Source organism: Kordiimonas pumila, from assembly GCF_015240255.1.
Lineage (GTDB): Bacteria > Pseudomonadota > Alphaproteobacteria > Sphingomonadales > Kordiimonadaceae > Kordiimonas > Kordiimonas pumila.
This window is the reverse complement of the sequence record NZ_CP061205.1, coordinates 3,653,236-3,883,921: the sequence shown is the minus strand read 5'-3', so window position 1 is coordinate 3,883,921 and position 230,686 is coordinate 3,653,236. Positions and strand designations below refer to the sequence as shown.

Sequence of the window (230,686 nt, the reverse complement as noted above, 5' to 3'; positions counted from 1 at the left end):
CGGTCCAGTAGCTTAGGGTTTCGAAAGGCGTCGGCCAGTGTCTTGGAAATAGAGTATACCGGAACCTTCACGCCGCCAATCATATGAAACTCTATACCATAGTGCAGATATTTCTTCTGAAACCTAACAAAGCGAATTGGCGGATAGGTGATTTTCGGTGCCCAGTCTTTCGGCCCGATTGCAACCCAGGTTTTGGCAGGAATTTGGTCGGTTACACCGTGAAATGCGAGCGCGGACATCATACATATCGTGCCATTTGGTACACGTTTAGAGACTTCTGCGAGTGCTTGCTCCTCGTGAACTTGACCATTTTGAAGTTGGTATAGCCCGCGGTCGATTTTGATAATATCACCGGTTTTGACCGCGCGAGCAACAGTGCTTGCTGCAATGCCCTCAGATCGGAGATCCCTTGCACGTACAACAGTTTGATCCTGAAGAATGGAGATCAGATGGTCCTTTTGTGTTTCAAGCTCTGTCATGTTGTTTGTTACAAAACCTAGGATAAAATTAAATATTGTCCGAGGAATTGTATCATTAGGTCTTGGATAAAATCAAGCATAATCCTGGCATCATCTTTCCCTCATGTCTGAGTGCTGCTTCGTGTGGTCGTCCTGAGCTTTATGGGCTGTGATAACGGGAGCCTTGTCAGCCTTCATGAGGATACTGTCCGCAGCCAGGTTTCTCCGTGGTTTTGCCTCTTTGATCGTATCGTAAAGGCTGGCGGCGATCATTCGTAAGGCAGGATGCAGGGCGTCAATAAGGGTGGTGTATCTTGAGGTGGGGGAGGGTGATATGGGCAGGTGCAAGGATTTCTGAGCGCCCAACCCTTGCAGGGATGATGTCTTGCCCCCGGGATTTATATGGAGGGCATGCTTGAGCTTTCGGGCATTATCTGTGAAGTTGTCTTTAAGTCGTTGCGCTCATTAGGCTCTAAGTCTGAACAGTAGTATATCCTTCAACTCGGTGGTAATAGGGAGCATCACACAAGAGGGGTGCTCCTCAAACGGGTCAGATTGAACAACAAGAGCTGATCTTGGTATGCCGTAGTTACCTTGCAGGGCAATTGTAACGAGATCACCGCGCCTCATGCCCACCCTTCAGTATCAGCAGCTTTTTCAATCCAGTTCTGGGTATCTGTGTCCCCGGCATCACCGCGAATAGACCTGGACTGCCGAGCACATTCGATTGCAAAGTTTTTCTTTATGGTGTCAGGTACCCAGATATGAATTTGTCGCATACCTGCAGCTCTCATATTTTCTCTGTGTCGCTGTACACGTTCATTGACACCTGTTGCCACTTGCTTTTTCCATCCTGTTACATGTAACGCGAAAAATGCTTTCTGAAGACGTGATGGTTGGGTAGGGAGGTTATATTAAAGGCCAACTATGGGTGGACGTGACTACTTTATATCTATGCATGCAAGCTGACTGTATTGATTAAAAATATTTGATCAATTATGTACTTTAAAGCCATTTGACTAAATTTTTTTTATCAAAAATATAATAATTTCAATTTGACAAAATAAATTTTATCAATAATAATATTTATGTAATTTTGACTAAATGAGTTTAATCAAATGGCCGTCAACTTATGGGGAAAGGTGTATTATCAAGATACTTTTGCGGGCATAATTTCGCAAGAGGCTGGAGGTCGCTGTTCCTTTGAATATGATGAAGCTTATTTAAACAGCACACTACCTGCTATTTCGTTCACGCTACCTAAACGCTCAGCGTCGCACCTTCATGAAGATGGTCTGCATCCGTTTTTTGACAATCTTTGCGCAGAAGGGTGGTTAAAGAACGTACAAGCAAGAGCGCTTGGTCTTCGCAAGAATGATCGGTTTGCCCTTTTATTAGCGTTTGGGAGTGATCTGGCTGGAGCTGTTCATGTTGAGGACCCTCAACCTGTGCATGATGTAAAAATCGATTTAGATGACCCGGAAAATTATGCTGCTCTTTCTGCAAGAGCATCCTTGTCGGGGGTTCAACCAAAATTAGGTGCGATTAAAGAAGGGCGTAAGTTCAGAGCGGCACGGCAGGGAGAGCTAGCAACCCATATTGCTAAGCTTCCTTCAGGTACACACCCAAACATTGTGGCCTTAGAGTATTTAACCACGCAAGCTTGTGCATCCTTATTGAAAGGAGATGCTGTTGCAGAACTGACAATTGCTTCCTTAGAGGATGTTGTAGAGGCCGCCTTGCTTGTAAAGCGCTTTGATCGCAGTGAGGATGGAACGCGCCTGCATTTTGAAGAGTTCAATCAACTGCTTGGTCAAAAATCCGAAGATAAGTACGACGGCTGTTACGAAGACATGGCAAACTTCATATTGAGGAATGCAGATATCTGCTTGAAAACGGAGTGCGATATACTGTTTCGCCGGATCATGGCATGCATAGTGACTGGCAATACAGATGCTCATCTTAAAAACTTTGCCATGATGCATACAGCGCAGGGGCTGCGTCTGACTCCTTCGTATGATCTGGTAGCAGCAGCTTGCTATCCTGAATATCAAACCATAGCTCTAGGTTTGGAGAATGCGCACGGTATGTCTATCGGCAAACTTAGTGCAAAGAACATAGTGCGGCTTGGAATGCTTTATGGTTTGCCAGAAGGCGCCATTATGTTTGCAGTTGAAGACTTTGCTGGGCGCATGGACCGGGCACACGATAATATCGATAAAGCTAAGAACATAGAAGAGCATATTAAAGATAAACTGCATGAACAGATGGAAAAGCGATGGAACGGGATATTCGCCTCAATTGGCACTTACTTGTTGAAGAAGCAATAAAGCGGCGTAAAGAGCAGAAGATTTCTCAACGGCGGTTAGCTGCAATTACTGGCATCAGCCAGCCTACCATTTCGCGCTTTGAGCAAAAACGGGACGATATCCAGCTTGCTAGTGCTTTTAAAGTACTGGGCGCCCTAGGGCTACTTGTTCAACGCTAAATATGCATTCTGAAGATGTGATGGTTAGGGTATTTTTTTAATTATGGTATCGGTTTTTCTGCAAGGAGGTTGGTAACTGATTGCTCCATTTGAACCCACGCTGCAGAAGTTCGGCACCGCCAGCTTATTAGTGCGATGGTTTTATCGAGGTCTTCCTGAAGGTTTCGGTTGAAAATGGGCTCATGATGTGCAATTCGGTTTCGCAAATTTCGAATTGTCTCGAGGTAGCGGTTTGCGGTTCCTCGTGCTTGATAAACTGGCTCTGTCGTACTTGTATGCGGAAATGCTAGTCGGTAAAATGGAATCCAAAGTCGCCTATCATGCCTTGCAGTAAGCATGTTTTGCCAAAAAGAAAATTTGAGGTCGGCAACAATCTTACCGGCCGTCAATTGGCCGTGTCTCTGCAATCGCTGAGTAGTGGTTTTGAAATCACCATAAGGGCTGTAGCCATAGGGCATTCGTGGTAACGATTGCTTGAAACTACGAGAAAGGTGCCAATTGGCTCCGTATTGTGCTTCCAAGGCGACAATAACGCCGTTTCGAGTAGCAACTTCACAAACCTGCAATGGTATTAGGAATGCAGAAGATATATGTAAATTTCAGCGATATAATGAAAGCGCAATTTCAGTGTCACCACCAGTAGCATTGAGGTAGGTCGCAAATCTGGGAGCTGATATAATGTTGGGAATATCCCTGAGCTCCGCAGCACTAAAAGCCATGTTATCACTTTCTCTTGCGCACTGAAATGTTGACAATACAGGCTACAAAGCATAAGATGTTTGCATATGGCGTGAGAGACTTGTTGGCTTTGGCCTCCCCTCTTCGTTCAGAGAATATATAAAAGCTCGTACTTATGTGCGAGCTTTTTTCGTAACTATCTGCGGTTTTTCCCTTTAGCGCGTCTCAGGTTTTAGCTGAGTGGGCTAGGGGGGGAAGCTGATATTGTCGTCCTTGTTGGCACCAAAACAGCAAAACAACAAAGGTTCTCTTCCCTAATATTTAATTGACTCTTTATATCACCACTCAGATTAGATTTGAATTATTGAAGCGTATTGCATTACCTTTCCCTCATATCTGCGTGCTGCTTCATGTGGTCCTTCTCAGCGATATGGGCTGCTGTGATGATGGAAGCTTTGTCATCCTTCATGAGGATACTGTCGGCAGTCAGGTTTCTCCGGGGTTTTGCGTCTTTGATCGTATCGTAAAGGTTGGCGGCGATCATTCGTAAGGCAGGATGCAGGGCATCAATCAGATTGGTGTATCTTGAGGTAGGAGAGGGTGATATGGGTAGGTGCAAAGATCTCTGAGTGCCCAACCCTTGCAAAGAAGATGTCTTGCCGCCGGGATTTATATGAAGGGCATGCTTGAGCTTTCGGGCATTATCTGTGAAGAGCCGAACGCTTTTCTCTGCTCTGGTGAGACTGACATACAGTGACTTTTGAGTGATCTCGCCCGCTTTCTCTGTGTTGGCAATAATCCAGTTAACGGGCGTGGTTTTACCCTGCTGCTTATAAGTGGTGATGACATAGCCATGATCCCAACATTGATGCTCTCTTAGGTCGAGGGTGCGCTTGGGGCCGTGATCAAACGCTATGGTGGCCTTGCCGTCCTTTATCTTCTCTATGGTTCCTGTGTGGCCGTTTTTAATCCCCGCTACGTCTTTGAGGTTTTGTCGCCACTGTATCTTGTCGCCGAGGGACAGGTTGCGCTTTTGCTCGTGGTAGAGGGTCATGCCTTTTTTACGGGTTCGTCCAGGATCAAACGTCATCTTTTTCCCGTCAGAGAGACGCTCCATCTGTACCTCACCCCCTTTGCTTTTGATAACCCGGAACTTGTCATCCTTATCCGCTCCTAGCTTTGCGTGACCTAAATGGAACACGATAATGTCACCGGGTTTATAATAATCCGCGAGGGAGAGAAGAGCGGGAGTGAGGCCCTTGGAGGACAGGATTTTGAAGGGGTGATCTGCTTTGCTAACAAGCCCTTCCTCTTGCAGTCTGTGTCTGAGGGCTGCATTTGTACTGATGCGGCTGCTGTTCTCGAGAGCAGCTATCTGGATACTCTCGCGGTTTGGGTTCTTGATCCATCTCTCAGCAACCTGATTGGCAAGGTCTGCGGCCTCATACTCTCCCAGCCGGTCACCAAGGGTCGCAAACACTTGTTTTATCTTACCATTGCGGGCTGCTTGTACGAGCGTGTGCATGGACGGGTTCTTTTGCCGGAAGGATTGATCGATAAAAACCGACCTGAGACCCATCTTGATAAGAAGGTCGAATGGCTTCCCCTGTTCGATGGCATCCAACTGTTTGGTATCTCCCAGAAAGACAATGCGGGCTTTTCGTCTGTCGGCGACCTCAAGGAGGCGTACTGTCTGACGGGTGCTGGACATGGAGCTTTCGTCCACGAAGAGGATTGTGTTTCTGCCAGTCTTCTGCCCCCCTGTTTGCAAAAACTCCGCGAGGGTGCCCGCGGGGATGTCGGCTGACGTGCCGAGATCTACGGCAGCTGTGGCCGTGGGGGCGAGGGCGAGATACTGTCGGTAGGGCGCCGCTTTCTTGATGGTCCGAACCAGATGCGATTTTCCGGACCCGGCAACACCGGCCACAATGACAGAGCGGTCGCGTGATCTCAGAACAAAGCGAGCGGCTGCTTTCTGTTTGTCGGTAAGGCTGGAGTTTTCGAGATGTTTTTGGGTGGCCTCGATACTCGCGAGAGGCCACACCGTCTCTCGCTGTTTGAGAACCTGATCTTCTAGACGGGTTTCCCAGGCGATAGAGCTATCAGTGGTATGCCCGTGATAGAGGTGTTTGCCGCCGGTCTGATAGTCCGCACGCTGATACTGTTTGTCTCGTTCTTGCCTCTTTAAGGCTGCCTCAATATCGCCTATGCGCATACGCCCTATATCTGCTTTGAGGGCTTCCCCGATAATATGTCCGTGTTCGACCACGGCCTCTCTGTTGGTCAGATGGGATAGGCCGTGCCGCGCAGCCTTGTCCGCCAGTTTATTGTGCTGGGCCACCATGTCTGGGTGATGTCCTACATCCATCTCTCTGGTTCTCAGGTGTGACTTTTCTATCAAGTTCAGGAGGTCATGGTGTGCGGGTCCAGCACGGACAGCGAGATCATCCAGGACCTTTATATGATCCGTCTTGGCTTTGTTCGGGCGGGTGAGAAGGGTGGCGAGGGCATAGTTTGCGGCGGACGCCCAGCCTCTCTTTTGAGCGTAGTCAACAATGGCTTGCCGGCGCGCCGAGTAAGCTTCCAGAATGGAAGAGGGAATACCCTTAATGTCAAAGAGACCGGTTTCTGCGTTACGGCAAATCTTGTAGCCAAGGGTCTTGCAGGAGGCTGCAAGTTCGTTCCTGTAAACCTGACCGGCGGCCATCTTGATCTTATAGAGGGCACCACTATCAAGGGCGTACCAGTGACCGCGATCCTTATCATAGGTCATGTTAGAGACGGGTGTATGCGTATGCAGATGGGGATCGAGGGTACGAGAAAAATATTCCGTAAATCTGGCCGCGACAAGGTTGCCTGTGTGCCGGTAAGTGATCTTGCCATCTGCGCCTCGCACACGAACATGGGCATAGGTTTCGACAAACGTGAGGGCACGCTCGACGGCATTATCGTGCGCCGTATGGAGGCGCTTGTCGCCGCCGACGATAGACAGGATACTGACCCCTTTGGGTGCACTGAAGGTCAGATCCCAGCCGGGGTGATGCTTGCTGTTTGCTTTCTCCCACCCGGCTTTATGGCCTTTGGGCAGAATGCCCGAAAGGGTTTTGGTCAGATCCTCAGTGGCAACCTGACCCTCTAGCTGCAAGCGTTTTGCGCCTGCACCGAACCACCGGGACGGCGCGTCACTATCCTTTGAATAATAATCACCGGACGCATAATATTTTGCCGCTCCGCCTGGTGTCCCGGATATCTTGCCGATCGATAGCATGGATCATGTCTCACTTTGGCCCGGTGGGGTCTGATCGGATGGGCCGGATATAGGCTTTGCTCTGACAGGCGTATGAGGTTTTTCTGCATCTTCCTCTTTGGCCTCCTTTGGGGCCTCCTCTGGGGCCTGCTCTTTGTCCGCTTTGGCAAAGAGTGGCAGGGTAAAAATGGACTTTGAAATGGCTGTCTTTTGTCGCTTGGGTGCGGATTTGTTTTTTGCCTCAAAGAGGCTTTTGGCTGGTTTGGTGACAAGGGTGGGAGCGTTTGGGCTATCGCTGATCATGCTTTGATCGAGGCGCGCGATAAAGCTTTCTGCCACAGCCGGATGGTTCACATATTTGATCTCCAGTGGCACAACGGGGAGACCCGACCCGGCATTTAAATAGAACTGCAGGTTACTCAGAGAGCGGATTTCACTGGCGAGGATGAGAGGGCGTGTTGAGCGCTGAATGTTCGCAGTCCTGCCGTCCCGGATCTGACTAACGCCGTAGGAATAGCCTTCATTGGTCTCAGCGGTTTCTGTGTCACCGAGGTCCTTCTGAGCCCACTCGGCGGTCGCCACATCCTGAGCACGGTAGATGCAGTGGAGGGCGCAGGCACCCGTTATAGCTTCGGCGGCTTCTGCGCCGTAAACCTTCTTCAAAAGGGTATGGGACTGATAGCCAAGAATATGACAGCCGCCATACTTGGGTGCGTTGGTGAGGGTGGTTAGAAGGGACGGCAGAACATTCATGGTGGGAAGCTCATCATAAACCCCGAAGATCCGCCGCGTCCGACTTGGCGGCAAAGACAAAATGGCGGAGGTTGCGATATCTACCCACATGGAGATCAGGGGCCGGAGGGCATCAATCTGATCGGCGCGCGTGGCGATAAAGAGCCAGCTGTCATTCTCTTCATTCCTGACCCAGTGCCGGATCGAAAAAGCCTTGCCGCTTTGGGGGAGATAGTTGAAGCTCTTCAGATAAGAGGCCAGATGGCTCATAATGGATGCGGCGGTTTTATCTTTTGAGAAGGCTGCCGCTGCTTCCGTGTTTTTTAGATGGTCGACGACATCATCGGCGTTCGACTGGAGACCCCAATATAGAAGGCGGTGCAGACTAGGGTCCTGCATTTCTCTCGCGAGCTTGCGGGTAAGGGCCACATAGACGGTGCGCGCCGCGATGGGCCAAAAGCTGTCACCACCTGTGCTTTCGGGGACGAGGCTTGCGGCCTGCTGCTCATAGTGGGCGGGTTCAAGAGCGTCATACCAGGGACGCCACTCGACAGACCGTTCGTCCGTCGGGTTGAGGATAAAATCAATACCAGGCCTATAGAAGAGCCGGGTGAAATTACCCCCATAATCATAGATGATGGCCCGTTTTTTGGCGCGCCGTATCTCCTTCAGTATGGAGGCAATCTGGACGGATTTACCAGTGCGCGGGGCGCCGACGAGGGCAATGCTGGTGGGTTCCAGAGAGGCTGGAAGACGGATACCGCCGAGGGATATAACCCCCTTTTTGCCGCGCTTTCTAAAAAAGCGAATGAGATCCGTCGCTGTTCCAATACGGGCGCCTCTGATGTGAAAGTCTTTCGTCTGGTGGCGGCCTTTCAGGTAGAAGAATAACAGGACAGCAAGGGTGATAAGGGAGCCTAAGCTGATCCCGACAAGCCCTCCCTTGATGGCGCCATCAAGGGCCTTTCGCATCGTCTTCTTGACGAGGCTCGAGCGGCTGTATCTGTCAGCATAGATCAGATATGTTTTACCGCTTTCGTCCTCAAACTCCATGACGGTCTCGCGGCCTGAGAAGGCAACCTTGAACCCTGCCACAAACCACTGTTTGATGATGTAACGGTCGTAGGGGGTTGTCCCTTGCCATGTATGCCAGAGGCTGAAGCCAGCGATGATCAGGAGGGTGGCAATTAGGGTTTGATGGAGAGACTGCGCCATCATCTGATATTCATGGATGGTGGTTTGGGCGCCGCGTATGAAGGTAGAAAACGGTGTGCGAAAGAAGTTAGCCATGATCGTTCTCAGTCTCTACTTGAGAATTATCCAGACCGATTTTCACGAAATAGTTTTCTGCCTCTCTGAGTATTTCATCGGCGGCTTCCTCATCTACTCCTGCTGCAAGAAAGCGAACCAGGTAGAGGGTTTTGATGGAAAGGTTGAGTGCGACCTGAAGTCGCTCGTGAATGTCCTTGAAGTCACTGCTCTTATGCCCTGTGTATTCGAGCAATATGTCACGCATCAAAGCTGAAACTGTCAGGTTTCTTCGAGCGGCAAGTTCCTCAAGTTCGTGCGAAAGCGTTGAGGGAATTCGGAGCGAGATTGTGTGTAACATGGGGCTGGCACTTTCTGCCAGCAGAGTTCGATTCGAGCGATCCTTATTAGGCCACATCTCTGGCTGTATGACAAGGGCATACACAAATGTTTACGGGTAAACAATGTTTACCATTGATTGTATTCGGGTTTTTGGGATGACCGTTTACGGCGTATGCGGCTGTTTACGGAGCGTATACAATGTATGACTGTTAAATACTTGGAATATCAACATATTTTAAGGCCGCAGTTGGTGCATCAGGTGTGTCCCTCGATTTCGCTGGCGTCTTGACGCTTGCGTATGTTTCTTATTATGGTGGTGCATGACGCTTTCAGGGCCATCGTCAAGTTTAAGACCTGAGTAACTCGTGGGGAGGAATTAAACATAGGATGGAGATGAGCGATGGGCACCAAAACGGTAAACTTAGAGAAACTGGAACGCCAGCAGGCGCTCCTCAGTGAAAAAATCAGAGTGCATAAAAAGGAAACGGCCATCAAATATGGCAGCCCCTTTGTTGAGAAAGTTGGGGACGGGATCGACCCCAAACTGATGGCTAGGCTTGCGGAGGCTGTTGCTGCTGTCGGGGTCCAAGAAGCCCTCAACCGCCTATCCTGAATGACATATTCATGAGGTGCCAGAACGGCACCTTCAGGTGTATGCCTTGGCTAGCTTCGATCCTCTTCCTGCACGGGTGGTTGCCGATATAGAAAGCGGCATTTTGGCACCCGGTGAGTCACTCTCACAGAGAAAGTTTGGCAAACTCTACGGTGTCGGGCGTGGGGTTGCCCGGCGGGTCCTCAAGTTTCTGTTGGACAGTGGCTATATTGAGTTTTCTGAAAGTGACCTCACGGGTGACTATGTTGTGACGCCCTATACGGACGCGGTGAGGCAGCAGGCCATTGAACTTAAAATCCTCCTTGAAACCTATGTAACCAAGAAGATACTGAAGCGGGTGTCAAAGCCTCTCATTATGCGGTTGAAGGCGATGAACCGGGATATGCTCGCCGCCATTGATGCAGGTGATTTACGGGAAGCCATTTTGATCAACAGGCGGTTTCATGAGTATCTGATGGAAACCGTCAACCGGGGGCCGCTTGGGCGCATGTTTGATGTGCTTTACCGGGATGCGTCCTCCTATGTCCACGAGAGTTATGACGCGCTTGACGAAGCCTTTCTGGCGGTCTGTGAACATGCGGTTATCATTGATGCTCTGGAGACTGGACACAAGGCACAATTGATCGAGATTGTTAAAATACATGTGCGCAAAGGGTTTGAGGCCGAGAGGCAAGCGGGGCCACTTGTAGAGAAGCAGCGCCGCCGTACTGGGTGCGACTGATGGCTGTTTGTTTTACCGGTTTCTGGCGAGGAGCGACAGAGCAAAGGCGGTGAAGGGCAGGAAGGCCAGAAGGGTGGTGGCAACCAGAACCCGCGCCGCGTCAAAACCGCTCTCCAGGATTAATAGTTGGTTTGTGATCAAGACGAAAAGGATGACATGGAGTATCAGGGCAGCGAGGAGGATAAGGGTTTCTGAAAGGGTGGAGAAGGACGAGAAACGAATCATCATAGCCTGAAAGCCTGCCTGCATCAGCTTGCTATTATAGAAGGAAATGGTGGCGGCAATGGCGGCGATACCTGTTGCAAGAATGGAGCTTGCATAGAGGAATATGATTGACGGAATAGCAGCGACAAGAGCCAGCATCAGGCCGCTTTTAAAACAGGTCATCAGGGTCGGGCTATAGAAGCGTTTCATAATGTAACTATAGAACTTTAGAGGGCGCGAACAATCTTTTTTGATGCGGCTAGGCTAGGGGCTCCAAAGCCTCTTTGAACGAGCTGTGTCTCCGCTCAAAGAGGCCGCCTTTTGGCTTGATCTCCCGCTTTTTATTTTACAGGCCGGAAGACTTTGATGCTGAGGGCACGGGCTTTGTCTGCCAGATTTTCGGTGATGCCGGACCCCGGAAAGATCACCACGCCCTTGGGGGCTTGCGCCAACATCAGGTCATTGCGTTTGAAAGGCGCGGCGCGGTTATGGCGCTCCCAGTCAGGCGCAAAGATGATGGCTGTGACACGACGGTTCGCGGCCCATTTGGCGGCGATCAGCTCCGCGCCTTTCTTTGCCCCGCCGTGCATCAGAACCATATCAGGGTTGTTCGCTTTCACCTTATCAAGGGCGCTGTAGATGGCATTCACATCCTCAAACTCCATACCGCCCGCAAAAGCAATAAGGGTGCCGTCCGGGACATTGAGCTGCGTCTCGGCCTTCCGTTTAGCCTTCAGATAGTCACGGCTTGTGATCATGCTGGCGGTCATGCTCTGGTGATTAACGGTTGACCCTGCACGCGGTTGCCAGACGCTGCCGGTTTTGGCCTCAAATAGCTCGCTACCAACGTCGCGCATCAGCTCAAACACCTGCCGCTGTTCCAGCATGGTCCGGCCCTCTGTGATCAGGTCTTCAAGCTCCACACTTTTCACCTCGGACCCGTCTTGTTGGCGCTGGCTTTTCCGCTGCTGGTCCTCGTTCTGGTCGAGGGCTTTTTGGACCTGCGTGACCTTGCGCTGGAACACATTCACAAACCCCCAAAGGATACCCTGCAAGTCATCTTCAAGGCGGGTATCTGCAAACAGGCCTGTGAGCACATCAAAGCTGTCAGATAGACCGTTTGCAAGATCATCACTATCCGGTAAGGGCCGGTGATCCAGTTCGTCCGAGAAGGGGCGTTTGCCGTAAAGGGTCATCTCGGTAATCGCTTTCGCCGTGGGGCTTTCCTCTATAAACATGGGTCTCTCCATATGTATGGCTCTGTCCTGTCGGCTTGGGTAAAGTTCCGACGGTCTAGACAAATGCCTCTCCACCAATTTCACCTCCTCCCCGCAGTTTCCCCCGAAGGGAGGGGGCGGAATAAACGCTGAAGAGCCTGCCGGGAAAAGAGGCCTGCACCTTGTGCCGTAACGCAGTGGAGGACTGGGCTTTGCCCGGTTGCGGGGCACGACCGTCAGGCTAGCACGGCGTGTTTTCGCACCCGACCTCAGGTGGAAACTCTCTCACACCTGATCGTTACCCGTATGGGACGAGACACTGTTATGTGGCTCGGTGGAGCTTAGAGAGCGCAGCGATCCTAGTGTAATAGAGCAGGGTGCCCGACAGGGATGTGTAGGAAAGACCTAAATTACCCGTCCTGAGAAACTAAAATGCTAGAAAGGCGTTCCTTCAGATAGCAGGGACCATAGGTCGTGAGGTCAGTGTTAAAATCATCACAGCGGGAGACGATGGTGTTACATTGGATACCTTCCATAAGCGCCCGCTCTGTGAGCTGTCCAGCTGCATTTAGGCCTGCCACGTCATTATCGCGGGCAATGACCAGATGCTTCAGGCCCGCTGGTAAGTTGATCGCTGCCAGATGGTTGGCCGTCAAGGCTGCAACCATAGCAACATCGGGTCGAACGGTTTTAAGGGACAGGATGGTTTCCATGCCTTCGCCTGCAATCAACAGCTCTTTTGAGCGTCCAAAGTAGACCCCGTTTCCTCTGAGGTGACCGAGGCATTTTTTAGGGTTCTCTATGGCAGCAAGGCCTTTACCGTCGCGCCTCAACCAGATGCGATTGATGCCGGTGAAGGTGCCATCCTTGTCGCTGATCTTTCCGATGAGCGCCGGACACTGGCCGTGCACGCCGTTCTCCCTGTAGTAGAGAGCAGGGTGGAACCTGAGAGCACTCTCGCTGCTTGCATGAATTGACCGAGAGGCGAGATAGGTTTCTGCAAGGGTGCCTCTGATGGGACGGCTGGCGCGGAAGATCTTCCGGGCACTCATGACCGAAGAAGGTCTCCACTCATCGCCTGCGTCCGTGTTGGTAGCGCACACCGAAGATGAAGAGCGCGCTGATACGGTTTGTGGCAGCGACAGGAACGTACGGGCCTCATCGGCTGCAGCCCGTATGTCCTCGTGCCCAGACTGGTGTCTGATCAGATCGAGAAGATCGCCGTACTCACCGGTGGCCTCATCGGTCCATTTGCCGCGCGCGTTTGGCCCGCTCAAGGGCCCTTGAAGGCGCACGTGCAGGCTGGCCCCGCGCTCGTTCAGAACGTTCCCGACAGTCCAATAGTTCCCAACCTTGCGACCTTCAGAGAGATAGTGGCGGCAAACAGCCTCGGCGTTTGCGCGTAGGGCTTCAGCGATATCGGATATGCTCCTCATGGGTTCATCCTTTTGTGTATCAGTGGAAAAAGAAGAGCCGGAGCACCCTGAAAAAAACGACAGGGTTCACGCCGGCTTGATGGAGGGGGAAGGGTATTCGTCAGCCTTAAAAGGGGATCTCGTCACCGTGCGGCTGATCTGCTGCTGACCCGTTCAGGGCGCTTGGAGCGGATAGGTCATCCGGCCTTTGGGTATCGCCGGGAGGCGGAGCCTCTGGTCCCGTGTCCCAGCCTCTGGCGCTGCCGAGCATCTCAAAAACACCCCGATAGGGCTGGAGGACGACTTCGGTCACATAGCGGTCTTGCCCGGCGTCATCCGTCCACTTGCGGGTTTGTAGCTTCCCCTCAATATAGACTTTGTCCCCGGACTTGAGATAGTCGGCGGCAATGCTCGCGAGACCCGGATTAAAAATGACGATCCGGTGCCACTCTGTTGCCTGACGTTCCTCGCCGCTTTCCCGGTCTGTCCATTTTTCTGAAGTTGCGACGCTCAGGGTCACGGCAAGGGTGTCTGATTTGGTGTGCCGGACCTCCGGGTCTCGGCCCAGATGTCCGGCGATTGTTACTCGGTTGATACCACGCATGATGCAGTCCTTTCTCTGTCTGGTTAAAGATCACCAGACAGTTATTCTGCTTTCACTCTTGCGCGTAGGGTGGTGGTTAAACGGGCGTGCCGGTTTCGATATCGAGCGTTTCCAGATACTCACACTCGCTCCTCGAATAGCGGACCTCGATCTCAAGACTGACCGTGCCTTCGTCCACCTTGATGAGGAGCTCTCCAAAGCCACCCTCGTTGTTATACCAGTCGATATTGGTATGTTCGAGATAGTCGTAGGTCAGGTCATCAATGGCTTCATTCAACGGGATCTGGTTTTCCCTGATAACTTGGGTCCAGGCACCGTGTTCAAAACTGCGCTCGCACTTGATACAGGGGACGGTAACACCTCCAGCCAGAACAAAACTCCCCTGATCATAGACGATACTGTCAATCGAACCGCTGTCCCCGTACCCGTCAAAGTGGACAGATACTTCTGACACGCCGTTTGCGCGGAGGACAGGCAGAATGCGGCGCAGGTTTTCTTTATACTGGTGGCCATGTACAATAACCTCTACTTGATGAGAGGAGGTCTTGAGCGAGATGCCCAGTATCTCATGAATGACCGCGCGTATCTTTTGGTCAGGAGAGGCGTTGAAGCGGCTTTTGATCTGGGCAATCCTCAAGGGGTGGTCCACATTCCCGGTTCTGAGCAGTTCCACTGTCCAGCGCTGCTTCTCAACAAAGACAGTCGCAATAGCACAGGTACCGCCTTTGACGCGGTAATGATAACTGGCGACACAGTGACGCTGTCTGAGCCCTTCCATACCGAGACGCCGGCTGGAGTGGATCAGATACCCGCTAAAACATGTTGGCAGATGTTTCTCATACTCCGTGAGATCATAGAGGGTATTTTCCCCTGTCAGTGTTTTAAGCGTCTCTACGCGCGACAAGCGGTCATGCTCGGACCGCCAGCGTTTTTCTGACCAGCCAAGGTTAATGGATCTCCCTTGTATCTTTGCCATGGTAATGACGTCACCAACAGGAACGCGCTTAATGACGAAGGATAGATATCCAACCGCGAAGGCGAGGAGGCGCTGTGTGTTCCTGGAGAGGTCACCTGCATCCAGTATGGTGGACAGATGGTCCTCACTAAGGTGACCACTTTGCCATAAGGCCTCAAAGGGGGCCGCGACCTTGGCTGGCAGGGAGGCAAGGCGGGTTTCGAGGGGTATGTCCGTCATTGTTCTGCCCTCCGTGACCGGTGGCCAACTTTGGTGGCGTGCGCCATCCAGGGGACAGGGGTGATCCGCTCCAGCCAGTCCGCAAGGTTTGGGACACGGCCGCCGCAGTCTTCCATCACATGTTGTTCACTGATATAGCGCACTGGAACGTCTTTGCCTGCACTGTTTGGAATGGTGACACCGAAGACGCGCTCGCACTCAAAGATGCCTTCGGCGTGATGCCGGAGCGCCCGGTGGCGAAAGTCACAGAAGCTTTCTTTTGTCGCATCAAACCACTCATGGATAGCGAGATAGTCCTCAGCTTTCCCACCGAACAGTTTGGCGGATGATTTTGCATGATAATAGGTATGGGTCATGGGATATGCCTTTCATAAGGATTTAAGGGCAATCATCTGCAAGCTCTTAAGCCTCAAATGATCACCCTTAAAAACAGCCCTCCCACTCTTGAGCGGGAAGGCTGGACTGCTGGGCGAGATGGGCAGTAACGGTTCTACAAGGAACCCTGCAAAGTTTGCGGTGTTCCACCCATACGGCTTGTCTTGGAAAGGATTTATGTGTATATTGTTTAAACCTTATACACATTGGAAAAACCATGCGTACCAATATTGAGATTGATGACACATTGATGGAAGCCGCCATGAAGGCGGCGGGATCGGCCACCAAGAAAGCTGCCGTTGAAGAAGGGCTGCGGCTGATCGTGCGCCTCGGTGAGCAAAGGGATTTGCGTAAGTTACGGGGCAGTCTCCAGTGGGAAGGGTCGCTTGAGGACATGCGGCGGGACGCATGATTTTGGTTGATAGTTCCGTGTGGATCGATTTTTTCCGCGGCAAACAAAGCCGGGAAACTGACCTGCTTGATAGATGTCTTGGCACCGAACCTTTGTTGACAGGCGACTTGATTATCACCGAGGTTTTACAGGGGTTCAAGCATGAAAGGGACTTCCGGAAAGCCAGGGCGGCTCTTGGTCAGCTTGAATTTGCCCCCATGGTTGGAGCAGAGATTGCGCTTAAAAGCGCAGAAAATTACCGAAGGCTCAGGCAGCAAGGGATCACAGTTCGTAAAACGATTGATGTGTTGATCGCAACCTTTTGCATAGAAAATGGCCATACGCTTCTGCACTCAGACAGGGACTTTGATGTGATGGTTGACAGCCTTGGCCTTAAAACCTTGTGGAGTGAGTGGTGCCCAAATGTATTGAGCACCACCTTTTGAGTTAGGCGTCCAGATCAGTGTCGTATCATTCTGATGCGCACTGGGTTGCAGCCGCCTCCAATAATTCAGCGTTAAAGGTGATGCGGCCCTCAGCGCGGGCCGCTTGCGCATAGACCTTGATGCCATGCTCAGCGGTAAAATGCAGATCCCGCTCAAGACCGAGGCCAAAAGGTGGGCACTTAACGGATTGCAACTCGGAGAGGAGAACCGTTCCGAGCTCAGGAAACCCCAGACCGAGGTCACAGAGGCCCCAGAGGTAATCCGGATTTTCTGGATCCCGGCAGGTAATGAGCCATGTGGCTGCCCCGCAAGGATTGAAGATTTTTAGAACCGGTACACAGTCACCGCTGTCATCGGGCCAGTTTTTATCAAGTTTTTCAGCGATTGCTTTGGTGAGGAGTTTCATGACAGGTCTCCTGTGCAAGCAATGATGAAACGGTGGTCGTGGATCTGTTTTGGACCAAGCCATCTGTTGTAGGTCGCCTCATCACACTCACAGGCGAGGGTGATGATAAGCTGTTCAGGGTTTTTGATGCCGGTGAGGTTTTCCCAATCGCCGGGCAGGGATTCGCGTTCCTGATCACTCAGGCTGCGCAAAAAGGGAGCAGACATAAGTGCCTCCTTGAGTAGAGATTGAAATATGTGTGAAATGGCTGAGGCTATGGCCAGTCAGCCTTAAAGTGAGAGTTGTTGTTCGTAGGAACTATGGACCGAGTTTCTGGTCTGTATGCATGTTTGGGTTCTCCGTGGATGGTCCGGAAAAGCCTCTCTCTTCCTTTCAAACCATCACGAAAAACCAACACTCCTCTTACTCTGAGGCTCAGGCCGTGCGTATACAAAGTAAACGGCCTTGACTGCCCGGAAATATTGAATTCTTGGGCGATTTGTGGCTAAATGCCTGATGCTCGAAGTGATTGGCATGGTTCCAGGAAACTAGGTACCCAACATGGGGTCGAGCAAACACGTCACAGACAAAGAGATAGAAGAAGCGCTCAACTATGTTGCGCAGCTTATCAGTTGGTATGGGGATGCTTACTGGCCTGTCTTTGATCGGCTCGAAAAGGAGCTTGAAGAAAGACGATCAAGAGCCATGCGATTGAATGCGCGTTTAGGGTGTGCCGAGAGAAATAAAGCACCTAGCTATTTGTCATGAGAATATAGTTTATGGGCTGTTTTATAGCCTGTAGGTAGGTGTAGAGAATGAGGTTGTATTGGTTGGGTACTTGACAGCCGGCTTCTCCTGAAAAGCCTTCAATTGCTTTATAATTAATCTCAAAAGAGTAAGGTTTTACTACTCTAATATAGGGACTTAGGAACATCGCCGTTTTAAGATATCAAAGATGCGAACCGGCTGGCTTGCTGTTCAAGAAACGCTGTAATGTTCGCAAGCACGACGCTCTCCCCATTTTCTGAAGCCAACTGGTTAGCTTCTGCTAAAGCCATAGGTATTGTGCGCCATAGTTTTTCATTAGGAGCATCAAACATACGGCCATATAATTCGTTACCAATGCAGTTTAACTCTGCCACTTCCATAAATTCGCGTGCTTCAAAAAATTGAAGCCTTTTAGATAGGTGTCGCAACCGATTATCTTCCATCCTTGCAGCGACTTCGTCTCTTTTATGCCAATCCGTATTATGAAAGTGCTCCGCAATATTCCAGTCTGACCATGGGGCAAAGCCATCATTAAGCTGAAGCTCAATGTGTTCAGACTTTACAGGCTTCCAAGATGTTGCCTCCAATATAGCTGTAATCTTATCTAATAGTTGTTGATTTCCCCGAATAGCTACTGCTCTGGCCTCAAATATTTCAATGTTGCCGGGCTCTCTTAATATGTGAGGTGAAATATCTTCTAAGTATGAAAATACCGGCGCAGCATTAATTATAGTTTTAAATATAATGGAATTCTGGGCGTCAATTAGCTGTTGTAATTCTTCATCTGAAATATTAGCCAACATCTCTGGGTCATAACTTAAATCTAATAAATACTGTTGACTAGCCCACTGCCTGTTTTGACCAATTTTCATAACTATTGGAGGGCGATGATCATCTTTGCTCCAGTGAGATAAGAGTCCAACTACGTTGTTTTGTTCTAAAAAAGAAAGTGCCTCGTCCTTGCGAGAAAAACGGCATGCTTCAGACCAGGCCTCAGGTGCATTTTCTTTTATATGGCGGCAAATATATAAAGTAGCTTCAACATCACGCTCTGCTTCATGCATGCCTAAATCTGAAAACCCATTCGCTGATGCAACACTAGCCAAAGTAAAGTCCGGCTGGCCATTAGGTTTCCTATAAACGTTTAGAGAGCCAGGTGCTGTGTAGTAAGCCGCTCTCGCAATGATCAAAGCGTCAGTTCTATTATTTGAGTGGGTATTGGTATAAAACGGATAATGAAGCGTATGGAAGAATGCTTGTCTCAGGAAATACTCATCAAACCTGATGGAGTTCCATCCTAGAAATGTTGCAGGCTTCCATTCCTGCAGCTTCTCTACTATCTCCCTCATCATTGAATAGTGTGAGGGCAAACTCTGATCAAACAACTGGTCAGGCTGGATCCCATTTATTAGCAATGCTTTAGGAGATGGAACTATATGAGGCATTAACCTACATCGAACTGAAATTCGATCCAGTTCATTCAGGTTATAATCTGTATGAATAGCTGCAAATTGTAGTATTTGATCAAAGGACTTATTCAGCCCTGTGGTTTCAACATCATAAAAAATAAAACCCGACAACGAAGACCCCCATGTCTCATTTTAGGTGCTTATTTTTTTAGATTAACAATTCGCGTCTGTATTGCAAGGCTACTAACTTTAAATTTGTCTGCTAGTTCAGTGATATACTTCTCTGCCTCGTCATCTAAAAATGGGTCCGTCAGCAAATCAATATCGCACTTACTTACTTCTTCTTTTATAAGGTGCTCGGGCATGAGAAGTTCTGCAGCAAAAGCGTTTGCTTCAACTTCTATGGGGTCAACACCTGTAGCAGACTTTAAATCGCGGTATAGACCTCCAGAAAAGTTTGTATCTAAATGAACTTCCTGGGATACCAAAGCGCTATGTAGCCGATAGTGCCCAATTTCATGTGCGAGCGTAAAGCGTTTTCTATTTGCATTATGTAAGGAGTTAATTCCGATGATAGGCTTCCCATCTTTGATGAAAATCATCCCAGATAACTCATTATCCATTGGCTCGTAACGTATAGTAATATTAAGCTTACGAGCTATTCGATCAACATTGACTGGGGCTCTGGAGAGCCCTCCAAATTCTGCATGAATCTGTTTAGCGGACTCAATGGCCCGCTTTTTATTAAGTTTCATTATTTGAACTTTCCCTACTTAGAGCCGCTCATAACTCTTTTAGTCGCTTCCCAGTAACTTTGAGGAATATCCTTATTCAGAGGGAGTTCGTAATCCGAGTTTACAACCCTCGTTTTTCTAGAATCCACAGACGGCATTAAGTCCTGTACATCCATTTCAAGTGCATTAGCAAATCCATAGAGTTGTCCCACCAGTATTCTTTGCCTGCCCGCTTCAATGTTAGCCATTGATGCTCGGGATATACCCACTGTGTTCGCAAGGATATCCTGTGTCATCGACAACGCTTTTCTGCGATTCCGAAGCAAAGTGCCTATTTCTGGATATGGAAAGTCTGTGCTCATGAATTCAAGTATATAAAACTACTGATTTATGTCAATAGGGCAAACTCAATGTCATTTTCACAAACACTTAAAATACAATTATGCAAAATGTTCTTGACTCTCAGGTTCGGTTAAATCATGTTTGCATTGTGGGCGCAAAAGCGTCACTTTTGCAAACGTTCCGGTTAGGGCTAGGCCGGCTATACATGCCTTCTGCGGGGAGGCAGAAAGGTTTAAAATGAGTAATGTTCGTGAGTTGGATAGAAGCTGTACGGCTAATGCCGCGGATAAATCCCTTGGGCTGGTAATCCTTGATCAAAACTTCAAGGGGGATTTCTATGAGGTTACTGACCCGGTCGTTTCAGGTCGTGACATTATTAGGCTAGGAAAGAAAAGACCTGCAAAAAGCTACATTGTTCTTAGACAGCTAGCTTCTGGTCAAGTTGAAGAAGTGGGCCTTGATGAGAAGCTGCCCTTGCAAAATGAGAATAAAGATCGGTTTTTTGTCATAAAAGGCGATCGGACATACAGGTTTGTTGTAGATGGATACCGACTGTCTTGGCCTAATGCTGAATTAAGCGGCAAAGACATCAGGAAACTTGCTCTCAAAGACAACGACTTTGATGTCTGGCAGGAAAATGAAGATACCCCTGATAAGAGTATTCTGCCTGAGGAAAAGGTTACTTTGACTGGTAGGGGGGTGGAAAGCTTTTTTACCAAAGCCAAAGTGAAGCTAGTAGAGGTGATTTTCAATGACGAGTCTGTAACACTTGAAAAACGAAAATATACGTATCAGGAGCTGTTTCAGGTTTTTGGTGTAGTCGCGGGCTATGTCTTGCAACAAGTTCTGTCAAATGGCGAGTTTGAACCTCTTAACCCAGGAGACACTATTAAGGCCAAGGATGGTCTCGTCTTTTTCTCTCATGCTCCAGAAGGTCAGTCATCATGAGTGTAGATGAAAACTTTGCGGCCTTACGGAAAATCTATCCTGAAGTACAACTCATGGAGCAAGGCGGCCAAAAAGTTGCCTTTATCCCAAATTTAATGCTCAAGCAGTCAGGCCAAACAGTATCGCTTCAGGCACTTTTGTGGCCCTATGCTCGCGATGGATATCAGACGCGGCTTTTCTTGGAAAAAAAAGTAGATGGGGAGGCAAAGAACTGGAAATCCTTTAATCTTTTAGGGAAGTCTTGGTGGGCATGTTCTTGGCGAGGTGTACAGGCGAATCTTCCGTGGCCTGTAATATTGGCAAACCACTTAAGGGCCTTATAATGAATATTCGACTTAAGATTCCTACAGGACTGTTTGATAAAATCAGAAGTGATTTAAAAAGGCCCCATTTTTTTGCGCACGAACGTGTAGGGTTTTTAACTGCTGGGGTTGCTCAAACAAGCGAAGCGAACATTAATTTGTTCGCAAGAGAATACTTTCCTGTGGCAGATGAGGACTATGAAGTAAGTCATAGTGTGGGCGCTCAAATTGGTAGCAATGCAATTCGTAAGGGACTGCAGAGCGCATACAAAGATAAGTCTGCCTTGATACATATACACACTCATGGTGGCATGGGAATTCCTAACTTCAGTAGCGTCGATTTAAAAAGTGGGAAAAACTTTGTGCCGTCATTCTTTAACTTACTACCTCAAGTACCGCACGGGCTCGGGGTTTTAAGTAACAACGCCATTCGTTTGCTAGCATGGGTCAACAAAGAGCTTCCCCCACAAGTAGTGCGTGAAGTGGTTGAAGTTGGGTCGGTGCTCAAAAAGTATGAGGTGGCATGATGACAAAAGACAAGGATCGCCAAAGTTTTCTGGGAGCCAAAAGCAAGAAGATTTTCTCAAGTTCGGTCATAGGTATTGTGGGGCTTGGTGGAGGGGGCTCGCATATTGTTCAGCAGTTGGCCCATATTGGATTTAAGAAATATGTAATTGTCGATTACGACATCGTAGAAGATTCTAACTTAAACCGCCTTGTGGGAGCGACGAGGCAGGATTTTAGAGACGTCCTGCAAAAGACACAAATCGCGGCAAGGCTAATCTATAGTCTTCGTGAAGACGCTTCTGTCACACAATTGAACGCTAAATGGCAGGAAGTATCGGATGAACTGTATGAGTGTGATATCATCATTGGCGCTCTTGACTCTGTTTCTGCTAAAGCAGAGTTAGAACAGTTTTGTCGTCGATTTCATATTCCGTATTTCGATATTGGGATGGATGTTCACGAATTAGATACAGACAGGTATCTTATAGCGGGGCAAGTCGTGAGGTCAGTCTATGGTGGCCCGTGTCTTAGGTGTCTTGGGATTGTAACTGACAAACTACTAGAGGCAGAAGCTGCTAACTATGGGGATGCTGGTGGGCAACCTCAAGTCATTTGGCCTAATGGCATATTAGCCTCTGCGACCATTGGAATGGTGATTCACATGTTGACGCCCTGGTCATCGGATGGTCAACCTCACTCGTGCTTAGAGTATGATGGTAACCACAACACATTGGTGCCAAGTCGAAAACTTCGGGTGTTAGCTAACAAAAAGTGTGCCCACTTTCCTGACAATGAAGCAGGAGATCCTTTTTTTGATATTCGATCACTCCGCAAGAATACAACCGAGCAACATGACGCTACTCTTGAATCATTGAGAGTTTACGCTCGAGCTCTTGCAACAGTTAAGAATTGGGTTTTAGGCATATGGAAGTTCAAATGAGAAAAGTAAGACGCTTGCTAAAACGTCTGATGTTTTATGTTCAGCCTTTAATTCTACCATGTACGGTATTCTCAACATATTTCGCTTTTCAAGCCGCCAGCCTTCAAGAGCAGCAACTAAAGATTTCGGAAGAACAACAGAAGCTTGCTCTGTGGCAGTCCGAGCTCGATTCTCAAATAGTAGAAATACAGCGTCAGGCATCTTTGCCTGTATTTCAGGTAGGAATAAACTTAGTAGGACTGAAAGGTGGTAAAAGATTAGAGGAGTTACAGGTTAGTGCAGAGCGTAATTTCTCATATGACCTGAGCCCTTTAAATTCATCCAATTAGAAGTAGAGTCTGTCGTAAGGAGACAGACTGATGAGAAAGAGCCGTTTCACGGAAGAACAGATAATCCGCATCCTGAAGGAACAGGAAGCGGGTCAGCCGACGGCATCGGTGTGCCGTCAGCACGGTATCGGAGAAAGTACCTTTTATAAATGGAAGGCAAAGTACGGTGGCATGGAAGTATCGGATGCCAAACGCCTGAAAGCGCTTGAGGATGAGAACCAGCGCCTGAAGTCATTGTTGGCGGACGCCCATCTTGATATTTCGATGCTCAAAGACATCGCATCAAAAAAGTGGTAACGCCTGCCGGGAAGCGAGACGCGGTCGCTCATCTCAGCTCTGTCCATGAGGTGAGTGAACGGCGGGCGTGCAGGGTTCTGGATATTGACCGGTCCCTGATCAGATATCAGAGCCGCAGGCCTCGGGATGAACATATCCGCGAGCGTCTGAGAGCACTGTCGGCTGAACGCAAGCGCTTTGGTTACAGGCGCCTGCATATCCTGATGGCGCGTGAAGGGATCCATATCAACCACAAGAAGGTCAGACGGCTATACAAGGAAGAAGGCCTGTCAGTTCGCAAGCGTGGCGGCAGGAAGCGGGCCATAGGCACCCGTGCGCCAATCGCTGTGCCCTCACGGGTGAACGAGCGCTGGTCGCTGGGTAATACCCCCATATTTAGGGGGCTTCAAAAGTAGAAGCTTTAAGCTGCCACGGGCATGCCCATGGCAAGTTTCTGTTTCGGCGTGATGCCGCCGAGCGCCATATTGGGGCTGATAAAGACGCCTTGCTTCCTGAGTTCATTGCTGACCCGTACCTGACCGTGGGCTGGGTAGTCTACAGCATAACAAACGACAGTTTGTTCTGTTGCATCATCAACCCTGTTCTTCAGATTGGGAACACGCCTGTTCTTGTCCAACAGCGCGTCCACACCGCCATCCTCGGTAGCTTCCTTATAGCGGTAGAATGTATCTCGGCTCACGCCCATGACTTTGCAGGCCCGTGATACATTGCCCAGTTCTTCTGCCAGATTGAGAAGTCCAAGCTTGTGTTTAACGATACGATCATTAGAATTTAACATGTGAGTTACCTCATGATTTTGTTGTTTGCTTCGCAACCAACATCAAAATCGGTAACTCACATCCATGCAATCCATTTCAATTGCAAAATGTACGATCTCAGCTGAACTTATTTACTTAAGTCTTATACCTTGGTGAATGGGTCTGTTTCACTTACTGAATTGGATAAAGGTTGGGTTGCCTCTTTGTGGGTAAAAAACCTTTTTGATAAGAACTATTGGTCTAGCGTGAATTATGGCCGTGACATGTATGTGCGTTATGCTGGCATGCCACGGACATATGGTCTAACGCTTACATATAAGTTTAATTAAAATAAACAAAGCCCCCGCTTTATTTGAGGCTGGGGCTTTGTTTATCGTTTTGAAGACAGAGAGTGGGTTTGATCAAGAAAATAATGGATATGACACTCTCATAAGCAGTTTGATGATCCCTGTGTTTTCTGCAAGGAAAGTTGGTAATAAAGTATACCTATGTGGTAGGTTCAGAGACTTTTCCATGATCTTCACACAGGCTGTGGTCAGCAAGTACATGAACCACATTACACTGTAAAACGGTACCGCCTTCACATTCATTAAGGATGCGGACAAGTTCTGAGCGTAAGGTCGTCAACGATGCTATTTTGCGCTCTACTTGCTTTAGGTGGTCTCGCGCAATTTTATCTACTTTTTCGCAAGGTTGATCTGGCTGGTCTGCCAAGGCTAGAATGTTTCGGATATCATCAAGGCTGAAGCCCATATCGCGGCTGTGTCTGATAAAATTTAGACGTTCCATATCTAGGTTGTTGTAGACGCGTCTGCCGTTTTCTGCGCGCTGCGCCAAAGGCATCAAGCCAATATCTTCATAATAACGAATAGTTTGCACCTTGCAGTCTGTCTGCTTTGCTAGGTCGCCGATCATAAATTTTTCAAGCATGATTTTTCCTCTTGCTCCTACAGTTACTATAGCATGTATGCCTGTATTCATGAACACTCATAAAGAAAGGTAAAAAACAATGTCTCATGGATGCTGCGGGGGTGATGTGAAGTTTGATGGCGCCTCACAAGCATACAAACGTGTGTTGCTGGTGGTGATTGCTGTTAACTTTGTTATGTTTTTGGTGGAAGTAACAGGGGGGCTCGCGTCTGGTTCTATGGCGCTACTTGCAGATTCGCTCGATTTCCTAGCAGACAGCACCACATACACAATTTCCCTTGTTGTTATTGGAATGTCGCTTGCCGTCAGGGCAAAAGCCGGGCTTTTTAAGGGCATCTCGCTGCTTGCTATTGCTGCATGGGTGCTGGGCAGTACTGTGTACCGCATGCTTGGTGATGCTGTTCCTGAACCTGTAACAATGGGCGCGATTGGCTTCACGGCTTTTGCGGCAAATGTTTTTTGTGCGCTTCTATTGATGCGCTTTAAGGACGGCGATGCCAACGTGCGCTCTGTTTGGCTGTGCAGCCGGAACGACGCGATTGGTAATGTGGCGGTCATGTTGGCGGCATCTGGCATTTGGGTGACTGAGAGCATGTGGCCTGACTTGATTGTGGCGGGCGGTATGTCTGTTCTATTTTGCCAATCTGCCATATTAATCATTCGGCAGGCCCGCTTGGAGTTGCAGCAAGACCATGAAGCGCATCAGCACTAATTTGCATGTGTTAGCATGGCATGCGCTGCACGGGTGGCATCATTGCTACGTGCGATTATTATTAGCTTGATCCCAAAGGCCTTTTCAAAGGCCTTTGTTTGAAGTTGCATGAGTTTGCGTTTAATCGGCGAGGGGATAATGCCAACCACGCCTGTGCATGTTCCTGAAAAAACAATCTTGTTTTTCTTGAACCACAGGGCGAGAGCTTTTTTATCCTGCTTGCTGGTATCTTCTTTCGGGGGTTCTGAAACTATCATCACAAATGGCTTTTGCTGTGCAAGCAGCTTGTCCATTTCAACAATCCATTGCTCTGCAAAGCCGGGGCTAACAGCTGTGGCTGTAAACCACACAATTGGGAAGTCAGCAGTATTAAGAATGGAGGTATTCAATCTGGAAAGCCTAGGTGCAGAAAAACCATGCGATGAGGGGTGGACTATTGTACTTTGATCGTATCAAGGTCGTTTCCAAGGATGATATCGCCCTCAGGATAATAGGCACGAATTTGCCCAATGAAGGTTTCAGGTGAAAAGGTCGGGCCAATGCCAAAGTGGGTTAAAATGACCTTTTGAATCCCGGACCGTTCAGCTAGTTTTCCTACCTCTGCAGCAGTCATGTGCTCATCTTCAATATGGCCTTTTAGCACCTTAGACTGAACATCTTTGAACTGTTTTTTGATAGCTGCTGTGATGCTGTCTGGGTCTGCAATTTCAGATACCAGTATGTCGCAGTCTTTTGTAAGGGCATCTAGTGCCCTTGATGGGCCCGTATCACCAGTGAAAACAACACAGGTGTCACCCACATCAAACCGGTATGACAGGGCGTTATCAAAGCCATAGTCCTGCTCGGTCAGTGTTATGGTTGAATAATGGGAATTGGAAACCGCACTGACCCTTGTTTTACTGTCAGTGTAGATGACAACAGGCTTGTCTTCGGCGATATCATGCGCGACGAAGTATGACGAAATATCTTTTCTTGGTGGTAACTGGTGTTTGAAAATATGCCCGCCGATGTCGAGTATGTCGGCGTTCCGGCGTACAAGCTCTTTTGTGCCGTTTGGCCCGTAAATAGGTAAAGGCACATCACGCCCTTTTACCCATGAAAAGGCCATTAAAGGCCCAAGGCCTAGAGTATGATCAAAATGCATATGGCTGATAAAAACTGCATCAAGGGATGGTAGGGCAACAGACGCACGGCTTAGTTGCTGTGATATATTATCGCCTGTATCTACAATATAGACGCTGTTACCTACACGTAGCATATTTGCGGGTTGTGACCTAACCGGATGTGCGACAGGTCCACCACTTGTACCAAGCAAGATAATGTCTATGTCTGTTTTGTCGGCATCCGTATACGCAGCTATGGACGTGGAGGCTGCTAGGGCGCTTCCTATGAAAATGGCTGATTTCATTAACCTTGTTGCAAGCCACTTTGTGCTCAAAACTGTACGTGATTTATACAAACCAACACCCTTATATTAGATAGCATTGTGGAAGAGAGTAGAATTAGAGTGTGCTGTAGAGCGAATTCCACAGCACACGAACATATCAAACTTAGAAGTTAAATGTTGCCTGAATGCCATAAGTGGCGCCAATAGCAGGATAGTAGGCATCAATACCCAGCGGGTGCCCCGTAGTGGTAATGGACTGATAATCCGGCGTTGTCCGGTCGTTCAGGGCGTTTTTAACCCACGCTGTTACTGACCAAGTTGCCTCTATGTTTTGCAGGCCTACACGGATATCAAGATAATTAACCGGTTCCCGGATGTAATCATTTTCGGGGTCCCAATACCAGCTATCAATACGGCTATAGTCAGACGTCAGAAAAATTGCGAGATTATCTGTAATGGGCCTTTCATAACTCAGCCCAATGCTGAGAGAATAATCAGGCACGAGTGGCGGGGTGTTCCCAATATAGTCGGCAGCACTGCCTGCATAGCCTGATGGTGGTACGAAGTTTTTGATTTTCGCATCGGTATAGCCAAAACCAGCATTGAGTTTCAGCTCTTGTGTAATCAGAAAGGCGGTTTCAATTTCAAAGCCCTTGATTTCTGTTTTATCAATATTGATGCCTACGTTCCCCGCAGAACCAGCATCAAACAGTTTAAACTGGCCGTTCTTGAGATCAGTGTAAAACACAGCTGCACTCGTAAGAATCCTATTTTCAAGCAGTTGGCCCTTGAATCCAATTTCATAAGTTGTTGCTGTTTCAGCCTCAATAATGCTTTCACCAAAAGTTGCCGTGCTCGAATTAAAGTCACCTGCACGGAAGCCTTGGCCTACTGAACTATATACTGTAAAGCCTGCATCAGACTTATACGTCAGGGTTGCTTTAGGCTGCCATTTGGTAAATTTGGCATTGAGTGTACCGTTTTGGTTATTGCTGTCTTCATCGTAGCGCAGCGCAACGGCAAGTTCTAATTTGTCAGTAATGTCATATTCAAGCTGACCAAACCCGGCATAGTTTTCATAGTTGTTTTCATCAACCGTGGACTGAAACAAGAACGTCGTGCCAACAGGGGTGGGGGTTATCCCAAACAGAAACGGCTCAATATATAGGTCAGTGCCTAGCACACCGCTATTTTTCACATGATAACCGCCAACAAGCCAGCGCAGTGCACTGTCCTGATTTGAAGTGAAGCGAAGTTCCTGTGAAAACCCGTCATGTTTCCGTATCTGTTCTGCACGGAAAAGATCAGCTGGGGAAAAGTCAAAGTCTGCTGAAAGGCCCTCTTCAATATTCACATACGCTAAAATGGCCGTCAGGGTCCCGGCCTCAGTATCCCAGTCAATCTTGCCGGATAGGTCGTGCAGCGTGCGCGGGTTAGAGCCAACATGGTCAACATTAATGGGATCATCAACTTGTGTTGAATCGCCAGTTGAGCTTGTAATGTAAGCTGGGTCAGTCCCTTTTGTGTCCGAGTATGTGTATTTGATATCGATTTCAAGCGCCTCGGATGGCTTGGCAATAATACGTGTGCGACCTGTGAAATCTTCAAAATGATCTACGTAATTATCTGCTCCGATATTATATATCTGCCCCCGACGGTCCGAATAAGACGCACCGACAGACGCAAAAAGTTTGTCAGCAATAAGTGGGCCACTGATGGATGCCTTCGCTTTATATTCTTCGCCGCGCCCATAACCTACCAACACACGACCTTTAAATTCGTCATCGGGTTTACGGGATGTCAGGTTAATCACACCGGCGATAGCATTTCGTCCGTAAATCGCACCTTGCGGGCCTTTTAGAACCTCAATCTGTTGCAGGTCAAATTCATCAACATTGAACTGCAGGGGTGAGATGGTTAGAACGCCGTCAACAACGATAGCCGCGGGCGGTGGTGCATACTGTGACTGCGTTTGCCCCCGAATTGTAAGATAGTTTGTGCCAAGGTTTAGGGCATTGGTGAAGGTGACGTTGGGGGCCAATTTGGCAAAGTCATCCAACCCTTCTATGCCGCGTTTTTGTATCGACTCTTCGGTAAATACGGTTATCGCGATTGGCACATCTTGTAGGCTCTCGTCTCTGCGTCTTGCTGTTACCACAATTTCTTCAAAGGCAATCGCGGCATTGGTGTCGGTTGACTGTGCAAATGAAGCATCGTTTATGGCTAATGCGGCAAAGGCAATAGCGCTCGATGACTGGAAAAAAGTAAAGGCCCGCTTGTATTTCATTGTTTCCTCCTTGTTTACCCAAAGCTTTCTTATTTAATTTATGCCCAACATGTAAGGCTGTCAGACAGCTTGGCATGCGATTATCATGAGTGCAACAAAAAAATATCTCATCTAGCGACTGTGTAAACTGGCTTTAATATATAACTGTAAGCTTTTCTGGTGCTTCCATACGAAGCCTTGAACTTTAATTCATAAAATAGGAGTTTGTTATTAGCCGACTATTTGGTATTCACCTTAAAATTAAGTCTGGTTGTCAGACCATAGCGACAGAGTGATCTGGCTATTAATGAAAACAGAATGATGTACTTGAATGCACGTATCATGGGATTAATGTAAATATGGAACACTCAATCCAGCGCCGAGTTCAGCCAAATTATCTTGTTGATCAAGTTTTACAGATCCTGCAAAAAGCTTTGGAAAATGATGAGTTACAAGCAGGCGACAAGCTGCCATCAGAAACCAGCCTAGCCAAGCAATACGGCGTTAGTCGGTCAACAATTCGTGAAGCTCTAAGGGTTTTGTCTCATTTGGGGCTGGTTGAAACATGGGCCGGTAAAGGTAGCTTTGTTGTAAAAACAAAAGCTCCTGATTTAATTACGTCAGATACTATGAATCTGGATCTTATCAAAGAGATCTACGAGTTTAGGTACAATATTGAAGCGGAAGCTGCTGAAAAGGCGGCTTTATATAGAACAGAAGATCAATTGTCGTCCATGAAGAGTATGCTATCTAAAACTAAAGCATCATTCATTGCAGGCAACATGGATGAAACTGTTATACAAGACACAGATTTTCATATTTCTATTTTAAAAGCAGCAGGTTGCAACTTTGCGGTGTCGCTTTATGAAAGTCATCGAGACGTTATAGAGCAAGCCGCCAAGTCTGTTATCGCTATGCCTGGGTCAGTTGCTTCTGAGCATATGTTGTCAAGTATTTCGGCTGTGCATGATGATTTATTAAGCGCGATTGAGGTGCAGGATGCCCATGCGGCTCTTGTAGTAGTGCGTCGTGATCAGCGTGAAGTAAGTGCTTGGTTGAAAATGAAAGAACGCGAACAGACTACCTCCTGATCAGCTGTTCACTGCACTTAATCATTAATTTGATAGTTTTGTAGTTATTGGAAATTCATTGACAAAACCCATAAACCTGTCAGACTGCCAGACAAATAAAGCAAATGGATGAATAGATGATCAAACGAAAAGATTATTTTAATGAATGGGAGCCTACGCAAAAACAGCTAGGCTATAGTCAGGCAGTAAAGGTTGGTGACACACTTTATATTGCAGGCTCCGCTGCCCTTGATCCAGATTTTGTACCAATGCACGTTGGTGATTTCGGGGCACAGCTCACCACAGTTTACGAAAAACTTAAAGAAACGCTTGAGCATCATGAGATGACAGCATCGAGCGTTGTTAAGGAAGTTATGTATGCGACCGACATGTCAAAGCTTGTTGATTGCATGGCCATTCGTAAAAGCTTCTATGGAGATGGCCCTTTTCCGGCGGCGACAGGTGTTGAGGTAACACAGCTTTTTCACCCTGATCTAATGATCGAAATCGAAATGGTCGCTATTGCCGACACAAAATAATAGCCAAAACAATTAATAAAATAATGAAGAGATACTACTATGCCATATGAAAACCCTGTAAATACTTCACATCAGCGCATCAAAAAACGCATTCTCGGACCTCAAGTTCCTTTTGAAGGGGATAATGGGCTTTATACTCAGTCTTGGTTTCCCATCTGCATGTCTTCAGAAATTGAGACCGGAGCTGTTAAAGGATACCCTTTTTTGGGTGGCAAAGTGATTGTCTTTCGGGGGGGTGATGGTATTGCCCGTGTAACGACTGCTTACTGTGCCCATTTGGGGTCAGATTTATCACTTGGTTGTGTAAAAGATAATGGGGTTCAGTGTCCCTACCATTTCTGGGAATTTGATGGCGGAACGGGTGCATGCATTAAAACAGGTGTGGGTGATGTGCCGCCTCGAAATGCGGGGATTTATTCTTTCCCTGTCTGTGAAAAGCATGGTTTGATTTGGGCTTTTAATGGTGATGAACCGCTTTTCGATATTCCTGACTGGCCAATGCCAGAGAGTGATTTGGTGGTTGATACCCAGCCGTTTCCGGTGCATATGCCTATTGATCCATGGATTATTTGTGCCCAGACACCTGATATTCAGCATGTCATATTGCTGCATAAGTTTGAGCTGATCGGCCCTAACCCTGCCTCGGATGTTGAATGGACTGACTATACCATGTTCTATGATCTGCATGGGATTGCCCAGGGGCGGGAAATGAATATTCGCGCGGGCCTAGTTGGCAGTTCCATATTTTTCCAGACAGGGACACTCGATGGTCGCTGGTTTGGCTTTTTAACAGCGATGGGCCTTCCTGCACCATCTACCACAAGTCTTTTTTCGGTTTTTGCGGCTGAAAAGGCGAGCGGTGATGAAGATGATGTGCGGGCATTCATAGAAGATGCGCGTAACCATGAGATTGCTATCGCATCAGAAGATGCTGACATCGCGGCATCTATTAAGTTTAAGGTTGGTGCCTTGACAAAAGCTGACGCAACTCTTGGTAAGTTTTTTGAGAAAATGCGTAAGTTCCCTCGGGCAAACCCAGCGGCAGACTTCTTAAGTTAAAAGAAAAAGCCTCGTCTGTGTGGTCAGGCGAGGTTTCTCTCTATTTTATGTACGAACAGGAATACCTATGACAACCACCGACCCTTATGCAATCGATAGCCTTGAAAAGCTGAGAACTATATACGGCGAACCCAGCCCTTTAGTGACAAAGTCAAAGCTGGATTTTCTGCACGATCATATGATTGATTTTATCCGTTATTGTCCCATCGTTGCCCTTGCTTCTGAAACAGAAGATGGGCTGGACGCTTCCCCGCGTGGTGGGGAGCCAGGCTTTGTTAAAGTGTTGGATCGAAAGACTGTGGCAATCGGGGATTGGCCCGGTAATAACAAGTTAGAGAGTATCACCAATATTATTCGCACGGGCCGGTGTGGCATTTTATTTCTTGTACCGAAGCAAGATGTTTTTTTCCGTATTAACGGTCCCGCAAGTGTGACACAGGACCCAGACGTTCTGAAAAAGCTTGTTGAGCACAATAAGGAACCAAAGGCTGCCATTAAAGTGACGGTGAATGAGGCTTATTTCCACTGCGGTAAGGCATTCCGGCGCTCTGGCCTATGGAAACCTGAAGGCTGGACAGATTCTTCAGCTTTCCCAATGGTAGGTAAAGTACTGAAAGACCTAACAGATATTGCTGAATATTCACCAGAACAACTTGAAGGTCTTTATCAACACGGCCTTAAGGAAGAATTATACTAATTGATAGGTACGAAAGATATGGCACAGAAGCCTCTGGTTGTTTTGATACATGGTGCTTGGCTTGGTGGATACAGCTGGCATAAAATTGTATCTGCCTTGTCGCGTAACGGATTTCCAGTGTTGGCACCTAGCCTGGAGATGACAGCGGCAGCAGGACTTCAGGCGCATGTGCATCAAGTGTGGGAAGCTGTTGAAGCTTCTGGCGCTGACAGTCTTGTGTTCATTGGTCACAGCTATGGTGCTGTTGTAGCCTCAGAAGTTGCTGCAAGGTGTAAGGGAGCAGAGAAGAAGCTCGTTGTTCTTGATGGGTTTATTGCAGAAGCAGGTAAATCTATTTTTGAAAGTTATCCTGAGGCGGAGGAGATATTTTCATCATTGATTACAGCAGAGCAGCCGGACTTTATTCAGGTGCTGCCTGCAGATATGCTTGGCCTGTCTGAAGGGGCAGAGCAAGACTGGTTGAAGGCTGAAATGTGTCCTATGCCAGTGAAAGGCTTTGCCGAAGTAGCACTTTATGGCTGTAGTACGATGAGGGATAAATACTATATTCGTTTCAACCAGTTCCCATTCTTTGCCGCAACACTTGATCATGCCGAAACAATAGGTTGGAATACGGCAGAGATTGATGTGCCGCACATGGCTATTTTAACGCATGCGGATGCCGTGATTGAGAAACTGTTGAGTATTATATAAATCTCATTTTAACGTTATTTTTGTGTATGTGTAGAGCTATTAATAAGCATAAATCACCGCGTAAAAGCGCCCAACTACCTGCTGGTATTTGGGCGCTAGGGTTCGTTAGCATGTTTATGGATATTTCATCTGGTATGGTCCAAAGCTTGCTACCTCTGTTTCTTGTGTCCTCGTTGGGTGTTAGCGCATTGGGCGTGGGGCTTATTGATGGTTTGGCGCATGCTGTAGCTTTGGGATTAAAGGTTTTTTCTGGCGTTATTAGTGATTATACGGGCAAGAGAAAACTCCTTGCCGTTTTTGGCTATGCCTTAGGAGCATTCAGTAAGCCTTTCTTTGCTGTGTCTGGTTCAGCTCTAGAGATACTTTCAGCTAGAATTTTGGACAGGGTAGGCAAAGGGCTGCGTAGTGCACCGCGCGACGCTCTAGTGGCGGATATTGCGCCTGCTACTATGCGGGGTGCAGCATATGGTTTGAGACAGGCAATTGATGCATTTGGTGCCTTTATAGGGCCGCTTATTGCTATTGCCCTGATGTTCTTATGGGCAAATGATTACCGTGCTGTTTTCTGGTGTGCGACTATCCCGGGTGTACTTGCTGTTCTTTTACTGGTGGTCGGGGTGAAAGAGCCGAAGTCTCAGAAAAAAAGTGTCAGGACCAACCCTCTTACCAAAAAGAATATCAAGCGATTGGGCGCACCGTTTTATACCGTGATATTGGTGAGTAGTCTTTTTGCGTTGTCGCGGTTTAGTGAAGCTTTCCTAGTTTTACGTGCTGTGGAAACAGGTGTCTCACCAGCGTTAGTGCCTTTGGTGATGGTAATTATGAATTTGATGTACGCAATGGCATCCTATCCTTTTGGCAGTCTATCGGATCGGTTTTCAGGCTCTATGCTGTTGGCTTTTGGGCTTACTATCCTAGCACTTGCACATAGCATACTCGCATCTGCTGATGTTTGGTTTGTCTTTATGGTGGGGGTTATGCTGTGGGGTGTGCATATGGGTGTGACACAAGGATTACTTGCTAAAATGGTGGCGGATAGCGCGCCTGAGGATATACGAGGAACGGCCTTTGGTTTCTTTAATTTTTCACAGGGAATCGCCTTTCTAATAGCGAATATCCTTGCTGGGTATATGTGGGATCAGCACGGATCCGCCGTAACATTTTATATTGGTATATGTTTTAGCCTCATTGCTTGTACAACAGTTATTGGTATGGCTTACCGCAGTAAAATGTAGCACTCATACGGTTTTCGTCTATTCATAAAAGGGTTTGGATCTTTATCGTTTTGAAAATCATTTATAGCCGGGAGCGATATGAATGATTTTTTCATATCAAGTAGCGGTGCAGTATATCTTTTAGGGGTATGATCTTTCTAAAATGCCAAAGGTTGTTGCTCATAGGCTCACTTCACAAGATAATAATGAGCCGAATTTCCCTTTACCATACATATAGCTGGCGCCAGAAACATCTTCCTAAAACCCCATTCAATCATTAGGGTGTGACCTCAATTCAAAGTCTTGCCTTTTTTGACTGTTTTGTGGTTCAAGGCTCCCAAACAGGGAGTTTTAGATCGTATCAGGTTTAATAATGTAAATAAGTTCAGCTGAGATCGTACATTTTGCAATTGAAATGGATTGCATGGATGTGAGTTACCGATTTTGATGTTGGTTGCGAAGCAAACAACAAAATCATGAGGTAACTCACATGTTAAATTCTAATGATCGTATCGTTAAACACAAGCTTGGACTTCTCAATCTGGCAGAAGAACTGGGCAATGTATCACGGGCCTGCAAAGTCATGGGCGTGAGCCGAGATACATTCTACCGCTATAAGGAAGCTGCCGAGGATGGCGGTGTGGACGCGCTGTTGGACAAGAACAGGCGTGTTCCCAATCTGAAGAACAGGGTTGATGATGCAACAGAACAAACTGTCGTTTGTTATGCTGTAGACTACCCAGCCCACGGTCAGGTACGGGTCGGCAATGAACTCAGGAAGCAAGGCGTCTTTATCAGCCCCAGCGGTGTACGCTCTGTCTGGCTGCGTCATGGCCTTGCCAACTTCAAAGGCCGATTGAAAGCCCTTGAAGCCAAAGTGGCCGAAGCACAGGTCCAGGCGCTAGAACGCAAGAAGCTGGACGATGAAGTATCTGGTGAGATTGAGACACACCACCCAGGGTATCTGGGATCACAGGACATTTTCTATGTTGGCACCATGAAAGGGGTGGGTCGCATTTACCAGCAAACCTATGTGGATACATATTCCAAGGTGGCTCATGCCAAGCTCTACAGCACCAAAACACCAATCACAGCGGCTGATCTGTTGAATGACAAGGTGCTACCCTTCATGGAGGACAATGACCTGCCTGTTCTGCGTATCCTCACTGATCGGGGCACTGAGTATTGTGGCAGACCCGAGACCCATGATTATCAGCTCTATTTGGCTGTGAACCAGATTGACCATACCAAAACCAAGGTCAAATCACCCCAGACAAACGGCATCTATGAAAGGTTCCACAGAACCATCCTTGATGAGTTCTACCGGATCACATTCCGCAAAAAGCTCTATGAAACAATCCAACAACTACAGGAGGACTTGGATGATTGGATAAATTACTATAACACTGAACGCACCCATCAGGGTAAAATGTGCAATGGACGAACCCCAATGCAGACGCTCCTTGATGATAAACAAAAATGGTTGGAAAAAGCGCTAAGCCAAACCTAACCTGACAATGACCAACTCAAAGTCGGTAACTGTCAGATCAAGTCTGAACTATTACAAACTGACGATGGCAGGGCATTTGCAATAAAAATGATAGACAGAGGTAAGATGTTTAGGATGACTCCCGTGGGTTACTGTGAATAACCAGGATATAATCCCTCTCCCGCGTATATTGGTTTTATAAGATGGCTAGCTGGTTGAATGGTTCGTATTTTACTGTGGATCATTTTCATTCGCTTGATGGGTGAGTTTGCGCCACCATACCGCCAGTTTCCTTGTTAGTTTTGGTAGCATTGTCTTTAGTAACCTTGAGAATTATTGTTTTCTAGTTAAATGGTAGCGAAACCGTGGAATATATTGTTTCTTTTTCTATAGACTTCTTATCGAGGCCGTTAACGCCCGGTGATCCCCACGTACCCAAGCGCTTCGTCTTCACGTAAAGGTATCTCATCAAAGCAGGCATGGTGTCTGGCTGGACAGTTAGCGTCCGGAGATTTCCCTTAAGCGGCTTTTTTCAGCTCATTTTCGCTGAAGTTCCAGGGTAACAGCTCATTGATCCGGTTTATCGGGTGCTCTGCAATGGTATCGAACACCCACGTCAGGTATGCTTGGGGGTTAATGCCATTGAGTTTGGCCGTTTCCAGAAGTGTATAAGCGGCAGCGGCGCGTTCCCCGCCTTTGTCTGAACCATAGAACAGGAAGTTTTTTCGTCCAAGCGCGATAGGACGCACGCAACGCTCCGCCGGGTTATTCTCAAGTGATAATCTGCCGTCAGTGAGATAAACCGCCAGCCGAATCAATCTGGTGATGGCATGGCGGATGTAGACCTTGAGAAGGTGGGTATCACCGGGCGTTTACTCGAGGCCATTCTTTTTGGTGGCCTCAAAAGTCAAAAAAACTTCAATGTTTCCTCCTGCTGTTTCGAGTTTAATATGGGACACAAATGGTACACATATTGGGACATAAATGGTATTATATTTTTTATAACTAATTGTTTATATTATATTATATTTATTTATACGAATCCTTCCCGGTGCACCACTTACTTCCCTTCCTATTATTAAATCTATATTTTCTCGCTCAGTGTCTTTGGTTGTAAATGATCATGACATTGTTGATTGGGCAGGTCGCATGTGGCGAAGTGTTTTGGCTTACAGTGCCAATATGCGGTAAAACAGGACAGCTATATCCTAGTGTCACGAGGGTGTTTTCGATAAAGGCGGGTTTTATAAATCGATTTAGGTGATTTATGAAACCGAAACATCCAATTTCACAACCTTAAAATAGTATCGTATCAGGACTAATTCTAAATCATAGGAGGAACTCTTGATGCTGAAGCATACATTGTCCGCGATCGCCATTATGGCAGTTGGACTATCTTCGGTCGCACCAGCGGGGGCTGTTGTTGCCGACGACAAACAGATTACGAATGAATTTTGGTGGCCAAACAGGCTGGATTTGACGCCGCTTCGTCAGAACTCGCCAGTATCAAACCCTATGGGGGCAAATTTTGACTATGCCAAAGAGTTTGAGAGCCTTGATCTTAAGGCTGTTAAGCAGGATATTGAGGCACTGTTAACAACCTCTCAGGATTGGTGGCCGGCCGATTACGGTAATTATGGGCCTTTTTTCATCCGAATGGCTTGGCACAGTGCCGGTACGTACCGTGTGATAGATGGCCGAGGTGGCTCAGATGGTGGCATGCAGCGTTTTGCACCGCTTAACAGCTGGCCAGATAATGCAAATCTGGATAAGGCGCGACAGTTGCTGTGGCCTATAAAACAAAAGTACGGTCATAAACTATCATGGGGTGACCTGATGGTTTTGGCTGGTACTGTAGCGATGGAGTCGATGGGCTTTAAAACGCTGGGCTTTGCCGGGGGGCGTGTAGATGAATGGAAGCCTGAGGAGGTTTACTGGGGGCCTGAAGGGCAGTGGCTTGGTAGTGCACGCCATACTGGGGACAGAAAACTTAAAGGGCCACTTGCCGCGACCCGCATGGGGCTGATTTATGTGAATCCGGAGGGGCCTAATGGTAATCCTGATCCGCTGTTAGCTGCCAAGGACATTCGTGAGACCTTTGGCCGTATGGCTATGAATGATGAAGAAACTGTCGCACTTATTGCTGGAGGTCATACATTTGGTAAAGCACATGGTGCAGCCAGTGCCGCCAAGCATGTTGATCGCGAACCTGAGGCTGCTGGCCTTGAAGAACAAGGTCTTGGTTGGAAAAACAGGTATAAAAGCGGTAAAGGGGCAGATACAATCACGAGTGGACTAGAGGGTGCATGGACTGTAAGCCCAGCTGAGTGGACCCATAACTATCTTCAAAATCTGTACATGTTTGATTGGGTGCAAACAGAGAGTCCAGCGGGAGCTATTCAGTGGGTACCTTCAGATGAAAATGCATCAGAACTTGTGCCTGATGCATATGATGAGACAAAAAGACATGCACCCATTATGTTCACAACTGATTTGGCGCTAAAATTTGATCCAGCTTACAAGGTAATTTCGGAGCGTTTTCTCGAAAATCCGGAAGAATTTGAATATGCCTTTGCAAAAGCATGGTTCAAACTAACACACCGTGATATGGGGCCTCGCTCTCGTTATCTCGGTTCTTTAGCGCCAAAAGAAGAATTTCTTTGGCAAGACCCTGTTCCAGCTGTTGATTATAAACTGGTTAACACCAAGGACATTGGCGCACTCAAAGCAAAAATTCTTGCCTCTGGCTTGACTGTGCCTGAACTCGTTCGAACTGCTTGGGCAGCAGCATCCAGTTTCCGGGGTACAGATATGCGAGGTGGGGCAAACGGCGCTCGCATTCGTTTAGCACCTCAGAAAGATTGGGAAGCCAATAATCCGGCTGAATTATCTAAAGTGTTGGCTGTGCTGGAAGGGATTCAGAAGGATTTCAACCGTGCACAAATTGGCGGCAAAAAAGTATCACTTGCTGATATTATTGTGCTGGGTGGTGTAGCAGCGATAGAGCAGGCCGCCAAGAAAGCTGGTCATGATATTAAAGTTTCGTTCCAGCCTGGTCGTACAGATGCGACAGAAGAGCAAACAGACGTAAGCGCTTTTGAGGTTCTTGAACCAACAGCAGATGGTTTCCGGAATTATTTTGACACTGGGAACACACGGTCACCAGCGGAAATGCTTATTGAAAAGGCAGCTACACTGAATTTGTCTGTTCCGGAAATGACTGTTCTTGTAGGTGGTATGCGTGTCCTTGGTGCAAATACAGGTCAAGCCAAGCACGGCGTTTTCACGGATAGGCCGGGTACGTTGAGCAACGACTTTTTTACAAACCTTTTGGATATGTCGACGCAGTGGCAGAAAGCACCTGCAACAGAGGGTGTATATGAAGGGCATGACCGAGGGACTGGTGCTTTGAAGTGGACAGCCACTCCTGTGGACCTGGTTTTTGGTTCTAATTCAGAACTACGGGCCATTTCTGAAGTGTACGCGACATCCGATGCGAAAGAAGCATTTGTACAAGATTTTGTTGCTGCATGGACCAAAGTGATGACCTTGGATCGGTTTGATCTCTAAAGTTATTTAAGGGGTATAGGGTAACCTTTACCCTGCAACGAAAATAAGAGAAGCGGTGACATAGACTCATATGTTGCCGCTTCTTGTATAACAGGCTGATATATATAAAAGTTCCGCATATATTGCTTGAATATTCAAGTAATTATTGGCTATAGGTATATATAACTACTTAAAGGTCTGCATGGGGTTAAAGCCCATGCAAAACCCGCATACGCGTATGGTAGCGTAGTTGGGAAGGATAGCTTGTATGTTTAGTGTATATACGTTTCAAAAATGGTATGGGTTTTGAGAAAAATAGTTATCGTTGGCGCTGGTGCAATGGGCTGCCTGTTCGCTGCACGTCTTGTTGAAGGCGGGCACGATGTTACGCTGGTAGATGTGGATGAAAGCCGTTTGGCGGTTCTTGGCCGTGATGGGATCACTTTAAGTGATGATCAGGGAAAGCGCAGTGTGCCTGTAAAGGCCATGGTTGCGCCAAAAGTTATCGGCCCTATTGACCTTGTTCTATTATTTACCAAAGGCATGCATAGCGCTGATGCCGTAAGGTCTGTTGCGCATTTGGCAAACGGTAAAACATTTGTGCTTACGTTGCAAAATGGTTTGGGCAATGCGGACATTATCGCCGCAGTATTTGACCCCAACCAGATTCTGATGGGGGTCACTGATGTTCCCGCAGATTTGACACTACCTGCAACTGTATCTTCACATGGGCATGGTCATATCTGGATTGGTAACTACGTGGGGGAAGCTGCTTTCTGTGACAGCCTAAGGGCAGTTGAAAGTGCGTTCAATCACTCTAATTTGGCAACGGAAATTGTATCTGATATTCGCGTACCCATTTGGGAGAAAGTTGCGTTTAACGCGGCGCTTAACCCTTTGGCAACAATATTACAGGTCAGTGCTGGCAGGTTAAGTGTGCAGCCGGCCCGCAGTATAATCAGCGCAATCCTGACTGAAGTGGTTGTGACTGCAAAGGCGCACGGTGTTACCCTTGATCAAGCAAGCATTATAGATAAAGTGAATTTTGCCCTTGCGAACCAAAAAGACCATAAGCCCTCTATGCTGCAAGACAGAATTGCTGGTAGAGCTACCGAGATTGAATTCATCAACGGGGCAATAGCACGCGCGGCACAGGAAAAGGGTATTGCTGTACCTGTCACTGAAACGCTCGCCAACTTAATCAGAGTGATGGAAAACCGCGAATAAGAAGTCTACTAGGCTATGAGCGCTGCGATAGTTCAGCAAAGGGTTTAAGCCCGCTTTTAATAATAATTGCAGCAGAAAATGCTGCCAGCCCACAAACAATGGCAACAGAATAGCCAACGCTTGCTTCGTTCTGGAAAACATAATCGGTGATTAAGGCAATTAATGTGGTGCCCACTGCAAGGCCGATCAGATTATTAACAAAAAGAAATATGGCAGAGACTTGGGCGCGCATATGGGGCGGCGCGGCCAGTTGCATGGCTGTTGCTGATGTTGCAAGAGGGAAAGACGCAAAGAAAAGTGCAATAGCAATCACTATAATTGTAACGGTTAGTGACGGCATGAGGCAGAAAAGAACTGCGGGCAGGAGCAAGCCAATCGCCCCGATCATGCCTGCGCGCATAGAGGCGTCCTTGTACCCCTTTTTTTCAAAATAATCAGTGAGCAACCCACTGGCCAGCACGCCGCCGACATTGGCTACAAGGAAAATAGGACCCAGTATCAAGCCGATTTCACCAGGTTTGAGACCGTAATTACGACCTAAAAAGGCGGGTAACCAAGTCATAAGGCCAAAGAGCGCAAGGGCACAGAGGGTAAAGCCACCGTAGATGGCAAAGAAGCATTTCCCGTTAGCGCGAATGAATTTAAGGGTTTGCCCGAAGCTGGCTTTCTCTATTTTTATACCAGCCGCAGATCTGGTCGGGTCTGTAACTGTTAGCCCGAACAATATTGCGAGTAACATGCCGGGAAAACCAACTATCAGAAATGTCACTTGCCACGGTTGCATGTTGCCAAACACTGGAACAGCAACGACATCCATACTGCCTACAGCTGCAATAACAGCACCCCCAATAAGGAAGGATAGGCCGCCGCCGATGAAGTTACCGATCGAGTAAACAGCGAGGGCGCGGCCTAGTTTGTCTTTGGAAAACATATCTGTGATCATAGAGTAAGCCGCAGGTGACAGGGCTGCTTCCCCGACACCTAAGCCCACTCTTGCGGCAAATAACTGCCAGAAGCTTCTGCCAATCCCGGTGGTGACTGTTGCCATGCTCCACAGGAATACCCCAGCAGAAATGATAAGGGGGCGGGACCTAGTATCAGCAAGGCGTGCGATCGGAATACCCATTGTTGCGTAGAAAAGCGAAAAGGCTAAACCATGCAACAGGCTAAACTGCGTATCTGATATTTGCAGGTCTTCTTTTATTGGTTCTATTAGTATCGCAAGTAACTGCCGATCTATTGAAGAGAAAATATAGGCAATCATACATAACAGCACGACATACCAAGCATAAGGGCTAGATTTTTTTTGCTCTTCAGACACGTTATTTCCTATATGTTTTGGGCAGTATTACGTAGCGTTTCATCATTTAGCTTTGGCAAAATCAGCAACTTTAGGCATGAGCTGCATATGTTGTAAAAGGCCTGCAAACTCACTCATGCGCTTTTCACGGTACGCACTGACATCCATATTGCTATAATCGTAAAAGCCTTTGCCGTCGCTAATGCCTTTGCGGTTATTGTGCATGTTATCACGGATAATATCAGGCACTTTATATCGGTCTTTGTCGATATTTTTCGAAAGATAGTCTGACGCATAATAGAGAATATCGCCGCCGCCCCAGTCGATAAATTCCAGCATGCCCAATATTGCGTATCGGGTGCCAAATCCAAGCCGAATGGCGGTATCAATATCGGCGGCGCTGGCTGCACCTTCTTCAACAAGGCGGGCAGCTTCGTTCATGGCAAGGGCCTGAATGCGCGGCACGATATAGCCGGGTGTAGGACCACACACAACGGGGCTTTTGCCAATGGATTTCAGATTGCTGCGCAGTGCGGTGATTGTAGCATCAGAGGTTAATTTGCCTTTGCTGATCTCAACGAGAGGCATTAAATGTGCGGGGTTGAGCCAGTGTGCATTTGCAAACCGTTCCGGATGGCTGATAAGCTCTGCCAGATCATCAACAAGGAAAGTTGATGTGGTTGAGGCGATAATGACCTCTGGCGCGATATGCTCTGACATCCACTGGAATGCGGCCTCTTTGGCATCTCTATGTTCTGGTACGCCTTCATAGACAATATCAAAGTCTATTGTGTTGAGCACTGCACTGTCACTGGCATAAAGGGTGATATTCGACATGATTTGGCTGATAGCGCCCTCTGCTATAATGCCGAGGCGGGCTAAAAACCCCAAGTCTAACGTAAGTTCTTTTTCCAGGTTTTCACGCATTTCTAGGCGCTGTTGAGGCGTGCGGCCTTTTATGTCGATGAGGCAAACCTCAGCACCGGCAAGCGCGTAGGATATGGCAATCCCGCGGCCCATACGGCCGGCGCCTAAGGCCCCGACCATCATTTTTTTTGTCGGCATTTACAGGCCTTCTTTCATTAAGGAGTGCATCTGGTCTTTAGTGAGGGATGTTAGGCCCAGCCCATCTAATGTGCGGCCTTCTGCATAGAAATTCTTGCCATTTATAGCGCCTCCAATAGCCAAAAAGCCTTCGGTTAGCGGCATAGGGACACCAGCCCACCGGCCAACTGAGGCAAAGAAGGAGAGGCCTATTCTAGTGTCCTCAAACATATAGCGGTGGGATGTTAGTTCGATCTTTTCACGCCAATCGCCAGAGTCTGTGAGTGTGTCATGGGCGCCGCGTCCATACATCCATTCATCCCCCTCAGATGCATAGTGATCAGCTAGGGGAAAGTGCGGTGCACCGTAGCCAAGTGCTTCACGGACTGCCATTCTTTCTGCGTCCAAAGCGTCAGTTGTGCGCCGAATAGAAGGTTGCGTGCCTTCGTTATGAATGTCCCAGCTTTCAAAATGCTCTAAAGCGCCTGCATTCATCATAATAAGCGGTGGGTGAATAATCGGGCCAGCATTCATTAGCGCCCCTGAAAGGGCGTCTTGACATGGCTCAATTGCCGGATATACCTCTTGGAGCTTGGCGCGTGCAGCGGTATCATTTTTAGAAGGAATAAACCCTGTTGGCAGGCGTTTGCCGTATCCAGAAATAACCACATAATTGGGGCCGTGCTTACGGGCAAGGTAGGGTAATGTGCCGGTTTCACCAAAAGTGACATCAGCCATATTGCCAGCGTCACGCGCCGCTTTCAAAAACATAAAACTTCCAAACGTGCCTGGCGGCAGGAATACAACCTGCCCATCTTCCCATAGGTTTGCACATTCTTTAGCAAGGGATTGGTGTGTTAGGGCTGGAAGCGGAATAACAATCACTTCCGCGCTTTTTATGGCATCTACCAGTGAAGTGGTTGGCTTTGCTATGTGGATGTCACGCTCGCCTTTATGGTCTTTAACGCGGATAATACCACTCTCAATAACGGGCTGTAATTTTTCAGCATCTCGCCGCCAGAACCGCACACTATGGCCGTTTTCTGATAATTCTGCGGCTGCAGCATAGCAGCCATGACCGCCACCCAAGACAGCTATTTCCATGGTCAAAATCCTCTAAAAATTACTATTTCATACACACCGAAACTAAGGGACTTTGATATTGCGGCGCTATACGTAATCGGAACTAGCTAGGTATTACCGGCACTGAATTGCCATTATAGCTTATATTGTTTTTCAGAGGTTTCAGGCTTTAGCAAACGCTGGGTTTACCCTGAAGTATTGTTCTATCTTGCAGTGGGATCAGGTTAATGACCACGAAGTGTCTCTGATGGTGTGCAGCCATATAATTCTTTGTAATAGCTTGCAAACCGCCCAAAATTATAAATGCCTACATCCAGCATCAAATTACTTACTGTCTCGTTTTTCTGTGCATTTTGAAGCGCTGTATGCAGTTTTTTCAATCGTATTTGGCGTACATATTCAGCAGGTGGCATGCCCAAAAATTCCCGAAAACCATTTTGCAAGCAGCGCACACTGACCCCAACCTGAGCCGCCAGATCACCAATAACAATGTGTTGGTCAACGGATTCTTCAATGAGAATTGTTGCACGGCGTACGTGGCGCGGTAAGGGGGTGCTACACCCCATAGAAAGCATATGTGAGTAGTTGTGCTGCTGGTTGCTTAACAGCATTTCAATCATGGTGTCGAAATATTGGTCAGACAGCCTGCTGTTGGCAAGAAGTTCGCCAGCATTTTCAATTTGACGAAAGAAATGTAGTATAAAATCTTTCCACATAAGTGCAAAAGCCGGGTTAGTGTGCTCGACGCCTGCAAATTCTAGGGGGGTGCGTGGTTTAGACCCAATAAGCTTTTGTAAATAATTATCAACCAGCTCTTTTGGTAGGCGCACTGTAAAATGCTGGCTATTGGCTTCTTTGAAAAATAGAAGCTCCTGCCCCGGCGATGATACATGTACGGTGGAAGGGTTAATCTTAATGACTCGGTCACCTTTTTTCACCCAGCTTGCGCCGCTTAGGGCAGTGTGAACCAGATAACAGTCTCCAAGTCGGGCGGGGTGAATGAATACGTCACGATCATAGGAAAGCCCGCAGATCATAACATCGTTTATCGTTGCTGACCGCATGGATAAACTGACCATGTTGCCTGGCTTGATCCGCATTTGATGTGGGGCAAGATGGTTTGTTATATAGTCAACAATTTCGTCTTTTCTTGCTGACTGAAAGTGCTTGATAAGCGATCCAGCAGGAGGGCTACTGGTTAATGTATCAATTATAGACCCGTGCATACCAACTCCTAAAATAAGTTCGATTGCCCCAAGAAACTTTTCGAATACAAAAAGATTACAGCAATAACTTGAATAATCAAGTAAGTTTTAAATTGGCATATTTGGGGTATTTTGCCGGTAATGGGCGATAGTTTCGCGTGCTGCATAGACGGTAATCAACTCACCAAGATAGCTATTAAAACTATGGTAACTCCAATTTATCTCGTGAGGGCATGTAATGCACAACAATGTAATTTCCGACATTAAGGACCAGCGCACACTGACGAGCGCGGCGACACAGAGTTTTTTGAGCAAGCCGCTTAAAATGCTAATTGGCGGGGCTTGGGAAGACTCTGTATCTGGCGATTGCCTTGATGTTGTTGATCCTGCCTCCGGCATTTCTTTGAATGCTGTGCCTAAAGGTAACGCTGCTGATATTGACCGTGCGGTCTTGTCGGCAAGGAAAGCATTTGAAGGGGCATGGAAACAGACTTTGCCCGTGCACCGCGAGAAGCTATTATTAAAGCTGGCTGATTTACTTGAGCAAAAGGCAGATGAGTTTGCTGAGCTTGAAACGCTGGATGCCGGCAAATTGCTTACAATGTCTCGGTACGGTGACGTTGAAATTGCTATTAATTCGATTCGCTATATGGCGGGATGGGCAACGAAAATAGAGGGCACAACCATATCGCCGTCATTCCCGTATGTTCCCGGTGTTCGGTTTTCGGCAAGCACACGAAGAGAGCCTATTGGTGTGGTTGGGCAGATCATACCTTGGAACTTCCCGCTCGTTATGGCGGTGTGGAAAATAGCACCCGCATTGGCTGCGGGCTGTACCGTTGTTTTAAAGCCTGCAGAGGATACACCTTTATCGGCCCTGCGTTTGGGCGAGCTTATTATGGAAGCAGGCTTTCCTGAGGGTGTGGTTAATATCGTTACAGGTGGCGGTGATGTTGGCGCTGCTTTGGTTGAGCATCCTGATGTCGATAAAATTGCCTTTACCGGGTCAACTGAAGTTGGGCAGGAAATCCAGAGAAGAGCGGCAAAAACAATGAAACGCCTGTCGCTTGAGCTAGGCGGCAAGTCACCCGTTATAATCCTCAAGGATGCTGATATTGCTTCAGCCGTTCGCGGTGCAGCTGAAGCCGTATTCTTTAATAATGGGCAAGTGTGTACAGCAGGTTCGAGACTATTTGTCGAACGGCCTATCTATGATGCTGTTCTCGAAGGGTTGGCCGAGGTAGCCGATGGATTTAAACTTGGATCAGGCTTTAACGCTGATACGCAGATGGGGCCGCTTATTTCTGCGAAACAACAAGAACGTGTTAATCGTTATATTGAGCTTGGCAAAAGTGAAGGCGGGCGCCTTATTGCTGGTGGTAATGCGGTAGAGGGCAATGGCTTTTTTGTCAGGCCAACCGTTTTTGCTGATACACAGTCTAACATGGCCATTCGAAGAGAAGAAATCTTTGGTCCGGTTCTCTCTGCTTCTGCTTTTGATGATGTGTCTGAGGCTATTGATCAGGCGAATGCTACGCCGTACGGTTTGGGCGCTAGTGTCTGGACAAATAACCTGTCACTTTGCAACCAGATAACGCCTGCAATCAAAGCAGGAACCGTGTGGATAAATTGCCATAATCTTTTGGACCCAGCCGTTCCGTTCGGTGGCTATAAAATGTCTGGTTACGGTAAGGAGCTGGGGCGTTCGCCTGTCGATTTATACACAGAATCCAAATCGATCACTACGGCCTTGGTTTAGGCAGGTAGTGCAGATGCCCCGTCATGGCCAATTGTGAGGGAATGGTCATGACCGCAACCTGCATTCACTGCGTAGAAAGGGTAACGCGTGCCGATACTGGATTGAAGAGGTCACACAACTAACATTACGATCTGTACAATAAAAATATTCTCAGGGAGTTAACAATGACTGATTTATCATTAGATGTCGTTAAGAGTGTAAAAAATAAGCTGTCTATGTCTGTGGCAACCGGCATCATGGTGATGTCGCTTGCGAGTGCGGCTCAGTCCCAATCTACACAAGAGGCTGAAAAATCTACATATGTTGGGTTTGAAGAGATTGTCGTGACTGCCCGTAAACGGGAAGAAAATCTTCAGGATACGCCTATTTCCATTTCAGCTTTTTCTGGGGCCTCATTAGAGGCGCGCGGTATTTCTGAAGTAACAGGCATTGCTAACTTTACGCCTAATATTGTGTTTCAAAGTGTTCCTTCTAATAGCGGTGTTGCATCCAGCGCTTCCATTTACATTCGCGGTATTGGCCAAAATGACTTTGCCCCAACGGTAGAGCCAGGTGTGGGTATGTATATTGACGGCGTGTACCTTGGCCGGTCAGTTGGTGGTGTATTTGACCTGATTGACATTGAACGCATAGAGGTTCTACGCGGCCCGCAAGGTACGTTGTTTGGTCGTAACACTATTGGCGGTGCTGTATCTATCACAACTGAAAAGCCGACTAGAGAGTTTGGTTTCAAGGGTGATGTAAAGTACGGCACAGATAATTTGTTCAATGTTCGCGGTGTTCTCAATATGCCGGTGAGTGATAATGCCGGCGTGAAGATTTCCGGCGGTTATTTCAGTCAGGACGGTTATGTTAGCCGGCCTTTTGACGATCAGGATTTGGGAAACAAGGAATCGTACACCTTTAAGGGGGTGTTTAATGCCGATATTACACCTGATCTGGAAGTTACGCTGGCGGCCGATTATTTTCGCGATAAAAGCAATGGACCAGCAGTTCTAATTACCGGGGTTGGCGATCTTGAGGGTTTTGTTGCTCTGCAAAATGCCCTTGCCGCAACGGGTGCTCCGCCTCCAGGTTTTGGTGGGCCGGGTGATGCTTCACTATGCTTGACCGAAGCATATTTGAATACGCCAGGTTGTTATAATAGCCGCTATTTCGGCGATGATACCAACTATGGTACTGGTCCGAATTTTTCAGATATTGAAACATGGTCCCTTGCCGGAACACTGGTTTGGCAACTGGGTGCTGTTGAGTTAAAATCGGTTACAGCTTACCGCGAAATTAATGGCTCTTTTGCGCAGGACCGTGATGGCTCAGACCTGTTAATCAACCATGTTTATGATATTTTCAATCAACGGCAGTTTTCTCAGGAGTTGCAACTTCAAGGTTCGGCAGTTGATGGCCGCTTGCATTGGCTTGCAGGCCTCTATTATTTCACAGAAGATGGTGCTGATATTAACCCGATTGATTTCGCACCCGTCAGTATTCAAAGTGGCGGTAACTTTGATTATGAAAGCTGGGCGGCATTTACCCAAATGACATTCGATGTTACTGAAAAATTGTCCATAACTGGTGGCCTGCGTTACACTAAGGACCAGAAAGACTATACGCCAGATCAGTATTTTGAAGAGCTACCTCTTGGCCAGATATTCACATGCTTTATCCCGAATGAGCATCTCTGCGACATAGGGGACAGGGTCGTTCCCAATGAAGTTGTTAGCTCGGATAGTAGTGCATGGACGCCAATGGTAAACGTGTCCTATAAATGGAATGAAGACTTAATGACGTATGCGACGTATTCGCAAGGCTATAAAAGCGGTGGCTTTACGCAGAGGGTTTTCCCACCAGAGCCTAGCCTGCCTTCTTTTGCGCCAGAAAATGTAGACAGTTATGAAGTGGGTCTTAAATGGACATCACCTGACCGTCTATTCCGGCTTAATTTGGCTGGGTTCTTTACAGACTATTCAGACTTGCAGCTGCTTGTAGCAGATGGCACACGGATTGGGCCTTTCTATACCAATGCAGGTAAAGCAGAAATTAAAGGCTTTGAAGCTGAATTAACTATGGTACCCGGTGCAGGTTGGCAAATCAATGCAACAGCAGGTTTGACAGATGCTGAATATACGCAGCTAGATGATAGTGTTCAGGGGCTGACTTTGGAGAATGAGTTTGTACTTGTGCCTAAGTGGAACTTAAGTGGCGGCATTGAGAAACACATCAACCTTGATAACGATTCCTCTTTAACATCAAGGGTCGATATTACGTATAAGTCTGGCATATATACCAACGCAAATGGCATCAGCAGTGACAGACTGTATCAACCCTCCTATGCCCTTATTAATGCAAGTGTTCGGTGGGATATCTCAGAGCAATTTAATGTAATTGCAGGTGTAGAAAACCTGACCAACAAGAAATTCCGTACCTTCGGTGATTACCAGCCTGGTTTCGGGTTCTATATGGAAGGGTTTGATCGTGGTCGTGAAGTGTATATCAAGACTGGGGTAGAGTTTTAGTCCCCGCGTTTAAACAATATTAACGGCAGCATGCTTACGGACGCTGCATTCTGTAACGAAGGTAAAGAGAAAAGGCGTATAAACACATGAACTATCAATATCCATGTTGGCTAGGCGCCCGTATCTTTTTAACTTCTATACTACTTGTCATTTCCGCCTGTTCGCCAGGCGGAAATGATGGTGACCAAGACTGGGCCATGTATGGCCGTGATGCAGGGGAGCAACGCTTTGCTACTCTGGACCAAATTAATGCAGGCAATGTCGACCAACTAGGTGTTGCTTGGTATGCTGATATTGAAGCGCGTTCGCTGCGCGGTGTTGAAGCAACGCCGATTGTTGTTGGTGGTGTCATGTATGTTAGCGGCCCGTGGAGCGTTGTCATGGCGGTTAATGCCGAGACAGGCGAACAGCTTTGGGCATTCGACCCTGAAGTCCCCGGTGCCACGACACGCAAGGTATGCTGCGACGTTGTTAATAGGGGTGTGGCCGTTTCAAACGGTAAGGTTCTAGTGGCGACGCTTGATGGTCGTTTGATTGCGCTTGATGCACAGTCAGGTGAGGTGGCATGGAGCGTGGTTACTGTTGACCAGACTAAAAGCTATTCCATCACCGGGGCCCCGCGTGTTGTTGGCGACCTTGTTATTATAGGCAATAGCGGTGCCGAATATGGTGTGCGAGGGTTTGTCACTGCTTATCAGGTTAGTAATGGTAAGCAGGCATGGCGGTTTTATACTGTACCGGGCAACCCTGCTGACGGTTTTGAAAATGAGGCGATGGCTAAGGCTGCTGAAACCTGGAATGGTGAATGGTGGAAATATGGCGGTGGTGGCACTGTATGGGATTCCATGGCCTATGACCCGGATCTAGACCTATTATATATTGGTGTTGGCAATGGTAGCCCGTGGAATGTTTCCATCAGAAGCCCGGGTGGCGGCGATAATCTATACCTGTCATCAATTGTGGCATTACGGCCCAAAACAGGCGAATATGTTTGGCATTTCCAAACGACGCCCGGTGATCAGTGGGACTATACCGCAACCCAGCATATGATTCTTGCCGACATCAAGGTTGATGGGCAGCGCAGAAAAGTGATTATGCAGGCCCCGAAAAATGGCTTCTTTTATGTGTTGGACCGGGAAACTGGAGAATTTATTTCGGGTAAGGAATATGTGCCTATGACATGGGCAAAGGGGCTGGACCCGAAAACAGGCAGGCCTAATATTGTTCCTGAAGCCCTATATAGTAATACGGCTGACGCAGAGCCTTATCTGGGCATGCCGTCCCCCGCAGGCGGGCATGGCTGGCAGCCTATGAGCTATAACCCTGAAACGGGGTTGGTATATTTCCCGGTGACAGAATTGCCTTATGGTTATACGGCACTTAATGCAGATGATTTTGAGTTCCGCTCCAAAGGCTGGAATACAGGTGAAGACCCATCCAAGTTTTCAATGCCGGAAGACCCTGAAATTAGAAAACAAATTCGCTCTATGATGAAAGGCAAACTTGTTGCCTGGGATCCTGTTGAGCAGAAACAGGTTTGGTCGGTTCCTATGATCGTGCCGTGGAATGGCGGTACGCTCAGTACATCTGGCGGATTGGTTTTTCAAGGTAATGGTGTTGGCTATATTGCAGCTTACAGCGCTGAAACAGGTGAAAAGCTTTGGTCTCATTATGTATCAACTGGTGTTGTTGCGCCTCCGATCAGCTATTCGATAAAAGGCACGCAGTATATCTCTGTTGCCGTTGGCTGGGGTGGAATATTGCCTATAAATATGGGTGAGCCGCTTAAAAAGGGTATCCCGCCACGCGTGAACCGGGTTGTTACTTTTAAACTAGGCGGTACGGCAGTAATGGAAGGTGTTGAGGCTGATCCACTAGACCTTGATCCACCGGCTGCAACAGCATCCGAAAGCGTGGTTAATGCAGGACGTGTACTATATCATACTAACTGTTGGATGTGTCACGGCGATAGCGCGGTTAATAATGGCGGCGTTCCTAACCTGCGATATTCACCGGTTATCGCGCATGCGGACATGTTTAAAGCGTTTGTCCTTGGCGGTGCCGCCGAAGAAAGTGGAATGCCTAATTTCAGCGGTGAGGTCACACCGGAGCAGTTGGAAGCCATTCGGGCCTATGTGATAAAAAGAGCGAACGATCTTAAAGAAAACCCGGATATGCCGTAATATTTTCCTCTAAGGAGTATGGGGCGCAAATGCATTTTTTTGCGCTGCGGCAAGTGTCTTGAGGGGCGAGATCATACTGTTTTGCGGTGGCTACCATACAAAATCTTAGATAAAGTCGTGATTGTCTGTATCAAATATGGCGGGTAGTTCTGTTGGCAGGTGCAAATAGATGGATGTGCCTTTTCCAAGTGTACTTTCTACCTTTATTTCAGCGCCCATAGTGCGGATGAGGCGAAAGGTGATGGCGAGCCCCAGGCCTGTCCCTTGATAAGAGCGCACATAAGACGTTTCTGCCTGCACAAAAGGTTCGCCCAGTTTGTTGAGTGTTGAGGCAGGAATACCGCAGCCTGTATCGGTAATCACGAGGGTGCAACGCTTTCGCTGTGTTTCTTCGTGCATGCTAATGATGACATCGGTGCCGGGGTCTGAAAATTTCAGTGCATTACTAATAAGATTAAGCAGTATTTGGTGCAGAAAAAGCTGGTCTACCCATACAGTAATAGCACGCTTTGGTTTTATGATTTCTGCGGTTACCTGATGGCGTTGTTCATCAATTTTCAGGATACGCATAACTGCTTGAATTTCCTGTACCAGATCAACGGTCTTCATGTTTGCCCGGTGTTGGTCGGAATCAATTTTATTTACAAGCAGCATGTTATTGACCAGTTCAAGCAAGTGATTGCCGCTGGTGTGAATGTCGGTAATATATTCTTTGTAAACGGGTGTGCCGATTGGCCCCATTGTTTCGAGCCGAACTAGATCAGAAAAGCCGATAATAGCGTTAAGCGGGGTTCTGAGCTCATGGCTCATGTTGGCGAGAAACAAATTTTTAGCCTTGTTTGATTCTTCCGTTGCCATCACCTTTGCCCGGCTTTCATAAAGCGCTCGACGGGAAGATGAGATCGAAAAGGCATGGGAAGCCAGTAGTGCATAGCGTTCTGCTGTTGCTATATCTTGCCAGTTAAAAAGCTCAGCGCCTGTATCTCTTAGTAATACCAGTATTCCATAGCTGTTTTGCTCTTTTAGCGGCATATAAAGGGCGGGCTTTTCAAGCGATAAGGTAAGGTTTGGTGCCTCTATCCACTCTTTTAGGCCTGCATGGGAAAAGACCGAGGAAACCTTGCCAGCCATTATCTTTTTGAAAAAAGGGCCGTTTTGAAATTCTGTGCCTACAAGAGTTGAGGGGTCAGCAATGGTGCATATTAATGTACCACCATGGGTTGCTACCAGCACCATGGCTTGATCAAAGCTAAAAACGTGGCGTAAGGATTTAAAAACACTATCAAACGGGTTTTGGTCATCTTCAATAGATAGTAAAGTTTCAAGCCCAAGCATTAGTTGCTCGCTTTGGGCTATTTGCTGGGTCAGTTTTTCATTTTCACGTTTGAGAATGGACAGGGCTTCAAGAAGCTCTTCTGTATATTTTTCTGTTTCAGGCATGGGCATATCCTTAACCACTAAATATAATGGCGGAAATCATAAGGTTCCCATGCACATTACATCCTGCAAATTGCCCCTGTTCCCCGAAGGTGAAGCAACCAATATGGGGAAGGCCTGCAAAATTATCGGCAATGTTATTGGCAACGCTTGGCATTTTACTATCCACAGCGATTTTGCATCCAGCACAGTAAGTCACAATCCCGCCAGCAAGGCCGCTATTGCTTTCTGGTAACTGGGAGATCGCCTCCCTCACAACATTGCCAGCGCGCTCAATAAGGAGGTCGGGGTTGCCTTCCATGAAATGGACGACAGTGCCTTCCGTAATTTCAGCAAACGTATGGAGTGCCCCTGCCTTAGAAATAGCATCTGGGTGAATAAGTAGATATTGAGGGATACCCATGATTTCCCCAGTTTTCACCGCGATCGGGTACAATGATGCAGTTTGTAGAATGCCGCCGCCGGTTTGAAGGGCGCTATCAAATATACCACCAGCCCAATTATTATAAACCTCTGCCGCTGGCTTGTTATCTATTTCCAGTATCTTTCGGCTTGCTGTTGTATGGGGTTTCTTTGCCGCAGTTTTAGTAACTGTTCCTGAAATTCCTGTGGGCTGATAGCCACCCTGAAAAGAAATCCCCACTTCCCCAGAGGGGAACAACACACCAATGGCCAGACCCTTTTGGGTAATGCCTGCAGGGCCTAATTGTTGCCAGTATCCTTCGACAGTATTGTCAGCAGAACTCCCCCCCATGATAGGGCAGTGGTCACCGATGATGGACCTGAGGCTGGTAATCACATCTTCCTCGCTGCCGGGTGCACCGTACACCCATACAAGCCTTGGAAGCTCGCCGTCACACCCTGCATTTTCAAGCGCTTTCAGAAGAGTAGCCTTGGCATTTACTGCAATATCACCTTCCAGATTACAGGATGCCGCGCCGTAGCAGCCATCAGGGTCTTCAATGACAAGAAAGCCTATTGAATATTCATCCAGTAGTTCGCCCGAGCATATGAGGCCAGTGTTTGATGTGCCACCCACAAATGGCACAGTGGGCCATGCCTTTTGTATGAATGTATGTATATGGTCACCGTGATGATGACAGCCATAAAAAGCGAATACAAAGCTGCCGTTTATGGGGGCAACATTTATTTTCTGTGCTATTGCAGCAAGAGCTTTGCTTGTCTCTTTATGCGAAGCAGCAAACGTATGCAGAGTAAGCATAAATAATAAGGCTTTCAATACACGGACTATCTGATGGACCTCTGTAAAGAGAATCTAAATTACAACCTACACACTGGTACAATAAAAAATTGTAAGTCTTCCCTCGCATACAGCCTATAAGCTAATTTTTATGGTAGCAAGCCTGTTTCAATCAGGTGGTATATACTAAATCTTAAACAATAGATGGTACGCTCTGTAAGAGGTGAGGCATTAGCATCATATAGTTTTGTGTCAGCAAAACAGGTTAGGAAATGTAATGGCTAATATCTGCCTAATAGAAGACGATGGAATGATCCGTGATTCTTTGAAACGGATTCTAGAGAAAATGGGCCACAGCGTTACAATTGCGATTAATGGTCGTGAGGGCCTTAATGCGGTGGACAAGATGCCTTTTGAGGTTGTTATCACAGATATAATTATGCCTGAAGTTGAGGGTATTGAAGTGATCCGCACTGTTAAGGAAAAATCCCCTAAAACACGCATCATTGCCATGTCGGGTGGGGGTCGTGTAGGAAATACGGATTTTTTGAAAGTTGCCAAAAATTTAGGTGCAGATGAAATTGTTTATAAACCTGTTACAAAAACCGAGTTTCTAAATGCCCTGAATGGGTGTTTGAGAGGGTGACTTAATTTAAGAAGCTTTGTTAAAGTGACGTAATGCAGGTACCTTTGGTAACCTGCTTTTTTATTAGTCAGATATAACACGGGAATAGAGGCTCTCCACCTTAAACTCAAGGGCACCCCAAGGTAATTCAAGCGGGCTGGCGATTGCTTCACCACTGATATAACTTATTCCAGCGCCTATGGCCGTGGCGGCCAACGCGACAGAGTGAACCCCTTCGGTAAACGACAGTATGTGGACACTATCGGCCTCAGTTGCTAGCTGGGTAATGTTTTCTGTAATATTGGCACTTGTAGTCAACACGTCATCTACATGTAGGCCAATGGCTGAACCACCTGCTTTTTTAATCACAGATGAAAGGCTTTTGTTGCCAGTAATTCTGAAATTTATGGTGCGGCAATATGGTTTCACTGCGATTGTTAGTTTTTGTATGGTTTCAGCAGATGTATTTTCGGTTATGCCGTGTATCCCGATCAAAAGCTGTTTGCGTTCAACTAGAGTAAGGGGCTTGAGTTTGCTGGTAATTTGGGCAAAATGCTGATCGGAAAGAATGGTGTTTGCGTGTAAGGGCATATAGAGCATGCAGTCCGCATCTGGTCCGGTAAACTCTGGTAAATCAGCTAAAACTTTCCGAACAATCAAGTTATCGACAACAAAAGATCCATGTTGGGTTTCGGAGCCAGTGTTAACCTCAACAATGCCAGACGGCAAATGCCGGATAATGCTGCAACGATAAATATCAATAAGCTGTTTTGGGACATTCCATACTGGGAAATAAGCAACCTCTGCGTCTGGCGCGATTTGTTTTTCCACATCCAGACGAATACTCTCGGCTTCAGTTTGCTTTACGGATTCTTCTGCAGGCACGCTGGTTGTTGTGGTTGGTGTGTCTGTGGCATTTTCACTATCGTCTGTGGCTTCAATGTCATCGGTATCTTTAAGGAGACTTGAGATGCCTCGGCTTATAATATTTGCTGCACGTCGGACGCGTCGTAATTCACTATGATACTCTTTTAAGGTTTCATCAGTATCTGGCACTTTTGATATGGCTGAAAAAAACTGGTCACATGTACCGCGTAAAGCGGCTATTTGACGTACTAAGCTATGATCAATTTGCTCGGGTTTGCATGCGGCATAATTATCCCGAGATACTATCGTGCTCTGTCCTTCGCTGTCTTCAAGAGTAAAGAGCGCTTTCTTTAGAGCACTATCATTCGTTACATTTGCCATATCAACAGATAAGGCCGATAAACTTATTTGAAGTTTTTGTAAGTGAATATCATTGCTGAATATTTTTTCAAAAACATGAGCCGCGATACGTTTGCAGAAATTTGTCATTTCAATCAGATCACGGTCCGTACATATGATATAGTAACTGAGTGCCTCACGGCGTATCAGAATGTCATTAGCTCCAAGTTTGCTTTTTAAAATCCGGCCAATGTGTACTTCAAGTATAGGTACAAGCTCTGGCCATTTGTCTTTGAAATGTTCTCTGGCAGCACGTTGGTTGCCAATCATGAAGTGGACAGCAAGCACAGGGTCAGGCGCGCCATAAAGCTGCTGGTATTTTTGAATGGACTCTGTTTTTACCCGTATTGATTGCATTTTCAGTATCCTTACTGACCCCACCCAGAATCAGTTATTTAATCATGCCATATACTAGTTAATGGGAAGTTCACAGGATTTGGCGAGGGTATTTACAAATCATAAACCTGAAAGTTGTAGTCTATCATTGAGGGGTAATCTAATGTGGAGTGATGAGGATGGTACAATATAGCGCTACCACCAAATACCACGAATTTTTAGGGGCTGTAACACAGCACGCTGCAGAAGGTATTCTTGCCTATTCGCGTTCAGGTAAAGTGATTCTCGCCAATAACGCTCTTGGTAAAATATTTGGTGTTGATAGTTTGGACATTGAACGCCAAAACCTTATCGACCTGATCCCGGATACAGAAGATAAAGAAAATATTCTGACACGCTTGTTTTTGCGATCTACATCTCAGCAGGAAGAGGCATTTGAATTTACCATTTTGCAGGCAACGGGTAACCTTTTGCCTGTTGATGTTATGGTTGGGTATACAAAATTATCTGACGGAGAAGAGGTTTTTATTGCCAACTGGCGTGATATATCAGAGCGCCGAAAAACAGAAGAGCGGCTTGTGCGACAAGCTGAAATTATTAATCAGATGCATGATGCTATTCTCGTGGCGGACCCGGATTTTAGGGTTATGGAATGCAATAAAGCGCTTGAACACATATTGCATATTCCAAAAGCCAAACTCTTGGGGAAAAATTTGTATGATCTGGTGCATACACAATTTCCGGGCGATATGAAACCGGAAGATGTTTGGGAGATTGCAGTTAGCAAAGGTCGCTGGCACGGGATAGTTGGGGTTACAAATTCTGTGGGTGCTTTGGTTCAAATGGACTGCGTTTTATTTCCGATGCGTGACAGCAAAGATGAAATTTCTTATTTTATATCCGTTGCAAGGGACATTACAGAAAGGCTGGAAACGGAGCGCCGTATTCAGGAGACCCAGCGGATAGAATCGCTAGGGCGGCTTGCAGGTGGGGTCGCACATGATATTAACAATCTGTTGTTTCCTATTTTCCTTAACCTTGAGGAAGCCGCAGATGATGTTGAAGCTGGAACGGACCTAGAGGAGGCTGTGACAGCTATTCGGGCATCTATGGATGCCTGTATGAAGATCAAACAGATGATTGAGCAAATTCTGCACTTTTCACGTGATAATACAGAACGTGAAGAAGTACTGGATATGGCAGTTGTAGTTCAGGAAGCTTGGAAGCTAACAAAAATGATCATTCCTTCTTCGCTGAAAACCGAGGTTTCTATTCAAGGTGCGTCTGGGTACATGCTAGGTAATGCCATTCAGTTAAGCCAGATATTGCTGAATCTTGTCTCAAACGCTGTTGCTGCCATTGCGCAGGGGCCGGGGCTTATTTCTATAACGTTGGAGCAGAAGCGTGCAGATGATATCGCAAAACCGCGTTATTATGCCATCCGACATGAAATGTATGCAGTGCTTTCTGTAACAGATACGGGGTGTGGCATTCCTAAAAATATAATGGGGCGTATTCTGGATCCGTTTTTTACTACAAAAGGCGTAGGGGAAGGAACAGGCCTTGGCCTTACAGAGGTTGCAGGTATCGTGCGTGATTATGACGGCGCTATAAATATCAATAGTAAAGTAGGACAGGGCACGACCATTTCAATTTATTTTCCGGTCTCCTCTGCTCTTGAAACGAAGGTTATCTAACATAGTTTCTGTGTAAGAACTGGTTCATCTTAGATACATACTATTATTATACTTTGCAGGCTTGTGTTGGTTTAAGCCGATATGATCCAGTGTAGCTGCAGCGGTTATGGGAGATATTCTTTGTATAGATATATAAGCGTTTTATGTGTTTGGCTGTTTATTGCGGTATCCGCAAGCGCCGCTGAGTTGCCGCAGACAGGTGCTGCACAGGCTGGTTTTGATAAAGCGACCCTTGATAAAATGGATGCTCATTTTAATGGCTATGTAGATAGCGGCAAATTTTCTGGATATACCAGTATTGTTGCACGTAAAGGACAGGTTGTGCATGCCAATACGTATGGTATGGAAGACATATCAGGGAATGAACCGATGCAGCCAGATAGTCTGTTTCGTATTTATTCCATGACAAAGCCAATCACGGGTGTGGCCTTGATGATGCTGTATGAAGAAGGCAAATTTAAACTGGATGATCCAGTATCAAAGTATTTGCCTTCCTTTAAAAACCAGCGGGTTTTTTCGGGGCTTACGGAAGAGGGTAACATTGAAACTGTGCCTGCACGCCGTGCCACGACCATCCGTGATTTACTCCGCCATACAGGTGGCCTTAGTTACGGTGTATTTAGTGATACCCCGGTTGATATGATGTACCGCGATACGGGCATAACTACCGGTTTGTTTGCAGAAGGTGAGGAAGAAAGCACGGGGACAGAAAAGCCTGATCTAGCCAGCTTGACCAATAAACTTGGCGGAATGCCGCTTTTATATCAACCCGGTGATGCGTGGGTTTACTCTCTTGGGGTTGATGTACAAGGCAGGCTTATTGAGGTTCTTTCTGGGCAAACTCTTGATGTGTTTTTTAAAGAACGCATTTTCAAGCCACTTGATATGAAAGATACGGGCTTTTCTGTTCGCAGCGACCAAATTGATAGGTTTGTGGAAATATACGCACTTGATCAGGACAAAAAGCTGGTACCGTACCGCGGCGAATTTTATTGGGATTTCACTAAAACACCGTTGGTACTATCTGGCGGTGGTGGTTTGCTTTCAACCGCGCGTGACTATTTACGGTTTGCCCAGATGATGGCGAATGGTGGCACGTTGGATGGCGCTCGCCTTTTAAAGCCTGAAACAGTTGCCATGATGACCCAGGATCAATTGCCGGGAGAGTTGAATGGTATTTCAGGTAAGGGTGCAGTTGGCTTTGGGCTTGATTTTGCTGTTGTGAAAGACACCGATATTTTAAAAAGCCCAGGCCGAAAAGGTGAATATTACTGGAGCGGTATGGCTAATACTATTTTCTGGGTTGATCCAGAGGAAGATATTGTCGCGGTTATGCTGGTGAATGTTCTACCGTTTGGCATTTATACCCTGCGGGAAGAGATGCGTGACTATGTGTATGGTGCTTTGAAACAGTAAGCATCCTTTATAATCTGCAGTGGGAAGGGTTGCCTTAGGCGGCCCTTTTTCTATTCGGCGATATTGAAAGTGAATTTATAGCGCACGTTTTTAATATCTTGCGCTTTTCCGTCCATCACCTTGGGTGCATAGCGGAAACCGGAAGCTGCTTTGACGCTAACCTCATCAAACACACCTTCGGGTACAGATTCGATTATTTTAATAGACGCCGGGTCTATAGTGCCATCAGCCAGCACGGTCATGCTGACTATAACATGGCCATTAATTTTTTGCTCTACAGCTGCAGAGGGATATTGTGGCTGTGTTGGCACTACCGGCAAGTAGTTTTCGGTATTGAGGTTTTGCTTGCGTGTTATTTTTATCGGGGCACGTGCTGTTGCAACCTCTCTGAAGCTAGTGTCTGGCAGGTCTGCATCAGCTTTAAAGTCAGCGCAGGCCTGAAAGCTGTTCTGGGTATTAAGTTCTGCCTGCTCAATACTAGCTGTATTTTGGTAAAGCAAGGCTGCATAGAGCTTGCAATACGGGGTATTGTAGCCCTTGTCGATGACACGGGCCAAGGCGCTGCGGGTATTTTCTGTATCCCCTAATTCGTGGTACGATGAGATGATCATAGAATATAGATTGGTGATATTACCGTGAGCCGTGGTCTTTTCGTGACCGGGAAGGGCCTTTTCAGCCGCGTCAATGGTCGCTCTGTAGTTTTTTAAGGCATAATATACCTGCGCAAGGTATCGCATGTTAGCGGCTGCTACAGGACCGGGAATAGTTTTTTGCCATGCTTCATAGTATGTGAGTGCGGCATCATAGTTTGCTTCTGTGAAGTAAAGCTGAGACACGGCATATAGAATTTGCGTTTCAATATTAGGTGGAATGTTGTCCCGGTATTCCAGAATGTGAAGGTAAGCATCAATAGTTGCAGGTTTATCATTCAGGGTAAAGGCAATGGCGGCCTTCATTTGCCAAAGCACAGCTTTTTCATAATTGTTGGTGGCTGGATCTGTAATTACAGTATCCGCAAGGCTTTTGGCCGCTTCATAGTCTTTGATATCAACAAGCTCTTGCACTTCCTGCGTTTTTTTATGCACTTCAAGGCTCATTGCAGGAACTCTGCGAGCCTCTTGTGCTTGGGCAAAAGCTGGTGTTGTGCTCGCTATTGCCGTTCCTAAAACCACCATTACAGCAAAGGCGGCTTTGTTGACCACTGCCCGGATGTTTTTTAGTGCCATTAACTGTACCCCCTAATTATTTGCTAGCAGAATACAAGCCTGTGATTAGGGGGCAAGCCTAAAGTCTATTTCACAACAATCCGCTCTGTTGTGTAGCCTGCTTTTTTAGCGCCATCTACAAGGCGTATCAGCATGCCTATATGGCTGTTTTCACTGGGCAGTAGTACTACTGGCAGGTCTGGTTTTTCTGTATGTTTCTGCTTCATGAGGGCCTCAACTGACCAAATATCAATAGGGCGCGTTTGGTGTATGAAGCTATTGCTATCTGATACTTGAAATATAAGAGGCTGGTTTGGGCTGTTGGAAGGTTCAGAGATCATGGGTTCAGGGTGGTTGATATGAAGCCCATGCTCTGACACATATTGTGCTGTGACAATAAAAAAGATCAGCATAATAAACACAATATCCAGCATAGGGGTCATGTCGGGTTTTGCCTCGCCGACTGTTGTGGTTCTGTATCTCATCTGCCCCTCCTATTCACCGGCCATAGTATAAACCATGCGGTAGCGGTTACCGTGTGACCAAACCGGCACACCGTTGACTACTGTGGGTTTATAGCGAAATTTGGCTATAGCCTTTAGGGCAGAGTTGTTGAACATGGTTTTAGGCTCAGCATCGATCACTGTGGTATTTTGAACCATGCCCATAGGGTCAACATCAAATTCAAGCACGACCCATCCACTAATGCCTTGTTTTGCTGCGCGCGGCGGATATGCGGGATTAACTCTGACTATCGGAATTTTTGCGCCGTCTGCCAAACCGGGGTCGAAAGATTCTTTGATGACAGGTGGTTCGGGCAGAGTAAGTGGGGGTAGTGGCGTAACCTTGTTATCTGTTCCCTTTGGTAGCGGTTCCCCTTTAGGCGGGTCCGCGATCACAGGCGGTTCAACGATACGGTCTATTACGTTTGGGTCTATAGGTGGCTCCTGATCAATTATAAAGTCTATAAATACAAACGGTTTTACGGGTGTATCCATAAAACCATCATCATTTGCTGCCAGCATTTGCATCAGGCCAAACAGGGCGAATGTGGTGCCTGCGGCAATACCGGTTATAGGCATATAGCGTGTAAATGTCATGGTTCCCCTCCATTAATGTGATAACATAACAATATTACATTACTAAAGATTAATAAAGTTATAATGTAACATAACGGAAAGCTCTTATAAGGAGGCCTATGGCGCACTGAAGGAAAAAGTAGCAAACCTTGGGGCGTGTTTATATGTTTTAGCGATTATGCTCTGTAGCCATAAAAAAACGGCGCCGTGGTTGGCGCCGTTTTCTGTTTTGATAAGGCAACAGGTTTTATCTACCCGTTAGCATTTTTTCGCGCTCTTCTTCGGCTTTAAGATAAGATTTCCACTGCGTGATTGTTTTCTTGTCACGGCGGTCATCGGCTAACTTAGAAGCATCGGCAAAAGCGTCACGGGCATCATCATACCGCTTTAGTTCGGTAAGAGCCTGACCGCGCATCATAGTGGTGGTAAAGAGCTTTTCTTTTGCTTCTTTGGCTTTGTCTTTTTTAAAGCCTTCAATAGCACTGTCAAAAGCGTCAACCGCCCCTTTCATATTATCAAGCTGCATTTGAACCTGACCAATTTGAAGCCACAGGGCTGCATCCGCATCAAGAGATGCAGATTTGGTCAGAGGTGCAATCGCCTTTTTGTAGTCATTGGCCTGCATATAACACTGACCAAGGGTACGAAGGTTTTTGGCATTCTGTTCAACACGCTTTTCCTTGAAGGCTTTTTCCAGAACCCAAGCGCATTTAATAGGTGCTTCACGGGCCATCTGAATCTGAGCCATCTGGAGAAGTTGTATTTCCTTATCATCAAGGAAACCTTGCTTATAGGCAGCTTCAGTTATTGAGTAAGAGGTTTTGTCTTCCCCAAGTTCCTGATAAACACCTGCCAGCTGAATCCAGTATAGTGGTTTTGGCCAGTTAATAAGCAGTGTCTCAAGTACATCACGCACTTTATCATACTGGTTAAGTTCCCAGTGTGCTGAAAGTGCGAGCTGATACCAGTTTTCCTTCACTTCAACAGTATCAAGTGATTTTGCTGTATTGATAGCAGCATAAAGATAGTCCAGCGACTTTTTATAGTCGCCGAGTGTGTAATGCAGCTGTGCAATGAACACCTGATTGCTAACGCTAATGATAGAAGGATCAACCTGTTTTTCCCAGATACCAACATATTTAAGGGCTTTGTCATACTGTTCTTCAGTGAAGTACAGCTGGGCCAGCCCGTAAATAATGTTCAGTTCAAGCGCAACAGGAATACTGTCTTTGTATTTTAGGATTTGCTCATAGGCATGAATAGTGCCCTGAGTGTCTTCCTTGCCGTATGAGATCATGGCTTTTATTTGCCATACAACAGCACGTTCGTAATCATTGATATTGCGTTTTTCCAAAGCTTCCTGAAGAAGGGCTTCAGCAGTTACAACATCATCAAGGTCCAGTGCTTCCTGGGCCTTTTGTACCTTTTTATGAATATCCAGGCTCATGGCCGGTACTTTGCGGGTTTCTTGCTGTGACGCTTGCTCTTCCTGAGCATAAACAGCAGAACCGCCAGATACCGTTAGAGAAGTCGCAGTAACTATTGCTACTGCGGCCAATGCCATTGGCAAGGATTTTATGGTCTTGATAAAGTTCATGACTTTCTCCTGCCCCTAGTTATTCAGCCAGATCGAACGTGAATTTATAGCGCACGCCGGTCACTTTCTGGCCTTTTCCATTGACGACCTTAGGCTTGTATTTAAACTTTTGAGCAGCCTTGATAGACTCGCGCTCAAAATAGCCTTTTGGGTCAGCCTCGATAATTAGAATGCTATCAGGTGGAACAGAGCCATCTTCAGCCACTGTTAATTCCACAATAACATATCCTTCAATACCGCGCTCGTTTGCACGACGTGGATACTGTGGTTGAACCCGTACAAGCGGCAAATAGTCACCGTCTGAACTTGGACCAAGGTCAATAGAACCCAGTTCAACACCAGAACCAGCATTGGCGCGGCCAATGGAAAGGTTCAGTTTGTCAGGGCCTTGCAAGTCCACTTGCGGGGTATCAATTTCCGGCGGAGGCGCTTCTACCTCTGGCGGTTTTTCTACTTGCCGCTCCATGCGCTGAGGCGGCTGGTCTTCAATGTCCTGAACGACATCAATCATTCTGAACTTTTTATCTTCATCGATGTTAACTTCACCGTCACCCGCAACAAGTAAATTCATTACGAAAAACAGGCCAAAGGTAATGCCTGTCGCTGCAACAAGTGAGGTGGCTACTCGAGCAATCATTACTTTCTCTCCGTAGCTATAGCAATTGTTTCAACACCAGCGTCACGAATGGCGTCATATACTTTCATGACCAGACCAGATTTTGATTCTTCATCAGCTTGAATTGCAACAGTCCCTTTCGGGTTTTCTGCGTGTAGTTTTTCAACATTTGCACGCAGTGCATCAAGTTTGACTTCTTGCTGGTTGATATGAATTTTATCTTCAGACGTGACGGCAACCAGAATACTAACCTGACTTTGCTGTAAAGCAGTTTCGGCTTCTGGCTTGATAACAGTAACCCCAGCCTCTTTTACGAAGACCGCGGTAACAATGAAGAAGATCAACATAATGAACACGATGTCGAGCATCGGGGTCATGTTGATTTCGGTATCTTCTTCTTGTTGAGCGTGGTTACGCATTGTTTTCTCCAATTCGCCCCTATAATTAGGTGCTTCGCCCTGAAAGGCGGGGGATACCCCCGCCAGCGATGTTTATTTCTTCGGGGTCATGATGATCTGGTCATCACTCACGCCGGTGGCCTTTGCTGCATCATAGATACGTATTGCAAGACCAAGGTGTGAGCCCTCAGAGGCCTGAATCACGACCGGTGCTTTTGGGCGCTCAACGCTTTCTTTTTTGATGATGGAAGAAATCGAAGAAACATCTACACGAACAAAGTCGTGTGTGATTCGATTTGCATCATCAATAATGAAAGCTATTGCGCGCTTTTCATCATCCGGTGGCGGAGGATCATTTTGTGTATTCTGATCTTCCGGCTTATTGATCTCCAGACCAGATTCTTTCACGAAAGAGGCAGTCACGATGAAGAAGATCAACATGATAAACACGATGTCAAGCATCGGGGTCATGTTAACTTCTGCTTCTTCCTCTCCCTTTGAGAACTTACGCATTAGTTATGCTCCAATTGGTCTAGTGGTCCATGGTCAGGCTGTCTTCAAGCCGTTCCGATTCCGTTTTTGCACGACGTTCAATGTAGGTAGACAGGAATACGCCTGACAGTGCAGCAACCATACCCGCCATTGTCGGGATTGTTGCTTTTGACACACCTGCCGCCATGGCACGTGCGTTTGAACTGCCTTGTGATCCCATTACGTCAAACACTTCGATCATACCTGTAACAGTACCGAGAAGGCCCACAAGTGGACAAAGCGCAACAAGCGTCTTGATGAGGTTCACACCCTGAAACAGGTTGTGGTTAGCCTCTGAAACCATCGCAGCACGAATTTTGTGTGCATACCATGATCTCCGCTCGCTGCGAGCTTCCCAAGCATCGATTACCCGGTTTTTTTGCTTTTTATATTCAAGCGACAAAAACCACAGGCGTTCAACAATGAGTACCCACATAATGAACGTGACCGCGAGGATCAGGAACAGGACGTCGCCGCCCCGCTCCATAAATGCCCGGATCGCGTCAAATGCTTCATTAAGCGCTAGCATTCGCGTGCTCTTTCTCTGCATGCACTGCAACGATGCCAGCAGATTGTTCTTCGAGAACGTGGATAACGCCCTTTGAAGAACCTGACACAAAGCTGTGTAGCAAGAGCGTAGGAATAGCCACAACAAGACCTTCCACTGTTGTCATCAAGGCAGCAGAAATACCACCAGCCATCTGGCTTGGGTCACCGGTACCGAACAGTGTAATGGCTTGGAAGGTTTCGATCATACCTGTAACAGTACCAAGGAGACCAAACAGTGGCGCAACAGCAGAAATCAACTTGATCAGCGTCAGGAACCGCTCAAGAGCAGGAGTTTCCTTAAGAATCGCTTCATCAAGTTTCAGTTCAAGTGTTTCAACATCAACAGACTTGTTGTTTTCATAAACAGCAAGAACACGACCAAGTGGGTTGTTGGTGTTTGCAACATCAGAACGAATCTGCTTTTTCACTTTGCCGGTAACAAGTGCCAGATAGAACCACTGGAATACAGCAAGAACAACACCGATTGCACCAAGTGCCAGTGTCAGGTAACCAATCAGGCCACCTTGATCAAGGCGTTCCATAATAGTTGGTTTTTCAACTTCGAGGTTCAGAAGCTGACCACGTGTTGGGTCAATACCAAGGGCATGAAGACCAGTTGTCGCATTTTCAAACGCTGAAACAGTGCTTGTAAAGCGTGAAGAAGGCTGACGCTGAAGCTCAGAGATTTCGCCTTTAGAGTTCATCTGAAGGTATTTGCCGTCACCAACAATAACAAAGTCACCAACACGGGTAACATCCATTGTTTGGGTGTTGCCGTCATTCAGGCGAACATCCGCAGAGAAAGTCTTAACTTGGCCGGAACCAACCATTTCAAGCATCATCTGTGCTGGCCATGCACGAATTTCATTCAGCGTTGGCAGATCAGATGATTCTGAGGCTTTTTCAACAAGCGTATCAATCTCAGCCATACGGCCAGGATTGTCGAGTGTGATGTGCGATGTTGAAATTGTAGACCGTGCATCACCGGCAGCTTGCTGGAGAACACCGAACAGCTCGCTGAGCTGGCCAAGACGTTCACGCTGTACTTCAAGCTGGCGAGTAATTTCAGCTTCGTTTTGACGGCGTGCTTCTTCAAGACGCGCACTTTCACGCTCGAGCTCAGCCTGTTTGGCTTCAGCTTTAGTGAGCAGTGACTGCTGATCTTGTTTTGCTTTCAGGAATTCCTGTTCGCGTTGTTTGTGCGCAGCTGATTCTGAAACCGTACCATTACGTACTTTGTTCAGAAGGCTTTGCATATCAGCATCTTGTGCTTGAGCTGAACCGGTCAGGCCAAGAGCAATAATAGCTACTGAGGTTAAAATCTTTTTCATGGTTCTATTTCCCCTCTGGCGCTTCTATCGGCAGTACAACAATATCCTGCTGTGTACGGCGCTGGGCGATTTTGATCAACTGCTTGATAGGTGCGGTGAATTCACCGTCAAGAACTTCCCAAGACCCTTTTTCAGGGTTCCAAGCGGCTGTTTCTGAACCATCTTTTTTCTGGTAGTAGAAGCCAACACGGCCAATACGTACGAAGTTAACAACACGGCCATCTGGCAGTTGGTCTTCGTAAGCATTGATAGTGCGACCATACTGAACTTCAGCTTTGTAAGCTTCAAGTATAACACGGAAACGCTCTGGATCGCTAACGTTCGGGTTATCCATCGCATCGCGCAGGTTTTCAATGCGGGCTGCGCGTTCTTCTGACTGGAACGGTACGTCAAGTTTAACGAACTCATCCAGATTTTCGATCATCTCTTGCATCAATGGAACAACCTGACGTTTGATTTCGTCAATTTGGCCAATAGAATTTTTGATTTTCTCGATTTCTTGTTTTTGCTTCACAATCACGCGGTTCTGCTGTGCATTGTATGCCTCAAGACCAGCGATGGTCTTCAGCGTGCTTTTGTATTGTGTAAACAATTTGCTTGTAGCATCGACAGTTTTGTCAATTTGTTGCTGTGATGCTTGTGCGATTTTGTTGGCTTGGTTCACCTCGTCTACAATCGACTTCAGACGAGCATCCTGTGCATTTGCAGCAGTAGCTCCTAGAAGGATTGAGGCAACCGCGACCGTAGAGACAGCTATCCGTTTCACTTTAGCCTTATCCATTTTCTGCCCATTTGGGTTTTATTAGCCAAAACTTTGCCTTAATTGCCGGATACCTGACAGTGTCAGAAAAACCAGCGGCGCCATGATGGCAGATTAAACTTCGCAAAGATTAATGTCCTTTTTGAGACACTAAGTCTTTACCCTTCAAAATTGGGAATATTCAGTAAAATAACACGGCTGACCGTATTCTTGGTCAGTCGAGCATTCCATCTGTTTTTAAAGGCTTTCCCGTACCTCTCCCAATTGTGCCGTTCACAAAGCAGTTTAACACTGCCACCTCTTGCTGCTCTGATGCCACACCTGGGATCGCATCGAGCAGTCTATCGTTCTATCAAACGCTAGATAGTAATAGCGTCCGCCAGAGGCTTGTGTCCGACTTGTGGCCTATCATCCAAGAATCTTCTCCGATTCCAAGTAAAAATTTTAAAAATTCTTATCTTATTTCGTTGACAGGCCATTTTTTTAACGATTTACCGCCAAAATATAATGTTATAATATAATAATTATCATTTAATGGAAGCTTTTTGTGCATGAAAGTTTCAAAACATGGTTAATTTTTAGGGTGACCAGAAACGATTCATGGCCAAAAGAGTGATTATTGACGACTGCGTCGTTTTTGCTGCAATTCACGCAGCGCAGCTACAACACCGTGCCACTGATTTTTAGAACTAACAGAAAGAGCCCCTTCCAAGCCAAGGTGGCCAGATAGTTTTAGGGCTAAAGCTCTGTTATCTTCAGATATAGTACTGTGATCACTATCAGTCTGAAATAATACAGAGCTTGATCTTTGAGTAGAAGGCATTAGGTGCACTCCAAATTAAACTAGAAACAAATATTTCTCACCCGAGCGGGGGTATAATATCCATAACTTCTAAAGGACACGTTAATAAGGTGGCAAAGTTATGGCACTATGAGCTTTATTTGCACGGTGGGGTGTGAAAACAAGGTAAATCATTGAAAAATCAAGTGAGTTTAAAGGGGTGCTTATTTAAAAAGTAATGCTAATTTCTTTCGAAATAGGCGTCACTGACCGTAAACCTCTTAACGCATTAGCTATATAGACTGTGTCCGCTGCAAAAAGATCATCCCTTGTTAAGGCCTTTATCTGGATGTCAGGATTGGCCGCAAGCATATGTGCGCGCATTATTCCGGGTAAAAGGCCGCACGCAAGGGGAGGGGTGTACCAGGTTCCATCCTTTACCAGGAAAAGGCTGCTTATAGCACCTTCTGTAAGGTGCCCTGATTCGTTTGAAAATAAAATGTCGCAATAACCAGCTGCACACGCCTGTGCAAATGCTGAATCATAGAGCTTTCTGTTTGTCGTTTTATGGAAAAGGAAGATATTGCGAGAATCAACAGGTGTTGCGGATAAGCAAATAGTCAATTCTTTAGGTGTATGAGCTGTTTCTACCACCGGCATCTTGGCGCTGGTGACAGATGCATGACCATATTTGTCTAATAGTAGCCTGATTCGGTATATAGGGTGCCCCTCTAAAATAGCGAGATGGTCGATCAGGGCTTGCTGAATTTCATGTCTGTTATACTTGAAATCAAAATAGGTGGCACTTGAGGCAAGCCGATCAAGGTGATTCTCTTCAAAGGCGATAGTTCCATTTTCAAGCTTCATGGTTTCTATCAGGCAAAAGTTTGTTGTCTGTGTTTTAGTGAAGGCAGCTTTTAAGAGGCATTCAGCATATTCTTCATCGGCATTGCTGTCCGCAACGATACCACTTCCTATTCCAAGTCGGCCTTTGCCATTTTTCAGGATGAAAGTGCGAATAGGAACACTTAACGACCAGTGATCTTTGTTTGGATGTGATTCTGACTTTGAAAAATGACCAATGGCACCGCAGTATACGCCCCGCGCGTTGGTCTCGAGCGATTGGATAATTTCCATTGCCCGAATTTTAGGGGCGCCAGTTACGGACCCGCACGGGAACATGGCCCTCAGCAACTCAGACGGTGATAGTTTTTCTTTCGCCGTGGCTGTAACGGTTGATGTCATTTGGTGGAGGGTGGCATACTGTTCAGTTGAAAAGAGCGTTTCTACGCGCACACTGGCTGGCATACTGATCCGGCCCATATCATTTCTGATCAGATCAACAATCATCAGGTTTTCGGCGCGTGATTTAAGGTCCTGCTTCAGAAATGCCTGCGTCTCCCGGTCTTCATGCTCTGTCCGGCCCCTTGCTGCGGTGCCTTTCATGGGCCGTGATGTAAGGGTGTCGCCGCGTTTTTCAACAAAAAGCTCTGGTGAAAGGGAAAGTACCTGATAAGTGCCTGTATCGATATAAGCGCTATACCCAACGGGCTGTATAGCCCTTAACTGTGCATATAAAGCGAGAGGGTCGCCCGTTAGTGTGGCCTGCAGAGGGAAGGTATGGTTGATCTGGTAAACATCGCCTGCGGTTATAAAATTTTGTACAGCTTTAAGGGCGGCCTTGTAGCTGGTTTCATTATTGGCAGGTTCTTTGAGGGCCAGTTTATGAAAATGCTGATTACCGTGGTTTGATGTGTGCAATAACTCTCTTACTGCGCGGGGGCTTAATTTTTCCCGGTTTCTGGTGGCTATCATCCAGATAAGAGGCTCCTCAGCCTGCCGGGTTATGGCTACCGCGAGCTTTTTTTCAAAAGCGTGTGCCACTTCATAGGAAATCCAGCCTGCAACAAAGAGGCCCTCTTTGGTGGCGGTGTCAATTTCCGCTAGTGCCTCATCTATTTCATCAAAGCTGGTTGCTGTAATTATTTTTTCAGGGCTGTGGTAGAACCATGAAGCGCCAGCTTTGTGGTCAGCACGGCTATCGTCAAGAAGAACAAACGGGGCTGTACGGAGGTCAGTCATTATGGGTCAAAGTCCGCTCTGAGGTTCCCCAAAATACAGGATTCTGGCTTTCGGTTATAATGCGAAGGCTCTTATGATATGGCAGTGCGCTTGCGTCAACCAAGGCTTTTGCTTTTAAAGACCAAAAAAGGCGACACCAAGCCGCCTTTCATATGCTGCGGTAACCCAAAGGGGTTACATAATGTGATAGCCTTTTAAAAGCCCAGCAATGCTAGCGATCACGATCACGAGCCATGTCAAGAGTGTGCCAACAAAGCGGTAAGGATTACGCCCTTCAAACTTGCCAAATGTTAGGCCGTGCATATAGCGTCCGGCTACAAGTGCAATAGCGAGTAGAAGCACAAGATACTGGCTAACATTATGGTATTCAAGCAGCCACAACAGTAACAGTGCCATTGGCGCATATTCCACCAAGTTGCCTTGTGCACGAATGGCATTCTGCAGTTCAGGATGGCCGCCGTCGCCAACACTGGTTTTGGTTTTCCCGCGTACTTTTGATACATTATAAGAAAGATAAATAAGAAGTAGCCCAATAAAGCTTGCGGCAATAAGTGTAATAGCCATTTTCAAATCCCCCTGTTATGGATACCCTTAGCTTACCCAACTGTAAGTGGTTTGAGGGTGAATAAACTTCAAGGGTAGGTCAAGTATATTGTAAGGAGCGTCACAGTGGCTCATCGGCCAAAGGACAGGTTCAGAGACTGGAATTTATATCATAAATCAGTGGTAGGCTTATTGTGTTCGATTGCTGTGGCCATGGTGGTGCACGCTGCGTTGGTTTATGATGGGGCCTTTCATATAAAGCATGAAAAACTGATTTCGGTGGAAGCTGCAACCCTTTGGCCTTGGATTATAAGTGATGATAACCGGGATCGTTGGACAACAGAACTGATTGATACAGGGGTGCTTTCCGGGGATGCAGGGCAGAAAGGGACAACGCGGCTCCTATTTTGGAAGCGCGGCACAAAGCGCTGGCACTCACTGGAAAAAGTTACAGAGAGCCTCCCTGGTCGTGTTTTTGCGTCATATCAGGAATCTGATATGGATAAGCGCTGGCTAAGAATTGATCTGGTACCTGCGGGTCCCTGTCAGACCCGCGTGGAAATAGAAGAAACAATATTCCCGGTAACTTATAAAGACCGGTTCTGGTTTTTCCTGAGTAAAGATGATCAGGACAAGCGTGTTATTGGTTCGCTTGATGCACTGGATCGTTGGACTGTAAAATCAGAATGTAACCTTACGGAACAGAAGACTGCTCCGTAAAACTTAAGCTCGTTCTACTTCAAAGTCAGAAAAAGCCCATTCATCAATTCGGTCCATTTCGGCTAGAAACAGGTTCTCGGCAGCAACAACAGCTTCTTCTTCGCTGCGCGCATCAACTTCTGTAACCCAGTAAAAGGTGCCATGTGGCAAGCTTGCTTTAAGGGTAACTTTTTGACGTGCCATGTTTTTTGCCTCTTTTGCGGTTAGCCCTGTTTTGTGCGGCGATCATAAAAACTGTTTATGCCGCCGTCCAGTATCATCAGGCAGTAACCGTAAAAAATATGTGAATCAACAGGTTTATAGAGATCTGCCGATCAGTTCTTTCATGATTTCAGAAGTGCCGCCGTATATGCGCTGTACACGGGCGTCTGTAAAGTGATGAGCAATTTCATATTCTGCCATAAAGCCGTAACCACCATGCAGTTGCAGGCAGGTGTCGGCAATACGACCTTGCATTTCTGTGGTCCAAAGCTTTGACATGGCGCCGCCCACGGCATCAAGCTCGCCTTTAAGGTGGCGGCTAATGCACTGATCAATGAAAGCCCAGCCTACCTCAAGCTCTGTTTTCATTTCCGCCATTTTAAACCGTGTGTTTTGAAAATGTAGGATAGGCTTGCCAAACGCTTCACGCTCTTTCACATAATCGAGCGTAATATCAAAGGCACGCTGTGCACTTGCCATGGCAATAACGCCAATTGACAGTCGCTCTTGCGGTAGTTGCTGCATTAGGTACATAAAGCCGGCGCCTTCATGTCCGATAAGGTTTGTTGCCGGTACACGTACTTCATCAAAAAACAGCTCGGATGTATCAGAGGAGTGTTGACCAATTTTATCGAGGTTTCGGCCGCGGCGAAAGCCTTCTCTATCTGCCTCAACGATTATAAGGCTAACACCGTGGGCACCAGCTGCCGCGTCTGTTTTACAGGCAACGATAACAAAATCGCAGTTTTGGCCGTTAGATATGAAGGTCTTGGAGCCCTTAACAACATAATGGTTACCGTCTAGTTTTGCTGTTGTCTTCATGCCCTGAAGGTCACTACCTGTGCCGGGCTCTGTCATGGCAATAGCCCCGACCATTTCGCCACTCGCCATTCTGCTTAGGATACGCTCTTTAAGATCGTCAGACCCATAATGGAGCAAATAGGGAGCAACTATGTCTGAATGAACGGCGATAGCTGCGCCGCCGCCCCGGTTATAGGCCTGTTCTTCATTTATAATGCAGTTTAAACGGTAATCACCGCCTGCACCGCCGTATTCTTCGGATAATTGTGGGCACAGCATTCCTGTTGCACCAAGCTTATTCCAGAAACTGCGAGGAACCTGACCGGCTTTACTCCAGTCTGCATGATTCGGCGCCGCTTCTGTCAGAAAAAACTTTCTAACAGAATCCCTGAAAATATGGTGCTCTTCCTCATAAATGGCGCGGCGTGCAAGCATGATCTGATAATCCCCGTTTTGTTCCCCGATTTCTTATAGGTATGAAATGGCGCAGCTTTGCGTCTCGTCAACCAAGAAAATGGGTGAAACAATTTTAGGGCAGTTATCTAGGCATGCCTTAATTGTTTGTTTTGCGGTAGGAGCGGATAGCCATGTTCATTTCTGTTTGCATGTCACGGCGTTTATTATGCAGGTTTGCAAGGTCTTCATCCCAGCGCAGTCTCTGGTCTTTACTCATGTAAGGTAGCAAAAGCTGGCCGCGCTGATCCATACAGGCAATATATGCATCAACCGTGTCTGAGTAGGCAACAACAGCATCACGTGCAATCCTGATCTGCTCGGCATCGGATGTTTCACCGTTTGGGATAGTAGGGTAATTCACTGGCGGTTCGCCGCAATCTTCTGCAGCGGCAGCCCCCCAGGAGATGAAAGCACTTGTTATTAGTACCAAACAGGTTTTTTTCATGGTCGTAAAGTTCCTTTGATGAATGCTTGCCATATTTTCAAGTATGAAAAAGGGCATATAAGTGGCAGGCATCAGATTTGTTCCTGCCATTTAAGCATTTAAATCAGGCTATTTTTTGTCGTCAGTTGCCGCTTTTTTCTTCGCCGCCGGTTTTTTGGCTGCTGGCTTTTTAGCTGCTTTCTTGGGAGCAGCAGGCGCTTCAGGTGCAGCCCCGGTTGCAGCTGGTGAAGCGGGAGCAGTGGTCTTTGATGCAGCGGCCTGCTGTGCCTCCATTGCTTTTTTGCGGGCTTCGTCTTCAGCTTTGGCCTGTTCAGGGAACATCTGGCGGTAAACTGCGTTTACCCTGTTACCTACATCTGAAATAGCCTTTGCAACAGCGGGCAGATTAAAGCCAACCCCCCGGTACGTATATACATGTGATTCTGGGTTGAAACCACGGTATACACAGTCACTTGTTGTGGTGCCATCCCCCAGTTTTGCAGGGTCACCTATAAAGTCAAAGGCAACCTGTTTACCGCGTGTTGCGTTGATCCATTCTTCGGTTTTTTCGTCAGCACGTTCCCATATCTCGGAGAGGCGACGATCATTCAGGGGGTGCTTGTCGCCGAGTTGCAGAACTTTCCGCAGGGCTTCGCCTCGGCCTCGCGCTCTAGCGCGTGTTGGCCATAACAGCGAAGAAATCTGGCTTGCAGGTACGAGAATCATCTGGCCGCTATACAGTATGGCCTGACCTTGCTGGCTTTGGATTGCTTGGTTAAAAAGATTAAATGAAGCCTGAGCATGAATGCACTGATTGCGCAGTTCATGAATATAAATGGCGAGCGTATTCTGGTCCATAATTCTAAATCGCTTTTCTTTACTCAAATCACCGATGCGGTGTTTGCCCCCCTCCATTTGTGACATAACTCTAACTGTCACAGTCAAAGACAAAGCCGCTAAAGAGCGAGCGATAGCACATGCCTTTCGTACACGCTAGGGGGGAATCAACCTTCATATTGCCAAAAGAGCCTGTTTTAGGCTAAAATAAGCATGGGTAACAAAAATGGGTGCCAATATGGCAGAGGCTGCAATTGCCGCTCAGTCACAGGCTGTGACAGGTGGTGCACGTGTAGAGCGATCAGCCACATCTTCTATTGGAGGTGTGAATACCCTTGCCCGTGCGGTTAGTGATGTTGCCGGTATCCAGCGCAACTTTTATATCCCCAAACCAACGACAGCAGCGCCTACGGAAAAGCCAGTAGATAAAAAAAATGGCAATACGTTATTGTCGACCAGCTCTTTGTTATTACTTGCTGAAACAAGAACGCAGGAAGCAGGCGCAAATTTTGTTGCCCCAGACCGCATTGGGTTAGCACATGCTAATTATGCATCGGTACAGGCAAACGTGCGGGAAACAATTCTGAATAATCAGTCTTTAACGGTTTCTGACGACAACACCGCAGCAACAAAGGGCGAGATACAGGGCGAATCAGACCTGAAAGTTTAATCCATTTATTGGAGGTTGTTAATCCAGCGTTCGACCAGATCCCGGTGGTCGTTGTCTGAGCCATCGCCGACGGGCTTGTAGCTATATATGGCAATCTGGCTTGTGTAGGGGGTATCTTCCAGAATCCGCACGGAAACAACAGAAGGAAAATGCTCCCCCGGCAGGCGTTCTAAAAAATCAAACTGGTTTGACTGAATATTAAAGCTGTGGGTTTTGATGGTTGGCATGCTGTCGGCATAGTCTACGACTTTTTGCCTAAGCGCTGCGGTATCCATATTGAATGTAGGGGTGGCTGTATCAGTAACCGCGTTGCGGCAAAGGCTCTCGGGGCATATAAGATATGCTGGCACAGCAGATGGATAGACAAGGCTCTCAAAATCTGTAGGTTCAAGTGAACCCGAGGTACTGCCAAAAATAGCTTCGCCTTTTCCAGCCTGAACATAAAGATACATGCCAAGCAGTCCGACCAGAATGATCAGGCTTAGCCCAACTGTTAGGTTGCGAAACTTATTCAGCATATGCGCCTTGTCGAGCTTTTGTGCATTTACCCAAGAATAGACCCAAGCTGCATTGCAAGACTCATGTCACCTTCCACTCGCAGCTTACCTGTCATAAAGGCCATTTGGGGGTTCAGGTCACCTTCAACAATTTGGAGGAAATTGTCTTTGGTAACAGTGATTGTGCAATCGGCTTCTGTGTCAGCATTATCAACCACCGTTGGAGAGGCTTTCCCGTCGATGCGTACCACGCCTTCATCACCAAAGTTAAACTTGATAATTGCTGAAAGGGGTGAATGTGCCCCAATGCGATTACGCATTTCCTCGGTGATCTTTTCCAGTGTCATGATGAAAGCCTTCCTTCAAAGGGTAAATAATTAGCAAGTGAGATATATTGGACTTATTGGTCTGTAAATCAATCGCATTTTAGTACTAGGGCCTATTTATCTTTTTTTAGTTTATCGAGTAAACCACCCAGACCCTTTTCAAGTTTATCTTTGGCACCGTCAGCCAGGTCTTTTACTTTTCCAGATGCGCCTGCGGCTATCAGTGCCTTTGTAATCTGGGGTTGTAAGGTATCCATAACATGGCGTGCAATTTCGCGTGGGGCCAGGCCTTTTTCATCAGTGCCGAGGTTGGTTAACTTGAAATCGGCCAGCTTTATATCCTCATCTAGTTTGAGAGCACCATCTGACGATGCAAGGATACGCGGGTTCGATACGACGAGGCTGCGAATTGTTAGGGTAATTTCATCTTCTGGTGCTGTTGGTTCGGTAGCAGGTAAATCTAGCCCGTCTTGCAGCGCTTTTATATTCGATTTACTGCCTTGCATCCGTACATCAAATACGGGTTGGCCTATATTGATCGAATCAATAATGATATGGTTTGACATTAGGGTCCTGGGCTCCACTTTCATGTCAAAAGACCCAATGCTGGCGATTGCACCTTCGCCAAAACCGTTTGGTTGCCCTAGTTCAAGGCCTTTAACATTAATTTTACCAGAGAAGGGAGAAAGGCTAATGCCATCTAAATCAACGCTTACATTCAGCGTTTTAGGGCCTTCAGTTTCAATGCCTGTTTTAATAATACTATCAAGTTTAGTATAAAGAAACACGCCGCCAGCCAGTATAACCAACAAAAGTACGATCAGAATTTTTTTCACAGCTACATCCCCATTTATGGTAGCAAGAAGTTTCGCAGCATGATGCCACTCTTTAACCGCCTTGTTAAGTGTGACTTTATGGAAATAAATTTCTTAACGAAAAAGGTAGAGTATGCCAGCATGCGAAAACACTTATCGATAGGCAAAAACAGGATATCGTGTTTATGGCACCAGTAACGCAGATTCTCTTGTTACTTTCTTATGCTATCTTGGGGGCAGCGGTGGTTATTATTCCGCCGCGACTACTTGGTTTTGATAGTGATATGGCCACCTTTTTAGGCATGGCGGTTTTTTTCGGCGCATGGCAAGTTCAGAATGTGCTGGTAAATGGTCGCAGCTTGGCTGATGCGCAGCAGCGTATTGCTAAGCTTGAGGATTCAGCCACAATTTTACGTAAGGATTTGGAGCGAACAAGACGCGAGCTTGAAAACCGGGGCCGCGAAGGTGAGGAAAAAAGCGAACTTCTTGTCTCAGAGCTTAAGGTTTTGCAAACCCTTCTATCGCAAGTAACCAAAAAAGAACTCGAACTTAAAGGCGGTCTTGTGCCGTCAGATATGCCTCTGCCGACAGAAGAAGAGGCGATGAGCTTAAGCATTGATGCAAAAAATGACTCTGGGGTCGAAACTGATACAGCGTTACTTGCTAAGCAAGCTGATGATGACGATGTATCAGATGATGCCTTGACCGCTGCCGAAATTGAAGAGCTGGATCTTACGCCTGAAGAAGTGGCGCTGGTTGTGCGAGCGGGCAAAAAGCCAGAAGCCGATGATGTTGTTTCAGAAGCCGGAGATTCTGCACCTACCGGCCCTGCGGGCAGGTCTGCAACACGGCGGGGCCTACCTGTTAAGAAAAAAGCCCCTATCAGAATTATTAAACGTGAAGATCAATTACTTTCGGTGGTTAGAAGCTCACTTTCTGAAAACCGGGTTGATCTTTATATGCAGCCAATTGTTAGTTTGCCATCGCGGCGAACCGTGCACTTCGAATGTTTTTCGCGCATGCGTGATGAAGAAGGCCGCATTATATTGCCTAGGCAATATATGAAGGTGGCAGAAAGCAAAGGCTTGATAGGTACGATTGATAACCTGCTGCTATTTAGGCTGATTCAATTGGTGCGTCGCATGGGAAAACGCCGGCCTGATTTGCGGTTTTTCTGTAATATGTCGCGGTATTCCATGGCGGATGAAGAGTTTTTCCCACAGTTTATTGATTTCATGACTGCGAATGAGGAGTTCTCCCGGCGGCTCATTTTTGAAGTGTCGCAGGAAGATTATAATCTTCTCGATGGAAGTGTGCTGGATCGCCTGCAAACCTTGGCCCGTAAAGGCTTTGGGTTTTCAATGGATTCGGTTACGAGTTTCGAGCAGGATTTTGCTGCACTTGAAGAACGCCGGTTTCAGTTTATAAAGGCAGATATTAATGATCTGGCAACCGCACATCCTGATGAAGGGGATGCAGATGCTTTTAAGGCATCACTGCGAAGGAAGGGAATGCAGCTTATTGCCAGCCGTATTGAAACGGAAGACAAAGTGTTGCAGGCCCTTGAAGGGCACATTGAATTTGCGCAGGGTTATTTATTCGGGGAACCTGCCGAAGCCAGCGAATTAAACCGGGAATTATAGGGTATTTCATGCCAAACAGAGGCGGCCAAACAGTAGCTCTTATCAAGGGCCTTCAGGAGATGACCGAGGATCTGGATTTGATCATCTGTGACCTTTGGGGGGTAATGCATAATGGTATCAGCCCATTTGCTGCTGCCGTTCACGCAATTGAATCTGCTAGAAATGCAGGTATTCAAACTGTGTTTCTTTCCAATGCCCCAAGGCCGCGTACCTATGTGCGTAGCCATTTGCTGGAAATGGGGGTGCCCCACAGCCTAACAGATTATGTTGTGACATCAGGTGGTCTGGCGCGCGATGAAGTAAGACGCAGTTTTGTTGGTAAACACCTTTATCACTTGGGGCCGGAAACAGATAGAAATACCATTGCTGACTTGCCTGTTACAGAGGTAAAAACACCTGCAGAGGCAGATGTTATTTTTGCAACAGATCTTGATTTTGGCCGGGTTGAAGACCACAGAGGCTGGCTTGCAAATGCGGCCCAGCGTAAAGTGCCATTCCTATGTGCCAACCCTGATAGGGTGGTCCATGTGGGTGAGCGCCTGTTTCAGTGCGCAGGCGCGGTAGCTGATCTCTATACAACCATGGGCGGCGAGGTGCGATGGTTTGGTAAACCCACAGCCTATGCTTTAAAGTCGTGCATTAAGGAAGTGGGCCTGCCTGAGAGTACGCCGGGAAATCGAATCCTGATGATTGGCGACAGCCTTCAAACTGATATGGCGGGTGCTTATGCGGCTGGGTATGACGGGCTTTTTATTGCCGGCGGTATTCACCGTGCGGAATATCCAAAACTTCTAGAAAAATCTGTTAATGGTCAAGTTGCGGTGGAAGAATTTCAAGCGCTGTTTGGGGCCAAAAAGGCTGTTCCGCATGCAGTCATGAATCAGCTTTGCTGGTAAGTGTTACGTACAAAAAACGCTAACCAAACAAGGCGTCGATATCGTCCTGACTAACTTCTTCACCTGCGGGCAGGTTAATTTCTTCGTCTTTTTTGTCTTTTTTCTTTTCTGTATCAGGCGCATCTTCGGCTTTTGCCGGAGCTTCTGGTTCAGGTTTAGGAGCTTTGTTTGCTTCCGGTTCTTTTGATGCCTCGGCTTCCTGTTCCGCTTTTGCGGCAAGGTCTGCGACAGGGTCAAAGTCTTCCTCGAACATGGAGTCCAGCATTTTAGGATTAACCGCTTTTGGTTTTTCTGGTGCTGGTGCGAGCTTAGGTTCTTCCTGGGCGACAGGTGTAGCAGGAGGTGGTGCAGCAGCAGGTTGGGTAGGCTGAGGAGCCTTTGCTGCGGGTGGTACATCAGCATTCATCAAGGCATCAACTTCAGTCTGGTTAATGCCTTCACCATGCAAAGCTGGGCCAGAAAGCAGGGCTTTGTCTTCGTCTTTTTCTTCCTGCTGTGATTTTGCCTCTTCAATGTCGTCTTCTGTAACACCAAGAAGGTCGCGCAGTTCCAATACCCGCTTTTCAATGTGGGATAATGTTTCAACCACTTTTGAAATACGCTGTCCGGTAATATCCTGAAACGAACACGCCTCAAAAATACGCATAACGGCGTCCTGCGTTTTTGCCTGATAGGCTTCAGGGTCGCTTGTGTCGGCTGCCATAATCTCTTCGGCTGCTTCCATAATGGTATTGGTGGCTTCCTCGGTTTGCTGGACAATTGCGTCAAGCTCTAGTCCTGCGCGAGGAATGCGGTTACTTTCCAGATCACCGGGTTGCAGCGCGGCAATTTCCTTGCGGGCATTGTGAATATAATCACTCAGTTCCCGGCATTCATGGTAAATTGATGTGTCGATTGACCGGAAAAAAACCTGCATAGTACCAATAAGCACTTCGGTTACAGACGCCACGTCTATTAAAGAGAGCGAGGCAGTGTTCTGCTTCCGTAAATTGTCAACGAGAAGCTGGATCTGTTTTGGAAGTGCATCTTGGGGCATTAGAACTCACCCAAAACCGCAACAAGCTTTGTTTTGAGCGTGGCTGCATTAAATGGTTTAACGATATAGTTATTTACCCCTGCTTTTTTTGCAGCAATAACGTTATCTGTTTTTGATTCAGCGGTTACCATAATGAAAGGCGTATTTTTCAGCTGGTTATCGGCACGAACTTCTTTCAGGAGTTCATAGCCAGTCATGGGTTCCATGTTCCAGTCAGAAATGATCAGGCCGTATTGGCGTGATCTGGCTTTTTCAAGTGCCATGGCACCGTCAGTGGCTTCATCAACATTATTGAAACCAAGCTGTTTTAAAAGGTTACGGACGATTCGTAACATTGTTTTGTAGTCGTCGACGATCAGTATCGGCATACCCAGATCAACGGCCATGATAATTCCTTAGTCAAATAATTTCGCACCAAAGGCACTGCTAAAACAGTACCCGAACTTCCCTTAGTAATAGGACACTAGCCCTAACATCATAAAGAATTGGTTAACCCAAAGAAAGCATAGTTGCAATTCTTTACATGACCATTATGCACACTCATGATGAAAAATTGTATAAAAAAGATCATGTTAGCGTACTAATTATATGATTTTTTGTGCGCCCTTACGGAAAGCTTGTGCAGATTTATTGTTTTTTGTGAGGTCACAGGCGCAGCGCGGCGTGTTGCTATTGTCAAAAAGGGCGTGTTAGCACCTTCTGGTCGTGTGATAGTGACAAAAAGGTGGTCGATAGCGAGGCAATGGTGTATGCCCGCTGCCGATAACACAGTCTTAGTGCCGAGCAGGCACGCTGGAGAGAGAATGCAGTTACTGCGACACATCACGGAAGTACCCGATAATAAGCGCGGCAGTGTTGTGGCGCTAGGGAATTTTGATGGTTTTCACCGAGGGCATCAGGTCGTGATCGGGGAAGCTGGGAGAATAGCGAGGCTATTGGATGTGCCGCTTGTTGTTGTGGTAACTGAACCGCACCCGGTTAGCTTTTTCAGGCCAGATGTGCCGTCTTTCCGCCTGACACCCTTTCGGGAGCGTGTGCAACTGCTAGAACATTTTGGTGTGGATCAATTACTTGTACTGCCTTTTGATAAAGAGTTGGCAGGCATGTCAGCGCAGGCTTTTGTAACCGATATTTTGCGTGAAGGGCTCAATGCCAATCATGTTTTTGTTGGGTATGATTACCGTTTTGGTAAAGGCCGTGGCGGCGGGATTGATGTACTGGCGTGGATGGGTGAAATGGAAGGGTTTGGCCTTTCTGTTATCCGTGCGGTTTCTGTTGGTCTTGAAGGCTATGCCGGCGAAGCTTACAGTTCAACTGTTGTGCGTAGGGCACTTCAAAACGGTGAAGCGCGTAAGGCTGCTGGCCTCTTGGGTCATTGGTGGACAATTAACGGCCGCGTAACGCACGGTGATCAACGTGGTCGTACCATTGGATTCCCTACCGCTAATGTGGAGCTTGGTGAAAGTTTGGAGCCTAAAAGGGGCGTCTATGCTGTCAGGGTTTGTATCGAAGGTAGCACAGATGTGTTCTGCGGCGTTGCCAATATTGGTAATCGGCCCACCTTTGATAAACGCGATGTCATGCTTGAAGTGCATCTTTTTGACTTTAAGGGCGATCTGTACGAACGGCATTTACGGGTTGAACTGGTGGCCTTTTTGCGGCCTGAGAAAAAATTTGATGGTTTAGAGGCTTTGAAAAGCCAAATTCAGCTTGATAGTAAAATAGCGCGTGTTGTGCTTGCTGAATCTGAAAATGACCGGGCGCGGCTTATGCTGCCAACGCTTGATAAATATCTTGAGGCTTTTCCTGAGCCTCATGTGTGCTCTACCAGCTAATATATAAATCTATCCTTTGCTGATTTAGCTCAGCCTGCTAAAATATGACTGCTTGATTAACAAGGATACCTCTCCGTGGATATTTTGCTGGATTATCACCTTTGGGTTAGTTTTCTAACGCTTGCATCACTTGAGATCATTTTAGGAATCGACAATGTGGTGTTCGTGGCTCTGCTTGTTGGGCATTTGCCAGATGCGCAGCGCCAAAAAGCTAGAATTATTGGCCTTTCGCTAGCGCTTGTTATGCGCATACTTCTGCTTCTGGGTGTTGCGTGGATCATTTCACTGGAAAATCCACTGTTCGCAGTGTTTGATCATGCGCTTTCAGGCAAGGATATTCTGTTGCTTTTTGGGGGTGGTTTCTTGCTGTATAAAGGCACTAACAGTATTCACGACGAGGTGACGGGTGATGCGGTTGAACATTATACTGCCAAAACAGGCGGCATGGCGTCTGTTATTGCACAGGTTGTTTTCATCGACATTATCTTTTCATTCGACAGTGTTATGACGGCAGTTGGTCTAACCACTTCCATACCTGTTATTATAGCCGCCATGACAGTTGCCATGGTGGTAATGATTTTCTCATCGGGTTATATCTCATCCTTTATCGAGCGTTTCCCAACTCTTAAAATTTTGGCGCTGTCTTTCATTATGCTGATTGGCATATTCCTTGTGGCAGAAGGGCTCGGTATCCATGTGCCAAAAGGCTATATCTATTTTGCGATGGCATTTTCACTTAGTGTTGAAACGCTTAATCTTGTTTCAAGGAAACGTAAGCAAAAGAGAAATAATCAGATCCTATGAACGGCTTTTTTAGTAGTAAAATACAGTCTAGGCGAAAGTTTATTTACAGCTAAACTAATCCCTATTAGGGTTTGGTTTAGCTAGAACTAACCAAACTGATTGCGGGGGTGAACTGTTGGGTCTGGGTACAGCAAATGATTTGCGAGTCTTAATTGCCTTGGAAAATGGCCAGGCTGCTGAAGGTGCGCGCGATGTTTTCAAGAAAATGGGTGCGCCGGTTGTCAAGGTAGCTGCTACTAAAGGCGATGTATTGGAGGCCATGCACCAAACGGTGTTTAATCTTGTGCTGGTGGAAGATACATTCTCTGATCTTGGTGGTCTTGATTTTTGCAGGTTTATCCGCATGGTCAGTAGCCCCACTTCTGTTGCGCCGCTTATTCTTGCCATGAAGATGCCTGATCGGGCACGGGTTCAAGAGGCGCGGGATGCTGGTATTAACCGAATTATTATCATGCCCTTTACGACAGACAGTATTTTGAAGAACGTTCAGGATATTCTCGATAATCCGACGCCCTTTATCCGGGTAAGTGGGTATAGCGGACCGTGCAGGCGCAAACAGAATATCCTGAAAAAAGGGCTGGAGCGCCGACAGCAACAAACAGGTGTTTTGTCTGTTGAGGCACAGAAAAAGCTGTTTAAGGGTATTTAGGCGCCTGTTTGTTACGGCAAAAGCGCGATTCCATGCTCGACACCTGCGAAAGCCCCTGTTAAAAGAGCGGCATGCAAAGTTCCTGTAGAAAAAGACGGCATAGTGTTGCCTGCATTGTTCGAATTACTGGCCCGGCGCTCTGATGTAGCGACCGGGGTTTTTAGTTTATTGTAACCAGTTGGAATATAGGGGCGGGATACAGCAAATGTATGCCCAAACCGCAAGAAGTGAACCACATAATATGTCAGACAACGAAACAAAACGCGACTACCGCGATACAGTCTTTTTACCAGTAACAGAGTTTCCCATGCGTGCAGGCTTGCCGCAGCGTGAGCCAGAGTTTCTGAAAAAGTGGGAACAGGATAAGATATACAGCACGCTGCGCGGTGATAGCGATGGTCGCGAGAAATTTATTCTGCACGATGGCCCTCCATATGCGAACGGCAACATTCACATTGGTCACGCCATGAACAAGGTGCTGAAAGATGTGATTGTAAAATCGCAGCAGATGCAGGGTAAAGATGCTATTTATATACCCGGCTGGGATTGTCACGGCTTGCCGATCGAATGGAAGATCGAAGAAAAATACCGCAAGAAAAAGAAAAACAAGGATGATGTAGACCCGGTGGAATTCCGCCAGGAATGTCGCGATTTTGCTGCGGAATGGATTGAAGTTCAAAAAGAAGAATTCAAACGCCTTGGCGTTTTTGGCGACTGGGCAAACCCCTACACCACCATGAACTTTAAGGCTGAAGCCACTATTGTTGGCGAACTGTTGAAGTTTTCTACATCAGGGGCGCTCTATCGTGGCTCAAAGCCTGTTATGTGGTCACCGGTTGAAAAAACAGCGCTCGCAGAAGCAGAGGTTGAGTATCACGACCACACAAGTGTGCAAATTGATGTTGCCTTCCCCCTTGTAAGCGCAACAGACCCATCGCTTGCAGGTGCAAAAGTTGTTATCTGGACCACAACCCCGTGGACTATCCCTGCGAACCGTGCAGTTTGTTTCGGGCCTGATATTGATTACGTACGCGTTAAGGTAACGGCTGTTTCAGAAGGTGCGTTGGCCGCTGTCGGTGAAGAGTTTTGGGCAGCAGAAGCTTTGGTTGGTGCGTTCGCGAGCCGGGCTGGCATTAAAGCGCACGAGCTAGTGTCGCATGTTAAGGGCGCAGTTTTTGAAGGTAGTATTCTATCTCACCCTTGGCGCGGTCACGCGGGTGCAGATAGCTACTATGATTTTGATGTGCCGATGCTACCGGGTGACCATGTAACAATTGAGGCAGGTACGGGCTTTGTGCACACGGCCCCCGGCCACGGCGATGATGATTATCAGGTTGCCCATGTGAAATTTGGCATTCCGGTGCCTTACACGGTGGACGAATCAGGCTGTTATTACCCGCATGTTACCCTGGTGACAGGTGAGCATGTTTATAAAGTTGCGGACCATGTGTGCGAACTGCTTGAAGGAGCTGGTGCGCTGAAAGGTAAGGGTAAGCTTACACACAGTTACCCCCATAGTTGGCGCTCAAAGGCACCGCTTATTTTCAGGAATACGCCGCAGTGGTTTATCTCCATGGAGAAAACCGGCCTACGCACCACTGCCTTACAGGCAATCGAGGATACAAACTGGTACCCGGCAGCCGGCAAAAATCGCATTAGGGCCATGGTTGCAGACCGGCCTGACTGGGTTATTTCACGCCAGCGTGCATGGGGTGTGCCTATCACCGTGTTTGTGCACAAAGACAGCGGCGAACTGTTGCAGGATGCAGGTGTAAACGCCCGCATTGTAGCGGCAGTTGAAGAAAAAGGCGCTGATGCCTGGTACATAACACCTGCACAGGACTTGCTGGGTAGTGATTACAGTGCCGACGATTATGAGCAAGTGCAGGACATTCTTGACGTTTGGTTCGATAGTGGTTCAACCCACGCTTTTGTGCTTGAAGGTCGGGGGCTGCCAAGTCCCGCTGATTTGTATCTTGAAGGGTCTGACCAGCACCGGGGCTGGTTCCAGTCCAGCTTGCTTGAAAGCTGTGGCACACGGGGCCGTGCGCCCTATAAGGGCGTATTAACCCACGGATTCACGATGGACGGCGAAGGCCGGAAAATGTCGAAGTCGCTTGGTAACACGGTAGCGCCGCAAACTATTATTCAGCAATACGGAGCTGATATCCTTCGCTTGTGGGTGGTGGCTGTCGATTATCACAGCGATGTACGTATCGGCGATGAGATCATGAAAGGGCAGGCAGATGCCTACCGGAAGATCCGTAACACGATCCGCTATATGCTAGGGAACCTTGCAGGTTTCACGGAAGCCGAAAAGCTGCCTTTTGCTGAAATGCCAGAACTGGAGCGCTGGGTACTGCACCGCCTTTCAGAGCTTGATACAATGGTGCGGGGTCATACGGCAAAGTATGATTTTAATCCGATTTTCCGCGAGCTGTTTGATTTCTGTAATTACGAGCTTTCTGCGATCTTCTTTGATATCCGCAGAGATGCTTTTTACTGCGATAGTGAAGCTGATATTCGCCGCCGTGCAGCCCGGACAGTGCTTGACGCTGTCTTTAACCGGCTTGTGTTGTGGTTTGCGCCCGTGCTGTCATTCACAGCGGAAGAGGCGTGGCAATCGCGGTATGGCAGTGAGATAGAGAGTGTACACAGGCAAGTATGGCCGGAAACACCAGTAAACTGGCTTGATACAGCACTCGCCGCCAAATGGGCAACGGTTCTTGATGTAAAAGAAGAAGTGAATGGTGTTCTGGAAGGTGCGCGCCGCGATAAGGTTGTGGGGTCTGGCTTGCAAGCGTCAGTCACTGTAAAACTCAAGGATCAGAAAAATCTTGATGCTTTCAATGGGCTTGATGCAAAAGAGATTTTCATCACATCAGGGGCGAAACTTGTGCATGACGCGGCACAAGAAAAAACGGTCGCCGTTTTGTATGTGGTGGCAGAGGGCGACAAATGCGAACGCTGCTGGGTTATTAGCCCAGAAGTAACCGCGCACGGCGAGCTTTGTAACCGCTGCGACAGCGTGGTTACGGCAGCTGATGCTGCGGCGGAATAGGGTATAAGGCGTATGGGGCCATACTTGAAGAAAGGATTGCTGATTGCCGCTTTGCTTGTGCTGGCTGATCAGCTTTCCAAATGGTGGATCCTTGAAGGGCTTAACCTTCCTGAGGTTGGGAGCATTCCGCTGTTGCCATTTCTGAACTTCACCTTTGTCGAAAACTACGGCATTTCCATGGGGTTGCCACTTGGGGATAGCCTTGGCTGGTGGGGTATTGTTATTCTAACCTCTGGCATCAGCCTGTGGCTTGTGTGGTGGTTGAAAAGCACAGATAGTAAATTTGAAGGCTGGGCTATTGCTATTATACTGGGCGGCGCCATTGGCAACCTGATTGACAGGTTTGTTCACGGCGCGGTTATAGACTTTGTCCACCTGCATGCGGGGGGCTATAGTTTTTATGTTTTTAACGTGGCAGACAGCGCAATTACCATCGGTGTGGTGTTATTGTTGATTGATAGCTTGCGGCAGGCGCGTAAAGGCCCTAAAAAAGCCTTAAAGGGAAATGAAAACCCCTAATATTGCCGAAAGTATTGAATGAGGGGCGCATGTGTTTGCGGCCCGTCTGAAGGAGAAGGGTGAATGACACTCAGGTCTATAGTGGTTTTACTGGTGGCTAGTTTTGCACTTGCTGCATGTGGTGGCGGCAAGGGTAATGTGCCTGATGAATTTGAGGTGGTAAACCGCGCGCCGCTTGTTATTCCGCCAGAGGCTGATCTGGTACCGCCGCGTCCTGGCGAACCTCGCGCTCAGGAAATTGACCCCGGTCAGCAAGCGTATGACGCCTTGTTCCCGAATGCAAAAATCACCCGTGAAGCGCCGAAAAGCAAAAGCGAGCTTGATTTGCTGCGGCGTATGGCAGCGTCTGACCCTGATATCCGCTCTAATGTGGCGGATAAAGACGCAGATGTTGTGAAGAAAACTCTGCTACTCGCTGATATTCTGGCGGCAGACGAGCGCACATACAAGCCGGATAATATCGAAATAAAGCGGGTTTCAAGCACGGCTGTGAAATAAACTGCATTATAGTAAATGTTAAAAGCCGCCCTGTTGAGGCGGCTTTTTTATGCGCGTATATCAACCATACATGCGGTTGATATATTCTGCCCGCAAGTCATAGTATGTTTGCCAGAACGGCGGCGGTGTTTCTCCTGCAAGCTTTGCAGAAAGAATAGCAACATGTGTATGCCAGCCAGCAGACACGCTGGTAATTTCATCCATACCTGTAAGGTTCTGGTGGGTAAGAACAAGTCGTACCATGCCGTTTTCTTCCTCCCGAAGTTCAAACGTTACCTTTGATGCGCTATCGTCCGGGCTTTCCCATGTATATGTTAGGCGATTTGGTTTGTCGTATACCAGTACTGTGCCGTGCATCCGGTGCTCGTCAGAGCAATCTATGTCGTGCTGATTTTCAGGTAGATCATCGTCAAAAGGGGTTAAGTTCTTGTGGGTAAAAACCAGTTCAACTGTGCCACCGCTTTCTTGGGCCATGTCACCACCAGCCAGCCATTCGGCACGTTTTTCACCGATAGTGAGATAATCCCACACACGCTCAATAGGCCCGGGAACCAGGCGCACCATACGCAGTGTATTGCTTTCAATAAGCGTTGCGAAATCGTCCATTTTTTTATCCTTTTGCTGTGCTGGTTAGCTCAATCTGGGCTTGGTCTTCTGCGCCTAGCAGTGCTTCTAGTGTATCAAGTCGCGTAGCCCAGAATTTCGCGTAGCGCTTAATCCATGCTTCTGCTTCGCGCATAGCTTCTGCATTCAACCGGCAAATATGGGTGCGGCCAATAACCTCACGTTTCACAAGACCCGCAGCTTCAAGCTTTTTAATGTGTTTTGAAGCAGCAGCCAGCGACATTGCATACGGGGCAGCAAGCTCGCTAACTGTCTGGTCTGCGCTTGCAAGTTGCCCCAGCATGCCGCGCCGGGTGCTATCCGACAGGGCATGAAAAACTACATCTAAATTCTGTGCCACATATTCAACCATGTGGTTTAGTATGGGGTGTGAAATACCAATAGTCAACCAAAAGGTTTAATATTTTAAAAATGTTTCGAAAGCACCGCTCTGATCACTTTCATCCGGCTATAAAGCCTGATAGTGTCAGCGCCATGACCAGCCAGAACCGACATGCTTTACCCACCATCGCAGGCCGTATTCGCCTGCTTTCTGAGCGCACGATAAACCGTATCGCGGCAGGCGAAGTGGTGGAGCGCCCAGCCAGCGCTGTAAAGGAGCTGGTTGAAAACTCTGTTGATGCGGGCGCTACCCGTATTGATGTGGTGTTAAAGGATGGCGGACGCGGTCTTATTCAGGTGTCAGATGATGGCTGCGGCATGGATGCAGATGAAATTTCACTTGCGGTGGAACGGCATGCTACATCAAAGCTGAAGGATGAAGACCTTGTGAACATTGCCTCCCTTGGTTTTAGGGGAGAGGCGCTGGCCTCTATCGGCGCTGTGGCACGGCTTGCTGTTGTATCCCGCCCGAAGGGCGCAGATGAAGGCTGGGCCGTGCGCGTGGAAGCAGGCCATAAACACGGGGTTGAACCTGCGGCGCATTCAGGCGGTACGCGTATTGAAGTGCGCGATCTGTTTTATGCGACACCAGCGCGGCTGAAGTTTATGAAAACTGCCCGTACTGAATATGCGCAGGCGGGTGACGTGCTGAAACGCCTTGCAATGGCGCACCCAAATATTGCGTTCACGCTATCAGACGGGGACCGCACCACGTTCCGCGCGCCGCCCGTAGGCGACCTTGCAGGTGACGCCCGACTAGAGCGTTTAGCCGCTATTTTGGGGCGCGAGTTCCATGATAACGCCATTGAAATTGATGCCGAGCGCGAGGGCCTGCGCCTGACAGGTTTTGCGGGCCTGCCAACCTACAGCCGGGGTAATGCACAGCACCAGTATCTGTTTGTGAATGGCCGGCCTGTAAAAGACCGTTTGCTGGTGGGTGCCGTACGTGGTGCTTACCAAGATTATCTCGCGCGTGACAGGCACCCTGTGCTGGCACTGTTCCTTGATGTGCCATCAGAGTTTGTCGATGTGAACGTGCACCCTGCAAAGGCCGAAGTGCGCTTTAAAGATGCAGGGCTGGTGCGTGGGCTTATTGTCTCGGCCCTCAGGCATGCTTTGATGGGGGCAGGTCACCGGGCATCAACGACAGTAGCGGGCGCAGCCCTTGGTGCCATGCGGGCAGAAGGCGCAGGGCCAGCACTGCCGTGGCAAAGAATGCCGGAACGCGCGAGCCTGCCTGCGGGCTTTAGGCAGGCGTTTGATCAGGTTTATGCGCCGCAGGAAACCCAGATGCAGTTTGACGCTGCGGGGGATATTGCGGCCCCCAGCGCCCGCGCCGTTGAAGAGGGCGGGCAGGCCCCATATGGTATGCCCGGGGAACAGCCACAATACCAGGCCGCGCCGCAACCAGACCAGCATTTCCCGCTTGGTACCGCGCGCGGGCAGGTGCATGCCACCTATATCGTGAGCCAAACCGCAGACGGTATCGTGATTGTAGACCAGCACGCGGCCCATGAACGCCTTGTGTATGAACGTATGAAAAAACAGCTTGCGGAGACAGGTATCACCAAACAGGCGCTGCTACTGCCTGAGGTAGTGGAACTGGAAGACGGCCCGATGGAACGATTGCTTGCCCGCGCGGGTGAGCTGGCGAGCCTAGGCCTCACGATTGAAGCATTCGGTGAGGGCGCTGTTGTGGTGCGCGATGTACCTGCCATGCTCGGCAAGCTTGACGTAAAAGGGCTGGTGCGGGATTTGGCAGACGAGCTTACAGAGCTTGATGAAGCTTTGTCACTGAAGGAAAAACTTGAGGAAGTAGCAGGGACCATGGCCTGCCACGGCAGTGTGCGTGCAGGCCGCCGCCTAACGGTGGACGAAATGAACGCACTGCTGCGCGAGATGGAAGCTACCCCGCACTCCGGCCAGTGTAATCACGGCCGCCCAACCTATGTGGAACTAAAACTTTCCGATATCGAACGCCTGTTTGGCAGGCGTTAGGGTTTTCATTTGCTTTAGTTAAACTGTTCCCTGTCGTGTTGGCCTTATGGCTCTGAGTGTAGGGAGTGCAATGAGCAAAGACAGTGTGGCACACAGGGTGATTGCAGCGACCATCGGTGTAGCGGTGCCATCAAAAAACAGCCCTGTTATGACAACCATGATGCCACCTGTAAGCATTTGAAGGGCCCCACCGAGAGAGGAGGCAAGTCCCGCAATGTCGCCGTGAGGGTCGAGCGCCATCACCATGGTTGTAGGTATAATGAGGCCAAGGCATGCAAATGCGCAAAACAAACCTGCGACCAGTATTGGCAGATCGGTCCACCCAGCCACTGTGATATAGAGTAATGCAGCCGAAAACCCTGCAAACCCGATAGCACCCCACATAATGACCTTGCTTGTCCCGTGCCGCTCACTCAGGGGGCCAGCTAGCTGTGAGGCCGCAAAAAATCCAATGGCGTTAATCGCAAAGGCTATGCTGAATTCTGTCGGGCTTAGTCCGAATTGCCCTGAGTAAACAAAGGCAGCACTTGCAATGAAAATCATGAAGCTAGCAAAACCAAACCCTCCCATAAGCGTGAGGCCCATAAAAATTGGATCGCGGAACAGGCTTAGCCCTCCATGCCACAGGTTTTTAACATTCACGCGCACGCGGTCAGTCGGGGCCAGTGTTTCTGGTAAAGCTTTGTTTGTAAGAACAAGGCTTAGGACGGCAGCAATACAGAGTACCCAAAAGATTTCTCGCCAGCCACCAAAGGCAATAAGGCCACTCCCAGCAAGCGGAGCAAGCATGGGGGAGACAGAGATCACAAGCATGATCATTGCCATCAGCTTGGTGGCTTCCGGGCCTGTGTGCATATCGCGAATGACTGCTCGAGGCACCACCATTAAAACGGCTCCTCCAAGGCCTTGCCCTGCACGAAACACAATAAGCCATTCAATTGTTGGGGCAACAGCACAGCCAATAGACGCGAGAATAAAGGTTGCTATACCAAAATACAGAGGCTTCTTGCGCCCTGCTTGGTCCGCCCAAGGTCCATAGAATAATTGTGCAATACCAAAAAATACAAAATAGATGGTGAGCGTTAATTGAACAGTCGCGACATCCGCATTCAGATCTCGAGAGATCTCTGGCATGGCAGGAAGGTACATATCAATCGCAAACGGGCCGACAGCAGACAAAAGACCCAAAATAAAAGCCGCACGGAGCATGGGCATAAACAGCCTCCCTAATTTTTACATGAATGTTCTAGTGTTGTTCTTGTCAAGGATCAAGCTGTTATTAAGAAAGTGAAATGGGGTATTAAGGAGGCGCTTTTGTACAGAAGAGAAGCCTGGACACAAGCCAGTGTAGCGCCGCTGGCCACCCCCTTATATAGAGTTTAAGCTCTCCTGATATCGAATGCCTTTTAGAGACGCGTTAGGGTTTTACCGCATACCAACTGTGGATCAGTAACGTCTGGCAAAATAAAATCGGGTCATTAAAGCCGCCTGCTTTTATGAGTGCGGCCACTTTTTCTGGTGCCTGTACAGAAACATTGACACCGAAAGGCTTGATCATATTTTGTACGTTTTCTTCTGGCATGCCACTGTAGCGCATCATTTGCATCCACACGTTTTTCAGGCTGGCAAAATGCGTGCTGGCGAGGTTTGCTGAAATGTCTGCGCTAATCAAGAGCCCACCTTTTTTAAGGCGGCTATTGATATGAGCAAAAAAAGCGACTCTGTCTTTGTCGTCCATAATAAACTGCGACACCAATATGCTGGTAGCGGCATCAAAAGGCTGCTGAGTCGTAGGCAAGCTATCCAGATAGCCTTCATGAAAAGTACAGCGTTCGCTAATGCCTGTTTCAATAGCTTTTTTCTGGCATACGGCCATCATGTGCGGTGAAGGCTCAACAGCAGTGAAGCGCCACCCCGGAAACGATTTTGCGAGTGTTTGTATTTCAGCGCCGGTGCCCGCACCTACGCATAGGATGTGTGCATCGGTTGGTAAATTTGCCAGCACCAGTTCTGAAAGAAGGTGCAGAACACTGTTGATAGGCCGTAGTTTTTCAAACTTTTGATCGTATGTTGCTGCTTGGTTTTCATCAAAAAATGTGTGGGCTGGCTGTTTGTTAGTCATTATTAATCCTCATATTTGTCGTTGTTGTCATAACAATATGGGAAAGCTTGTAGCAGGGTCTTTATTTTAAATGCAATATTATAACATAATTAAAATGAGTCATTAATATTCATTTCTAGTGGAGCTATGTACCTATGTTCAGCAAGAAAATGGTTTGGTATTTAAGATACCTCTGGATCTTTAATCACTTTAAATTTCTCGCGTAGGCGCTCAATCAGATCGGCACTGTAGCGGGTATAGCGCTCTTCATTATCCAGAATGCTGTTAATCAGGCGGCACTTGAACTGGTCCTTGTTAAAGCCTTTAGGCACATTATCTGCCCCTGCGCTATCCAGTACAAAATCAACTAGTCGATTTGAGGCATGAATACGGCCCCAGAGATAATCATTTTCCCGTGCTTTACGGCTAAAAAAGGCCCCAAAGTTAAAGAGGCCTGTACCCATCAAGGGCGCTTTATCACTTTCGTGCAGGTGGCCGCAGTCTACAGGGCTAATGCGGTCTACACGAATTTCATCTACCTCTAAAAGGTCAGCATGTGCGGCCATGGGCTGGGTTAAAATGTCGTAAAACGGATAGCCAACATAGGCGCGGAAAACAGTAAGTTTCAGGTCTTCGTCAAGTAAGCTTGAAAGTGTTAGGGCAAAGAACTCGTCGCAAACAAAGTCCAGATCCTCCAGCTCCATTTTGGTTGAAAAGGTACCCATCAGACTTTTAATAATATCGAGATCAAGCTTTTCTTTGTCAGGCCATACGTCTGCGACTGTTTCTTGAAAAAACTCTGGCCGCCAACACACCCGAAAGGCTTCCAGGCTTTTGTATATTTGCTTTTTTGTAACCTTGTAGAAAGCACCCGGTGCCCCGCCCGGTACACGCTGTAAATAGGAATTCAGCTTTTTGACGGTAAAGCGCAGGCGGCGTACTCTGAAATCCACATCAAACTGGCGCAGAAAGCCTATGTATATTTGCATGTCATTCAGGCTTTTTCCAGTTATAGCCTGTAATATATTTTCGCTGTATGCCCAGCTTGTTACAAGGGTAAGAACATGGTCTTCATCCAGTGTTTTACCTTCACGTTGGGCAATGCCAACGATCAAGCCCGCCAGTTTTTCCAGCAGTTGCTGAACTTTGTTTTGCAGGTACGTTCCGTACGAAAAGCCGGCTTTTTCCTGTGCCAGCCGGTGTGCCCGTTCGCGCCAGCTTGCCAGCATGGCTGTTTCAATTTTCAAGCTATTATCAAGTGTTAGCATTTCATCGACAAGGACATGCACGTCTGCTTCAACGGTATGGAAGACGCTTTCCAGCCTTCGGGATTTTTTGTTGGTTTCTTCAATGCCGCGCAGATCGCCGTATATGGGTTCACTGCGTGGTATTTCCGCAAGCGAAGACAGAATGGTACGAAAAAAACCGGGTATCGCTTTTGGAATGGTGTTGAGCCGCTCTGCCGGGTCATCCGGGCTTGGGTCTACATAAATAACGCGGCGGTCTACCTCGCGGTGGGCTGCGCGGTTGTAAACTGCCTCCAAAGCTTTTTTGAAAGGTTTGTTGTTGGTCACGCCGCCGTCGATAAAAGACATAGCGGCAAGGCGGTCTGGCTCGCCAGCATAGTGGGGGAAGTTTTTATGTAGAAACTTGTGTCTAGCTGGCCATTTCATGCCGGTTTTTTTCAGGTGTTCTTCAAGGTCCATAAATCGGATTGGCGGAAAAGCACCGGGAAATGAAGACGTTGCCCGCGCTGCAAAACCAAGGGCAGGGATATTATCATCCCCGAATTCACTGATAGTACCTTGGCCTTCTGCGTCCAGATAGGTGAAATTGAGCGACACCTTGTGCTGGCGTTCAATAATACTGGCTGGGTCATGCAGTTTTAGTTGCCGTTCCTGCCCAAAAAAGTTGGTCAGGCTAACGAACAAGTCTAGCCGGTGGCCGGGCGGTAGCAGGCTTTTACCCGCTTCTGGTTTGCCCATGTTGGTGCAGGCTGTTAGCATCCAGTCCAGCATGCGGGTACCTGAAAAGGGTGGCTTGAACCAGCGCGAACGCAGAAAGCGTGATAGCTTTTGTTTGCTTTCCGCATCGGGGTTTTCTTCGTCGTATACTCGGTCTCCAAATAGCCAGATAAAGGGGTACATGTAAAATTTGCTGGTGCGGTCAGCGAGGGTATCGGCTTCCATCAGCTGTTCAATATCGCCCAGCTCCATCCACATATTGCGCAAGGGATCAAAGTCTAGGTCATGGGCCAAGGCGCGGGCCAGAAAAATACCATTAATACCGCCAGCGGATGTGCCAGACACCACATCAACAACAACGCGCAAATCTATTTTTTTGCCAAGGCCACGAAACAGCTCAAAATACAGGCTTTCTGTATCGGTATTATATGGGCGGCGCGGGGCTGCTTTTTCAAAGGTTTCGCGGTCACCTTCCTGGCTTTGGTAAGCGCGGGACGCCCGAACAAGCTTCAGTATTTCGTGGGCAATGCCGTTCATGTAAACAGCGAGTGATGCACCGCCGTAACAAACGAGAGCTAGCCTAAGTTCCTGTTCGCGCATAAGGTCTGCTTATCATAAGGTTTCACTATAGTGTTACAACTTTTATGGACAGGGCCAAAGCATTTTTAGCAAAGGCTCTGAAAACCAACAGGAATGTGCAAAAGGGAGCGGGGTGCGCAGCATAGCCACACACCCCATACTAGGATAAACACAGTTAGTAACAGATGGTCAGTTTCAGGCGTTCGTGGGGGATAAGACAACTAAACCTGAAACCGGGATCAGATGAAACTCTTACACTTTTATCGTCTGACCTGTATCTGTTACGAAAAGGGGCCGCTCGCCCCTTCGGTGTTAAATACTTTTTTGCAGAAACAGAATGCGCTGTTGGCCCTGCTTGCGATCATCCATAATATCAAGACCTGCAGGGATAACACTGTTATCATCAACAGACAATTCGCAGACAATAACCCCATTTTCCGAAAGCCATTGGCCTTCTATTAGTGCAGTAAGGGTAGGTTCGACCAGACCCATATTATAAGGTGGGTCCATGAAAATAATATCAAATGGCATTTGGGAGGTAGGCAGAAGGCTGGCATTCAGAGCGCGAACTTCAGTTTCGTCTTCAACGCGCAAGGTTTTGATATTTTCTTTTATTGCAGCAATAGAGGCACGTGCATTTTCCACAAATACTGCCCGCGCCGCGCCGCGTGATAGAGCCTCAAGCCCAAGCGCGCCTGTGCCAGCATAAAGATCTAGCACGTTGGCACCTTTCATGTCGGGGTAGCGACCATGGAGCAGCATGGAGAAAATACGTTCTCGCATACGGTCTGTTGTGGGGCGAACGTCGCGGCCTGCGGGCACAACAAGATTTCGGCCTTTAAGCGTACCTGCGATAATGCGTGTCATAACGTTTTGCCTATAGGTTACCGGCCTTTGGGTGAGCCACGGTTAGGCCTAAGCGTCAGTGTGTTGCCTGATGGTTTTGGCCCGCGTCCGCGATCGCTTGCTCCGGGACGGCTCGTGTTTTTGCCGGGGCGATCAGACGTAAAGTCACCGTTTTTTGCTTTGCGGCGGCGAATGTCGCCGGGTTTGGTGGCCTTTGGTTTTGCTTTGGCCCACTTTTCTGGCGTGTGCCGAATTTTGGGCGCAACGACGCTTTGTTTTTCTGTTGAAAAATAATCACTTAGCACTTCGTGTAATTGTTTTTCGCCCACCTGTGCCACTGTGCCATCTGTTAGGGTGCCAAGTGAAAACGGACCGTAATGGGTGCGGATCAGCCGGTTAACAGCTAGGCCTAAATGTTCCATAACTCGGCGAACCTCGCGGTTTTTACCTTCGCGAATCGCAACAGTAACCCAAGCATTTGCGCCTTCCTGCTGGCGCTCAAGCGATGCTTCAATTGAACCATAGTGTGTGCCCTCAATGGTCAAACCATTTTTTAAGCTGGCAAGAATACGTTCATCAACACGGCCATGAACCCGCACCCGGTACCGACGGATAACCTCGTTTTTAGGCAGTTCAAGCCAGCGGGCAAGCTCGCCGTCATTGGTAAGAAGCAAGAGGCCTTCGGTGTTCATGTCTAACCGGCCAACGGAGATAACACGGCCCATATGAGTGGGTAACTTTTCAAAAACCGTTGGCCGCCCTTCTGGGTCACGGTGCGTTGTTAGCGTACCGCGGCGCTTGTGCATGCGCCATAATTTGGTCTCGGATACCTGCGTGATGGCTTCGCCGTCGACCTTGATACCGTCAAGGGTGGTCACTAGAAATGCGGGTGTATCAAGCTTTTTACCGTCAACTGAAACCCGGCCGTCTGCAATCATGCGCTCAACTTCACGGCGCGAAGCAATGCCAGCGCGGGCAAGAGCCTTTGCGATGCGTTCCCCAGCCTGTTCATCTGGGTTGATGTCTTTTTCATTATCTGTCATGGGGCGCACCATAAGCTTCTATTTGCGGCGCTGCAACGGGAATAAGTTGACGTATAACAAAAGACGCCATACCCCTTTTGTCATGATTGACCAGTTTCCACATATGCGATTGGCGCTTGATGAAGCACGGGCGGCTGCTGTGCGTGGTGAAGTGCCTATTGGTGCAGTTGTAACGGGGCCTGATGGCCGTGTGCTTGCTTCCGCTGGGAATAATGTGATTGCAGCGCATGACCCAACAGGGCACGCAGAGCTTACTGCCATTCGCGCAGCGTGCGAAAAACTGGGGTCAGAACGCCTTGTAGGCTGTAACATGTATGTAACGCTGGAACCCTGCGCCATGTGTGCGCAGGCGATAGCCTTTGCCCGTATCGCCCGGCTTTATTACGGTGCGGATGACGCAAAAGGCGGTGGCATAACGGTAGGAGCCAGAATTTTCAGTCAGCCTACAACCCATCACAGGCCTGAAATTTACGGCGGCATTCTGGAAATGGAATCAGCACAATTGCTTAGAGACTTTTTTAAAAAACGCCGCTAGAGTTGCGTTATGAAAGCTGAATTGATCCATAAATTACAGGCATTTTTTCTTGATACCTGGGTTTTGCTCCAGACTAATTTTCTGGAAACGGCCCGACTTATTGAGCTTGCTGTTATTATTAGCATCATTTTGGTATCGAATTTTACCAGTAGCTTTTTGCATCGCAGTATCATGAAGGCTTTTGGCAGTCATGAGCTTGTTCAGAAGGCTGATAGGCGCTTTTTGCACCCCATCATTTCAGCGGCAATCGCGATTATGCTAATGTGGACTGCGGTTCTCGTGCTATCGCCGTTTATCCATACCTACCTGTTAACGATTGCTGCCAACCTTTATACGGCATGGCTTGTTATCAGGCTTGTTGTCGGCGTTATTGCAAACCGCGAACTGGCACGCCTTATTGCTTACGGTGCGTGGTCGGTTGCGGCTCTTAATATTATGGGCTTGCTTGACCCCATTATGACAGTGCTTGACGGCGCTAAACTGTCGCTTGGTGAGATTCAGATTAGTGCTTTGTCGGTTATTACAGGGCTTGTTACCTTTGCTTTCTTGATATGGGCAGCGTTTGCACTGTCTGCGCTTTTGGAGCGGCAGGTAAAGTCCATGAAAAGCGTGCCGCCTTCCGCTAAGGAATTAATGACCAAGATTGGTAAGATACTTCTGGTCTCTATCGCATTTCTAATCTCGCTTAATGCAACAGGTATAAACTTAACGGCGCTTGCAGTCTTTGGTGGTGCTCTTGGTGTTGGTATCGGTTTTGGTCTGCAAAAGGTTGTTGGTAACTTTATATCTGGCATAATTCTGTTGATGGACAGGTCTATTAAGCCGGGCGATGTTATTGAAACACAGGGTACTTATGGCACTATTAACCGGCTTGCTGCTCGCTACACAAGTGTGATCACCCGTGATGGTACCGAGTTCTTGATCCCAAACGAAGACATGATCACCCAGCCAGTTGTTAACTGGTCACATACCCATAGCTTGGTTCGCCGAAAAATACCCGTGCAGGTTTCTTATGAATCTGACATCAAAAAAGCCATGGACCTTATGAATGAAGCGGGGCTTGAAGAAGACCGAGTGCTGAAAGTGCCTGAGCCCAGAACACTGTTGAAAAACTTTGGCGAAAACGGGGTTGATCTGGAACTCAGGATGTGGATTGAAGACCCGCAAAACGGGGTTTCAAACATAGCAAGTGCGGTTATGCTGCGTATATGGGATAAGTTTCATGAACATGGAATTGAATTCCCATACCCACATATGGTGGTGGAGCTGAAAAGAAGTATTCTGGCGGCCAAGTCTTTAGACGCTAGCGACACAAAAGAGTAAAACCTTCTCTAATTTGCTGTAACCGAACAATCAGGCCTTGATGATCGCACCGGTCACGCCTTCTCCATCATGGACCAATAGGCGTCTACAATACGCTTTGTAGTGCTGCCGGGTTTGCCGTCGCCAATTTTTTTAGTATCTACCATAATAATAGGCATGGCACAGTTTGTGCTGCTGGTTAAGAACATTTCTGCAGCATTTTGAGCTTCAGCAAGACTGAAAGCACGTTCTTCAATCTTGATTTGAAAGTCACGGGCGATTGTCATCACTGCTGCGCGGGTAATGCCGGGCAAGATATTATCGTCAATGGAGCGTGTTACCAGCACGCCGTCTTTTGTTACCATCCACACATTGGTGCTGCTACCTTCTGTAATATTGCCAGCTTCATCAAGCATGATTGCCTCAGCAGCTCCTTGTTCTTTAGCAGCCTGTTTTGCCAGTACGTTTGGTAGCAAGGATGTAGATTTTATGTCGCATCTACCCCAGCGAATGTCGGGAGTAGTAATGGTTTTTATTCCTTTTTCAGCACGTGCTTTAACGGCGGCAAAATCAAAGCGTCGGCAGGTAACCGTTAAGCAAGGCCTTGCAGCAACAGGGAAAGCGTGATCCCGTTTTACAATACCGCGAGACACCTGAATATAAAGGATAGCATTTGTTGCCCGATTTTTGCGGGCCGTTTCAGCGAGCACGACCATCATGGCAGAGCGTGCCATCGGCATTTGTATATGTAGCTCATTAAGGGAGCGCTCTAGCCTGTCAATATGGGCGTCCATATCAATGAAGCGACCATTATAAACTGTTACTACTTCATACACGGCATCGGCAAACTGGTTTGCCCGGTCTTCAATATGAATAAAGGCAGTATCCATTGGAAGGTAGGCACCATTAACGTAAGCGATGCGGGACATAAATTACTCTCCGAGTGTAGGGGCGGTATAACCAAGCGGTTTGATAAACAGCATGAGAAATACTGAGGGCAATACAATAATGCAAGTTGTTATGCTAAGGGCAATAAGGCCGTATTGAATGAAAGGGGCAACAAGTGCTGTGGCGATGGCAGCAAAGCCTGTAACAGCTACTAGAAGAATAGCGGATGCCCTGTCGTCATCACCGTTTGAAGCAGAAAGCGCTTGCACAAACCCAGGGCCGCCGCGTAGGCCAAGGCCAGTGTTTAAAATCCAAAACATAAAGAGCAGATGCTCTGGCTTGTTGGGCCCGATCAAGCTGTAGAAAAGCAGTACAAGGACCCCCATGCAGGCTATGAGAGTACCCGCCATAATAATAGGTTCAACCCCATACCGTTTTACTAAATTGCCAGAAATATTTGCTGTGATGATAAAGCATGTAACACCGGTCATTTGCATATAGATAAAGTCGTGAATTTCACCGTTCATTGTTTCAATAATAATAGCAGGGGCAGAAAAAACGAAGCATAGCAAACCACCAAGTACACAGGCATGGCCCATAGCATATCTAAGGTACGTTGGGCTTTTTAAAAGCTTCAGATAGCCCCCAGCCGCTTTATTGTGGCTGGTACCAATACTGGGTATGAGGCGCGGGCGGATAACAATAATAAGGCAAATAAAAGTAACAAGGGCTGCCGTAACGGTGAAGGATGCGGTCCAGCCATAATGCACATGCAGCCATGCGCCAGCAAGGGGCGCAAGGCCAGGCACCAAGGCCTCAATGCTGCCCATGGCACTTAGAGCTTTCATAGCTCCTAGTTCAGAAAACAGGCTGCGAATGAGACCGGGCGCAAGGGCTGCAGTACCAGATGCAGCAGCTCCCTGCAAAAAGCGAAGAACCACAAGTGACCATATATCAGGGCTGAAAATAGCTAAGACGGTAAAAACGATGTAGGTTGCCAGAGAGGCGATGAATAACCTTCGGCGGCCATAATGAGCGGCAAGGCTACCGTATATTAACATACCAATGGTTGAGCCACCTACAAAGGCCGCGATTACAAGCTGGCTATGGGCGATGGTGGTACCAAATATTTCTGGCATATCAGGTACAGAAGGTAAAACCAGATCAATAGCCGAAAGCAACAGAACAGTACCTGCTACAATAAGAGTGCAGGCCAGAATAGCGGCAGCTTTGGTTGGGGGTACTGTGTGCATTTTCGTGTCGCTTTTTTGATACGAGGCCGGACACTTTAATCGCGTATGAATATTAAGCAAGCCTCTAATCTGAGATCAATATGTGGGCTGCGCTACTTTTTGCCTGTTTTGTTTTTCAACAATACAGTCATGAAATTGATGCATAATTTCCGCGACTGTTTCTGGCGCTTCGCATTGAGGGTAGTGCCCAATGCCCGGCAGACGAACCAGTCTTGCTTTGGGCACCAGCATCTCAAAGCCATCTGCCATATGAGCACCTGATACCGGATCTGCCATGCCACATACATACATAAGTGGCAAATGCGCATTCTTCAAAGCAGCTGTCCACCTGTTAGCCTGTTTCTTACGCTCAGCCATATATTGTATGCGGCGTGGGAGGGAAGCTTTGCCATTTGCTCCTAAAATTGCAGGCCAGAATGCGTTAAGAACAGGGCCTTTGGGGCGGGTGTGCTTTGAAAAGACATCGGCAAAGGCTTTCAGAAACCGGTCTTTGGTAATGAGCCTGGGCACCCACTTGCCAAAAGGCCCAGCAAGTAAATGTTGCACGGCCCGGGCTTTGTGCAGGGATGGAATAACGCCACCGTTTAAGAGAACACAGCTTAAAATCCGAAACGAAAGGGTGCTTTCGTTGTGCCGGGCGATCAGTTCTTGAGCCACGCTGTCACCTACATCGTGGGCTAAAATATGTGTAGCCTTGATGCCGCGTTGTTTCATCAGGGCTTCTATCATATCTGCCTGATCCATAATGCTGCAAGGTGTTCCGCTTGCATTTAGGCTGCGTCCATAATCGAGCAGGTCTGGCTGTACCATATAAAAGCGTTTTATCAGGTGTGGTGATAACCAGCTCCAGTCCCAACTACAGGTAGGGAAGCCGTGCAATAGTAATAGGCTCTGACCATTACCGCCGCGCTGGAAAAAAACATTGTGGTTTTTCCATTCAAAATATTTCCCGCACTGACCCCATTTGTCATAGGTGATGGGTGCTTCCAGCATTCGGTTTTTGTCCACTCGGTATATTTGTTGTTTTTAATTAGATAGGGCGGGAAAGCCGGTAGGGCAAACGGGATATTACCATTTTATGACTTAATACGGCCTTAGCGGGCGTTTTTTATAAAGTCATTTTGTGGTGCGGGCGACATATTAGCCAAAATACTGTCTAATAGATCTTTTTTATCAATGTGACGTGTGTGCATGACATGGTAAATTTTTACCTTTGGCCAATAGCATATGTTGGTTTCAAAGCCAGTTTTGTCTATTTCTTCTTTTATCGCCAGCACATGGGCCTTATCAAAAATAAAGGCATCAATTCTATGACGGGTAATCAGTTCATTGACTTCATGTAGGTTTGTGAGAGGCAGTAGTTCTGGGCCGTATTTCTTAATGTTTCGGTCCACCCAGCCTTTGCCGTAAGGATAACCAAGCTTTATGCCTTTAAGGCTTTTGTTGGTACAATCATACTTAAGTTTTGAAGCAATGATCATGGTTGGTTCTGCTTCAAAAAGAGGCGTCGGTAGGTAAAACCAGCTTGGGTTGGTTCTCTTTACAAGCTCTTCTGGCCTAATAAGGTTCCCGTCTATGGTGCCGTCAAGCAAAAGCCGGTTTGCTCGCATGGGAGGAAGGTTTATCCAGTTCACACAGAGGCCTGCCTGCTTGTAAATCGCTTCTATTCTATTCTGCAGTTGTTGCTCAAAAGCAAATTTGTCGGGTGACGTACTAATGGTCAGGCAGGTGTTGTCGGCTTTGGCAAACACTCTATTGCCAGTTTGCAAATACACAGCGGCTATCAGGCACAACAAAACTCTATACAGGTGCAACGGCACGTATCCTTACTCCATACTGCTAACCAAACCACGGCAGTATAGCGTATTTTTATGGGAATTCACTCTTGTTTATTCAACAGTATCATTCTGCCTGATTACACCGTGTATTTATATGCTTTAACCACGGATTCTTGAAAAAAGTGTCTATTGCCAAACCTGCACTTGCGTTCTTAAGCAGAGACAACGTGCAAGGGGGTATGGCTTTTTGCAGGCAGAAAATCATGTTCTGTTGACTGCTCTGGCGCTGTTTCTCTGCGCATCCATTCGATAAACTCTATAACGCGTTCATTTTTAAGTTTATCTTCAGGGCACACGATATAATGGGCAAAGTCTACAGGAACGGCTTCACCAAATGGTTTTATCAACCGGCCCGCTTTCATATCTTCTTCGGCAATAGCGGACCGTGCGAGGGCAATCCCCCTGCCTGCAACAGCGGCCTCGATTGCAAGCGCATTACTGTTAAAATGCAGGGCAGGCATACCGTCCGGAGCTTCAACCCCCGCAGCCTTTAGCCACATGGCCCAATTGGGGGCGCTTGCGTCCTCTATTGAGCTATCATCATGAATAAGTGTGTGGCGCAGCACACTGCATGCAGTTGTGCCAATAGAGCAATCTTTCAGGAGGTCTGGCGAGCAAACCGGGAAAATCGTTTCTTTTAGAATTTCTTCCACAAACAGGCCGGGGTACTTTCCTTGGCCATAACGAATGGCAATATCTGTATCAGACGCTTTAAAGTCTGTTAGGTGCATGGTGGCATCAATTTTAACAATAGCGTCTGGCCGCATTTCGTAAAAGCTCGCTAGCTTGGGCACCAACCACTTGCTCGCAAAAGACGGCGAAACACTGACTTTCAGAACATTTGACTTTTTGGAGTCTGTCAAAATATCAACGGCGGCTTCCATATGCTCGAACGCATCTTTAAGCGGGGCTAGTGAAAGCTGGGCAGCCTCTGTGAGAATAAGGGATCTGTTCGTTCGACGAAAAAGCTCGACACCCAGAAAGTCTTCCAGTGATCTGATCTGCTGGCTAATAGCGGCGGGCGTTACAGCCAGATCATCTGCTGCCATTTTAAAGCTCATGTGACGCGCGGCGGCATCAAAAGCACGCAGCGCGTTCAAAGGAAGCAAGGACCGTTTCATACTATCTCCTGTATGGCAGGTTAAGCCAATTTCAAATCCACCCCCTAAAGATGGATAAGAAAATCTTACCACTAGTTATATGGTGTCGATTTCACCAATGCCAAGTGCTTAAAGCTCTTGATCACGAATTGTTTAGTAGCTGCATATGGATACGACCATATGCCCGTGTCATTTATGTGACAAAATCCGTGTATTTTCAGCTAAGGAAAGATGAATTCCACATTCTGTTTTAGCTTGCCCGCGCCAGCGGCCAGCCCTTTCATTTTCACCTTCTTCAACGCGGTCAGTACAAGGCATACAACCAATTGAAGCAAAACCTTCAGCTACAAGCGGGTGGCGAGGCAGGTTATGCTTGTCGATATACTCTGCAATGTCGTCTTTGTTCCAAAAGGCAAGAGGGTTCACTTTTACGCGGCCATCACCGGCTTCGAAGTGTGGTAGTAATGAACGTACCCCGCCCTGAAAACGCTTGCGGCCAGAGGCCCATGCCTGAAACCCGGAAAGAACATTATCAAGTGGCTTTACCTTCCGAATATAACAGCACTGATTTGGCGTTGAATTCCAGAGGTTTCCTTTCGGGTCATTTGTCTGCAAGTCTTCCTTGTCAGGGGAAATAGACCGCACATCTGTCAGGCCCATTTCCTGAATAAGAGTGTCGCGGTAGCGTTTGGTTTCCCCAAAGAGTTTACCCGTATCAAGAAACAGGATGGGAATATCTTTTGACACACTGGCTGCGATGTGGAGAAGCACAGCAGATTCCGCTCCAAAAGATGATACAATCGCCATTTTGGGCCCAAAATACTTGAGCGCCCCAGCTATAACTTCTGAAGGCAATGCATTGGCGTAGCGGCTATCCAGATAGTTGGCTGCCTCCAATGCATCAAAATAGTCGCCTTCTTTTAGTGCAGTTTGCACTGTCATGAAGTTTTCCTTTCAGCGGGTGCTCCGTGGCGCACATGGGCAACGCTATTGGTGCCGATAAAATCAGCTTGGTAGAAATCCTGGTAGCGATGCAGGGCTTTTTCAAAAGCATCTTTTCTCGCGTCTGTTACTTCAACAGAATCAAAGCCTGCGCGCATCAGATGCATTGCCTGATCAGGTATGACAGGGCCAACAGCTCGAATTTCACCTTTGAAGCCGAGATCTTTTCTAAGCCGTACAGCGAGAGAAAAACCTCGACCATCGCCAAACCCCGGGAAAGTAACAGCAAAAAATGCAGCTTTCTCTACCAGAGGGGCTAGCTCTGTGTAAGAGGTGTCGGTTGATACAATCACACCAATTCCACCCTCACGGTTCAGGAGGCTGTTGTTGTCAGCTGTGAGAGCTGCAACGGGCACGGCAATAGCACCTGTTGCAGGGATTGTTTCAACGTCGCTAACCAGTGTCCAGTTACCTGGTGTTTTTTTGTTGAGACTAAGCAGCACCATAAACCGCCTCCTTAAATATTTGTGGGCCGGTACGGCGATATGTCTCAAGGAAAGTTTCGCCTTCCTCGCGCTCGCCCAGATAAACTGCAACGACTGTTTCAAGGGCATCTACAATGCCAAATTCGTCAAAACCTGGCCCTAAAATAGTCGCCTTTGAGGCATCTTCTGCACCAGAGCCGCCCAGCAGAAGCTGGTAGGATTCTTCGCCTTTTTTATCTACGCCCAATATGCCGATATGGCCCGCATGGTGGTGACCGCAGGCATTAATACAGCCTGAAATCTTGATTTTAAGCGGCCCAATATTCTGAATGCGCTTCATATCATCAAAGCGGTTAGTAATGTTTTGAGCGATTGGAATAGAGCGCGCATTAGCAAGCGCACAGTAGTCCAGACCTGGGCATGCGATAATGTCGGTCAGGAGTCCAACATTGGCTGTGCCCAGGCCTGCTTCGTCAAGATCGGTCCAGAGGGCTGGTAAGTCCTTTTTAGCAACGTGGGGCAGAATAAGATTTTGCTCATGGCTCACGCGGATTTCACTTTGGCTATATTCGTCAGCGAGGCTTGCCACCAACTCCATTTGCTCGGCGGTTGCATCACCCGGGATACCACCATGTGGCTTCAAACTGATTGTAATAGCCACATGCCCCGGCACTTTGTGTGGATGTGTATTATTTTTCACCCACGAAGCGAAAATAAAGTTGTTCTTGGCAAGGCTAGTGACACCATCCACCTCGTCAGGCAAAACAGGCAAGGGGGGCGGTGCAAAGAAAGCACGAATACGGGCAATTTCTTCTGCGGGTACATCAATAGGTATATCTTTGATGCGTTCCCACTCGGCTTCTGTCTGGCGGGCGTATTCTTCTGCTCCCAAAGCTTCAACCAGAATTTTGATACGGGCTTTGTATTTATTGTCGCGTCGGCCCTGTTCGTTATAAACGCGCAGAATTGCTTCCATATAGGATAGAAGATCAGCTTCAGGGAGGAAGTCACGAATGGTTTTGCCAATCACGGGCGTACGGCCCATGCCGCCGCCAACCAGCACTTCAAAGCCAACCTCGCCTTTGTCGTTCTTTTTCAGGATAAGGCCAATATCATGCCACTTCACGGCAGCGCGGTCAGTGGGCGCACCGGTGATGGCAATTTTGAACTTGCGTGGTAGGAATGAAAATTCCGGATGAAAAGTAGACCACTGCCGAAGAAGTTCAGCATAGGGACGCGGATCAGCAACTTCGTCGGCTGCGGCACCCGCGAACTGGTCCGTTGTCACGTTTCGGATACAGTTACCGGATGTCTGGATGGCATGCATCTCAACTTCAGCAAGCTCTGTAAGTATGTCTGGTGTTTCAGAAAGCTTTGGCCAGTTATATTGTATGTTTTGGCGCGTTGTGAAGTGGCCATAACCTTTATCATACTTGCGTGCAATATGGGCAAGCTTGCGCACTTGATTGGCAGAAAGCGTGCCATAAGGTACCGCAACCCGCAGCATATAGGCGTGTAGTTGTAGGTAAAGGCCGTTCATAAGGCGTAGTGGGCGAAACTCTTCTTCTGTAAGTTCGCCTTTAACACGGCGCTCTACCTGATCGCGAAATTCAGCAACTCGTGCTTCCACAAGTTTATGATCAAATTTATCGTAGGCGTACATTAGTTTGCCTCCCAGTCGAGTGATACCTGATAGCCAAGGTCAGCACGTACGCTAGGACCTTTCGCTTGCATCGCGTGTTTAATGTGTGCGGGGTACGCTTTGTCGCCGTTTAAAACTGCGCCAATAGCTTCCACACTTAGAACAATATTTTTGTCTGCACTTTTGGTTGCTTCTGCGAGAAGGGCCTCAATGCCATCATCGTCTGCATAAGCAGCTTCGTCTGTTTCAGGGCTCCAGCCACCGTTGCGGGTGAAAAACACCGCACGGCCGTCATCAAGACGGTTGGCAATAATCATCTGTGGCCCTGTTATTTTTTTAGCCATGGTACGCGATACTCCTTTATGCGCCTGCTGCGTGCAACAGGTGCTCAATCTGTGGCTTATTAAGATCAATAGCGTTTTTGACAACATCGCCGATTAACAGCAATGCAGGGCTTTGCACTGCATTTTCCGCAACAAGCGTTGGCAGTGTTTCAAGGGTGCCATAAAAACGACGTTCATTGGCGCGGGTCCCATTTTCAACGACAGCAACAGGTGTTTCACCGTTTACGCCGTGTTCCATGAGGCCCACTGAAATTTTAGGGGCACTTTTAACACCCATGTAAACAGCAAGAGTTTGGCCTTCGCCCGATAGCCGCGCCCAGTCTTTAAAGGCTCCATCTTTCAAGTGCCCGGTTACAAGAGTGAGCGAGCTTGAATATTCCCGGTCTGTCATAGGTATTTGTGCGCGTGCAGCAATACCTTGATAGGCACTAATGCCAGGAATGATTTCTGTGTGAATATCGTGCGCACGAAGGGCAGCCAGTTCTTCACCGGCGCGAGCGAATAAAAGTGGATCGCCGCCTTTAAGGCGCACAACACGCTTGCCTGCAAGGGCCGCAGTTATCATCAGGTCATTAATGCCGTCTTGGCCAATGCCGTGGTTGCCTTCTTTTTTGCCCACAAAAACAAGTTCGGCATCGCGGCGGGCAAGGGTAATAACATCGCGGCTCACTAGCCTGTCATATATAATAACATCTGCCTGCTGGAGGGCGCGGTGTGCCTTGATGGTGAGTAAGTCCGGGTCGCCCGGCCCTGCGCCTACCAGCTGTACTTGCCCGCTAGTCGCACCCACGCGGTGGTTTTTGGCGGCAACCAGAATGTGATTTTCAACGGCTTCAATAGGTAAGTCTGCATAACTACCTGCGTTATCATAAAGCCGGTCCCAAAACAGACGACGACGGGTGCTGTCTGGAATAATATCTTTAATTTTGCTGCGTACACGGCCAGCGGCTTCTGCCAAAACACCAAGCGACGGCGGTGTCATGCGCTCCAAATGGCTTCTAAGGCGCCGTACAAATACAGGCGCGACACCCCCTGAAGAAAAAGCAACCTGAAGCGGGCCGCGTACAAACTGTGCCGGTGTGATAAAGGTGCTTTTCAAAGGCTTATCAACCACATTAACTGGCAGCTTACGGGCCTGAGCAAGGCGTACAACCCGTTCTTCGGTTAGCTCGTCGTCACTGGCGATATAAACTAGTGTTTTGCCGGACAGGTCATCTTCTGAAAAAGGCCGGTCGTGTAGCAGAAGGTTCTCAGCAAACAGGCCAGCTTCTTCCGCAGCCAAAATTGCACCGGGTGCTACCAGCGAAATACGGGCGCCAGTTTCCAGAAAAAGGCCAACTTTTGCCATAGCAGCAGGGGCCGCACCCACAATAAGGATGTGCTGTTTATCTGCCGTTAAAAAAACGGGAATGTTTGCCATGACAATCTCCTGTTACCTAAGCCAGCTTTCGCTGTATCCATGTGCCGCACGTAAAATCTCTGATTTGGCCATTTTCAGAAAAGCGGAGCTAATGGACAATACCTTAAATAAGTGAGCTGTGCACTGAAAACAAGCGATAAGAACTTATCTATGTATAAAAATATTTTTTCTTTTAAAGCTTTTAAACTCATAATGAATGCAATAAATATTTAATATTATAATTTAAATTAAAACTAAATACTATTATTTATAAAATATTAGAATTATTGTTTGTGTCATTATGCAAGGTTAGGAAAAACAGGCTAAACTATATAAAAATAAGAAAAACTAAGCATTTGTATGGAGCGCTAAGGTTAGGTGCAACTGAAAAATACTTTTGTAAAAGAATATAGACATAGGCGATTAGGGCTTTTAGGCTGCGGCACAGTTTATACCATATAGGACATTTGCATGGCTGACATAAAACTGGAAGAAAGCTGGAAAGCGGCACTCGCACCACAGTTTGCAAAAGACTATATGCAGAAGTTGCGGGCGTTTTTGAAAGCTGAACTGGGGGCGGGAAAAACTATTTTCCCGAAAGGGGCTGAATATTTTGCGGCGCTAGATACCACCCCGCTTGAAAATGTGAAAGTTGTGATATTAGGCCAGGACCCATACCATGGCCCCGGTCAGGCACACGGCCTTTGTTTTTCTGTTCAACCGGGTGTACAGCCGCCTCCATCGCTTGTGAATATTTATAAAGAAATGAAAGAAGACCTTGGCATAACCCAGCCAGCGCATGGCTGCCTTACACCGTGGGCACAGGAAGGCGTGTTACTTTTGAATTCAGTCTTGACTGTAGAAGCGCATAAGGCCGCTTCACATCAGGGTCGTGGCTGGGAAACTTTCACCGATGCGATAATCGCAGAACTGAACGAACGGCATGACCATTTAGTATTTATTCTGTGGGGTAGCTATGCCCAAAAGAAGGGCGCTAAGATTGACCGCAAGCGGCATTTGGTTATTACGTCGCCGCACCCATCGCCACTTTCCTCATACCGCGGTTTTTTTGGTAGCAAGCCCTTTTCAAAGGCAAATGCGTATTTAGAGGCACACGGTAAAACCGCCATCAATTGGCAATTGCCTGAAATTTCTGGTCTGAAAATATAAAGGGGGCAAAAGCCCCCTCTTTATTTGTTCTCGCTTTTGGTCTTATTTCGATATTTCAGTGAGCAGCACGTACCAGTGTGTCAAGCTATCGTAGAATGTTTTAACTGGCAGCCTCTCATTCAGGCCGTGGGCAAAAGCATCACTGGATTTTATGTAAACACTATGAACTCCGTAACTGGGAATGCCTGCTGCACGGAAATGCATACCGTCTGTACCACCAGAGGACATGGAAGGTACAATCTCTAGCCCTGGGTATGTTGTATCTACAGCTTTTCTGAGGGCGGCTAGAACATCGTCTCTGAGCGGTGAGGCATCGGTCTCTGTTGGGTCACCCAGTGTGACAAATTCAATTTCCTCGTTTGCCATAACGGTTTTCAAGGTTGCAAGTGTTTTAGCAACACCTTCACCTGGGAAAATGCGGCAATTAATCGTTGCTGTTGCAGATTGTGGCAGAGCGTTTTCTGCGTGACCACCCTGCAGCATGGTGGCAACACAAGTTGTGCCAACAGTGCCTACAAAACTTGGGTCTTTCCTGAGGGTTTTAATCGCCCATTCATCTGTAGGGTCTGTTGCAAACTTTGCCATGGCCTTGCCAAGATCGCCCGGTGTTTTTTTGGCGGTGCTGGAAAAATATTTTAACGTCAGGTCGTTATAGTTTACTGTAAAATTATAGGCTTCAAGCTTCTTGAGGGCTGTTGCCAAGTCATATATGGCATTTGTGCCAGTGGGTCTGCTGCTATGTCCGCCGGGGTTACGTACGGTCGCTTCAAAAGTAACATAGGTTTTTTCTGCGGCTTGTAGGCCGAAGCTTGCTGGAGGGCCACCTTCCTCGGGAAGCAGGCCGCCGCCAACATCAGCGTTCAGAACAAATTCGCTGTCGGTTAGATCACGAAATTCATGCACCAGGGCTTTGGTGGATATCATGCCGGTTTCTTCATCACCTGAAAAAGCAATAATCAGGTCGCGACTTGGGACAAAACCTTCTGTTTTCATGCGCAGAAAGGCAGTTGTAACGGCGGTAATGCCAAGTTTGTCGTCAAGGGTGCCACGGCCAAAGAAAAAGCCATCTTTTTCAATCAGCTTGAAAGGGTCATTGACCCAGTCTGATGCGAGGGCTTCAACCACATCCATATGGGCACTGATACTAATAGGCTTTTTGCCAGACGAGCCATCACCCCGATACCGCACAATCAGCACGGCTGTTTCTCCAACAGGCTTTACATGAATATCTTCCTCTGGAAAGCCTGCTGCCTTGAATTTACCGGCCAGATAGTTTGCAAGGTCAGGCACTTTACCGTGGCCTTTCGCTGTGTGGGTTTCAACAGCGGTTTTATAAATTTCACGCGCTTCTGCTGCAAAAGGAATATCTTTTCCCGTTGGTGCTGCAAATAAACTATGGGTCAAAAGGGCACTTACGGCGGCGCCAGCCAGCAGTTTTTTGAACATGTATCAGGTCCTCGTTTCGATTATATTATATAGAAAATACTGTACAGATGAACAGCACCCTAACAGACTGTCATTATATTGAAACAGGTGATTTTAAAGCAGCCGTCAATGGTCCTGAAACCGTTCTTTTTTAATCCTTCAGTTTCTGTAGAGCGTAAACCACCTGCAAGGCATCAGTGAAGGCGCGCTGTTGCAGGTTGGCGGCGGCGCTGTGGCCCCCTTCGGTATTTTCATAATAAAGCACAGGCTTGCCCATATCTTCCATTTTAGCGGCCATTTTGCGGGCATGACCGGGGTGTACACGGTCATCTTTTGTGGAAGTGTAGAAGAACACTTCCGGGTATTCGGTATCTGTTTTCAGGTTCTGGTACGGCGAATATTTCAGAATATAGTCGCGCTCCTCTGGCACATCAGGATTGCCGTATTCGCCCATCCACGAGGCGCCAGCTAGCAGGGTGTGATAGCGCATCATATCAAGCAGAGGCACCGCGCAGATAACTGCTTTAAACAGGTCTGGGCGCTGGGTGAGCATAGCCCCCATCAGCAAGCCACCGTTCGAGCCGCCCCTAATACCTAAATGCTGTTTCGAGGTGAGGCCTGTTTCTACCAAATGTTCGGCCACAGCAATAAAATCATCAAAGGCATGCTGGCGATTTTCTTTTAGCGCGGCTTGATGCCATGCTGGGCCAAACTCGCCGCCGCCACGGATGTTGGCAATCACATAAGCACCCCCTGCTTCAAGCCAAGCTTTTGATGGGCCGTTCAAGTAGATGGGTGGCAAGGATACTTCAAAACCACCATATCCATAAAGAATGGTGGGTGTTGTACCATCCATTGGGGCACCTTCCGTGCGGATGATAAAGTACGGTATCCGGGTGCCATCTTTGCTGACGGCAAACTCTTGCTCGGCAATCATGCCGGTAGCGTCAAACCTGTCAGGCAGGGCTTGTATTGTTGCAGGTTCGCTGCCACGATAAATGGCATAAAGGGTTGATGGCTGCAGGAAGCTTTCAAAGTTGATGAGGGCCGCATCAGACCATTCGTCGGCACTGATAAGGCTAATGCTTCCATTTTCGGGGGTGTCTGTTGGCGTTATATCCCACCCATCGGCACTTTCTGTTGCGGTTAACATTTGGCCAGTGACAGTGTCCAAAAGGTTAATGAATATGCGATTTTGACCTATGGCCACATCATCAATGGCGCTCGTTGTATCAGGGGTGAACACCACCCTGAGGCTATTTTCAGGAATGCCGTCAATTGCATCTTCAATATTAACAGAGATAAGGCTGCCTGCAGGTATAGTTTTACCGGATTTAAGGCGCCAGCTTTCTCGCATGGTTAGGATGGCATTGTGATGGAAAATGCCTTTAAAACTTATGGTGCGAGGTAGGTAAAGCTCGCGCATTTCTTCTTCGTCCTTGTCCCCTTTTAGAACATAGACAATTTCTGTGAAGAAATCAGGTGCACGCACAACACCAATAACACTGCCTTCTGGGCGGTGGCTTGCGAACGGAAAGCTGCCAACGTCGGTGAGGTCACCCGTATGCACAGTGCGGGCAGATGCGAGCGGATAACCGCGTTTCCAAACGCGTACTTCGTTTGGATAGCCGCTATCTGTCATGGTATTTATGCCAAAATCTGTACTGATTAAAAGCGTGTTCTTATCAATCCATACAGAGCCTTGTTTTGCTTCTTCTGTTACAAAGCCGCCAGCGACAAATTGTTTTAAAACGGCATCGAATTCGCGCATAACAACAGCATCGCCGCCGCCGCGTGATAGCGAGATAAGGCATAGGCCAAAATCAGGTGGTAGGCATTGGCGCTCTTTATACACCCAATTTTCACCCTCATCGGCGGCTAGTTTGTCAATATCCAAGATTTCAACCCATTTGGGTTCACTAGCGGTATAGGAGCGCCAACTAGCCCGCCGCCACAAACCGCGCACATGGGTTTCATCTTGCCAGAAATTATGAACAGCACCGCCCAGTAATTTGCCATAGGCAATTTTATCGCTGGCATTGTAGTCCTGAAGTAAGCCTTGTTGTATGGATTCAAAACGGCTGTCTGTAGTAAGGCGTTCAAGCGATTTTTTGTTATGGGCTTCAACCCACTCGATGGCTCTTTCGCCCTCAACATCTTCAAGCCAGAGGTAGGGGTCATCCTGTGCGGTTACAGTAACTGTCGCTGCCATGAGGGCTCCTGCTAGTATAAGGGTCTTCATTTAACGGTACCTTTTGTTGTTCGAGGCACTCAAAACCATAAATTAATGGGGAGGGGCTTGTTAAAAACTATCCTTACGTCGTCGGACTTCGGCAAAAACAGCGGGCAAAGGTGCGCCGATCAGCCCCACATTTTCTTGTATTTCTTCGCTCATTGGCCGCAAAAAGGGGTTGGTTTCTTTTTCAAGCGCGAGAATAGAAGGCACCGTTGGTTTGCCGGCATCTCGAAGGCGTATGACTTCAGCCATCCGGCTTTGTAGTGCTTTGTTCTCTGGTTCAACAGAAAGAGCAAAGGTGCCGTTTGACTGGGTATATTCGTGTGCACAGTAAATGCGGGTGTCATCCGGTAGGGACATTAATTTTGAAAGTGATTGCCACATCTGGTCAGGGCTGCCCTCAAACAGGCGGCCACAACCCATTGAAAACATTGTATCACCGCAAAAAAGCGCTTTGTTAGAGGCAAAAAAATACGCGATGTGACCCCTTGTATGGCCGGGCACGAAATACACGGAAGCCATATTGTCACCTAAGGTGATTTGGTCGCCTTCACCCACAGCAATATCGATACCCGGTATGCGGGCCTGATCATTTGCAGAGCCAATTACCGTTGCATCATAGCGGCCTTTAAGGGCTAAATTGGCACCTGTGTGATCATTGTGGTGGTGTGTATTTAAAATGTGGGTCAGGTTCCAGCTGCGTTTTTCAAGCTCTGCTACAACAGGGTCTTCAACCGCAGGGTCAACAATAGCTGTTTCACCACTTTCATGAGCATGCAGCAAATACAGATAATTGTCGTGTAAAACAGGAATTTGAACAATTTCGAGCACAAAGGCACCTTCTGTGTAAACAGGTTTCGGCGCTATTATAAGGGCTATTCATGTGGTCTGCCAGTCAGAACTTATTTTTCTATGTACCAGCTACCAACTTTAAGTTGAACAATTTGATTTGGGCCAGTTTCGCCCAAGGGAGCAATGTCCCATATCCAGCTTTGGTCAGGGTTTCCCGGCAGTAAGTGGGGCGCTACAGTCGGGATTGTTTTTAGGGTGCCGCCTGTTGTCTCCCTGCGGTCATAATCTGTAATAAGGAGGACAGGACAATCCATTGCCAACAATGTATCCATATGGGCCTTTTGAATGGCGGCGGTTAGTTTGCATTCAGTATCCCCGCTAGGCGGGCTACCTGCAAACGGCAGAGGCAACTGCGATAGTATATTGAGACTAATCGCACAGGCGTAGCCTTTAAGAGGAAGAGGTGCCGTTGTTGGTGCCGGTATTTCATCGCCCTCTATGCTTGACCAGAAAGGCGCTAGAAAGCCAGTAATGTCAGCAAGTTTATAGTCTATTGCACGGTATCGAAGCAGCTTTAATCTGGTTGTAAGGGGGAGAACGGCATCTATTAGTACGCAGCCTGCGGGGTGCTGGGCAATATGTTCAAGAGGTATGTCAAGGCATAGCCCCGCCCCCATGACTAGACAGGGCTTGTGTGAGTCTGCGTGTTCAAGGGCAAGGCTTATGCGCTGTTTTGATTTCTCTAAATGGGTTTGCCAACTGGCTTTATGGCGCTTATAGCGCCCGGCAATGCCTGCTATCTCTGTCGTTAGGCCAGCGCTGCGTGCATATGGCACACTGGAAGATGTTGCCCATATAAAGCTTTCCCAAAGCATGTTAAGCGATATCCAAAAATATCTTACCGGGGTTCATAATGTTTTTGGGGTCAAGCGCCTGTTTTATCATGCGCATAACAGGGATAGCGCTTTCGCGTTCCCATACTAAAAATTCGCGCTTGCCGGTGCCGATACCGTGTTCACCTGTTGAGGTGCCACCCATATCAATAGCACGTCTCACCATGCGTCTATTCAGGCTTTCTGCAATTTCCAGTTCAGCAGGCTTCGCTGGGTCATAAAGGATAATAGTGTGAAAATTACCGTCACCGACATGGCCAACAATACTGCCAAACAGGCCTGAAGCATCAAGGTCAGCACGGGTTTTGATGATGCATTCGGCCAAGCTTGATATAGGTATACAGACGTCTGTGGTGATAAAATTCTTGCCTGGGGATAAGGCGCGGGTGGCATAAAGCAGTTGGTGCCTAGCGTGCCAAAGGGCGTTTATGTCTTCCTGATTTTCGGCAAACTCAACATGCGTGCCGCCGTATTCACTGGCTAGCATGGTAAAGTTTTCAATTTGGTCTTGGACAGAGGCCTCAGAGCCGCTGAATTCAATAAACAAAGTATTGGCTTCTGGATATTCAGTTTTTGAATATCCATTCACTGCGCGGACAGAAAGCGTGTCCAGAAGCTCTATCCTTGAAACCGGAATGCCCATCTGGATTGTACTGATCACAGTATTTACTGCCTTTTCAAGGCTTGTGAACCGGCATATGCCTGCGGCGACCTTTTCAGGAATGCCGTGTACCTTCAGGCTGATTTCTGTGACAATGCCGAGGGTGCCTTCACTGCCACAAAACAGGTGGGTTAAGTCATACCCTGCGGCTGATTTTTTAGACCGGGTACCCGTTTCAATAATATCGCCGGAAGCTGTTATAACCTTAAGGGATAAAAGCTGCTCGCGGATAGTGCCGTATTTTACGGCATTGGTGCCAGAGGCTCTGGTTGCCACCATGCCGCCTAAGGTGCAGTTCGCACCGGGATCAACAGGGAAAAACAATCCCTTATCCCTTAAGTGGGCATTTAGGTCTTTTCGGGTAATGCCTGCTTCAATACGCACATCCATGTCATTTTCATTAACGGCAATGACCCGGTTCATACGCGACATGTCGATGGATAGGCCACCATGTACAGCAGTTAAATGCCCCTCAAGGGACGTGCCTGCGCCGTATGGAATAATGGGTAGGTTGTATTCGGCACATATTTTAACGGCTGTAGCGATATCCTCTGTTGATTGTGCAAAGAAAACCGCATCAGGGGGCATCGGGATATGGGTGCTTTCGTCGCGGCCATGGCTTTCAAGAATGCCTGGGTTACAAGAAATTTGTTCCGCAAACTTATTCACAAGAAGGTTTATAGCCTTTTGTTTTTGTATAGTAATTTCCAAGAAGTTCATTCCTTTAAACATGTTAGACTTAGCGTGCATGCTTAATCGAGATTATATTACTTCAATTTTTTGTAGTGATTAGTATTATTTTAATATTTTCTGTGTCTTAATATTGTAAGATTAAGACAGAATTGAGCGCAAAACTTAGCATCGGGTTTATATAGAATCTTTTGATGTGTTGTTAAAGAGTAACTGAAAACATGATAGAACAGTTTTACCGGTGTATTGCATATGATCATGATTTCAGCTTTCTTGCTATAGCTGCGCTTGTTTGTTTTTTTGCATCTTTCACTGCAATTTCGCTCCAGCAGCGCACCCGTAATACTCATGGGCGTGACCGTGATAAATGGATTATTTTAACAGCCATCACTGTTGGTGGTGGGGCATGGGCCACACACTTTATTGCGCTTGTCGCCTATGATACAGGCATGCCTGTATCATATGATATTATACCAACAGTTTCTTCTATTATTCTTGCTATCAGTGTTTCCGGCATTGGGTTGGCGATTGTGGCCTACCGGCAACAAAAGTTTTATAGGGTAATAGCGGGCGCTATAGTTGGTGCAGGCATTATCATGATGCATTATCTTGGTATGTCTGGGTTGCACCTTCAGGGGCGGCTTGAATATGATACGGCCTTTGTGGCTATTTCTACTGTGCTCGGGCTTTTGCTTTTTACAGTATCGTTTCTTTTAATGCACAGAACACGACACATAGGACGATTTGTTGGTTCGGCGCTATTCATGACACTGGCGATTTGCGGCCTTCATTTCACGGGGATGTCTGGTTTAACAGTAGTTTACGACCCGACTGTTGTTTCGAGTGTTTCCTCCTTATCACAGGATGCTCTGGTCGCTTCAGTGGCCATTGTTATAATGGTTATCCTTGGGTTTAGTTTGGCACTTACGTTTGCTGGGCAAAATATGGTGGCCCATAAAACCTATGAAGCTGCACGTTTCCGTAAACTTGCTGATGCGGCTCTTGAATCGATCGTCGTTATGGGCCGGAACGGTGATATTAGAAATGCCAATCAGTCTTTTCTGGAGATTTACGGTAAACCGTTACAGGACATTGCGGGTATGAATGTGCGGGACTGCATACCGCATCTTCAAAACAATGACAGTATTGCTGACTTGGCTGTTTCGCATGTCCATATGGAGGAAATGCAGCTTAAAACAGCACAGGGTCGTGTTATTCCTGTTGAGTTGTTTTTCAGGGTAGTTGAGGTGGAGACCGGCCTAAGTAATTATGTTCTTGTAATCCGCGACCTTAGTGAAAGGCGTGCTGCGGAAAAGAAAATCAACCATCTTACAAACTATGATATATTAACAAATCTCATGAACCGTCAGCTTTTTATGGATAGATTGCAGCATGCAACAACCTTATTGTCTGACCAAAACACTATGATGGCAGTGCTTTATCTTGATATTGACGGCTTCAAGGAAATGAACGCTATTTATGGTACAGGTACTGGGGATGAAATCCTCAAGCTTGTGGCGGAACGATTGAAAAATGAAACCCGCAGCTTGCATACTGTGGCGCGTATTGGGGCAGATCAGTTCTGTGTCATGATGCAGAATGTACGGCGCACAGATGCTGTTGCAGATATGGCTGAAAGGCTTTGTCATGCAATGGAACAGCCCCTCATGATAGGGGAAGGTCCACTTCCTATAACGTTAAGCATGGGTATTGCTATAGCTGAGGGCACAGGGCAAGATCCAGAAAGCTTGCTTGCCCGTTCAGAAGTGGCCATGCGGCAGGCCAAACAGATTGATGGCTGTAGCCATTGTTTTTATGAAGATCATTTCGATAAAGATATTGTCTATAAACGCCGCTTAAAGCGTGATCTTGATAAGGCCATTGATAACGGCGAAATATACCTAGAATACCAACCGCAGTATGATTGCCAGCGCAAGCTACTTTCAGGTTTTGAGGCACTTGTTAGATGGTGCCATCCTGACTTGGGCTTTATTAGCCCGGTTGAGTTTATCCCGCTCGCGGAAGAATCTAGCCAAATTATTAAGCTTGGTAATTGGATTTTATCAGAAGCTATTAGCGAGGCAGCAAAGTGGGATGTAGCTGTTACAATCGCGGTCAACCTGTCCCCTGTGCAGTTTAAGCAGGAAGGGTTGATTGATGTTATTAGGGAAACACTTGAGGTCAAAAACTTACCAGCCAGCAGGCTCGAGCTTGAGATAACAGAGGGTGTTCTTATTCAGGATTCTGAGCAGGCTCTTAAAATTCTTAAAAGCCTAAGGGCTATGGGTGTAAAGCTGGCGATGGACGATTTTGGTACAGGCTATTCATCCCTTGCTTATTTACAGAAGTTTCCTTTTGATAAGCTGAAGATTGACCGGTCTTTCATCCATGCAATGCAGGCAAATGACCAGTCTCTTAGTATTATTCGTGGTATGATCGGTTTGGCGCGAGGCTTGAACATGCCAGTTCTTGCTGAAGGTGTGGAAACCGAAATCCAGCATGCGATTTTGCGCTCTGAAGGCTGTAATGAAGTACAGGGTTACTTGCTGGGTAAGCCCAAGAGAATAGAAGAGTATGGGCATTTGCTTGTTGATGTGCAAACCTATGCGGATGCAACCTAGCGCTTGCTTGTTATGCTATTGGTGGTAGGCCAAGCTTTACCGTGCCAGTGATTTTTTCACCCACAGGAATACTCCGAAAAAAGCAGCTTGCGTGCCCGACATGACAGCATTTCCCACCTTTTTGTTCGACGACAAGCCATAGGCTATCTTGGTCGCAGTCTACCCGGAAGTCTTTCACAACTTGAAACTCACCGGATGTTGCACCCTTGTGCCAGAGTTCCCCGCGAGAGCGCGAAAAATAGTGCGCTTCACCGGTTTCAATTGTGCAGGAAATGGCCTCAGCATTCATCCATGCCTGCATAAGGGCACGCCCTGTGGTTGCACAAGTTGTAAATACAGGTATTAGGCCGTTTTCATCAAACTTTGGTGCAAAGCCAGTGCCGGTTTCCACGGCTTTTTTGTCTGTTCTGTCAGCAAATTTTAGCTTGGTCATTGGGTGTGTCCTGCAATCATTTCGTCGCTATTCTATGCAAAATAGTGTGCAATAAAAGCCTTTAATTTTTATCGTCTATAGTAGCGAATTTCTGCTCTTCTTCGGCCAGCAAAAGTGTTAGGTCATGCCTGAAGGCAAGGGCGGATACACCCACGCCCACATGGGTGCGGCCAATTTGTGTGGCTGCGGTCTGTGTGCCAATAATAACCCACGCGCCCTTTTCCTGTTGCATCATGGGACCCCCAGAATCGCCTGGAATAGCGATGCAGTCTGTCATCAAAATATGACCGAGATGGAGTACTGCTTTAATGTCACAGTTTTCCTCAAGCGATAACACATGGGCACGGTCTTTAGGGTATCCTGCCGTTGTTACATGTGTTGTGGGTAGGCTAACCTTTGGGCGCGCACCATTTTCGGTAGGCGGAATGTTGGTTAGGTTACTGTGAAGTGCCATATAGCCCACCATGTCCCCAAGAGGATCGGTAAGTGTCATTAAGGCCCAGTCAAAAGGGAGGTTCTCTTGCGATGGACCACGGGTACCATCAAAGCCGGGGCTTGTTACATAACGCGTAACACGGGAGTGCGCGATATATTCGCCTTTGGCATAGCCTGCTAGAAAATGCACGGTCCCGGGCACAACCATTTTTTGTTGCCGGGCATCAAAAAGACAGTGGGCAGCAGTTAAGACAATGCTGGGCGCAATCAGGGTGCCGCTACAGTGCACAAGGCCCCCTACATTCACCCGGCCAATAGACCTCCATGGCGCTTCGTGACTATCAACAGCACGGCGGTGAAAGCTTGAAACTACGGTGTTGGGCAATTGATCAGACGGGATATCTTTGCGCGTGTAGGGTTCATCGTTAGCTTTTACACAAACCGACAAGAAAACGAGGCAAGCCAGAAGCCGCATACAGAGCGCCGTGTGCGGCTTTGTGGTCATGATATTAGCCTCTTACAAGATCCCAGAAACGACGTTCCTGATCTGCTTCTTTGAAAACGCCGCGAAACTGCCGCGTGATGGTGTAAACACCGTCATGCTTTACCCCCCGACATGTCATGCATTGGTGCGTTGCATCGACAACAACAGCAACCCCCTTGGGGTCGAGGTGTTTTTCAATGGCGTCTGCAATCTGGGCTGTCATGGTTTCCTGTGTTTGCAGGCGCTTGGCGAAGGCCTCAACTATACGGGCAAGCTTTGATATACCAACAACGTGGCCGTTGGGCATATAGGCAACATGGGCGGTGCCAGACACTGGCACCATATGGTGTTCGCAGTGGCTTTCCACTTTTATACCACGCAGCACGACCATGTCGTCGTATCCGGCAACTTCGCTAAAAGTGCGCGACAAAATTTCGGCCGGGTCTTTTTTGTAACCCTCAAAAAATTCTTCATATGCTTTTGCAACGCGTTTAGGGGTGTCAATAAGACCTTCACGGGAGGGGTCATCACCAGCCCATTTTATAAGCGTGCGAACCGCGGCTTCAGCCTCGGCCCGTGTGGGGCGGTGACCTTCTTCCTGCGGGAGTACCTTCAGTTCGGGATCATGGTTGATCCGTTCAAGTACGGCATCCATTCGGATTTCCTTTCAAATATAGTGCTGCTATCCGCGCAGCGGGTAAAAACAGTCGAAACTGCTCCTTCCAATTATGCCTGACACACAGATGGAGGTATGCCCATCTGGCATCAAAGCGCCAATTCAGCCAAAACCATATATATATATATGGTTTGAATTCATGACTGATATGGTCTGCATTATCGCATACTGCAAGGGCAGTACAAGCTATGTTATGAAATATATTGCTCACAGATACGTTATTCCTCTTGGATTTCTGCGGGTGGCACCTTAAATAACAGCACTTGTTAGTGCTCATGGATTATTTATGGCTGAACTTTATACGACCGATATTTTGCGGTGGACCACAAAAATTCCTCATACCGCTCGACTTGAGGGTGAGGGTATTTTGCATATTACAAAAACCAGCCGTGTTTGCGGTAGCCGGATAAATGCAGATGCCCTTGTTGAAGAAGGCGTTATCACCGCTTATGGGCAGGAAGTGAAAGCCTGTGCCCTTGGGCAGGCGTCAGCCGCTATTTTTGGCCAGCATATCATGGGTCTAACCGCAAGCGAGTTTGCAGGTATTGCATCACGATTCCGCCATATGGTGAAAACAGGGGAAGCCGATTTCCCTGAAAAGTGGGCTGATTTGGCATTGCTTGCCCCCGTGCATGACCACCCCGGCAGGCATGGCAGCGTGCTGTTACCAGTTGAGGTGCTGGAAGAAGCTTTCAAGTAATCTATGACTTGAAAAAAATTTGGTTTTCATGTGGTTTTTTTAGAAGTACGCTGCAGAAAAAGTGGCACTATCTCAAGTGAATTCATAGGTTGCGCCACCAGGATTCGGTAACATAAAGGGGCGGTTTTAATACCGTTTAATCATGAGCGAAGATAAGATTAAAGGCCCGGCATCCTACTTTCCTTCCATTGAGAAGAAGTATGGTCGCCCAATTTCAGACTGGAAGGAGCTGGTGCGTGCGGCGCAGCCTGCCAAGCATATGCAACTGGTAGCTATGTTGAAAGAACAGCACGGAATGGGGCATGGGCATGCCAATGCTATTGTGGCGCATACCCTTGCTGAGGATAATTAGATACTGAAGCCTAGTGGCTTTAGCCATAGCGTTGACGAAGCCGTGTTCAAAGGCACATGGCGCTTTAATCGTATCACGGTCAAACACCGCTAATGGTACTTGTATTTACTCTTGTCCGGCGATGAGGTTAAGCGCTTCACCCATTTCGCGGATGGCATCAATCTTTGCGTAAAGTGGCTGCCAGTCATCGCGCTCGGCAATATGGGCCCACAGGCTTTCTACCTCGTCGATCAGCATGGTGCAGGGGGTATTGCCCTTGAAATAAGTATGCTCAAGTGCTGTTGGGTTTAAAGGGGCATAGCTTGAAAGCATGGCTTTTAACTCAGCATATTGAGCGTCGTTATATTGGCCTGCATGCGGGCTGGCCTCAGCACGTGCTGTGCTGGCTGCGCCGCCGTACCAGTCATAGAAAAAGCGCTCATACGGGAATTTCTCTGTCGCCATAAATTCGTTTACTTTGGTGAGCAAGGCATCATCTTCAGTATCGCCTTTTGTTTTTATTCCCAGCCGTTTCAGCAGTTTTTCACGGATAGCTGCAAGGTAGATGCTTGGGAAAGGGGCAAGGGCCTCCTTCAGGGCCTCTTCTTCTGCAATATCAGCGAGTGCGCCGCCAAGTTGGTATATATTCCAGTGCAGGGCGTCAGGTTGCTGGCCAAAGGCATAAAGCCCGGTCTGGTCAAAGTAGGCGGCAGTAAAACCAAGCTCCATCGTGGGTAGGAAGCGCCAAGGACCAAAATCGAATATCTCACCGGTTATGTTGATATTATCAGTATTTAAAACCCCGTGCACAAAGCCTGCGGCCATTAGGTCAGCGGCTTGAATAGCAACTCGGGCACTGACCTTACTGAGAAACTCAAGCGCCCTGTCAGCCTCACTACCTTTTGGTTCGGTTCCGTAATAATATTTCAGGCAATAATCAACCAGCTTAATCAGCCGTTCTTTATCAGAGAAAAAAGCATGGCGCTGAAAAGTGCCAATGCGAATATGGCCGTGGTTTAGGCGCACCATAACCGCTGAGCGCGTAGGGGAAGGCTCATCCCCCCGGTGCAGGCTTTCACCGGTCTCAATAACGGAAAAAGTACGGCTTGTATAAGCGCCAAGTGCTTCTAGCATTTCAGTTGCTAAAATTTCGCGTACGCCGCCTTTCAGGGTTAGGCGGCCATCCCCAGACCTGCTGTGAGGCGTGGTGCCGCTACCTTTTGTGCCAAGGTCCATCAGGCGGTCCCCTGTGTCGCGCATCTGTGCAAACAGAAAACCGCGCCCATCGCCTATATCCGGGTTATAGGTGCGGAACTGATGGCCGTGATAGCGCTGGGCAATGGGGGCCATCAGGTTGCCGGGCAGGGGTTTAAAGTGGCCAAAGTGGCTGATCCATTCATCATCACTTAAAACTTCAAGCCCAAGGGTTTCTGCAGCCCGGTTGTTTCTATAGCGTAGAATCGTTTTTGGGAAATTGGCTGCGGCTACTTCGTCGCCGTAGCCTTGGCCTAAATCTAGGAAAGCCTGCTCAGGTGTATATGTATCGCGGAACGGCACTTAGGCACCAGCGCCTTCAGGGAAACCCCAGATAATATGCTTATCAACATCGGGGCGCGCCCGCTCTGTTGGCTCGATGGCTTGGTGACCAAAAAACATAAGGCCAGAAATACATTCATCGTCATTAAGTCCAAGCCCGTTCATAACATGGCGGCTAAAGGCTCCCCAGCCGGTTAGCCACTGACTGGCATAACCAAGAGCAGTAGCTGCAATAAGCATATTCTGGCATGAAGCACCGGCAGAGAGCTGTTGTTCCCAGTAAGGTATGGCTGGATGCAGCGGTTGAGGGCTGAAAATAGAGACAACAAGTACTGGCCCTTGTGAGGCGTAATCTTTCATTTTTTCGGCGGTTTTTTCGCTTGTGTCGCTTTCCGCTTTCAGTGCTTCGGCAATTAGGTCACCCAATTTTTCCCGTTCAGCACCACGTAGCACAATAAAACGCCACGGTGCGAGCTTGCCGTGGTCAGGCACTCGCATACCGGCTTCTAGTATTTTTTTAAGGTCTGTATCATCTGGGCCGGGGCCTACCATGTCGCGGGCGACAACACTGCGCCGCTTCATTAAGAGGTCATAGGTGGCGGGGTTTGGGGTATTAAAAGACATATATCTCTCGCTCTGTAGTTTTTGGCTTTGTATACACTGTGTATACACTGTTTATTGTTAGGAATGGTTCTTAGTTACCTAATTAAAATGCCACAGTCACTGACTTTATCGGCCAAATTAATCTTTTGCATAGATTTATTGTATTAAGCATATTTAATCACCTATACCTACCTCAGGGGGTTTTGGGGATAATATTTGTGTGATAAACCATTTAGTGTGGGATGGTTTGTTCCTTTGGTTATTGTAGCATAGATAGCAAGCAAGGGTCATGAATGGTGAAGAGTTTTGTTGTATCAGTAGTGGCCGTGCTGTGCCTTGCTGTGTCTGTAGGCGCCGCTGATTTAGGTGTTGATACAAAGTCAGTCGCAGACCCGATTACAGGTATTCGGCTTCCTAAAGGCTTTACGTCAACAGTTTATGCCGATGATGTGGGCGAAGTACGCCACATTGTAATGGCAGAAAATGGCTGGATGTACGGCGCACTTAGGCGGCCTAACAACAAAATGGGCGCTGTTGCCCTGCGAGATGCGGACGGTGATGGCATAGCGGAAGAGCGCATATATTTTGCCGAGCGTATCCGTGGTTCTGGCATTGGCATTTATGACGGGTACCTTTATTTTGCGACCGACGTTAGCGTTATTCGCTGGAAATTACCTGAAAGCGATATTCCGAAAACTGACCCTGAGCTTGTAGCGCATGGTTTTGGCGCTAAAAGGCAGCACGCCTCAAAGCCTATGGCCTTTGATGGTAAGGGCGGCCTTTATGTAACGGTAGGCGCCCCCTCTAATGCATGTATGGAGCGAGCACGCACCAAAGATTCACCGGGGATGGACCCATGCCCTATTCTGGATGAATTTGCAGGCGTTTGGAAGTTTGATGCGAATGCTTTGATGCAAGAGCAAACAAAAACGGCGACCAGATATGTAACCGGTGTTCGTAATGCAATGGCGATTGCTTGGAATCCTTTCGCGGATAGCTTGTATCTGCTGCAGCACGGGCGTGATCAGTTGGCGGAATTTTTCCCCGATTTTTATACGCCGGATGAAAGTGCAGATTTACCTGCGGAAGAATTTCATAAGGTAGCGGAGGGTGCCGATGTTGGCTGGCCCTATAGCTATTTTGACCAGCACGTCGGCAAGCGCATGGTTATGCCTGAATACGGCGGCGACGGCAAAACTGTTTCTGATAAAGGGCAGGACCCCCTTATTGGTTTTCCGGGTCACTGGGCCCCGAATGCCCTGCTGTTTAAACAGAAAAAAGAAGGGATGCCTACCGCGTATCAAAAAGGAGCCTTCATTGCTTTTCACGGTTCGTGGAACCGCACCCCTATGCCTCAAGAGGGCTACCATGTTGTGTTTGTGCCGATGGATGATAAAGGCGAACCAACTGGTAATTGGGTTGTTTTTGCAGATAGTTTCGCTGGTGGTTCAGCAATTGAAAACCCTCGTGATGCAGCATATCGCCCAACCGGTCTGGCAGAAGGCAACAACGGCGAATTATATGTTAGCAGTTCTGTCGGTGGTGGTCGTATTTGGCGTATAACCTATACGGGTAATTAAGAATTATAGCCAGTGCCGAACTTCCGCACAGTAAGTTCTATAGCTATTGCCGTATGTTTTTTGCATAAAGGTTTCTTCCGACTTAATAACAGGCTTAATCAGGGTGCCTGTTATTAAAATTCAGATAGTATGAAGTCTGTAGTAGCTAAAGGATTCAGGGTTTTTATGCAGAGGCGTTAAGCCTTATAATATCGCGGTACCCCATGCGAATTTCCATGCGGTCGGCAAAACCTCTTTCCCGCATTAATGTATGAACAAACGGTAGCCTGTAACAGGGAACAAAAGGTAGCATGTGGTGTTCGATGTGATAGTTCACCCAGTAAGGGGCAACGGTTGCCCGCTCAAGCACGTTGGCCAGTGTTGTGCGGCTATTTTTTAGAGAATCGGTAAGGTTAGGCACCGTTGCATGCTCGGCAATATTCCGAATACGTAGAAATAACTGGTATGTTGTCGCAAGTGGTAAAAGCCACAACAGTAGCCACAGGTCTATTCTGCCAGCATAGGCAAAGGCTGTGGCCATCAGGCCATTAAATAGAAGCGGTCCGGCATAAAAACCAATAAGTCGTGTGCTGCGGCCTTTGGGGTCGCCCCATATGAAACGGAAAATGGCATAATTGGTGCGGAGAAAAACAACGCCTGATAGGTCGCGTGCAAACTTGCGGATCATGCTGCTTTTTGTCACAGGAAAAGGTGTATAGAGATAATTTTCCGGGTCTTTATCTGTGCGGGTAAAACGGTGATGTGCCATATGGCGCACACGGTATGCATGGACATTTAAGATCATAGGCCATGCTGTAAACCACTGTGTCATACGCTCATTAAGGGCGCGGTTACGAAAAAGCAGGCCGTGACTGCCTTCGTGCATTAAAATAGCAAGACCAAGCTGCCGTCCGCCCACAATGATGATGCCTAAAATCAAGGTGAGGGCGCTTGGAAAAAAGGCATATAGTGCTATTGCGATGCCTATAGTTGCCCAGCAATGAGCGATAAGCCAGAAGCCCCAAATGTTAGAGCGCTGCCGAAGATGGTGTGATTCCTCGCTATTCACGATATCGCCGGGTTTTATTGCCCGCCACTGTGTGGACTTAGCCGTCATTCAACTTTTCCCGTTTGAAGTCAGTAGGGTATGAGCGCGAAGAGGCGCTGCAAATAATATACTGGAACTTACAGTCTAGAAAATAGCAGAAAAGGCTGGTTTGGCAAGGTATAGCATGGCAAAAAAAGCAATGTACTTTGAAGATAGAGCGTTTTTTCCCTTCTAATAGCATGATAACATATTGTTATGACGACACGAATTCTACAACATCATTCTGTTGCACAGAAAAATATACTGTTTCTGTATGGGATAGTATTTTTACTGGTAAATACCCTGTGTCTAGCTCGCGCAGAAAATGATTCTGATCTTTTAACACGCCTTGTCAGAAATCCTTTGATTGGTGCAGTTACCCTGTCATCTGATGGTCATTTTCTAGCGGCTCTTGCTCGCCAGCATGACGGTGATAGTAAAATTGCAGTCTGGTCAGTGAATGCAGGTTTTGAAGCTGCTGATGTTTTACCGTATGTCCGCGCTGATGTGGGCTGGATGGGCTGGGTTGGTGGTGGTCGGTTGCTGTTGTCACTTTCCGAGAATGGCCTCGTTATTTATGATGCACATATAGGCCGGTTGCGCCCGCTTATTGATAGTGATGGCCCGCGCCCAGATGAACTACCCCCTATTTTGATCAGTGATATGCCTGATGACCCTGTTCATGTTCTTTTGCAGTGGGAGGACCCGGGCACCCCTGGCTTTCCGGCAGTTTACCGGGTTAATATCCTTGATGGCACATCTGAGAAAATAATCAGTGGCTGGAACCCGGTTATAAGGTGGTGGGCCTCGCCGTCGGGCGAAGTGCAAATGGGGGAAGGCTTTAAGGGGCGCCGCCAACTGCTCTATGCCCGGCGCAGTGACGACGGGAGCTGGTATACTGTTTCTGATAGGGATTATTTTGATGGCCCCGCGCTTTCTGTTCTTATGATAGAGCCGGGCGGGGCTACAGCACTTGTGCTCTCTGCACATGCGGGTGACAAGCGAGATTTGTGGCGTATGGATATTAAAACCGGGGATATGTTAACCCGGCTGGCAGCACACCCCCAGTTTGATATGTCGGCGGCGCTTATTGACCCAGTAACAGACCTGACAATCGGTGCAAGCTACGTGGCGGAAGGTGATGTGAATATTGTTTGGTTGGCTGAGCGCAAGCAGGAACTGCAAAGCTTTGAACGCCAATTGGGTACCAATGATTTGAGGATAGTATCAGCCAGCAGAGATGGTCGCCGGGTGTTACTGCGCAGCGATGAAACATACAGGCCGCCTGTTTACACTATTTTTGACCGCGAAGAAAAAAGCTTCACCCGTTTACCGTTTGACGCCGGAATTGAAACGTTGCCCAAGCCGGTATCAAGTGGGGTTTATATGCCTGTAAAAGGTATGAAAGCGCCGATGCATGCTATTTTGTCGGTCCCACAATCAGGCCTTACAGGTAAGGCGGTTGTGCTGGTTCACGGCGGCCCAGTTAGTCGTGCAGCTACCCAGTTTCAGCCGTTGGTAAGCTGGCTTGTGGCGCATGGGTATAGTGTATTGCAGCCGAACTTTCGAGGGTCTAGTGGATACGGCGAAACATGGCGCCGTGCTGGATACGGTGAGTGGGGGCGGCGCATGCAGGAAGATGTGCGCACAGCAGCAGAATGGCTTGTTGATCAGGGTATTTCAAGTGCTGGGCAAATGTGTGTAATGGGCGGTTCGTTTGGTGGTTATGCCGCGCTCTTGTCATCCATCAGGGATGATGACCTGTTTGCATGCGCTATTAGCTTGAATGGGGTTAGCTCCCTGCCATATTTGATCGATTTTTTAAACAAAAACCGGTTTCATATGCTTACTATACCCCGTATCAAAGAGCATCTGTCAGAGCGTGTCCTTATGCGTCGTTCGCCGCTTAACAGGGTTGATCTGGTACGAACCCCGGTACTGTTGTTGCATGCAACACATGATACAAATGTGCCATTCTATCACTCAACGCTTATGGCCGATGCGCTGGCAGACCATTCAAAGGAATATGAATTTATTGTGCTGAAGGGCGCAGAACATGTTTTATACAACGAGGCAGACAAACGAACATATTTGTCAGCCAGTCTTCAGTTTCTTGATAAATACCTGAAACAGCGCCCTTTGCATTAGCGAGAGCAGGTTATTTATGCCGGTATTTGGGCCAGTCAGAAAGGGTTATGACTATTTGGTTGGTTTTTGCTTGCTGATTTGCAACAAATAGCAATTCAATACATACCGCCTGCTACAAAGGTGGGGGACAAAAGCAAAATAGAAATGGGGTTGTAGTGTGACAACAAATGATGTTTCAACAATTGGGTCTCAGGAAAGGGAGTTTCTGGGGCACCCGATTGGCTTGACAATATGTTTTCTAACAGAAATGTGGGAGCGCTTTTCATACTATGGCATGCGGGCGCTGCTTATATTGTTTTTAACCAAGCACTTTCTGTTTTCCGCAGGAGAAGCCAGCCTGATTTACGGTGCCTATACCGGCCTTGTATATTTGCTGCCTGTGCTTGGGGGCTATCTGGCAGATAGGTACTTGGGTAGTAGAAAAGCTGTTACTTTCGGCGCCATTCTTCTGGTTCTTGGGCATATCTCTCTTGCTTTTGAAGGGCCGCAAGCTGTGCTGGATGGTGACATGGTTGTACGCTCAGAAGCGCATTTGTCCATATTTTTTCTGTCTCTCGCCCTTATCATTACCGGTGTTGGTTTTTTAAAAGCCAATATTTCTACGATTGTCGGGGCATTATACGGCCCGACAGACCCGCGCCGTGATGGTGGTTTTACCATTTTCTATATGGGCATAAATGTTGGTTCCTTCCTTGCTACCCTTATTGTTGCGGGGGTAGGTGAAAAATACGGCTGGGGCTATGGTTTTGGTATTGCAGGCATTGGTATGCTTTTGGGGCTTGTTGTGTTTCTAAAAGGGCAATCTTTGCTAGATGGCCGGGCAGACCCACCAAACCCTGAGGAATTGACGGAGCGAATTTTTCTGGGCCTTAGCCGCGAGCATGTCATTTATATTGTAGGTGTTTTACTGGTCGGCGTCATGTGGTGGCTGGTGCAAAACCAAAAAGTTGTGGGTAACCTGCTTGGTGGTTCTGGACTGTTGATGGTTGCGATTGTGCTTGTTTATGGGTTTATTAAATGCACAAACGTTGAGCGAGAACGCCTGATGGTTGCAACTATTCTAATTGTATTTCAGGTAGTATTTTGGGCTTTATTTGAACAGCAAGGTTCAAGCCTGACACTTCTTGCAGACCAACAGTTTGATCTGGATTTAGGTATTTTCAGTGTTGCAGCGTCGCAGGTGCAAACCATGAACCCGCTGTTTATTATTGTGTTTGCCCCTATTTTTGCGTGGGCGTGGCTCTGGCTTTCTAAGCGAGGGTGGGAACCTTCAACACCAGCAAAGTTTGCAATCGCCATGTTCCTTGTTGGCATTGGGTATATTTTATTTGCTTATGGCATGGGTCTTACTGATGGGCCGGGCAAAAGCTTTTTCTGGCTGTTTATTATTTATCTGTTCATGACCCTTGCCGAATTATGCCTTAGCCCTGTTGGCTTATCTATGATCACGAAGCTTTCCGTTGCAAGGCTTGTGGGCATGATGATGGGCATGTGGTTCCTGTTTACGGCTTTTGCAAACTATGTGGCTGGTTTTATCTCCAGCTTAACAGGGGATAGTGCACACGGTGCTAATTCTGCCGAACTGGACGTAACAGCTACTATTGACTTGTTCCATTCTGTTGGCGTGTTTGCGCTGGGTGTTGGTGTTGTGCTTTTGGTGCTGACACCGATTATGCGCAAATGGATGCACGGGGTGCATTAAAAGCGCCAAACTAGTTTCATAGCGGGGTGTGGGGCCTCGCTATTTTCTTTGAAATTATAGAATAGCTAAATTAAAATTATGCTCATTTCCACACGTCACAAATTTGTTATCCTTTCAAACCGCAAATGCGCCTCTACATCACTAGTGTTTTCGCTCAGGACATTATGTGATGGTGTTTTTGATTCTGACCACCGTTTGCGACACACTAGTTATAGTGAATATCAGCAGTATATTATGCCGTTTTTACGCCTAAAAGTAGGTGACGAAATTGACAGCTATGATGTATATAGCCTGTTCCGCGAGCCCGCTGAGTGGATGTATAGCTGGTATCGTTTCAGGAACCGCCATGAAATTTCGCCTGAGGTACAGCCTGATCACTGGGAATATGCCGGGCACCTCACATGGCAACAATATTTACTTGATGCCATGCAGCCTAACCCGCCTAAATATGCCAGTGTTGGCAGGCAGTGCGATTTTGTAACTGGTATGGACGGCACACGAAAAGGCCTTCACCTAATTCGGTATGAAGACTTGGATGCATTTTTATTAAACATTCAGAATAAAATGGGGCAAGAGCTTAAGCTGCGCCGCTTGAATGTATCGCCCGAAAAGACTTCAGAGCTGACCGACGTAGATATCCGGTACTGTCGGTCAGTGCTGGTTCAGGACTATGAAATCTATGACAATATTGCCGCATTGTAAGCTGCTATAGAACAGGTTTTGCTGTATCGCTTTGCTATGGCTTTATTACTTTAGATTATACCAACTTGAGCGTGTCGGCCAAAAACCATAGTGTTTTTGTTTTTCTGTCTGTTCTACGTGACAGCATGTTTTTCCCTTGATAGGCTTTCCCTAGTAAAATACGCGGCACTACAGCGCGTGTTTTAACGACGTAGGGAAAGAAAATATGAAAAATATATATAAGAACAGGGTGCGTGCTGCATGCACAGTTGCCTTGATGGGAGTACTGCTTGCTGCCTGTAAGTTTGACATGGGGGAACAGGCTGACTTTGTTGATATTGATAAAGACCCGTTTCCATCAACATATATACCGCTTGAAAGCGACATTACCGTTATTGTGAACGCCAATATATATGATGGTGTCGGCGGTTTTATGGAGGGCGGTTCTGTACTGATGCAGGGCGGTAAAATTGTTGAGGTTGCAGAAGTTATAACACCGCCTGAAGGCGCGGTGGTGATTGATGGAACCGGCCGCTATGTAACACCGGGTATTATTGATGCACACAGTCATTTGGGCGTTTATGCGAGCCCAGGTACCGGATCGCATTCTGATGGTAACGAAGTGGGTGAGCCTATTACGGCGGGTGTGTGGGCTGAACATTCGGTATGGCCGCAAGACCCCGGTTTTGGCCGTGCGCTTGCTGGCGGTGTTACATCAATGCAAATTTTACCCGGATCAGCGAACCTTGTGGGCGGGCGATCTGTTACTGTTAAGAATGTGCCAGGGCGCAGTGTGCAGGATATGAAATTTCCAGGTGCGCCTTACGGGATGAAAATGGCGTGCGGTGAAAACCCAAAACGTGTTTATGGCAGTGGCGAGAATAACGTATTGGCGCGGCCTTCTACCCGCATGGGTAACGTACATGGCTACAGGCAGGGCTGGGCAGATGCTCAGGCATACCAGCAAGGATGGGATAAGTATGAGCGTGACTATAAAGCGGGCATAGATGCTGTGCCGCCAACGCGTAACCTGCGCCTTGAAACGCTAGCTGGCGTTTTAAAAGGTGATATTCTGGTTCATATGCACTGTTACCGCGCGGATGAAATGGTGGTGATGATGGATGTGATGTCAGAATTTGGTTACAAAATTTCTGCCTTCCACCATGCTGTTGAAAGTTACAAGATTGCAGATAAACTTGCAGCAAAGGGTGTGTGTTCTGCCATGTGGGCCGACTGGTACGGCTTTAAAATGGAAGCCAACGACGCTATTCGCGAAAATATTCCCTTTGTGCACAAGGCTGGTGCCTGTGCCATTGTGCATTCTGATAGCGAACTGGGTATCCAACGCCTTAATCAGGAAGCGGCAAAGGCGCTTGCAGATGGTCGCAAAGCTGGTGTTGAGATCTCGAAAGCAGAAGCATGGCAATGGCTTTCCCTTAACCCGGCCAAGTCACTGGGCATTGACCAACTTACAGGTAGCCTTGAAGCCGGTAAGGATGCAGATGTCGTGGTTTGGTCAACTGACCCGTTTAGTGTTTATGCAAAAGCAGATCTCACGTTTGTTGATGGTGCGATTGTTTACGACCGTACGGAGACACCGCCCGTTTCTGATTTTGAATTGGGCCATGTGGGTGAAGGAGATGTGAAATGAGACCTCTTATGAAAGCACTTATCCTTGCGTCACTTTCAGTTTTTGCAACAGCAGGATATGCAGAGGATATTGCCATCACGGGCGGTACAGCCTTTACAGAAGGTGGCAAGGGTAAGGTTGATAATGCGACCGTGCTTATATCAGATGGCAGAATTATCTCTGTTGTATCTGGCGCAAGCGTACCCGCAGGTTACCGCACGGTTGATGCCAAAGGTAAATGGGTAACCGTAGGCTTTATGGTTGCTGACAGTACTATCGGCCTTGGCGAAATTGGTGGTTGGGGCGATAACGATGATGCAACGGCCTCAAAGGCAGAAGACACGATTAACCTTGATGTTGCCTATAGTTTCAATCCTGCGAATACTATTATTGCAAACACCCGGATAGAAGGGGTGACTCGTGCGCTAACACGTTTTTCTGGCACCAAGGATAATTGGCGCGGAACGGGCGCTATTGTTCAGCTTGGTACTGGCGATATGATTGTAAAAGACCCTGCCATTGTGGGGATTGATCTGGACGAAGATGCAGCCGGTTCAACTGGGGGCAGCAGGTCAGCCATGTGGGCAGCCTTTATGGCAAAACTAGATGCCGTGAAAGAAAAAACCGTAAAAACCAGCAAGAAAAAAGATGATGATGAGGTAAAGCTAAGCCCGTCAGAGGAAATTTTATCTGCTGTTCTGGCGGGTAAAACACCATTGATGATTACGGTGCACCGTGCGTCTGATATCCAGAATGTCATTCGCTTTAAAAACGAATACGGCGTTCAGGTTATTGTAGATGGTGGCCGCGAAGCATGGATGGTGGCGGAGGAACTGGCACGTGCCGACATTCCTGTGGTGCTTGATCCGGTACAGAACCTGCCAAGCCGCTTTGATGAATTGGCTTCAACAGGGGAGAATGCAGCCCGGCTTAATGCGGCTGGTGTTAAAATTGCGTTCACAGGGCCAGATAGCCATAACAGCAGACTTGTCGTACAGCATGCAGGTAACGCAGTCGCTATGGGCTTGCCGTGGGATGCAGCGGTTGATGCGCTAACAGTAAACCCTGCACAGATATATGGTATTGCAAGCACGTACGGCACGTTGGCCCCCGGTATGGACGCTGACGTTGTGGTGTGGGACGGTGACCCCCTTGAGGTTATGTCAAGCCCGGATGCGGTGTTTATCAAAGGCAGCGACATACCTCTTGTTTCTCGCCAAACAAAACTGCGGGACCGGTATATAGATATTCCGCGTTCACCGGCGCTGAAACACTAACAGTTATTTATCAACTAAACAAAAAGGCCGGTTAATACCGGCCTTTTTAATAGAGTTCCCCAGCCTATTTATAGGGTTTAAAGTGCGGCAACTGCTCGAACAGCAAGGGCAAACAGGCAGATTGACGCCAACACAAAAACCATAAACCTGCGTATAACCATATTATTGGTACATTGTATAAGGGAATGCAGCACCCTCAGGCCCACATAGGCCCACGCAAGCTGTATATCAAGGCTTGTTACAGCGCCGGATAAATGAATGTAAAATATCAGGGCATAAAAAATAACCGGCTGTTCATGCAGGTGGTTATAGTTGTTTGCTACATTGACCGCCTTTGCGGGCAGCGTTTCCATTTTGGCTTTCGCTTCTGCTGGCTTGGTAAAGTCGACACCAGCAGCTTTCATGGCTGGAAGACGTGTCGCATAGAGCCAGACCCATAAAACCAGCGTCCAGCAAACAAGCACCAGCACTGGTGTTAGAATTGATTGTTCCATATCCCTTCCCCTTTATGTCACAATAGGAATACAAGCCTATGCTGATGTGACGGGTTTGCCAATACGTGCTTTTTTCGGTATTGGGCTGGTCAAATTCCTGCCTTGGTGTCACGGTAGAGTTGCACAAAAGTGCAGGTCATGGCGGCGAGGCGTAATAATATGAAAATCGGTAGGTGTAATAACTGGCTAAAGTTTGGGGTGCTTTTTTTTGCGTTTTTACCCGCCGCACAGGCGGGTGATGCGCCTTTCAGTGTGCAAACAGTAAAGGCAGAGCATAGCATTCGTGCGCTTAAAGCTGTCAATTTTTTTGCAGCAAAAACACCTGCTATTATGGCACGCGGCGACGGGGCAGACGGCGCCCATTTGTTTTCTTTTTATAAGGTTGCGGGTGGCAGTGTGACGCCGGAGCCTGCCCTTCAGGTGGAGATGCCAGAAAGTGGTTTGTTCTTTGATTTTGCGCCGCTTATGCGTGCCGAGCAAGATAGCCTTCTGGTGTTCGATAATGTGGGTGTTATGGTTTATGATGTTGCGAGTAAGGCCTTCAAGCGGCTGGTAACATCACCTTCCATATATCGTCATTCGGGTACCCCTGTTTTTGAAGCGGTGGATTTTGCCCGTGATTTTTCAGGGGACGGTTTGGCCGATATTTTGATCCCTGATTTTGAAGGGTATCATCTGTTTGTTAATGACGGTACTGGCCTGTTCAAGAGCGAGATATGGCTTGATATGCCCGTTGAACTGCGCATGAACAGGGCTGAAGACCAATATGTTACTTTCCCGCCCTATAGTGCCACGCCGCGCTATACCCAGTTTCCGGCTCTATCGGCGGATGCCAATTTTGACGGGTTAACCGATATAGTGTTCCTAAAAGATAATAGCTTTGTGGCTTTCCATCAGAAGGTAGGTGGTGGCTTTGATAGCGCAGGGGTGGTTTATCCAATTGATATCAAGATTATTGGTAACAGTTTTGCCGAGCAGCTTAAATCGGTTGAGCGCTACGCAGATCAGCGCAGTCTGACGGAGACAATCATCACGGCAGTGACAGACATTAATGCCGATGGTGTACTTGATATTGTGACAGAAACGGACAGTGCCGAAGGGCTGTTTAACAGAACGACAGGCTTTTCTTTTCATTACGGGTTCGAAACAAAGGGGATGCTGGCTTTCAGGCCAGAGGCAGATAGCACCATTAAACTGGAAGGGTTTGCGGCAGGTACGCGCTATGAAGACTTTACCGGCGATGGCAGGCCAGACTTTGCCACAGGCGCTGTAGATATTGGTCTTGGTAAAATTATCAGTATTCTTTTGTCTGGTTCGGCGGGTGTGCACGTACATTTTTTTGCGCAGCACCCAGACGGCACCTTTTCTGAAAAGGCAGACTATAGAAAGAAAATATCGGTCGCTGTTGATCTGTCTTCCGGCCAGAGCACTATCCCGGTGGTGGAACTGGCTGATATAACAGGTGATGGCTTCAGGGATTTGCTACTGTCTAAAAAGCAGACAGAGCTACAGCTATATAGCAATATGCCAGACGATGACGATCTGTTCGACAGGTCAGATAAAAAAATGGATATAACACTGCCTAAAAACAATAAATTTGTAACGGCAGCTGATATAAACGCAGACGGTAAAGCTGATATATTAATCCACTATGACCGGTTAGGCGCAGATGGTGCTGACATGAAAAATACTTTTTTAGTGCTTTTGGCACATTAGGTTTTGGCAGTTTTCTTTTTGCAATATGCAGCAATGCGAAGCCCAAGGGCAATAAAGCAGAATAGTGTAATCCATACACGCATATAGTTGCCGTCCAGAACACTGGGCGCGCCGTAAATAAAAATAAGCCAGATATACCAACTACCTGTACGGTGCAATCTGCGCCAGTTTTTTGCCCCCATTTTCTGTACAGACCAGTTGTTTGATGTGGCGGCCATCAGGACGATAAACAGGTAAGCCAACCCGCCACCCACCAGCAGCGTCAAAGGCCTGCTTTCATCGGTAAGTGTAATGTTCGAGAGCACCAGAAAAAGGTGAATAAAATGCACCGCCGCGAACGATAGGCCAATATAGCGTCGGTTTCGGATAGCCCAGCGGCTATAGCGTCCCGGCACAAGTGTGTGAAAGCTGCTGGCGGTGAATGCCATAAAAAACAAGGCAAAAGCAAAATGCGCTGTAGGTTTCATCACATAGGGAAGGCCTGCGAGATAACCACCTGCCATCACACAAGCAAATGCGGTATAGAGAAGGGTAAGACCTCCGCAAACAGCAATAAGTGATTTACCCTTCAGCAGCTGCATGGCTACTCCTGTGACGGGGTAAACCCGAGCGAACTGGCTGCCGCTTCATTATAAAATGGCCGGTAAGGGGTTTGCCGCGCAAACATGCTATTCACGAGGCTGTTTGGGAAAATTTCAACACCCGTATTAAAGGCTTCAACATTGCTGTTAAAAATGCTGATCCCTGCTGCGATATTATCTTGCAGTTCGCTGATCTCGCGCATCAAAGCCATGGTGACATTAGCCTGCTTCAGGTCAGGGTAGGCTTCAACCGCAATATTAAAGCCTGACATCAGTTTTGTGGTGCTTGCTTCAATTGCCGCCAGATCACTTGTGTTCACATCTTGGGTGGAGGCTTTTGCAAGCGCCGAGCGTAGCTCCGTGACCGCAGTCAGCAGACTGGCTTCATGCTCTTTATAGTCTTTTGCTTGGGCTTCAAGCGCTGGCAGGGTTTCGTTTTTCTGCCGCTCATAGGTAATGACATCAGCCCACGACCGCACCACCATGTTCTTGCGGGAAATGATACCATTGTTAATGATGATCCCGATGATGATAAGGAGAATGACAATCCCGGGCAAAATATAAACTGTTTCCATTACTGTACACCCTCTGGCTGTGTTTTGTGGACTATATCAAAATTATTATCAGAGTATTTCATTAATGTGTGCAGAAAAGTGAGGGCGCTATCCAGCCCATGCTGGCTATTATGGCCGCTGATAACCTCTTTAAAAGCTTTTGGGTCTGTTAGCTGTGCTGCGGGAATAGTTGCAAATGTGCTGTTGTTCCCGTAAGAAAAGCATAGCTTGCCGTGTTTGCCAAAGTAGAGGTCCATTTCTAGCAAAGCCTCTCCGGCAGCTTCTATTTCCTGTATTATCTTGGGTGTTAGGAATTTGGCGGCGACCATGTCACTTGTGGCCTCCACCCCAAACCGCTTGTTGAAACTAACGGAGCTGGTTTTATAGCCAGAGGTGAAAAATCCAAGGCCGCCTTCTGCAATGTGAATGTCTTTTGCGTACGGGAAATCCGTGATAAAACCATATCTGTCAAAATGGTCATAGACGGTGCGGGTGCGTACGCGGGTACGGCCCTTGCTGTCAGTTGTTGTGTAGGTTTCTGTGCGTTTGTTGACATAGTGAAAATGGAAATAGTCATAGGCAAAGCTATGATCTGTGCCTTCCTGTGTGCCAGACAGCATCAGGCGCACCTCGCGGCTGTGGTTGCCTTGTCTGAAAAGCGGAAATTCGCCGCCAAGCTCGCGGGCCTTGCCTGTAGGGTGCAGGCGCTGTTCTTTTAGGCCGTAGTCAAACAAGCTGCTTTTGTAGGCAATGGTACGGGAAAGGCTTTCAAGGCTGTTTTTACGACCCGATACAAGGATCCAGTACACAGCCCAAGGCAGAAGGGCGCCGCAGATTGCAGCAATTGCGTATTCAGGCGGGTATGCAAGACCCTGCAAAATGGCTGCTGTTACAACAAGTGCGGCGGAAACACAGGTCGCAATGGTACGTGCAAGGCTGTTATCATAGGCAACGGGGGTAGGAAATGCCTCCAGTGCGGCAATGGCGCAGGTTAGCTCTATATCAGACCGTGCTGCTGCTGCCTGCTGCTCTAGCGCCGTAAGGGCCGCTTTCAGGCGTTTGTTATGCGTCCCTGCTTTTATTGTGGATGTGTTCGGTACAGTGTTCACATTGCCCCCAAGGCTATTTGGCACCCTTGCATTTGGTGCATCCAGAGTGAATAATTTCATAAACACGCATGATGTCAAATGCTTATCGTTATGACTGTGCTTATATGACCTTTAATCTATAAAATCGATTTAAGAATAAAATATAATCAATTGGATAGATTTAATAGAGGCATGTAAGCTTCATGCAGATAAGGTTCTTCAACTCGAAAGGATTTAACCATGGCTGAAGACACAAAAGTTTTAACAAGTGAAAATGGTGCCCCCATAGCAGACGACAATAACAGTATTTCTGCTGGTCCGCGCGGCTCTCTCACTTTTGAAAACTGGCGTTTGATGGAAAAACTGGCGCACTTTAACCGTGAGCGGATTCCTGAGCGTGTTGTGCATGCCCGTGGTACTGGTGCTTATGGACGCTTTACCCTTACAAAAGACCTAAGCGACCTGACGATTGCCAGCTTCTTGCAGGGTGCGGGCAAAGAAACGGACGTGTTTGTGCGCTTTTCAACCGTGGGCGGTGGGCAGGACAGCAGTGATTATGCCCGTGACCCGCGTGGCTTTGCTGTAAAATTCTATACAAATGAAGGCAACTTTGACCTTGTGGGTAATAACACGCCGGTGTTTTTCTTGCGTGACCCCTCAAAGTTCCCGGATTTTATTCATAGCCAGAAGAAAGACCCACGTACCAACACGCCAGACCCGGCGCGCATGTTTGAGTTTTGGGCAAACCACCCGCAGAGCCTGCACCAGATGACTATTCTGATGTCAGACCGGGGTATTCCTGCAAGCTACAGGCATATGGATGGTTTTGGTTCGCACACCCTGAGTTTCTGGAATTCCGACGGTACTCGCGTGTGGGTTAAGTTTCACCTTAAAACCGATCAGGGCATTAAGACCCTGCGCGCAAGTGAGACAGAAGGCCTGCCAGCATTTGGCGCGCAGCAAGACCTTGTTGATGCGATCGATAACGGCGTGTTTCCAAGCTGGACCGTGAAAATTCAGGTTATGACAGAAGCTGAGGCTAAAACCTATAAAGTGAACCCGTTTGACCTGACCAAAGTATGGTCTCACAAAGACTTTCCTTTGCAAGAAATTGGCAAGCTTGTGTTGAACCGCAATGTTGATAATTATTTTGCGGAAACCGAACAAGCAACCTTTAGCCCTAGCAACCTTGTGCCAGGTGTGGGGGCATCGCCTGACAAAATGCTACAGGCACGCCTGTTTGCATACCCTGATGCACACCGCTACCGGGTAGGCACAAACCACCACCAGTTGCCGGTGAATGCGCCTAAGTGCCCTGTGCACCACTATGAACGTGACGGTGCGATGGCAGGCATGGGGGTGTGCCCGGTGACGGGCCGTGCTGCTAATCAGGGTTCAGGTGTAAACTTTTACCCTAACGACCGGGCAAAAGAAGGTGCACCAGTACCAAATCCTGCAATTGCAGAACCACCAATGCCGCTCGCAGAAAATGCATGGGTTGGCTACCACGATAGCAGTGATGAAGATAACTTCACACAGGCAGGTGACCTGTTCCGCATTATGTCGGATGACCAGAAAAACCAGCTTGCTGGTAATATTGGCGGTGGTTTGAAAATGGCAGAAAAAACGGTGCAGGAGCGTATGTTGGCGCAGTTTGCAGCGGCAGACCCTGATTATGCAGCCCGTGTGAAAAAAGCTATGGCTGCGTAAAGACAATTATCCTCCCTAAGCACTTGCACCACCCTTGTTGGGGTGGTGTTTTTTTAGGCGGCTACGGCTTCATGGGTGCAGGCAGCTTTAATCACATCGCCAAGTTTACGGAAGGTTACAGCACGCGGGTTTGTGTGCCGCCAAGCAAGGCCAATGGTGCGGGTGGGGTTTATATCGCTGAAAGGTAGTATGTCTACATTGACCCCGTTTGTAAGCCCTGCGTCTACCGCCATTTGTGGTAACAGTGTGGTGCCGTGGCCTGCCGCCACCATTTGCACAATGGTTGGCAAGCTGGTGCCTGATAGTTCCCGCCGTGCCTTGTTCCCCATAAGCCGGCAAGCATCAAGCGCATGATCGCGCAGGCAGTGGCCTTCTTCCAAAAGCATCAGGCGGCTGCTGTCCAGTTCTGCCGTTGTAATAGTTTTTTTCTGGATCATGCCTTTGGGGTAAGCCGCAACAAAACCATCATGAAACAGCGGCATTTCTTCTGCGTCACCGCAAGCAAAAGGCAGGGCGTATAATAAAATATCCAGCTCGCCGATACGCATCTGGTCGCACAGGTCGGCAGATTTATCTTCTCGTAGCTGTAGTTCAAGCGCAGGTAGTTCCCGCTGCAGGGCGGGCATTATTTTGGGTAGTAGATAGGGTGCAATCGTGGGGATAATACCCATACGCACAATACCGCGCAGGGGGTCTTTTGCGGCGGCAGCCATGTCGGTCAGGTCATCGACATCATTTAAAATTTTAAGGGCGCGATGCACCACCTCTTCACCAAGGGCTGTAAACATAACACTGCGTTTTGTGCGTTCTACTAGCTGGGCGCCGAGTAAACTTTCCAGTTCCTGTAGTCCTGCTGAAAGGGTGGACTGGGTTACATGGCAAACATCCGCCGCTTTACCAAAATGCATGGTTTTATGAAGCGCTGAAAGATACCTGAGCTGCTTTAGGGTAGGAGGAAAGCTCATTGATAAATCCGATCACAGTTAAACAATCAATCCATTGGATCGATTATACCTTTTTCTGCATATTAGGCAACAGACAACAACTGATGAAATAAAGCCCTGCGTGTTTCACAGGCAGGCATTTTTGTCTCCGCCGCTAAAGGTCAATATTTTGTACTGAGTATTTAGCGGTGACTTGAGGCTCTGGCGTTTGCTGCACTGTATCCCCCCTTACAGGTAGCTTGGTCAGAGCCTTTTTCATGCTGTGTGCAATGTATATGGAAACGCTGCTCTGCAAAAGTGTTCAGCCCACCAACTGGTTTTGTGTAACCAACATTCATAGAAATGTCTCTTACAGGTATTATAAAGAGTGATCTTTTGGTTTGATAACAAAAAAGTGGCCGGGTAAATACCCGGCCCGAGTCACGACAGCGAGGATAGAGTGACAGCGCAAGGCGCCGTCACAATATGGAGCGGACACAGCAAGGCTGTATCCTCTCGCACCCCCTAAAAGACCAGAAATTCATCTAAAGGTCAATGATTCTCTGATTATAATTGGTGAAAACCTTTAAAAAAAAGCGTTTTTTGCTCTGCACAGTCCACAGTTTTAGACGGGCTATATTATTGCAGGCTCTTATACATACTGGTGTTTTAAAGGAAAAAGCCTGATTCGATTATACTCAAACCAGGCTTTATACTTTTCTTTGCTGCAAGGTGTTATTTGCGCTTGAATGTGCCGCCTTTGCTTGTGTCCATAAAGACGGTTTTTAAAGTGCTTACACCTTTTTTGCCATCACTGAACGAAAGCCAGTAACTGTTCATGCCAACTTCAAATGTGCCGTCGCTTAGTGGCTTCAGAGGTTGTGTTTGTGGGTATCCACGTGGCCCTTGGTCTGTTGTGCAGATAAGGGTGTCACCTTCGAGTTTCAGTGTTACCACTGCACCCTCTTCATTTGCATAAGTACCCACATATTTTTTCAGTTCATCATTTGAACGTGTAACCGGTGTGCCTGTAGGCATTGGGTCAGCCACAGCAACTGACGCTAGCTCTTTAGCTACCCTTTCGCTCCTCATCAGTGTGCCTGTGGAATTCTGGATAGCTGCCACTGTGATTTCTTCGTCAGGGATATAAAGCAGGTAGGTGATGAAACCGTTGATGCCGCCGCCGTGCTGTATAGACTTATGACCACGGATGTCGCCGTCTGTTACAGCAAATGCATAATTTACATCAGCTGCCACACCTTCTGGCGTAATGAAACGTTTGTACATTTCTGGATCAAGAATCTTACCGGTATGTACCGTGCGATTCCAGAGCATCAAATCATAAACGTTAGATGTTAGTGCGCCGGCAGCGTGGGGCTGTGTCATGCTGAGGTATGTGGCCGGTTTTATAACACCATTGTTATACTCATAACCACTTACTGCGCCGTGTATAAGCCGTGTGTTCGAGCCGAACTGTGTGCGTAGAATGCCATTTGGAACGAGCAATTCCTTTTCGATATAGTCATACCAAGGGCGGCCTGTAATAGCCTCGATCACGGCACCTACAAGGACATACCCCGAATTGTTATAGGCAAACTTTTCACCGGGTGCAAAATCAACAGGCAAGTCTTTAAATACATCAATCATTTGTTCTGTTGACAGGTCTTTTTGGATGCGCCCATCGGTAAAATAATTCTCGATACCTGTATAGCTGTTAACACCGGAAGTATGGTTCAGGAGATGTACCAGCGTTATGTCGTCACCATTTGGATATTCTGGCAGATATTTGCTCAGCGGATCATCGAGCTTTGCCTTGCCTTCTTGAACCAGCTTTAATAGGGCTGTAGCGGCAAATTGTTTGGTTACTGAGCCAATACGAAACACATTATCTGGTGCCACTGGAATGCCAAGTTCCACATTTGCAAGGCCGCGGGCCCCACTGAATAAAACTTTGTCACCTTGTGCAACCAGCACTGCAATACCGGGTGCGTCTGCAGGAAACTCCCTGTCTAGTAATTCGGTAGCAGCTTTTGTTATAGTTTCTGCACTGGCAATCTCTGCCTTTGCAGTAAAGGATAGTAATACAAGGGGTATTGAAACCAATAGTATATAAAACTTGCGCAGCATTATGCCCTCCATCGCTGTAATGATTTTAAGGTGTGTTTTCACACTCTGCGATAAACAATATGCTAAAATCATTGCATTTGCAACGGTGTGTATTTGCCGTGAGAGACGAACTTATATCACTCTGAAAATCAGTGCTTGCTGATAAAGTCATCAACTACTTTACAGGCAGCGGGGCCAAGCAGAACAACAAACAGCGTTGGCAGGATAAACAGAATAAGCGGCACCGTGAGGGTGGCTGGCAAGCGTGCGGCTTTTTCTTCAGCCTTCATCAGGCGTTCGTTCCTGAACTCAGCTGATAAAACCCTTAGTGATGTGGCCAGGGGTGTACCGTATTTTTCACTTTGCACCAGTGTGGTTACCACACCCCTGAGGGCCGGGAGGTCAACGCGCTCAGAAAGGTTGATCAAGGCCTGCCTGCGTTCGGGCAGAAACCCTAGTTCAATGGCTGTCAGGGAAAACTCATCTGAAAGCTCAGGGTAGGCCCGCCCCAGCTCTTTTGCGACACGGTTCAGGGCGCTATCGAGTGTAAGGCCAGCTTCCGCGCACACTACAAGTAGGTCAAGTGCATCAGGCAGGCCTTTGCGTATTAGGTCTGTGCGTTTTTGTTTGGCATTCATAATATAAATATCGGGCAGTTTTAGACCGAGCAGCACAAATCCAATGGCAAAGATCGGGTGGAAGTTTTTATAGCCGGGCATAACCCCCATGCCATAAAATAGAATGATACCGACAAGCCCCATAACCAGTGGCAGCACGAGACGCGTTACCTGATAGACAACAACGGAATCGCCAGACCTGAAACCAGCTTGCACAAGGGAAGACGAAATTTTCTTGGTCTGCTCGGTTTGCAGTAGTTTAAATTTGTTGGCGATGGACCGGAGAATACTCACATTATCCATCTTTTTTACCGGGGATTTGCGTTTTCCGGTGCTGATAAGCCCTGCCTTGAGAGCTTCACGCCGTTCTTGCAGGTTTTTTATCCTGCTTTTCATGGGGTCACGCACGAGGGCTGTTTGATACACAGCAAACATAACAAGAAAAGCAGAAAGGCCTGTTATAATTGACAGCAGGTCAACAGTTGAAATGCCCAATATTTTTTCAATTTCATGCATTGCCTACACCTCGAACCGGATCATTTTAGCCATTATCACCATGCCGATCGCCATCCACAAAAGGGCACCAATGCCTGCAATAATCGCCTTTGGGTGGGTAAAAAGAACGATGCCATAGTCATAGTTCATCGTCATAATAAGCCCGAGCATAATGAACGGCAGGGCGCCCACAATCCATGCGCTTGCTTTTGCCTCTGACGATAAAGCTTTGATCTTTAATTTCATCGCCTGCCTTTGGCGCAGGATGTTGGAAAGGTTGCCAAGTGTTTCGCCCAGATTGCCGCCGGTTTCGCGCTGTACTACAAGGGAAATAACAAAAAACTTGAAATCAGGGGTATCAAGCCTGTCGGCAGTTTCCCAAAGGGCTTCCTCAAGCTGTTTTCCAAGGCGCATGGCGTCTGTTATTTTTTGAAACTCAACACCTGTTGGTGCCGGTAGTTCTTTAGCCACATTTGTAATACATTCATTCACGGGTAAGCCCGATTTTAGCCCGCGCACCATAAGGTCCATTGCTTCCGGGAATTGCTGCGTAAAGCGTGTGGTACGCGATTTTATCCGGTTTGAAATAACCATATGCGGAAGGCCTGCCCCAACAGTAATACCCAGCAGTACGGAAAGCACAAAAGGCGCACCCATAAGCCAGATTGTAAGGGCACTAAAAAGTGCGAGCAGGCCAGAGATTGTTGCATAGCGGGATAACGGTGTGCTGAGGCCCGCCTTGGCAATACGCTTTTGTATCTGGTCGCGCTTTGGAAGCAGGCTGGCAATATGGCCAGCAAGACCAGTTTGTTGCTGGTTAAGCCGGATCGAGCGAGCATGATCACCCTTCATGCGGGTGCGTTCACCAAAGCGCGTGCGGAATTTATCCAGCCGGGTGCGGGTTTGCTTTCTGGTGCTGTTAAGGGCGCGCGTTAAAAAAGTAACGGCCATCAACAGCACAATGCCTACAAGCCCACTACCAAGAAGGATAATTTCAAGATTACTGCTTTGCATCACCCTATCCGTTCATTGCTTCCATAAGAGCGCGTTCAAGCCCAAAATAGGCGGCTTTTGTTAGAAAGTGTGGTCTCACGCCGGTTGAAACAAAATCACCGATCAGGCGGCCACTTTCGTCTTCACCCGTAAATTCATATTTGAACAGGTCTTGTGTGGTAATGACATCACCTTCCATGCCAACCACTTCTGTTACATGCGTGGTGCGGCGGCCACCGTCGCGCATCCGTTGAACCTGAACGATGAGATCAAGCGATGAGGCAATCTGTTCGCGGATCGCTTTTGGGGGCAAGTGCAGCCCTGCCATATTCACCATATTTTCAAGCCTCGTTAGGGCTTCGCGCGGGCGGTTTGCGTGCAATGTGCCCATAGAACCATCATGCCCCGTGTTCATTGCCTGCAACATATCAATGGCTTCACCGCCCCTGATTTCGCCCAGAATGATACGGTCTGGCCGCATCCTAAGTGCGTTTTTAACAAGGTCGCGCATGGTTATTTCACCTTGCCCTTCAAGGTTTGGTGGGCGGGTTTCAAGCCGTACTACGTGCGGCTGCTGTAGTTGCAATTCGGCAGCGTCTTCAATAGTGACAACCCGTTCACCCTTATCAACCATACGGGAAAGAGCATTCAGCATGGTGGTTTTACCAGAGCCTGTCCCCCCGGAAATAAGAATATTCAGGCGGCATGCGCCAGCTATTTTCAGTAGCTTCCCAAGCGGCGGAGAAATGCTTTTAAACTCAAGCATTTTATCAAGTGTTATTTTGTCTTTCTTGAATTTCCTGATCGAGATTGATGCGCCGTCAATTGCAAGCGGCGGCGCGATAACATTCACACGGCTACCATCAAGCAGGCGGGCATCGCATATGGGGGATGTTTCATCAACCCGCCGGCCTACAGCCGTTACAATACGCTGTGCCACATTCATCAGGTGCTGGTTGTTACGGAATGTAACATCGGTAAGCGTCAACTTGCCGTGCTGCTCCACATAAACCTGTGTGGGTCCGTTCACCATTATATCTGAAATGGATTCGTCAGCGAGGAGCGGCTCAAGTGGCCCTAGGCCGAGCATGTCATCAAGCAGCAGGGAAACTAGATCGCGCTGCTCTTTAAGGTTCAGGTTTATTTTTTCCTGCACAAGCAGTTCGCCGACAACTTCGCCGACCTGCTCAGCAAGCTCAGGGCGGGGTAGCTCCGCAGCGGCCGCCGGGTCAATATGCTCCATTAACATATTTTGGATACGGTTTTTAGCATCAAACAGGGCTTTTTTATTGTCCTGTTTATCTTTGCTTGTTTTGGCAATTGGGTCATGATCGCCAATCTGGCCGATGGTTTCCTGCGCAGCAGCCAAAAGCTCTGCTAGTAAAGTTTTTTGTTCAGCACCTTTTAGGGTAAGGCCATGTTCAGTGGCCAGCTTTGTAACCATTGACAGTATCTTGTGCTCTACTTCCGCCTTGGTTGACATGCGTAGTTCATCGGCCGTGAAAATGGTTGCCAGTAGCTCTGTTGCGGCAGTGGGCAGGGTTTCCAAGCTTAGGGCAATAGCCATGCTTTCGTCAGGCACAGCCGCCTGAAACACACCGTTAATAGCAAGGCCTACGGGTCGTGGTGCATCGTGTGGCTGTGAGACCGCACCGGTGTCATTCACTGGATAAACAGGGCTAGATTGTGCGCTTTCAGTTGCAGGGAACGATGTAAAGGACGCCCGCCCGAAATTACCGCCTGCTGGCTTTAGACCTTGCCGTTTTTTCCCAAATGCCTGTGGTTTCATATCTTTCACTTGCTATCTGTTCATATGTACTGAAAACCGGATTACTTTTTTAAAACTTTGCCAAGCCATGAGCGTTTTACGGCTTCGCTTTCTTCTTCAGTGTCTTGAAGAAGGCTATTGAGCGCCTTAATGCTGCTTGCCAGTTTGCTGCTCTCGGCACCGTCACAGATTACCTTGCCTTTTTGTGCGGCAAGAACGGCTGCTTTACTGTCAAACATAATCTTTGCATCAAGGTTATGTTCGATTGAGTTTTCAAAGTCTTTTTCGTCAACTTCAGCAGGGCTTGAACCCAGCTTGTTTGCCACAATGAAGCAGCGGGCATTAGGGGCCGCGTTTTTAATAAAGGATTTCATACGGATACAATCGCGGGCTGAAGCCAGGGAATAATCTGTTACCAGAATAATATCCGTTGCGGCCTCCAGCACTGCCGGGTTGTCGCCAAGCAATTGCCGGGGCAGGTCAACGACAACATTCTGGAAATTTTCCGACATGGCTTCAACAAGCTGGGCTAAAGCATCCCCTGTGGGCGGGACAATGCCACCAACCGGTGCTTCAGTGCACAGGATGGCAAGGTTTTTATGCGGCTTAACAACGGCACGCTCCAGAAACAGACCGTCAACCCTGCTTGGGTTTTCCAGTGCGTCAGCAAGGCCTCGGCCCGGTTCAAGGTCAAACATCATTGCGGATGTGCCAAAATACAGGTCAAGATCAAGAAGTGCCGTTGGCTGGCCAGATGTAGCTTTCAGCCACGCAATGTTTGATGCCAGTGTGCTGGCCCCTATACCACCCCTTATGCCAACAATCAGCGCTGTGCGGCTCTCGCCGTTTACGGGAAGTGTATCGGGTTCGTCTGGCGTCATAAGGGCATGTTCTGCTGACTGCAGCGCGTCACGCATGGCCATAGTATTCAGTGGCTTCAAGAGATAGTCATGGACACCTGCGTTCAAAAGGTCGCGGTATAGTACCACGTCGTTAACGTCGCCAATTGTTAATACCACAGTACCTTCATCGCAGACATCTGCAAGTGACTGTACGTCGGCTCTTGGGTCGAGAGACTGTGATATGTCAACAATAAGGAAGCTAGGGCATGGCATGGCACCAAGGGCACGTACAGCGCCTGCAATGCCACCTGAAAATACCATGCCCGGTGCCCAGCCCCGCTCTGATACAGCGCCCTTTAGTGCTTCTGCGGCTGCCTCGTCGCAGACATAGGCGGCAAATACTTCACGGTTCAGTTTTTGTGCTGCCAGTTCCATGATCTGTTTCCTTATTTGCTGCCGCTTACCGCCGCGGTGCCACCAGCAAGCGCGCCCATGCCGTCAAGCGAAAGAGTCATGGTAGGCCCTGATGTTTGTGGTGCTGGGTTGTAAATAGCCCCAACGGCAGAGGTGGTTGAGTTTCCAGTGCTTGCCCCAGATACAAGATCGCGCGGGTTTGCGACCATGAGGCCAAGGTTGGTTGTGTTTGCACAGCCTAGGTTAGCACTATCATTATTGCGCTGTTGGTTGCTTACTTCTGCTTCCCACCCGCCGCAATCAGGGGTAATTACCCGGTATCTTTCAACATACAGTATAACCACCCCGGTTTCTGGTGCGGGTCCCATCGTGGCAGTGCCAGCAAACGCCAGCCCTCGTGCTTTTATGAAATCAGCAATCGCGGTTATCCTGTGGGGTGAGGTTGATGGCCCGTCAAGCAAGACAACATCCCCGTACCCGGCTTGCACACTAGCGAGAAAGCTGGCGATCTCCCTTTCCGTTTTAGGGGAAAGGCCGGTTGTGGCATCTTCTTCAACTGCCACACTATAGGGCAGGCGCACCATTTGCACAGTGTTGCGCATTTCCTGCTCAAAAGGGCTGGGTGTGCCAACACTGGTATGCTGGCAGGCGGTGACGGGGATAAGGGCCAAACCAACAGCCGCGACTTTCAGTATATTTCCAAGATGTACCATAGGATAATCCTTTCTAGTCCAGCTGGAAGCCAGCGCGGTTTTTAAGCGATGGTCCGGTTTCCTGATCTAGCCTGATGGCTGCTGGCTTGGGGTTTGGTTCCCAGCGCTTACCCTTTATGAAGCGGTCAAAGTCTGAGGGCGCAACAAAATTATCGGTTGGTAAAACAAGCTGTCTGTCAGAAACAGGGCGCACCAGGTACGGCGTCACAACAATCAATAGTTCGGTTTCTTCACGGCGGAATTTTTCTGATTTGAACAAAGCGCCCAGTATCGGAATGTCTCCGAGAATGGGGTATTTGCTGTCATCCTGAACGACATTGTTTTGAATAAGCCCCGCGATCGCAAAAGATTGACCACTACCAAGCTCTACGGTGGTATCAGCCCGCCGCGTGCTGATTGAGGGAATGCTGATCCCTTCAATCCTGATAGCACCAGCGGATGAAAGGTCACTTACTTCTGGGCGCACGTGCATGGAGATACGGCCAGAATTCATAACAGTTGGTGTGAAATCAAGCTTTACGCCAAATTCGCGGTATTCAATGGCAATACCGTCCCTACTGGGGATCGGGATAGGAAATTCGCCGCCTGCTAAAAAGTTAGCTTCTTGGCCTGTAAGGGCTGTCAGGTTTGGCTCAGCAAGCACTTTGATAAAGCCTTCCTGATCAAGAGCATCGATCGCATAGTTCAAATCAAGCGACCCCGACATGATCTCACCGAACAAGGCACCACCTTCAGTCGCCCGCTGAAATACTTCAAGGGGAAGACCTGTGATCGGGTCTGCAATCAGGTTCGATACATCGCGGCCTGTGGCAATGCCAAAGCCAAAATTAGACCCTGTTTTGAAACCTTCCCAGCTAAAACCAAGCTGCTTGATTACAGAACGTGATACTTCGGCGATACGAACCCGAAGGTTTACCTGCGTGGGCTGTGTGATATTAAGATTGTTCATTATGGCATCGGTTGCAAGTACACGGCGGGCAAGCTGTTCCGCAGTTGCAGCTTCAGCGGGGGAACCCACATTACCTTGTAGAATAATCAGGTGGCCTGCCGTTGTTGCTTCAATAGCTGTGCCCGGTAAAAGCCTGCTAAAGGCAGACTTAAGCGCAGTTAGGTTACGGGTAACCTGTACAGTGCTGCTGAAAATGGTTTTGTCATTTTGGTCCAGAGCATAAAAGGTGGTTTCGCCCTGTGCCTTGCCAAATATATACACCACCCGGTTTGATTTCACTTGCACGTCCGCAATTTCGGGATTGGCTATGAAAACCTCGGTTGCCGGGCTATCGAGCCTGATGAGCGTGCCTTTGTTTATTTCCACAAACAGGTTATCAGAGCCAGGGTTCATAAGTTCAGCCCCTGATACTGCGCCGAGTGTGTCGGCATATACACTGCTGCTGATTGGCAAAAACGCGATCGCTGCAATCAGAAGAGGTACGCAGATACGGTTAACACAGGGTGTTATGCGGGACGTGATAGTGCGTATCATGGATTGTCTCCTTGCTGCACATAAGCATTTGCAGAGATTTTATTGCCGCCAATATCGACAATGCTTGCTTCACTACCGCGGGCTACCCGAATGGAGGTTTTGCTCGTGTCCATGTCCATTGAGGGTACAAAGCGGCTGATATCACTGCCCATCGTATGTGTTGTTGTAACACTGACAGGTGGACTTAGGGGGTCTGAAGTCAGGCCGTCACCTGAGTTCGCAAGTGATCTGAGACTAAGCGACAATTCGCCTATTTTGTCCATCATGGCCATTTTTTCTGCCATTTTTGGGGTGACTTCGAGGGTGGCTGTTTTTGCGATTTTTGCCTGATCATCTGATGTGCTTTTCTGGTCAACGGCGAGTACTCGCACGTTCTGGAATACAGTTTCTGCGATCTGGTATTTTTCAGTGCGTGATATATCCATTTCATGGGTTAAAATCACATCGACCCTGTCACCGGGAAATATAAACCCGCCAATCCCGCTTGTGGGGGAAAGCTTTACTGTCACGGCGCGCATGCCTTCTGTTAAAATGGCGGCGAGAAAGCCGCGCTCACCTTGCGCTACTACTGAGCTGCGGGTGAAAGGCTGGCCTTTGGTAAGAGGTGTGCGTACAACCTTGTTGGTGAGGATTTCCTGTTTGTCTGTACCCGCGCGGTAGTAGGCATCACTCAGGCCGTTTTCAGGCCATGGCTGCCAGATAAAATCTTCCTGCGTTACGATCGTTCCAGCACTAAGATCGCGCTTGGCTACCAGTATCTTTATAGCATGGGTTCGGGGTGTCTGGCTTTGCGCTGTCAGAGCTTCTTGCTGTGCGCTAGACAAAAACGACCGTGTCAGCAGCACAACAAGTGCAGCGCCCGCTACAGCAAGTACAATAAAGATCAAATTTCTGGGGTTCATGTGCCCCTCCTGTTCGCAACCTGATATGTCTCACATCCCGCCGTTTGCTTCATAAACGATGCGATGTGTTTAGCTGCCTACACAGTTATGTCGGAAAAGCGCTCAAGGCATACCCACAGGCCCGCCGCAGAGATTGCAACACCGTAGGGTACCTTAGCTGTGTCAGGGCTGCCTGAAATTCTGGCGTGCACAAGTGTTACGAGTGCAACAACGCCGCCAAACAGGGCAGTATAGAGAATAAAGGACAGGCTCATAAAGGGACCCGCGACAAGGGCCATAGAAGCTAGTAGCTTCACGTCGCCGCCGCCCATTAAGCCAAGGGCAAAAAGCCCTGTACAAACAAGGGAAACTACAAATCCTGCTGCCACAGGATAGATGAAGGCTTCCATAAGAGATATTCCTGCCTGTATCTGCAGGGAGGAAAGCATACCAAATGCCAGGCAAATACCAATAGAGAGGCGGTTTGAAATCCGCCGTTCTTTGATATCTGTATAAGCCGCAATCACCAAAAGGCTTGCGATTAACAGAAAAGTGCCTGTTTTTATAACATCAAGGGTAAGCATTTTCGTCCCGCCGTATTCTACTTTACCTGATTTTCCGAATTGTGTTTGGCCGTAAAAAAAAGGTCGCCGGACAGTTAGCCCCCCCGGCAACCTTTTGTTTTTCACTTACGCGAAATTAAGTAAGTCTAGCTCTACTAAGAACCGATATCAGTTCCATCCACATTGGTATCTAGTGTGTCAGAAACATCACCAAATATTGTTCCAAGTGAATCGCCCAGTGCACCAAGTGCCGTGATGAGGGCGATAGCAACGAGCGCGGCGATTAAACCATATTCAATGGCTGTAGCGCCTTCTTCACTGCGACGTAGTTTAGATAGCATCTTAAACATAATGTTTTCTCCAGCTGCCAAGTTCCGATAGACCATTTATAGTCTTTTATCCCTAAATAAAAAGTTAACGAGAAACTAAAAAAACCTTTTTAAATCAGTTACTTATAATAAAAATTTGGTATAATTTATATTGGTTTTTAATTAAATTTGAAAGCTATTGAAAATGCAGGATTTAAATTTTCAGTTGGTTGTGGCGTATAATCGTTTTAGTTGCTATTGGCGCAAGAGTAGAGCCAAAAAAAACATAATTTATTTTCGGTGAGTGGTTCTGAAAGCAAAAGATGACCGTGGAATGAACATAAATATTAAGAAATGTGACCCTTAAAACCTGTGAAAACTACGAATCGTTTAAGGTAGCTAAGAGCTGATTCTTGGCGAGATAGTCTATTCAAGTGCTTTAATATCCTATCGTGCCGTATGTAACAGGGAGTTGCTGGCATTCTGTATTGCCTGCCCGCGCCGATAACGATAAGGTCAGGGTTACACATATACTAGTGAGGCAGACACCATATGGCACGTGGCTTTAACCACTTTATGCTAAGACTGATTAGCCCAAAGGGCCTTGTTTCTCATCTTGTACTTTTTCTATTATTGGCAGCTTTGTTCTGGATTGCAGAAGCAGGGTATTTGGACCCAGCCAGAGAAGTGCTGGAATCACCAAAACTAACAGTGAAAATGGAAGGCTTTACGATTTCGCCTTACGTTGTACTGCGATCGCTTTTTGTGATCCTGATGTTTTTTTGGCTTTCAGCTTTCATTACCAGCAGTTTTGACGCTTACCTTGCGCGTATAACCAGTTTAAAAATCAGTAACCGGATGCTGGCGACCAAGATTTTTCAGATTGTTATTTATAGTCTGCTGACCTTAACGGCGCTGAATACACTCGGGGTAAACCTGACAGCCTTTGCTTTTTTAAGTGGTGCTATAGGCATTGGTCTTGGTTTTGGTTTGCAGAAAATTGCCTCTAATTTTATCAGCGGGCTTATTTTGCTGTTTGAAAAATCGGTTGAAGTCGGTGACCTTATTGAACTGGATGATAACACTGCAGGCTTTATAAGGCGCACCGGTGGCCGTTATACATTGTTGGAAACATTCGATAGCCGTGAAATCATGATCCCGAACGAAGATTTTATCACGAGCCGGGTGGTGAACTGGACATTTTCTAACCCTTCTGGCCGGGTAGATATTGCAATAGGCGTCGCGTATGGCAGCAATTACGAGCTGGCACGCGATCTTATTCTCGCTTCTGCGATAGAACATTCGCTGTGTAGCAAGGCGCATGAGCCTTTATGCTTTCTGGAAGACTTTGCGGCAAGCTCAGTAAATTTCACCCTATACTTCTGGGTGGACGACGTGACACAAGGCCGTAAGCAGGTGCGCAGCGATGTGCTTTTTACCATTGCGCGCAAGTTTGACGAGCACGGTATTGTTATTCCCTTTCCGCAGCAGGATGTTTATGTGAAGTCTTTGCCACAAGAATATGACGTGTCATTACCTTCTGCAACTAAGACACAAAAAGGGAAGGAGCCAAAATCATGACAGCGAATGGTGTTTTTTCTGCGCTATCTTTTGATGGAGCCAAGCTATCTTTTGACGGGGTAGATGCTGCAGGCTTGCAAGCGCAGGCAGATTGGTCTGGCTGGGTTAGGCTTGATGTAACCCATGCTGATTGCAAGCAGTGGCTTTCGAAATTGCTGCCTGATGTGCCAAAGGCTGCAATCCGCGCGATGACAGCAGAGGAAACCCGCCCGCGCCTTGAAAATTACGGCGCTGGGCTTTTGCTGATCTTGAGGGCTGCAAACCTGAATGCCGGTAAAGAGGCTTACGATATGGCGTCTGTGCGCATATGGGCAGATGAAAAGCGGGTTATTACAGTACAGCGTCAGCGTATTCGCGCTCTTGAAGATGTTCAAAAACAGCTTGGTACAGCGGATAACGGCTTGGTTGGTTCAGGTGCTGTTGTGGCGGCTATTAATCTGCGTATCATTGAACGTCTTGATCCGGTTTTGATGGAGCTTGAAGACACGGTTTTTTCATTGGAAGAAAAAACACTGGATAACCCAGAAAGCGCCTTACGGCACGATATAACGGCAAGCAGAAAAGAAGCCACAATGTTCCGGCGTTATATTGCGCCGCAGCGCGAGGTGTTACTGCGTCTCAAGGGTATTACGCTTGGCTGGCTTGAAAGCCGCGATCAGTTTTTGTTCCTCGATGCGTTTGACCATTTAACCCGATTTGTGGAAAATCTGGATGCAATCCGCGAGCGCTGCCAGATATTGCACGAGGAACTAACAACCATGCTGGCAGACCAGCTTAATCAGCGCATGTATATTCTGTCTATTGTATCAATTATCTTCTTGCCACTTGGTTTTTTAACCGGGCTTCTCGGTGTGAATCTTGCTGGTATACCGGGGTCCGAAGACCCCCTTGCTTTTGATATATTTCTTGGTGTTTTGATAGTTCTTATTGTGGGAAGTGTTGTCTTTCTTAGGGTTAAACGCTGGTTTTAATCTTCATCAATTTGTTGAAGTGCGCCAATGCGCGGCCTGAAAAAGGCTGTACGCTTTAGGGTTTGGTTTGGTAAAAACCTAAAAACCAGCGGTTCGTACCGGTAGAATATTTCAGTCACCAGCACGGTTTCATCATCCCTCATGGTTATGTCTGCGGGCAGGGTGGCGGTATCGCCTTCTTCGCCGTATCCGCTTGCGGCACTTAGGGTGCCGCCGCCGCTGCGCTGCCAGAAAATGGTTGGTTGTTCATCTTCAAGCTGACTAATGGACGATACCATCATCAGCGTATCTGCGCTTTTATTATAGGGCGCCATCACTTGTGGGACCGCCTGAAAAATATCAGTCATGGTGGCTTCGTTGATGGTTTCATCGCGGGTAACAAGGTCTGCTATTGCCACAACGGTATGCTGCATTTTCATGTGCAGCAACAGGTAACTACCCACTTCAACCATGCCTGTAAGTAGCCCCAGAAAAATTGGAATTGATAGGGCAATTTCAACCAGAACAGAGCCTTCTTTATTATGCCTTAGGCGCGGCATGATTTTTTTAATAGGGTTCATTGCGCACTGCCACAGTTGAGGAAACATTGACAGACTTACCAGCCCAGTCAGTAAGGCCAGATAAGCTGTTTGCTGCATAGTTGATCCGGTATAAGACAATATCGCCAGCGCCGCCAAGGCCCTCGGTACCCATATCAGCATCCCACGCGCCGTTACCGTTTACATCGGTATAAGCTTCGCCTTCATCCCACGTGCCGCTGTCATTGTCGTCCTCATAAGGCTCAGGCTCGCCGATATCCGAGAATTGGTCATATACAAGGGTTTGAATATCGACCGTATCCATATTTACTCGGCCAAAAGTGTTTTCTTCAATGATAGTTCGCACCTGATCAATCCTGCTTACGGCTTCGCCGTTACTGCCGGTGATGCCAAAACGCGATGCCCTTAAAACTGCATTTTCAACAGCAATAGAAACAAACAGCATGTTGGCAACTTCCAGTACGCCGATAATGGTGATGAGCAAAATGGGAAGACCTAAGGCAGTTTCAATAAGCACACTACCTTGCTCATTCCGTTTTATGCGGTGCAGTTTTCTATTGAACCAACCCATACACTTTCCTTCCGCTATTTCGACAGTCTGAGGTTGGAAAGCTGACGGCCAATTTCTTCAAAGGCTGTTTCCAATTCAGCGTTGGACGGCGCATGAAAATAATAGGCTGGGTTAGAGGCGCAACCACGGTAGAGCGCCTGCGTTGTGGAGTTTGGCGTTGATCCAAAAGTGATGGAATAAATAATGATGCCTTCTGTTTTCATCGACGTACAGACGTTGGAAAACCGGCTGTCTATTTCTGTTTGAGCTGCACCCAAGGTGCTGTAGCCAAAGGTATTTAATCTGTCGTATCCGGTAAAATCAGAGCCAAAAGGGCCGGTTCCTGTTGGGCCGTGATCAGGCCAGTCATAAAACTGGTTTTGGCCATCAGTGAGAACCACAACAACCTTATCCATATAAGGGGCATCATAGGGCAGTGGCAGTGTTGCGGGGGTATCGCCGCCCCATAAGCCCTGCCATGCTGGCGATAGTACACGCCATGCCCAAACAAGCCCTAGGTTGCTGGTGGTGCCGCCCCGGTGCCAAGGTAGCATTTCATCTATGGCATCAATAACAGTGCTTTTTTCAGCAACCAGGGACGTGATAGCCGGGCCACAGCCAAGATTAGGGCCTCGGCCATTATTTTGTGCATTATTGGTTTCATCAAGGTCATAGTCGCCGTCGTCCTCAATCCAATCGTTGTCTACACTGTCAGGCCAAAAATACAGGCTAAAAGGCTTGTCTGACGGCACAGTATCTGTTTCATCCTCGCCGTCAGTGCGCGCCATAACGCAGCCCTTCCAGTCAGTGGGTGCATAATGGCCTGTATCAAGCTTGTCTTGGTCGGCAGAGGTGAGCCAGCTATCGTGGTCTGTGCCAATATTGACAACAGCGACATAGGGCACAAGCCCTACCCACAGGTTTGGCGATGTTTCATTATCACCGTATACATATTCCACGAGCGATTCTGCTGCGTCTTTCATGGCAGTTATTTTACTGCCACGCATAGAGCCTGTGTTATCCATCACCAGCACTAGTTCCATACCACGTGTTTCACGGGCAATCTCTGTGCTGGCAGTTACGGTAATTTCATCGTATCCAAACAGGGATACAAAAGAGGCGCTGACTTTTGCCTCGGCATAAAGGGTGATCAGCTTATTATTGTTACTGAAGCTAATGCGCATTTCGCTTGAATTAACAATGTTTTCAATGCCGCGAATGTTGGTGTCGAAAAACTGGTGCGCATCACTTTCCATATTTTCAACTTCCATGGCGTGGCCTGCTGCAAGCCCCGCGCTGTCGAGCGATTTTTGAAGAACATCTTTCACCAGAAACATGCGACCGCCATCAATAGCGAGGCCAGCCGCGCCAGTTAGTGTTAGCATGCTTGCCGCAACTATGGGCATAAGGCTGCCCGTTTGGTCTTGCCATAACCGGGTCACGCCTTTTTGCAGCAGATTTTGCACTTGTTTTTGAGAAAATATTGCCATTATTTCATTGCCGTTTTGCCTGATAACGAAAGCCTGACTGTGCATCAGCAAAATGGATATAACGTAAATTTATGCGGAAAATTTTAGATAAACATATGATAAATAAAGGCTTTATTAGGAGCTCTTTATTTCACCTGTTATTGCTTATGTGACTTTGACATAAAGGTTTTTTCATACCTAACGGCTCGGTTCTGGGGGGGCGACCATGTGCATAAGCGGAGAAATAATTTTGTTATCCACTTGTATATTTTGTGAAATCGTGGCTCGATAGATCTGTATAATGCTTGCATTAGTATCAGGCAGAGGAAGGCCGTATCTCAGGCAATACGGAGGCACGTGTATGAGTAATAGGGAACCATCAGCCGCTATCGTGGCTGAAGCAAAGGCGAAGCGCCGTGAACCGCCAGAGGACGCGGTTTTTGAATATTTCAAATCCTATGACGGTCAGCAGATCCGTTTTGCCCGCTTCCCGGCGAGCACGGTTATAAATCCTAAAGGCACTATTATTTTTCTGCCTGGGCGTACAGAGTTTATCGAAAAGTTCTTTGAGGATATCCGTATTTTCAATGCATTAGGGTATGCGTGTGCCGCGATGGATTTGCGCGGTCAGGGTATGTCATACCGGCCACACAGCGACAGGGGCAAGCATTTTGTGCGTTCTTTTGACCCGCATATCAGTGATGTGAAAGCTCTGTTTGATAAGGCTCTCGAAGGTAAAATGCCAAAGCCGTTTATTCTCATGGGGCATTCTGCCGGTAGCCATGTGATCTTGCGGTTTCTGCATGATCACCCCGGCTATGTGGAAAAAGCTATTACAGTTGCCCCTATGGTGCGTATTTATCTGGCAGGCACACCGGCTTTCACAGTGAAGGCACTTTCATGGGGTATGCGCCATTTGGGGCTAGGGGCCAGCTATATTGCCGGGCATACATCCTTTAAGGAAGGCCGCTGGGGTTGGCGCAAAAAGCTAACGCACGATGATGATCGCTTCGCCGATGAAGATTATTTTGTAAAAAATAAGGACATGCGGCTGGCGGTGGGCGGTGCCACATATAAATGGCTATGGGAGGCCTTGAAATCCACGGATAAGCTGAATGCAAAAGGCTATGCGGAAGCAATTGAAACCCCGGTGCTGATCTTGCAGGCGAGTGAAGACAAGATTGTAGATAACACGGCGCAAACCGCGTTTGCCAAGCGCTTGCCACACGGTAAGCTGGTGGTGATAGAGGGTGCCATGCACGAAATTCTAAAAGAAAAAGACGAATACCGTGCTGCCGTTTGGGCCGCCATCGCTGATTTTATTGTCCTGAATAACGCCTCAGATACAGAGGCGTTATAGCGCTGGTTCAAGAATTTTTTGAACATTGCCGAGTAAGGCCGCGTCACCAAGCGCGAGCAGGTGCCCGCATGTGCCGGGGGCATCGCCTTTCCAGTCTGTGGCGCTGCCGCCTGCGCCGCGAATAACAGGAATAAGTGCCATCATGTCGTATGGCTGAAGGCGGGTTTCTATAACAATATCCATAAAACCAGAGGCTAGGATCGCATAGGCGTAACAATCCAGCCCGTATCGCACTAAGCGTGTCTCTGCCAGTAAAGCATCAAACGATGGGCGTTCACTTGCCGGGAATAGGGCCGGGTCTGTTGTTGAAACGGTGGCTGTGTTCAGGCTTTTGCAGGTACGGGTGTTGATTGGCTTGTCGTTTAGGCTAGCGCCGCCCGGCCAGCCTACATAACGCTCCTTGATATAGGGCTGATCAATGATGCCGATAATTGGCTCACCTTTATATTTCAGCGCAATGAGCGTGCCCCATGTGGGCAGGCCGGAAATAAAGGCGCGTGTGCCGTCTACTGGGTCAAGCACCCATTCAAAATCGCTACCGGTTTCTTTGATGCCGTATTCCTCGCCGTGAATAGCATGGTCGGGGTATGTAGCCTCAATAAGGGCACGGATTGCTTCTTCTGCTCCCCGGTCAGCGGCCGTTACAGGGTCAAATCCCGTGCCTTTGTCTTTGTCATCAACACCAATTGGGTGGCGAAAATATTTTAGTGTCACTTGGGCGGCGCTGTCTGCAAGAGTACCGGCAAAAGCTTTAAGGGTTTCAATCTCTGCTGTGCTGAGATCTGCCATTTTGTCGCTGCTCATAGAATTGTCCTATATCATACTTGCCAAACATGCGACTTTAGACCACATATAGCGCCGTAAGCGCAATGGGCAGTATGATGCAAAAAACAGATTTTTTAATAATCGGGGCAGGCATTGCAGGTGCAAGTACGGCTTTTCATCTTGCGGGCAAGGCTGATGTGCTTGTTATTGATATGGAAGATCAGGCGGGTTATCACACCACAGGCCGATCCGCTGCTTTTTATGCAGAAACATACGGTGGCCCGGCTATCCAGCCTCTTACAACAGCTTCAAAAGGTTTTTACTATAATCAGCCAGTAGGCTTTGCAGATACAGAGATTAAGTCTCCGCTTGGTGCTCTGTATATTTTTAAGGAAAGCCAGCGGGCTATTGCTCAACAGCTATATGCAGTTCAAAAAAAAGCTTTACCTGATATTGAGATGCTGGACGAGGTTGGTGTTCTGAAATTGATGCCTGCCTTGCAACCGGGTTTATTCGCGGGCGGCATATATGACCCTAACTGCTGCCGACTTGATGTAGCGGCCTTGCACGGTGCTTATATTAAAGGAGCGAAAAAGGCAGGTGTAAAATTCATGTTGGGCGCAGGGCTTGAGGCGGCAAGCTATGATGGCAGCCTTTGGCATGTGAAAACCCGCACAGGCGACATTCAGGCCAAAGTTTTGGTGAATGCTGCTGGTGCGTGGGGTGATGTTGTCGCTGATATTGCGGGTATAAACCCTGTGGGACTGAAACCGCTTAGGCGCACAATCATTACAGTACCGAACCCTAAGGGCAAGCCGTTTGAGGCTGGTTATCCAGTGACTCTCGATATTGAAGATAGCTTTTATTTTAAGCCAGAGGGCACAGGGTATCTGGTGTCACCTGCCGATGAAACCCTTAGTGCGGCGTGTGATGCCCAGCCAGAGCTGGAAGACATTGCGTATGCGGCAGAATATTTTGGTCAGGCAACAGGCACCGAGGTGACAACTATTCTGTCAAAGTGGGCAGGGCTTAGGACATTTGCGCCAGATCGTGTACCGGTTATTGGTCACGCACCGGATAACCCGGCATTTTTCTGGAACGTTGGTCAGGGCGGGTACGGTATTCAAACCGCTCCAGCCTGGTCAGAGCTTGTTGCCTCCATGTTGCTTGGCATAAATATGCCAGAATATATGAGAGCCGCGTGTGTGGACCCCAGCCTATATAGCCCTGCTCGCTTTTAGCGTCAGTTTGTTGGGGCCAACTGTTTGGCCCCGTAGCCTGTTTTCTTGTTTTATGCCTGATTAAAAGTGCCGATAATTCATACTGCGGCGCATTTCCTCATTTCTGTATTGCCCAAGGGCATAAACGGCCCATATGGCTGCAACCGGCCAACCAATGATGGTAAGCCATAAAAGCGCACAGAATATTCCCTGAAAAGGACGATTGATTGTGAAAAAAACAAGAGGCGGCAATAAAAGAGCCATTAGAAGTCGCATGATGTTTCCTTTAACCTTGCTGTCGTAATTTTTATTATAGTGATAAATTTTACTTGGTGACTCGTCTTGTTTTTTCAAGATGTGGGCATCTCAAAAAGAAAAACACTCTGCACAGTGTTAAAATCGTGGGATTTCTAAAAATTTATGCTTAGTATCCTTAAAGGGTGCAATGTTGCCATTTTTTGGTGAATATCAGCATGGGTAAATGGGGAAAGGCCAACTTTTTTAGCATGATTAATTTTTTGCGTAATTTTAAAGTGAATGTACGGATTTGGACACTAACCGGCCTGTCGTTTTTGGGCATGGTACTCATTTTATGGGAATTTTCGACGCTTGTTGCCGAACTGCAAACGGGTGATGTTTCTGCTAAAACATTCGATAGCCACTTAACGTTTGTATATATGGTTACGGCATTTTTATTTGCGCTTATTCTAGCACTGTCGTGGGCGATTACGGCCAGTATCATGAAACCTTTGCGGTGTTTGCAGCGTGAGCTTTTAGTTATTTCTGAAGGCAAATATGATGTTCCTATTTCAGATGTCAATCACGGTGATGGTATAGCTGCGATGGCGCGAGCAGCAGAACTGCTCAGGAAAAATTCGCTGGAAACCGAACGTTTGCGCGCAGAGGCAGAGGTGGTTCGCAAGCAGCGCGAAGCAGAAGAACGTGAGCTGGAGCGTCAGCAAATTGAAGCTGAAAATATTAAGCACGAAGAAGAAATGAAACAGCAGCGTTTGATGGCGGAAGAACGCCACCAGATGGAGCTTGATCTGGCCAACAGCTTCGAAAGCGAGGTTTCTGGTGTTATTCAATTGCTTTCTAGTGCTGTCGCTGAACTTCAAATGGCAGCAGATACTATGTCGGACGCCATTGAAGAAACAAGCAACGAAGCGAATGCAGCCACCAGTGCGACTGATGCCACAGGGCGGGATATGGTCTCTGTTGCTGAGGCCACAGAGGGCCTGACAAGCGCCATTGGTGAAATTCGCACGCAGGTGGAACAGGCCAATGTGGTGACATCAAACGCCATGAATGTTGCCAAAGATGCGGAGGGTCGTGTGGGGTCTCTTGCATCAGCATCAGACCGGATATCTGAGGTTATTCACCTGATTAATGCTATTGCCGAGCAAACAAACCTGCTTGCCCTCAATGCCACCATTGAGGCCGCGCGTGCGGGCGATGCCGGTAAAGGCTTTGCTGTGGTTGCAAGTGAAGTAAAGTCGCTTGCTAACCAAACAGCGAGAGCCACGCAAGAGATTGAGCAACAGGTTTTGGCCATGCAGCTTGCGACAAAAGAAACGGTTGAGGCAGTGAAATCTATTCACAAGACCATTAATCAGGTGAGCGAGATTTCAAGTATGATTGCGGCAGCGGTTGTGGAGCAGGAAGCATCGACAAGCGAGATTAGCCGCAGCGTTCAAAACGCGAGCCAAAGCACGGCAAATCTTGGGCAGAATGTACACCGTGTGCAGGAAGTAGCTCACAGAAGTGCGAGTGCGGCCCGCACGGTAAGCAACAGCTCTGGCGGCCTTACCGAACAGGCGAGTGTGCTTGAAGAGGCAGTTAACCGCTTTACAGCACGCCTTCGTAGTTGAAATAGTTGACAGTGAAATAGAAAAGCCGGGCGTTTAGGCCCGGCTTTTTGTTCTGTAACCGCTTGGTCGCAGCGGGTATTTAGTCATCATACTCAAAATGCATAATGTCGCCTGAACGTCGGTCAAGCATTAGCTCTACCTCGCGGCCTGCAGTATCGTAGCCTTCTATTTCAAGCAGTAAGCCTTTAACCTTGATTTCGGTCGAGGTGATGCCTTTGTTTGTGACCACTGCTTGCAGGTCTGTGAGGCTTAGGGTGTTGCTGGCTGCCGCGACATACTCATTTGCGGCAGACGATTGGTGTTTGTCGTGGGCAAATGCTACGCTGCTGTGGATACCAACGCCGAGGATAAGGGCTGTTACGGTGCCTTGAAAAATTTTGCTGTAGTTTACCATCTGTGTTCTCCTGTATTTTTGTGGATAGTGAGGATAGAATACAGAGGCTACGCTGATATCAGTCTGAGGAAGGTGTCAGCTTCATGTCAGCATGAAAGTTGAATATTCGAGTTATGAAAACACGATCTATATTATTATTGGGCCTAGCCCTTTCTATTGTCGACATAAGCTATATGGCTATGGGCGATGATCATGATATTGCGAGGCGCGCCTTGCAAAATGGTGAAGTTTTACCGTTGATGGAAATTCTCAAGTTATCCGAAAAATATGTCACAGGTGACATTATCGAGGTGGAGCTTGAGAACAAAAAAGACAAGATATACTATGAAATCAAGTTTCTGGAAAAATCTGGCAAGGTTATGGAACTGTTTCTCGATGCCCGTACTGGTGCTTACATTAAGTTGAGAGCAGACTAATGCGTGCGCTTGTGGTGGAAGATGACCCGGATGTCGGGCCAGACATTGTTAAAGCGCTTCAGGCTGTTGGATATGTTGTAGAACTGGTAACAGACGGTGAAGAAGCTTGGTTTCAGGGCAGCGTAGAAGAATATGATATTGCTATTCTCGACCTTGGTTTGCCGTTTCTGGACGGACTTTCGGTTTTGAAAAAATGGCGAACGGAAGGTAAACATTTACCTGTTCTTATTGTTTCAGCGCGGGGTGACTGGACCGAAAAGGTTGAGGGTATCGAGGCTGGTGCAGACGACTATCTGGGAAAACCTTTTGAAATGGGTGAGCTTGTCACCCGTGTGAAAGCACTAATTCGGCGCACAGCAGGGCACGCGGATGCCACGCTATCTGTGGGTAAACTCCGCATTGATACACGCCGGATGGTGGTTAACCTTGGCGGGGTGCCGATTAATCTTTCTCAGCTTGAGTTCCGTCTTTTAAACTATTTGGCGCATCAGCCTGGGCGGCCGGTTTCAGCAGGGGAACTGGCCGAGCATCTTTACGGTGTTGATGAACCGGGTGACAGTAACGCTATTGAAGCGCTTGTGCTGCGGATCCGCCGTAAAATAGGCGCTAGCTGGATAAAAACTCGGCGCGGCTTTGGGTATTTGCTGACCGAAGGCGATACATGAAAAACTACTCGCTTAAGTTCAGGTTATTAATTGGGGGAACCGTTGCTATTTTTGCGGCTCTCACCTTTGCTTGGCTTATCATGATTTTGCTCTTTGAGCGCCACATAGAACGCCGTATTGAGGACGAGCTAAAGCGTTACGCCTTTCAGCTTATTGCTGATTTAACAGTTGATCCTGCAGGGACTGCCGTCATTGTAAGTAAACCAATAGACCCCAGGTTTCTGAAGCCGGCAAGCGGCCTTTACTGGCAGATTTCTACGAAAGCAGAAGTTTTGCGGTCGCGGTCCTTGTGGGATCAGGTTATGCCAAAGCCGCATGATGCGACATTAAGTGAATGGCGTACCCATTTGGCGCCGGGCCCGTTCGGGCAAACGGTTTTTGTGCTGGAACGGCTTATTGAACCCGGCGATGAAGCGGGTGATGTGCTCATTCAAATAGCGCATAATGAAGAAACCGTGAAAGAGGCAAGTGCCGAATTTGGGCGGGAACTGGGTATGTTTCTTTTGGTGTTATGGGTCTTTCTGTCTGCCGCTGCGTGGGTACAGGTTTATCTGGGCTTAAAGCCCTTATCATATCTCCGTAAAGAACTGGTGATTTTGCGCCAAAACCCAACACAGCGTATGGGAGCCAAGTTTCCGCGTGAGGTAACACCCCTTACAACAGCATTGAATGAACTGCTTTCTGCGCGCGAGGCTGATTTGACGCGGGCCAAGCAGCGCGCGGCTGATCTGGCACACGGCCTGAAAACGCCGCTTGCAGCTTTAAGTGCGCAAAGCCGTATTATCAAGGAATCTGGCGGCGCCACGGAAGGTATGGAACGTGCTATTTTGGCCGCTAAAACCGCGATTGACGCAGAACTAGCCCGAACAAGAGCAGCGGCAAGCCAGACAGAGACAGAGAAATGCAAAGCATTCCCGCTTGTGGTAAGCCAGCGCCTTATATCTGTGTTGGAACGTACAGAAAAAGGCATGCGGCTTGATTACCAGATCAATATTCCAGAGGCTTTGTATGTGAATATGAACCCCGATGATCTGAATGAAATATTAGGGCCGCTTCTGGAAAATGCAGTAAAGTTTGCCCGGCGTGTTGTGCGGATAACGGGTGTCGCTTCAGAGCGCACTATTGCCCTTAGGATCGAAGATGACGGCCCTGGTATTGAAGCTAATAGAATGGCCGAGGCATTAAAGCGTGGTAAGCGGCTCGATGAAGCAGGTGGAGGACACGGCCTTGGTCTTGCGATTGCCCGAACGCTGGTTGAGGCAACATACGGTGATATAAGCCTTGGTAAAGCGGATATTGGCGGCCTGAATGTAGAGCTTCATTGGCCGGTTAGGTAAGTATGGAGGCGGGCGCAGCAGGTACAATAAGTTCAACGGCAACACCGCTACCATCCGGCAGGTTTGTAATGTTTACGTGCCCGTTATGAGCTGTTGCCACTGCTTTCACGAGGCTAAGCCCCAGCCCCAGCCCTTCAAGTTCTGATGTCTCTGCTGCACGGTAAAACCTCTCGGTCACACGCCCAAGGTCGTGAATGGGAATTGTTGGGCTATCGTTCTCAATACAAAGAACAGCCCTGCCAGCATCTGTTGCCAGAGTGATCGTTACACAAGTATTGGGCCGGGCATATTTAACTGCGTTATCAAGAATATTTGATGCGGCTTGAAACAGAAGGTCTGGGTCGCCGTGCACCATGGCTTGTTCAGCATGCTGGAACGATATCGCTAGGTTTTTATCATCTGCAAGCGGTTGATACAGTTCAATGGCGTCTCTCATGACAACGGTTAAATCAAAGGTCTTTTTGGTGATTTCATGGCGGCCAGTTTCAAGGCGGGCAATACGCAGTAGCGCTTCAAAAACAGATTTCAGCCTTTCTGCCTCGGTAATCGCCTGTTCAATAACGGGGCCTGCCTTGGGGTTATCAGCTGTAATCTGATAGACATCTTCTAGATCAGCACGCATGCGTGTGAGCGGCATCCTTAGTTCGTGGGCAATACTGTCTGATACACGGCTGATAGAGGCTATTGATATTTCAATTTTTGACAGCATCAGGTTCAGGGTTTCTGCAAGCTGGTCAAAATCATCCCCTGTGCCGCGGGTTTCTATTCTATCGCTCAGGTTACCCGCAATCACCTTGCGGGCTGTGTTGTTAATATTTTCCAATCGTTGATTAACCGCCCGGCTCATAAGCGTGCCACCAATAGACCCAAGGAGAATAGCGGCGAATGCAATCCACGCCAAAGCTTCGAGGAGTATCTCCCTGCGATCAAAAATATCTTCCGCGTCCCTGCCTATAATCAGGCGGGCACCGTTTGGGAAAAGCCGTTCTTTTGAGAGAGAATCATAGTCAATTTCTTGGCCTTCGTGATACGTATCAGCTTCTATGGTGTAAAAGCCGCTTTGTTTTTTAGACGGCCAGCTTTGCAGGTTTGTTGTAATAACATCGCCTGCAGGGTTTATAAAAACATGAAAGGCTGTTCCGATGGAATGGTTTTTTGTACCAGCGCGTTTTTCAAGGTTTTTTTTAAGAGCAGCCTCGCCGTCAACCATATATGATGTTGCAAGCTGTCCTATTTCATGATCGATCTGGCTTTTAATTGTGTTGAGCGGGGATACAATCACAAACCAGAAAAGTGTCGCTGTTATTAGAGCGATCGACAGCATGAAGATACCCAGGTAGATCAGCACTAGCCGAAACGCAAAACTATGGCGTAAATATTTGGTGCTGCCTTGGGTCATACAGGTGGCCTTATCACATAGCCGGTGCCGCGCACGGTGTGGATAAGCTGTATGGCGAAGCCTTTATCAACTTTTTGTCTCAGGCGGCTTACATGCTGGTCAATAATATTTGTTTGAGGGTCAAAGTGATATTCCCACACATTTTCAAGCAGCATGGAGCGGGTTACTACGCGGCCCATATGGTGGGCCAGATATTCCAATATTTTAAATTCGCGGGTCGTGAGGTCAATGCGCTGGTTACCACGTCTTACTTCACGACCAAGAAGGTCGATTTCAAGATCGGCAATCTGGATATGCGTTGTAACTGGTTGTACAGGGCCGCGCCTGCTGAGGACATCAACACGCGCTAGTAGTTCCGCAAGGGAAAAGGGCTTTGAGAGATAATCATCGGCACCAGCTCTCAGGCCTTTTACTTTGTCGTCAACTTCACCCAGAGCACTGAGTAGTAAAACCGGCGTGCTATCTTCTGTTGCGCGCATTGTTTTGAGAATGGTCAGACCGTCTACATTCGGTAGCATGCGATCAAGAATAATAAGGTCAAAGCTTTCAGCCGCCACCATAAAGGTGGCCGCTTTACCATCAGTTTCATGGCTAACAGTGTGGCCTGCTTCCCGCAGGCCTTTCATGACATGATTGGCCGCGCGGCTGTCATCCTCAACCAGCAATATATTCATTTATAAGGCAGCTTTCTCATGAACACTGTCATTGGCTGGCGCTTGATGAAGGTGTACGCTCACCGGTTAAAGCGTTTAATTCTATGTCGGCGATGCCTGCATCCGTTTGAAGCTTGATCCCATAAAACGGCTGATCATCATCTAGGTAAAGAGCTACTTGTTGCACTGACCCACCGGTTTTTTGTTCAAAGGCTTGAAGCATCTTTGATAGGGGTTCCAGTGTTTCTGCAATTTTTAGACGATTTGGGTGCAGTAGTTTATGCCATAACCCCTCAAGCATAGGTGTTTTAGCTTTGAGAAAGTCGCCGTTTTCAGCGTCCATTGTAATCTCATATAGTTTGCCCGTATGCAGCAGGTCAATTTCGTAAACAACCTTATTATCAGATGTTGCCATTTTGGCTTCAATAGCTTGAGCCTTAATCCTGTCCTCAGCAATAGAGATCGCGTGTGTAAGGCTTATCAGGCTGGTGGTTTTGCCTTCAGCAATTGTAAGGGGCGATAAAAATAAGAATATCGCTGCCACGATGACAGCAAGGTTTAAGGTTCGCATGTATAAACTCCAGAGTACAAGGCCTGAGTATATACCATAGATTCTCTTCCTAGCGGTAGTGTGGGCGTAACATTTGTTTTTTGTCATGTTTCTTAAAAAATGTCGTTTGCCTGGCATTGGCTCGGGTACAAAAAAGGCTGCTTGGGTGCGGCACAGGCTTTGGTTTTGTGGTGCGGACTGTGAGCATATTTATCTGGAAGCGGCTATTGGAGCCGTTTTGTAGAAATGAGGTTAGTGTCCATGAATGCCTTTGCGAGAATAGAGAAAAAACAGCAAGCTGCACTATCTCCCGTGAAGAAGATAGGCTTTCTGTTTAACCATGAACAGACGCACCAAATTCCTCATAGTGTACCTATTATGAATGCACTTTGTGAGCAAAACGATGCGATGGAAATCTCTGTATATGTAACGGGTAATGACCGGGCTACTTTTGTACGTAAAATGATGTCGGATACCGCAAAAGCAAAGGCAGTGTTTCACGTGCTTCACCCGCCATTCTGGGCGCGGACGTTGAATAAAGTTTTGGGAAACGCGGTCCCCTTTGAGCGTATTGGGGTTTTGGCACGTTACAGGTTTTTGTTTGCCGACCTTGATGCGCTGGTGGTGCCTGAAACAACCAGCACCATGCTTAAAACCCGGTTCGGGCAAAAGCATCTGAAACTTATTTTTACCACACACGGTGCTGGCGACAGGGTGGTGAGCTTTAACAAACTGCTGCATGAGTTTGATTATATATTGCTGCCGGGTGCCAAGGAAGTGGACAAGCTGAAAGCGCAGCAAATTGTGCTCCCTGAAGATAAATGTTCCGAAGTTGGGTGCGCTAAATTCGATAGTATCAATTTTAAGGTGAAGCCCAAATTTTTTAGTAATGATAACCTGACAGTGTTGTTTAACCCGCACTTTCACCCTGGGCTTTCCTGCGGGTATGAATACGGCCTTCAGGTGCTAGAGTTTTTCCGGAAAAACCCACAGTACAACCTTATATTCGCGCCGCATGTTATGATGTTTTCGCGGTTCCTGCATATTGGTCTCGGGCCTTTAAAGGTTCGGCGCAGGTTCAAGGTCCCGGAACGCTATATGAATATTGAAAATATTCTGGTGGATACAGGGAGTGACGCCTGTGTTGATGCCTCTTATACGCGCGCTGCGGATGTTTATATGGGAGATGTTTCAAGTCAGGTTTACGAGTTTATTGTCGACCCTAAACCTTGCATTTTTATCAATACCCATAATGTTGCATGGCAACATAGCCCTTATTACCGTAATTGGCATTTTGGTAAAGTTATCGCTTCCCCAACTGAGCTTGGTTCGGTGTTGTCTGATATGTCATGGCATCAGGACTATCACATTGAAAAACAGCGCCGGGCTGTGGCCGAAACTTTTGGCGAACAGGTAACAGGTGCATCAGTGCGGGCAGCAAATGTTATCCGCCAGTTTTTGCAGCAGGACATGTCGCTCCCATCTCCTGCATTTGCGGACAACAGCCATGAATGAACTAACTTTAACGGCCCCTGATATTGGGTATGCTCTTGGTGGGGCTGATACGGTCTGTATCAAGGCTGTTTTGCCGCAAAATAAAGTGCAGTCTTTTACCGCAATTATACTGGCAGGTAAGCGCCGGGGCACAGATCCTGTAGCAGCGCACGCTGGCACACTGAGCAAGGCACATGTGCCACTTCACGGCAAGCCTATGATCCGCTATGTAATGGATGCTCTGTGCCAGTCAGGTGCTGTTAAAACCATCGTTGTTGTTGGTGATGATGCGGTACAGATGGCACACGATATTACCTTGTGCCAACAGCAGTATCCTTCGGTTCAATGCGTTTTTATGGGGGCAGGAGTAGGTATTAGCGGCAGCCTTAAAAGCGTGATGAACCGCTTTGGCAAGGTAAACCCTTATCTGGTAACAACGGCAGATAACCCTTTGTTGACACCCGCAACAGTGGCTGAATTTATCGGCGGCGCAGACAAAGATGCAGCACTTGCCATTGGTTTTGTTGACCAAAATACGATTGAAGCGGCTTACCCTGCATCAAAGAGAACATATCTGAAATTTCAGGATAAGTCAGTATCTGGTGCTAACTTGTTTATTATGAAAGCGGGGCAAGTGGAGCCTGCGCTTGATTTTTGGCAAGCACTGGAACAGAACCGTAAAAAACCTTGGCAGATGATCAAAGCCTTTGGACCAAAAGTGCTGCTTGGTATGCTATTCCAAAAGCTTTCGCTTCAACATGCCTTTGAGGCAGCAGGGAAAATCGCAGGATGCTCTGTTTCTGCTTACTGTCTTTCCTCTGCCGAAGCCGCCATGGATGTGGATTCAGTTAGCGATTATTACATATCCGAAACAATACTTATGACACGTATGAAAGAACAGGCTACCTCGCCTGTTACGGCTTTTTGTCCGTTGGCCGGAGAGCAGAGAAACCCTTGCTTGCACGCAATTGACGCAAGGAACCATATAGCTGTTTTTGACCTTGATCGCACCATTACACGCGGCGGTACCTTTACACCGTTCCTGCTTTCAACACGTAAGACACTTTGGGGCAAGGCTGCTTTGTTTGCCAAATTATTCCGGCATATGATTTCATACAGAATGGGGCATATTAGCCGAACTGAGCTTAAGTCTCGCATGCTTGCTGTAGCACTGAAAGGCCAAACGGAAGCAGGCATCACTAAACATGCGGACAGCTATGTGAAATACACCCTTGATTACAATGTTAGAAAAGAGTGCATTAACGCTATAAAACAGCATAAGATTACAGGAAACAGGCTTGTACTTGCAACGGCGAGTATTGATATCTATGCAACTTTGTTTGCGCGCTATTTGGGCTTTGATGAGGTTATTTGCACAGAAACAGCTTTTGTTGGATCAAGGGACACGCTCACCTTAAAAGGCGAAAATTGTTATAATGTTGAAAAGGCCAAGCGTGTGATAGATGCTTTGTTGGCAGGCGGCAATCGGCAACGTGCTGATGTTTTTGTATCTTTCTACTCAGATCATCATACAGATATGGCCCTGCTTGACTGGGCAGACAGGCCTTTTGTGGTGTCACCTGACCTGAAAACATATGCACTTGCTGTTATCAGGCAAATGAAGATCGTAAATTGGTGATCATGCAGCTTTTTAGCGCTTTGTAACCATTGGTGCTGTGCGCTGTGTGAACGTGTTCAGAACAAAACTGGACTGTATGTGTGCAATGCCTTGCACCTTGGAAAGAACGGATAAAAATTCACGGTAATGCTCTAGGTCGCGGACATAAACATGTAGCAAATAGTCAGCGCCGCCGCTCATAAGATGCCCGCTCATAACCTCAGGCAGTTTTGAAACATTGTCTTCAAAAATATGTAAAATCTCATCGACTTGCCGGTCAAGCGTGATGGAGATGAAGGCGGCCATAGAGCCTAGAAGCTTGTTCTCGTCAAGCTCTGCTGTATAGCCTTTGATGATGCCATTATCTTCCATTTGGCGCACCCGCCGAAGGGTGGGGGTTAAAGACAAGCCAACCTCGTCCGCCAGTTCGCGCCACGATATACGGCCATCCCGCGTGAGCGCCTGTAAAATTTTAATGTCTATTTTGTCTAGATTTTTCATATTGGTAATAATGAACTAATATTATTAAAAATACTAGTTCAATCATATTATATAATACAAAATTATAAGGCCAATATGGCAACACTTGCTAGGCATGAAGGGTTATATTTGCAGGTATGTAACAAGTGGGCCTGTGATTATGACAAAAAAGAACAAAAACCTCGACGAACTCTATGAAGCGCCGTCTGGCCAAACCTTTATGACCGGCATTCAGGCGCTGGTGCGCCTACCTATGGCGCAGCGTAATTTAGACCGCACAAACGGCCTAAAGACTGCGGGTCTGGTAACCGGGTACCGTGGTTCGCCGCTTGGTGCTTATGATCAGCAACTTTGGAAAGCCGAAGGGTATCTCGCTGATCATGATATTGTTTTTCAACCGGGCCTGAATGAAGACTTGGCGGCTACCGCCCTTTGGGGTGCGCAGATGCACAAGGCTTACGGTCCCTCTGATGTTGAGGGTGTATTTGGTATTTGGTACGGCAAAGGGAACGGTGTTGACCGTACCGGCGATGTATTCCGCAATGCCAACACAATCGGCACTTCAGCCTTGGGCGGTGTGCTGGCAGTTGGCGGTGATGATCATGCGGCCCAGTCATCCATGTTTCCGCATCAGACAGACGGGATTTTTCAGTCTGTTATGATGCCTGTGTTGCAGCCATCAAGCGTTTCTGAAATTTTAACCCTGGGTCTTGCTGGTATTGCGATGTCGCGGTATTCGGGCCTTTGGGTTGCGATGAAAACCATTGCTGAAGTTGTGGAAAGTGCTGCAACCTTCGCCCTGCCGGACCTTGCCCCTATCTTTAAAACACCAGATATGCCGGTTCCACCACGCGGTTTTGGTTGGGACCCAGCGATCAACTGGCCTGCTGAGCGCGCCGAGTATGAGCGCCGTATGGTTGAAGAACGCTTGCCTGCAGCAATTGCATGGGCGAAAGCGAACCGGCTTGATCACCCGGTTATTACACCAAAGGCACCAAAACTGGTTATTGTGACCGTTGGCAAGGCACATCAGGATGTCATGCAGGCTTTTGAAAACCTTGGCATCAGTGAAGCGGCTGCAAAAAAGCTGGGCATCGGTGTCTATAAGGTTGCGATGAGCTGGCCCTTGGTGACAGATCTCTTGATCGATTTTGCATCAGGGGCAGAAGAAATTCTGGTAGTGGAAGAAAAGACGGCGATTGTTGAAGATCAGTTGAAAGCTGCGCTTTATAACCGTGCGGGCGCACACCCGCGCGTTATTGGTAAAACTGACGAACAAGGCAAAAGCCTGTTACCTGTTATTCTTGAATTTACACCGCGAATGGTGGCGTCTGCCATAATGGCGCGGCTCGGCGATGCGGCTCCTGCTACGGCGAAAAAACGCCATCAGGCGATGGTTGGTGTCGCAAAGTCTGCTGAAATTCTAGCATTCCCAAAACGTAAGCCGTTTTTCTGTTCTGGTTGCCCGCATAACAGTTCGACCAAAACGCCAGATGGGTCGATTTCTGGTGGCGGTATTGGCTGCCATGTTATGGCGCTTTCTGTGCCAAAGCTGAAAACAGCAACATTTAGCCAGATGGGCGGCGAGGGTATGCAGTGGGTTGGTGCTGCACCTTTCTCTAAAACTGGGCATATTTTCCAGAATATTGGTGATGGTACATACCAGCATAGTGGCCTGCTTGCTATTCGTGCAGCTGTTGCATCAAAAGCAAATATTACCTTTAAAATACTGTATAATGATGCGGTCGCGATGACCGGCGGCCAGCCGGCAGAAGGCGCGCCAGAACCCGTGGGCATTGTAAAGCAGTTGCTGGCTGAAGGTGTGGGGGAAGTGCACCTTGTAAGTGACGACCCGCAAAAATGGCAGGGCCAATTGCCTCAGGCCGCGAAAATTCATCACCGTGATGATATGGATAGCGTGCAAAAAACGCTTCGTACTGTTCCAGGGGCCACGGCCATTGTTTATGAGCAAACCTGTGCTGCAGAAAAACGCCGCAGACGCAAACGCGGTGCATTCCCTGATCCGGCAAAACGCCTGTTTATTAACCCGCGTGTGTGCGAAGGCTGTGGTGATTGCTCTGTGCAATCAAACTGTATTGCGGTTGAGCCACTAGAGACTGATTTTGGCCGTAAGCGCAAAATAAACCAGAGTAGCTGTAATAAGGATTTCTCCTGCGTTAAAGGGTTTTGCCCCAGCTTTGTTGAGGTGGATGGTCCTGTTCTTCGTAAACCGGATGCAAACTATGTAAAAGGGCTTGAGGAGCGGCTATTTGCCGGGTTACCTACACCGGTTTTACCCCAGCTTGGCGATACAGTTTATAATGTGTATGTGGCAGGTATTGGTGGCCTTGGTGTTTTGACAACAGGCTCGCTTATTGCCACAGCCGCTTTCCGGGCAGGACTGAATTCTACGGTGCTTGATTTTACAGGTCTTGCGCAGAAAAACGGCGCGGTTGTTAGTCAGGTGCGTCTTGCAGCGAAAGATCACGACATTCACGCAGTTAGGGTAGGGGAAGGCGAAGCTAACCTTATTCTGGGTACTGACCTTGTTGTGGCGGCCAGCGATGATGCGGTTAAGAAAATGGGTATTGGATCTGCAACTGTTGTGCTGAATTCTGATATCGCACCAACTGCTGACATTGTAACAGACCGCGATGCAGCCATTCCGGCAACGGATATGATAAATACGCTAATGAAACGTGCTAAAACTGGCTACACCCTGAAGGCAACCCGCATTGCAGAAGGCCTGTTTGGCAATAATATAGCGGCTAATATGATGATGCTTGGGTATGCGTGGCAGCAAGGTTTGATACCTGTAACGGCTGAGACAATTTTTAACGCAATTGAAATTAACGGTGCAGCAGTTGACCTGAACAAACGTGCCTTTATGTGGGGGCGGCTGGTAGCTGTTGACCCTGTAGAAGTTGAAAAGGTTGCCGGTATTTATGAAATACCTGTGGTGGATAGTGCCGCTCTCAATCTTGAAAGCTTGATCAGTAAACGTACAAACGATCTGGTAGAGTATCAAAACAAGGCTTACGCTGACCGCTATCAGGCGCTCATTGCCCGTGTGAAACATGCTGTATCTGGCATGGGTGATGAGGGTGAAGCGTTTATCCGTGCCGTTGCGGTTAATGCTTATAAATTGATGGCTTACAAGGACGAGTATGAAGTGGCACGGCTTTACAGCGAGCCAGCCTTTATGGAAAATTTGAAGGCCCAGTTTGCCAGTACTGAAAAACTGTCTATTTGGCTTGCGCCGCCACTGTTGACGCGGACAGACCCTAAAACGGGCAGGCCCGCCAAAATGAAATTTGGCCCATGGGTATTTAGCCTGTTTAAAATACTGGCTCAGCTAAAAGGCCTACGCGGTACTTGGGCAGACCCGTTTGGTAAAACCCATGAACGCCGTATGGAGCGCGCATTGGTGCAAGACTATTTTGAAACGGTTGATAGTTTGCTACAAGGCCTTCGGGAAGGGTCTATCAAGCAGGCAACAGATATTGCCGCACTTCCAGATATGATCCGGGGTTATGGTCCGGTAAAAGAAGAGGCTATTGGTGTGTATAAAAAGAGCAAAAGCGCTTTTATAAGTGCCTTTAAGGGCGCATCAAAACCAGAGCATGAGCAAGCAGCATAAGGCAGACTATTTATGATTTTGAATGAAACACAAACCGCTGTGCGGGATATGGTGCGGGCATTTGCCCAGCAGGAACTAAAGCCAAACAGCCAAGCTTATGAAGCGGCGGGTGGATACCCTAAAGAAATTTTTAAAGCGATTGCCGACCTTGGCCTTATGGGTATGACAGCGCCTGAAGAGTTTGGCGGTGCGGCGGTTGACTATGTTTCCTATGCGCTTGCACTGATGGAGCTTGCAGCGGGTGACGGTGCCCTGTCTACCATCGTATCAATCCAGAATAGCCTGATTGTGAGCGGGTTACTGAAAGATGGAACTAAGGCGCAGCAAGCCCGGTTCCTGCCTGACCTGATTGCAGGCAAAATGATCGGCGCTTTTGCGCTGACAGAAACAGATGCCGGTTCAGACGCGTCAGCCCTCAGGTGCCGCGCGGTTAAGGTGGAAGGCGGTTATAAACTGAGTGGGTCGAAGCAGTTTATTACCTCTGGCAAGATTGCAGGCCTTGCGGTTGTGTATGCGGTGACAAACCCAGCGGCAGGCAAGCGCGGCATTTCAGGCTTTTTGGTACCAACTGACAAGCCGGGTTTTATTGTTGAAAAAGTCGAGCATAAGCTTGGACAAGGGGCATCTGACACTTGTGCGCTTCGGTTTGATGACTTGTTCATTGAAGAGGATCTGCGCTTGGGGGCAGAGGGCGCTGGTTACAAAATAGCGCTTTCGAACCTCGAGGCAGGCCGTATTGGTATTGCGGCACAGAGCATTGGTATGGCGCAAGCGGCGCTTGATATCGCCGTGCAGTATGCGCAGGAGCGTAAATCGTTTGGTAAGGCGATTATTGACCATCAGGCGGTGGGTTTCCGCCTTGCTGATCTCGCGACAAAGCTTGAGGCAGCGCGCCAGCTAGTACTGTCCGCAGCTAGCCTGAAAGATGCGGGTGAGCCAGCCCTTATTCAGGCATCGATGGCAAAACTGTTTGCGTCCGAAACGGCAGAGGCTGTTTGCTCTGGCGCTATCCAAACACTGGGTGGCTATGGCTATCTGGAAGAATTTGGTCTGGCCAAAATTTACCGCGATGTTCGGGTGTGCCAGATTTATGAAGGCACGTCCGATATACAGCGGCTTGTAATTACCCGCAGCCTTGCCTCTGTTTAACGTGCGGGTATGTTAAAGCCCTGACCCAAAATTGTGCAATCGGGTCAGGGCTTGTTTTAAGATGCCGTGCTATCTGCCTACGGGATCAATTCGTTTAAAGTTTTCGGCTTTATTAATGTCGCCTTTGCCCTTGTATTTTACCCCGTATGGGTAAGGGTACACGGGGCGTGTGCGAACAGTAACACCGTTTTCAATTTTTGATGTCAGCAGGCTTTCTGGTGCGGGGCCTCCAGCCATCCATGTTTCAAGCATGGTGATAGCATCCATGGTATTAGGGCCGGGGCCTTCCATGCCGCAGTGTATAACGCCGGGCAGCAGGAACATGCGGGCAAACTCTGCTGTTTTCTCGCGCCCGCCCATAAACCGAATAACATCTTCATACCATTTTATGCTGGCGTAGGCTGGTATAGCGCCGTCAGACCAGCCATGTAGTACGATCATTTTACCACCACGGTCACGAAACTCGCGCAGGTCTGGGTTGTCGGCGTCAAAGACTGTGCTCATTTCGGCGAGTTTGTTCTTTTCGGTTTCATATTCAAAATCACGCCAGTTGGCATCCAGTGGTAGGGCATTAGGGTATGCTATATACTTCATATATTCAGTAGCTGCATAATAATGGTATGGTTTTACGCCTGCCTGCTGCGGGATAACCCAACCTTTCCATTCTTCTTCAGAACCATAAGGCAAGGCGCCGTACAGTTCTTTGCCGGTGCTATCAACAGAGGGTGCATAAAGGCCCTTTAAGGCAGTTACTTGTTGCGCGCTTAGGCATTTGTCGCCTTCTGTTTTACCGCAAAGGAGTGTAGCTGGATCAAAGTGGCACTGGCGCGGGTCACTGATCAAACCGTCTTTGAGGCCGTCTGTTTCGTCGCACGCTGCCATGACGGCCTTCTTGATGAAATCTGCAAAGGAAATATCAAAAATAGGCTGGTCGTTTTCATCAAGGGCATCTTTTGCATTATCCATGCAACTGATCAGGTTTACCTTGGTGTAATTCACAGTGGGGCCGCGCGCGATAACACCGTCATAGTCTTGTGGGTAACGCTGTGCCGCCATAACGCCCGCTTGTCCGCCTTTAGAGCAACCCGCGATGATAGAATATTGTGGTGGTGCGCCGTAATAAGCCTTGATAATGGCTTTGGCTGCAATCGCTAGAACGTGGTTTGCGCGGTGGCCAAAGTCTATGCGGCCTTGCAGATTGTTCCGTGCCCATTTACCGTCAAAACCCATATTCGTGTGGCCGCCGTCATGGGTCATTGTGGCATAGTTGCGAGCAATACCAGCCATGGTGCGCTCTGTCTGAATGCTACCACAGAAACCGTCACATGATGACATTAGATAATTACCGTTCCAGTTGTCTTTAACCGGCAGACGGAACTGAAAGCGAATAGTAGGTGTTACATAGCCCTCTATCAGGCAGTGCTCAGGTAGTTCGCTAATTCCTTCGGCGATAGGGGCACCCATCATAAGGCTAAAGCGGTATGTGCGAGCAGACTCTGCTTCTGAAACCGGTGCGTTTTTCAACAGGGCTGTACTGGTAATGCTGGTTGCTGCATTGCCGCCGTCAAGGGTGGAAAAGTCAGCAAACCGTATCATGCTGCACGCTGTAGCATCATTTGCAAAGGCATGGTGCTGTGGTAAGGTAATGGTAACACCTACGGCAAAGAACATAGCCAGTGCCTTCAATATTACTTGTTTTAAGCCTGCTATCGGCTTCCGCCAGTTTGGCATTTTATGTTCTCCTGTCATCAATCCTGCATTGTGGTGATTTGGGTGTGTAGCGTTAGCCCTGTGTTTTAAATCGCAATGATTTTATACAACATAAGTTAAATAATTTCGATATTTATATAGTTTAAAGTGCGAATTACTGACTTTATTGCATTGTTTTGTCTAAAATTTATAAATATTAAACACGAATGGCGGCTATTTGACTGAAGTGGCAGCCATGCGTATCGCTTAATTTTTGAAGGATGGCTTTTCCTCATTGCCTAGGAGCCAAACGAGCCCCTCTGGGAGTGTTTCGCGCCAGAACAGCAGGTCATGACCGCCGGGGAAACTGCGATATACGGTTTCGCAGCCTTTGCTTTTTAATAGCGTGTATAGGGTTTCTGTACTGTTACCGATGTTTTTATCGTCTGCGCCCCATTCAAAGAGGCCGGCATCAAAATAAAAACGTGTGTCGGCACAGCCCCGGTCAGCATAGCGCCTTGAAACCCAGCTTTCTTTCATGCCATCAGCAAGGGCAGACCCTTCGGGCGGAGACCACCAGTAAGATCCAGATTGGCTAAGCACATGGTTGAACACCTCTGGTCGGAACAGGTTCGCGCATGTTGAGGCAAGGCCGCCGTAGCTTGATCCTGCCACAACAATATCGGTTGAGGTTTTTGTGGCAGGAACTTCGGCCCTTACCCATGGCAGCAATTCATCTGCGAGAAAATTTGTAAAGTCAGGGTTGCAGGGCAGTTCTTCTGCCCGCTGTGTGGGAACCGTGTTGTCAACAAAAACAGCGAGCACGGGCGGTATTTTTTGCTCGTTTATCAGGTTATCAAGCGCATAGTTTGCAAGACCGTCTGTTAGGTATTTTTCGCCGTCAAAAATGAAGACAATAGGCAGCTCGTCCTGAGTGTTTGTTTTTGGGGGATAATAAAGAGAGATGCCTCGTGTTACTTTCATGATGCTGCTTTGAAAGCTGTGCTTTGCAAGGCGGCCTTCTGGTGCGCCTTTCGGTATTGACCAGTATAGTTCTGCAGCATCAGGCCCCTTGATGATGGAAGCTGTTTTGAACATACTTTCTTGCAGGTGCCAAAGGTTCTTATTGAAAGGGTCGTGTTTCAAATTAGCAAACACATGTTTCCTGTAGGCATCTGTGCCCATGAACTGAGCCGTATTCAGAGCAAAATTATAGGTCATGGCAGCGTCGGATGGCACCTCAACTGTTTTAAACCAGATATGGGTGCCTGCAATATTTGCCATCAGGTTATCTTTGCGGTCGGCTGTGCGCTTGCTGCCAAGAAGTTCAACTGAGTGTGTATCTTGGTCGCCGCGCCATAGAAAGGTCATCTGTACAGTTTTGTTGCCTGTTTCATTTATTTTTGTGGGGGTGACGAGGGGGGTGCCATTCTTTTCAACAGCTTGCCAAAAGTGAGCCTCTGCCGCTTCGCTTTTATGATCCAAAAAATTATCAATTATTGTATGAAGGCCAGCTACGGGAAGGCCGGTTTTATGTTCTGTGCCTGCGGGTTCTGCGCTACAGCCAGTTGCCAGTATTGTAATAGCAAATAGGCGGAAAAAAACTGTATGGAGAAGGCGGTTGAAAATGCAGTGCATGGTCTTTACTCTGGCTGTAATAGGGGCTGATAAGTGACAAGGGCATAGCCCCTGTCACTGTTTTCAGACTGTCATTATAGTGAAAAACTATAATGTGTTATCATGCAAATTCTTGACTAGAAGTTATAATCAAAAACGATACCAAACGATCCGGGTGCGCCGACCTGTGCCGTTGTGGTTGCAGACCGGAGCAGGATTTCTTCCTCAAACAGGTTTTTGGCGTACGCGCGAACGCTGAAACGCTCTGTTTCGTAGCCTATGTTCAGGCTGACTGTAACATAGTCACCAGCAAGGTCAGTTGCCAGATTGTCAATGTCAGAGAAATATTCGCCTACATAGTTCAGGCGTGCACCAAAAGATAAACCGTTCTCAAAGTTTTGAGTGAAACCAACAGCCGCATTAACAGCAGGTGCATAGCTAAACTCATTACCAACTAGATAGGCGTTAACGCCGCTTGCTTCTTTTATCTCGGTGTGCAGCCAGCCCACAGAACTGTTCAGCTCAAGGCCCTTACCAACAAAGACAATCATCTCGCCTTCGATACCGTAAGTTTCGCCTTTGTCTACGTTAATGATGATGGAATCGTTAGAACCACCGGTTGGACCAAAAGCAACAGCCTGATAGCCATCATATTTGTTCAGGAAGATGTTAGAGTTGAGCTTTACACGGTTTTCAAAGAAGGAGCCCCGGAAAGATAGCTCAAAGGCATCTACACGTTCTTCATCAAAATCGTAAGACTCGTTCCTAAGGAAACTAAAACCGCCGCCGCCAGCGTTATAGCCTTTGCGCGCGCTTGCACCCACAGTTATTGTGTCGGTCAGATCATACCGAAAGCCAATTTTGGGTAGGAAAATGGTTTTATCAACAATAAAATCATAGGCATTGTTTCTGGACAAAAGCTGAACCGCGCGGTTTTGCTTTTCGTTTTCAATACGACCGCCAATTTCCATAGAAAGCTTGTCTGTAAGGGATACGTTAGCATCTGTGAAGAAAGCCATTGTTTCGATATTATCATCAGCAGCATAAAGGTTGTTGCCTACATAGAGATCGTCACTGCTTTTCAGGTAGTAGAAGCCCGCAACACCGGTAATGCTGCTTTCTTCCGGATTATAAACGAGGCGACCTTCCAGGGTTTTGTTTTCCTGCTCGGTTACCTGTGTAATGCTGCCGGGGTGCTCGTCAAATTCGAAATGATAGTCCACATACCCTGCTTGCAGAAAGCCAGAAAGATCTTCATTGAAATCATATTCAACATCAAAGCTTACTGCTGTTGTTTCTGTGTTTTGGTAGCGGGCATTTGTACGGGTTGCGAGGTCCGCTACGAATTTGTAATCAAAAAAGTCGGGACCGGTTACATATTGGGCATATTCACCTTTTTGATCGCGGCGTACAACGGTCAGCTTCAGGGTAAGGTCGTCACTGGGTTTGAATAATAGCTTACCGCGTACATTCATATCAATTGTTTCAGATGGATCCCACGGAAAATCACCGCTATTTGATGTATAATCAATGAAGCTGTGACCGGAAAATCCATCAACAGAAAGCCGGAAGGCCAGTGTATCATCAACAATTGGGCCAGACACAACGCCAGCATATTGAAAGTTTTTACGCTCCGTTTCATAGCCGACACGGGCGCCTGCTTCCCAATCAAAAGAGGGTTCTTTGGTGGTGATAATGATGGCACCGCCAATAGTGTTACGGCCTTGTGTGGTAGACTGTGGGCCACGCAGGAACTCAACCTGTTTCACGTCCCACATGCCTGCTTCGCCGTTAACATAGCCTGACCAAACATCGGTCATGCCGTCCACTGATGTGCTTACGCGCGGGCGTGCGCCTGAGAAGAATGTAAAGGAACCAAGCGCCGTACCCGTACCTTCAACGCCCCTAATGTTTGGGACACCAAAAGGATTAGCTACTACGTTTGGCACAAATTCAATCAGGTCATAAACAGAGCGGGATTCCCCGTCGCTACCTGTTATAACTGTAATGGCTGTTGTTGTATCTTTTAGGCTTTTACCAATTTTTTCACCGGTAATGACAACTTCTTCATACACGAAATCGCCGTCTGTAGATGCATCTTGTGCACCAACGCCGCTAGCGACTCCTGCACCAAATAAAATAGTTGCAATAGATGCCAGTAGCCCTCTTTTACGCTCTTGAGTTAACACGTGTTCCTCCTTGACTGGTTTCGTTTTTGCTTCAGCCGGAGTGACCGTAATGATCCCCCTTGCTGTAAGGCCGCCCGAAAAACCCGTGTCACGGAGCAGTAAATCCAGTGCTTCAGTAACGGTATATTCCCCATTTACGGGGTGTATATCCTTGCTGGTTGCCAAATCATAAGAGTAGAGAAGTTGCACTTTGGCTTGGCGTGCAAGCGCTTGTAATGCTCCTCCTAGTGTTTCTTCTGTAATATGAAACACATGTTTTTCTTCAGGAGCATTTGCATGCACAGTCAGTAAATCACCAAGTGTCAGTACCGCAATCAACCAGATTGCAGCGCACCACCTCCCTATGGGTGTTCGACCCTTATGTTTTGGCCAGATAATCAGCATACTGTGTGTTTTTCACCGGCCTTGTAAGTGATGACCGGTTATGAAATAAAACCCTCACTAAAAATTTATAAATTTTTAAAAGTAAGCGTGAAGTAGGTGAGTTATGTAGCCCGGGTTAGGGTTATGTTTTTGTCATCAAGGCGGTTAACCTGAACGCCAAAAACATTCTCAAGTGCTTCAAGCATACCGTCTACATCGCCGACTTTAAAATAGCCTCCTATGGGCGTATTTTTAAGGCTCGGGTCCTGTATTTCAATTTGAACGTCTGTATATCTGCTGATGTTATCTATCACCTCGGAAAGAGGTTCGCCGGCAAAGGCAATAAAGCCTTCTCTCCATAATAGTTTACGGTCCAGTGTTTGCTGATTTAGCTTTTCAATATGGTCAATTTGCGTGCTGAACACAGCATTTTGGCCAACGGTTAAAGCTGCAATAGGGGTCAGGTTTTGGGCGGGTGGAATACCCTTTTTTTCGTTGATTGGTTGGGCTGTTTCAGGCGCGGATAATAATTCAACCACGCCTTCATCCACGGTCACCTCAATGTTCTTTTCTCGTAGAAACACGCTAAAAGCCGTGCCCACAGCCTTCACAACACTGCCACCGGCATAAACCAGAAAAGGCCGGCTGGTGTCATGGGCTACTTTGAAATGGGCTTCCCCGCGGATCAGTTCCAATGTTCGGGTGTCGGGTGTATAGTGCACTTCAATTTCACTATTGGTATTTAAGGTCGCAGAGGAACCATCAACGAGTGTGACAGTTTTCAATTCGCCCACAGCCGTGTAATAATGTGAGCTGCCTGTTTCTGCTTGCGGATTGCTAGTATTGAAGAGCAAAGCTGTCACTGCGAGCAATAAGGAGGCGGCAACCGCCATACCCCACACAATAAGACGAGATTGCGGTTGGCGACCTGTTATTGCAGGCTCTAGTGTGTCTTCATAATTTAAATCATCAAGGATATCACTGCCAGACCATATGGCTGCCATGCGGTCAATCGCTTCTTGGTGTTGCGGGCTTTTTTGCAACCAATTTCGAAATTCTTGCCGTTCAGCGGCTATCAGGTCGCGCGTGTCCATTTTGGCAACCCACATGGCGGCTTCTTCCTCAATGACTCGTCGGTCAGGAAATGAAACGATATTTTCGCCGTTAGTCATCTTGGCCTTGCCCCAAATCTGTATCTTTAGCCTTTTTCTGTGCCAATGATTTGACCTGCATTCCGAAGTCGGCTGGATCATAGCCATTCTCGCGGAAATATTGGCTACATTTCATCAGGCCGACAGCAATATGCTTTTCAACGCCGCTGACAGAAATATTCAGCTTTATTGCAACCTCTTTGGCCGAAAGCCCTTCAACTTTTCGCAGGATAAAAACCTGCTTACAGGCTGGTGGTAAACTGGCGAGTGCTTTTGAAAAAACAATCAGTTTACGTTTGCTGTCTATCTGTGCTTCGGCACCTGTATGGTTTCTATCTAGAAAGACATCTGAGCCGCCAAAATCCTCAGTATAATCTGTAGTGGTATTTGCTTTTTTCGCCAGTTCATTGAGGGCCAGATGCTTTGCAGCGCGAAATAGCAAGGCTTTGGGCGAGCGTACATCAGTACGAATTTCAGTGGCAAAGGCTTTGAGGAAAGTTTCCTGTGCTATATCTTCAATGTCTTGTGCACGTGAAAAGAAACGCCGCAGATAGTGCTTTAGCGCTTTTTCGTGCTCTATGAAGCTTTCGTAAATCTTGCTCACGGACCAGCAACCACCTTATAAACCGCACTCGATTTGACTTTGATAGTATGGTTTATACTCTGTGTTGGCAAGAGCGATACGCAAATGGCGCCTTCTACGCTATGCAAATTATTCGGCGTTCGCAGCAGCTTTGGCAGTTAGGCGGCGGAAGAAATATAGTGCGATAAGAATACCAACAAGTGGGATAAGCGAGCAGTAAAAAGCAGTGCTGCCACCAAGTTTGCCAAAAATGGCACCGGTGATAAGCGAGCCGGTTGTGCCGCCGAGCGCAGAGAAAATAACAATCAGGCCTGTCATTTCTGAGTGCTGATATTTAGGGAGAGCGCTTAATACAATCGAATTGATCGCGGGATAGATAGGCGCCAGAAACAGCCCAATTAACGGGAATATATAAGCGGCGGCAGGTGCGGTTAGCCATGTAATATTTTCTTGTGGCATTATATTTTCTGCCATGGGCAGACTGATAATGACAAGCGCCATAACCGCAAGCAAGCAGGCATTTAAAACAGGGTACCACGACACGCGTGCCATAACAGCGCCTGCACAAAAACGACCCAATGCATAGCTGCCAGCAAAAATGCTGGTTGCCTGAATACTAATGCTTTCAGGCAGCATCAGCACTTCGTTATTGAAGGTAGGTAACCATGAGCCGATACCTTGTTCAATAAGGACAGACAGAAAAACGCATAACGCAAATACATAGCCAAGGGGCTTGATAACCAGCTTCAGCATATCAAGGAAATCGTCTGACAGTGAGTTGCCTTTGTGTACGGCCTCACTTTCGTCAAATGGGGTTATGTACAAAAGCAGAATGGCAAGCACTGTCATAACCGCAAGAACCCAGTAAACATCAAGCCATGTCTGTGATTTTGCAACGCCGTCTTCTACAAAATAGCTGAACATGGCATAGCCAAGTAGAACACCTGTCATAAACACGCCTTCTAGGATATTCATAAAGGAGGCATGCTCTTTAGGCGAGTTTGTTACCAGCCCAACGGTTGAATAAACCGATACTTTTACAAGTGCGAAAGAAACGCCTGTTGCCAGAAATAGTAGTTTGGTGGTTAGAAAGCTTGGTAGCAGTGGCATGGAAAGGCAGGCACCAGTGACAATAGCGAGGCCTAGCATCATAGACTTTCTAAACCCGAAACGCGGCAGAAATGATGCAAGCAGAAACGAAACTATGGCAATGGGCAGGTCCTTAAAGGCTTCCAGTACACTTGCGCTTTGGTGCATCAGATCATAGTTTTTAATAACCTGTAGAATGACAGTGCCCACGCTGTTCAGCAAAATTGCAAAAACAAAATAGGTTAGAAACAGCGAAAGTTTGATGCGCCAGACAGACATGAACCCTCCCCAGGATTAAGAGAATGCTTCAATGGATACCACCAAAGCAGCTTGCAAGCCTAGACAATAACAGTATTGCAATCGATTGCAAAGAATATATTATACTAATGATTCTATAGTTGAATGCGGGTGAGGGTTACATGGGATTAGTTGAGAGTAACAAAAATAATGCAGGGCATGGCATGCCTGATGCGTGGCTTTTGAATGAGCCGGTATTTGATGCCGCACAGCTTGCTGTACGTGAAACCCTTATGGCACAGGCGAATGGTTACCTTGGTACACGCGGTACGTATGAAGAACCCGTGGCTGCAGGTATTGATACGATTGAAGGTACCTATATTAACGGCGCGTATCTGCGCGAACCTATTCACTACGACGAAAAAGCATACGGCTTTGCAACCCACAACAACAAAATGATCATGGTACCTGATGTGAAGCGGCTTATGTTGCGAGCAGGCGATAGCCTGTTGGAGCAGGGAAGTAGCTCATTCACTGAAAATACCCGCTCGCTTGATATGCGCGACGGTCTTCTGGTGAGCACTCGTGTCTGGCAGGTTGCAGATACCAAATCAGTGCGTGTTAGAACAAAGCGTTTTGTATCCAGTGTTTCTTCAGGCCTGATGGTGCAGGAAATTGAGATATCTTCCATTGATTATAGCGGCCCTATCAGTCTTGGTACAGGGATTGATGCGGGCTACGGTATTGAAACAGAAACCGATGATCCGCGCGCGGGCGCTCTTTCCATTCGGCAGTGTTTGGCATTTTGTAATGTTGATATTTCAGAAAATACAGCCGTTACGACGCACACTATTACAGACAGCGAGCGCGTGATTGTTACTGCTTGCGGGTATGATCTGGAAAGCACAGGGGCTGTTGAAACATGCTCTGTTGAAGAGAGTAGTTTTTGGGGCTGGGATTTGGCATTGCAGCTAAAGGCTGGTGAGCGATTACTGCTTCGAAAATATACCGCCTATGCGGACGGTGCTGCAGAAAATGCCGAAATGTTGGCGAAGCAGGCGCAAGAAACTGTTGAGAAGGCAAAATCAAAGGGTTTTGAAAACCTGATGGTAGAGCAGCGCACAGCCTTTGCAGGCTTTTGGAAATCAGCAGACATTGAAATACAGGGTGACGAGGCGGTGCAGCAGGGCATGCGGTTCAATATGTTCCACTTGTACCAATCAACCGGTCGTGACGGTAAGCGCTCGCTGGGTGCCAAGGGGCTTTCCGGGCCGGGGTATGATGGGCATTATTTCTGGGATACAGAAATTTACGCCGTACCGTTTTTTGTGTTTACCCAGCCTGCAACAGCACGTTCGCTTATAACATACCGTATTAATGCGCTTGAAGGTGCGCGTGCCCGTGCACGTATTATGGGGCATAGTAAAGGCGCACTTTACCCTTGGCGCACTATTGGCGGCGAGGAATGCTCATCATTTTTCCCGGCGAGCACGGCGCAGTACCATATTAATGCAGCTATTGCTTACGCGCTGATCCAATATCTGGAAGCGACAGAAGACCAAACTATTCTAAAGGAGGGCGGGGCAGAAATGCTGTTTGAAACCGCCCGGCTGTGGATGGGCCTTGGCCAGTTTAGTGACAGGCACGACGGCAAGTTTTGTATATTCGAGGTAACTGGCCCCGATGAATATACGGCGATGGTAGACAATAACCTTTATACCAATGCAATGGCGCAGCACCATTTGGCGCACGCGGCAAAGATTTTTGCTGACCTGCAGGTATCAGACCCGATACTTATAAAAGGCATTCTGGATAAAACCGGTATGCGCGCCGCTGAGGCCCAAGACTGGGAAAAGGCGGCAAATCTCATGTATCTGCCCTATGATGATACCATGAAGGTGCACGAACAATGTGAAGGCTTTTTCGCAAAACCAGAGTGGGACTTTGCTGGCACACCAGCGGAGAAACACCCCTTATTGCTGCATTATCACCCGTTGGTTATCTACCGGCATCAGGTGTTGAAACAGGCCGATGTTGTGCTGGCACAGGTGCTGCTCAGTGCGCAGTTTAGTACAGAAGATAAACGCCGTAATTTGGCTTATTATGAACCGCGCACTACACATGACAGCACCCTGTCGGCCTGCATGTACTCCATTGCTAATTCAGAGGTGGGCGATAGGCAAAAAGCCTATGAAATGTTTGAAGAAACATACCGTATGGATTTGGAAAACCGGCATGCCAACACCCATTACGGCCTCCATATGGCCTGTATGGCAGGCTCGTGGCTGTCGCTTGTTTATGGTTTTGCAGGGGTACGCTTTGAGGGGGGCACTTTATATTTTAACCCCTATCTGCCAAAGGGCTGGGATGAGTATAGCTTTAGTATGCACATCAAAGGGCGGGTTATTGCAGTTTGTGTGACGGCGTCGGCCACGGTTTACAAACTGCACGCTGGCAATGATTTGGAAATTAGCCATAAGGGTAGCCTGTACCGACTTGTAGCTGGCCAGCCCTTTAAAGCTGAGTAAGGCAAAAACAATGACACCAAAAACCTGTATATTTGATCTGGACGGTGTGGTTGTTGACACCGCTAAATACCATTTTCAGGCATGGCGCAGGCTTGCGGAATTTGTAGGCGTTGCCTTCACCCACGAAGACAACGATAACTTAAAAGGCGTGGGGCGCATGGAATCGCTAGATTATATTCTGGCAAAATCACCTCGACTGTTTTCAAATAAAGAACGGCTCGCCCTCGCGGACCAGAAGAATGATGATTACAAAGAACTGATTAAAGGGATAAACGCGGCAGAGTTGCTGCCAGGTGTATCAGACACCTTTACCTGGCTCAGGGAAGAAGGTTGGAAGATCGGCTTAGCATCAGCAAGCCGCAATGCTCCACAGGTGATTAAAAGCCTTGGTGTTGAGGGTGTATTTGATTATGTGGCAGATGCAGGCAAAATTCTGAACGGTAAACCAGCCCCTGATATTTTTCTGGATGTGGCGCGTGCTCTGAACTCTGCCCCGACTGATGCTATTGGTGTGGAAGATGCTGTCGCAGGTGTAACAGCTATCAAAGCCGCTGGGATGATCGCAGTTGGTATTGGAGACCCAGCCCTTCTCCATGAAGCAGATGTAGTAATGCCTACTCCTGAGGGTTTGATTGAGTGTTTCAAGCTTATGCAGGCTAAAGCTTAGGCGCTGCCGCACGATTGTCGGATAACAAGCTTTGCAGGCAAGGCGACATGGTCAACAGTTTTTCCTGCCATTATATCCAGCAGGTTTTGTACGAGGCACTTGCCCCCTTGGGTAATATCTTGGTGTACGGTCGTTAGTCCCGGTGAACTAAAGCTTGCAAGTGAGATATCATCAAACCCGATAACAGCAACATCATCGGGGATTATTTTACCTGCTTCAGTAAGGCGCTTCATGGCACCGATAGCGACATTATCACTTACAGCAAAAATCGCGTCAAAGTCGCGGCCTTCGCCTAGTAAAACCTGATCCGTTTTATTGTAGCCGTCTGATCGAGAAAAATCTGTTTTGATGATCAACTGGTCATCAATTGGGATGGATGCTTTTTGAAGTGCTTTTTTGTACCCCTTCAGGCGGTGTTCCACCTCTGGGTGGCGCTCATCACCCATAAAGGCAATCCGTTTGCGGCCATTTTTGATGAGTAAAGCGGTGGCATCTTCTGCGCCGGTTTCATTGTCGCTGCCAACGGTTAGATAGTTATGTTCTTCAACATGCGCACCCCAAACAATGAACGGTGCTTTTTTGGTTGCGAGCAGGTCGAGGCGGGCATCATTGCGGCCTTGACCAATGATAATAAGACCATCTGCCCGCTTGCTTTCAATATAATATCCATTCATGTCGTATATTTGGCGCGGGTTGGTTGCGAGCAGCAAATCATAGCCATGATGGGAGGCTTCATCCGCAATACTGCCCAGCAGCACCAGCAAAAACGCATCTGTAACTTCGTGGCCCCAGTCACGGTCTACCATCAGCACCACAGCAAGTGTGTGGGTTTTTTTAAGACGGAAATTTCTGGCGGCGGCATTTATTTCATAATTATTTTCTGCTGCGACTCGCTGAACTTTTGCCCGGGTTTCTTTATTGATAAGAGGGCTGTTCTTCAAGGCACGGGATACAGTTGCCTCGGAAACACCAGCAAGCTTGGCTATATCTGCCATGGTTAGGTTTTTACTTTTTTCCATAAGACCTTACTACCCTTAGAACTGCACTTTTGTCGAGAATTATTACTGATTTATGCAATCGATTGTAATTATCTATTGCAATCGATTGCAAAGAAGCGTAGCCATAAAGGGCCAGAGCTTTTCAAAGACATATGGGGAAACTATTCGATGTGTCTTTACGAAGTATTTGTAGAATTCTGGTAATTTGCGGGGCTTTTGCTCTGCAGGGGAATATATCAAGAAGGCACACGGGAGGATTACATGAAACTAACTCGACTTAGTTTGAATATGTCGACTGCGATAGCTATGGCGATGGCAGCGACGGCTGTATCCGCGCAGGATACACAGGCAAATGCAGACAATACTGCATCCATTGAAGAAATTGTGGTGCTGGGTACTCCTGGCGGTGCAGGTATCGCAAAGCAGAATGCAAGTTTTGCTATTACAACCATGAGCGAAGATGCAATTAGCCTCGCAGGGCCTAAAAGTACGGCAGAACTTTTTACTCTTGTTCCGGGTGTGTGGGCGGAAAGCTCTGGCGGTATTGCAGGCGCGAATATCGATGTACGTGGCTTACCGGGTGGCAGTGATGCGCCGTTTGTGACCATGTCTATTAACGGTGCACCAATTTACGGCACTGAAATGCTGTCCTTTATGGAACAAAGTGTTCTGTTTCGAATTGATGAAACAGTTTCAAGTGCTGAAGCTCTGAGAGGCGGCCCTAACGCTGTTTTCTCTAACGGCGAGCCGGGTGTGACACTGAACTTTAACCTGAAAAAAGGCGGCGATGAGACTGAAGGCCGGGTTAAATACTCGACATCAGATTATGGCTTGCAGCGTGTTGATGCGGTTATGTCTGGCCCCCTTGGTAATGATCTGTATTACATGGTCGGTGGCTATGTTCAGTCATCTGATGGTATTCGGGATGCTGAATTTACTTCCGAAAAAGGCAAGCAATTCACGGTTCAACTGACCAAGGTTCTTGAAAACGGCGAAATTAACGCATGGGCGCGTATGACAGATGACCACGGTCAGTGGTATCTACCCATGGCGCTTGGTACAGGTAACGACCTGGGCACATTCTCGCAGCTTGGCAATAACTCGCGCTATCGCACACTTCAAGTGAATGCAAACGGCGATATGGAAACATTCGACTTTGCGGATGGTCGTGGTTGGGACGGTGTTGTTACGGGCCTTAATGCAGATTTTGACCTCGGCGATGGTTGGGCAATCAGGGACAACATGTCCTATACAAAAGGCAATGCTGACACCCTTGGTTTTGTTCCAGATGGTGGTTCTGTTCAAGTTTCTGCCTTGCCGGGTGGTACAGCAACAACGACAGGCGGTGAAACGCTGGCTGGTAGCGAGTATGTACAGGCATATGGCCACTGGGTTGTCTTGAAAGATATTGAATCGTTCACAAATGATATCAGCATCAACAAACACCTTGGTGATCATGATATTACTGTTGGCTATTACCGTGCCAACTGGTCATCGGATGATTTCTGGTCAATCGGTAATTTCTTGCCCTTCCATAATGTAGCGAACGGCGATTCCCTCGATGGCACTACATGCGCTGATTTGGCTGCTGCCGGGTCAGGTACAGGATGTTGGGCATATGGTATCCAGTCATCGGGTGATGCAACAGCAGATGCGCTTTATATCGCCGATAGCTGGCAGGCAACGTCACAGCTACGGTTTGATTTTGGTGTACGTCAGGAATGGATCGAGATTGATTATGTGCTCGATTCTGGCCCGGGCTACCCTGACGGTATACGCGATATGGCTACTACACTGAAAGACGATGCTGTTTCCTACACTGGCGCTGTGAACTTTGACTTCAACGACGATGTGGGTGTGTTTGCACGGTATTCAAAAGGGTCACTTTTCCCACACTTTGATGATGTACGGGAAAACAACTTGAATGTGAACGGTGTGAAGCAGCTTGAAGGCGGCGTGAAATATTCAGGTGAGCATTTTGGCCTGTTTGCAACGGCCTTCTATAACAAGAATGACAGCTTCTCCAGTGTTGTAGGCAGCGTTATTGGTGCAACAGCCTTTAAAACGCGGTCTATCGGGGTTGAAGTGGATGGTAGTTTCACATATGGGCCGTTTAGCCTTTCTGTTCTTGCAACTGTTCAAGATGCTAAGATCACAGAATCGACAACACCTGCAGATGTGGATAACCAAGTTCTGCGCCAACCAAAAACACAGTTCCGTATTTCACCAAGCTATATGTTTGAAATTGGTGATGTAAGCGCGACTTTGTATGGTGCTGTACAGCTTGTTGGCCACCGTTACGGCGATAACGCTAACACGGTTGACCTTGACGGTTATGAAAAGCTTGATGCAGGTATTCTGGTGCGTACATCCTCTAACCTGTTCTTCCAAGTGCATGGGGATAACCTGACTGATAGCCACGGCATAACAGAAGGTGATCCGCGCAACCCGTCTGCACCGAATGGCCGCCCCATTCTTGGTCGTTCTGTGAAGTTCAGCATTGGGTATGATTTCTAAAAGACTATCAGGCCTGTGCTCTTTTGGGGCGCAGGCTTTACGTTCCTACCAATATTTATATGATCATTGGGACTTAACGCCGTATAGCACTGCTACGCGGCGTTCTTTTTATCTGGGTTATTTAATGAAGGCTTCAATATACTGAATATACCAGCCGGGAAAGCCATAGTCTTTTGAAGCTTTCAGGAGAAAATTAACATAATCTTTATCAACGGGGGCTGGTTCCATATCAACGGACATAAAGGTAATGGCGGCAACTGTTCTGCCGCCGCGAGTGTGGGCCATTACTGGTTCATACTGGTATGTCGCTGTTGTGCGTGTTCTGAGGTAACTATCAAAAAGAGCTTGAATTTCAGTGTGGGTAAAGTTGGCTAGAATGCCGTAAACAATGCCGTCGCCATTTTCAACCAGATTGGCAACAGGCTTTATAACAAGATCAAACCCGGTAATGGAAGCAGGGGCAAACGCACGTTTTGGAATACCGGCAGTTGATAGAATTTCAAGGCTTATAGATGCTCCATACAGGAATACCTGAATTTTACGCTCTGCCATATTCTATGTTCCCCTATCCCATTTTGGCTTTGGCTAACCGGCGCGAAACGCGCCTATTCCAAATGCCTTGCTGGTTCTCGTAGGCCAGCTTTAGCAACAGGTACCATATGTCCAGTATGGTTAAGGCTTTGTAAAAAAGTAGGAAAGACTTTATGTATTTGATGAAAATTGAAATTATCCAATTCCATCAATTAAGTCCAAATTGTTGTAATTTATCCTAAACTAGTACAAGGTGCTGCGTGCGGGATAAAGTATTAACGATGTGGGGTTGTTGAGGCCGGTGAAAAACGGACTGAATATACTTCTGGTCGAAGCAAATGAGGAAAGCTACGAAAGCTTTTCGCGTCTTGTTGAGGGGCTGGACGGCATTAATGGGTGTATATCACGCACCGAAGATGCAGAGACAACGATTGAGCTTATTAAGGCTCATAGAAGCTGGTATTTTGACATCTGCTTTATAAGCGCCAGCATCGGCAAAGAAACGAGCCTCAATCTTGTTGAAGAAATTCTTGATAGGACTGATTGTAAGGCGCCGTTGGTTATAATATCCGGGCAGGATGATCTTGTTTTTGAAGCGTCGCTCCTTAAGCGAGGGGCAAGTGATGTGGTCTTTCACGATGACCTTTCTGTGCGAGAGTTGCGGCGGGTTATACGATATATGACAAACCAGCGCCGCGCGCAGGAACGGGAAGAGCGCCTTGCGTTTCATGATGACCTGACCTCCCTTCCGAACCGCCGCCTTTTACAAGAGAGGCTTGAGCAGGTTTTACAGCACACCAAGCGCCATGCCACTATAGGCGCGCTGATGTTGCTGGATCTGGACAATTTCAAAACCATCAATGATGCGCTGGGGCACTCTGTGGGAGACCAATTGCTGCGTGAAGTTTCTGCCCGGTTGCAAACCTGCTGTCGGCGTGAAGATTCTGTTGCTCGTATTGGCGGAGATGAATTTGCTGTTCTGTTACCTGAAGCGGGGGCCGACATGGTTAAGGCGCTACGCGGTGTTAGCAAGGTTGCGGGCAAAGCCTTGGAAGCGCTGGTAGAACCTGTGCTTATTGAACAGCACAGCCTGCACGTGACAGTGAGCATTGGCATAACCATGCTTACACCAGAAAGTGCAACGATTGATGCCATTTTGCGACAGGCAGACACTGCCATGTATGAGGCAAAATCAGCGGGTAAGGACAGTTATCGTTTCTTTGCCCCTGAAATGGAGGAAATGGTTCTTAATCAGGTGCGGATTGAAAACCATATGCGCATGGGGCTTAGCAATAATGAATTTTATATGCACTATCAGCCGATTGTACATTCACAGACATTTGAACTTATTGGGGCCGAGGCATTGGTGCGCTGGAACAGCCCGGATTTGGGGCAAGTTTCGCCAGCTGTTTTTGTACCTGTGGCAGAAAACAGTGGTCTCATTTGGTTGCTAGGTGAGAAAATCATGGAGGAAGCCTGCGCCTTTTTGGCGGCCACACCCGGCTTGCCGCAGCTTTCCATTAATATTTCTGGCGAGCAGATCCACCGGCCTAATTTTATCGCCTTTGTAGAAAAAGTGATTGCAGATAATGCCCTTGAACCCGGCAGGCTGGTGTTTGAACTCACAGAAACAAGTTTGCTGGCAGACCTGAAACAAGCTGCAGAGGTTATGCAGCGGCTGCGAACTATTGGGGTTCGGTTTGCGCTAGATGACTTTGGCACTGGCTATAGTTCATTGTCTTATTTGAAACGGTTGCCGTTTGATTATGTTAAAATTGACCATAGTTTTACACGTGGTGTGATTGAAAACACAGATGATCAAGCTATCATTCAGGCTATACTCAGTCTTGGTGAAGTGCTAGGTTTCATGGTAACAGCCGAAGGTGTGGAGACGTTAGAACAACTTGAGTTTTTACAGGATAGGGGCTGCATCAGTGTGCAGGGCTATTATTTTAGTAAACCGGTTTCGGCAGATAATTTCCGCCAAAACTGGATTCATCGCCCAGCAAACAATGTGTGATTCTGCTACTTTTGTAATACCATAGCCCGGCCAGCTTAAATGGCCCTTTAACAAATAACATTTGAAGAATAACAGGAAACTTTCATGGACCTATTGAATGATAATGAGCAGATGGATGTGATGTTGGCACAAGCCATTGATATGGGCCTTTCGGTTATTGGCGCTATTCTTATCCTGATCATTGGCTTGTGGCTTGCCGGTGCGGTTAAGGTGCGGCTTGGCAAAATTTTGGGCCGTAGCGAAAAAATGGATGAAACGGTTTCCCATTTCTTGGCGAGCCTTGCGAAATACGCGGTTATTATTTTTACAGTGATTGCGATTTTAGGCCAGTTTGGGGTGGAAACCACAAGCCTTGTGGCGGTTATTGGTGCGGCAGGCCTTGCCATTGGCCTCGCACTGCAGGGCACGCTTTCTAATGTGGCTGCTGGTGTTATGCTTTTGATCTTCCGGCCGTTCCGGGTTGGGCAATTTGTCGATGTAGGCGGCACAGCAGGCGTGGTGAAGGCTATTACTCTGTTCGTGACTGAAATGGACACGCCAGATAACGTACGCATTACCGTTCCAAACAGCAGTGTTTGGGGGTCTAGCATTAAAAACTTTAATCACCACGACACCCGCCGGCTGGACATGGTTTTTGGCATTGGTTACGGCGCTGATATTAATAAGGCGATGGATATTATCCGTAAGGCGCTGGCGGCTGACGAGCGCTGCATGAAAGAGCCTGAGGCGGTTGTTGCCGTGTCAAATCTTGGTGAAAGCAGTGTTGATATTATGGTGCGGGTCTGGTGCCTTGGTAGTGATTATTGGCCGCTGAAGTGGGCGCTGCTTAAAACCGTGAAAGAAAACTTCAACGCCAGCGATGTGGATATTCCATTCCCGTCGCGCACGCTTTATATCGAAAAAGAAGACTAAAAGCAGGCTTCATGTCGATCGCGAAACACATAAAAGGCGCCCGTGTGGCGCCTTTTTATACGGTTTGTGGGGAACATTAGCGGCTTTGACTATAGATGAATAAATATACCTATTGGTATTTGTCAATTTGACCGAATACTCCACTTCTCAAAAGAGTTGAGAGGTAAAAGTGAATATTTAGAAAGTGGTGCCATAGAAACATTTTAAGCTGGGGTAGGCTATGGAATATCCGATTATTTATAAGTTTAAAACGCGACAAATTGCCATGATGATCATTTGCTTTTGGGTCACCGTTGCTGTTCTGGTTTTGGCGCCCGTTTATGCTTTTTATAGTGATGTCGGGCGCGACACGCTTGGTTTTAGCCTGATATTCTGTGTGGTGATGCTAATTTTTCTATGGATACAGTATCCTATTATACAGTATCCTGTCCGATATTCTAAAAATGCCTTGGAAATCCATACAAACCATTTGTGTTTAACAACACGGCAAGGGGTGCTCACTATCCCCAAGGCTGCAATTTATGGCATTGCGGACAATGAGTATTCTTGGTTTACATTTGGGGATGGGATATTAGAAGTAGTCACAATGCTGGTTGCCGATGAATATAAAACTCCAAATAATTATGGTTTACGTGTAAACCCGTCTCTAGATACCTTTTGTATAGAAGGGGCAACTGATTTTACAATCAGAAGCACCCTCATAACATGGCTGAATTCATAGAATAACCACATGGGATCATGCTAAAAGGACCGGCACATGCAAAGGTGCCCGTGCTGCGGGTTTTTAAGCTTTCAAAAGGACTATTTTAATGGCTGCGCTTGAAAAGGCGCGTGAACAGGCCGTCTCTTGGCTGCTGGGCAGCTTCACGGTAAGCTTGAGCTTGCTCAAAAGCTTGCAGCCTGCGTTGATATTCAACTTTGGTCATACCGTAGGTGCTTGCAGGTTTCTGCATGGGTTTTCTCCTTCGCTTGTCGTGCGGCTTTTTTATGTATTTGGCCGCTCGGTCGTTGTCGTTTTTTATTTTATGGCGCGCTGTTTTCAGCGTCACTTGTCTGTCTAATATAAGACGTTTTATCTACTTTTACAATATACCAAAAATTACGTCATAAAAAAGGCGCCACCGGATAAGCCGTGGCGCCTTTGCGGTAAACCGCTTTTGGTAGGTTTTATTCTGCTGCTTTGGCGTTTTTCTTACGCTCGTGTGGTAAGAGGTAGCGTTTGCGCAAGCGAATGCTTTGTGGTGTTACCTCAACCAGCTCGTCGTCGTTAATGTAGGCAAGAGCTTCCTCAAGAGGCAAAATCTTCGGCGTGGTCATTTTGATAGCATCGTCCTTGCCACTGGCGCGCATGTTTGTAAGCTGTTTGGCTTTCTGCACGTTTACGTCAAGATCGTTATCGCGGCTATGCTCGCCGATAATCATGCCTTCATACACTTCGTCGCCGTGGTTGATCATGATAGTACCGCGTTCCTGTAAATAGAACAGCGCATACTGAACGGCCTTGCCGCCAGCTGTGGCGATCAGCACACCGCGCTGACGTGCACGGATTGGGCCTTTGTAGGCGTCGTAGCGGTCATAGGCGCGGGCCATAATACCGGTACCGCGTGTGTCTGTCAGGAATTCACCATGATAACCAATAAGGCCGCGGGCAGGGGCATCAAACGTCAGGCGTACTTTACCACCACCTGATGGTACCATACCTTTAAGTTCAGCCTTGCGCTGCGACATTTTCTCTACCACGTTGCCTTGGTATTCTTCGTCCACATCGATCTGTACAGTTTCGTATGGTTCAAGACGCTTGCCGTTATCGTCATTTTTGAACAGTACGCGTGGGCGAGAGATTGCAAGCTCAAAGCCTTCGCGGCGCATAGTTTCAATAAGGACACCAAGTTGCAGCTCGCCGCGGCCAGCTACTTCGAAAGCGTCTTTGCTTTCAGATTCTGTAACTTCGATCGCAACGTTACCTTCGGCTTCGCGCATTAAGCGGTCGCGGATAACCCGGCTTGTTACATGCTTGCCTTCGCGGCCAGCAAGTGGGCTGTCATTTACCATAAAGGTCATTGCGAGGGTTGGTGGGTCAACCGGAATAGCGTGCAGCGGTTCTGTAACTTCAGGAACAGAGATGGTGTCCGCCACGTTTGCAACTGTGAGGCCTGCGATCGCGACAATGTCACCTGCTTCTGCTTCTTCCACCGGTACGCGTTCAAGCCCCCTAAAAGCGAGCAGCTTTGAAATACGACCAGTTTCCAGAACGCCGCCGTCATGGGCAAGTGCGTGAATAGGGGTACCAATTTTTACCCGGCCTGTTTCAATACGCCCGGTCAGGATACGACCAACAAAGTTGTCGCGGTCAAGCAGGCTGATCAGCATGGAAAAAGGCTTGTCAGCGTTACCGTTTGTTACCACTTTTGGCGCAGGAACATGCTCGATAATTTTCTCAAACAGCGGGTGCAGGTTTTCGCGTGGCCCATCGAGTGTTTCGTCGCACCAACCATTACGGCCAGAGGCGTACATTACAGGGAAATCAAGCTGGTCTTCGTTTGCATCCAAGTTCACGAACAGGTCAAAACAGGCGTCTGTTGCTGCGTCTGGATCACCGTCTGATTTATCAACTTTGTTTACAACCACAATTGGGCACAAGCCAAGGGCGAGGGCCTTCATGGTTACAAATTTGGTTTGCGGCATAGGGCCTTCTGCGGCATCAACCAGCAGGACCACACCATCAACCATGGAAAGAATACGTTCCACCTCACCGCCGAAATCGGCGTGGCCTGGTGTATCAACAATATTAACGCGCGTGTCGCCCCACATAACAGACGTACATTTCGCGAGAATAGTAATGCCGCGTTCTTTTTCCAGATCGCCGCTATCCATCGCACGTTCTTCCATGCGCTGGTTTTCGCGTAGCATACCAGACTGTTTGAAAAGGTTATCCACAAGTGTTGTCTTACCGTGGTCAACGTGCGCGATAATCGCGATATTGCGTATTTTTTTTGTCATTTTACATTCCTGGGGGGCGGCGCTCTTTTACCGGCGCACTTCGCGCATGGACTCTGGGGAGTATCTATGCACACCATCTGTTACAAAATTATAAAAGGGGCCTCACCTATATGGGCCCCAGCATTTGCGCGCCTTATACGCGGGAAATGGCAATTAGGCAAGAAGGAAAGAGTTCTTGCCTTGAAACCTAGTTTTCAGCGTGGAAGCAGGCCTATAGCCCAAGCCATTCTTTTTGCCAGCGGGGCAGTACAAAAGCGGCGCTGTGCATCTCTGGGCTATACTGCTTGCCTTCATAGTTACGCACTGGTTGCTTTAGAGAAACACCGTCGCGGCTGTATAGGTAAAAGCCAAAATCAGCGCCAGGGTATACAGGCACTTTGCCGCGGTATACTTCCATATGAGGTAGCATCTTGGTACGACGCATCACATTTACAAGGTTTTCGCCGTGGTCGCTGTCTTCTTGTAGGAACTGACCGCCACTGGTGGACAGGAAAATACTATCTGAATCGATAATCACACCTGTGTCTGATACCAGCTTCACAAGTTCACGGCAGAAATCCTCCGTGAACAGGCAAGCAGAAGGACCAACCGGTTCTGTGAGGTCCAGCAGGATCAGGTCATATTTTTTACCCTCAGCCACATACCGGGCAACAACATCCGCCGCGTTTTCAATATGCAGGGTAACACGTGGGTCGTTATAGTTGCCGTTCACGCCCAGATATTCATTTGAAAGCGCGATAACGCGTTCGTCAATTTCCACCATGGTCACGTCGGTTACAAAATCATGCACAAGCGCTTCTCTTAGTGCGCCGCCGTCACCGCCGCCCAGAATAAGGACAGATGTGTTAGTGCGCTCGCGGCCTAAAAGCGGCACGTGCAGTGCCATCTCGTGATAGATAAATTCGTCAGCCTGACTTGCCTGCACATAGCCATCTAGCACTAGAAGGCGACCATAGGCTTTATGGTCTAAAATCTCAATCAATTGATAGGGGCTTTGCTCGCGGTGTAGCAGGGTTACCTCAAGTGAGAGTGCGGCGCCTATATCTTCAGACCGTTCACGCCACCACGAAGGGGCTGCAGGTTTCTGGCTCATAAGTTTTTACCCCGTAAAAGTTCAGTAACGACAAGATTTTTTGGCTTAAAGGCAGCTTCCAGAATGTCGGCGCAGACCTCAGGTTTTGTGGCCCCACACATAAAGACATCAAAAGCAGCATAATCGCTCTCAGGCCACGTGTGCACAGAAATATGGCTTTCCGCCAGCACAGCCACACCGCTCACACCGTTTGGTTCAAACGGGTGCAGGTGCATATGCAGCAGAGTTGCCTTTGATGCGGTGATACATGCGCGCAGGGTTTCTTCAATGTGCGGCAACTCGTTAAGGCGCGATGCGCCGTACAGGTCAATAATCAGATGCGTTCCTGCATAACGAATACCGTCGCGGACCACAAAATAGTCTTTTACAGTGTCGTTTTCGTTCAAGGTAGTTGCAACCGGTGTGCTGATGTCCTTGGGCACGCGCCTGTCTCCGTCTTATATAGTCTATTCTATAGTGTTGCGAAGCCCCTATCAGGCACTCGCACATAAGGCAAGTGACATTGTTATATATGCGTGTCCACTTGATAGCGACGCCTGATCTGAAAATGGTTGCGTTGATACAGGTGCTGACTAAAATGGCGAAGAAAATATATTGATTGGGGGACTTATGGAAAAAGATGCGGTCATAAAAAGTACAGTAAAGTTTATTTGGAAACAGAAATTTCCAATACTTTAAGAGTGCAATCATTCCATCATTTATATGTGCCCTAGCAATTGTGGGTTTCATTATTGCTGGCATTGATGACACGCAAGGCAAGGGCTTAATTTCTATACTGTTCGTGTGGATTGCAGCATCATGGAATATATATAAGTGGCAGGTTGCCCTTTTATCACCAGATGCAAGCAAGGGTGGCTCTGATTATAAAGTCATCATGAAATATTTTTCACTTTCCATCTTGGTACTTACTATATTGCGAGGCTTATTTTACCTTTCAGGAGTTTTGGAAGAATTGACCAGCTCAATGGCTGCGGTATTTATGCTTTTTGTTCTTTTTTTGGTGCTGTACGGGGCTTTATTTGTTGTTCTGTTGAGTTTTCCAGCGATGATAGCGGGATACAAAAGTTTTGTGTATGTCCCCAGGGGCAGAGATGTTTTTGGTATTTTATACGTTAGCGCACTGGGGGGATTTGGGAGCTGCACTGCTATTGCAATACCATTGTTTCCAATTTCACTCATTTCTGTGGTTTTTGACTTTTGGTTCGTGTCTGCCTTTATAGATAGTTTTATAATCATTTCGATTATGACGACAGGATCATTACTATTCGCGAGATTGTTCTCTGAGCTTGAGCTAGATTATAAACTTAACCCTCAACCTGAAGGGCGCTGAGGAACTGTTCGGCCACTGCTTGCCAGTTATACAGTTTTGCAAATTCGGCGCAGTCGGTACGCTCAAGGGTTAGGGCATCCTGAATGGCAACCTCAAGATTATTATTCAGCGCGGCTATTTGCTTTTTCCAGCCTTTAAACGGCCCTTTGCCCCTGTCTCCCAGTACATCAACCGGCCCCTGCACGGGGTAGGCTGCAACCGGTACGCCAGCTGCAAGCGCCTCAATCATCACAAGGCCAAAGGTGTCTGTTTTTGACGGGAAGACAAACACATCAGCAACTGCATAGGCAGCCGCGAGTTCAGCCCCTGATTTAGCGCCCCAAAACTGCACATCAGGAAATTTTGCCTTTAGTTTTGTCATTACGGGGCCTTCGCCCACGACCACTTTGGTACCAGGTACCTTACAGCCAAGGAAAGCCTCGATATTTTTTTCAACGGCCACGCGGCCTACATAAAGCTGTACCGGGCGCTTTAGGGTGCAGTCTGCATACGCTGCGGGCATGGGGTGGAACTGGGCACTGTCAACACCGCGGGTCCAAGGTACAATGTTTTTAAAGCCATGATCTGTCAACATCTGTCTGACAGTGGGGGTCGCGACAAGCACGCCGCTACTGGCACTGTGAAATTTGCGGAACAGTGGGTAAAACCAGCTTGCAGGCAGTGGTGTGCGCGCTGCAATATATTCTGGAAATGCCGTATGGTAGGCAGTGGTGAATGACCTGCCACTTTTTATGCACCAGCGGCGCGCAGCCCAGCCCAGCGGTCCTTCTGTCGCAATGTGAACCGCGTCTATATGCCAGTTTGCCATGATCTCGGACACACGTTTACGGGTGCCAAGGGCTAGCCTAATTTCCGGGTAGGTGGGGCAAGGCATGGTTTTAAACATGGCCGGTGTTAGCATGTGTACTGTATGACCCATGGTCTCCAGTTCACTACGCAGGGTATCTAAGGTGCGTACCACACCGTTCACCTGTGGGTGCCAAGCGTCTGTTACAATGCAAATGGCAAGTGATTTTGCCAAAGCTGCCGTGGTTTTTGCCGCGGGTGCAGTGCTGGTATCTGGCATATTTTTGTCTCTATACGTTTATAAAGGCATAGCCGTAGCTGTAACGCATGCCTTTTATTATAGGGGTTCAGCTTATTCTGCTGCTATGGGTACGGGGCCGTTTTTGCGTGGCTTTTTACGGGCATTTTCTTTTAGAGCACGGCGGGCGTTTCTGCGGGCAACAATTTCGGCCCAGTACAGAATCTCAAACTCGCCGTTGTCATGCTCTACCAGTGCAGTGCAGCTTTCGACCCAGTCGCCGTCATTCATATATTCAATATCGTCAAACATGCGGCGCTCGGCCTGGTGAATATGCCCACAAATTACACCGTCTACACCGCGGCGGCGCGCTTCTGCGGCCACGGCTTCTTCGAATTTGCCGATATATTCAACCGCGTTCTTTACCTTGTGTTTCAGGTAAGCAGAAAGTGACCAGTAATCATATCCAAGCAGGCGGCGCATTTTATTCACTGCGGTGTTCAGGCGTAGCAGGAATACATAGGCATAATCCCCTACATGGGCGAGCCATTTGGCATATTTCACAACACCGTCGAACTGATCCCCGTGCAGTACCCAGTAGCGCTTGCCGTTTGCGCCCTCAAATACCACCTCAGGTTCCAGCGAAACGCCAGCTAGGTCATGACCCTCAAAACCACGCAGGCCTTCATCGTGGTTGCCGGGGATGTAGGTTACCTTGGTGCCGTGTTTTGCCATTTTTAGCACCCGGCGGATTACATCGTTATGGGTTGTATCCCAAAACCATGAGCGCTTGATCTGCCAACCATCAACAATGTCACCAACCAGATATAACTGTTCGCATGAAATAGACTTTAGAAAGTCCAGTAAAAGATCAACCCTTGCAGCGCGGGTGCCAAGGTGGGTGTCAGATATAAAAACAGCGCGGTAGTGACGCGCGCCTTTTTTCCTTGTTGTGATTTCCTCGTCTTCCGCAGGCGGAGCATCACCCGGCGGCTCAAGCCCCGCTGCAGCCAGTAGTGGTATAATACTGGAGGTCATGGTTGTGGCAGGCTCAGTCGCGGCAGGTGCCTCGTTAAAATTAGGCTGCACCGCTGAAAAGCCAGAAAAACTACCAAAGCTGGTTTTGTTTTTCGATTTCTTCTTTAAAGAAAAAGGCTTGGTCATACACATATCCTTTATCGCTTGTGGCTTTAATAAAGGAAAGGGGTGACAGATCAGTGTCGATCATGTGACATTTTTTTGAAACTTGACGTTACACGCATGAGTCGAGAGGTTTTGGGGCAAAAAGTGCAGTATTTGGTGAGTGCGACTCAAAATAAAAAAAGAATTTTCAGAAATCTGAAAATAAATATCTTTTAAATTCAAGGGGATAGTGTTTGTTAACTAATTGTCAAGAAAGTTTATTGTAAGCTTCACTTGGAATTTGGTTCCAGACGTATTACATTACTTAGTAGCGGTTAACTCCGCGGATGCCCCGAGTGGGCGTTTCCTCCCTGAGCCTGGGCCACGCTTCGTGCGTGGCTCTTTTTTTTGTCTGCTATTTTTATATGTTCAGACAAGAGGCCGTTTTCTCCCGCAAGAAAGACTATATCAATATTCCATAAAAATTAGATAAAGAATAACGCACATTTTTTGGCCTCTAGCTATTCAGCAGCCTTCGCCTGTTGCATATTTGCCATAGTTATAGGGTTGCGCAGGGTCTCTATAACCAGTTTGGCACATATTTTACCGAGGGCAGTTTTAACAGCATCAAAGGCAGGAAGTGGGCTGTAGGTCTCTTCATCCATATAAAGGGCGCGGTTAATCTCAATTTGCAGGGCATGTACGCCAGTTTCGGGTTTGCCATAGTTTTCTGTTGTATAACCGCCGGAATAGGGCACATTACGCCGTACCTTTAAGCCAGTCTCAGAAAATAACTGCTCTGCAAGGCTTGTGAAATCTCGCATGCAGGATTTGCCCCAACAGTCACCGAGTATAATGTCAGGCTCTGCTCTTTTGCTTTTCAGGTGGCTACCGGAGGGCATGGAATGGCAATCAACCAGAAATACATTGGGAAACTGTGCGCGTTTCGCGGCCAATAGCTGCGCCAGCTTTTGGTGGTATGCTGCATGAACAGTAGTGATGCGCTTTTCTGCCTCGCGTGCAGGGAGGGGAGCCGCATAAATTGGCATGCCTTCAGCAATAAGGCGCGGAATAACGCCAAGACCCGCTTGCACCCTGTAGCTAGTATCGTGGTTTTGTGAGGCAAGTGGCGGTGTGAACATTTCTGTATCGAGTTCATAAGCCGCTCGGTTCAGGTCAAGATATGATCTGGCGTGGGTTGCAACCAGCATCGTAACACCGTGGGCAGGCATATCTGCCATCAGGGTATCCACGAAGGCGTCCTCAGCAAGCCTGAGATCAGTTTTTGAAAGTCTCGATCGCTTCATAAAGTCAGGCGGGTAAAACCGTCCACTGTGCGGTACAGAAAACAAAAAAGGCGTTTCAGGCCCGCGCGGCGCGCGGTGCACAAAAGGTGGGGGTGCTTCCGTTGTTTCCATCCTGTAACGCTAGCCTGTTTTATCGCGGCTGTCACCTGCTTTGCAAACGTGTGCTATTCTGCACATAAAACCTCTTGCGTGTGCCACCTGCGGCGTTTATATGGTGGCACATAGCAGCCTCATTAGATGTGCTGTTCTGCAAATGGTCCTGGTCGGTTAGCTCAGTTGGTAGAGCGTTTCGTTGACATCGAAGAGGTCGCTGGTTCGAGCCCAGTACCGACCACCATTTAAACCATATTGCGCTTCTCTATCAAGATTACCTGTTTCATAAACATGCACTGAAAAGCGCCCTAAAGTATAAATATGTATGACCGAAGCTGCCTTCGCTACCGTAATATCATCTACCATAGCAATAGCACCATCACGGGCCACGGCTTTAATCATTCTTTAGTTTTGTGGGCAGGCAAAGCGCAGATCGTGCGTTCTTGTAATCTTGTTGAAGGCTTCTATCTTGTTTTGCAGGCAGTAGTTGTTCGCAAGGTTTTGAATGATTTTGATATTGTCTGCGTCATTTGTGCCATACAGGCTTTTATCAAGTGCTAGAAATTCTATTAAGGCTTTTTCCTCATTCTCAAGGGCACCAGTTAAGCCATACAAAGAATAAAGCTGCTTTAGATAGTGGTGGCGTTTGATGTCGGCATAAGGGGCTGTGCCCAAGGTCGTGATAGCCTCGCGCAAAAGCGGAATAGCGCGCTCATATGCCTCTTTTGATATCAGTGATTTATATAAGAGGTTTCTGCTTACATACGTTGTTGTGTGGGCAACGCCTAAATGCTGTTTTGATAATGTATATGCTTTTTCAAGCCTTGGTTCTATTTCGTCTAGGCGGTTTGCTTTTTCGTAGTAACTGTTCAGGTTTTTAAGGGTATTGAGATAATGCTCAGGCGCTTCGCTTTTGAGCGCTTCGTTCGCGGTGAGAGCTTTTTCTCCGTATTTGATGGCGAGCGACCACTTGCCCTGTTTTGCTGCTTTGGCGGCTTTTTCTTCCAGCTTTACCTTCTTGTGGTCAGTCCAGTCAGTGCTTGCGGCAGTTACCACATGGCTTAGCAACAGCACTATGAACATCATATATAGCAAACGCATGGTAGGGTGGTGTCTCACCTGATTTTATCTATATGCCCTGTAATGAAGTAACAACTATGGTGCCCTAACACAGTCTTGATAGCAAGGGGCCCGCGTATGGCTACATACTGGTGCTTTGCAGCATATCCTCCTCTTTGCTTTTATAGCTGATGATGATCACGCTACTGCGCTCTATCACACTCACTGGGAAGTTAACTTCTAACCCTTTCAGAAAAGAGGTGACATTCTGTGTGTTAATGGATCCGCCAATCAAAATACTACTTGCTTGGTCGCTCGCAATAATAATTTCTTTGTTCACATAATATTGTACTTCTTGCACAACAGCACTCAGTTCTTTGCTTTTGAAATGCAGCATGCCCCTGCGCCAAGACGTTTGATGCATCAGTTCTTCTGGGCTGAGATTACTTGTTCGTACACCTGCGGGATCTGTTGTCAATGTGCCACCTACTGCGAGCGAAACAGGCATGGACTGGCTTTGCGCGCTGAGCGTGGGTACTGGCGTATTTTTCTTAACTTCAACAATGCCTTCTGTGACCATAATGTTGGTAATGTCATTGCGGTGTTTAATGTTAAATTCAGTACCAACGGCCCGAACAGTTTCGTCACCTACAACTACAAGAAATGGGCGACTTTTATCTTTTGCTACATCAAAATATGCCTCGCCTTTTTCAAGTAATATACGGCGTTCATTGGCAGCGAGCGCGACAGATAAACGTGTGTCAGTATTCAGTGTAATGACAGAACCATCTTTCAGCATAATGGTACGGCTTTCGCCAACAGCTGTTTCATATATGGATGACATGGGGCCAGTTTGAAGCAGAGTTGTGACTATAACCGCAATCGCCAAAAATGATGCAGCGATTGCCCCCATCCAGCCATAAGATAGTCGGGGCTTCTTAGTGGGTTTCGGTGCTGTTTTATCAGTATTGTTGACCATATGGGACAGATCTGGTGCCAAAGCGCTGAGCAAGTCCTCCCCGTGCAGGTTAGAGAGGCCTTTCAGGATATTTGCAGCGCGCATTGTCTCGAGGTATGCCAACTGGAATGTTTCATCAGATGCTAGCCGGTGCTCAAGCATTTCCTGTGCTTCAGCCGTCATGTCACCGGCTTCTTCCCGCGCAAGCCATTTGCTAGCCTCTGCCAGAGCATCATCGTATGTATGGTGGGTTATGTTTGTCATTGCTACTGTCCGTGAATTACGATCTGAGTCGGCTGCGATGTTCGGCTAAGCTGGTGACATTGTCCCCTGTGGCTTGATCGTCGTGTGAAGTATAGTCAACCATAAATTTGGTGCAGGCAAGTAAGCCTTTCGCCACATGGTTTTCAACTGTGCGTGGTGAAATACCCATTTTTTCCCCCACTTCTTTGTAACTAAAGCGGTACACCCGGTTCAGGATAAATGCTTTTTGTGCCCTTGGGGGCAGGGTGCGAATAGCCTTTATGACCAGTTGAAGCTCGTTTCTGGCCTCTATCCGTGTATCTTCAGAAGGGCGCTCATGAGCATGGATAAGTTCGTCAAATTCAACCGTGCTGTGACGCCGGTGGTTTGATTGCTGCCTTAAGTGATTGAGCGAATGGTTTCTGGCGGCTGCGAATAAATAGGCTCTTGGGTTATCTATGTGTTTTTCCTGGTACGCCTGATACGCTTTGATGAATACTTCGTGCATGATGTCTTCCGCTACCGAATAATTACCAACGTATCGGGCAATGAAGTTTTGCACTTCAGGGCCGTACTTGCGGTATTGTTTTTCAAATAGCGTATCTGTTTTCATTTTGTGCTCAATCAGGCCACCATTTGTAGCCTATTTACCATGAGGTATAATTCACCACCACTTTAACACTGTGCAGAAAAAAATCCCCTACTGCGGTTGTGATCATTTTTAAAATATTTGAAAATGGTGTTTTTTTTAAAAAAAGGTAGGGGATTTTTGGTGTCCTTGTGTTTTTAGGTCGGGTTCTGATGGAGTATAGGCGATAGAAATTGGCACTTGCTGATCTTCGGCGCTGCGTCATAGGTGTAATCATACACAATAAGTTAGAATAAGACGTGAAGCGGATAACCAGATTGCGGAACCTCAGAGGAAATAAAACACAGGGGATAACCATATGTTTGGTTTGAAAAATTCTACAGCAGCACTCGCGCTTATGGCCGTATCAACCATGTCATCCTACGCACAGGATGCGCGCGTTTATACAATTGACATAAAGGCACAAAGCCTCACCGAGGCGCTTACAGAACTGTCGGAGATCACACAAATACAGCTTCTTTATGCGCCAGAGCAGGTTTCTGACATAACCGCGGGGGGCGTGTCTGGTAATCTGGATTCAATCACAGCGCTTGGCCAGCTTTTAAAGAATACCAACCTGAAGTTTCAGAAGGTGGATGAGACCACATATGTGATTGTGCCAAAATCTGAAAAGGGTGCTTCGTACCAGAAAACATCAGCGGGCTATCGCACCATTTCATACGGGGAAAACTATAAGGCTAATCTTGCTGTCGCCAATGAAGATGAAATGGCAGAGAACGCTGGAGGTTTCGTTCTTGAGGATATTGTTGTAACAGCCAACCGGCGCGCACAAAACCTGCAAGATGTGCCCCTTGCCATTTCTGTTGCAAACCCAGATGATTTTAAAAATAAGGGCTTAGTGTCCCTGAGCGATATTTTGGCTTACACACCGGGCCTTAGCACGAATAACGAGGGCTTGCCCCCGGGCCTTGGCACGCTGACGGCGCGTGGTGTTGGGCAGTTTTCCCATTCCCCTGTTGTGGGTGTTTATATGGATGATGTGCCAGTTAACAGTAATCTGAGCACCGAATTTTTCATTGATGCGTCTTTACAGGATGTGGAGCGTGTGGAACTTCTTAAGGGTCCGCAAGGTACGCTTTACGGCTCCACTTCTCTTGGTGGTGCCGTGAAATATATTCTGCGCAAACCAGAGCTGGAGCAGTTTAGGGGGGATGCCTCAGCTAATTTGTCGACCACGAAGGACGGTGGCACAAACCAATTATATAGCGCCCGTGTCAGCACGCCTATTGTGAGCAGCAAGCTGGGTATAACTCTATCTGGTTTTTATCAGGATGATGGCGGCCTTTATGATTTCATTGACCTAGCAACAGGTGATGTAATCAAGGAAAACGGCGATAACTACGAAAGATATGGGTATTCAGCCGATGTGCTGTGGATGCTGACAGACAGCCTTGAAGTACGCTTGAATTATACGCACCAGTCGACAGAGTGGGCTGGGCCTGGGATGTCTCAACTTGATGCGGACTATAATGCTATTTATGGTGATTTCAGAACAACCGGCAACCCGGACGATGTGCAAAACATTAAAACTGACCTATATAGTGGCACGATCAATTATAATTTTGACTGGGCAACACTGACGTCTGTTACGGCATACCTGAAAAGCCCCAAGCTGTTTCTTGTAGACCAAAACAGCGCTGGCGTTCTCGCTTTTATTAACAGCCTTGATGGCCACCCAACAGGTACGGATACAGGTTTCCCTACTGAAACAACAACCGGCTATAAAAAGTTTGTGCAGGAACTGCGCCTAACCTCAGAAACTACAGGCAATTGGGAATGGCTCTTTGGCCTTTATTACACCGACGAGGAAGCGCCAACACGCGCACTGGGTATTAGCGCACCGTCTGATTGGGTGGTGTTTGATACCAATACGGTGGATTCCTATAAGGAATATGCAGTCTTTGGTAATATCAAATATTATTTCACGCCAGACATTGACCTAACGATTGGAGGCCGACTAAGCCGCCAGAATGTTGGCATTGATACAACTGTTACGGGTCACCCGGCGCTGGTGGGTGCTGGCGGTGTTTCTAATGTGGAAATTAAAGACACTGCAGACACATGGTCTTTTGCATTTAGCTACCGCCCAAGCGAGGCTTTGTCTCTTTATGCGCGGGCAGCAAGTGGCTTCCGCCCAGCGCGCACAAACCCACCGGGGGCACCAATTACGTCACCTGATGTGAAGTCTGATAGCTTGTGGAGCTATGAAGTTGGTGCAAAGGGGTATGTTGCAAACGGGCTTATCTCGTATGATGCCGCTGTTTGGTACATCAACTGGAACAAGTTTCAGACCTTGGTGCCCATTTTTGGTGCGAACTACATTGGTAATGCAGAGAGCGGCGTAACGGCAAAAGGCTTTGAAGGCACAGTAACAGTCAAGCCATTTGAAGGGTTTTCTGTGCTTTCAACACTGGCATACACCGATAGCAAGCTAGATAATGATGAGCCTGTTATTTTTGGCCTTAAAGACCAGCGTGTGCCGGGCCTTGCTAAGTGGACTGCGTCCATGAATGCGCGCTATGACTTTGCCTTCAGTGGTGACATGATGGCTCATGTGGGCGGTGGATTCCGTTACTCAAGTGCGGCTGCTGGTAGTTTTGATGATGGTAGTGCACTGTCACCGTCCTTTAATTTTCCTGCGGAAAGTTACGTTCTCGCTGATGTGAATGCGGGAATTACGTTTGGTGAAAAATACGCTGTGAATTTCTATGCCACGAACCTTTTCAATAACCTTGTTTATACTAACACATCTTATGAAAAGATTTTTGGCGCCCTTGGCGTGCCTGCGCGTCCTCGTACCCTTGGTATGGTATTGTCAGTTGATTTTTAAGCTGCCGTAGGTTTGGTGCCCTGCATGTATATGCGGGGCACTTCTTTTATAGGTGATGTTGTAGAACCCTCGGGAAGGGGCTGACCCATGAAAAAATTATTTAAAATACTGGCTGTGACCATCATAACGCTGTCGGCAGCGCCGCTCTTAGTGGGCCTCATCCTTAAAAGCTTTAATGACGAAGTACCACCCCCTGGGCAAATGGTTGATGTGGGTGGTTATAAGCTTCACATACACTGTACAGGCGCAGACACTGGTTTGCCCACCGTTGTTATTGAAACGGGCTCAGGTGAGGCGTTGCCGCTTTTTTACTGGATCCAAAAAGGCGTTTCAGCAACAACAAAGGTCTGCTCATATGACCGTGCGGGCCTTGGCTGGAGCGAGGAGAGCGGTTTGCCGCGTGATTCAAAAACAGTGAACGAAGCTCTTCATACTTTATTAAATAAAGCGGGTATTAAGCGGCCTTTTGTGTTTGTGGGGCATTCCATCGCGGGCCTTTACAACCGTGATTATATTGAGCGTTATCCGGGTGAAGTATCTGGTCTTGTGCTCCTTGATCCAAGCCACCCAAGGCAGGGAGAGGTGCTGAATATTGATAACAAGAAGTTTTATCCGGCGCTGGCGAACCAGATACATACGCTGCAGTCTATGATAAAATGGGGCATTACGGAACTGTATAACCCTACGGAAGCCGGGCGGGACTATAATCTAATCCTTGAATACCCTGCAGAAATACAGCGACAGTTAGCTTATATAAGTAAGCGCGTTACCACCTATGATGCCTTCCTTGCTGAATTTCGTGATTTTGATTTAGCCGCTTTGCAAGCGGACCGTAACAAGACGCTTGGTGACATACCTTTTACACTTATAAGTGCGGGAACAGCGCAAAATGCAGAAGATTGGCCCGAAGAGCTTGATTCTGAGACTATAACTCAAAAACTAATGTCGCTTCACACAGAAATGGAAGGGCTATCCACAAATAGCAAGCGCGCTATTATCAAAGAAGCGGATCATATGAGCCTGATCCTAAACAGGACCTATGCTGAGCAAACAATCCCTTACATTCTTGAAGTTATCTTGGGGGCAGAGACACCTCTTGCGTATTAGAAAGCGATCATTTGGGGGATGGAAGATGAAATAACCACGCTGAAGGCGCAGGCTTTATTCTCTGATCCAAAGCCTGCTTGCGCTACAAAGCCCAGCAAGAACTGTGAGAGTTATGGGAAGAAGGATTGCTTCTTTGCCTATTCCCATGCTGTTTGCAAGAAGGGCTGCAGCAAGAGACGCGCCAAAAGTTTGACCGCTTAGGCGTGTTGTAGCAATAAGGCCGCCCACCGGTGCTACACGCTCTGGCGGTGCATTACCAATAATGAGCCGGGCGTTAGGGGCTAAAAACATGCTAAATCCACCGCCGCAGAAGGCAAGTCTCCATGCTATATCAGTTTTTAGTGGGTCAACCGGCAGGGTATAAAGGGCGGCTAATCCCAAAACAGCAACTGCTGTTCCAAGGGTGCCCAATATTGCAGGGTTAAACCGATCCGACAATATGCCTGCCAGGGGGGCTGCAATAACGGCTGTAAGGGGCCATGCCGCTAAAATTGTTCCTATTTCACCAGGATTAAAAGCATAGCGCTTTTCCAGCATAAAAGGAATAAGCACGATGAGCATCATGCTGGCTGTGAAGGCAAGAAAGGCCCCTGATATTGAAAAAGAAAACAAAGGCTTGCTAAGCAGGTCGACCGGCAAAATTGGGTTTTCTGCTTTGTTTTGTAACCGTACAAACATAACGGCGCTTGTAATGCCACTGAGCGCCAGAATGATAGCTAAAGCTTTGGATTCACTATGAACGGCTATCTCTAGCCCAGCAATAAGCAGGCCAAAAGTAAGCGCACTGTGCAAGGCACTTATTGTATCATAGGGAATGTCTCTGCGCTTAGGTGGGGGTAAAAACCGCGACAGTATTAAGCCGAGAACTGCAAACGGTGCAGATACAGCAAAAATAAGCGGCCAATCCGCAATACTTAAGATATAGCCACCAAGTGTAGGTGCCAAAGCAGAGGAACTTGCAACAATAACACTGTTTAGGGCCATGCCGCGCCCGAGCATGGCTTTGGGGTATATAGGCCGCAGCAGGGCGGCAGACACACTCATGACAGCAGCGGCACCAATAGATTGCAGTACCCTGAGGAAGAGCAGCATAGGAAGGTTGTTCACAAACACGCAGAGACCTGTCCCAAGGGCAAAAATAGCAAGGCCACTGCGGTACATTTTTCGGTAGCCAATACGCTCTGCCATGGCCGAGAGAGGGAGAAGACACATCACCAGCATTAGTTGATAGATGGTAACAATAAAGACGGCTTCAGATTCTTTTACATTAAGGTCGCGTGCAATAGTGGGAAGAGCGACCGAGGCAATAGAACTATCTATCACCACCAAAGAGGTACCAAAACACAGTGTTAGAATAGCAAAATAGCGTTGAGGCAGTGGCATGCCATCTGTAAGAAAAGCTTTGGTAGCTTGCTGATTATTGTTATTGGCCTTCGCCATAACTATTCTGCTTTGCTGTCATGTTGGTTTAGATCGTAGTCAAAAGTTGGGCTGTTATCAGGTTAGGTGCTTTGGTTCTGTAAGCTTAAATTTAATAGGCTGTTAACAGAAAAGACTGGGCCAGTAGTTGTTATTTAAACTCGCTCAAAATTTAGTTGGTGTATCTTCTTTCGGATGAAGCTCAAAAATTGCTTCAATTTCTACGCTAATATCAAATGGTAAAACGGCAACCCCCACGGAGGTGCGTGTGTGTTTGCCTTTCTCACCAAAAACATCAACAATTAAACGCGATGCGCCGCTTATAACTTTTGACTGGTCTGTAAAGCTTGGGGTGCTAGCGACAAAGCCGCCGAGCTTTAAACAGCTTGCAATTCTGCTAGCGTCATCACCAACTGCTTCCCGTAACCATGAAAGGATGTTAAGGGCGCTTAGTTTTGCAGCTTCAATACCGTCTTCTAATGAGATATCTTTACCAAGTTTTCCAATGTAAGGCCTTTTGCCCTCGAACTGGGCTACCATGCCTGAAATATAAACCAAATTCCCTGTTACGCGGTATAAAATGAAGTCTGTATTAGCATAGTGCACTTTGGGTAGTGTGTAGCCTTTTGCGGCGGCCAGCGACGTAATAGTTTCTTTCATTATAGGCACCTTTAACGCGGGTAAATCTCGATATCAGAGACTGGGGAACTTGATGTGCGACTTCAAAAGTCTGGAGCATTCCTCAGCAGTTGTAAGCAGGCTTTTTAACAGATGCTCAGGTGGTTTATCACTAAGCTCTTCGCTTGGCAGCACAAGCGTAATTGTACCCGCAAGGCCCTCATGCTGATTAAAAACAGGTGCTGCAATTGCGCCGTAGCCAACATTATATTTATTTTTATCCCAGCTATAATAGGTTTGCTGTATTTCGGAAATTCGCTGGTTAAAGTGTGTTTCGTTTTCTACACGGAAATCTTGCTCCCGTTGCTTCAGGTGAATCAGCATGCTTTGGCGTTGTTCTCGAGGTAAAAAAGCATAGCAAATACAAGCGCTTGGGGAGTACGGTAGGCTTAAAACCAGCCCAATTTTAACCTCTATGCGAATAGCGGTATTTGAGGGCAAACATTTGGTAACAATAGCTTCGCCGCCAGCGGGTGCGCACAGCAATACAGTTTTGTTTGTTTGCTGATTAAGGTCTTGGAGGGGTCCTTCAAAAATTTTTGTAAGATCAAGGTGGGTAGAAGCAATTTGACCCCAGCGCATTACGCGCCAGCCCAACTGGTAGCCGCGCGCACCGGGTACGCGCCCAATAAGGCCTAACGATTCAAGGTTTGCCAAGTGCCTTGAAGCACGGGACTTAGTCATGTTTAGTGCATCGGCAACTTTTTGCACACCGACGGTTTCACCACTTTCTGCCAGAAAATCAATTATATCAGAAGCAGTGGCAACGGTTTCTATTTTTGCCGGTGCTAACTGGGGTGCGCGGCGGCGTGGGTCCCTGTTCATGGTGCTTTAATCCGCTTAATAGTTTCGTTATATGCAACTTTTATATTGATTTGTTGCGTTATGTAAACATTTTTTTTACCTAGCAAGGGCAAGAACTGGTTTTGATACGTGCTAAGGAGTTTTTATAAGCGATGGTTAGTGCCGCACAAAATGAACGGTTTACGAAGGTTGGGCCTAATACCCCGATGGGGAATATGTTGCGGCGCTATTGGCACCCTATTGCAGCGGTTGCCGAGCTTGAGGAAAACCCTATTAAGGCTGTGCGCTTACTGTGCGAAGACTTGGTGCTTTTTAAAAGTGGTAAAGGTGAATACGGTATTGTTGACAGGCAGTGCCCACACCGGCGTGCGGATATGCTTTACGGCATTGTTGAAGAAGATGGCTTGCGCTGTAGCTATCATGGCTGGTGCTACGGCCCTACCGGCAAGTGTATTGAGCAACCCTATGAGGATATAGCTAATCCAAAAGCTCGCTTCCGGGATAAAATTACGATCAAGTCATATAAGGTTGAAGAAAAAGCTGGAATGCTTTGGATCTATATGGGGCCGGACCCTGCGCCGCTAGTGCCAAACTGGGAGCCGTTTACATGGGGTAATGGTTTCAGGCAGGTGGTGTTTGCGGATATTCCGTGCAACTGGTTCCAGTGTCAGGAAAACAGCTGTGACCCCGTTCATTTTGAATGGATGCACAGGAACTGGTCCTCTCGGTTGTCAGGAAGCGGTGAATATGGGCCTACTCATCTGGAGCTTAAGTTTGAAGAATTTGAGTATGGCCACATCTATCGGCGTGTGCGGGAAGATACTGATAAAAGCAATGAGCACTGGACAATTGGCGCAACGGCACTTTGGCCGCATGCTTTTTTTCTGGGTGATCATATTGAGTGGCGCATTCCTGTCGATGATGAGAACACCTTAAGTGTTACATGGATGTTTCACCGTGTGCCGGTAGACAGAGAGCCTTATGTGCAACAGCGGGTGCCTTACTGGAAGGGCCCGGTTAAGGATGGCGCGGGCCGCTGGATTACAAGCCACGTTATGAATCAGGATATTGTTGCATGGGTCGGGCAAGGTACAATTGCTGATCGTACCGAAGAGCATTTAGGTCAAAGTGACTTGGGCATTGTGATGATGCGTCGCTGTTATGAAAAAAACATGCAGCTTGTAAGCGATGGTCAAGACCCAAAAGGGTTGATCAGGGATTCTAAGAAAAATGCATGCGTTGAGCTTCCTATCAAGCACCGTGAACTATTTACGCAGTCTATGTCTCTTGATGAGAGCAGGGCGCTGGCCAAGGCTTTATCGTACCGCTTGAATGAGCCTGATTATCAGCATCAGGTGGGCCAGCCCGAGGAGATTAAACGGGAATACCAGATTGCAATGGGCATGATTGATGAAAATGCGTCAGAAACGATTTAGTCGAGAGCATTAAGATGACCTTGAATGCGAGCCAATACGTCTTTGAAAAGCTCAAGCTCTTCCGGGGTCATGATTTCGGCAATCAGGGCGTTTTCTTCCATGCGCATGGGCATGATTTCGTCGTGAATGCTAATACCTACTGCGCTCAGTTTGTATTCCATACTGCGTTTATCTTTTGGGTTTGGTGTGCCTTCAATAAGTCCTTTCTTTTCAAGGCTGGTAATAGCTCTGCTGATCAGGCCTTTGTCAGAAAAGGTTTGTTCGGAAATTGCTTTCACCGTGTTCATTTTGCCTGCAGCAATTTGTGCGAGTGCGCGCCATTCGGCGAGGGTCAGACCGTAGTTCTCATTAAAATACCTCGTGGAGCGGCGATTTATAAGTCTGGAAATAATACTCAACCGATAAGAGAGAAATTTTTCCATATCTGCCGTAGGGCGTTTCTTGTTCATAAATCTTTTGGCTCCGCTGTAGCTGGTTAGGAGATGCGTGGGTGAGGGCAAAAAACATGAATAAAGTTGATGAGTCAACAGAATACCGCTTGTGAAACTTCGGATTAGAAACGCGTCGTATGTGAAACGCGGCTCCTCCGGCCAAATGAGAAAGGATACTTTCGTGAAACTAGGAACCATTATGCTGGACGGACGTCCTACTGTAATTGCCAGAGTAACAGATGATACGGCAGTTGCTGTTCCCTATACATGGATGGAAGATTTGATCGAAGCAGGCTCTGCCGGCCTTGATTCAGCAGCAGAGGCTATTGTGAAAGCGAAAGCGGGCACGCTTCCTGTTATTGATCTTGCCGGAGCTGACTGGATGGCACCTAACCCCAAGCCTTCAAAAATTCTTGGGTGTGCAGTAAATAACAATAACCTGAACAGCAAAGCTTATAAGCCTATGACGGCGCCTATGTTTTTTATTAAAGGCCGGTCAGCACTTACTGGGCATAATAAAACAATTGATATTTTAAAGGATCACGGCCAGTCAATCCCAGAGCCAGAACCTGTTGTTATATTTGGCAAACGCGCGAAGAATGTAGCGCCAGAAGATGCTCTTGATTACGTGTTTGGCTACACTCTGACTAATGATGTAACAGCGAGCGGCGTTAAGTTTAGCCAAGATGCTATTGCTCTGAAGCAAACACCGGATCTGGTGAAGCCGCACCATACGGCATGGCGTGAAAAATTCGGCGATGATGATACATATTTATACTTTATCTATCATGCCAAATCCAAAGGAGCAGACACGTTTGCCTCTATGGGGCCGTGGATTACGACTAAGGACGAAGTGAAAGATCCAAATAAGCTGAAGGTCCGCGGATACATTGACGGTGAATGTTATACAGAAGATAGCACAGCTAACTATTTCTTTCCTGTAGAGCGCGTGATCTCTGAGGCGACCAAATGGTTCACTATGGAGCTGGGCGATTGCATTCATACAGGGACGGCTTCCAAAGGTACCGAAAAGCACCCGCGTGGGAATGTTGGTACATATCTGGGTCTATATGACGGCAAGCTCACTGATGTAGAAGTGGAAGGTCTTGGCCGGCTGTCTAACCGCGTGAATCTTGAGAAATAATATAAGTCGACACCCTGTTTCCTGTCTGGAAACAGGGTGTTCCTTTAGTGAGGAGTACTAGCATGTCTGTTATTGATGTCCATACCCATATGATTAGCCAGAAGTGGCTTGACCTTCTTTGTAAGCACGGCGCACCGAAGTATGAGGTGAAAAAAACGAAAGCAGGGCAGGATTCCATATTTATGTGGGGCGCTCCGTTTATGACCTTATTCCCGGAGATGCTGGATTTTGATTTACGCATTCAGAATATGGACAAAGCGGGAGTTGATCTTGCAGTCGTATCTTTGACCTGCCCAAGCGCTTATTGGGGTAGTGAAGATATCAGCGTTCAGGCTTCAACTGTCATGAATACAGTTATGGCAGAGCAGCAAGATAAATACCCTGAAAGGCTGCGCTGGTTTGCTACTCTCCCATGGCAGTATGCTGATAAGGCTGTTGAGACACTACATGCTGCCGTTAAAGCGGGTGCCGCAGGGGTATTTGTAACAGCAAATATTGATGAAAAAAGCCTTACTGCGCCAGAGTTCACTCCTATTTGGGATGCAATAGATGCATACGGTCTGCCTGTTCTTATTCACCCAACGGCGCCGCAGGGTGCCAGTAAAATGGAAATGCATGAGTACGGCCTGATACCGCCAGTTGGCTTTATGTTTGATACGACACTTGCGATTTCCCGAATGATATTTGATGGATTTTTTGATCGTTATAAAAAGCTTAATATTATCGCGGCACACGGTGGTGGTACTCTGCCGTATTTAGCTGGCAGGCTTGATCGCTGTCATGAAATGATCCCCGCATGCTCTGAAAAAATAAAGGATGCTCCGAGCACTTACTTACGGAAAATATATTATGATGCTGTCGTGTATGAAAAGGGTGCACTTGACTTGTGCATCGAGGTAGCAGGCGGCGCTGATCGTGTCATGTATGGGTCTGATTATCCGCACAATATTGGTGATATGGCGGGTTGCTTAGGGCGCGTTAATGCACTCGAGAAAAGCGTTGCAAGCAAAGTGAAGAGCGAAACAGCAGAGCGGTTGTTTGGCTTATAATGAAAGGGCATGAAAGCCATGATCCAGCATTCGTTTCTTATCGACGGCGAAAAAATACGCACTGAGGATAGCTTTGAAGTGATAAACCCCGCTACTGCTGAGGGTTTTGCAAGGTGTTCAGTTGCAACGTCAGAGCATTTAGATGCTGCTGTAAGCGCCGCCCGGGCAGCCTTTCCTGCATGGGCCGGAAAGTCAGTTCAAGACCGGGCTGCCATGATCGAAGCAATCGCAGATGCCGTTGAGCAAGAGAAGGATGATCTTGCTGTTCTTTTGTCTACAGAGCAGGGAAAACCAGTGCATACGGGTGCGGCGGGTGAAATTATGGGTGCGCTTAAATGGGCGCGCGCGACAGCTAAGTTACGCCCGTCCGTTGATGTTGTGCAGGATGATGAAGCGGTACGCATAGAGGTCCACCGTAAGCCGCTTGGGGTGGTTGGTTCTATCACGCCGTGGAATCACCCTGTGATGATTGCAGTATGGCACATAATGCCAGCTTTGCTTGCAGGAAACACTGTTATCATTAAGCCTTCGTCTTACACCCCCCTTAGCACACTGCGCCTCATAGAAATTGCAAATGGCATTTTACCAAAGGGCGTGTTGAATTCTGTTACAGGGGAAGGGGGCTTGGGGCGGATGATGTCTGGCCATGCGGGAATTGATAAAATTGTCTTCACGGGCTCCACCAATACTGGCCGTAATATTATGGCAAATGCCGCGTCTAACCTGAAACGGCTTACGCTGGAACTGGGCGGTAATGATGCTGCTATTGTGTTAGCTGATGCAGATACTGATAAAATTGCAGCTAAAATTTTTGCTAAGGCATTTGGAAATAGTGGCCAGACGTGTGCGGCACTAAAACGGCTTTATGTGCACGACAGCATTTACGATACGCTTTCTACAAAGCTTGCGGAAATGGCAATTGCAGCAAAAGTGGGTCCGGGTAATGACCCTGAAACTCAGTTTGGGCCTTTGCAAAACAAAGCACAGTTTGATTATGTCAAAGAACTGGTTGCTGATGCTGTCTCTAACGGTGCGCGGGTTCTGTCGGGGGGGCAAGCTCTTGATCGCGCCGGGTATTTCTATCCGCTGACTGTCGTCGTGGACGTGAGTGACGGTGTTCGTATTGTTGATGAAGAACAATTTGGGCCAGTTTTACCAATTGTTAGATTTATGGATGTTGACGACGCAGTCGCCTGCGCCAATGCTAATGAAAATGCACTAGGTGGTTCTATTTGGTCGGCTGACATAGAAAAAGCCCGCGTTCTTGCTTGTAGGCTTGAAAGTGGCACGGCATGGGTGAATGACCATGCAACTATTTCGCCGAATGCCCCATTTGGCGGAGCCAAGCAATCAGGGATTGGTGTAGAATTTGGTCTGTACGGACTGGAGGAATATATGCAACTCCAGACCGTACGGATTAGTAAATAACGATGTTAAGCTCGGCGCTCACCAATAGTGTTCTGGAGGATGCCGAGCTCTTCGATGTCAAGCTCAATACTATCACCAGGTGCAAGGTAACGTCCGGTTTCAAAGCCGCAACCATTTCCTGCAGTACCCGATCCAAACACATCGCCTGGGTAAAGCGTTTCATCACGGCTTACAAACGCAATACAGTCTTCAAAGCTATGTTGCATTCCAGAACTGTTACTGCTTCCTTGCGTTTCACCATTTATTCTTACGCTCATTGCAAGGTTGTAGGGGTTTGGCAGCTCGTCACGGGTAACAATCCAAGGGCCCATAGCATTGCCCGTATCAAAGTCTTTGCCTTTCGAGGGCCCCATGCGGAACTGCTGATCGCGGACTTGTTCGTCGCGTGCACTAAAATCATTATAGAGTGTGTATCCAAAAATATGGCTTGTTGCTTTCTCATGGCTAATGTTTTTGCCTTTTTTGCCAATGATGGCGGCAAATTCCAGTTCATAGTCCATCATGTTTGTAAAGTAGGGCCACTCGATCACGCTCTTATGGCCAGAACAGGTCATGCGGTTGCCCTTAAAGTAAAACGGGCGCTCGTACCAAATGGGTGGCAAGGCATAAGCACCACTTGCTTTGTAGCTTTGATACGCAGTTTCTGGATCGGGCTGGGATGCTGCGCGTGTACGCATGCTGGTTTCCAATGCTTGCAGACAGTGCAGTTCAAAATTAGCAAAATCTCTGATCGAATTGGGCACAGGCAGAGGCGGCAAAAAACGGATTTGGTCAAAGTTGTATGCATGTTCACCGCTGTTTTTAACAAGCAGGTTGTTGATAGCATCCAGCGCCTGATCTTCATGCTCAACGATAGACTGCATGGTAGCGAGCAGTGGCTGTTCGCTGGGTGTGGCTGCAGTAAACAGATCCAGCACCATAGATTTTTTTGTAACCGCACCGGTCCGTATCTGGCCATTAATTTCAAAAGTTACCAACTTCACAATCATTCCTTTCAGTGTCACCCACGGGTGTGTTGCCTTAGGAATAATTCATATAATTGATTAGTCAACTAATTAGGAGGGCTAAAATGGCCGAAATAGTACTTGGAATTGGATGTGCACACACACCGCAACTTCATACACTCGCAAAAGACTGGGATTTGAGGGCCGACCGTGATCGGCAGGATGGAATCCCGCTTTGGTTTAAGGGGGAAAAGCTAAAATACAAAGAGCTTGAAAAGATGCGGGAGGCTGAGAACCTGGGCGCATTGCTTGGCATGGAAACCAGAGAAGAGGCCTTGCGCAAAAGCTTTTTAGCTATGGACCGCCTGCATGAAATATTTGTCGAGGCTGCCCCGGATGTTGTGGTGATTATTGGTAATGACCAGCATGAAATTTTTTCAGGCATGATCCCAACATTTGCAGTCATTGCTTCAGAAACGATTGAAAATTTACCGCGCACGCCAGAGCAAAACAAACGCCTTCCTATTGGTATTGAACTTGCTGACCACGGGCATTTGCCGGCGGAACACACTGTGTACCCTGGTAACCGGGAACTCGGCCTTCACATAGCGGGCCATCTGGTAAAGGAAAGCGGTTTCGATGTAACCTTATGCCATGAAAAGCCAACAGTTAAAGGTGATCATTCCCTGCTTTATGGGATGCCCCATGCTTATGGTTTTTTATATAAAAATATTATGCGTGATCATGTTGTGCAACATGTACCTGTTGATGTGAATTGCTGGTATTATGAGAATAGTCCAACGGCAAGTAGGTGTTATGATTTTGGGGTTGCCGTGGCAAAAGCAATTCAAGCTTGGGATACAGATAAAAGGGTTGCCGTTCTCACCACAGGCGGGCTAACGCATTTTGTGGTTGATAAAGAGTGGGACCACATGTTTTTAGATGCAATGAAAAAGCATGATGCAGAAACGCTTAAGTCAATACCGCAAAAGGAATTGATGGCGGGTACATCTGAATGTAAAAGCTGGATAGCAACGTCTGCTGTTATGGATACTGTAGGCCTTGACATGACAGTAGTTGATTATCAGTGCCTGTACAGGACCGAAGGTGGCACGGGGTCTTCGTGTGCATTTACTTACTGGCAAGCTTAACGTTATTCTAGCGGCTTTTTTAGTCTGTAACGTATTATGATATTGCTTATCACTATTTGATCTTTATGCTATGCCCTGCACGAGAAACAATAAAGTGGGTTAGGTTCATATCAAAATGGTAAAATCATCAGTTACAGATGAACACGTAGTAAAGACGTCTTCGACGGTGAAAAGTGTTGAGGTGACAGTTCAGATACTGGAAGTGTTAACCGAGGCCACTGGCGCTGTTAGAGTAACGGATTTGGCGCGTCAGCTTGGTATGACGAAAGCCCGTGTTTCAAGGCATTTACAAACCCTAACACATTTGGGCCTTGTCGACAGAGCCCGTGAAGGGGAAGGTTATGTTTTTGGTCGTAAACTGTTGAAGTTTGGCAGAGCTGCGGTTTATCGCAGCAATATCGTGGAAATATCGCGCCCGTACCTTACTGATTTATGTCAGCAAACTGGTCATACAGCTTTGCTGGCAACACCAACACGTGGTGGTGCAATGGTTGTATCCTCGGTTCCAAGCCAGTTTGAGCCGGGTATTATGGTGCATCCGGGCACCGTTCTAAGTTTACCAAGTTCTCCTGCTGCGCGGTTGATATATTATTATGAAAACCAGAAGCCTGTACCGCCGCGTGTTATAGATAACATCAAAAAATATGGTGTTGATTTTGAAGCAAATGCAAGAGGAAATGGCTTAGGCGGTATAGCCGCGCCTATCTTTGAACCAGACGGGTTAATTGCGTCTACAGTCGGTATAATACTTTCTTCTTCATTGTTGTTACCTGAACCTGAAACATCGTTGCTTGAAATGGTTAAGGGTGTTGCCGAGAGCATTCAGGCTGAATATGCAGAGGGCGCAGTCTCTTCTCTTAAGCCGTAAAGCTTGATTATATCTATAGGCCTTCTCGCTTTTATATCTCTCCGTAAAGTTGCTGTATAATTGGTAGGCAGGCTGGCCTGGTGGTTGCGGCAAACAATTAAAGCATGAATAAAAGCTCTGAAAAGCCCGGTTTTCCTCATCTCTTTAGCAAAGTTTCTCTTACTGAAACTTTGTGACATTCCCCTTTTTACGCTCTTAAACTAGTTGACATACACAATGAAATAGTCTCGTATTGCGTAACAGTGTTGCAATATTTGTAATTATTGTTACTATGTTGTGATGCTGATTGGGAGACTTGAAATACGAGATGTAGCATTAGCGGGCTAGCCAAGATGCCGAGCTCGTTATTAGGGAGGAATAACAATGAAAAGTAAAAGTGCTTCAAGCATAAGGTCCATTCGGCTTATGGCTGGCATAGCTGTAGTTGCAGTACAGGCCGGTGCCTTCATCAGTGCTCCAGTGCAAGCGCAAGCAAAAGCCAACAAGGCTGACATGGTGCTGGAAGAAATTATTGTAACGGCTGAAAAGCGTAGTGAAAACCTGCAGGAAACACCGATCGCCATATCAGCGGTGACTTCTGACGACATAAGAAACATGAATATTGAATCCCTTCTGGATGTTGGCAGTTTTGTGCCTAACGTTCTGGTGGGTAGCCAAACACTGACGGGTTCAAACAGCGGTGGCTTTTATATTCGTGGTATTGGTCAGGATCGTTCTGGTATTACATTTGACCAAGGTGTAGGCCTTTATGTCGACGGTGTCTTCATGAGCCGCAGTGACAGCTCTCTTCTGAGTATTCTGGATGTTGAGCGCATCGAAGTGCTGCGCGGGCCGCAAGGAACTCTCTTTGGTAAAAACACTATCGGTGGTGCTATTCAGTATATTACGAAGCAGCCAACAGGTGAGCTGGGCGGCTATGTAGATGCAACTGTTGGCAGTTTTGACCGGTTGGACATTAAAGCAGGCATCAATATTCCGCTTACTGAAAAATTATTTGCCAAAGTAACTGTAGGTTCTCTCGAGCGTAAGGGTTTTATCGAGCATATCGCTGATAACCGCCCTGACGGCGACGACAATACCCAGATTGGTCGCTTACAACTTCGTGCACTTGTTTCAGACACTATCACAGTTGATCTCAGTGCCAGCAAAACCAAGTCCCATAATAATGGTCGCGCTTACATTGTTGACTTCATTGACCCAAGCGACCTTTTTATCAGTGTTCATAATGCCAAAACTGGCGAAATATATGATGAAAGATATGTTAGCCCAGACAGTTATACACGGTACGGCGGCGATGAAAGTGGCTATGATTATGATGGCTTCGCCCTGTCTGGTGTTGTAACAGCCGAGTTGTCTGAAACATTTACAGTGAAGTCCATATCTTCTTATATGGAAGCTGATGTGTATTCTGCCAATGACTGGGATGGTACGGGCTTTAATGTCTATGACATTGTCAATAACAGAAAAATTGACCAGTTTTCACAAGAGTTACAGCTAGAAGGCACGCTAGGTGATTTGCAGTTTGTAACAGGCCTTTACTACCTGAAAGAAACCCCAACTGACGATTCTGAAATTACCACTGCTTTTGATGGCACATACCCTGTGCCACGCTCTGTATACCAGCGACAAACTGTTGAAAGCTACGCGGCATTTGCCCAAGGTACCTATAACGTAACAGATAATTTTTCAGTAACGGCTGGTATTCGGTATAGCAAAGACAAAAAATCTGGTGTTGGTGGCCGCATAAATACAGGCTTTGAAGGTACCGGCGAAGGTAGCTGGGACAATTTCTCCCCGCGTTTAACGCTTGAATACCAGTGGACACCAGATGTGATGACATATGCTTCGGTTACCAAAGGTTTCCGCAGTGGTGGCATTAATGTGGGTGACCGCGGTGCACCGATCTTTACTCAGTATGACCCAGAAACTGTATGGAACTATGAAGCGGGTATCCGTTCAGACTTGTTTGATAACCGCGTGCGGTTGAACCTCACTGGCTTCCATATGGAATATACCGACCAGCAGCTTACCGCTCTCGAGCCAATTAGCCTTGCTACATATATTCAGAATGTGGGTGATTCACATCGTACAGGTTTTGAAGCTGAAGCATGGGCCGTTGTAACAGAAAACTTAAAACTTCGGGGTACATTCGGCTATATTAACGCCAAGTACGATGACGTTGGAACAGCTACAGGCATTACGGTTGATAGCCGTGTGTTCCGTACACCTGAATTTACATATTCTGTTGGTGCGACCTATGAAGCTGATGTGGGTGAAGGTTCAATGCTGGCTAGTGTTAACTACGACTACCGCGCCAAACAGGGAACAACATCAACAGATGCAAACTCTGTTTTGCTAGATGGTTACGGCCTGATGAGCGCGCGCCTGCAATATACATCTAAAGATGAAGTATGGAGTTTGGCGCTTGCCGCAACCAATCTGCTTGATAAAGAGTATTTCATTGGTGGGATGGACTTTGCCAGAGTGGAATCTGTTATTGGTGTAAGCATGCTTGATGTGGGCCGTCCAAGGGAAATAAGCGTGAACCTGCTCTATAATTTCTAGACAGTAAAACCCCAAAGGCCGCCTTCTGAAAAGTTGGCGGCCTTTTCTGTTGTAAGTATCTGCTGATTGGCAAATCATATGCAGATAAAAGCTCATGACGATAGGAAAGCTATAAAAATGACTAAAAACTCTGACCTGGAAAAGTTTATTGAAGCGATTGACCGTAGAAAGCTTCTGCAAACATTTGGTGCTGGTTTGGTGGCTTCAGCGGTGGCTGGTTCATCACCGGCTGGCGCACATGAGGTTAATCCAAAAACATCCAAGCCTGTTATGCGAGATCGCTTTCCGGGTAAAGACCCTGTGGTAGCCATGCTGATATACCCCAAGATGGTTTTGCTGGATTTGGTTGGCCCTCTCACTGTTTTAAACATTCTTGGCTGCGAAATACATCTGGTCTGGAAAGATATGACCCCAGTGAAAACTGTTGAGGGCATTGATATAGCACCGACCATGACACTTGATGGCTGCCCAAAAGACGTGGATGTATTATTTGTTCCTGGCGGCACGGTTGGCACCATTAATTGCATGAAAGATGATGATATTATTGCATTTATGGCAGACCGCGGTAGCCGCGCCAAATATGTGACAAGTGTTTGTACCGGTAGCCTAGTGCTAGCGGCAGCGGGCTTGCTACGGGGTTATAAGGCAACTTCCCTTTGGGTGGTCGCTGACCTTTTGAGTATTATGGGCGCCACCCATGTGCCGCATGAGCGTGTTGTGATTGACCGCAACCGTATGACGGGCGGCGGTGTAACTGCTGGTATTGATTTTGGCCTTGTTATTGGCGCAGCCCTTAGGGGTGAAGAAGAGGCCAAGCGGGCGCAGCTTATTATTGAATATGATCCGGCACCACCTTTTAATGCAGGTAGCCCAGAAGGCGCTGGTGAGGAAATGGCATCAGCCGTGAAAGCAGCCCGTACGGGTCTGGATGGAATGGTAAGAGAGGCCGCACTGAAAGCTGCAGAAAACTTTAGCTAGAATTTTATAGAGATACTTTGTGCATTGTCTCCGCCGCCGCAAGCCGAAATGGCTTGCGGCTTTTTTGATGCAAAATACAAAAAGCCACTCCCAGGTGTTGGAAATGGCTTTTCTTTTTAGCTGTGTATCCGGTTTAAATTGTCATGAAAGGGGTGACGATTAGCCTATCGATAAAGGCTTCGCACGCTGCAAGCTGGGTCAGATCAATAAACTCATCCGCTTTATGAGCTTGACTAATAGAGCCGGGGCCACAAATGACCGCTGGAATATTAATTTCTTGAAACAGGCCAGCTTCTGACCCAAAGGTTACATAACCGGGTGGTGTGTTCGACAGGGCAACGCGCTGAACATAGCGTGTGAGTTCTGCATCCTCTGCAATGGCAAAGCCGGGAACGCCGCCTTTACGAACAATTTCTATTGCGGCATTAGGGTGAATTTCCCGCATTTCTGGCAAGATAAATTCTTCGGCATATGTACGAAGTTCTGTAACAATTTCTTCTGGGTTCGTCCAAGGCAGGCTGCGAATGTCAAAGCGGAACGAACATTCAGCGGGTACAATATTGCTGGCATACCCACCCTCAATAACGCCGGTTTGCATAGTGCTGTAGGGCACTTCATAGCCGTCATGGCGCTTTTCGGTTTCTTTAAGACGTAGGCCAATTTCACGTATTTTAAGCACCATCATTGCAGCAAATTCAATGGAGTTCACACCTTGCGGCGCAAGGGAGCTATGAACCTCAAGGCCATTTACTTTGCAGGTATAAACCGAGCCGCTTTTATGGCCAATAATGGTTTTCATGCTTGTTGGTTCACCAATGATACAGCCACGGGGCTTGATACCGCTTTCTTTTATATCATCCAGCAAATGCCGCACACCAAGGCAGCCAACCTCCTCATCAAAAGAAAATGCAAGATGGATTGGCTCTTTAAGTGGTGCCTTTACCATTGCAGGTACCTTCGAGAGCACTACAGCAATAAAGCCTTTCATGTCGCTTGTCCCGCGTCCATAAAAACGGCCATCTGTTTCGATAAGTTTAAATGGATCTGTAGACCAATTTTGCCCATCAACGGGTACGACATCAGTGTGGCCAGACAGTGCAATACCGCCTGAGCCTTCACCTATTGTAGCAAAAATGTTTGCTTTGGTTTTTTCAGCATTATAGCTGAGCCGGCATGTAACGCCGTATGATGCCAGATAATCATGAACCCAGTTAATCAGGTCCATGTTGCTATCGCGGCTAACAGTTGAAAATCCTATCAGAGTACGAAGGATATCTGTTGTACTCTGACTAGGTCTTTGGTTCGGTGATACAGCCATTTCTGCTTTATCGAACCTTTCTGCCATGAACGTGTTTCCACGGAGATGCAATTTCTTCCAGCACTACGGGCACTTCAATAATAACAGGCCCTGTTGCTTTTTTTGCTTCCTTAAGTGCGGCACGCAGGCCTTCAGGGCCTTCAGCTTTAATGCCCACAGCGCCAAAGTTTTTGGCAAGCTCGACAAAGTCAGGGTTGTGAAGATTGGAGGCAATTACCCTGCCACCGTAGGCATTGGTTTGAATGCGGCGTACGTTACCAAAATTACCATCACTGAAAACAATGGCAATAAGGGGAATGTTATGGAGAACAGCCGATGCCAGTTCTGGCATGGTGTACATAAAGCCGCCATCACCGTTCACAGAAATCACCCGCCGTTTGCCCGCGCCAACCTGTGCGCCAAGGGCGGTGGCAAAACCATAGCCGAGTGTGCCCTGATAGCTTGAGTTGACATAGGTGCGTGGTGTGTAAATCGGCAGGCCGTAGCGAGATGCGTAACCCACCTGCGTCATTTCATCCACGAACACATCGTCGTCTTCCATTTCAGCTCGGATCACATCAAGGAAGCTGATTTGTGGTTGAATATCACGCACAATTTCAGCGCGGAACTCTGCCTTTATATCAGCAATTTTTTTGGTAATATCTGGTCGAACAGGATTAACCGGCTTTAAGGCTGCAATCAGGCCCGCTGTGCCCGTGGTGCTGTCTGCATATATGCCAACTGTTGGTAGGATAACCCGGTTCATTTCTGCCTGATCAAGGTCAATCCGGATAACTTTTAAATTATCGTCATGGCCCCATTCCCGCAACTGTTGCAGGCGTGTGCCAATACCTATTACAACATCCACATCTTTCCAGTGTGGCAGGGCAGCAGCGGCTTCCAATGCGTAAGGGTCATCTTGGCGCAGAATACCGCGCCCCATATGACGGCTAACGACAGGTGCCTGCAACAGCTCCGCAAGTGCTTTAATTTCCGCACCGGCTTCAAGCGCGCCGCTGCCAACTACGATCATTGGATTTTTCGCTTCTGCACATACTTCGGCAGCTTTTTTGACCAGTTCTGGGTCCGCGGTCGGGTTAACCATATCCGGCAGACTATCTGGATACTGTATCATAGCCATTTGCGCTAGAATATCTGGTGGCACTTCAAGAGAAACCGGACGAGGGCGACCTGTCATCAACTGCCGGAAAGCTTCATCCAGCAGTGCTGGTATCTGGCTGGCGTGGCTGGCGCGCGCATGCCATTTGCTCAGATTCCGTAGCAAGCTAGCCTGATCATTAATTTCGTGTAGGGCACCGTGATAACGGTCAATCATCGCGCTGTTTACAGTGCTTGTTAGGCAAAGCACACGGGCATTACAGGCATAGGCTGTAGAAAGCGCCGCGCCAGCGTTCAGAACACCAGGCCCGGGAACAACGGCACAAATGCCAGGTTTGCCAGTAACCATGGCATACCCAAGCGCCATATAGGCAGCACCTTGTTCGTGGCGTGTATGAATAAGGCGAATATCACCGCCGTTCCGTTGCATACCATCAAAAAACTGATCGAGCTGAACACCCGGTACACCAAATACTGTATCCACGCCCCAGCGATGTAAACCAGCAACCAGCGCATCCCCGCCTGTCATGCGTTTCGTTTTGTCCACAGCTATACTTTTAACATCCATCATGCTGTTCATCTTTGCCTATTTCCTTGCGTTTGTCCAAATGTCGCAGAAAAGTCTGAATAACCGTATAACGCGACACCCATACTCCCAAGTATTGAGAGCAATGTATGGATAATTTGTAACATATTACGAGACAATGTCATGAATTATGTAAAAAAAGGCAAGAAAAAACTTCCATTGTTTCAGCAGGTAAAATTTGTTCCGGAAATAGGTGAGGTAAGGCAAGAATAGAAAGATTGTTTCTAGGTTTGTGGAGCATAAGCGCAGCACTCAATTTCCAGAAGGGCACCAGCAACAAGACCACTTGCACCAAAGGCACTGCGTGCCGGTAGTTTCTCAGCGTCAAA

The 230,686-nt window shown here is 47.7% G+C and carries 212 protein-coding genes, 1 tRNA gene and 4 pseudogenes (2 of these 217 running past the window's edge); 84 read left to right on the top strand and 133 right to left on the bottom strand.

Annotation, left to right across the window (positions count from 1 at the left end):
* From ICL80_RS17310 to ICL80_RS17300, 3 genes are all read right to left on the bottom strand, one after another.
* A protein-coding gene (locus ICL80_RS17310; RefSeq protein ID WP_194213973.1) for a type IV toxin-antitoxin system AbiEi family antitoxin domain-containing protein crosses the window boundary here: on the bottom strand, positions 1-479 show its 5' portion. The gene continues 139 nt to the left of window position 1, outside the view; the window shows 479 of its 618 coding nt (coding positions 1-479); the start codon lies at positions 477-479; its stop codon lies off the left edge, out of view.
* Between the two features lie 444 nt (positions 480-923).
* On the bottom strand, positions 924-1,088 hold the full coding sequence (locus ICL80_RS17305; protein WP_228073655.1) for a type II toxin-antitoxin system PemK/MazF family toxin: 165 nt from the start codon (positions 1,086-1,088) through the stop codon (positions 924-926).
* Positions 1,085-1,297, bottom strand: a complete 213-nt coding sequence (locus tag ICL80_RS17300; protein WP_194213972.1) for an antitoxin MazE family protein — start codon at positions 1,295-1,297, stop codon at positions 1,085-1,087. The genes ICL80_RS17305 and ICL80_RS17300 overlap by 4 nt, the downstream gene beginning before the upstream one ends.
* Positions 1,298-1,576: 279 nt before the next feature.
* Here ICL80_RS17300 and ICL80_RS17295 point away from each other — a divergent pair, with 279 nt between their 5' ends.
* Together ICL80_RS17295 and ICL80_RS17290 are read left to right on the top strand one after the other, a co-directional pair.
* On the top strand, positions 1,577-2,788 hold the full coding sequence (locus ICL80_RS17295; RefSeq protein ID WP_194213971.1) for a type II toxin-antitoxin system HipA family toxin: 1,212 nt from the start codon (positions 1,577-1,579) through the stop codon (positions 2,786-2,788).
* Positions 2,737-2,946: a helix-turn-helix domain-containing protein gene (locus ICL80_RS17290; protein WP_194213970.1), complete on the top strand. Its 210-nt coding sequence runs from the start codon at positions 2,737-2,739 to the stop codon at positions 2,944-2,946. The genes ICL80_RS17295 and ICL80_RS17290 overlap by 52 nt, the downstream gene beginning before the upstream one ends.
* 1,057 nt (positions 2,947-4,003) lie before the next feature.
* Here ICL80_RS17290 and ICL80_RS17285 read toward each other — a convergent pair.
* The 4 genes and pseudogenes from ICL80_RS17285 to ICL80_RS17275 all read right to left on the bottom strand — a co-directional run bounded on the left by ICL80_RS17285 (position 4,004) and on the right by ICL80_RS17275 (position 9,212).
* On the bottom strand, positions 4,004-5,893 hold the full coding sequence (locus ICL80_RS17285; RefSeq protein WP_228073653.1) for an ATP-dependent DNA helicase: 1,890 nt from the start codon (positions 5,891-5,893) through the stop codon (positions 4,004-4,006).
* A gap of 240 nt (positions 5,894-6,133) precedes the next feature.
* Positions 6,134-6,892: pseudogene (mobF, locus tag ICL80_RS18300) on the bottom strand (MobF family relaxase); the annotation flags it as partial.
* 3 nt (positions 6,893-6,895) lie between these two features.
* Positions 6,896-8,893 carry a type IV secretion system DNA-binding domain-containing protein gene (locus tag ICL80_RS17280; RefSeq protein ID WP_194213968.1) on the bottom strand — a complete coding sequence of 666 codons (1,998 nt, stop codon included), beginning with the start codon at positions 8,891-8,893 and terminating at the stop codon, positions 6,896-6,898.
* On the bottom strand, positions 8,886-9,212 hold the full coding sequence (locus tag ICL80_RS17275) for a ribbon-helix-helix domain-containing protein (RefSeq protein WP_194213967.1): 327 nt from the start codon (positions 9,210-9,212) through the stop codon (positions 8,886-8,888). Before ICL80_RS17275 ends, ICL80_RS17280 begins: the two co-directional genes overlap by 8 nt.
* Before the next feature lie 381 nt (positions 9,213-9,593).
* On the opposite strand from ICL80_RS17275, the gene ICL80_RS17270 reads away from it, so the two are divergent.
* Positions 9,594-9,806, top strand: a complete 213-nt coding sequence (locus ICL80_RS17270) for a hypothetical protein (RefSeq protein ID WP_194213966.1) — start codon at positions 9,594-9,596, stop codon at positions 9,804-9,806.
* A gap of 46 nt (positions 9,807-9,852) precedes the next feature.
* Positions 9,853-10,527 carry a GntR family transcriptional regulator gene (locus ICL80_RS17265; protein ID WP_194213965.1) on the top strand — a complete coding sequence of 225 codons (675 nt, stop codon included), beginning with the start codon at positions 9,853-9,855 and terminating at the stop codon, positions 10,525-10,527.
* Between the two features lie 12 nt (positions 10,528-10,539).
* On the opposite strand, the gene ICL80_RS17260 is transcribed toward ICL80_RS17265, so the two are convergent.
* From ICL80_RS17260 to ICL80_RS17235, 6 genes are all read right to left on the bottom strand, one after another.
* A complete protein-coding gene (locus ICL80_RS17260) occupies positions 10,540-10,941 on the bottom strand; it encodes a hypothetical protein (RefSeq protein ID WP_194213964.1) in 402 nt (133 codons plus the stop codon).
* Between the two features lie 131 nt (positions 10,942-11,072).
* The gene (locus ICL80_RS17255) at positions 11,073-11,969 is read right to left on the bottom strand and encodes a DUF2493 domain-containing protein (protein ID WP_228073649.1); all 897 of its coding nucleotides are present in this window, start codon (positions 11,967-11,969) and stop codon (positions 11,073-11,075) included.
* A 389-nt stretch (positions 11,970-12,358) separates the two neighbouring features.
* On the bottom strand, positions 12,359-13,384 hold the full coding sequence (locus tag ICL80_RS17250) for a DUF7146 domain-containing protein (protein ID WP_194213963.1): 1,026 nt from the start codon (positions 13,382-13,384) through the stop codon (positions 12,359-12,361).
* 106 nt (positions 13,385-13,490) lie between these two features.
* Positions 13,491-13,967, bottom strand: coding sequence for a single-stranded DNA-binding protein (gene ssb, locus ICL80_RS17245; protein ID WP_194213962.1), 477 nt, complete (start codon positions 13,965-13,967; stop codon positions 13,491-13,493).
* A gap of 76 nt (positions 13,968-14,043) precedes the next feature.
* Positions 14,044-15,162, bottom strand: coding sequence for a DUF6878 family protein (locus tag ICL80_RS17240; protein ID WP_194213961.1), 1,119 nt, complete (start codon positions 15,160-15,162; stop codon positions 14,044-14,046).
* Positions 15,159-15,518: a DUF6915 family protein gene (locus ICL80_RS17235; RefSeq protein WP_194213960.1), complete on the bottom strand. Its 360-nt coding sequence runs from the start codon at positions 15,516-15,518 to the stop codon at positions 15,159-15,161. Before ICL80_RS17235 ends, ICL80_RS17240 begins: the two co-directional genes overlap by 4 nt.
* 236 nt (positions 15,519-15,754) lie before the next feature.
* Here ICL80_RS17235 and ICL80_RS17230 point away from each other — a divergent pair, with 236 nt between their 5' ends.
* Positions 15,755-15,949 carry a type II toxin-antitoxin system VapB family antitoxin gene (locus ICL80_RS17230; RefSeq protein ID WP_194213959.1) on the top strand — a complete coding sequence of 65 codons (195 nt, stop codon included), beginning with the start codon at positions 15,755-15,757 and terminating at the stop codon, positions 15,947-15,949.
* Positions 15,946-16,374, top strand: coding sequence for a type II toxin-antitoxin system VapC family toxin (gene vapC / locus ICL80_RS17225; protein WP_194213958.1), 429 nt, complete (start codon positions 15,946-15,948; stop codon positions 16,372-16,374). The genes ICL80_RS17230 and vapC overlap by 4 nt, the downstream gene beginning before the upstream one ends.
* A gap of 25 nt (positions 16,375-16,399) precedes the next feature.
* Here the strand turns inward: vapC and ICL80_RS17220 are convergent, their stop codons facing one another.
* Positions 16,400-16,780, bottom strand: coding sequence for a DUF2958 domain-containing protein (locus tag ICL80_RS17220; RefSeq protein WP_194213957.1), 381 nt, complete (start codon positions 16,778-16,780; stop codon positions 16,400-16,402).
* Positions 16,777-16,986 (bottom strand): hypothetical protein, encoded by a 210-nt coding sequence (locus ICL80_RS17215; protein ID WP_194213956.1) that lies wholly within the window; start codon positions 16,984-16,986, stop codon positions 16,777-16,779. The genes ICL80_RS17220 and ICL80_RS17215 overlap by 4 nt, the downstream gene beginning before the upstream one ends.
* 334 nt (positions 16,987-17,320) lie before the next feature.
* On the opposite strand from ICL80_RS17215, the gene ICL80_RS17210 reads away from it, so the two are divergent.
* The gene (locus tag ICL80_RS17210) at positions 17,321-17,527 is read left to right on the top strand and encodes a hypothetical protein (protein WP_194213955.1); all 207 of its coding nucleotides are present in this window, start codon (positions 17,321-17,323) and stop codon (positions 17,525-17,527) included.
* Between the two features lie 173 nt (positions 17,528-17,700).
* Here the strand turns inward: ICL80_RS17210 and ICL80_RS17205 are convergent, their stop codons facing one another.
* From ICL80_RS17205 to ICL80_RS17195, 3 genes are read right to left on the bottom strand one after another with little or no spacing between them, the layout of a single operon-like run.
* Positions 17,701-19,107 carry an exonuclease domain-containing protein gene (locus ICL80_RS17205; protein ID WP_194213954.1) on the bottom strand — a complete coding sequence of 469 codons (1,407 nt, stop codon included), beginning with the start codon at positions 19,105-19,107 and terminating at the stop codon, positions 17,701-17,703.
* 29 nt (positions 19,108-19,136) lie between these two features.
* Entirely contained in the window at positions 19,137-19,691 is a 555-nt protein-coding gene (locus tag ICL80_RS17200; RefSeq protein WP_194213953.1) for an ImmA/IrrE family metallo-endopeptidase, read from the bottom strand.
* A 14-nt stretch (positions 19,692-19,705) separates the two neighbouring features.
* The gene (locus tag ICL80_RS17195; RefSeq protein ID WP_228073647.1) at positions 19,706-20,032 is read right to left on the bottom strand and encodes a helix-turn-helix domain-containing protein; all 327 of its coding nucleotides are present in this window, start codon (positions 20,030-20,032) and stop codon (positions 19,706-19,708) included.
* Positions 20,033-20,249: 217 nt separating this feature from the next.
* On the opposite strand from ICL80_RS17195, the gene ICL80_RS17190 reads away from it, so the two are divergent.
* From ICL80_RS17190 to ICL80_RS18150, 6 genes and pseudogenes are all read left to right on the top strand, one after another.
* Positions 20,250-20,960 (top strand): multiubiquitin domain-containing protein, encoded by a 711-nt coding sequence (locus tag ICL80_RS17190; protein ID WP_194213951.1) that lies wholly within the window; start codon positions 20,250-20,252, stop codon positions 20,958-20,960.
* Positions 20,957-21,283 carry a hypothetical protein gene (locus ICL80_RS17185; protein WP_194213950.1) on the top strand — a complete coding sequence of 109 codons (327 nt, stop codon included), beginning with the start codon at positions 20,957-20,959 and terminating at the stop codon, positions 21,281-21,283. The genes ICL80_RS17190 and ICL80_RS17185 overlap by 4 nt, the downstream gene beginning before the upstream one ends.
* Positions 21,283-21,789 carry a hypothetical protein gene (locus ICL80_RS17180; RefSeq protein WP_194213949.1) on the top strand — a complete coding sequence of 169 codons (507 nt, stop codon included), beginning with the start codon at positions 21,283-21,285 and terminating at the stop codon, positions 21,787-21,789. The genes ICL80_RS17185 and ICL80_RS17180 overlap by 1 nt, the downstream gene beginning before the upstream one ends.
* Entirely contained in the window at positions 21,786-22,709 is a 924-nt protein-coding gene (locus ICL80_RS17175; RefSeq protein ID WP_228073645.1) for a HesA/MoeB/ThiF family protein, read from the top strand. The genes ICL80_RS17180 and ICL80_RS17175 overlap by 4 nt, the downstream gene beginning before the upstream one ends.
* Entirely contained in the window at positions 22,694-23,038 is a 345-nt protein-coding gene (locus ICL80_RS17170; RefSeq protein WP_194213948.1) for a hypothetical protein, read from the top strand. Before ICL80_RS17175 ends, ICL80_RS17170 begins: the two co-directional genes overlap by 16 nt.
* A 30-nt stretch (positions 23,039-23,068) precedes the next feature.
* Positions 23,069-23,694: pseudogene (locus tag ICL80_RS18150) on the top strand (transposase); the annotation flags it as partial.
* Between the two features lie 110 nt (positions 23,695-23,804).
* Here the strand turns inward: ICL80_RS18150 and ICL80_RS17155 are convergent.
* Together ICL80_RS17155 and ICL80_RS17145 are read right to left on the bottom strand one after the other, a co-directional pair.
* Positions 23,805-24,113 (bottom strand): annotated as a pseudogene (locus ICL80_RS17155) (helix-turn-helix domain-containing protein); the annotation flags it as partial.
* 466 nt (positions 24,114-24,579) lie between these two features.
* Positions 24,580-25,023: a MerR family transcriptional regulator gene (locus ICL80_RS17145; RefSeq protein ID WP_194213944.1), complete on the bottom strand. Its 444-nt coding sequence runs from the start codon at positions 25,021-25,023 to the stop codon at positions 24,580-24,582.
* Between the two features lie 79 nt (positions 25,024-25,102).
* Here ICL80_RS17145 and ICL80_RS17140 point away from each other — a divergent pair, with 79 nt between their 5' ends.
* Positions 25,103-25,735 (top strand): cation transporter, encoded by a 633-nt coding sequence (locus ICL80_RS17140; protein WP_194213943.1) that lies wholly within the window; start codon positions 25,103-25,105, stop codon positions 25,733-25,735.
* Here the strand turns inward: ICL80_RS17140 and ICL80_RS17135 are convergent.
* The 3 genes from ICL80_RS17135 to ICL80_RS17125 all read right to left on the bottom strand — a co-directional run bounded on the left by ICL80_RS17135 (position 25,732) and on the right by ICL80_RS17125 (position 29,409).
* Positions 25,732-26,124: a hypothetical protein gene (locus ICL80_RS17135; protein WP_194213942.1), complete on the bottom strand. Its 393-nt coding sequence runs from the start codon at positions 26,122-26,124 to the stop codon at positions 25,732-25,734. The two genes, ICL80_RS17140 and ICL80_RS17135, sit on opposite strands and share 4 nt — an antisense overlap.
* Positions 26,125-26,168: 44 nt before the next feature.
* A complete protein-coding gene (locus ICL80_RS17130; RefSeq protein ID WP_194213941.1) occupies positions 26,169-27,194 on the bottom strand; it encodes an MBL fold metallo-hydrolase in 1,026 nt (341 codons plus the stop codon).
* A gap of 91 nt (positions 27,195-27,285) precedes the next feature.
* The gene (locus ICL80_RS17125) at positions 27,286-29,409 is read right to left on the bottom strand and encodes a TonB-dependent receptor (RefSeq protein WP_194213940.1); all 2,124 of its coding nucleotides are present in this window, start codon (positions 29,407-29,409) and stop codon (positions 27,286-27,288) included.
* A 338-nt stretch (positions 29,410-29,747) separates the two neighbouring features.
* Between ICL80_RS17125 and ICL80_RS17120 the strand changes: the two genes are divergently transcribed.
* The 7 genes from ICL80_RS17120 (at position 29,748) to ICL80_RS17090 (ending at position 36,170) form a co-directional block, all read left to right on the top strand.
* A complete protein-coding gene (locus ICL80_RS17120; protein ID WP_194213939.1) occupies positions 29,748-30,479 on the top strand; it encodes a FadR/GntR family transcriptional regulator in 732 nt (243 codons plus the stop codon).
* Between the two features lie 116 nt (positions 30,480-30,595).
* Entirely contained in the window at positions 30,596-30,997 is a 402-nt protein-coding gene (locus ICL80_RS17115) for a RidA family protein (protein WP_194213938.1), read from the top strand.
* Between the two features lie 39 nt (positions 30,998-31,036).
* Positions 31,037-32,056, top strand: coding sequence for an aromatic ring-hydroxylating oxygenase subunit alpha (locus tag ICL80_RS17110; RefSeq protein ID WP_194213937.1), 1,020 nt, complete (start codon positions 31,037-31,039; stop codon positions 32,054-32,056).
* A gap of 67 nt (positions 32,057-32,123) precedes the next feature.
* Positions 32,124-32,753, top strand: coding sequence for an MSMEG_1061 family FMN-dependent PPOX-type flavoprotein (locus ICL80_RS17105; protein WP_194213936.1), 630 nt, complete (start codon positions 32,124-32,126; stop codon positions 32,751-32,753).
* An 18-nt stretch (positions 32,754-32,771) separates the two neighbouring features.
* Complete coding sequence (locus ICL80_RS17100) at positions 32,772-33,446, top strand: alpha/beta fold hydrolase (RefSeq protein WP_194213935.1); 675 nt, start codon at positions 32,772-32,774, stop codon at positions 33,444-33,446.
* Positions 33,447-33,556: 110 nt separating this feature from the next.
* Positions 33,557-34,681 (top strand): MFS transporter, encoded by a 1,125-nt coding sequence (locus tag ICL80_RS17095; protein WP_265588786.1) that lies wholly within the window; start codon positions 33,557-33,559, stop codon positions 34,679-34,681.
* 469 nt (positions 34,682-35,150) lie between these two features.
* On the top strand, positions 35,151-36,170 hold the full coding sequence (locus ICL80_RS17090; protein ID WP_194213933.1) for an IS481 family transposase: 1,020 nt from the start codon (positions 35,151-35,153) through the stop codon (positions 36,168-36,170).
* 497 nt (positions 36,171-36,667) lie between these two features.
* Here the strand turns inward: ICL80_RS17090 and ICL80_RS17085 are convergent.
* Positions 36,668-36,988, bottom strand: a pseudogene (locus ICL80_RS17085) (transposase domain-containing protein); the annotation flags it as partial.
* A gap of 508 nt (positions 36,989-37,496) precedes the next feature.
* Here ICL80_RS17085 and katG point away from each other — a divergent pair.
* Together katG and ICL80_RS17075 are read left to right on the top strand one after the other, a co-directional pair.
* Entirely contained in the window at positions 37,497-39,719 is a 2,223-nt protein-coding gene (katG, locus tag ICL80_RS17080) for a catalase/peroxidase HPI (protein WP_194213931.1), read from the top strand.
* 285 nt (positions 39,720-40,004) lie between these two features.
* Entirely contained in the window at positions 40,005-40,925 is a 921-nt protein-coding gene (locus ICL80_RS17075) for a ketopantoate reductase family protein (RefSeq protein ID WP_228073643.1), read from the top strand.
* Positions 40,926-40,938: 13 nt separating this feature from the next.
* On the opposite strand, the gene ICL80_RS17070 is transcribed toward ICL80_RS17075, so the two are convergent.
* The 4 genes from ICL80_RS17070 to ICL80_RS17055 all read right to left on the bottom strand — a co-directional run bounded on the left by ICL80_RS17070 (position 40,939) and on the right by ICL80_RS17055 (position 45,578).
* Entirely contained in the window at positions 40,939-42,246 is a 1,308-nt protein-coding gene (locus ICL80_RS17070) for a spinster family MFS transporter (protein WP_228073642.1), read from the bottom strand.
* Positions 42,247-42,288: 42 nt separating this feature from the next.
* Positions 42,289-43,290: a 3-hydroxybutyryl-CoA dehydrogenase gene (locus ICL80_RS17065; protein ID WP_194213929.1), complete on the bottom strand. Its 1,002-nt coding sequence runs from the start codon at positions 43,288-43,290 to the stop codon at positions 42,289-42,291.
* Positions 43,291-44,373: an NAD/NADP-dependent octopine/nopaline dehydrogenase family protein gene (locus ICL80_RS17060; protein ID WP_194213928.1), complete on the bottom strand. Its 1,083-nt coding sequence runs from the start codon at positions 44,371-44,373 to the stop codon at positions 43,291-43,293.
* A 203-nt stretch (positions 44,374-44,576) separates the two neighbouring features.
* A complete protein-coding gene (locus ICL80_RS17055; protein ID WP_194213927.1) occupies positions 44,577-45,578 on the bottom strand; it encodes an AraC family transcriptional regulator in 1,002 nt (333 codons plus the stop codon).
* A gap of 217 nt (positions 45,579-45,795) precedes the next feature.
* Between ICL80_RS17055 and ICL80_RS17050 the strand changes: the two genes are divergently transcribed.
* The 3 genes from ICL80_RS17050 (at position 45,796) to ICL80_RS17040 (ending at position 52,012) form a co-directional block, all read left to right on the top strand.
* Positions 45,796-47,316, top strand: coding sequence for an aldehyde dehydrogenase family protein (locus tag ICL80_RS17050; RefSeq protein ID WP_194213926.1), 1,521 nt, complete (start codon positions 45,796-45,798; stop codon positions 47,314-47,316).
* A 164-nt stretch (positions 47,317-47,480) separates the two neighbouring features.
* Complete coding sequence (locus tag ICL80_RS17045) at positions 47,481-49,829, top strand: TonB-dependent receptor (RefSeq protein ID WP_228073641.1); 2,349 nt, start codon at positions 47,481-47,483, stop codon at positions 49,827-49,829.
* Between the two features lie 86 nt (positions 49,830-49,915).
* Positions 49,916-52,012, top strand: a complete 2,097-nt coding sequence (locus ICL80_RS17040; protein WP_194213925.1) for a PQQ-dependent dehydrogenase, methanol/ethanol family — start codon at positions 49,916-49,918, stop codon at positions 52,010-52,012.
* 105 nt (positions 52,013-52,117) lie between these two features.
* Here ICL80_RS17040 and ICL80_RS17035 read toward each other — a convergent pair whose 3' ends face one another.
* Both ICL80_RS17035 and ICL80_RS17030 read right to left on the bottom strand, forming a co-directional pair.
* Positions 52,118-53,452 (bottom strand): sensor histidine kinase, encoded by a 1,335-nt coding sequence (locus ICL80_RS17035; protein WP_194213924.1) that lies wholly within the window; start codon positions 53,450-53,452, stop codon positions 52,118-52,120.
* 10 nt (positions 53,453-53,462) lie between these two features.
* Complete coding sequence (locus ICL80_RS17030; RefSeq protein WP_194213923.1) at positions 53,463-54,671, bottom strand: FIST signal transduction protein; 1,209 nt, start codon at positions 54,669-54,671, stop codon at positions 53,463-53,465.
* Between the two features lie 256 nt (positions 54,672-54,927).
* Here ICL80_RS17030 and ICL80_RS17025 point away from each other — a divergent pair, with 256 nt between their 5' ends.
* Complete coding sequence (locus tag ICL80_RS17025) at positions 54,928-55,296, top strand: response regulator (RefSeq protein WP_194213922.1); 369 nt, start codon at positions 54,928-54,930, stop codon at positions 55,294-55,296.
* A 63-nt stretch (positions 55,297-55,359) separates the two neighbouring features.
* On the opposite strand, the gene ICL80_RS17020 is transcribed toward ICL80_RS17025, so the two are convergent.
* Positions 55,360-56,898 (bottom strand): hypothetical protein, encoded by a 1,539-nt coding sequence (locus tag ICL80_RS17020; protein WP_194213921.1) that lies wholly within the window; start codon positions 56,896-56,898, stop codon positions 55,360-55,362.
* A gap of 158 nt (positions 56,899-57,056) precedes the next feature.
* Between ICL80_RS17020 and ICL80_RS17015 the strand changes: the two genes are divergently transcribed.
* The gene (locus ICL80_RS17015) at positions 57,057-58,574 is read left to right on the top strand and encodes a PAS domain-containing sensor histidine kinase (protein WP_194213920.1); all 1,518 of its coding nucleotides are present in this window, start codon (positions 57,057-57,059) and stop codon (positions 58,572-58,574) included.
* A gap of 120 nt (positions 58,575-58,694) precedes the next feature.
* Complete coding sequence (locus tag ICL80_RS17010) at positions 58,695-59,990, top strand: serine hydrolase domain-containing protein (protein WP_194213919.1); 1,296 nt, start codon at positions 58,695-58,697, stop codon at positions 59,988-59,990.
* 50 nt (positions 59,991-60,040) lie between these two features.
* Here ICL80_RS17010 and ICL80_RS17005 read toward each other — a convergent pair whose 3' ends face one another.
* The 13 genes from ICL80_RS17005 to ICL80_RS16945 form a co-directional block, all read right to left on the bottom strand.
* Positions 60,041-61,216 carry an energy transducer TonB gene (locus ICL80_RS17005; RefSeq protein ID WP_194213918.1) on the bottom strand — a complete coding sequence of 392 codons (1,176 nt, stop codon included), beginning with the start codon at positions 61,214-61,216 and terminating at the stop codon, positions 60,041-60,043.
* Positions 61,217-61,281: 65 nt separating this feature from the next.
* On the bottom strand, positions 61,282-61,680 hold the full coding sequence (locus ICL80_RS17000; protein ID WP_194213917.1) for an ExbD/TolR family protein: 399 nt from the start codon (positions 61,678-61,680) through the stop codon (positions 61,282-61,284).
* Between the two features lie 9 nt (positions 61,681-61,689).
* Complete coding sequence (locus tag ICL80_RS16995; protein ID WP_194213916.1) at positions 61,690-62,295, bottom strand: energy transducer TonB; 606 nt, start codon at positions 62,293-62,295, stop codon at positions 61,690-61,692.
* A gap of 226 nt (positions 62,296-62,521) precedes the next feature.
* Complete coding sequence (locus ICL80_RS16990) at positions 62,522-63,871, bottom strand: tetratricopeptide repeat protein (protein ID WP_194213915.1); 1,350 nt, start codon at positions 63,869-63,871, stop codon at positions 62,522-62,524.
* Between the two features lie 19 nt (positions 63,872-63,890).
* Entirely contained in the window at positions 63,891-64,508 is a 618-nt protein-coding gene (locus ICL80_RS16985; RefSeq protein ID WP_194213914.1) for an energy transducer TonB, read from the bottom strand.
* Positions 64,508-64,906, bottom strand: a complete 399-nt coding sequence (locus ICL80_RS16980; RefSeq protein WP_194213913.1) for an ExbD/TolR family protein — start codon at positions 64,904-64,906, stop codon at positions 64,508-64,510. Before ICL80_RS16980 ends, ICL80_RS16985 begins: the two co-directional genes overlap by 1 nt.
* Positions 64,907-64,978: 72 nt before the next feature.
* Positions 64,979-65,398 (bottom strand): ExbD/TolR family protein, encoded by a 420-nt coding sequence (locus ICL80_RS16975; protein WP_194213912.1) that lies wholly within the window; start codon positions 65,396-65,398, stop codon positions 64,979-64,981.
* Between the two features lie 19 nt (positions 65,399-65,417).
* Positions 65,418-65,945, bottom strand: a complete 528-nt coding sequence (locus ICL80_RS16970; protein ID WP_194213911.1) for a MotA/TolQ/ExbB proton channel family protein — start codon at positions 65,943-65,945, stop codon at positions 65,418-65,420.
* The gene (locus tag ICL80_RS16965; RefSeq protein ID WP_194213910.1) at positions 65,932-67,296 is read right to left on the bottom strand and encodes a MotA/TolQ/ExbB proton channel family protein; all 1,365 of its coding nucleotides are present in this window, start codon (positions 67,294-67,296) and stop codon (positions 65,932-65,934) included. The genes ICL80_RS16970 and ICL80_RS16965 overlap by 14 nt, the downstream gene beginning before the upstream one ends.
* Positions 67,297-67,300: 4 nt before the next feature.
* Positions 67,301-68,077 (bottom strand): DUF3450 domain-containing protein, encoded by a 777-nt coding sequence (locus tag ICL80_RS16960; protein ID WP_194213909.1) that lies wholly within the window; start codon positions 68,075-68,077, stop codon positions 67,301-67,303.
* A gap of 595 nt (positions 68,078-68,672) precedes the next feature.
* Positions 68,673-68,879 carry a hypothetical protein gene (locus ICL80_RS16955; RefSeq protein ID WP_194213908.1) on the bottom strand — a complete coding sequence of 69 codons (207 nt, stop codon included), beginning with the start codon at positions 68,877-68,879 and terminating at the stop codon, positions 68,673-68,675.
* A 186-nt stretch (positions 68,880-69,065) separates the two neighbouring features.
* The gene (pabB, locus tag ICL80_RS16950) at positions 69,066-70,919 is read right to left on the bottom strand and encodes an aminodeoxychorismate synthase component I (protein ID WP_194213907.1); all 1,854 of its coding nucleotides are present in this window, start codon (positions 70,917-70,919) and stop codon (positions 69,066-69,068) included.
* 174 nt (positions 70,920-71,093) lie between these two features.
* A complete protein-coding gene (locus tag ICL80_RS16945) occupies positions 71,094-71,483 on the bottom strand; it encodes an MAPEG family protein (RefSeq protein ID WP_194213906.1) in 390 nt (129 codons plus the stop codon).
* Positions 71,484-71,588: 105 nt separating this feature from the next.
* On the opposite strand from ICL80_RS16945, the gene ICL80_RS16940 reads away from it, so the two are divergent.
* Positions 71,589-72,182 carry an SRPBCC family protein gene (locus ICL80_RS16940; RefSeq protein ID WP_194213905.1) on the top strand — a complete coding sequence of 198 codons (594 nt, stop codon included), beginning with the start codon at positions 71,589-71,591 and terminating at the stop codon, positions 72,180-72,182.
* Positions 72,183-72,185: 3 nt separating this feature from the next.
* On the opposite strand, the gene ICL80_RS16935 is transcribed toward ICL80_RS16940, so the two are convergent.
* The 4 genes from ICL80_RS16935 to ICL80_RS16920 form a co-directional block, all read right to left on the bottom strand.
* Positions 72,186-72,365, bottom strand: coding sequence for a hypothetical protein (locus ICL80_RS16935; protein ID WP_194213904.1), 180 nt, complete (start codon positions 72,363-72,365; stop codon positions 72,186-72,188).
* Between the two features lie 114 nt (positions 72,366-72,479).
* Positions 72,480-73,619 carry an acyl-CoA dehydrogenase family protein gene (locus ICL80_RS16930; protein WP_194213903.1) on the bottom strand — a complete coding sequence of 380 codons (1,140 nt, stop codon included), beginning with the start codon at positions 73,617-73,619 and terminating at the stop codon, positions 72,480-72,482.
* Positions 73,620-73,737: 118 nt separating this feature from the next.
* On the bottom strand, positions 73,738-74,085 hold the full coding sequence (locus tag ICL80_RS16925; protein ID WP_194213902.1) for a hypothetical protein: 348 nt from the start codon (positions 74,083-74,085) through the stop codon (positions 73,738-73,740).
* Positions 74,086-74,193: 108 nt separating this feature from the next.
* A complete protein-coding gene (locus ICL80_RS16920; RefSeq protein ID WP_194213901.1) occupies positions 74,194-74,988 on the bottom strand; it encodes a hypothetical protein in 795 nt (264 codons plus the stop codon).
* Positions 74,989-75,127: 139 nt separating this feature from the next.
* Between ICL80_RS16920 and ICL80_RS16915 the strand changes: the two genes are divergently transcribed.
* On the top strand, positions 75,128-75,571 hold the full coding sequence (locus ICL80_RS16915; protein ID WP_194213900.1) for a hypothetical protein: 444 nt from the start codon (positions 75,128-75,130) through the stop codon (positions 75,569-75,571).
* 5 nt (positions 75,572-75,576) lie between these two features.
* Here the strand turns inward: ICL80_RS16915 and ICL80_RS16910 are convergent, their stop codons facing one another.
* From ICL80_RS16910 to ICL80_RS16900, 3 genes are all read right to left on the bottom strand, one after another.
* Positions 75,577-76,089, bottom strand: a complete 513-nt coding sequence (locus tag ICL80_RS16910) for a hypothetical protein (protein ID WP_194213899.1) — start codon at positions 76,087-76,089, stop codon at positions 75,577-75,579.
* Between the two features lie 26 nt (positions 76,090-76,115).
* Entirely contained in the window at positions 76,116-76,415 is a 300-nt protein-coding gene (locus ICL80_RS16905) for an SCP2 sterol-binding domain-containing protein (protein ID WP_194213898.1), read from the bottom strand.
* A gap of 92 nt (positions 76,416-76,507) precedes the next feature.
* On the bottom strand, positions 76,508-77,230 hold the full coding sequence (locus ICL80_RS16900; RefSeq protein WP_194213897.1) for a DUF748 domain-containing protein: 723 nt from the start codon (positions 77,228-77,230) through the stop codon (positions 76,508-76,510).
* A 164-nt stretch (positions 77,231-77,394) separates the two neighbouring features.
* Here ICL80_RS16900 and ICL80_RS16895 point away from each other — a divergent pair, with 164 nt between their 5' ends.
* Together ICL80_RS16895 and ICL80_RS16890 are read left to right on the top strand one after the other, a co-directional pair.
* Positions 77,395-78,852 carry an EAL domain-containing protein gene (locus ICL80_RS16895; RefSeq protein WP_194213896.1) on the top strand — a complete coding sequence of 486 codons (1,458 nt, stop codon included), beginning with the start codon at positions 77,395-77,397 and terminating at the stop codon, positions 78,850-78,852.
* Between the two features lie 8 nt (positions 78,853-78,860).
* On the top strand, positions 78,861-79,748 hold the full coding sequence (locus ICL80_RS16890) for a TIGR01459 family HAD-type hydrolase (RefSeq protein ID WP_194213895.1): 888 nt from the start codon (positions 78,861-78,863) through the stop codon (positions 79,746-79,748).
* 19 nt (positions 79,749-79,767) lie between these two features.
* Here ICL80_RS16890 and ICL80_RS18220 read toward each other — a convergent pair whose 3' ends face one another.
* Both ICL80_RS18220 and ICL80_RS16880 read right to left on the bottom strand, forming a co-directional pair.
* On the bottom strand, positions 79,768-80,784 hold the full coding sequence (locus ICL80_RS18220) for a protein phosphatase CheZ (RefSeq protein WP_194213894.1): 1,017 nt from the start codon (positions 80,782-80,784) through the stop codon (positions 79,768-79,770).
* Positions 80,784-81,170, bottom strand: coding sequence for a response regulator (locus ICL80_RS16880; protein ID WP_194213893.1), 387 nt, complete (start codon positions 81,168-81,170; stop codon positions 80,784-80,786). Before ICL80_RS16880 ends, ICL80_RS18220 begins: the two co-directional genes overlap by 1 nt.
* A 417-nt stretch (positions 81,171-81,587) precedes the next feature.
* On the opposite strand from ICL80_RS16880, the gene ICL80_RS16875 reads away from it, so the two are divergent.
* The 3 genes from ICL80_RS16875 to ICL80_RS16865 all read left to right on the top strand — a co-directional run bounded on the left by ICL80_RS16875 (position 81,588) and on the right by ICL80_RS16865 (position 84,072).
* On the top strand, positions 81,588-82,619 hold the full coding sequence (locus ICL80_RS16875; RefSeq protein ID WP_194213892.1) for a bifunctional riboflavin kinase/FAD synthetase: 1,032 nt from the start codon (positions 81,588-81,590) through the stop codon (positions 82,617-82,619).
* 75 nt (positions 82,620-82,694) lie between these two features.
* On the top strand, positions 82,695-83,423 hold the full coding sequence (locus ICL80_RS16870) for a TerC family protein (RefSeq protein ID WP_194213891.1): 729 nt from the start codon (positions 82,695-82,697) through the stop codon (positions 83,421-83,423).
* A 115-nt stretch (positions 83,424-83,538) separates the two neighbouring features.
* On the top strand, positions 83,539-84,072 hold the full coding sequence (locus ICL80_RS16865; RefSeq protein WP_194213890.1) for an ANTAR domain-containing protein: 534 nt from the start codon (positions 83,539-83,541) through the stop codon (positions 84,070-84,072).
* 11 nt (positions 84,073-84,083) lie between these two features.
* On the opposite strand, the gene ICL80_RS16860 is transcribed toward ICL80_RS16865, so the two are convergent.
* Positions 84,084-84,308: a hypothetical protein gene (locus tag ICL80_RS16860; protein WP_194213889.1), complete on the bottom strand. Its 225-nt coding sequence runs from the start codon at positions 84,306-84,308 to the stop codon at positions 84,084-84,086.
* Positions 84,309-84,313: 5 nt separating this feature from the next.
* On the opposite strand from ICL80_RS16860, the gene ileS reads away from it, so the two are divergent.
* The 3 genes from ileS to ICL80_RS16845 all read left to right on the top strand — a co-directional run bounded on the left by ileS (position 84,314) and on the right by ICL80_RS16845 (position 88,150).
* A complete protein-coding gene (gene ileS / locus ICL80_RS16855) occupies positions 84,314-87,133 on the top strand; it encodes an isoleucine--tRNA ligase (protein ID WP_194213888.1) in 2,820 nt (939 codons plus the stop codon).
* A 24-nt stretch (positions 87,134-87,157) separates the two neighbouring features.
* Positions 87,158-87,652: a signal peptidase II gene (lspA, locus tag ICL80_RS16850; protein WP_228073640.1), complete on the top strand. Its 495-nt coding sequence runs from the start codon at positions 87,158-87,160 to the stop codon at positions 87,650-87,652.
* Positions 87,653-87,715: 63 nt separating this feature from the next.
* Entirely contained in the window at positions 87,716-88,150 is a 435-nt protein-coding gene (locus ICL80_RS16845; RefSeq protein ID WP_194213886.1) for a DUF3035 domain-containing protein, read from the top strand.
* Positions 88,151-88,210: 60 nt separating this feature from the next.
* Here ICL80_RS16845 and ICL80_RS16840 read toward each other — a convergent pair whose 3' ends face one another.
* Together ICL80_RS16840 and ICL80_RS16835 are read right to left on the bottom strand one after the other, a co-directional pair.
* Positions 88,211-88,756: an SRPBCC family protein gene (locus ICL80_RS16840; RefSeq protein WP_194213885.1), complete on the bottom strand. Its 546-nt coding sequence runs from the start codon at positions 88,754-88,756 to the stop codon at positions 88,211-88,213.
* Positions 88,757-88,760: 4 nt separating this feature from the next.
* On the bottom strand, positions 88,761-89,126 hold the full coding sequence (locus ICL80_RS16835; protein WP_194213884.1) for an ArsR/SmtB family transcription factor: 366 nt from the start codon (positions 89,124-89,126) through the stop codon (positions 88,761-88,763).
* Positions 89,127-89,248: 122 nt separating this feature from the next.
* On the opposite strand from ICL80_RS16835, the gene mutL reads away from it, so the two are divergent.
* Positions 89,249-91,153 carry a DNA mismatch repair endonuclease MutL gene (gene mutL / locus ICL80_RS16830; RefSeq protein ID WP_194215924.1) on the top strand — a complete coding sequence of 635 codons (1,905 nt, stop codon included), beginning with the start codon at positions 89,249-89,251 and terminating at the stop codon, positions 91,151-91,153.
* A gap of 18 nt (positions 91,154-91,171) precedes the next feature.
* Here mutL and ICL80_RS16825 read toward each other — a convergent pair whose 3' ends face one another.
* The 5 genes from ICL80_RS16825 to ICL80_RS16805 all read right to left on the bottom strand — a co-directional run bounded on the left by ICL80_RS16825 (position 91,172) and on the right by ICL80_RS16805 (position 97,686).
* Positions 91,172-92,368, bottom strand: a complete 1,197-nt coding sequence (locus ICL80_RS16825; protein WP_228073633.1) for a multidrug effflux MFS transporter — start codon at positions 92,366-92,368, stop codon at positions 91,172-91,174.
* Positions 92,369-92,570: 202 nt separating this feature from the next.
* Positions 92,571-93,275, bottom strand: coding sequence for a class I SAM-dependent methyltransferase (locus ICL80_RS16820; RefSeq protein ID WP_194213883.1), 705 nt, complete (start codon positions 93,273-93,275; stop codon positions 92,571-92,573).
* 161 nt (positions 93,276-93,436) lie between these two features.
* Positions 93,437-95,818, bottom strand: coding sequence for a patatin-like protein (locus ICL80_RS16815; RefSeq protein WP_194213882.1), 2,382 nt, complete (start codon positions 95,816-95,818; stop codon positions 93,437-93,439).
* 291 nt (positions 95,819-96,109) lie between these two features.
* Positions 96,110-96,664 (bottom strand): 16S rRNA (guanine(966)-N(2))-methyltransferase RsmD, encoded by a 555-nt coding sequence (gene rsmD, locus ICL80_RS16810; protein ID WP_194213881.1) that lies wholly within the window; start codon positions 96,662-96,664, stop codon positions 96,110-96,112.
* A gap of 17 nt (positions 96,665-96,681) precedes the next feature.
* Entirely contained in the window at positions 96,682-97,686 is a 1,005-nt protein-coding gene (locus tag ICL80_RS16805) for a pseudouridine synthase (RefSeq protein WP_194213880.1), read from the bottom strand.
* 82 nt (positions 97,687-97,768) lie between these two features.
* Here ICL80_RS16805 and ICL80_RS16800 point away from each other — a divergent pair, with 82 nt between their 5' ends.
* Entirely contained in the window at positions 97,769-98,221 is a 453-nt protein-coding gene (locus ICL80_RS16800) for a nucleoside deaminase (protein WP_380083274.1), read from the top strand.
* A 9-nt stretch (positions 98,222-98,230) separates the two neighbouring features.
* The gene (locus ICL80_RS16795) at positions 98,231-99,544 is read left to right on the top strand and encodes a mechanosensitive ion channel family protein (protein ID WP_194213879.1); all 1,314 of its coding nucleotides are present in this window, start codon (positions 98,231-98,233) and stop codon (positions 99,542-99,544) included.
* A gap of 53 nt (positions 99,545-99,597) precedes the next feature.
* On the opposite strand, the gene ICL80_RS16790 is transcribed toward ICL80_RS16795, so the two are convergent.
* The 10 genes from ICL80_RS16790 to cysG form a co-directional block, all read right to left on the bottom strand.
* On the bottom strand, positions 99,598-100,452 hold the full coding sequence (locus tag ICL80_RS16790; protein ID WP_194213878.1) for a D-amino-acid transaminase: 855 nt from the start codon (positions 100,450-100,452) through the stop codon (positions 99,598-99,600).
* A 3-nt stretch (positions 100,453-100,455) separates the two neighbouring features.
* A complete protein-coding gene (locus ICL80_RS16785) occupies positions 100,456-101,664 on the bottom strand; it encodes an MFS transporter (RefSeq protein WP_194213877.1) in 1,209 nt (402 codons plus the stop codon).
* Between the two features lie 75 nt (positions 101,665-101,739).
* On the bottom strand, positions 101,740-102,657 hold the full coding sequence (locus ICL80_RS16780) for an alpha/beta fold hydrolase (protein WP_194213876.1): 918 nt from the start codon (positions 102,655-102,657) through the stop codon (positions 101,740-101,742).
* 101 nt (positions 102,658-102,758) lie between these two features.
* On the bottom strand, positions 102,759-103,484 hold the full coding sequence (locus tag ICL80_RS16775) for a hypothetical protein (protein ID WP_194213875.1): 726 nt from the start codon (positions 103,482-103,484) through the stop codon (positions 102,759-102,761).
* Positions 103,485-103,654: 170 nt separating this feature from the next.
* Positions 103,655-104,623: a transcriptional regulator GcvA gene (gcvA, locus tag ICL80_RS16770; RefSeq protein ID WP_194213874.1), complete on the bottom strand. Its 969-nt coding sequence runs from the start codon at positions 104,621-104,623 to the stop codon at positions 103,655-103,657.
* 168 nt (positions 104,624-104,791) lie between these two features.
* Positions 104,792-105,544, bottom strand: coding sequence for a phosphoadenylyl-sulfate reductase (locus tag ICL80_RS16765; protein WP_194213873.1), 753 nt, complete (start codon positions 105,542-105,544; stop codon positions 104,792-104,794).
* The gene (locus ICL80_RS16760; protein ID WP_194213872.1) at positions 105,541-106,050 is read right to left on the bottom strand and encodes a DUF934 domain-containing protein; all 510 of its coding nucleotides are present in this window, start codon (positions 106,048-106,050) and stop codon (positions 105,541-105,543) included. Before ICL80_RS16760 ends, ICL80_RS16765 begins: the two co-directional genes overlap by 4 nt.
* On the bottom strand, positions 106,037-107,692 hold the full coding sequence (locus tag ICL80_RS16755; protein WP_194213871.1) for a nitrite/sulfite reductase: 1,656 nt from the start codon (positions 107,690-107,692) through the stop codon (positions 106,037-106,039). The genes ICL80_RS16760 and ICL80_RS16755 overlap by 14 nt, the downstream gene beginning before the upstream one ends.
* Positions 107,692-108,015 (bottom strand): DUF2849 domain-containing protein, encoded by a 324-nt coding sequence (locus tag ICL80_RS16750; RefSeq protein WP_194213870.1) that lies wholly within the window; start codon positions 108,013-108,015, stop codon positions 107,692-107,694. The genes ICL80_RS16755 and ICL80_RS16750 overlap by 1 nt, the downstream gene beginning before the upstream one ends.
* Before the next feature lie 16 nt (positions 108,016-108,031).
* Complete coding sequence (cysG, locus tag ICL80_RS16745; RefSeq protein WP_194213869.1) at positions 108,032-109,435, bottom strand: siroheme synthase CysG; 1,404 nt, start codon at positions 109,433-109,435, stop codon at positions 108,032-108,034.
* 444 nt (positions 109,436-109,879) lie between these two features.
* Between cysG and ung the strand changes: the two genes are divergently transcribed.
* Positions 109,880-110,584 carry a uracil-DNA glycosylase gene (gene ung, locus ICL80_RS16740; RefSeq protein WP_194215921.1) on the top strand — a complete coding sequence of 235 codons (705 nt, stop codon included), beginning with the start codon at positions 109,880-109,882 and terminating at the stop codon, positions 110,582-110,584.
* A gap of 42 nt (positions 110,585-110,626) precedes the next feature.
* On the opposite strand, the gene ICL80_RS16735 is transcribed toward ung, so the two are convergent.
* The 5 genes from ICL80_RS16735 to ICL80_RS16715 all read right to left on the bottom strand — a co-directional run bounded on the left by ICL80_RS16735 (position 110,627) and on the right by ICL80_RS16715 (position 117,311).
* Positions 110,627-112,030 carry a M20/M25/M40 family metallo-hydrolase gene (locus tag ICL80_RS16735; RefSeq protein ID WP_194213868.1) on the bottom strand — a complete coding sequence of 468 codons (1,404 nt, stop codon included), beginning with the start codon at positions 112,028-112,030 and terminating at the stop codon, positions 110,627-110,629.
* 130 nt (positions 112,031-112,160) lie between these two features.
* Complete coding sequence (locus tag ICL80_RS16730; RefSeq protein WP_194213867.1) at positions 112,161-114,221, bottom strand: prolyl oligopeptidase family serine peptidase; 2,061 nt, start codon at positions 114,219-114,221, stop codon at positions 112,161-112,163.
* 90 nt (positions 114,222-114,311) lie between these two features.
* On the bottom strand, positions 114,312-115,076 hold the full coding sequence (gene gloB / locus ICL80_RS16725) for a hydroxyacylglutathione hydrolase (protein WP_194213866.1): 765 nt from the start codon (positions 115,074-115,076) through the stop codon (positions 114,312-114,314).
* Positions 115,077-115,147: 71 nt separating this feature from the next.
* The gene (locus ICL80_RS16720) at positions 115,148-115,912 is read right to left on the bottom strand and encodes a hypothetical protein (RefSeq protein ID WP_194213865.1); all 765 of its coding nucleotides are present in this window, start codon (positions 115,910-115,912) and stop codon (positions 115,148-115,150) included.
* A 1-nt stretch (position 115,913) separates the two neighbouring features.
* Positions 115,914-117,311: an FAD-binding oxidoreductase gene (locus ICL80_RS16715; protein WP_194213864.1), complete on the bottom strand. Its 1,398-nt coding sequence runs from the start codon at positions 117,309-117,311 to the stop codon at positions 115,914-115,916.
* Between the two features lie 191 nt (positions 117,312-117,502).
* Here ICL80_RS16715 and ICL80_RS16710 point away from each other — a divergent pair, with 191 nt between their 5' ends.
* On the top strand, positions 117,503-119,902 hold the full coding sequence (locus ICL80_RS16710; protein ID WP_194213863.1) for a bifunctional diguanylate cyclase/phosphodiesterase: 2,400 nt from the start codon (positions 117,503-117,505) through the stop codon (positions 119,900-119,902).
* A 10-nt stretch (positions 119,903-119,912) separates the two neighbouring features.
* Here ICL80_RS16710 and hisI read toward each other — a convergent pair whose 3' ends face one another.
* The 3 genes from hisI to folE all read right to left on the bottom strand — a co-directional run bounded on the left by hisI (position 119,913) and on the right by folE (position 121,909).
* Positions 119,913-120,335, bottom strand: coding sequence for a phosphoribosyl-AMP cyclohydrolase (hisI, locus tag ICL80_RS16705; protein WP_194213862.1), 423 nt, complete (start codon positions 120,333-120,335; stop codon positions 119,913-119,915).
* A 61-nt stretch (positions 120,336-120,396) separates the two neighbouring features.
* Positions 120,397-121,275, bottom strand: coding sequence for a trypsin-like serine peptidase (locus ICL80_RS16700; protein WP_194213861.1), 879 nt, complete (start codon positions 121,273-121,275; stop codon positions 120,397-120,399).
* Between the two features lie 4 nt (positions 121,276-121,279).
* Positions 121,280-121,909, bottom strand: coding sequence for a GTP cyclohydrolase I FolE (gene folE, locus ICL80_RS16695; RefSeq protein ID WP_194213860.1), 630 nt, complete (start codon positions 121,907-121,909; stop codon positions 121,280-121,282).
* Between the two features lie 307 nt (positions 121,910-122,216).
* On the opposite strand from folE, the gene ICL80_RS16690 reads away from it, so the two are divergent.
* Together ICL80_RS16690 and ICL80_RS16685 are read left to right on the top strand one after the other, a co-directional pair.
* Positions 122,217-122,630, top strand: a complete 414-nt coding sequence (locus ICL80_RS16690; RefSeq protein ID WP_194213859.1) for an iron-sulfur cluster assembly scaffold protein — start codon at positions 122,217-122,219, stop codon at positions 122,628-122,630.
* A 142-nt stretch (positions 122,631-122,772) separates the two neighbouring features.
* Positions 122,773-122,982, top strand: a complete 210-nt coding sequence (locus tag ICL80_RS16685; RefSeq protein ID WP_194213858.1) for a DUF4287 domain-containing protein — start codon at positions 122,773-122,775, stop codon at positions 122,980-122,982.
* Positions 122,983-123,087: 105 nt separating this feature from the next.
* On the opposite strand, the gene ICL80_RS16680 is transcribed toward ICL80_RS16685, so the two are convergent.
* Both ICL80_RS16680 and ICL80_RS16675 read right to left on the bottom strand, forming a co-directional pair.
* Entirely contained in the window at positions 123,088-124,518 is a 1,431-nt protein-coding gene (locus ICL80_RS16680; RefSeq protein ID WP_194213857.1) for a protein adenylyltransferase SelO family protein, read from the bottom strand.
* The gene (locus ICL80_RS16675) at positions 124,519-125,121 is read right to left on the bottom strand and encodes a nitroreductase family protein (protein WP_194213856.1); all 603 of its coding nucleotides are present in this window, start codon (positions 125,119-125,121) and stop codon (positions 124,519-124,521) included. It lies immediately after the preceding gene.
* Positions 125,122-125,393: 272 nt separating this feature from the next.
* Between ICL80_RS16675 and ICL80_RS16670 the strand changes: the two genes are divergently transcribed.
* Positions 125,394-126,680, top strand: coding sequence for a PQQ-dependent sugar dehydrogenase (locus tag ICL80_RS16670; protein WP_194213855.1), 1,287 nt, complete (start codon positions 125,394-125,396; stop codon positions 126,678-126,680).
* Between the two features lie 163 nt (positions 126,681-126,843).
* On the opposite strand, the gene ICL80_RS16665 is transcribed toward ICL80_RS16670, so the two are convergent.
* Positions 126,844-127,776 (bottom strand): fatty acid desaturase family protein, encoded by a 933-nt coding sequence (locus ICL80_RS16665; protein WP_194213854.1) that lies wholly within the window; start codon positions 127,774-127,776, stop codon positions 126,844-126,846.
* A 186-nt stretch (positions 127,777-127,962) separates the two neighbouring features.
* Here ICL80_RS16665 and ICL80_RS16660 point away from each other — a divergent pair, with 186 nt between their 5' ends.
* The 5 genes from ICL80_RS16660 (at position 127,963) to ICL80_RS16640 (ending at position 135,184) form a co-directional block, all read left to right on the top strand.
* Entirely contained in the window at positions 127,963-129,894 is a 1,932-nt protein-coding gene (locus ICL80_RS16660) for an alpha/beta hydrolase family protein (RefSeq protein WP_194213853.1), read from the top strand.
* A gap of 157 nt (positions 129,895-130,051) precedes the next feature.
* Positions 130,052-131,596, top strand: coding sequence for a peptide MFS transporter (locus ICL80_RS16655; protein WP_194213852.1), 1,545 nt, complete (start codon positions 130,052-130,054; stop codon positions 131,594-131,596).
* 234 nt (positions 131,597-131,830) lie between these two features.
* A complete protein-coding gene (locus ICL80_RS16650; protein ID WP_194213851.1) occupies positions 131,831-132,298 on the top strand; it encodes a hypothetical protein in 468 nt (155 codons plus the stop codon).
* A 205-nt stretch (positions 132,299-132,503) separates the two neighbouring features.
* Positions 132,504-133,928: an amidohydrolase gene (locus tag ICL80_RS16645; protein ID WP_194213850.1), complete on the top strand. Its 1,425-nt coding sequence runs from the start codon at positions 132,504-132,506 to the stop codon at positions 133,926-133,928.
* Positions 133,925-135,184: an amidohydrolase family protein gene (locus tag ICL80_RS16640; RefSeq protein ID WP_194213849.1), complete on the top strand. Its 1,260-nt coding sequence runs from the start codon at positions 133,925-133,927 to the stop codon at positions 135,182-135,184. Before ICL80_RS16645 ends, ICL80_RS16640 begins: the two co-directional genes overlap by 4 nt.
* A gap of 77 nt (positions 135,185-135,261) precedes the next feature.
* Here ICL80_RS16640 and ICL80_RS16635 read toward each other — a convergent pair whose 3' ends face one another.
* On the bottom strand, positions 135,262-135,678 hold the full coding sequence (locus tag ICL80_RS16635; RefSeq protein WP_194213848.1) for an MAPEG family protein: 417 nt from the start codon (positions 135,676-135,678) through the stop codon (positions 135,262-135,264).
* A 159-nt stretch (positions 135,679-135,837) separates the two neighbouring features.
* Here ICL80_RS16635 and ICL80_RS16630 point away from each other — a divergent pair, with 159 nt between their 5' ends.
* Complete coding sequence (locus ICL80_RS16630; protein WP_194213847.1) at positions 135,838-137,394, top strand: FG-GAP repeat domain-containing protein; 1,557 nt, start codon at positions 135,838-135,840, stop codon at positions 137,392-137,394.
* On the opposite strand, the gene ICL80_RS16625 is transcribed toward ICL80_RS16630, so the two are convergent.
* Genes ICL80_RS16625 through ICL80_RS16615 form a run of 3 tightly spaced genes read right to left on the bottom strand, consistent with a single transcriptional unit; the run spans position 137,391 to position 139,698 of the window.
* Positions 137,391-137,975 (bottom strand): cytochrome b family protein, encoded by a 585-nt coding sequence (locus ICL80_RS16625; RefSeq protein WP_194213846.1) that lies wholly within the window; start codon positions 137,973-137,975, stop codon positions 137,391-137,393. The genes ICL80_RS16630 and ICL80_RS16625 overlap by 4 nt on opposite strands.
* A 2-nt stretch (positions 137,976-137,977) precedes the next feature.
* Positions 137,978-138,550, bottom strand: a complete 573-nt coding sequence (locus ICL80_RS16620; protein ID WP_194213845.1) for a LemA family protein — start codon at positions 138,548-138,550, stop codon at positions 137,978-137,980.
* Positions 138,550-139,698 (bottom strand): hypothetical protein, encoded by a 1,149-nt coding sequence (locus tag ICL80_RS16615; RefSeq protein WP_194213844.1) that lies wholly within the window; start codon positions 139,696-139,698, stop codon positions 138,550-138,552. Before ICL80_RS16615 ends, ICL80_RS16620 begins: the two co-directional genes overlap by 1 nt.
* Positions 139,699-139,857: 159 nt before the next feature.
* Here ICL80_RS16615 and ICL80_RS16610 point away from each other — a divergent pair, with 159 nt between their 5' ends.
* Positions 139,858-141,327, top strand: coding sequence for a catalase (locus tag ICL80_RS16610; RefSeq protein WP_194213843.1), 1,470 nt, complete (start codon positions 139,858-139,860; stop codon positions 141,325-141,327).
* Positions 141,328-141,380: 53 nt separating this feature from the next.
* On the opposite strand, the gene ICL80_RS16605 is transcribed toward ICL80_RS16610, so the two are convergent.
* The 11 genes from ICL80_RS16605 to ICL80_RS16555 form a co-directional block, all read right to left on the bottom strand.
* Positions 141,381-142,292: a hydrogen peroxide-inducible genes activator gene (locus tag ICL80_RS16605; protein WP_194213842.1), complete on the bottom strand. Its 912-nt coding sequence runs from the start codon at positions 142,290-142,292 to the stop codon at positions 141,381-141,383.
* A gap of 693 nt (positions 142,293-142,985) precedes the next feature.
* Positions 142,986-144,377 carry a serine hydrolase gene (locus ICL80_RS16600; RefSeq protein ID WP_194213841.1) on the bottom strand — a complete coding sequence of 464 codons (1,392 nt, stop codon included), beginning with the start codon at positions 144,375-144,377 and terminating at the stop codon, positions 142,986-142,988.
* Positions 144,378-144,505: 128 nt separating this feature from the next.
* The gene (locus tag ICL80_RS16595; RefSeq protein WP_194213840.1) at positions 144,506-145,489 is read right to left on the bottom strand and encodes a type II secretion system F family protein; all 984 of its coding nucleotides are present in this window, start codon (positions 145,487-145,489) and stop codon (positions 144,506-144,508) included.
* Positions 145,490-145,492: 3 nt separating this feature from the next.
* Positions 145,493-146,482 carry a type II secretion system F family protein gene (locus ICL80_RS16590; RefSeq protein ID WP_194213839.1) on the bottom strand — a complete coding sequence of 330 codons (990 nt, stop codon included), beginning with the start codon at positions 146,480-146,482 and terminating at the stop codon, positions 145,493-145,495.
* A 4-nt stretch (positions 146,483-146,486) separates the two neighbouring features.
* Positions 146,487-148,028, bottom strand: coding sequence for a CpaF family protein (locus tag ICL80_RS16585; protein WP_380083276.1), 1,542 nt, complete (start codon positions 148,026-148,028; stop codon positions 146,487-146,489).
* A gap of 263 nt (positions 148,029-148,291) precedes the next feature.
* Entirely contained in the window at positions 148,292-149,506 is a 1,215-nt protein-coding gene (locus ICL80_RS16580; RefSeq protein ID WP_194213837.1) for an AAA family ATPase, read from the bottom strand.
* Positions 149,507-149,517: 11 nt separating this feature from the next.
* The gene (locus tag ICL80_RS16575) at positions 149,518-150,198 is read right to left on the bottom strand and encodes a CpaD family pilus assembly lipoprotein (RefSeq protein ID WP_194213836.1); all 681 of its coding nucleotides are present in this window, start codon (positions 150,196-150,198) and stop codon (positions 149,518-149,520) included.
* Positions 150,199-150,211: 13 nt separating this feature from the next.
* Positions 150,212-151,681 carry a type II and III secretion system protein family protein gene (locus ICL80_RS16570; RefSeq protein WP_194213835.1) on the bottom strand — a complete coding sequence of 490 codons (1,470 nt, stop codon included), beginning with the start codon at positions 151,679-151,681 and terminating at the stop codon, positions 150,212-150,214.
* A complete protein-coding gene (gene cpaB / locus ICL80_RS16565) occupies positions 151,678-152,583 on the bottom strand; it encodes a Flp pilus assembly protein CpaB (RefSeq protein WP_194213834.1) in 906 nt (301 codons plus the stop codon). The genes ICL80_RS16570 and cpaB overlap by 4 nt, the downstream gene beginning before the upstream one ends.
* A gap of 77 nt (positions 152,584-152,660) precedes the next feature.
* Positions 152,661-153,146 carry an A24 family peptidase gene (locus ICL80_RS16560; protein WP_194213833.1) on the bottom strand — a complete coding sequence of 162 codons (486 nt, stop codon included), beginning with the start codon at positions 153,144-153,146 and terminating at the stop codon, positions 152,661-152,663.
* Positions 153,147-153,280: 134 nt separating this feature from the next.
* Positions 153,281-153,475, bottom strand: coding sequence for a Flp family type IVb pilin (locus tag ICL80_RS16555; protein WP_194213832.1), 195 nt, complete (start codon positions 153,473-153,475; stop codon positions 153,281-153,283).
* Between the two features lie 510 nt (positions 153,476-153,985).
* Between ICL80_RS16555 and ICL80_RS16550 the strand changes: the two genes are divergently transcribed.
* A complete protein-coding gene (locus ICL80_RS16550; RefSeq protein WP_194213831.1) occupies positions 153,986-155,014 on the top strand; it encodes a mechanosensitive ion channel family protein in 1,029 nt (342 codons plus the stop codon).
* On the top strand, positions 155,011-155,985 hold the full coding sequence (locus tag ICL80_RS16545) for a zinc transporter ZntB (protein ID WP_194213830.1): 975 nt from the start codon (positions 155,011-155,013) through the stop codon (positions 155,983-155,985). The genes ICL80_RS16550 and ICL80_RS16545 overlap by 4 nt, the downstream gene beginning before the upstream one ends.
* Here ICL80_RS16545 and ICL80_RS16540 read toward each other — a convergent pair.
* The 3 genes from ICL80_RS16540 to ICL80_RS16530 are packed head-to-tail and all read right to left on the bottom strand — an operon-like array spanning position 155,982 to position 158,564.
* Positions 155,982-156,545, bottom strand: a complete 564-nt coding sequence (locus ICL80_RS16540) for a TadE/TadG family type IV pilus assembly protein (RefSeq protein ID WP_194213829.1) — start codon at positions 156,543-156,545, stop codon at positions 155,982-155,984. The genes ICL80_RS16545 and ICL80_RS16540 overlap by 4 nt on opposite strands.
* The gene (locus tag ICL80_RS16535; RefSeq protein ID WP_194213828.1) at positions 156,532-157,095 is read right to left on the bottom strand and encodes a TadE/TadG family type IV pilus assembly protein; all 564 of its coding nucleotides are present in this window, start codon (positions 157,093-157,095) and stop codon (positions 156,532-156,534) included. The genes ICL80_RS16540 and ICL80_RS16535 overlap by 14 nt, the downstream gene beginning before the upstream one ends.
* Before the next feature lie 14 nt (positions 157,096-157,109).
* Positions 157,110-158,564: a pilus assembly protein gene (locus ICL80_RS16530; protein WP_194213827.1), complete on the bottom strand. Its 1,455-nt coding sequence runs from the start codon at positions 158,562-158,564 to the stop codon at positions 157,110-157,112.
* 340 nt (positions 158,565-158,904) lie between these two features.
* Here ICL80_RS16530 and ICL80_RS16525 point away from each other — a divergent pair, with 340 nt between their 5' ends.
* Positions 158,905-159,903 carry an alpha/beta fold hydrolase gene (locus tag ICL80_RS16525; protein ID WP_194213826.1) on the top strand — a complete coding sequence of 333 codons (999 nt, stop codon included), beginning with the start codon at positions 158,905-158,907 and terminating at the stop codon, positions 159,901-159,903.
* On the opposite strand, the gene hisN is transcribed toward ICL80_RS16525, so the two are convergent.
* Positions 159,898-160,707 (bottom strand): histidinol-phosphatase, encoded by an 810-nt coding sequence (hisN, locus tag ICL80_RS16520; RefSeq protein ID WP_228073627.1) that lies wholly within the window; start codon positions 160,705-160,707, stop codon positions 159,898-159,900. The two genes, ICL80_RS16525 and hisN, sit on opposite strands and share 6 nt — an antisense overlap.
* 74 nt (positions 160,708-160,781) lie before the next feature.
* Between hisN and ICL80_RS16515 the strand changes: the two genes are divergently transcribed.
* A complete protein-coding gene (locus tag ICL80_RS16515; RefSeq protein ID WP_194213825.1) occupies positions 160,782-161,909 on the top strand; it encodes an NAD(P)/FAD-dependent oxidoreductase in 1,128 nt (375 codons plus the stop codon).
* A gap of 60 nt (positions 161,910-161,969) precedes the next feature.
* On the opposite strand, the gene ICL80_RS16510 is transcribed toward ICL80_RS16515, so the two are convergent.
* Complete coding sequence (locus ICL80_RS16510) at positions 161,970-162,164, bottom strand: YqaE/Pmp3 family membrane protein (protein ID WP_194213824.1); 195 nt, start codon at positions 162,162-162,164, stop codon at positions 161,970-161,972.
* A gap of 230 nt (positions 162,165-162,394) precedes the next feature.
* Here ICL80_RS16510 and ICL80_RS16505 point away from each other — a divergent pair, with 230 nt between their 5' ends.
* Positions 162,395-163,759: a methyl-accepting chemotaxis protein gene (locus ICL80_RS16505; RefSeq protein ID WP_194213823.1), complete on the top strand. Its 1,365-nt coding sequence runs from the start codon at positions 162,395-162,397 to the stop codon at positions 163,757-163,759.
* 79 nt (positions 163,760-163,838) lie between these two features.
* Here ICL80_RS16505 and ICL80_RS16500 read toward each other — a convergent pair whose 3' ends face one another.
* Complete coding sequence (locus tag ICL80_RS16500) at positions 163,839-164,153, bottom strand: PepSY domain-containing protein (RefSeq protein ID WP_194213822.1); 315 nt, start codon at positions 164,151-164,153, stop codon at positions 163,839-163,841.
* 113 nt (positions 164,154-164,266) lie between these two features.
* Between ICL80_RS16500 and ICL80_RS16495 the strand changes: the two genes are divergently transcribed.
* The 3 genes from ICL80_RS16495 to ICL80_RS16485 are packed head-to-tail and all read left to right on the top strand — an operon-like array spanning position 164,267 to position 166,571.
* On the top strand, positions 164,267-164,569 hold the full coding sequence (locus tag ICL80_RS16495) for a PepSY domain-containing protein (RefSeq protein ID WP_194213821.1): 303 nt from the start codon (positions 164,267-164,269) through the stop codon (positions 164,567-164,569).
* Positions 164,569-165,234, top strand: coding sequence for a response regulator transcription factor (locus ICL80_RS16490; RefSeq protein WP_194213820.1), 666 nt, complete (start codon positions 164,569-164,571; stop codon positions 165,232-165,234). Before ICL80_RS16495 ends, ICL80_RS16490 begins: the two co-directional genes overlap by 1 nt.
* Positions 165,231-166,571, top strand: coding sequence for a sensor histidine kinase (locus ICL80_RS16485; protein WP_194213819.1), 1,341 nt, complete (start codon positions 165,231-165,233; stop codon positions 166,569-166,571). The genes ICL80_RS16490 and ICL80_RS16485 overlap by 4 nt, the downstream gene beginning before the upstream one ends.
* Here the strand turns inward: ICL80_RS16485 and ICL80_RS16480 are convergent.
* The 3 genes from ICL80_RS16480 to ICL80_RS16470 are packed head-to-tail and all read right to left on the bottom strand — an operon-like array spanning position 166,564 to position 169,194.
* Entirely contained in the window at positions 166,564-167,970 is a 1,407-nt protein-coding gene (locus ICL80_RS16480) for a sensor histidine kinase (RefSeq protein WP_194213818.1), read from the bottom strand. The genes ICL80_RS16485 and ICL80_RS16480 overlap by 8 nt on opposite strands.
* A complete protein-coding gene (locus ICL80_RS16475; protein ID WP_194213817.1) occupies positions 167,967-168,644 on the bottom strand; it encodes a response regulator transcription factor in 678 nt (225 codons plus the stop codon). Before ICL80_RS16475 ends, ICL80_RS16480 begins: the two co-directional genes overlap by 4 nt.
* A gap of 28 nt (positions 168,645-168,672) precedes the next feature.
* The gene (locus ICL80_RS16470) at positions 168,673-169,194 is read right to left on the bottom strand and encodes a PepSY domain-containing protein (RefSeq protein WP_194213816.1); all 522 of its coding nucleotides are present in this window, start codon (positions 169,192-169,194) and stop codon (positions 168,673-168,675) included.
* A 240-nt stretch (positions 169,195-169,434) separates the two neighbouring features.
* Between ICL80_RS16470 and ICL80_RS16465 the strand changes: the two genes are divergently transcribed.
* Both ICL80_RS16465 and ICL80_RS16460 read left to right on the top strand, forming a co-directional pair.
* Positions 169,435-170,688 carry a hypothetical protein gene (locus ICL80_RS16465; protein ID WP_194213813.1) on the top strand — a complete coding sequence of 418 codons (1,254 nt, stop codon included), beginning with the start codon at positions 169,435-169,437 and terminating at the stop codon, positions 170,686-170,688.
* Positions 170,681-172,306, top strand: coding sequence for an HAD-IB family hydrolase (locus ICL80_RS16460; RefSeq protein ID WP_194213812.1), 1,626 nt, complete (start codon positions 170,681-170,683; stop codon positions 172,304-172,306). The genes ICL80_RS16465 and ICL80_RS16460 overlap by 8 nt, the downstream gene beginning before the upstream one ends.
* 12 nt (positions 172,307-172,318) lie before the next feature.
* Here the strand turns inward: ICL80_RS16460 and ICL80_RS16455 are convergent, their stop codons facing one another.
* On the bottom strand, positions 172,319-172,786 hold the full coding sequence (locus tag ICL80_RS16455; RefSeq protein WP_194213811.1) for an Lrp/AsnC family transcriptional regulator: 468 nt from the start codon (positions 172,784-172,786) through the stop codon (positions 172,319-172,321).
* A gap of 139 nt (positions 172,787-172,925) precedes the next feature.
* Here ICL80_RS16455 and ICL80_RS16450 point away from each other — a divergent pair, with 139 nt between their 5' ends.
* The gene (locus tag ICL80_RS16450) at positions 172,926-176,405 is read left to right on the top strand and encodes an indolepyruvate ferredoxin oxidoreductase family protein (RefSeq protein ID WP_194213810.1); all 3,480 of its coding nucleotides are present in this window, start codon (positions 172,926-172,928) and stop codon (positions 176,403-176,405) included.
* 12 nt (positions 176,406-176,417) lie between these two features.
* Positions 176,418-177,554: an acyl-CoA dehydrogenase family protein gene (locus ICL80_RS16445; RefSeq protein WP_194213809.1), complete on the top strand. Its 1,137-nt coding sequence runs from the start codon at positions 176,418-176,420 to the stop codon at positions 177,552-177,554.
* A gap of 69 nt (positions 177,555-177,623) precedes the next feature.
* Here the strand turns inward: ICL80_RS16445 and ICL80_RS16440 are convergent, their stop codons facing one another.
* The 6 genes from ICL80_RS16440 to ICL80_RS16415 all read right to left on the bottom strand — a co-directional run bounded on the left by ICL80_RS16440 (position 177,624) and on the right by ICL80_RS16415 (position 186,514).
* Positions 177,624-179,285: a tannase/feruloyl esterase family alpha/beta hydrolase gene (locus ICL80_RS16440; protein ID WP_194213808.1), complete on the bottom strand. Its 1,662-nt coding sequence runs from the start codon at positions 179,283-179,285 to the stop codon at positions 177,624-177,626.
* Between the two features lie 225 nt (positions 179,286-179,510).
* Complete coding sequence (locus tag ICL80_RS16435; RefSeq protein ID WP_194213807.1) at positions 179,511-180,881, bottom strand: alpha/beta hydrolase-fold protein; 1,371 nt, start codon at positions 180,879-180,881, stop codon at positions 179,511-179,513.
* 116 nt (positions 180,882-180,997) lie between these two features.
* Complete coding sequence (locus ICL80_RS16430) at positions 180,998-183,433, bottom strand: TonB-dependent receptor domain-containing protein (RefSeq protein WP_194213806.1); 2,436 nt, start codon at positions 183,431-183,433, stop codon at positions 180,998-181,000.
* A gap of 101 nt (positions 183,434-183,534) precedes the next feature.
* Positions 183,535-184,584, bottom strand: coding sequence for a FecR family protein (locus ICL80_RS16425; RefSeq protein WP_194213805.1), 1,050 nt, complete (start codon positions 184,582-184,584; stop codon positions 183,535-183,537).
* Positions 184,577-185,167 (bottom strand): RNA polymerase sigma factor, encoded by a 591-nt coding sequence (locus ICL80_RS16420; RefSeq protein WP_194213804.1) that lies wholly within the window; start codon positions 185,165-185,167, stop codon positions 184,577-184,579. Before ICL80_RS16420 ends, ICL80_RS16425 begins: the two co-directional genes overlap by 8 nt.
* 108 nt (positions 185,168-185,275) lie before the next feature.
* Positions 185,276-186,514, bottom strand: coding sequence for an MFS transporter (locus tag ICL80_RS16415; protein WP_194213803.1), 1,239 nt, complete (start codon positions 186,512-186,514; stop codon positions 185,276-185,278).
* A gap of 140 nt (positions 186,515-186,654) precedes the next feature.
* Between ICL80_RS16415 and ICL80_RS16410 the strand changes: the two genes are divergently transcribed.
* Together ICL80_RS16410 and pgmB are read left to right on the top strand one after the other, a co-directional pair.
* Positions 186,655-189,000, top strand: coding sequence for a glycoside hydrolase family 65 protein (locus ICL80_RS16410; RefSeq protein WP_194213802.1), 2,346 nt, complete (start codon positions 186,655-186,657; stop codon positions 188,998-189,000).
* Between the two features lie 10 nt (positions 189,001-189,010).
* The gene (pgmB, locus tag ICL80_RS16405; RefSeq protein ID WP_194213801.1) at positions 189,011-189,667 is read left to right on the top strand and encodes a beta-phosphoglucomutase; all 657 of its coding nucleotides are present in this window, start codon (positions 189,011-189,013) and stop codon (positions 189,665-189,667) included.
* Here pgmB and ICL80_RS16400 read toward each other — a convergent pair.
* Complete coding sequence (locus tag ICL80_RS16400; RefSeq protein ID WP_194213800.1) at positions 189,664-190,686, bottom strand: LacI family DNA-binding transcriptional regulator; 1,023 nt, start codon at positions 190,684-190,686, stop codon at positions 189,664-189,666. The two genes, pgmB and ICL80_RS16400, sit on opposite strands and share 4 nt — an antisense overlap.
* A gap of 240 nt (positions 190,687-190,926) precedes the next feature.
* On the opposite strand from ICL80_RS16400, the gene ICL80_RS16395 reads away from it, so the two are divergent.
* Positions 190,927-193,182 carry a TonB-dependent siderophore receptor gene (locus ICL80_RS16395; protein WP_194213799.1) on the top strand — a complete coding sequence of 752 codons (2,256 nt, stop codon included), beginning with the start codon at positions 190,927-190,929 and terminating at the stop codon, positions 193,180-193,182.
* Between the two features lie 117 nt (positions 193,183-193,299).
* On the opposite strand, the gene ICL80_RS16390 is transcribed toward ICL80_RS16395, so the two are convergent.
* Positions 193,300-193,734, bottom strand: a complete 435-nt coding sequence (locus ICL80_RS16390; RefSeq protein ID WP_194213798.1) for a hypothetical protein — start codon at positions 193,732-193,734, stop codon at positions 193,300-193,302.
* Positions 193,735-194,014: 280 nt separating this feature from the next.
* Between ICL80_RS16390 and ICL80_RS16385 the strand changes: the two genes are divergently transcribed.
* The 3 genes from ICL80_RS16385 (at position 194,015) to ICL80_RS16375 (ending at position 197,366) form a co-directional block, all read left to right on the top strand.
* On the top strand, positions 194,015-195,733 hold the full coding sequence (locus ICL80_RS16385) for a putative bifunctional diguanylate cyclase/phosphodiesterase (protein WP_194213797.1): 1,719 nt from the start codon (positions 194,015-194,017) through the stop codon (positions 195,731-195,733).
* Between the two features lie 84 nt (positions 195,734-195,817).
* A complete protein-coding gene (locus ICL80_RS16380; RefSeq protein ID WP_228073623.1) occupies positions 195,818-196,645 on the top strand; it encodes a mechanosensitive ion channel family protein in 828 nt (275 codons plus the stop codon).
* 220 nt (positions 196,646-196,865) lie between these two features.
* On the top strand, positions 196,866-197,366 hold the full coding sequence (locus tag ICL80_RS16375; RefSeq protein WP_194213796.1) for a hypothetical protein: 501 nt from the start codon (positions 196,866-196,868) through the stop codon (positions 197,364-197,366).
* A gap of 85 nt (positions 197,367-197,451) precedes the next feature.
* Here ICL80_RS16375 and ICL80_RS16370 read toward each other — a convergent pair whose 3' ends face one another.
* From ICL80_RS16370 to speD, 4 genes are all read right to left on the bottom strand, one after another.
* On the bottom strand, positions 197,452-197,598 hold the full coding sequence (locus ICL80_RS16370) for a hypothetical protein (protein WP_194213795.1): 147 nt from the start codon (positions 197,596-197,598) through the stop codon (positions 197,452-197,454).
* A gap of 214 nt (positions 197,599-197,812) precedes the next feature.
* The gene (gene typA / locus ICL80_RS16365) at positions 197,813-199,645 is read right to left on the bottom strand and encodes a translational GTPase TypA (RefSeq protein ID WP_194213794.1); all 1,833 of its coding nucleotides are present in this window, start codon (positions 199,643-199,645) and stop codon (positions 197,813-197,815) included.
* 211 nt (positions 199,646-199,856) lie between these two features.
* Positions 199,857-200,738 carry a spermine/spermidine synthase domain-containing protein gene (locus tag ICL80_RS16360; protein WP_194213793.1) on the bottom strand — a complete coding sequence of 294 codons (882 nt, stop codon included), beginning with the start codon at positions 200,736-200,738 and terminating at the stop codon, positions 199,857-199,859.
* Positions 200,735-201,160 carry an adenosylmethionine decarboxylase gene (speD, locus tag ICL80_RS16355; RefSeq protein ID WP_194213792.1) on the bottom strand — a complete coding sequence of 142 codons (426 nt, stop codon included), beginning with the start codon at positions 201,158-201,160 and terminating at the stop codon, positions 200,735-200,737. Before speD ends, ICL80_RS16360 begins: the two co-directional genes overlap by 4 nt.
* Before the next feature lie 296 nt (positions 201,161-201,456).
* Between speD and ICL80_RS16350 the strand changes: the two genes are divergently transcribed.
* Positions 201,457-202,068 (top strand): hypothetical protein, encoded by a 612-nt coding sequence (locus ICL80_RS16350; protein WP_194213791.1) that lies wholly within the window; start codon positions 201,457-201,459, stop codon positions 202,066-202,068.
* Here the strand turns inward: ICL80_RS16350 and ICL80_RS16345 are convergent.
* From ICL80_RS16345 to ICL80_RS16335, 3 genes are all read right to left on the bottom strand, one after another.
* Entirely contained in the window at positions 202,043-203,134 is a 1,092-nt protein-coding gene (locus ICL80_RS16345; RefSeq protein WP_194213790.1) for a glycosyltransferase family 4 protein, read from the bottom strand. The two genes, ICL80_RS16350 and ICL80_RS16345, sit on opposite strands and share 26 nt — an antisense overlap.
* Positions 203,135-203,206: 72 nt before the next feature.
* Positions 203,207-204,256 carry a UDP-2,3-diacylglucosamine diphosphatase gene (locus ICL80_RS16340; protein ID WP_228073620.1) on the bottom strand — a complete coding sequence of 350 codons (1,050 nt, stop codon included), beginning with the start codon at positions 204,254-204,256 and terminating at the stop codon, positions 203,207-203,209.
* A gap of 479 nt (positions 204,257-204,735) precedes the next feature.
* Positions 204,736-205,632, bottom strand: coding sequence for an N-formylglutamate amidohydrolase (locus ICL80_RS16335; RefSeq protein WP_194213789.1), 897 nt, complete (start codon positions 205,630-205,632; stop codon positions 204,736-204,738).
* Between the two features lie 150 nt (positions 205,633-205,782).
* Between ICL80_RS16335 and ICL80_RS16330 the strand changes: the two genes are divergently transcribed.
* Positions 205,783-205,858 (top strand) — tRNA-Val (locus ICL80_RS16330).
* A 161-nt stretch (positions 205,859-206,019) separates the two neighbouring features.
* Here the strand turns inward: ICL80_RS16330 and ICL80_RS16325 are convergent.
* The 3 genes from ICL80_RS16325 to ICL80_RS16315 form a co-directional block, all read right to left on the bottom strand.
* Complete coding sequence (locus ICL80_RS16325) at positions 206,020-206,715, bottom strand: hypothetical protein (protein WP_194213788.1); 696 nt, start codon at positions 206,713-206,715, stop codon at positions 206,020-206,022.
* 100 nt (positions 206,716-206,815) lie between these two features.
* A complete protein-coding gene (locus tag ICL80_RS16320; protein WP_194213787.1) occupies positions 206,816-207,895 on the bottom strand; it encodes a FecR family protein in 1,080 nt (359 codons plus the stop codon).
* Between the two features lie 16 nt (positions 207,896-207,911).
* Positions 207,912-208,487 carry an RNA polymerase sigma factor gene (locus tag ICL80_RS16315; RefSeq protein ID WP_194213786.1) on the bottom strand — a complete coding sequence of 192 codons (576 nt, stop codon included), beginning with the start codon at positions 208,485-208,487 and terminating at the stop codon, positions 207,912-207,914.
* A gap of 334 nt (positions 208,488-208,821) precedes the next feature.
* On the opposite strand from ICL80_RS16315, the gene ICL80_RS16310 reads away from it, so the two are divergent.
* A complete protein-coding gene (locus ICL80_RS16310) occupies positions 208,822-211,353 on the top strand; it encodes a TonB-dependent receptor domain-containing protein (protein WP_194213785.1) in 2,532 nt (843 codons plus the stop codon).
* Positions 211,354-211,440: 87 nt separating this feature from the next.
* Positions 211,441-212,460, top strand: coding sequence for an alpha/beta fold hydrolase (locus ICL80_RS16305; RefSeq protein WP_194213784.1), 1,020 nt, complete (start codon positions 211,441-211,443; stop codon positions 212,458-212,460).
* Between the two features lie 54 nt (positions 212,461-212,514).
* On the opposite strand, the gene ICL80_RS16300 is transcribed toward ICL80_RS16305, so the two are convergent.
* From ICL80_RS16300 to ICL80_RS16290, 3 genes are all read right to left on the bottom strand, one after another.
* The gene (locus tag ICL80_RS16300; protein WP_194213783.1) at positions 212,515-213,900 is read right to left on the bottom strand and encodes an MFS transporter; all 1,386 of its coding nucleotides are present in this window, start codon (positions 213,898-213,900) and stop codon (positions 212,515-212,517) included.
* Between the two features lie 144 nt (positions 213,901-214,044).
* The gene (locus ICL80_RS16295; protein WP_194213782.1) at positions 214,045-214,539 is read right to left on the bottom strand and encodes a RidA family protein; all 495 of its coding nucleotides are present in this window, start codon (positions 214,537-214,539) and stop codon (positions 214,045-214,047) included.
* A gap of 33 nt (positions 214,540-214,572) precedes the next feature.
* The gene (locus ICL80_RS16290; RefSeq protein ID WP_194213781.1) at positions 214,573-215,382 is read right to left on the bottom strand and encodes an IclR family transcriptional regulator; all 810 of its coding nucleotides are present in this window, start codon (positions 215,380-215,382) and stop codon (positions 214,573-214,575) included.
* A gap of 131 nt (positions 215,383-215,513) precedes the next feature.
* Between ICL80_RS16290 and ICL80_RS16285 the strand changes: the two genes are divergently transcribed.
* On the top strand, positions 215,514-216,797 hold the full coding sequence (locus ICL80_RS16285; RefSeq protein ID WP_194213780.1) for an aromatic ring-hydroxylating dioxygenase subunit alpha: 1,284 nt from the start codon (positions 215,514-215,516) through the stop codon (positions 216,795-216,797).
* Here the strand turns inward: ICL80_RS16285 and ICL80_RS16280 are convergent.
* On the bottom strand, positions 216,794-217,246 hold the full coding sequence (locus ICL80_RS16280; RefSeq protein ID WP_194213779.1) for a MarR family winged helix-turn-helix transcriptional regulator: 453 nt from the start codon (positions 217,244-217,246) through the stop codon (positions 216,794-216,796). The genes ICL80_RS16285 and ICL80_RS16280 overlap by 4 nt on opposite strands.
* A 163-nt stretch (positions 217,247-217,409) precedes the next feature.
* Between ICL80_RS16280 and ICL80_RS16275 the strand changes: the two genes are divergently transcribed.
* The 3 genes from ICL80_RS16275 to ICL80_RS16265 all read left to right on the top strand — a co-directional run bounded on the left by ICL80_RS16275 (position 217,410) and on the right by ICL80_RS16265 (position 220,849).
* Positions 217,410-218,372: a fumarylacetoacetate hydrolase family protein gene (locus tag ICL80_RS16275; RefSeq protein ID WP_194213778.1), complete on the top strand. Its 963-nt coding sequence runs from the start codon at positions 217,410-217,412 to the stop codon at positions 218,370-218,372.
* 62 nt (positions 218,373-218,434) lie between these two features.
* Positions 218,435-219,421: an amidohydrolase family protein gene (locus tag ICL80_RS16270; RefSeq protein WP_194213777.1), complete on the top strand. Its 987-nt coding sequence runs from the start codon at positions 218,435-218,437 to the stop codon at positions 219,419-219,421.
* 18 nt (positions 219,422-219,439) lie between these two features.
* Positions 219,440-220,849 (top strand): aldehyde dehydrogenase family protein, encoded by a 1,410-nt coding sequence (locus tag ICL80_RS16265; RefSeq protein WP_194213776.1) that lies wholly within the window; start codon positions 219,440-219,442, stop codon positions 220,847-220,849.
* 5 nt (positions 220,850-220,854) lie between these two features.
* Here ICL80_RS16265 and ICL80_RS16260 read toward each other — a convergent pair whose 3' ends face one another.
* Positions 220,855-221,832 carry a fumarylacetoacetate hydrolase family protein gene (locus ICL80_RS16260; protein WP_194213775.1) on the bottom strand — a complete coding sequence of 326 codons (978 nt, stop codon included), beginning with the start codon at positions 221,830-221,832 and terminating at the stop codon, positions 220,855-220,857.
* Between the two features lie 86 nt (positions 221,833-221,918).
* Between ICL80_RS16260 and ICL80_RS16255 the strand changes: the two genes are divergently transcribed.
* The 4 genes from ICL80_RS16255 (at position 221,919) to ICL80_RS16240 (ending at position 227,355) form a co-directional block, all read left to right on the top strand.
* Entirely contained in the window at positions 221,919-222,944 is a 1,026-nt protein-coding gene (locus tag ICL80_RS16255) for a DODA-type extradiol aromatic ring-opening family dioxygenase (protein WP_194213774.1), read from the top strand.
* A 115-nt stretch (positions 222,945-223,059) separates the two neighbouring features.
* Positions 223,060-223,812 (top strand): IclR family transcriptional regulator, encoded by a 753-nt coding sequence (locus ICL80_RS16250; protein WP_194213773.1) that lies wholly within the window; start codon positions 223,060-223,062, stop codon positions 223,810-223,812.
* 363 nt (positions 223,813-224,175) lie between these two features.
* Positions 224,176-226,377 carry a TonB-dependent receptor gene (locus ICL80_RS16245; protein WP_194213772.1) on the top strand — a complete coding sequence of 734 codons (2,202 nt, stop codon included), beginning with the start codon at positions 224,176-224,178 and terminating at the stop codon, positions 226,375-226,377.
* Between the two features lie 117 nt (positions 226,378-226,494).
* Complete coding sequence (locus ICL80_RS16240) at positions 226,495-227,355, top strand: DJ-1/PfpI family protein (protein ID WP_194213771.1); 861 nt, start codon at positions 226,495-226,497, stop codon at positions 227,353-227,355.
* Between the two features lie 133 nt (positions 227,356-227,488).
* Here ICL80_RS16240 and argE read toward each other — a convergent pair whose 3' ends face one another.
* The 3 genes from argE to ICL80_RS16225 form a co-directional block, all read right to left on the bottom strand.
* Complete coding sequence (argE, locus tag ICL80_RS16235) at positions 227,489-228,700, bottom strand: acetylornithine deacetylase (protein ID WP_228073618.1); 1,212 nt, start codon at positions 228,698-228,700, stop codon at positions 227,489-227,491.
* Positions 228,681-230,342, bottom strand: coding sequence for a thiamine pyrophosphate-binding protein (locus tag ICL80_RS16230; RefSeq protein ID WP_194213770.1), 1,662 nt, complete (start codon positions 230,340-230,342; stop codon positions 228,681-228,683). Before ICL80_RS16230 ends, argE begins: the two co-directional genes overlap by 20 nt.
* Before the next feature lie 239 nt (positions 230,343-230,581).
* Positions 230,582-230,686, bottom strand: the final stretch of a protein-coding gene (locus ICL80_RS16225) for a RidA family protein (protein ID WP_194213769.1). 306 nt of this gene lie beyond the right edge of the window; 105 of the gene's 411 nt are visible here — the last part of the coding sequence; the start codon falls outside the window, past its right edge; the stop codon is at positions 230,582-230,584.

Excerpts from the sequence above, each read along its gene's own strand:
- ICL80_RS17015 (WP_194213920.1), top strand. The coding sequence starts at position 57,057 with ATGGTACAATATAGCGCTACCACCAAATACCACGAATTTTTAGGGGCT.
- ICL80_RS17090 (WP_194213933.1), top strand. The coding sequence starts at position 35,151 with ATGTTAAATTCTAATGATCGTATCGTTAAACACAAGCTTGGACTTCTC.
- ICL80_RS16460 (WP_194213812.1), top strand. The coding sequence starts at position 170,681 with ATGAATGAACTAACTTTAACGGCCCCTGATATTGGGTATGCTCTTGGT.
- ICL80_RS16445 (WP_194213809.1), top strand. The coding sequence starts at position 176,418 with ATGATTTTGAATGAAACACAAACCGCTGTGCGGGATATGGTGCGGGCA.
- ICL80_RS16545 (WP_194213830.1), top strand. The coding sequence starts at position 155,011 with ATGACAGCGAATGGTGTTTTTTCTGCGCTATCTTTTGATGGAGCCAAG.
- ICL80_RS16930 (WP_194213903.1), bottom strand. The coding sequence starts at position 73,619 with ATGCTTGCACGCCGCGCCATTTATGAGGAAGAGCACCATATTTTCAGG.
- ICL80_RS16805 (WP_194213880.1), bottom strand. The coding sequence starts at position 97,686 with ATGACAGATAATGAAAAAGACATCAACCCAGATGAACAGGCTGGGGAA.
- ICL80_RS16985 (WP_194213914.1), bottom strand. The coding sequence starts at position 64,508 with ATGATTGCTCGAGTAGCCACCTCACTTGTTGCAGCGACAGGCATTACC.
- ICL80_RS16710 (WP_194213863.1), top strand. The coding sequence starts at position 117,503 with ATGATAGAACAGTTTTACCGGTGTATTGCATATGATCATGATTTCAGC.
- ICL80_RS16790 (WP_194213878.1), bottom strand. The coding sequence starts at position 100,452 with ATGTCCCGCATCGCTTACGTTAATGGTGCCTACCTTCCAATGGATACT.
- ICL80_RS16570 (WP_194213835.1), bottom strand. The coding sequence starts at position 151,681 with ATGATACGCACTATCACGTCCCGCATAACACCCTGTGTTAACCGTATC.
- ICL80_RS16665 (WP_194213854.1), bottom strand. The coding sequence starts at position 127,776 with ATGACGGCTAAGTCCACACAGTGGCGGGCAATAAAACCCGGCGATATC.
- hisI (WP_194213862.1), bottom strand. The coding sequence starts at position 120,335 with ATGACCAAGCTAAAATTTGCTGACAGAACAGACAAAAAAGCCGTGGAA.
- ICL80_RS16525 (WP_194213826.1), top strand. The coding sequence starts at position 158,905 with ATGAGTAATAGGGAACCATCAGCCGCTATCGTGGCTGAAGCAAAGGCG.
- ICL80_RS16890 (WP_194213895.1), top strand. The coding sequence starts at position 78,861 with ATGCCAAACAGAGGCGGCCAAACAGTAGCTCTTATCAAGGGCCTTCAG.
- ICL80_RS16980 (WP_194213913.1), bottom strand. The coding sequence starts at position 64,906 with ATGCGTAACCACGCTCAACAAGAAGAAGATACCGAAATCAACATGACC.
- ICL80_RS16685 (WP_194213858.1), top strand. The coding sequence starts at position 122,773 with ATGAGCGAAGATAAGATTAAAGGCCCGGCATCCTACTTTCCTTCCATT.
- ICL80_RS16795 (WP_194213879.1), top strand. The coding sequence starts at position 98,231 with ATGAAAGCTGAATTGATCCATAAATTACAGGCATTTTTTCTTGATACC.
- ICL80_RS16615 (WP_194213844.1), bottom strand. The coding sequence starts at position 139,698 with ATGAAATTATTCACTCTGGATGCACCAAATGCAAGGGTGCCAAATAGC.
- ICL80_RS16250 (WP_194213773.1), top strand. The coding sequence starts at position 223,060 with ATGGTAAAATCATCAGTTACAGATGAACACGTAGTAAAGACGTCTTCG.
- ICL80_RS17065 (WP_194213929.1), bottom strand. The coding sequence starts at position 43,290 with ATGCCGACAAAAAAAATGATGGTCGGGGCCTTAGGCGCCGGCCGTATG.
- ICL80_RS17185 (WP_194213950.1), top strand. The coding sequence starts at position 20,957 with ATGAGTGTAGATGAAAACTTTGCGGCCTTACGGAAAATCTATCCTGAA.
- ICL80_RS16640 (WP_194213849.1), top strand. The coding sequence starts at position 133,925 with ATGAGACCTCTTATGAAAGCACTTATCCTTGCGTCACTTTCAGTTTTT.
- ICL80_RS17030 (WP_194213923.1), bottom strand. The coding sequence starts at position 54,671 with ATGCTTACTCTGCATACGTTTGCTGCTTCGCATAAAGAGACAAGCAAA.
- ICL80_RS16425 (WP_194213805.1), bottom strand. The coding sequence starts at position 184,584 with ATGACTAACGGCGAAAATATCGTTTCATTTCCTGACCGACGAGTCATT.
- ICL80_RS16595 (WP_194213840.1), bottom strand. The coding sequence starts at position 145,489 with ATGCATGAAATTGAAAAAATATTGGGCATTTCAACTGTTGACCTGCTG.
- ICL80_RS16475 (WP_194213817.1), bottom strand. The coding sequence starts at position 168,644 with ATGAATATATTGCTGGTTGAGGATGACAGCCGCGCGGCCAATCATGTC.
- ICL80_RS16465 (WP_194213813.1), top strand. The coding sequence starts at position 169,435 with ATGAATGCCTTTGCGAGAATAGAGAAAAAACAGCAAGCTGCACTATCT.
- ICL80_RS17220 (WP_194213957.1), bottom strand. The coding sequence starts at position 16,780 with ATGAAACTCCTCACCAAAGCAATCGCTGAAAAACTTGATAAAAACTGG.
- ICL80_RS16560 (WP_194213833.1), bottom strand. The coding sequence starts at position 153,146 with ATGCTTACCCTTGATGTTATAAAAACAGGCACTTTTCTGTTAATCGCA.
- ICL80_RS16370 (WP_194213795.1), bottom strand. The coding sequence starts at position 197,598 with ATGCAGAAACCTGCAAGCACCTACGGTATGACCAAAGTTGAATATCAA.
- ICL80_RS16265 (WP_194213776.1), top strand. The coding sequence starts at position 219,440 with ATGATCCAGCATTCGTTTCTTATCGACGGCGAAAAAATACGCACTGAG.
- ICL80_RS16270 (WP_194213777.1), top strand. The coding sequence starts at position 218,435 with ATGTCTGTTATTGATGTCCATACCCATATGATTAGCCAGAAGTGGCTT.
- ICL80_RS17295 (WP_194213971.1), top strand. The coding sequence starts at position 1,577 with ATGGCCGTCAACTTATGGGGAAAGGTGTATTATCAAGATACTTTTGCG.
- ICL80_RS16245 (WP_194213772.1), top strand. The coding sequence starts at position 224,176 with ATGAAAAGTAAAAGTGCTTCAAGCATAAGGTCCATTCGGCTTATGGCT.
- ICL80_RS16430 (WP_194213806.1), bottom strand. The coding sequence starts at position 183,433 with ATGCTGATTATCTGGCCAAAACATAAGGGTCGAACACCCATAGGGAGG.
- ICL80_RS16955 (WP_194213908.1), bottom strand. The coding sequence starts at position 68,879 with ATGCCTTCTACTCAAAGATCAAGCTCTGTATTATTTCAGACTGATAGT.
- hisN (WP_228073627.1), bottom strand. The coding sequence starts at position 160,707 with ATGAGCAGCGACAAAATGGCAGATCTCAGCACAGCAGAGATTGAAACC.
- folE (WP_194213860.1), bottom strand. The coding sequence starts at position 121,909 with ATGGATGCCGTACTTGAACGGATCAACCATGATCCCGAACTGAAGGTA.
- ICL80_RS16780 (WP_194213876.1), bottom strand. The coding sequence starts at position 102,657 with ATGCTGGAAGCACCCATCACCTATGACAAATGGGGTCAGTGCGGGAAA.
- ICL80_RS17100 (WP_194213935.1), top strand. The coding sequence starts at position 32,772 with ATGGCACAGAAGCCTCTGGTTGTTTTGATACATGGTGCTTGGCTTGGT.
- ICL80_RS16280 (WP_194213779.1), bottom strand. The coding sequence starts at position 217,246 with ATGAACAAGAAACGCCCTACGGCAGATATGGAAAAATTTCTCTCTTAT.
- ICL80_RS16450 (WP_194213810.1), top strand. The coding sequence starts at position 172,926 with ATGACAAAAAAGAACAAAAACCTCGACGAACTCTATGAAGCGCCGTCT.
- ssb (WP_194213962.1), bottom strand. The coding sequence starts at position 13,967 with ATGCGTGGTATCAACCGAGTAACAATCGCCGGACATCTGGGCCGAGAC.
- ICL80_RS16730 (WP_194213867.1), bottom strand. The coding sequence starts at position 114,221 with ATGGCAGCGACAGTTACTGTAACCGCACAGGATGACCCCTACCTCTGG.
- ICL80_RS16875 (WP_194213892.1), top strand. The coding sequence starts at position 81,588 with ATGCAGTTACTGCGACACATCACGGAAGTACCCGATAATAAGCGCGGC.
- ICL80_RS17035 (WP_194213924.1), bottom strand. The coding sequence starts at position 53,452 with ATGCCTGAAACAGAAAAATATACAGAAGAGCTTCTTGAAGCCCTGTCC.
- ICL80_RS16440 (WP_194213808.1), bottom strand. The coding sequence starts at position 179,285 with ATGCCAAACTGGCGGAAGCCGATAGCAGGCTTAAAACAAGTAATATTG.
- ICL80_RS17050 (WP_194213926.1), top strand. The coding sequence starts at position 45,796 with ATGCACAACAATGTAATTTCCGACATTAAGGACCAGCGCACACTGACG.
- ICL80_RS16435 (WP_194213807.1), bottom strand. The coding sequence starts at position 180,881 with ATGCACTGCATTTTCAACCGCCTTCTCCATACAGTTTTTTTCCGCCTA.
- ICL80_RS16785 (WP_194213877.1), bottom strand. The coding sequence starts at position 101,664 with ATGCACACAGTACCCCCAACCAAAGCTGCCGCTATTCTGGCCTGCACT.
- katG (WP_194213931.1), top strand. The coding sequence starts at position 37,497 with ATGCTGAAGCATACATTGTCCGCGATCGCCATTATGGCAGTTGGACTA.
- ICL80_RS17260 (WP_194213964.1), bottom strand. The coding sequence starts at position 10,941 with ATGAAACGCTTCTATAGCCCGACCCTGATGACCTGTTTTAAAAGCGGC.
- ICL80_RS16675 (WP_194213856.1), bottom strand. The coding sequence starts at position 125,121 with ATGTCTTTTAATACCCCAAACCCCGCCACCTATGACCTCTTAATGAAG.
- ICL80_RS16485 (WP_194213819.1), top strand. The coding sequence starts at position 165,231 with ATGAAAAACTACTCGCTTAAGTTCAGGTTATTAATTGGGGGAACCGTT.
- ICL80_RS16755 (WP_194213871.1), bottom strand. The coding sequence starts at position 107,692 with ATGTACGCCTACGATAAATTTGATCATAAACTTGTGGAAGCACGAGTT.
- ICL80_RS17230 (WP_194213959.1), top strand. The coding sequence starts at position 15,755 with ATGCGTACCAATATTGAGATTGATGACACATTGATGGAAGCCGCCATG.
- ICL80_RS17195 (WP_228073647.1), bottom strand. The coding sequence starts at position 20,032 with ATGAGCACAGACTTTCCATATCCAGAAATAGGCACTTTGCTTCGGAAT.
- ICL80_RS16965 (WP_194213910.1), bottom strand. The coding sequence starts at position 67,296 with ATGAAAAAGATTTTAACCTCAGTAGCTATTATTGCTCTTGGCCTGACC.
- ICL80_RS16310 (WP_194213785.1), top strand. The coding sequence starts at position 208,822 with ATGTTTGGTTTGAAAAATTCTACAGCAGCACTCGCGCTTATGGCCGTA.
- ICL80_RS16480 (WP_194213818.1), bottom strand. The coding sequence starts at position 167,970 with ATGACCCAAGGCAGCACCAAATATTTACGCCATAGTTTTGCGTTTCGG.
- argE (WP_228073618.1), bottom strand. The coding sequence starts at position 228,700 with ATGGCAGAAAGGTTCGATAAAGCAGAAATGGCTGTATCACCGAACCAA.
- ICL80_RS17215 (WP_194213956.1), bottom strand. The coding sequence starts at position 16,986 with ATGTCTGCTCCCTTTTTGCGCAGCCTGAGTGATCAGGAACGCGAATCC.
- ICL80_RS16620 (WP_194213845.1), bottom strand. The coding sequence starts at position 138,550 with ATGGAAACAGTTTATATTTTGCCCGGGATTGTCATTCTCCTTATCATC.
- ICL80_RS16735 (WP_194213868.1), bottom strand. The coding sequence starts at position 112,030 with ATGTTCAAAAAACTGCTGGCTGGCGCCGCCGTAAGTGCCCTTTTGACC.
- ICL80_RS16845 (WP_194213886.1), top strand. The coding sequence starts at position 87,716 with ATGACACTCAGGTCTATAGTGGTTTTACTGGTGGCTAGTTTTGCACTT.
- ICL80_RS17290 (WP_194213970.1), top strand. The coding sequence starts at position 2,737 with ATGGAACGGGATATTCGCCTCAATTGGCACTTACTTGTTGAAGAAGCA.
- ICL80_RS16455 (WP_194213811.1), bottom strand. The coding sequence starts at position 172,786 with ATGAAAAATCTAGACAAAATAGACATTAAAATTTTACAGGCGCTCACG.
- ICL80_RS16400 (WP_194213800.1), bottom strand. The coding sequence starts at position 190,686 with ATGGAAAAAAGTAAAAACCTAACCATGGCAGATATAGCCAAGCTTGCT.
- ICL80_RS16920 (WP_194213901.1), bottom strand. The coding sequence starts at position 74,988 with ATGTCACAAATGGAGGGGGGCAAACACCGCATCGGTGATTTGAGTAAA.
- ICL80_RS16395 (WP_194213799.1), top strand. The coding sequence starts at position 190,927 with ATGAAACTAACTCGACTTAGTTTGAATATGTCGACTGCGATAGCTATG.
- ICL80_RS16995 (WP_194213916.1), bottom strand. The coding sequence starts at position 62,295 with ATGACATTTACACGCTATATGCCTATAACCGGTATTGCCGCAGGCACC.
- ICL80_RS16530 (WP_194213827.1), bottom strand. The coding sequence starts at position 158,564 with ATGGCAATATTTTCTCAAAAACAAGTGCAAAATCTGCTGCAAAAAGGC.
- ICL80_RS16990 (WP_194213915.1), bottom strand. The coding sequence starts at position 63,871 with ATGAACTTTATCAAGACCATAAAATCCTTGCCAATGGCATTGGCCGCA.
- ICL80_RS16750 (WP_194213870.1), bottom strand. The coding sequence starts at position 108,015 with ATGGCTAAAAAAATAACAGGGCCACAGATGATTATTGCCAACCGTCTT.
- ICL80_RS16510 (WP_194213824.1), bottom strand. The coding sequence starts at position 162,164 with ATGCGACTTCTAATGGCTCTTTTATTGCCGCCTCTTGTTTTTTTCACA.
- ICL80_RS16605 (WP_194213842.1), bottom strand. The coding sequence starts at position 142,292 with ATGAGCTTTCCTCCTACCCTAAAGCAGCTCAGGTATCTTTCAGCGCTT.
- rsmD (WP_194213881.1), bottom strand. The coding sequence starts at position 96,664 with ATGACACGCATTATCGCAGGTACGCTTAAAGGCCGAAATCTTGTTGTG.
- ICL80_RS16320 (WP_194213787.1), bottom strand. The coding sequence starts at position 207,895 with ATGACAAACATAACCCACCATACATACGATGATGCTCTGGCAGAGGCT.
- ICL80_RS17055 (WP_194213927.1), bottom strand. The coding sequence starts at position 45,578 with ATGCACGGGTCTATAATTGATACATTAACCAGTAGCCCTCCTGCTGGA.
- ICL80_RS17040 (WP_194213925.1), top strand. The coding sequence starts at position 49,916 with ATGAACTATCAATATCCATGTTGGCTAGGCGCCCGTATCTTTTTAACT.
- ICL80_RS17105 (WP_194213936.1), top strand. The coding sequence starts at position 32,124 with ATGACAACCACCGACCCTTATGCAATCGATAGCCTTGAAAAGCTGAGA.
- ICL80_RS17045 (WP_228073641.1), top strand. The coding sequence starts at position 47,481 with ATGACTGATTTATCATTAGATGTCGTTAAGAGTGTAAAAAATAAGCTG.
- ICL80_RS16340 (WP_228073620.1), bottom strand. The coding sequence starts at position 204,256 with ATGACCAAGCCTTTTTCTTTAAAGAAGAAATCGAAAAACAAAACCAGC.
- ICL80_RS16345 (WP_194213790.1), bottom strand. The coding sequence starts at position 203,134 with ATGCCAGATACCAGCACTGCACCCGCGGCAAAAACCACGGCAGCTTTG.
- ICL80_RS16505 (WP_194213823.1), top strand. The coding sequence starts at position 162,395 with ATGATTAATTTTTTGCGTAATTTTAAAGTGAATGTACGGATTTGGACA.
- ICL80_RS16300 (WP_194213783.1), bottom strand. The coding sequence starts at position 213,900 with ATGGCGAAGGCCAATAACAATAATCAGCAAGCTACCAAAGCTTTTCTT.
- ICL80_RS16645 (WP_194213850.1), top strand. The coding sequence starts at position 132,504 with ATGAAAAATATATATAAGAACAGGGTGCGTGCTGCATGCACAGTTGCC.
- ICL80_RS16335 (WP_194213789.1), bottom strand. The coding sequence starts at position 205,632 with ATGGAAACAACGGAAGCACCCCCACCTTTTGTGCACCGCGCGCCGCGC.
- gcvA (WP_194213874.1), bottom strand. The coding sequence starts at position 104,623 with ATGAAACGGTCCTTGCTTCCTTTGAACGCGCTGCGTGCTTTTGATGCC.
- ICL80_RS17140 (WP_194213943.1), top strand. The coding sequence starts at position 25,103 with ATGTCTCATGGATGCTGCGGGGGTGATGTGAAGTTTGATGGCGCCTCA.
- ICL80_RS17025 (WP_194213922.1), top strand. The coding sequence starts at position 54,928 with ATGGCTAATATCTGCCTAATAGAAGACGATGGAATGATCCGTGATTCT.
- ICL80_RS17145 (WP_194213944.1), bottom strand. The coding sequence starts at position 25,023 with ATGCTTGAAAAATTTATGATCGGCGACCTAGCAAAGCAGACAGACTGC.
- ICL80_RS16380 (WP_228073623.1), top strand. The coding sequence starts at position 195,818 with ATGGACCTATTGAATGATAATGAGCAGATGGATGTGATGTTGGCACAA.
- ICL80_RS16410 (WP_194213802.1), top strand. The coding sequence starts at position 186,655 with ATGGGATTAGTTGAGAGTAACAAAAATAATGCAGGGCATGGCATGCCT.
- ICL80_RS16540 (WP_194213829.1), bottom strand. The coding sequence starts at position 156,545 with ATGAACCCTATTAAAAAAATCATGCCGCGCCTAAGGCATAATAAAGAA.
- ICL80_RS16935 (WP_194213904.1), bottom strand. The coding sequence starts at position 72,365 with ATGGCACGTCAAAAAGTTACCCTTAAAGCAAGCTTGCCACATGGCACC.
- ICL80_RS17275 (WP_194213967.1), bottom strand. The coding sequence starts at position 9,212 with ATGTTACACACAATCTCGCTCCGAATTCCCTCAACGCTTTCGCACGAA.
- ICL80_RS16550 (WP_194213831.1), top strand. The coding sequence starts at position 153,986 with ATGGCACGTGGCTTTAACCACTTTATGCTAAGACTGATTAGCCCAAAG.
- ICL80_RS16575 (WP_194213836.1), bottom strand. The coding sequence starts at position 150,198 with ATGGTACATCTTGGAAATATACTGAAAGTCGCGGCTGTTGGTTTGGCC.
- ICL80_RS16555 (WP_194213832.1), bottom strand. The coding sequence starts at position 153,475 with ATGTTTAAGATGCTATCTAAACTACGTCGCAGTGAAGAAGGCGCTACA.
- ICL80_RS17240 (WP_194213961.1), bottom strand. The coding sequence starts at position 15,162 with ATGACGGACATACCCCTCGAAACCCGCCTTGCCTCCCTGCCAGCCAAG.
- ICL80_RS17255 (WP_228073649.1), bottom strand. The coding sequence starts at position 11,969 with ATGTTTATAGAGGAAAGCCCCACGGCGAAAGCGATTACCGAGATGACC.
- ICL80_RS16815 (WP_194213882.1), bottom strand. The coding sequence starts at position 95,818 with ATGCGCGAACAGGAACTTAGGCTAGCTCTCGTTTGTTACGGCGGTGCA.
- ICL80_RS16295 (WP_194213782.1), bottom strand. The coding sequence starts at position 214,539 with ATGAAAGAAACTATTACGTCGCTGGCCGCCGCAAAAGGCTACACACTA.
- ICL80_RS16375 (WP_194213796.1), top strand. The coding sequence starts at position 196,866 with ATGGAATATCCGATTATTTATAAGTTTAAAACGCGACAAATTGCCATG.
- ICL80_RS16670 (WP_194213855.1), top strand. The coding sequence starts at position 125,394 with ATGGTGAAGAGTTTTGTTGTATCAGTAGTGGCCGTGCTGTGCCTTGCT.
- ICL80_RS16905 (WP_194213898.1), bottom strand. The coding sequence starts at position 76,415 with ATGACACTGGAAAAGATCACCGAGGAAATGCGTAATCGCATTGGGGCA.
- ICL80_RS16305 (WP_194213784.1), top strand. The coding sequence starts at position 211,441 with ATGAAAAAATTATTTAAAATACTGGCTGTGACCATCATAACGCTGTCG.
- ICL80_RS17060 (WP_194213928.1), bottom strand. The coding sequence starts at position 44,373 with ATGGAAATAGCTGTCTTGGGTGGCGGTCATGGCTGCTATGCTGCAGCC.
- ICL80_RS17210 (WP_194213955.1), top strand. The coding sequence starts at position 17,321 with ATGGGGTCGAGCAAACACGTCACAGACAAAGAGATAGAAGAAGCGCTC.
- ICL80_RS16240 (WP_194213771.1), top strand. The coding sequence starts at position 226,495 with ATGACTAAAAACTCTGACCTGGAAAAGTTTATTGAAGCGATTGACCGT.
- ICL80_RS16255 (WP_194213774.1), top strand. The coding sequence starts at position 221,919 with ATGGCCGAAATAGTACTTGGAATTGGATGTGCACACACACCGCAACTT.
- ICL80_RS16585 (WP_380083276.1), bottom strand. The coding sequence starts at position 148,028 with ATGGCTATTGCCCTAAGCTTGGAAACCCTGCCCACTGCCGCAACAGAG.
- ICL80_RS17020 (WP_194213921.1), bottom strand. The coding sequence starts at position 56,898 with ATGCAATCAATACGGGTAAAAACAGAGTCCATTCAAAAATACCAGCAG.
- ICL80_RS17190 (WP_194213951.1), top strand. The coding sequence starts at position 20,250 with ATGAGTAATGTTCGTGAGTTGGATAGAAGCTGTACGGCTAATGCCGCG.
- ICL80_RS16500 (WP_194213822.1), bottom strand. The coding sequence starts at position 164,153 with ATGGTAAACTACAGCAAAATTTTTCAAGGCACCGTAACAGCCCTTATC.
- ICL80_RS16970 (WP_194213911.1), bottom strand. The coding sequence starts at position 65,945 with ATGCTAGCGCTTAATGAAGCATTTGACGCGATCCGGGCATTTATGGAG.
- ICL80_RS17125 (WP_194213940.1), bottom strand. The coding sequence starts at position 29,409 with ATGAAATACAAGCGGGCCTTTACTTTTTTCCAGTCATCGAGCGCTATT.
- ICL80_RS16960 (WP_194213909.1), bottom strand. The coding sequence starts at position 68,077 with ATGGATAAGGCTAAAGTGAAACGGATAGCTGTCTCTACGGTCGCGGTT.
- ICL80_RS16880 (WP_194213893.1), bottom strand. The coding sequence starts at position 81,170 with ATGGCCGTTGATCTGGGTATGCCGATACTGATCGTCGACGACTACAAA.
- ICL80_RS16515 (WP_194213825.1), top strand. The coding sequence starts at position 160,782 with ATGATGCAAAAAACAGATTTTTTAATAATCGGGGCAGGCATTGCAGGT.
- ICL80_RS17180 (WP_194213949.1), top strand. The coding sequence starts at position 21,283 with ATGAATATTCGACTTAAGATTCCTACAGGACTGTTTGATAAAATCAGA.
- pabB (WP_194213907.1), bottom strand. The coding sequence starts at position 70,919 with ATGACTGACCTCCGTACAGCCCCGTTTGTTCTTCTTGACGATAGCCGT.
- ICL80_RS16945 (WP_194213906.1), bottom strand. The coding sequence starts at position 71,483 with ATGGCTATTACACTTATTGCCGCAAGCTTTATTGGGCTACTTCTTATT.
- ICL80_RS16910 (WP_194213899.1), bottom strand. The coding sequence starts at position 76,089 with ATGCTGAATAAGTTTCGCAACCTAACAGTTGGGCTAAGCCTGATCATT.
- ICL80_RS16975 (WP_194213912.1), bottom strand. The coding sequence starts at position 65,398 with ATGCGTAAGTTCTCAAAGGGAGAGGAAGAAGCAGAAGTTAACATGACC.
- ICL80_RS16590 (WP_194213839.1), bottom strand. The coding sequence starts at position 146,482 with ATGCAAAGCAGTAATCTTGAAATTATCCTTCTTGGTAGTGGGCTTGTA.
- ICL80_RS17095 (WP_265588786.1), top strand. The coding sequence starts at position 33,557 with ATGTTTATGGATATTTCATCTGGTATGGTCCAAAGCTTGCTACCTCTG.
- ICL80_RS16230 (WP_194213770.1), bottom strand. The coding sequence starts at position 230,342 with ATGATGGATGTTAAAAGTATAGCTGTGGACAAAACGAAACGCATGACA.
- ICL80_RS17120 (WP_194213939.1), top strand. The coding sequence starts at position 29,748 with ATGGAACACTCAATCCAGCGCCGAGTTCAGCCAAATTATCTTGTTGAT.
- ICL80_RS16925 (WP_194213902.1), bottom strand. The coding sequence starts at position 74,085 with ATGAAAAAAACCTGTTTGGTACTAATAACAAGTGCTTTCATCTCCTGG.
- ICL80_RS16660 (WP_194213853.1), top strand. The coding sequence starts at position 127,963 with ATGACGACACGAATTCTACAACATCATTCTGTTGCACAGAAAAATATA.
- ICL80_RS18220 (WP_194213894.1), bottom strand. The coding sequence starts at position 80,784 with ATGCCCCAAGATGCACTTCCAAAACAGATCCAGCTTCTCGTTGACAAT.
- ICL80_RS16625 (WP_194213846.1), bottom strand. The coding sequence starts at position 137,975 with ATGCAGCTGCTGAAGGGTAAATCACTTATTGCTGTTTGCGGAGGTCTT.
- ICL80_RS16535 (WP_194213828.1), bottom strand. The coding sequence starts at position 157,095 with ATGGGTTGGTTCAATAGAAAACTGCACCGCATAAAACGGAATGAGCAA.
- cpaB (WP_194213834.1), bottom strand. The coding sequence starts at position 152,583 with ATGAACCCCAGAAATTTGATCTTTATTGTACTTGCTGTAGCGGGCGCT.
- vapC (WP_194213958.1), top strand. The coding sequence starts at position 15,946 with ATGATTTTGGTTGATAGTTCCGTGTGGATCGATTTTTTCCGCGGCAAA.
- ICL80_RS16610 (WP_194213843.1), top strand. The coding sequence starts at position 139,858 with ATGGCTGAAGACACAAAAGTTTTAACAAGTGAAAATGGTGCCCCCATA.
- mutL (WP_194215924.1), top strand. The coding sequence starts at position 89,249 with ATGACCAGCCAGAACCGACATGCTTTACCCACCATCGCAGGCCGTATT.
- ICL80_RS16835 (WP_194213884.1), bottom strand. The coding sequence starts at position 89,126 with ATGGTTGAATATGTGGCACAGAATTTAGATGTAGTTTTTCATGCCCTG.
- ICL80_RS16800 (WP_380083274.1), top strand. The coding sequence starts at position 97,769 with ATGATTGACCAGTTTCCACATATGCGATTGGCGCTTGATGAAGCACGG.
- ICL80_RS16600 (WP_194213841.1), bottom strand. The coding sequence starts at position 144,377 with ATGCTGCGCAAGTTTTATATACTATTGGTTTCAATACCCCTTGTATTA.
- ICL80_RS17170 (WP_194213948.1), top strand. The coding sequence starts at position 22,694 with ATGGAAGTTCAAATGAGAAAAGTAAGACGCTTGCTAAAACGTCTGATG.
- ICL80_RS16495 (WP_194213821.1), top strand. The coding sequence starts at position 164,267 with ATGAAAACACGATCTATATTATTATTGGGCCTAGCCCTTTCTATTGTC.
- ICL80_RS17005 (WP_194213918.1), bottom strand. The coding sequence starts at position 61,216 with ATGGCACTAAAAAACATCCGGGCAGTGGTCAACAAAGCCGCCTTTGCT.
- ICL80_RS17235 (WP_194213960.1), bottom strand. The coding sequence starts at position 15,518 with ATGACCCATACCTATTATCATGCAAAATCATCCGCCAAACTGTTCGGT.
- ICL80_RS17175 (WP_228073645.1), top strand. The coding sequence starts at position 21,786 with ATGATGACAAAAGACAAGGATCGCCAAAGTTTTCTGGGAGCCAAAAGC.
- ICL80_RS16360 (WP_194213793.1), bottom strand. The coding sequence starts at position 200,738 with ATGAGCCAGAAACCTGCAGCCCCTTCGTGGTGGCGTGAACGGTCTGAA.
- ICL80_RS16765 (WP_194213873.1), bottom strand. The coding sequence starts at position 105,544 with ATGACAGTGCAAACTGCACTAAAAGAAGGCGACTATTTTGATGCATTG.
- ICL80_RS16825 (WP_228073633.1), bottom strand. The coding sequence starts at position 92,368 with ATGCCCATGCTCCGTGCGGCTTTTATTTTGGGTCTTTTGTCTGCTGTC.
- ICL80_RS16285 (WP_194213780.1), top strand. The coding sequence starts at position 215,514 with ATGGTTAGTGCCGCACAAAATGAACGGTTTACGAAGGTTGGGCCTAAT.
- ICL80_RS16700 (WP_194213861.1), bottom strand. The coding sequence starts at position 121,275 with ATGACCACAAAGCCGCACACGGCGCTCTGTATGCGGCTTCTGGCTTGC.
- ICL80_RS17270 (WP_194213966.1), top strand. The coding sequence starts at position 9,594 with ATGGGCACCAAAACGGTAAACTTAGAGAAACTGGAACGCCAGCAGGCG.
- ICL80_RS17250 (WP_194213963.1), bottom strand. The coding sequence starts at position 13,384 with ATGAGGAGCATATCCGATATCGCTGAAGCCCTACGCGCAAACGCCGAG.
- ICL80_RS16490 (WP_194213820.1), top strand. The coding sequence starts at position 164,569 with ATGCGTGCGCTTGTGGTGGAAGATGACCCGGATGTCGGGCCAGACATT.
- ICL80_RS16715 (WP_194213864.1), bottom strand. The coding sequence starts at position 117,311 with ATGAACTTCTTGGAAATTACTATACAAAAACAAAAGGCTATAAACCTT.
- ICL80_RS16325 (WP_194213788.1), bottom strand. The coding sequence starts at position 206,715 with ATGCGTTTGCTATATATGATGTTCATAGTGCTGTTGCTAAGCCATGTG.
- ICL80_RS16290 (WP_194213781.1), bottom strand. The coding sequence starts at position 215,382 with ATGAACAGGGACCCACGCCGCCGCGCACCCCAGTTAGCACCGGCAAAA.
- ICL80_RS16760 (WP_194213872.1), bottom strand. The coding sequence starts at position 106,050 with ATGGTGCTGCTTAGTCTCAACAAAAAAACACCAGGTAACTGGACACTG.
- ICL80_RS16630 (WP_194213847.1), top strand. The coding sequence starts at position 135,838 with ATGAAAATCGGTAGGTGTAATAACTGGCTAAAGTTTGGGGTGCTTTTT.
- ICL80_RS16415 (WP_194213803.1), bottom strand. The coding sequence starts at position 186,514 with ATGTCTGTCTGGCGCATCAAACTTTCGCTGTTTCTAACCTATTTTGTT.
- ICL80_RS16470 (WP_194213816.1), bottom strand. The coding sequence starts at position 169,194 with ATGCGAACCTTAAACCTTGCTGTCATCGTGGCAGCGATATTCTTATTT.
- ICL80_RS17110 (WP_194213937.1), top strand. The coding sequence starts at position 31,037 with ATGCCATATGAAAACCCTGTAAATACTTCACATCAGCGCATCAAAAAA.
- pgmB (WP_194213801.1), top strand. The coding sequence starts at position 189,011 with ATGACACCAAAAACCTGTATATTTGATCTGGACGGTGTGGTTGTTGAC.
- ICL80_RS16895 (WP_194213896.1), top strand. The coding sequence starts at position 77,395 with ATGGCACCAGTAACGCAGATTCTCTTGTTACTTTCTTATGCTATCTTG.
- cysG (WP_194213869.1), bottom strand. The coding sequence starts at position 109,435 with ATGGCAAACATTCCCGTTTTTTTAACGGCAGATAAACAGCACATCCTT.
- ICL80_RS17305 (WP_228073655.1), bottom strand. The coding sequence starts at position 1,088 with ATGAGGCGCGGTGATCTCGTTACAATTGCCCTGCAAGGTAACTACGGC.
- ICL80_RS16820 (WP_194213883.1), bottom strand. The coding sequence starts at position 93,275 with ATGACTAACAAACAGCCAGCCCACACATTTTTTGATGAAAACCAAGCA.
- ICL80_RS16580 (WP_194213837.1), bottom strand. The coding sequence starts at position 149,506 with ATGGAACTGGCAGCACAAAAACTGAACCGTGAAGTATTTGCCGCCTAT.
- ICL80_RS16915 (WP_194213900.1), top strand. The coding sequence starts at position 75,128 with ATGGGTGCCAATATGGCAGAGGCTGCAATTGCCGCTCAGTCACAGGCT.
- typA (WP_194213794.1), bottom strand. The coding sequence starts at position 199,645 with ATGACAAAAAAAATACGCAATATCGCGATTATCGCGCACGTTGACCAC.
- ICL80_RS17115 (WP_194213938.1), top strand. The coding sequence starts at position 30,596 with ATGATCAAACGAAAAGATTATTTTAATGAATGGGAGCCTACGCAAAAA.
- ileS (WP_194213888.1), top strand. The coding sequence starts at position 84,314 with ATGTCAGACAACGAAACAAAACGCGACTACCGCGATACAGTCTTTTTA.
- ICL80_RS16390 (WP_194213798.1), bottom strand. The coding sequence starts at position 193,734 with ATGGCAGAGCGTAAAATTCAGGTATTCCTGTATGGAGCATCTATAAGC.
- ICL80_RS16635 (WP_194213848.1), bottom strand. The coding sequence starts at position 135,678 with ATGGAACAATCAATTCTAACACCAGTGCTGGTGCTTGTTTGCTGGACG.
- ICL80_RS17200 (WP_194213953.1), bottom strand. The coding sequence starts at position 19,691 with ATGAAACTTAATAAAAAGCGGGCCATTGAGTCCGCTAAACAGATTCAT.
- ICL80_RS16690 (WP_194213859.1), top strand. The coding sequence starts at position 122,217 with ATGGCTGAACTTTATACGACCGATATTTTGCGGTGGACCACAAAAATT.
- ICL80_RS17280 (WP_194213968.1), bottom strand. The coding sequence starts at position 8,893 with ATGGCTAACTTCTTTCGCACACCGTTTTCTACCTTCATACGCGGCGCC.
- ICL80_RS16650 (WP_194213851.1), top strand. The coding sequence starts at position 131,831 with ATGCCGTTTTTACGCCTAAAAGTAGGTGACGAAATTGACAGCTATGAT.
- ICL80_RS17000 (WP_194213917.1), bottom strand. The coding sequence starts at position 61,680 with ATGAGATACAGAACCACAACAGTCGGCGAGGCAAAACCCGACATGACC.
- ICL80_RS16840 (WP_194213885.1), bottom strand. The coding sequence starts at position 88,756 with ATGGACGATTTCGCAACGCTTATTGAAAGCAATACACTGCGTATGGTG.
- ICL80_RS16315 (WP_194213786.1), bottom strand. The coding sequence starts at position 208,487 with ATGAAAACAGATACGCTATTTGAAAAACAATACCGCAAGTACGGCCCT.
- ICL80_RS16720 (WP_194213865.1), bottom strand. The coding sequence starts at position 115,912 with ATGCTTTGGGAAAGCTTTATATGGGCAACATCTTCCAGTGTGCCATAT.